Raw genomic sequence first — 230,686 nt, forward strand, 5'->3', positions numbered from 1 at the left:
CGCGGCGGCCGCCTTAAACTTGGAACTTGAAACGGTCAAATCCAAACCTTACCCACTGCCAACGCGTATATTTGGGTAGACATTTCCGCCCTATGCATCTCCCCGCTTTCGTACGCCCCGTTGGCCTTGCCCTCTTTCTGATCGGCTTCGCTGTTTTTATCTACGTGCTTACACTCGGCCAGTTTCAGCTGACCGACAACGTATTAAAACAAACGCTGAAGCCAGCGCACCAAACGGTGTTGCAGCCCCGACTAGCCCCGCTTGTTGGCAAAACGTACACCAGCAATCTTCAGTTTATCAGCGATGTACGCGGAGTGATCACTACGTACAATAACGAGCAGGAAGCGAAACAGAACTGGAAGGCCGTGATTTACGACGACTACCTGTTCGACCTCACCAAGCGAAGTACGGCCGGTGGCCCGGCTGATCAGGGCATCTGGTTCTGGCTTAGCATCGGGCTGGCAGCGCTGGGTACGTTGCTGTATGCATTGCCCCGCCTTAACGATAAACCCGGCATACGGAACAACGGTATTATGCGTCACCCCGCCACCCACCGTGGCTGGATCGGCATCATCGTGGGTACGTTCCTGATCGGGTTCTACATCCTGCTCTACTTTTACCCCGAATACCTCACCAACTGGACGGCCCTGGTCGATCCCTTTAGCCGCGTTCTCAACGGAGGGCCCGCCAGCAAATGGTTTCTCTACGGTTTTCTGTATACGGTGGCTGTAGTGGTCATGGGCGTCAGAATGCTGATCAAGTACCGCCACAGCCGGTACCAGCAGTACCGCACCTGGTCGGTCATGGCGTTTCAGCTCTTTTTTGCCTTTCTTATTCCTGAAGTGATGAGCCTGCTGAACGCGCCTTATCAGGACCTGAAAAGCATCTGGCCCCTCGATTATGACTTCTTCTTCGACTACGAGATCAACGCGAAATTACAGGCAGGCACGTTGGGGATTTTCATGTTTGTCTGGGGCACGGCCCTGTCAACGGTAGGCGTCCCGACGATCACGTACTTTGTCGGTAAGCGATGGTACTGTTCGTGGGTTTGCGGTTGTGGCGGGCTGGCCGAAACGCTCGGTGACCCGTATCGTCACCTGTCGGACAAGTCGCTGAAGTCCTGGAAAATTGAGCGCGTACTGGTGCATTCAGTACTGGTTTTCGCGGTTGTGATGACGTTGCTGGTACTCTACAGCTACTTCACCGGTCAGAGCACTCTTTTCGGCTTCATCGATTCATACAGCGTTCGTAAAGCGTATGGTTTTCTGATCGGCTCCATCTTTGCCGGGGTTATTGGCACGGGTTTTTATCCGCTGATGGGTAACCGCGTGTGGTGCCGGTTTGGCTGCCCACTGGCAGCATATCTAGGTATGGTTCAACGATTTAAATCGCGGTTCCGGATCACGACAAACGGCGGACAATGCATCTCCTGCGGCAACTGCTCGACCTACTGCGAAATGGGCATCGACGTGCGGGCCTACGCCCAAAAAGGGCAAGACATCGTGCGGTCATCCTGCGTTGGTTGCGGTATCTGCTCGGCCGTCTGCCCACGCGGTGTACTGAACCTGGAGAACGGCCCGGTAAATACGCGAAAGATTTGAGGAAGTTAATTTCACGGCCTGTTAACGTATTAGCTGACTGAAATCTTCGGGCCGTTAGCTAACCTTTTTTCGTTGTCTTCGGTTGGGGTATTGTGCCCTTTTCGGGTACGTACCAACCTATGTCATCCCACAATCGTATTCTGTACTGGTTCCGCAACGATCTGCGGTTACACGATAATCCTGGTTTCACGGCGGCCTGTAATGAGGCACTTCAGGTGTTACCCGTCTACATCTTAGACCCCAAACAGTTTCGGGATATTCCCAGGCTTGGCATCAGAAAAACAGGCATTTTCCGCGCCAGTTTCCTGCTCGAATGCATTGCCGATTTGCGTGCGTCACTTCGGGCGCGTGGGGCCGATCTGATTATTCGGGTGGGCGACCCGGCACGGATTCTGGCCGATATGGCCGAGGAGATTGATGCTACGGCCGTTTATGCGAGCAAAGAGGTAACGGTGGAGGAAACAGACGTTGAATCTGCTTTGTCGAAACGGCTTAAACCTCTCAACATTGACATTGAATTATTCTGGGGTAGCACGCTCTATCACATCCGGGACCTGCCGTTCGGTATTGCCAAGCTCCCTGACGTGTTTACTCAGTTTCGAAACAGCGTAGAGAAAAAAACGCAGGTACGTGACCTCGATCCAGCCCCTGATCAGGTACGTATGCCCGGCGATATCGACGCGGGTGAGTTGCCTTCTCTGTCAAAATTAGGTTACACCGAAGCGCTACAGACCGATGTACGCGCCGCAGTGCCGTTCAGAGGCGGTGAGACGATAGCCCTCGACCGGCTTAACCACTATTTGTGGGCGAGTGATCGGATACGTACCTACAAAGAAACACGCAACGGAATGCTGGGCGAAGCCTATTCCAGTAAGTTTTCGGCCTGGCTGGCCCACGGTTGTTTGTCGCCCCGGCTGGTTTACCACGAAGTGAAACGGTATGAGCGTGAACGCGTTGCCAATGACTCGACCTACTGGCTAATTTTTGAGCTGATCTGGCGCGATTTCTTCCGGTTTGTTGCTCTACGTTTTGGCTCACGCTTGTTTAAACCAAGCGGCATCAAGCACGACTTACAGAAGAAGTGGGTACATGACCTGGACCTGTTTCAGCGGTGGGCGTCCGGCAACACGGGTATTCCATTCATCGATGCCAACATGCGCGAGCTGAACGCCACGGGCTTTATGAGCAATCGGGGGCGGCAAAACGTGGGCAGTTTCCTGGTGAAAGACCTCGGCATTGACTGGACCTGGGGCGCAGCTTACTTTGAGAGTCTGCTCGTCGATTATGACCCGTGCAGCAACTGGGGCAATTGGAACTACGTAGCCGGCGTAGGCAACGACCCGCGGGAAGACCGATATTTTAACATTTACAGTCAGGCTACCCGCTATGACGAGCAGGGTGATTTTGTAAAACACTGGCTTCCTGAACTCAGTAACGTACCTGCCAACAAGGTTCATTTGGTATCGCAGCTTGACAGCCAGCAACTGACCAGCTACGGTGTTACGCTGGGCAGCACCTACCCGCTTCCCGTACTAAATCCATCTAAGTGGCTAAAAAGGTAGACCAGAAAGGCTTCTATTCATTTTTAGCAATCTAAAAAGGTAAAATAGAATGCAGGCGGCTCATTGTCACTATTCATTCAATTTTGTCTATTTAAAAGTAGGTTTTAGCTTTTTAAAATTATTTTTTTCCCGTACCGTCAATATGTGAAATCCAAAGTTCTTCCATAATCGTATACCCTAAGCTTTTCCGAACAACCGGATGGGCTTAACCGATTCTTATTTCTACGATTATGGAAGAACTTAACACATTACCCGAGTCGCCGGCCCGCGTTGACGGTGTGGGTCGTCGGTCGTTCCTACGTTATGTGGGTGGAGCCGCAGTAGTAGGTGGGATCCTGTCATCCTGCACACCAGACAGCGAGGTAGCCGTATCAACTACGCCTGAGTATAATCTCAACAAGTATGCCCGGCAAATGAGCAATGGCATAACTGTAGATTTGGGAACTGGCGAAGTGGCCATCCTAAACTATGCCTACGCGCTGGAGCAACTCGAGGCAGCTTATTACGAAATGCTGCTGGCTAACCCTTATCCAGAAATGACCGCCATGGAGCGCGCTATGTTTACCGACATCCGCGATCATGAAGTGGTTCACCGCCAGTTCTTCAAAGCTGCCCTTGGCTCAGCTGCCATCCCCGGTCTGACTCCTAACTTCAGTGGCATTAACTTCCGTCAGCGGTCGGTAGCCATCGACGTAGCCCGTCAGTTCGAAGATGTTGGTGTAACCGCCTACAATGGTGCCGGTAAATACCTGAAAACGGCGAACTACCTGCTTACTGCCGGTAAAATCGTATCGGTAGAAGCCCGTCACGCTGCCTTGCTGAGCGAGTTACAATTCCCATTCTCAAGCTCATTCGCGGGTGATACCCCCGTTGATGGTCAGGGTCTGGAGCGTTCGCGTGAACCAGGTGCTGTGTTGGCGATTGTGGCTCCATTTGTTCAGGAGACCATCACCTTCACACTGGCTTAATTAATCTTTTCATCGAAAAACAGAAACTCAGCAATGAATCTGCAAAATATTCTCAACGAGCTGGAGTCCGTCGATGGCGAGGTTTTCGACCGTCTGGCCCATGTATCACGCCGTAACATGTTCAGCATGTGGGCAAACAAAGCGGCAAAAGTAGCAGCTGCTGCTCCCGTAGTAATGGCCTCGGCCCTCTCTAACGCATACGGTCAGTCAGGTCTGCCAGCAGGTGTAGTGGATGTGCTCAACTTCGCCCTGACCCTTGAGTACCTGGAAGCAGAATTTTATGTTCGTGGTACCGAAACTAGCGGCCTGATTCCAAGCCAGTACATGGAGATCTTCCGCCAGATCCGGAAGCACGAAGAAGCACACGTTCGTCTGTTGCGTTCAGTTCTGGGCTCTCAGGCAGTAGCCAAGCCTACATTCGATTTCACCGGCAAGGGCTTCTTCCCAACGGTATTCTCGAATTTCCAAACGTACGCCGCCCTATCGCAAGCATTTGAAGATACAGGTGTACGCGCCTACAAAGGTCAGGCAGGTAACCTGATTCCGGCTCCTGCCATTCTGGAAGTAGCCCTGAACATCCACTCAGTAGAAGCACGCCATGCCGCTCGGGTTCGGGCGTTGCGCGGCTTCAAAGGCTGGATTACCAATTCTGATTCAAGCGGCCTGCCAGCAGCTATTTATGCGGGCGAAAGCTACACCAACCAACTTGGTGTAGAACTAACCAGCGTATCAGGCAAGTCGGTTGAAGCGGTTACCGAATCATTCGACGAGCCACTGAGCAAAGCCGACGTATTGGCTATTGCCAGTCAGTTTATTGCTTAGTCGGACTGGTCCGATTTTTTGTGAAGGTGGCAAAACGCCCGGCAGCTACTAGCTTTGCCGGGCGTTTGTCTATCACGACATTTGTGTCACGATGCGTATCAGTGTTATCATACCTGCCTTCAATGAAGCAACGTCGATTGCGGCGGTAGTAAGCGATGTGTTTGCCTACGCCAACCAACAAGTGGCTGAGGTGCTGGTTGTTGACGGCGGTAGCAGCGACACCACCGTTGAGTGCGCATGTCGGGCTGGTGCTACTGTCATAACATCACCCAGGCCAGGCCGTGCGGCCCAGATGAATTTTGGCGTTCAATACGCAACGGGCGACATACTCTATTTTGTACATGCCGATGTACGGCTACACCCCGACTTCACTACTGACATTGCCCAAGCAATATCCGACGGGTTTGAGGCGGGTCGCTACCGATTCCGGTTCGATTCAGACAGCATCATGCTGCGCGTAAATAGCTATGGCACCCGATTTGGCGGGCTCATGAGCCGGGGTGGCGACCAAACGCTGTTCATTACGCGAGCCCTGTTCGACCGCCTGCATGGGTTCGATGAGCACTATGTCATCATGGAAGATTTTGACATAATTCGCCGCATTGAACAACAGGCCCGCTTTGCCGTCATCCCCAAAAACGTGGTTGTGTCGGCCCGTAAATACGAGGCCAATTCCTGGTTGCGGGTGCAACTGGCCAACCTGGCTGCGGTTGTTCTTTTTGCCTGCCATGTGCAACCCACCCGTATTGCACGTACCTACCGCACCTTCCTGAAATAATCTGTTTTTGCCTGTCTACCGTTTTGCCACACTACCTGGCAGAGACTCAAGGCGTTTCCGTCCCTGCGAATTAGTCAGTTCAACCGCTTTCACCTGCGGACCGAGAAGCAGTGTCCGGGCCGACTGCGACAGAAACGAACTACCATAGCTAAGCTCTACCTTTTGTTGTTTTCCATCAGCGAAACGCACTACAGCCGACACATCAGTTGGTCGAAGACGTACCTGCCTGGCGGGTTTACTGTTACGGAATACGCATAGCCGCCCTCGATTTTGAGTTGCTACCAGTAACTCGGCACCCCGGCTGTCGGTGAGTTGCGCCAGTCCTTTCGCGTTTCCGGGTACGTAGAAACCGCTGGTTGCCATAGATTGAGCGCTAAAGTGGCCTTTGCCATCGCCCCGAAGCATCAGTCCGTTCAGGGCGTCATACCGTCCGGCTAGTACTTCGCCGCCATAGTCGTTGCCAACCAGCACCACATCCAGATTTCCGTCACGATCTACATCATCGGCGACCATCCCGAAGACAGGCGCAAGTTGAGCCTGTACAGGCAGTGCATGAACCGCAAACGTACCGTTGCCTTTATTCTCGACATAAGCTGATTCCAGGTAGTTAGCTTCCAGCACCATGGCCTGCTGCCGTTCTTCGGGCGTGAGCAGTTTATCAATAGAAGCCGTGGCAAAATCCTTGTAGTAGGGAAACCGCCGCCGCATCACAATCATCTGCTTGATCAGGTCTTCACGACCATGAAACGAGTACTCTTGCCGTCGGCCCTCCGCATCAGGGATAAAAATGGTAGGTATGGCGTCGTAAAAGCCATTGTTGTCGAAGTCACCGGCATACACGCGTACCGGCTCCTGCTTGCTGGCCCGCATTCGAGCGTTACGCCCCAGGTTACCAGCCACATAGTCGATATCGCCGTCGCGATCGAAGTCACCGGCCACCAGTGAGTTCCACCACCCCACTGCACCAGCCAGTTGAGTATCGGCGGCTTTCTTCGTCAATTTACCCGCTTCGTTGGTCAGCAAGGTCAAGGGCATCCATTCGCCAGCCAGCATCAGGTCGAGATCGCCATCGTTATCGGGGTCGGTCCAGAGGGCATCACAGACAAGGCCAATATCGTTTAGGGCCGGAGCCAATTGGGTCGTCACGTCGGTGAAGCGGGGCTGTCCGGGTTTGCTGTCATTGCGCAGCAACACACTCGATGTTGGCTTGGGGTACTGGTCAGGAATCACCCGTCCGCCAATAAACAGATCAAGGTCACCATCGCGGTCGAAGTCGGCGGCTTTCACGCACGACTTGCTGATCATGTTGATGGGTAACGTACCTGTTGTTCGGGTGAACTGACCTTTTCCATCGTTCACATATAGCCGATCCTGATAAACGGGTGTATTCGCCTCCCCTTCACTGCCGCCGCTGGCAATATATAGGTCAAGGTCACCATCGCGATCCGCATCGAACAGCAGCGTACCCATATCTTCCTCAGCCTTGCCATTAGGCCCGTTTTCAGTAGGCAATAAGTCTTTTTCTGTAAAGGCACCAGTCGCTGTTTGCAGCAGAAAATGACCTTTTTGGGTACGGGATCCCCCTATGAACAGATCGTCGAGTCCATCTCCGTTGACATCTCCGACCGACACACCAGGGCTATACTGCGACAGTTTATGCGGCAGCAGTTTCTGCGTATTAAAATCGATGTACTCCGGTTCCTGATGCAGGTACGTTATGGCCAGCGAGTCGGTCACTTCGCTAAATAGTTGAGCAGGCTGGCTTGCAGGTGGCGAAACAGGCTCATTCGCGTTTCGGCTGTCAGCCAGCAGCACCTGATTGGCCTTCACATTCCGTAATGTCTGCTGCCGGGCCGGCTGTGTACCGATGGCTGGCCAGATAATACGTACCTCGTTGATGGTCTTCTCCTTACCCATCCCAAAATGAGCAATGGGTTCAACCGTCGACAAATAGCCTCGATATGGGCTATGTTCATACACCTGTTGCTGCTCGTTCTGCTTTCCATAGTGTAATTCCACAATAGCCCCAAGTCCCATTTTATTCTGTGCCGGGCCGGTAAACTTCACTCGTAGGTAATTGGCTTGCTCAGGCGTCCGTTCGTTGAGGTTGTTCCGGTACACAAAGGCTGAGTCATTGATATTATTGACCACATAATCGAGGTCACCGTCATTATCAAGATCACCGTAGGCCGCACCGTTCGAAAACGAGGGGACATCAATGCCCCAGTCTTTGGTGACATCGGAGAACGTAAGGTCACCATTATTTCGGAATGCGTAGTTGCTGATTTTTACCACCGGAATCTGAGCCAGCGTGAAATCTTTAGTCGCCACCTGCCCACTTTCAGCCCTGAACGTCATGAAATCGCGATCGGTCACATCTTTCGGGAAGCCATTGGTAATGAGCAGATCACGAAAGCCGTTGTTGTCAAAATCAACCACCATAGGTGCCCAGCTCCAGTCGGTTTCGGCTACGTCGGCCAGCAGGCTGATCTCACTAAAAGCTGGCGCCCCTGCGTTTGGCCGCATCCCCTGGTTGAGTTGTACCGTGTTACGAACAAACTGATAACTGTACCCGTACTGGTCATTATTCAGGTACGTCTGGTAGCTATTGGCCGCCAGCATCATCTTCTTCCGTACATTGTCGCGGGGCATCATATCCACCGCAATCACATCAACCAGACCGTCATTATTAATGTCGGTTACGTCGTTACCCATCGCCGTGTTGCTAGTATGCTTAAATGACTCGGCGGCCCGGTCAGTAAACGTACCATCGTGGTTGTTGATATACAGCAGGTCGTCGGAGAGGTAATCGTTGGTCACGTAGATATCTTTCCATCCGTCGCGATTTATATCCACGATATTTAGGCCAAGTCCATAGCCATCGTGGATAATGCCCGCCTGTGCCGACACGTTTGTGAACACCGGATGACCAAGTGTTGCATTAGGGTCGTTTCGATACAGCCGGTCAGTATTCAATGACGAACCATCATTTACCTTCGCCCGGTACACGTTCGGGTATTCGTCGATGCGGTCGGTGAGCAGGTACAGGTCGAGGTCCCCGTCGTTATCATAGTCGAAAAAAGCGGCGTGGGTCGTGTGACTATTGTCAGCAATACCATACTCGCTGGCCATCTCCCGAAACGCGGGTTTACCATTCGTTAACCCCTGATTTACATATAGCAGGTTTTCCCGCTGTTTGTCAGCCCTGCTCAGGGTGGCGCTGACGTATATATCCAGCCAACCATCATTGTTTATATCAATGATGGTTGCTCCCGAGCACCATTTCCCGCTGCCGGTAACGCCAGCCGCCTGCGTGATATCGTCAAATTTGAAATCACCCTTATTCAAGTACAGCCGGTTCGCTACCTGATTACCCGTAAAAAAAACATCGGGCAGGCTGTCGTTATTGAAATCGCCCAGGGCTACGCCACCACCATTGTAGAAGTATTCGATATCCAGAATACTCGCCGAATCAGATTCGGTGATTCGATTGGCGAACGTAATCCCTGTTTCCTCGGCCGGTAATGAGCTAAAGAGAGGGGTTGGCGACGACTGGCAAGCTACTAAGCAGCTTGTAAGTACTGCAAAAAAAAACGGCGTTAACCTTCGAAAAACCATGAGTATTTACACGAATTAACCAGACGAACTACTTAGCACATTTTTTACAATTCAGTTAAATTAGTTTAGGCATTACGTATTTATACAACGACAAAAATAAGTAATACGCAGGCAATTACTGAGTTGTTTTAATGCGTATAGTAATATAATGCAAAATAATATTTTTAAAGAAAAAATAATAAATTGAGATCAAAATTATTGTATAATAAACTGATTTACAACGGCTTATATTAATGCAATTTCCCTGTTTATATCGTAAATCACTTTTTAATGTCAGGAATAAGTTAAAAAGTATCAAAATATACTTTGAAAGATAGGTGTAGCATTTTACATTGATTCGTTTTCACAATTTAATTAACTCGACTAGATGAACACAAAGTTTTACGGAAACCTCCGGTATTTATTACTGGGGGCATTCATGTTGGTGTGGTGCATGAATGGTATAGCACAGGATCGGCGGATCACCGGTACGGTTACCAGTAATACGGAGCCGGTTCCGGGTGCTACAGTGGTTATTAAGGGTACAACAACAGGGACCAGCACAGATGCCAACGGAGCATTTAGCTTACCCCTGCGCGGTACAGCCGACGTGCTTACCGTGTCGGCAATTGGTTACAAATCTGTCGACGTAACGATTGGTACACGTACCAGCGTTACAGTTGAGTTGCAGGAAGAAGCCTCGACCCTGAACGAGGTAATCGTTACGGGTTATTCGACCGACAGCAAGCGAGACAACACGGGCTCGGTTTCAACGGTTAAAGCGCGGGATTTGGCGGCCGTTCCGTCAGCCAACGTTGAAACCCAGTTGCAGGGGCGCGTAGCCGGGGTAACAGTTATTGCCAGTGGTCAGCCAGGTGCCAATAACACCATCCGGGTACGTGGTTTTGGCGCCTTCGGTGGCAACCAGCCACTGTATGTTGTCGATGGCGTACCTACGGGGGGCATTGGCAACCTCAGCCCCGATGACATTGAAACAACGACAGTGTTGAAAGATGCTGCCGCTGCTTCGATTTATGGGGCACGGGCTGCCAACGGCGTTATTGTCGTGACCACGAAAAAAGGGCAGCGTAAGGCGCAACGACTAACCGTTTCGTACGATGGCCTGTATGGAGTAACAGACCCAGGAACGGCTCCAGCCATTCTTAATCCGCAGGAACAGGCAGACTGGACCTGGAACGCAGTTCGGAACCGGCTGCTGGCCAATGGTGAGACTATCGGGCCGAACAGCTTCACCGGCATTGCCAGTGGTCAGTACGGTCAGGGGCTAACGCCTGTTTTACCTGAATACATACAGGTTGGCAACCGGTTTGGCGTAACGGGTGGCGTTGATCTGGCCGCCGAACGTACCCGGTATAACATCGATCCATCGCTGGGTGGCATCTATCAGGTAACGCGGGCTAACCAAGCTGGTACAAACTGGTACAAAGCGATTACCCGCACGGCCCCACTGATGCGTCACACGCTGGGCTTCTCGGGCGGCAGCGAAAGCAGCCGTTACTACCTCAGCGTTAGTCAGCAAACACAGGCAGGTATTCTATTGAACAACAATTTCAGCCGGTATACCTTCCGCGCTAACTCCGAGTTCGACATCCTTAAAAACCGGAAACTGCGCTTTGGCGAAAACTTGCAGGCTACGTACATCGACAACTCAGGTCAGATCGGCGGTAATGCTGGACAGAACTTATCGCAGGAAGAAAGCGATATTCTTACCGCCTTCCGTATTGCGCCAATCATTCCGGTATATGACGTATTTGGTGGGTACGCCGGTACAGCAGCCAAAGGGTTCAATAACCCCGTAAACCCTGTAGCGGCTCGTGATGGCGCCCGGAACAACCGAAATTTCAACATCGGTTTCTTCGGTAATGCATACCTGGAGTATGACGTCATTCCAGACCTGACCGTTCGGAGTAGCATTGGCGGCTCACTGTCAAACTACTATAACAAAACGACTTCGCGTAACACCTACGAAAACGCAGAAGGTAACAACGGCGGTTTCCGGATCAACGAAGGTGCTGGCTATAACATCGCCTGGACATTCACGAACACGGCCCAGTACAAACGGCGGTTCGGTATCCACAACGTTGATGTGCTGGTAGGCCTGGAAGCCCTGAACACCGGTGCAGGTCGGAATCTAAGCGGAGTAGGCCTCAACCCATTCTCGACGGACCCAAACTATGCTAACATCACAACGTCTTCAGCCGCAGGCCGTCAGTCGAACAGTGATTTGTTTAGCGGCGTAAACTTCTACTCACAGTTTGGCCGGGTTAACTATAGCTTGCTCGACAAGTACATCTTCACCGGTGTGATTCGTCGTGATGGTTCTTCTCGGTTCGGTGCTTCTAACCGCTACGGGGTATTCCCGGCGCTGTCGGCAGCCTGGCGTTTGTCAGCCGAACCATTCATGAAGGACATTCCGTTTGTGACAGATTTGAAAGTACGCGGTGGATGGGGACAGATGGGTAACTCGAACAACGTGGACCCAAACAACCAGTACAGCCTGTATCAGTCAAACGTGGCTAACTCGTATGACATCAGTGGCGGTAACTCTGGTGTAGATCCAGGATTTTACCGGAGCCGGATTGGTAACCCGAATGCCAAATGGGAAACCAGCACGACAACCAACCTCGGTATTGATGGGTCATTCCTGAATGGCAAACTGGATATCATCTTCGACGTATGGCGGAAAGACACGAAGGATCTGCTCTTCCAGGTGCCTATTCCAGGCGTAATCGGACAGCGCGCAACGGCTCCGTCGGTAAACATTGCCAGCATGCGTAACCAGGGTATCGATATTCAGGTCATCACCCGGGGCAAAGTAGCTACCAGCGATGTTGGCTATGAATTGAACGTAACAGGTAGCCTTCTGAGTAACAAAATTCAGTCACTGGCCCCCGGTGTTCCTTACTTCGACGTAGCACCCGGCACAAACCGGCTATCACTCCCCGAAACCAGGAATGCACCAGGCCAGCCGCTGGCTTCGTTTTTCGGCTATCAGGTCATCGGCCTGTTCCAGACTAGAGAAGAGATCAACTCTGCACCTACGCAGGAAGGCGCAGGTCTTGGCCGCTTCCGCTATGCTGATGTCAACGGCGACGGTAAGATCGACAACAGTGACCGCACTTTCCTGGGTAGCCCAATCCCGAAATTTACCGGTGGTGTCAATCTCCGGGTAACGTATAAGGGCTTCGATGTGGCAACGTACCTGTACGCCTCACTTGGCAACAAGATCTTCAACATGTCGAAGTGGTTCACCGATTTCTATCCATCCTTTTCGGGAGCGGCGATCAGCGCCCGCGTGAAAGATTCATGGACCCCAACGAATACCAACACCATGCAGCCAATTTTTGAAGATGTGGCAAACCTGAGCACCAACAACGTACCTAACTCTTTCTACGTTGAGAACGGCTCTTACCTGCGGATGCAGAACATAACCTTGGGCTACACATTGCCGGCCGCTGTGGTGGGTAAACTGGGCTTAAGCCGCATCCGGTTGTCGTTGGCCGCTAACAACATCTTCACGGTAACAGGTTACAAAGGCCTCGATCCGGGTGTAGGTGGCGCAGCTGACCAGAACTTTGGCATCGATGTAGGGAACTACCCGATCACCCGCAGCTACAACGCCGGCCTGAGCATTGGTTTCTAATTTTTGTCGGCGCATAACCCGTTTGACCATGGTTCGCCTTGTCAGACGGGTTATCCTGACTCCTCACGATTCAATTTGTTACAAACAGTAGTAAGATGAAAAAGACATTAACAAAAGGGGCGAGTGTACTGCTCATCCTGACTGTAATTTCCATAGCCTGTAAAGATTCGTTCCTCGATGTAACTCCTGCGGGCCAGTTGCTTAACACATCGTTGACAACGAACAACGGCCTACAGGGTCTGCTGATCAGTACGTATGCTCAGCTCAATGGACGCGGTTACTCGCAAACGGCCAGCCCTACCAACTGGGTGTACGGCAGCATTATGGGCGGCGATGCCAATAAGGGTTCTGATCCATCGGATTTCAATGCTATCACGCCTTTCGAAACGTACCTGATCAACGCATCCAGCGCAGAGTTGAATGCGCGCTGGCAGGCCCTGTATGAAGGTGTTAGCCGGGCTAACTCGGTTATTCGCCTGCTTCCATCTGCAGATCCGACCGTAACGGCCGCCCTCAAGCAGCAACTATCGGGGGAATCTCGCTTCCTGCGTGGTCTCTATTATTTTGATTTGAAGCGGACGTTTAATATGGTGCCCTACGTTGACGAAACGGTTGATTATGGCTCTGATTTTGGCGCTACCATCAAAGCAATCCCGAACAATACAGACATCTGGCCAAAGATTGAGGCTGACTTCAAATTCGCCTACGATAACCTGGCCGAAACAAACACGCAGGCCGGTCGGGCCAACAAATGGGCAGCAGCGGCTTATCTGGCACGTACCTATATGTACCAGAAAAAGTATGCTGAAGCTAAGGCGTTGTATGACCTGATTGTGGCCAACGGTAAAACGACGAATGGTAAAAAGTACGGCTTGGTACCTCAATACGCACAGGTGTTCAACGCGGCCAATGAAAACAGTGAAGAAGCCGTTTTCTCGACGCAAAACGTGGCCAATGCCGGTAGCTCAGATGCGGCTTCTGGCGACCTGAACTTGAACTACCCGTACAGTGCGGGTATCGGGGCAACCTGCTGTGACTTCTTTAAGCCTAGCTTCGATATGGCCAACTCGTTCCGGACTAATGCAAACGGACTTCCTATCGATATTGCACAGGCCAACGGTGCATATGACAACGCTACCAACGAGTTGAAGACGGATATGGGCCTGTTGCCCGGCGACGCTTTCACACCCGACACTCGCTCAGTTGACCCACGCCTCGATCATACGGTTGGCCGCCGGGGTATTCCCTATCTCGACTATGGCCCGTTTACCAGCGCCTGGACTCGTAACCAGTCGTTTGGTGGTCCTTACTCGACCAAAAAGTATGTCTTCTACCTAGCTCAGCAGGGCAAAGTAGCCGACGTATCAAACTGGACGAAAGGCTGGTCGGCAACGAACATCGTACTGATGCGGTATTCGGATGTACTCCTGATGGCGGCCGAAGCCGAAGTTGAGGTTGGTAGCCTACAAACGGCCATGAATTACGTAAACCAGGTACGTACCCGGGCGGCTAACCCAGCCGGCTTTGTTACCACCAATGATGGCAAACCCGCTGCTAACTACGTGATCAGCCCGTACCCAGCGGCTTCATTTGTCAACAAAGAGATTGCCCGGTCGACGGTCCGTTTCGAGCGTAAGATCGAATTGGCCGAAGAAGGTCAGCGGTTCTTTGATCTGGTTCGGTGGGAAATTGCCGCGCCAACGCTCAATGCATTCCTGGCTTACGAAAAAGGAAAGCTCTCGAATGCCTACAGCGGTGCCGTGTTCACAGCAGGTAAGAACGAATATTTACCATTGCCACAAACCCAGATCGATTTGCAGGGAACGGGCGTGCTGAAGCAGAATCCGGGTTACAATTAATCAGGTACATTACCCAATGAAAAAGGGCCAGCTTCTCACGAGGCTGGCCCTTTTTTTAGTTAGCAGCGAGGGGGGCTGCTACAGCGCAAGCCTACACCAATTCGAAAGCAGTGTAACCAGTTCTGGTACGAGCATAAAAAAGGGGCCGACGAAATCGCCAGCCCCTTTTTTCACTGAATGGACTATGTACTTATCTTAGAAACCGGGGTTCTGCTTCAGGATGTCTTTACCCTGAATGTCGATTTGTGTCTGTGGTACAGGCAGTAACTCGTTTTTGTTCGGCGTAAACTTCGCACCGCCCAGGGTTGTTGGCAGACGGCCTGCGGCACCTTCATAGGTCAGGTACGCGTTGATCGTTTCGGCAGCAACACCCCAACGAACGAGGTCGAAGAAACGGTGACCTTCATCACCCAATTCTAAACGACGCTCGAAGCGAACAGCTCTCGTAGCCGAAGCCTTCGATGCAAATTCAGACGCAGGGTATTCAGTAATCACATACTTGGCAGCAGGCGCACCTGCTTTCGTTACGAAACCGGCTGGATTAGCCGCCCGCTTACGAACCATGTTCGTGTATTCCAATGCCTTGGTCAGCGAACCTACTTCAATTTCGCACTCAGCGGCCATCAGCAGCACATCGGCAAAACGAATTAGAGGTACGTTCAGAGCTGAGTAACCGGGCGTCCATGAGCTGTTGTCCTGCAAAGAACCTACGTCCGACTTATAATACGTAAACTTCTTAGGTGAGTATGGACCACCGTTAGGCTGGTTCCGAATCCAGTCGGCACCAGGGTGATCCTGCCAATCCAGGTATGGAATACCACGACGGCCAACTGTGTGGTCGAGGCGTGGGTCGAGGTTACCGGCATCTGGCGTGAACGTGTCTTTCGACAGCACACCCATATCTGTTTTAACGGCATTGGCCGTTGCATTGTAGGTGCCATCGAGCAGCGGCAGGCCATTGGCGTTGGTACGGAATGAGTTCACATACTCAAAGCTTGGCTGGTTGAAACCGCAGCAGTTACCCGGACCGTTAGGCCCCGTGTTATACGGGAAGTTCAGGTCAAACTCTGGGTTAGCGTTGTTCACGTTACCAGTATTGGCAGCAGCCTGAATGGCAAAGATCGACTCTTCGTTGTTGTCGTTCGATGCTCTAAACAGGTCAGAATAGCGTGGTACTAGACCGTACTTCTTACCGTTCGACGTTTTACCGTTGGCGATAATCAGATCGAACAGCGCTTTCGCTTCGGTATATTTTTTCTGATAGAGATACACCTTAGCCAACTGCGAAGCAGCAGCCCACTTGTTCACCCGGCCTGTAGCCGATTGAGTTTCTGGCAGGTTATCGTAAGCAAACTTAGTGTCAGCTTCAATTTTAGGCCATAGGTTCACTCCATTTGTTACTTTCTCGATACCGGTACCATAATCAACGGTTTCGTCGATATAAGGAGCTCCATCGCCAAACAACCGCTTCAAATCGAAGTAGTATAATCCGCGCAGGAAGCGGGTCTCGGCGGCAACTCGGGTCTGATCGGCAGCCGACATGTCTGCAGGGGCGTTTTTCAAGAGATTCAGTGTCGTATTACAACGGCTGATACCCTCGTATTTACGCTGCCACGTACCTCCGATTTCACCACTGCTAGAGTTTGTCTCGAAGCGCTGATGCGGGTTGATCGATGAGAAGTCACCTGGGTCAGTGCCTTTGTTGGCGTCACCGCCACGAATACCGCCCCACACCCAGTTAGAGAATGATGCCAGCCGGTCGCCACGGCCATTCAGAATCGAGTAGGCGGCAATCAGTGAGCCTTCGATACCTGACTTAGAGCTAAGCTGAGCACCGGCCAACTGTCCTGTTACAGGCACTTCCAGGAAAGTGTCTTTACACGAAACAGTCACCAAACTCAGGGCAGTAGTGGCACCCAGAATTAAGAATTTTATATTGTTTCTCATTGTATGATTTTGTTAAACGGATTTAAAGAATCCTCGTTTTTAGAATGCCAGCGATACACCACCCAGCACGCTGCGAGTGATTGGGTAGTTACCTACGTCGATTCCGAAGTTGGTGTCAGCGTTACCACCTACACTCGGGTCAAGACCCTGGTATTTAGTGATCGTGAACAAGTTATTGGTTGATACAAACACCCGCATACGCTGTAGTTTAACCTTGCTCAGCAGGCTGCTTGGCAGGTTGTAGCCAACCGACAGGTTCTGCATGCGGAAGTATGAGCCGTCTTCTACATAGTATGAGTTCGACTGTGTGTTGGTGCTGAAGTTAGACGCTGACTCGAAAATGGGTACAGTACCGCTCTTGTTCTCAGGAGACCATGAGTTCTTTACGCGGGCGCTGATGGCAGCACCAGCGAACGAGGGGTAGAAATCGGTGAACCACTTCGATACGTTGAAGATCTTATTACCAATCGATGTATAACCATACATCTCAAGATCAAACGCCTTGTACGTGAACTTCAGGTTCAGACCACCCGTGAAGGTTGGTACCGGGCTACCCAGGTACGTACGGTCTTCAGGAGTGATTTTGCCATCGTTGTTCAGGTCAGCATACCGGAAACGGCCGGGGCCAGCGCCCTCCTGCGTAGGAGCGGCACTTACCTCTTCTTTGCTCTGGAACAGACCCAGCACCTTGTAACCATAGAATGACGACAGGGAGTAGTTCAGTTGGTTACGGATCGGGTTAATGCCACGGAAACCTGGGTCTACCGTAGTCAGGTAGGTTAGGCCGGGAGCCAGCGCAACAATTTTATTGCTCAGGAAGCTGGCGGTAACATTAGCTTCGTAGCCTACTTCTGATGCGATCCGGCCACGACCGATCACCTGCAGGTCAATACCCTGGTTGCGCATCTCACCGATGTTTACCGCCGGAGCTGCCGCGTACGTACCGATTACGTCAGGAATGGGCACCTGGAAGAGCAGGTCTTTGGTGTCTTTCCGCCACAGGTCAAGAATCACCTCTAACCGGTTGTTGAAGAATGAACCATCAATACCAATGTTGCTGGTGATCGACGTTTCCCACTTCGCGTTGGCGTTACCAATCCGTGACCGGTAGTAGCCTTCCACTGTGCTTGAGTTCGATCCGTTGATATCGTAAGCTGAGTTACCCAGGCTAGCTGCATATAAGCTGAACTGGTTGTTTGGGTCTACGTTGTTTGAGTTACCCATCAAACCGTAACCACCACGAACTTTCAGATCCGTAACCCAGGGCACATTCTTCATGAATGGCTCAGATGACAAACGCCAGGCAACAGATGCCGCCGGGAACACCCCGTAGCGATTGTTGGCACCAAACCGGCTTGAGCCGTCACGACGCATTACACCGGTAAAGATGTACTTGTCGTTGTAAACATAGTTTACGCGACCAAACAGCGAATAGAAGTTTACACCTTTAAACTGACCGCTACCGACGTTACGACCTGTAGCTGATACGGTGTTCAGGGTAATGAAGTTTGGATCGATCGAGAACGGGTTTTGACCGTTACCATTGATGTTGCGGCCTGCGCCGGTATTCAGGGCTTCCTGACCAACGATTACATCTAATCCGTGTACGCCAAACTTGCGCTTATAAGCAGCCGTGTTGGTGAATGTCCAGCCAAATGAGTAGCCACCACCTTCGCCATAGCCAAACGCCGAGTTGTTTTCCGAGTTTTCGTACTGCAACCGCGTGTAGTTATAGTTGTAGAAGTTGTTGTACTGACCACCTACGCTGCTACGCAGTGTTAAGAACTCAATTGGCTCTACTTCAAGGTAGATGTTACCGAAACCGTTGGCGTTGAACGCACGGTTGTCTTTCTGTCCGGCCCGGTTGGCAACGGGGTTACGTGGGTTGTTAAAGCCCTTTGCTGCTGTTCCTGCATAGCCACCAAATTCGTCATAAACCGGAATGATCGATGGCATCCGGAACGCCTGTAGTACGTCGTTTTCGTCAGCGGCTACACCCTGACCGCCGTTACCACCACCCTGGCCATTGATAGACAGGTACGTGAACTGGAGGTTTTCACCGATGCGAACATTCTTCGTGATATCAAACTCCGTGTTTGCCCGGAATGTGTACCGCTTGAAATCGTTGTTTAACAGGATACCCTTCTGATCCTGCGCGCTGAAGCCAACATAATAGCGGGCGGCTTCGCCGCTACCCGAGAAACCGAAGCCATGACGCTGAACCGGCGCAACGCGGGTTATCTCTTTGTACCAGTCGGTACCAGCCTTGTTTGCCTTTACTACCTGATAGATAGAGCCAGCTGCCGGATTTATATTGTACTTGAGTTTGGCAGCGGCCAGATCAACCGAGCCAACTACACCCGCTGCACCGCCTACGTTAATGTAATCAGGAATAACGGGGGTTGAGCCAGTACCAAACTGTGGGTGGCTATAGGCAACAGTTGTTCCATTTTGAAACGCCGTGTTGCGGAACTGACGCCATGTCCAGTCAGCAAATTCAGTTGGGTTCAACATCTCCTGCCCTTTGCCCGGATCGGTAGCACCATACTGACCGTCATACGTCACCTGCATTTTGCGCGGTGTCTTTGAGCCCTTACGAGTTGTGATTACAATTACACCGTTGGCTGCACGTGCTCCATAAATCGAAGCTGCCGCAGCATCTTTCAGTACCGTTGTCGTTTCCACGTCATCGGGAGCCACAATGTTTACCGAACCAACCGGAACGCCATCAACTACGTACAAAGGCTCGTTACCACCGAAGGCACCAAAACCACGAACACGTACCTGGCTGGCTGTACCTGGCTGACCGTTTGAGATAACGGTTACACCCGATACACGACCCTGTAACTGCTGCTCTACGTTACCTGATGGCTGTGCCTGCAAAGCCCGCGCTTTAACCGTTGAAACGGCACCTGTTACTGTTCTGCGGTCGTCAGTGGTATAACCCGTGACCACAACTTCATTCAGCACGGAAGCATCTTCGGCCAACGTTACATCTAAATTAGTACGGCTGCCTACAGTTAGCTCCTGCGATTTGTAGCCTATACCAGAAAAGATAAGTACGTCCGTATTTCCCCGCAGATTCAGACTGTACCCGCCGTTTGCATCCGTAGATGTACCGGTTGAGGTGCCTTTAATAACTACGTTAATGCCCGGGATCCCGCCATCGGGTCCGGAAACACGTCCAGTGACGCGCCGGCTCTGAGCAAACGTGCTGACTCCCAGTAGGAATAGCACTATGCTTAGACAAGTAATTTGTAGAAGCTTACTTCTCATGTAAGTAGAGGGTTTAAAAAATGTAAATTAACTGAGTAAGTATATTCTTGGTTTTAATCAAAAATATACCAGGTACTTTATAAAATTGCTAAGCGCAAAAATATGTGCTTTTACTCTATTTTTTAAATGTGTAAGACAATTTTGATGTAAATCTGGATAAAATTGTTCTGGTTTGAAACTTGATTGGCGTAATACACATCATTATTACTCCGTATTTATACTCCATACAAAGCATTTGTTCCGTGTTTGTCACAATGCATTTTCGTTATATCAGTCAAGCACTTGCTGCAAGTCTAACTGTGCTGCTTACTGCCTGCGAGGTTGGGCATAAACCATTATTTTCATTACTTCCTGCTCAGGATACAGGGATCAACTTTGCCAACCGAATTGTCGACAACGACACCATGAACATTGTCGATTTCGAATACATTTATAATGGTGGCGGAGTGGCCCTCGGTGATTTTGATAACGACGGGCGAACGGATGTTTTCTTTACTGGCAACCAGGTACCTAACCGACTTTTCATCAATCAAACGGAGCCAGGATCACACGACCTTCGGTTTAAGGATGTGACCACAGCAGCCGGGGTTGGCGGAGCCGGGAAATGGTGCTCAGGCGTATCGATGGTCGATCTCAACAACGACGGGCGCATGGACCTCTATGTGGGGGCTACGGTGAGTAAGGATTCAGTAAAGCGGCAGAACCTACTCTACATCAATCAGGGTGTAAAAAACGGAGTACCGACCTTTACTGAAATGGCTCGTGAATATGGTGTAGCCGACAGTGGGCATACTACCAACGCTGCCTTTTTCGACTATGATAATGACGGTGACCTGGACCTGTATGTGCTCACCAACACCATTGAAGAGCGTAGTCCCGGTGCCTACCATAACAAAGTGGCCGATGGTGCCTCAAAAACAACCGACCGGCTCTATCGCAACGATTTCGATTCCAAACTGGGACATGCCGTATTCACCAACGTCTCGAGGCAGGAAGGCATTCAGATGGAAGGCTATGGTCTTGGCCTCAATATCAGCGACTTAAACCGGGATGGCTGGCGCGATGTCTACGTTACCAACGATTACCTGACAGATGATCTGCTCTGGATAAACCAGCACACCAACGGCCGGCACACAGGCTTTCGGGACGAGGCTGCCCAGTACTTCAAACATACCAGTAGTTCGGCGATGGGTAATGACATTGCCGATATAAACAACGACGGTTTATTGGATGTCGTAGCCGTCGACATGCTACCGCGCGACAATTTCCGGAAGAAGATGCTGGTGGGCCCCAACAATTACCAGACGTACCTGAACAACGAGCAGTATGGGTTCAACTACCAATACGTCCGAAATACGCTGCAGCTAAATCAGGGGCCAAGACCAACTGCGATGAGCCCTGGTACGTCCAGGTCACTGGTGCCTTCCAGTTCGGCCGTCCCCCCTATTCACGTGGAGCGTGGTGCGCCTTTGTTCAGCGAGGTGAGTCTGCTGGCCGATGTGGCTGAAACCGATTGGAGCTGGGCGCCGTCACTTGTCGATTTCGATCATGATGGCAACCGGGATTTACTCATCACTAATGGTTTTCCAAAAGACGTAACAGATCGGGATTTTATCTCGTTTCGGCAGGAGAGCGCTATCGTAACCACTAAGCGATTCCTTCTTGATCAGATTCCCGTAGTTAAAATTGCTAATTATGCGTTTCGCAACAGGGGTGGCGACGTACCTACGTTTGCCGATGTAACAGAAGAGTGGGGCATGAAAACGCCGAGCTTTTCGAACGGAGCAGCCTATGGTGATCTCGACAATGACGGTGACCTCGACTACGTAGTCAACAACATCAACGATTCGGCCTTTGTGTACCGAAACAACCTGATTGAGCAGCAGGGAGCGTCGGCAGCCTACCTGCGGGTGCGCTTCGACGGGCCTGCGCAGAACAAGATGGGCCTGGGTGCCTTTGTAACAATCAGCTACGACACCCGAACCGGCCCGAAAAACCTGAAACAAGTGTACGAGCACAGCCCGTATCGGGGTTACCTGTCTACGGTTGAACCCGTGGCTCATTTCGGGCTGGGTGCCGTTGACCAGATTCGCGAACTACGCGTTGTTTGGCCCGCCCACGACGGCCAACCGGCCCGGCAGCAAACACTCCGAAACATACCCGTTAGTCAGGTGCTTACCCTCCGCCAGTCCGACGCTACAGAAACGCCAACGCCCGATGAACCCGCTCCAACTCCTCTACTCCGCGACGTAACCGATTCGCTGGGGCTTACCCTCACTCATACCGAACCCGAGTTCATCGATTTCAACTCGCAAAAGCTGTTACCACATAAACTCTCGCAGTTTGGACCATCGGTAGCCGTGGGTGATGTCAACGGCGACGGGCTCGACGATGTATTTATTGGAGGCGCTCGAAAACAGCCGGGTCATTTTTTGATGCAGACAAAAGCAGGCGCGTTCATCGAAAAAATGGGCTTACTGCCCGTACAAAACCCCGCCGACAAGCCACAGGAAGATATGGGCACATTGCTGTTCGATGCGGATGGCGATGGCGACCTCGATCTGTACATCGCCAGCGGTAGCGTAGAAGCCGCGGCCAACGATCTGTCCTATCAGGATCGGCTGTATGTTAATGATGGTAAGGGCAACTTCGCACTGGCTTCGGCGGCGCTTCCCGCTAACACAACCAGTAAATCGTGCGTGAAAGCCGCCGACTTCGACCAAGACGGCGACCTCGACCTCTTCATTGGCGGACGGGTCATTCCAGATCAGTACCCTAAGCCAACATCGAGTGTGCTGCTGCGCAATGACAGCAAACCCGGGCAGCCCCGCTTTACCGACGTGACAGCCCAGGTGGCCCCGGCCCTGAACGGCATTGGCCTCATCTGCGATGCGCTCTGGACAGACCCTGACAATGATGGAGACCTCGACCTGATGCTAGCCGGTGAATGGATGCCCCTCACACTGTTGACGAACACCAACGGCAAGCTGAGCAACCAGACAACGATCAGGCAGTTGAGCAACGCTGCGGGCTGGTGGAACTCCATCACGGCGGGTGACTTTGATAATGATGGCGATATGGATTACGTGGCGGGTAACTTAGGTCTCAACGCCCGCATGCGCGCCAATGAACGCCAGCCCGCACGCCTCTACTCTGGTGATTTCGACAATAACGGGTTTTACGATGCCATTCCAACTCTGTTTATTCCAGACGAGACGGGCCAGGTACGTGAGTTCACCTTTCACGGTCGCGACGATCTGATTAAACAGATGATCGTGTTGCGGGGACGGTTTCAGCAGTACAAAGATTTCACCCAGGCCAGCATCGACAAATTGCTGAAGCCCGAAGAACGGAAACAGGCCCTGGTACTCGAGGCCAACGAATTCAGGTCGGTCTACATCGAAAATAAAGGCAACGGCGAATTTGCCACGCGGCCACTCCCCTTGCAGGCCCAACTGGGGCCGCTGTTTGGCATGGTTGCTACCGACGTTGACCACGACGGCCAATTGGATTTACTGGCCGTTGGCAATGATTTTAGCGGTGAGGTGCTGGTTGGCCGCTACGACGCCCTCAACGGGTTGTATCTGCGCGGCAACGGCAAGGGCAACTTCGAGGCACAGGCGATGCAAAAGAGTGGTTTATGTGTGCCCGGAAATGCCAAAGGATTTGTACAACTGGCCGGCGCAACGGGGAAACCCTTGTATCTGGCTACGCAGAACCGGGGACCACTCTTCGTGTTTCAAGGCAACGTACCTACCCAAACCCTGACGCCCAAACTGACCGACGTGGCAGCGCTGGTCACGATGACAAACGGTAAAACCCAGCGGGTTGAACTTCCCTTCGGCAGTTCATTCCTGTCGCAGTCCAGCCGGGCGCTTTGGTTACCCCGTCAGGCAAAGTCGGTCATTTGGATTGACAACAAAGGGCATAAAACAGCGGCTCCACTCCCCTCCTCGCCGTTGCACTAATTCATTGCAGCACCGGTACTACCCACTTTCTTTTCACAGAGGCGTTGCACCGATTAATCGGTGCAACGCCTCTGTTTATGTAGCCTTATAATCGAATAAATCAACGCGTTTACTAGACAAAAAGCCGTTTACAGGAAATAATATTGGGTATTGAACCGCTTTACCACAATTAACCCATGATTTTCTACTGTCTCTCTTTTAATCCTGCCAGTCTATAGAGAACTTTGCTAATACCCTATTCGGGATTACCATCTTCTTACTCCAATCAACATCCATTATGAAGCAATCGCTACGTACATGCCTGTTGTTCCTGGTGTGTCTGAGTCTGTCACTATCGGCAGGCTGGGCACAAACCCGGGAACTTCGAGGCAAGGTCTCTTCATCAGAAGACAACAAACCAATTCCAGGAGCCAGCGTTGTGGTGCTGGGCACCTCGCGCGGCACTACCACCGACGCCGAGGGTAACTACCGTGTTCAGGCCTCTGCCGGTCAAACACTGCGGTTCAGCTATATCGGTACCAAATCGAAAGACGTGGTCATTGCCAACAGTGATGTGGTCAACGTCAGCCTCCAGGCCGATGATAACCAACTGAACGAAGTAGTGGTAACGGCACTGGGCATTAGTCGGAAATCGCGCGAACTGGGGTATGCCGTTACCGAATTGAAGGGCGACGATATTGCTAATTCGCAGCGCGACAACTTCATTAACGCCTTGCAAGGCCGGGTAGCCGGGTTGCAGGTAGGTACGTCGAGCGGCATGCCGGGGGCGTCATCGGGTATTCAGATCCGGGGCGTAAACTCAATCAGCGGGAACAACCAGCCACTATACGTGGTGGATGGGATGCCGATCGATAACCGCACGGCCCAGAACAACCAGTTTGTAGCAGGCGGCATTTCGGGCCAGTCGACCGAGAACCGGAACATCGACTTCTCGAACCGGGCGCAGGACATTAACCCGAACGACATCGAGAACATCACGATCCTGAAAGGGCCTGAAGCCGCGGCGTTGTATGGCGTTGATGCAGCCAACGGCGCCATTCTGATTACTACCAAGAAAGGGAAAGCCGGTCAGGGACGGGTCACCTACACAGGTACGTATACGCTCCAGAAAGTGGGGGCGCTACCTGAAGTTCAGACGGTGTATAGCCAGGGGAACAACGGCGTATCGCAAAACACGAGTTTCAACGCGTTTGGCCCACGCTATGCCGAAAACGTTCAGCTATACGATAATGCCGCTGGTTTTCTGCGCGACGGTATTGGTCAACGGCATAATGTCTCGTTTGATGGCGGCTCGGACCGGTATACCTACCGGCTTTCGGCTGGTTACTTCAATAGTAAAGGTGTTATTCCAACAACCGAGTACAAGCGGCTGAACATCAGCCTGGGCGGCACGGCTAAAATCACCAACAAATTCTCGATCGAGTCGACGCTGCAATACATTAGCACTGACAACATCAAGGTATCGAAAGGAACGAACTCGTTTTTGCTGGGTCTAGTATCATGGCCTGCCAACGACGACATGGCCAACTACCTGAACGCCGATGGCTCGCGCCGGAAGGTAACCACGGCCAGCAGCGAAATTGAAAACCCGTATTTCGACGTGTATAAGAATAAGCTGCGCGACAATGGCAACCGGGCCATTACGAATATCAGCATGAAATACGCGTTCAACGATTGGCTTAATCTGACAGGCCGGGTAGGTCTGGACGTCTACTCGACCCGTTACCTGTTCATGTATCATCCGGAGTCGAACCGGTCAGGTGGCGTTATTGGTGGTGCACTTGATCAAGCCACCGACAACAACCGGACCTTGACGAGTCAATATGTACTATCGGCCAACAAGCAATTCAACAAGCTGAATGTCTCGGGACTGGTAGGTCAGGCGTTGTATGATTTCAACTACAATTCACTGGCAACCCGGGGTGAGAAATTCCTGGACCCTAATTTCGTGTCGATCAATAACACGGACCCCCTCACCCAGAAATCGAGAGAATTTATCCGGCAGCGCCGTCTGATCGGCGTGTTTGGCTCGGCCACGGTGGGCTACAACGATATCGCGTACCTGACTGTAACGGGCCGTAATGACTGGTCATCGACGTTCCCGATAGCATCTCGTTCGTTCTTCTATCCATCGGCTTCGTTTAGCCTTGTGTACACGGATCTGATCCCGGAGGGCAAGTTCCGCAAGGTGCTGAGCTATGCCAAACTGCGTGCCTCAGCGGCACAGGTTGGTAAAGAAGCCCCCGAGTATTCGACCTCACAGGCCTACGAGAGTCAGACTACAACGGGCGGCGGTTTTAGCTACGGCTTCACCGCACCAAACCCATACCTGGTTCCCGAGAAGGTGAACTCGTATGAGATTGGTACAGAAATGAAGTTCTTCAACAATCGCCTGGGCTTCGATGTAGCTTACTACCGGACCGAAAGCCAGAACCAGATCATCCGCGACCTGCGGATCAGCTATGCCACCGGCTTTATTCTGAAGACCATCAACGCGGGCCGTTTGTGGAACCAGGGCCTTGAACTGACGGTAAATGCGGAGCCTGTCCGGGCTAAAGATTTTAGCTGGACAACGAACGTCAACTTCACTAAAACCAGCAGCCGGTTAACCGAACTCCCCGCCGGTCTGCCTGAGTTTTACTCGTCAGACACCTGGATCTTCGGCAACGTTCGCAACGGTATCCGACTGAATGGTCCGCTGACAACGTTTACTGGAAATAGCTATGTACGCAATACAAAAGGTGATATTCTGGTTAGTCCGCTAACGGGCCTTCCGCTGACCGAAACCGTCTGGAACGTGGTTGGCGACCGGAATCCTGATTTTGTAATCGGCTTCGTAAACTCATTTGCTTATAAGAGCTTTGGCTTGAGTTTCGTACTCGATATTCGGAAGGGCGGCGATGTGTTCAACGCAACCGAAGCGTATATGTATAGCCGGGGACTGAGCATGAAGACGCTGGATCGCGAAACACCGTACACCTTCCGAGGCGTGTTGAAAGATGGTCTGGAAAATACCGACACGCCAACGCCGAACACCATTCAGGTGACGCCGTATTACAACAACACGTTTTACTCAGCCCTCTCAGACGAGAACTTCATTGAGCGCAACGTAAGCTGGATGCGCGTGAAAGAGCTGACGCTGCGGTACTCGGTTCCTCCTTCGGCCCTGAGCCGGGCTAACCTGTTTAAGACGGCTAACATCTTCGTGACGGGTAACGACCTGCTGCTGCTGACCAACTATACGGGCGGCGACCCAGGTGTAAACGGCACCAACACCGCCACGGGTGGATCGGGCGGCCAGGGTATCGATTTCGGCAACTTGCCTCTGCCAAAAGTATTCAACGTGGGTATCAGCCTCGGCTTCTAATATTGACACGACTTCACATGAAAAATAGAACAATTAAAAGTACAGTTGCTCTGCTGCTGACCGGCCTTACGCTGAGTCTGAGTGGCTGCAACGATTACTTGGATATCAATAAAAACCCCAACAACCCTGATCAGGTGGAGGCCGCTGTATTGCTGGCTCCTATTCAAAATCAGTACGTGCTGGGTATTCAGTTCGACGCCCGGTACATGGGTTCGTACGTGCAAAACTGGCACAATGTGACGGCGGGTGTTGTTTGGGACTTATACGGCTATGCTGTGAATAGCGATGCTGGCGGTGAAATCTGGCGAAACGTGTACTGGCGAGGCGGGCGTAACACGCTCAACCTTATCGACAATGCCCAGGCCAACCAGCGCTGGGATTATGTGGGCGTAGGTCAGGTAATGCAGGCCTGGGGCTGGCAAATGCTGACCGATCAGCACGGCGAGATAATCATCAAAGAAGCGTTCGATCAGGACCCTACTAAAAATACGTTCAACTACGATTCGCAGGAGTTTGCCTACGCAGAAGTGGTGCGCCTTGCCAAGGAAGCGATCACGAACCTAAGCCGGTCAGATGGGGCTGTATCAACGGCATCCCTCGGTCGGGGCGACCGGATTTATGCCGGCGATCGACTGAAGTGGAAGAAGTTTGCCTATGGTTTGCTGGCTATCAACGCGCATCATCTCTCGAATAAGAAAAGCCTGTACAAACCCGATCAGGTGATTGCTTATGTCGATAGTGCCTTCACCAGTAACGCTGATGATGCCCAGTTTGTGTTTAACGGACTCAGCACCGCCGACGGATCATTCTTCGGCCCGCTACGGCAAAATCTGCAGTTTTATGGTCAATCTGCCTTCACGCTGCGGCTTCTCGACGGCACCGTGTTCGGCGGCGTTAAAGACCCTCGCCTGCCTGTAATGCTCGCCGCCAGTGGCGATGGTACATACCGGGGCATCACGCCTGGCCTGGGTCAGTCTACAGCAGCCAGTGTTCCGCTGACGGCTCGTGTAGTTAGCCCATGGGGAACACAGTTGGGAATCAACCCACCCGTAGGTACTACTGGGCGGTATATCTTCACCGACAAAGGCCCGTTTCCGCTAATGACCTACGCACAGTTGCAATTCATCAAAGCAGAAGCAGCCTTCATCAAAGGAGATAAAGCCACAGCGTTGGCAGCGTATCGTCGGGGTATCGAAGCCCACATGACGGCTTCGTACGTAAACATTCCGGCTACTGACCGCAACGCCTATTTAAACAACCCACTTATTGTACCAACCAACGCCGCCGATCTGAAACTGAACCAGATCATGCTGCAGAAGTACATTGCGCAGTGGGGCTGGGGTTTTCTGGAGCAGTGGGCCGATATGCGGCGCTACAACTACAGCACAGACGTGTTTACCAGCATTACGTTTCCACAGACTCTTTACGTAAACAACAATGGCCAGCTGGCTCAGCGAGTACGTCCACGCTACAACTCCGAATACGTTTGGAACGCAGAAGCCCTACGGCCTCTGGGCGGCCTTGAACTCGATTATCACACGAAACCCGTGTGGTTTGTACAACCGTAACCCGTTTTTGGGGTAAACCGATAAACTGACTATGTTCAAACACATATTATATCTTTTCTCGGCGGCAGCCCTCCTGCTGTCGTGCGAGAAAAACAGCCTTCAACTGCCCATCGATCCCATCGCGACCGGGGCACGGTTGAAACTAATCAACGCCGCCCCCGATGTGTCGAGCATCGATCTGTTTATTAATGGCGCCAAGTTCAGCGGATTCACCCCCGTGGGCGCTACAGCTACATCACCGGGTCGGGCAACGGGGCTCCCGTACAACAATACGTACCCAAGTACAGGCTCGAACTACGCGGTTGTGAAGCCGGGCGCACAGGCTATCAGCATCTCTATTCCCGCCAGTACCTCGGCTAGCAGTGCTACGGTAATTAACACGCAGACGCTGAATCTGGACGACAACAAATACTATTCGCTGTTTGTGGCTGGTGTTGGTGCGCAACCCGAGGTCTTCCTGGTCAATGATGCGTTTGAGGGCGTAGTTGACCCCAACAAGCTGTACGTACGATTCGTTAACCTGATTCCTGGTTCAGCATACGATGTGGCACTGACGACACCGAACACAACGCTGGCTTCGAATCTGGCCTACAAAGGGGTCTCTCCGTTCGTGGCGATCGATGCGATTGCCGGGCCCACCTTTGCCTTTCGCCTTCCAGGTACGGCAGCCAACATCAACACTGTGCAATTTACCAGTTCATCTTCGGGCCGGGCAATTACCGTTTTCTTACGTGGTGTAACCGGCCGTACCGGAACCCCAGCACCCAATATCAACGTATACGTGAATCGGTAATAGTCTCCGGGTTTTCTCTTACAAAAAATGCCCCTCTGGTAGCAGAGGGGCATTTTTTGTAAGAGAAAACCCGGACTTACACCAGCCAGGCTATCCATTGCATAGCGTTCTCGATCCAGAAAAGGAACTTAGCTGCGTATTTAGCTGATGGCGCCGATGATGGGCTAACGGTGTAACTGTTGTTGATCACGTTTACATCCATATACAGCTTGTGATACGGATCTACCTGCGCCCAGAGCACGCGCCCTTTTCGCCCAGCATTGAACGTACGGCTTCGCTCCTGTCCGTCCCAGAAAAGCGTTGTTTCACGGCCATCCTCAAAGTGAACCAGCACCTCCACCGGCAGTTGCATATCGCCCAATCGGTCAACGCGTATCGTAGCGGGGCTTTTATCGTGATTGTACAGGTTAACCAGTTGGTAATCGCACACGCGGTCGCCGAACAGAACCTGATCAAAAAACCAGTTCATATCCGGTCCGGACTTCTGCCCTAACCGACGGGGCACAACTTCATTCACTACATCGATAAAACTCTGGGCATTGGGGTGTTTGAACCGCCAGCGGATGAAATACGTCTGCATCACTTCGTCCATCACAGCACGCCCCACCAGACCATCGAGCGTACGCAGCCAAGTAGCCGTTTTCAGGTACGTCAACGCGCCGTAATAGCCCGCCGGCAATTCCCAGGTATTGCCATATGCCGGGCCAATGGCCGGATTGTCGAGGTGAACGTACCCATCGCGTGAGGCTTCCAGATCCCCCATCCGAAACCCGAACCAGTCAATCTGCGATTTTCCCTGACCGTAGGTTTCGTCCATGATCCGACCTTCGTAATACTGGTTAAAGCCTTCGTCGAGCCACGCTTCTTCAAACTCATTGCTGGCCAGCAGTTGCATGAAATATTGGTGCCCAAACTCATGAACCGTCACTACTTCCGGAAAGCGCATACCAGCAGGAAGACCCCACGACGTACCTGCCGTAATAAACGTGGGATATTCCATACCGCCTGCCCCCATGGCCCGCAGGGGTGGATCAACAATGGTCAAGGTCGGGTACGGATAGCGACCCAGGTACGTATCAAAATACGACAACGCCGCTTTGGCGGCATCTAGGTGGCGCTGTGCCTGATCACTGTGTTCGGGCTGCATCAATAACCGGATCGCCACCGGCACGCCCGATTTGCCTTGCCACCGACTAGTTGTGATAGAGTAGTACGGCGAGGCTGTCCAGGCGAAATCGATGACGTCGTTGGCCTGCCAGCGCGTCGTTTTTGTGCCGTCTTTATGCGTGGTCTCCCCTATTTGCTGTCCCGTTGCACCAATCACAAAGGGCGCTGGCGTTATGATGGCAATATCGTAGGTGCCGTAGTCGGCGTAAAATTCGGAGTGGGCATGAAACTGGTGACAATTCCAGCCACCCACACGACGACCCCGCATACCTGCCGGTTCATACACCCCGATTTTAGGGAACCACTGCCCCACCAGAAAGAAATCTTTGCTGAAGCCGGTGCGGGCAAATATTTTGGGTAGTTTGGCCTGAAACGCCATATCCAGCACAACCGTTTCGCCGGGAGCAACCGGGCGGCCCAGACGCACCCGGAGCACGGTGCGGTCATCGGGGTTGAACGTACCTGCCGCCTGGTCATCGGGCTGAATATACTGGCTCTGTCCAAGCAGGCTTTCGCCGGTTCGCTGGTCGCGGAGGACCGTTAGATTTGTCCAGCCAAAATTTTCGGGCTTCGACTTATCAAGTGCCTCTCCCCGTAGCTGCCCCCCCGACTCACGCATGAATGTGGAGTTGGCATCTTTGAAAGCGTTGAGGTACATGTGAAACTGCAACTCCCGAACTACCTCGGGTGAGGTGTTGCGCCACGTCAGCGTTTGCTTCCCGTCCAGCCGTTTTGTGTCCGTATTCAACCGCACGTTAATCCGGTAGTTTGCATTCCGCGGACTCAGTGGTGGCGCAAGGGCCGTGGCCAGACCAGGAATAAACAGCAATATCAAGTAGAGTGGTCGCATGGGGGGTGGGGGTAACTGTAGAGACTCATGCTCGCGTCTTAGCTCACGTCAGGAAATGTTGAATGTATTGCTTACGCCAGCTACACGCAAGCATGCGCTCTACATTTCGCTGATGAATGCCTGCCATTCGGCGATCTGGTTCTTTTTCAGGACACGCGGAAATTTGTTTTGTCCGCCCATTTTTCCGCGGGCCTCCATCCAGTTATAGAATGTTTGCGTTGGCAAAACCGTCAGAAAAATCTCTCTGAGGGCATGTTGCCGCTCAGTGGCATAGTCGTCATTCAATGCTTTGAGGTGGGTGTCGAGGCGGTCTCGAAGTTGGTCGGCATCGACAGGCCCATCGGCACCAATGTACCAGTGATGCGCAAAGAGCGGATCATGGTTGATACCCACCACTGTAAACTCCCGCACATCAATGTTCATTTCCCGCGCCGACAAGTCAACAGCTTTGTTCATGTTATCAACAGACAGATGCTCGCCGCACAGACTGAGGAAGAACTTGGTACGTCCTGTAATGATAATCTCAGCTTTCTTTTTCGAGACAAACTTGATCGTGTCGCCAATCAGATACCGCCAGGCCCCCGAACAAGTTGAAAGCAACAGCGCATACTCTTTCCCCTCTTCTACCTCATCGATCATCAGGGTTTGGGGCGTGTCGACCATAACCCCGTCGGCCGAGAAATTGGTCTCGTTGAAGGGCACAAACTCGTGAAAAATACCATTATTCAGCACCAGTTGCATGCCCGCTGCTTCCGGATGGGTCTGGTAAGCAATGAAGCCTTCCGAGGCTAGGTACGTCTCGATATACGTAATCGGGTGGGCCAGTAGCTTCTCGAAACCCAGCTTGTACGGCTCGAACGATACGCCACCATGACAGAAAACGGCCAGATTCGGCCAAATGTCATGGATGGTCTTCACCTTATAATGGGCGATAATTTTCTCCATCAGCAGCTGAATCCATGCGGGCACGCCTACCACGTACCCAATATCCCAGTCGGCGGCCTGCTGGGTAATTTCGTCGAGCTTAACGCCCCAATCACGCTCCTGCGCAATCTCAGGGCCGGGTTTATAGAATCGCTGGAACCAGAACGGAATCTGCCCGGCGGTAATACCGCTCAGGTCGCCTTCGTAGTGACCGCCCCGCATGGTCAGTTTGGTGCTTCCGCCAAGCATCAGGTAGCCTTTTTCGTAGAGTGAAGCGGGCAGATGACGGTATTTGCCCAGCGTGAGAATCTGGCGAATACTGGTCTTCTGAATGGCCTTACTCATAGCCTTCGTCACAGGAATATACTTCGACGCCGCCTCCGACGTACCTGAACTCAGGGCGAAATACTTGACTCGGCCCGGCCAGGTAATGTCTTTTTCTCCCGCCAGCGCTCGATGCCACCAGGCGTCGAAAATGGTGTTATAGTCAAAGACGGGTACGTTCTGTTTGTAGGCTTCGTAAAAAGCGCGTCCCCGTCCGAAATGCCCTTGCCGTAGTATGTCGTCAAACTTGTACTGTTGCCCAAATTCAGTGTAGCGGGCTTTCAGCAATAGCTTCAACAGGGTCTTGCGCTGCGCCCTGAATGGGTTCAGTTTTTTGCGGCGCTGCATGACGTTTGTCAGCCGTATACCGCGTTTTAGTAAGCGTCCAAGAATTGCCATTTATCAGTAACGTTAAGGGTTCTTGCTACCGCTACATCATCACATCACTTAACTCACGGAGTTGGGCGATGTGATGATGTAGCGGAAAATGGTACTCTACATTCCCCACTCACTCATGGTGGTCATGGTGTCGTAGGCAGTCAGATCGTACTGGCAGGGAACAATAGAGACATAATTCTGCCCTAACGCATACTCGTCTGTATCGGCTCCGGGATCGTTGTTCACAAATTCGCCGGCCAGCCAGAAGTAGCGACGACCGTTCGGGTCGCGGCGCTCGTCGAAAATTTCCTGCCATTTAGCGTCAGCCTGCCGGCATATTTTTATGCCCTTAAGAGGTTCCGGGCTACGGGCCGGGAAGTTCACGTTTAAAGCCACTCCCTTCTTGATGCCCCGCTCGAGCACATTCCGGGTAATAGTCAGGATAGACTCGCGGGTGTGCGAGAAGTCGGGTTCGCGCGTGTAATCGGCCAGTGAAAAACCGATTGCCGGAATACCTTCAATCGCCGCTTCAATTGCGGCCGACATTGTGCCGGAATACAGAATACTGATAGCCGAATTGCTGCCGTGGTTAATTCCGCTCACGACCAAATCGGGCGCATTATCTTTCAGGACGTGGTGTTTAGCCAGTTTTACGCAGTCGGCAGGCGTACCCGAACATTCGTAGGCGGGCAAATCCGGGAATACTGTGGTGGGATATAAGCGGAGTGGATTGGCAATGGTGATGGCATGGCCCATTCCCGATTGCGGGCTATTGGGGGCTACCACTACTACGTTGCCCAACTCCTGCATGCATTCGACTAAAAAGGCAATGCCCCGAGAGGTGATGCCATCGTCGTTGGTTACCAAAATCAGCGGTTTTTTCTCGCTCATAAGCTATGTTGATTCGTCGGGCCAAAGGTACAATGTCAGTTGGCAGAACGTTCACCGTAGCGTATTCTTAACAGGAATGTCCTGCCAGCGGTTGTCACCGATCGTTAGCCACATTCACACTTTGAGGCGAACAAGGCGACGGGCTTATTGGTTAGCAAAGAAAGGAATCCAACCATGGAATCGAACGATAAGCTGGACCGTATCGTGGAGGCTCGGATGAAGCTAAAGCGCCGGTTTGAAGACAAAATAGCACAGACACCCTCTGTAGCTGATAGTAATGACGGGCCCTTTAAACCACGCGGCAAAGGGCCAGCCAACCGGCACGGCATGCCGCAGGTGCCAATTGGGCAAACCGTGACTACCAAGTGGCCAGTGCTCGACCTGGGATATCAGCCCAACATTCCCCTCGATAAATGGCAATTGAATATTGATGGGGAAGTAAACCATCCGGTTCGTTTGAAATGGGACGACCTGATGGAATTACCGCAGGTAGAAGACACCAGCGATTTTCATTGCGTAACCACCTGGTCGCGACTCGACGTACCCTGGGTTGGCGTGCGTTTCATGGACCTTGCCGCCTTAGTTGATCCAAAAGGCACGGCTACACACGTAATGTGTTATGGCTATGATGGCTACTCAACGAATGTGTCGCTGGAAGAAGCACTGAAGCCTGATGTGTTGCTGGTTCATACAGCCGATGGACAGCCCCTGACGCTCGAACACGGCGGCCCGCTGCGCATGATTACACCGCAACTATATGCTTGGAAAGGCTCGAAATGGATTAAGCGGATTGAATTTATGAACGGCAACCGCCTCGGTTTCTGGGAAGAGCGCGGCTACTCCGATACCGCCTACCCCTGGCGGAACGATCGGTATAGTTGATAAAAAGGCGTCGACAAACGTATCCAGATTTATTTACGGGCTAAGACTTACTGTATACGTTTGAGTGAATAGGTGATAGATCCAAATTTCATAGTTAGAGAAGTTACCGACAAATTTTCGACCGTTGCAAATTCGGGCGGTGGAGGCTGAGCAATTATAGATGTACAGTTAACGGGCCCATAGTTGAAGTATAATCTGCTCTTTTTGTATACGTACCTATCAGCCTGACTACAATATGGTCCCCATATTACGCCATTTAGACTTATTGAGCCGTCTACTTCAAATTCAATCTGTCGTATGTAGTTAGGTGTCGCGTCTACTTTGTGAAGAACGTTATCATTTAAAGAACGATATTCAACTAGCTCCCAAAGTCCCAGCAGCAAATTGGCTTGCGGGTCGTCTGTTTTGCAGCCAAACAAAAGACAGATTAGCACGAGAGACACTAGTTTTTTCATCTCTGTTTATGTTTATCTAACTGCATGAGTCTTGATTTAAAATAAGCGTTGGAACCGGCCATAAATATATGAACACCAACGCTTATTTTATAAATCAATTCACTCCGATACAAATGCCTGAATGGGCTTAACTAGTCCCGGTAACTGACGCTCTATATAAGCCCGCTCATTGGGTGACCATTGGCGTGGCTGTCCAAACACACATGGCTGTAGAATGCCCCACAGTTGACCATCTGCCTGTACATGGGCATGGATCAGGGCACGATGACCAAACGTGCGCTGCTCGAAGTCACGGTTCAACACATCAGGGCCGGCTTTATCAACATCATCAACATAGACTGTAGGCTGCATATCCAGTCCGGCCCGAATAAGCGGATCTTCTTTGGGCAAGTGCGTTGTATCGGGTTGCCAGTCCGGTTGAATGGTATCGGGAATAGTTTCGTTTCGCCGCCATTGAAAGGCAGTTCGGCCCCGTTGCTGATCGGGCTGACGGATATACAGGAAACAACGGTCGACGCCCAGATAGCGACCAATTTTTTCAACAGCTTTCTGCAATGTGATCTCGGCTGTTGTCTTTGACATAGGTGTATTCATACCCCCTTAACGTAATAGGCTTTCCAGAGTTGTGTTTACCTGCGTCCAAAACAGCGATTACCTTAGTCTTGCCTCACCGGTTACGTACTCAATCAGCACAGTATCAGTCCTCGTGCTTACTACAAATTCTTCCTTATCGAACAGCGTTGATAACAACGTATGCCGGCAGTGGATTTGCTATTCGTAGGTGCAGTCAGACACGCGTGCCTTGCCACAGTATGACAGTAAAAATTAGCCTGCTATTACCTCATCTTACTAGCCGCTTACAGGTAATTCGTCCGCCAAAAAGTCGTATCTTGAACGTACCTGAAACCTCTTTAAATCAATGAAAACAATCTCGTTGCTGGTCTACGAAGATGCCGTGTTGGCTTCCATTTCCGGCGTAATTGATCTGTTAGCCGCCACGAATGGATACGCGCAGCAGATTGGCCAGCCAGTACCTTTCCGCCTTGAGTTGGTCAGTGAAAAACTGAAAAACATTCAACTCAACGTACCTGCGCTGTTCATCTGTGCCAAAACCCTCGACGAAGTTACCGACACTGATCTGATCATCGTACCCGCGTTTTACATAGAACCCGATGAAGCGATTGCTAAAAACAAGGCCCTGATCAAGTGGATTGCCACGAAGTACGCCGATGGTACTGAAATAGCCAGCTTATGCCTTGGCAGCTACTTTCTGGCCGAAGCAGGCATCTTGTCCGGCAAATCTTGCGCCTCGCATTGGAAAGCGCTCGACGATATGCAGACCCGCTACCCCGACGTGCAGGTGCTCACCGACACCGTGATGACCGACAAAGATCGGATTTATACCAGCGGCGGTGCGCTGCTCTCCTGGAACCTGATTTTATACTTGATCGAGAAGTTCTGCGGCCGCGATATGTGCATCGGCATCAGTCGAATGTTTAACATTGATCTGGACCGGGTAAGCCAATCGTATTTCGCCGTTTTCCAGGGCCAGCGTCAGCACGATGATCAGGACATCCTGAAAGCACAGACGTTCATCGAAACGAATTTTCACTTACCCATTTCCGTCGATCAGATTGCTGACCAGGCTAACATGAGCAAGCGGAATTTCATCCGCCGCTTCAAGAGTGCTACACAGAATACCCCACAGGAATACCTGCAACGGGTAAAGATCGAATCAGCGAAGAAGGCCCTCGAAAAAGACCGCGACGACGTTAGCTCGATCATGTATGATGTAGGCTATAACGATGTGAAAACCTTCCGTAAAGTCTTCAAACAGATAACCGGCCTTACTCCGCAGGATTATCGCCGGAAGTATAACCGGGAGATTGTAACAACTGCGTAGCTAAACATAAAAGGCCAACCCGTTTCCGAGTTGGCCTTTTTTATTCGCTGATAACGTACCTGAACTAGGCCGTTACTTTCTTCTTGCTCCGAGAGAATTGCTCGCGCGATTCAGTGATCGTATCAAGTTCTTCCTGCGAACCGACAATGGTATTCAGGTACTTGCGTGTACCCGTACCCGCTGGAATCAGGTGACCAACGATTACGTTCTCTTTCAAACCTTCCAGGTTGTCCTGCTTACCCCGAATTGAGGCTTCGCTCAACACCTTGGTCGTTTCCTGGAACGAAGCCGCCGAGATGAAGCTGTCAGTACCCAGCGACGCCTGCGTAATACCTTGCAGGATTGGCTGTGATACGGCAGTCATGGCATCACGAACAGTTACGATCTTCATGTCACGACGTTTCAGGCTCGAATTCTCATCGCGCAGACGACGGGCCGAAATGATCTGACCAGGCTTCAGATTCTCTGAGTCACCCGCGTCAGTTACCACTTTAGCGTCCATCATCTTGTCGTTTTCCTGACGGAACAACCACTTGTCGACAACCTGATTTTCGAGGAAGTTGGTATCGCCTGAATCAGTGATCTCAACTTTCTGCATCATCTGCCGAACGATCGACTCAATGTGCTTATCGTTGATTTTTACACCCTGCAAGCGGTATACTTCCTGAATCTCGTTTACGAGGTATTCCTGAACAGCCGTTGGGCCTTTGATAGACAGGATGTCGCTTGGCGTAATGGCTCCGTCAGACAGCGGCGAACCGGCCTTCACAAAGTCATTATCCTGCACCAGGATAAACTTGGCCAGGGGCACCATGTACTTCTTACGAGTACCGTCTTTCGACTCGATGAAAATCTCACGGTTACCACGCTTGATAGCACCATAGGTTACAACACCATCGATTTCCGATACAACCGCCGGGTTCGACGGGTTACGGGCTTCAAACAGTTCAGTTACCCGTGGCAGACCGCCCGTAATATCGCGGGTTTTACCCACGTTGCGCGGAATCTTCGCCAGCGGCTGACCAGCTACGATCGACTGACCTGACTTCACAACCAGACGTGAACCAACAGGCAGGTTGTAGCCTTTCTCGGTAGTATCGTCAAGCAGTGTAGTTGTACCCGTTACGATGATCGATGGGTTTTTCGCCTTATCACGAGTTTCGATGATAACCATCTCCTGGAAGCCGGTTTGCTCATCGAATTCTTCGCGGTATGTGATTGCTTCTTCAATAGCATCGAACGATACTTTACCAGTCAATTCTGACAGGATGACAGCGTTATAGGGATCCCAGACGCACAACTCGGCGCCCTTCTTCACTACATCACCTTCTTTCACCCGCAGAAAGGCACCGTATGGTACGTTGTTGCTGATGAAGACAATGTTCGGGTTGGTTGGATCTACGATCTTCACTTCACCTGAACGACCCATCACCACCGTCTGCGGATTACCTTCGTTATCCTGTGAAGCTACTGTCCGCATTTCCTCGAACTGAACAACACCGTCAAACTTAGCCCGCAATGACGCATCTACCGCGATGTTCGAAGCCGTACCACCTACGTGGAATGTACGAAGTGTTAACTGCGTACCTGGTTCACCAATCGACTGAGAGGCAATAACACCCACTGCTTCACCGATATCAACCATACGACCTGTTGCCAGGTTACGGCCGTAGCATTTGGCGCAAACGCCCTGCTTGGCTTCGCAAGTCAATACTGAACGAATTTCTACGGTTTCGATGCTCGTCTCATCAATGATGGCGGCAATCTCTTCCGTAATCAGTTCACCATTTGCGATAAGCAGCAGTGGCTCCCCGTTTTCGTTTTTCTTCAGCGGGTCGTATATATCGTGTACCGAGGTACGTCCCAGAATCCGTTCCGACAGCGGTTCAACAACGTCTTCGTTGTCTTTCAGCGCCGACGTTTGGATACCGCGAAGGGTACCACAGTCAACTTCACTGATGATAACGTCCTGCGCAACGTCGTGGAGACGACGAGTCAGGTAACCGGCATCAGCCGTTTTCAAGGCAGTATCGGCAAGACCTTTACGGGCACCGTGCGTCGAGATAAAGTACTCCAATACGTCGAGACCTTCTTTGAAGTTCGACAGAATCGGGTTTTCAATGATCTCACCAACTGACCCCTGCAGGTTTTTCTGTGGCTTGGCCATCAGACCCCGCATACCACCCAGCTGACGAATCTGCTCACGAGAACCACGGGCTCCTGAGTGCATCATCATGTAGATGGAGTTGAAGCCCTGCTGATCCGCTTCCAGTTGCTTCATCAGCGTCTCGGTCACGCGTGAGTTCACACGTGTCCAGATGTCGATGACCTGGTTGTAACGCTCGTTTTCCGTGATCAGGCCCATCAGGTAGTTATCCCAAACAGCCTGTACGTCTTTCTTCGCGTCGTCAACAAGCGCCTGCTTTTCATCAGGAATCTTGATATCGCTCAAACCGATCGACAAACCACCTTTGAAGGCTTGCTGGAAACCAAGTTCTTTGATGTTATCAAGGAATTCTGCGGTTTTGGCAACACCCGAGATCTTGAAGATCAGGGCGATGATTTGCTGCAGTTTTTTCTTGGTCAACAGTTCGTTGATGAACCCGACTTCAGTTGGCACAAACTGGTTGAAGATAACGCGACCAGCAACTGTTTCGATAATTTTCGATTCCAGTTCACCATCTTCGGTCCGTACGTTAACCCGGCACTTGATGTTGGCATGCTTCGATAGTTTGCCTTCATTCACCGCGATCACAACTTCCTCAGCACCGTAGAAGGTCATGCCTTCGCCAGCGATTGGGTAATCTTCGGTTGTCCTCCGACCTTTTGTTACGTAATACAGGCCCAACACCATGTCTTGCGACGGTACCGTAATCGGGGCGCCGTTGGCAGGGTTCAGGATGTTGTGCGAGGCCAGCATCAGCAGTGAGGCTTCCAGAACGGCTTCCTGTCCCAGTGGAACGTGAACAGCCATTTGGTCACCGTCAAAGTCAGCGTTGAAGGCCGTTGTTACCAAGGGGTGAAGCTGAATGGCTTTACCTTCGATCAACTTCGGCTGGAACGCCTGAATACCCAGACGGTGCAGCGTTGGAGCCCGGTTCAGCAGTACAGGGTGCCCTTTCAGTACGTTTTCCAGAATGTCCCAGATAACAGGGTCTTTACGGTCAACAATCTTCTTGGCAGACTTCACCGTTTTCACAATACCGCGCTCGATGAGCTTACGGATAATGAATGGTTTGAATAGCTCGGCGGCCATGTCTTTCGGCAGACCACATTCGTGCATCTTCAATTCAGGACCTACCACGATAACCGAACGACCTGAATAGTCGACACGCTTACCAAGTAAGTTCTGACGGAACCGTCCCTGCTTACCTTTCAGCATGTCAGAGAGTGATTTCAGCGCCCGGTTACCTTCTGAACGTACTGCGTTTACTTTACGCGAGTTATCGAACAGCGAGTCAACGGCTTCCTGAAGCATACGCTTCTCATTACGCAGAATTACCTCTGGCGCTTTGATCTCGATCAGACGCTTCAGACGGTTGTTCCGGATGATTACGCGGCGATACAGATCATTCAGGTCAGACGTTGCGAAACGACCACCATCAAGGGGTACAAGCGGACGAAGTTCGGGTGGAATAACCGGCACCATGCGAATCACCATCCACTCGGGACGGTTCTCTACACGACCATTTGCTTCACGGAACGCTTCAACCACTTTCAACCGCTTCAAGGCTTCAGCTTTACGCTGCTGCGATGTATCGGTTGCGGCTGAGTGACGCAGGCTGAACGATAGCTCATCCAACTGCACACGTGAAAGCAACATCTCCAACGCATCAGCCCCCATCTTCGCGATGAATTTATTTGGGTCTTTATCGTCGAGGTGCTGGTTCGTTGCAGGCAATTTGTCGATGATATCAAGATACTCGTCTTCCGTTAAGAAATCGAGTTCATTGATACCGTCAGCAGCTTTTACGCCAGATTGAACAACAACGTACCGTTCGTAGTAGATAATTTGATCCAGCTTCTTGGTCGACAGGCCAAGCAAGTAACCGATTTTGTTTGGAAGGCTACGGAAGTACCAGATGTGCGCTACAGGAACCACCAGTTCGATGTGTCCCATACGCTCACGACGTACCTTTTTCTCCGTTACTTCTACACCGCAACGATCGCAGATAATGCCTTTATAGCGAATCCGCTTGTATTTGCCGCAGTGGCACTCCCAGTCTTTCACCGGACCGAAAATCCGCTCACAGAACAACCCGCCCATTTCAGGCTTGTAGGTCCGGTAATTGATCGTTTCAGGTTGGGTGACCTCACCGTATGAACTCTCCAGAATTGACTCGGGCGATGCCAGGCTGATCGTTACGCTCTGGAAGTCGCTGTTGAGTTTCTTGTTCTTCTTAAAAGACATCTGTTGGAGATTATATAGTTGAAATGCGTTTTAAACTTCAAGGGTCAAGCTCCAAGTATCAAACGCACTGCTATCAACCTTTGATCAGCGAGCAGCCCCATTTGATACTTGAAGCCTGAAACTTCAAACCTAAAACTTTACTCTAAAGTAATTTCAAGTGCCAGACCGCGCAACTCGTGAACGAGTACGTTGAATGATTCTGGAATATTCGGCTTTGGCATGTTCTCGCCTTTTACAATAGCCTCATATGCTTTTGCACGGCCTACTACGTCATCTGATTTAACAGTCAGGATTTCTTGCAGGATATTCGATGCTCCGAAAGCTTCCAACGCCCACACTTCCATCTCGCCAAACCGCTGACCGCCGAACTGTGCTTTACCACCCAGCGGCTGCTGCGTAATAAGCGAGTAGGGTCCGATCGAACGGGCGTGCATCTTGTCGTCAACAAGGTGACCGAGTTTCAACATGTAGATGATACCCACTGTCACTTTCTGATCAAAACGCTCACCCGACAGACCATTGTACAGGTACGTCCGGCCAAACTCGGGCAATCCTGCCTCTGTCAGTTCGTCAGATACCTGCTGCTCCGTTGCACCGTCGAAAATCGGCGTTGCGTACTTCCGGTTCAGTTTCTGACCGGCCCAGGCCAATACTGTTTCATAGATCTGACCAATGTTCATCCGGGATGGTACACCCAGTGGGTTCAGAACGATATCAACGGGTGTTCCATCTTCAAGGAATGGCATGTCTTCATCACGAACGATACGGGCTACTACCCCCTTGTTTCCGTGACGACCAGCCATCTTATCACCTACTTTCAGCTTACGCTTCTTGGCGATATAGACTTTGGCCAGTTTAACGATACCCGCTGGCAGCTCATCACCCACTTCGAGGGTGAAACGCTCCCGCTTGAAACGGCCTGAGATCTCGTTCCGGCGTGTGTTGTAGTTCTTAACCAGTTTCACCAGCAACGCGTTGGTTGCTTCGTCTTCGGTCCAGTTCTCCAACACCAGGTCAGCCATCAGGTTCACCTCTTCCGGTACCGAATAGCCACTTTCGTCGCGATACGGGTTTTTGTCCGGGAACAGGTTATCCGTAATATTTTTCCGGTTGAACTTCGTGCCCTTGCTGATGATCTCATCACCAAACCGGTGCTTAACGCCCTGGCTGGTTTTGCCATCCAGCAGTTCGACCAACTTGTCGATGCCGCGAGTACGGAACGCAACCAGGTCACGACCATACTTCTTCATCAGCACCTTCAATTCCTCCTTATGCTTGCCACGGTCTTCTTTCGACGGACGTGAGAACAATTTGGTATCGATAACAACGCCTTTCAATGAAGGTGGTGCCTTTTTAGAGGCATCCTTCACATCACCGGCTTTGTCACCGAAGATGGCACGGAGTAGTTTCTCTTCCGGTGTCGGATCGCTCTCGCCTTTCGGTGTAATCTTACCAATAAGGATATCGCCTTCTTTCACTTCAGTACCTACGCGGACGATACCGTTCTCATCCAGGTTACGAACGGTTTCCTCCGATACGTTTGGAATTTCTGAGGTTAATTCCTCTTCACCCCGCTTCGTATCACGTACCTCCAGTTCAAACTCCTCAATGTGGATCGACGTAAAGATGTCTTCGCGCACAACACGCTCAGAAATTACGATAGCATCCTCGAAGTTATAGCCCTGCCATGGCATAAAGGCAACCTTCATGTTACGACCCAGCGCCAGTTCTCCTTTCTGCGTAGCGTAGCCTTCGCAAAGCACATCACCTTTCTTCACCTTCTGGTTTTTCAACACAACAGGCTTTAAGTTGATGCAGGTATCCTGATTAGTCCGGCGGAACTTGATCAGGTTATACGTTTTGATGTCTTCATCGAACGTAACCAGACCCGTGTCTTTATCCAGATTGTAGCGAACTACAATTTTGGTTGAGTCAACAAAGTCAATTATACCATCCGTTTCTGCAATAACCAATGCACGCGAGTCAACGGCAACACGTCCTTCCAGACCAGTGCCCACGATTGGGGCCTCCGGACGGAGAAGTGGTACAGCCTGACGTTGCATGTTCGATCCCATCAGGGCACGGTTAGCATCATCATGTTCCAGGAACGGAATCATCGACGCAGCCACCGATACAATCTGGTTAGGCGCAATATCCATGAATGACACGCTCGATGGCTCCGAAATTGGGAAGTCACCTTCGAAACGCGCTTTCAATCGGTCTACTTTAAAATTCCCCTTCGCATCAAGCGCCGAGCTGGCCTGCGCAATGTAATGGGTATCTTCTTCTTCAGCCGTCAGGTACATCACTGGCTTATCAGGTACCTTACCGTTTTCTACAATCCGGTATGGCGTTTCGATGAAACCCATGCTGTTTACTTTCGCAAATACGCAAAGCGACGAAATCAGACCGATGTTTGGTCCTTCAGGCGTCTCGATCGTACACAACCGACCGTAGTGGGTGTAGTGTACGTCACGTACTTCAAAACCTGCCCGTTCCCGCGACAGACCACCTGGCCCGAGTGCCGACATGCGACGCTTGTGCGTCACTTCGGCCAGCGGATTCGTCTGGTCCATAAACTGCGATAACTGGTTTGTACCGAAGAACGAGTTGATCACCGAAGACAGCGTACGCGCATTGATCAGATCAACCGGTTTGAAGTCTTCGTTATCTCGTACGTTCATCCGCTCTTTAATAGTTCGGGCCATACGAGCCAGACCAACACCAAACTGGGCGTATAACTGCTCACCTACGGTACGTACCCGGCGGTTGCTCAAGTGGTCAATATCATCGACAACCGCTTTCGCATTGATCAAACCGATCAGGTACTTCACAATCGACACGATATCCTGAGTAGTCAATACCTTCGTATCAAGTGCTACTTCAAGACCCAGCTTCTTATTAATCCGGTACCGGCCTACGTCGCCCAGGTCATACCGTTTATCAGAGAAGAACAGACTTTGAATGACTTCACGGGCCGACTGTTCATCAGGTGCCTCTGTATTCCGAAGCTGGCGATAGATTTGCTCTACGGCTTCTTTCTCAGAGTTTGAACTGTCTTTCTGAAGTGTGTTATAAATGATATTGTAATCAGCCACATTCATATCCTCCTTATGCAGGATGACTGATTTCTGACCTGACTCTGTAATCGTATCAATATCTTCAGCGCCAATTACCGAGTCCCGCTCCAGCAACACTTCGTTACGGCTGATCGAAACTACCTCACCGGTATCCTCATCAACGAAGTCTTCTGTCCAGGTACGTAGCACCCGTGCTGCTAACCGACGACCAATTGCCTTTTTCAAGCTGGCCGGTGTTGCATTTATCTCTTCTGACAGACCGAACAGATCCAGAATGTCTTTGTCGGAGCCAAAACCGATTGCCCGTAACAGCGTCGTAACCGGGAATTTCTTCTTCCGGTCAATATAGGCGTACATGACATTATTAACGTCCGTCGAGAACTCTATCCATGAGCCCTTAAACGGAATGATCCGAGCGGAATACAGCTTCGTTCCGTTAGTGTGTTTGCTCATTGAGAAGAACACACCTGGTGACCGGTGTAACTGCGAAACAATGACACGTTCAGCTCCGTTTATCACAAACGACGCTTTTGCAGTCATATAAGGGATGTTACCCAAGAATACTTCCTGCTCGATTGTCTCAAAATCCTCGTTATCGGGATCACTGTTCGACAGACGAAGCTTAGCTTTGAGGGGCACTGAGTAAGTCAATCCCCGATCGATACACTCATCGACCGAATATTTTGGGGGATCAACAGAATAATCGATAAATTCCAGCTTGAAATTCTCGCGGGAGTCAGAGATCGGGAAATTTTCCTGAAATACCTTGTACAGTCCTTCCTGCGAACGGCTGTCTGAAGGAGTATCCAACTGGAAAAAGTCGCGGAATGATTTCAGTTGAATATCCAGAAAGTCAGGGTATTCAAGTACTGGCTGAATCGTCGCAAAGTTCTTGCGTGTGTTGGTGTTTTTAGCGTTTGTAGCCAAGGCTCTTCTGCGTTTAGTTGAGCGACTGATTCTATACTAAGACGCCCTTTTGCCTTACGAAAATCTGGTAACGTAAATAAAAGGGCGTAAAAAAGCAACACCGTCCGGTAAAAAATAGTTTTTACGGACGACGTATATAGATAAAAAGTCTCCAAGCGGAAAAAGACCTGACGTGCAGCCAGGCCTCTTTCCGCTTGGAGTATCGTAGAACGACAGTATGCTTACTTAACTTCTACTTCAGCACCAGCTTCTTCCAGTTGCTTGCGCAGGGCTTCAGCTTCGTCTTTCGCTACACCTTCTTTAACAGGCTTAGGAGCACCATCTACCAGTTCTTTAGCCTCTTTCAGGCCCAGACCTGTCAGGTCTTTCACCAGTTTCACAACGGCCAGCTTGCTGGCACCTGCCGACTTAAGAATAACGTCGAATGACGTTTTCTCAACAGGCGCTGCAGCAGCTTCGCCACCGCCGCCACCAGCTACCATTACTGGAGCTGCAGCTGCAGGTTCGATGCCGTACTCATCTTTCAGGATAGCAGCCAGCTCGTTTACTTCTTTAACCGTCAGGTTTACAAGCTGCTCAGCGAACGCTTTCAAATCTGCCATTTTTGTATTGGAAATTAAGTTGTTACAAGATTGATTGAAAAAATGATTGTCGGGCTTAGTTTTCTTCGCGCTCCGACAGCGTTTTCAGGATACCAGCCAGTTTGCCACCACCACTCGTGAGCGCAGATACCACGTTCTTGGCAGGTGATTGCAACAGACCAATAATATCGCCGATGAGTTCGGTACGGCTCTTCAGGTTGATGAGCGTATCTAATTGATCAGCACCAACGAATAGGCTGTAGTCAACTGAAGCACCCTTCAATTGCAGTTTCTTGTTGGTTTTACGGAAGTCTTTAATCAGTTGAGCAGCTGCTTTACCGTTTTCTGGGTGAAACATAACACCTGAAAATCCTTTAAGCACCTCATCGAATGATGAATAATCCGTATTCTCTACCGTTTCGAGCGCCTTTTTGATCAAGGTGTTCTTCACTACTACGTATTCGATTCCCCGTTCGAAGCAGAGACGACGTAAATCGTTGGTCTCAGCTACCGACATGCCGCTGGCATCGGTAATGTAGAAATACGGAATAGACTGGAACTTCTGACTCAGGTCGTCAATGATCGCGCCTTTTTCTTCTCTTGTCATCGTTTACAGTCCGGCAACGGTTGCTTTATCAATACTAACACTAGGACTCATCGTGCTTGACAAATAGATCGTCTGCACGTAGGTTCCTTTTGATGAAGAAGGCTTCAGACGTACCAGCGTAGAAATTACTTCCTGCGCATTCTCAGCCAATTTCTCAGGACTGAATGATACTTTACCAATGCTGGTGTGAATGATACCGGTTTTGTCAACTTTGAAGTCAATCTTACCAGCTTTCACCTCCTTCACCGCTTTACCTACTTCTAGCGTAACCGTACCCGATTTAGGGTTCGGCATCAGACCACGTGGTCCTAAAACGCGACCCAGACGACCAACTTTAGCCATTACTGTCGGCATCGTGATAATCACGTCTACGTCAGTCCAGCCTTGTTCAATTTTCTGAATGTAATCGTCTAAGCCTACATAATCTGCACCAGCTTCTTTCGCTTCAGCTTCCTTGTCAGGAGAGCAAAGTACCAGAACCCGTACCGTTTTACCTGTGCCGTGTGGCAATGTAGCCACACCCCGAACCATTTGATCTGCTTTACGCGGATCAACGCCCAGACGCACGTCGATGTCTACAGAAGCGTCGAATTTGGTATATGAAATCTCTTTCAGGATTTCAGCAGCCTTTTCGAGTGAGTACACCTGCGTAGCATCATACTTCGCCTGCGCTTCTTTTTGTTTCTTTGTCAACTTTGCCATGATGTCGTTAAGATGCCTAAGGCAAGTTTGCTAATTATCCCAAGGGGCTACACCTGAAACTGTGATACCCATGCTACGAGCCGTCCCGGCGATCATCTTCATGGCTGATTCAACCGTGAAGCAATTCAGATCGGGCATTTTCGTCTCAGCGATGGTTTTCACCTGATCCCAGCTAACCGAACCAACTTTGTTCCGGTTTGGCTGTGCTGATCCACCTTTCAGTTTAGCAGCTTCCATCAGCATAATTGGTGCAGGCGGGGTCTTGATGACGAAGTCGAACGACTTGTCTTTATAGTACGTAATCAGTACCGGCAAGACCATGCCCATCTTATCCTGCGTACGGCCATTGAACTGCTTGCAGAACTCCATGATATTCAAACCCTTGGAACCCAGCGCAGGACCGATCGGAGGCGACGGGTTGGCTTGGCCACCCTTTACCTGCAACTTAACGTAGCCAGCTACTTCTTTTGCCATTGTTAATACTTATTTACAAGTCATGTGCAGCAAACTCGTTGCCAAATCAGTGTCATACCTGACATAACACTCACTAACTGCCAGCGGACTGGTTGGTTGCCCGGTGTCTCGATGGGAAGCATCGACCCATGGGCGTGAGCACTAACGATTTGTTAGTTCTCTTTATCTACTTGTGCGTAACTCAATTCAACAGGTGTACTCCGACCAAAAATTTTCACAACTACGTTTAGCTTCTTTCGATCGTCGAACACTTCTTCCACTGTGCCAATGAAACCGCTAAATGGTCCATCGACTACTTTCACTGACTCGCCTTTCAGATACGCGATAGTTGGCGTTGCGGCCTCCTGCGTTTCTTCTTCTACTTTACCTAAAATGCGATTAACTTCAGCTTCCCGGAGTGGAACGGGAATTTTTGAGTTTCCAGAGCCTGTATTGCCTAGAAAACCAATAACGCCTGGCATCGTAGTGATAAGTGCCAGCGCGCGCGCATTAGACAGATCAGCCGAGATCAGGATGTAGCCTGGAAAGAACGATTTCTCGCGAATACGTTTCTTACCATTTCGCATCTCATATACCTTCTCAGATGGAATCAATACCTGGGGTATGATCTCCATGAGTTGTTGCCGATGGATTTCGTTATCCAGATACGATTTTATTTTCTTCTCCTGCCCTGAAACGGCGCGGATAACGTACCAATTGATACCGTTGACCATACGTAAAAGCTGTTTGTCTGTTTGCTTGTCTGTTTGTTGAATCTTATAACAAACGAACGGCCAAACAACGAGTTAGAATGACTGGTAGAACAAATTCAGGCCGTTCTCGAACAAATAGTCGATCAGGCCGACCATAAGCGCGAAAATCAGTGAAGCGATCAGTACCAGTGATGAGCTAGCCTGTAAGTCACTGAACTTAGGCCAGGTCACATTGTGCTGAACTTCTTCCCAAGAATGTTTGAGGAAGGTGGTTACCTTTTCCATCGTTTGTCAAGATTGGCACGGGTGGAGAGATTCGAACTCCCATCAACGGTTTTGGAGACCGCTATTCTACCCTTGAACTACACCCGTGTATACTTACCTGAACATTAGCTGACATTTACCAGAATCAATCTGGTCAACTTTTGCTCAGCACCGAAGTCAGGGCTTCTGATTTCGGACTGCAAAGATCGTAAAAAGAGATCAAAAAACAAGTGCATCCCTGCAGAGAGATGCACTTGTTTAAAAATCAATCAATTAGTCGAGAATTTCGGTCACCTGACCGGCACCTACCGTACGACCACCTTCGCGGATAGCGAAACGAAGACCTTTCTCCATAGCGATCTTGCTGATTAGGGTCACCTCGATAGTGATGTTATCACCAGGCATTACCATCTCAACACCAGCTGGCAGAACGATTTCACCCGTTACGTCAGTGGTACGGAAGTAGAACTGAGGGCGGTACTTGTTGAAGAATGGCGTGTGACGGCCACCTTCTTCTTTCGACAGTACGTATACCTCGGCTTTGAATTTAGCGTGTGGGGTTACTGAACCTGGCTTGCAAATAACCATACCACGACGGATATCAGTTTTTTCAATACCACGGAGCAGCAGACCTACGTTATCACCAGCTTCGCCACGGTCCAGAATTTTCCGGAACATTTCAACACCAGTTACAACTGATTTCAGGTTTTCAGCACCCATACCCAGGATCTCAACAGGCTCGCCTGAGTTGATCACGCCACGCTCGATACGACCTGTAGCTACTGTGCCACGACCTGTGATCGAGAAAACGTCTTCCACGGGCATCAGGAACGGCAGATCCGTCATACGTGGAGGCAGAGGAATGAATGAGTCAACGGCATCCATCAATTCTTCGATGGTACCAACCCACTTAGCATCGCCATTCAGACCACCCAGAGCAGAACCCTGAATAACTGGAATGTTGTCGCCATCAAATTGGTAGAAGCTCAACAGTTCGCGGATTTCCATCTCAACGAGCTCAAGCAGTTCTGGGTCATCCACCATGTCGACTTTGTTCATAAAGACAACAAGTTGGGGTACACCTACCTGACGAGCTAACAGGATGTGCTCACGAGTCTGTGGCATTGGGCCATCAGTTGCGGCAACTACTAAGATAGCACCGTCCATCTGAGCGGCACCCGTTACCATGTTCTTCACATAGTCAGCGTGGCCTGGGCAGTCAACGTGTGCGTAGTGACGGTTAGCCGTCGCATATTCTACGTGTGAGGTGTTGATCGTGATACCACGCTCTTTTTCCTCGGGGGCATTATCGATCGACGAGAAGTCCCGCATTGCCGCCAGACCTTTCCCGGCGAGTACTTTCGTAATTGCTGCCGTCAGCGTCGTCTTGCCGTGGTCAACGTGACCAATCGTACCGATGTTGACGTGCGGTTTCGAGCGGTCAAAATTCTCCTTTGCCATGTCTAAAAACGCTTTAGTTAACTATAGTTAGTGTTAGTTGATTTGCCCTTACGCAAAAAGTGCTCTTTTCAGAGCACCTTATCAAAGCCGCCTCAACAGAGCAACATCTGGCAGCTTAGAGCCTTCTATCGGATTTGAACCGACGACCTCTTCCTTACCAAGGAAGTGCTCTACCACTGAGCTAAGAAGGCAAGTACAGTGTAATCGAAAAGAAACCAGATTGAACTTGACGAGTTAGATCAAATGCAAAGCCAGTTCCAGGTACGTCGTTGAGCGGGAGACGAGGTTCGAACTCGCGACCTATAGCTTGGAAGGCTATCGCTCTACCAGCTGAGCTACTCCCGCTTACTTTACTTAAATGGTGGGGAGTGGAGGATTCGAACCTCCGAAGGCGTACGCCAGCAGATTTACAGTCTGATCCATTTGGCCACTCTGGAAACTCCCCAAGTCAATCTAAAAAGAACAATGCCCGCCCTGCTTCTCAGTTTGGAGTTGCAAAATTACACGGTTTTTATCCTTTGTCAACAACCTGGCTAAAAAATCTTTTCTCTTTCGCATAAGTAAGCCTCACCAGCGTACACTAATGAGGCTTACTCGCTTGTATTTTTCTTTGCTAAATCGTTATGCCAAAGCTTAATGGATGTACCGTAGGCCCTCTTCCATCCTGGAAGCTGGTATTTAGATTATATTTTACAAAGAAGTTGAAGTTGGCCAATCCAATGGTACCCTGGACACCATATTGGAGATTATTTAAGTAAAAACCAGCGTGGTCGTGAAACTTGTCGCCATTCTCCTGTTTGATTTTCGTATAGCTGTCGATTCGGTAGCCTACGAAGCCGCCGAAGCCAATGTTGAATGCACGTTTTTTACTACTGTTGTAGAACGAAAATTGCGGCATCACAGGAATTTCCAGATTGCAAACCGTGAGTTTACTTTTAGTGAGTGGTGTTGGGTAAGGGTCAAACAAAACAGCATCAGGTCCCCTACGTACTACAACTCCCTCCTGAAACATGAAGTTATTCCAGGCAACCTGAAGGCCATAGCGGATACCAAGTTTGAATCGGCTGGTTCGTACAATTGCCGGATTCTGAGTGGCACTGATGGCAAAGTAGCGCGATCCTAGAGGATCTAGCTCATAGGAGTTCCCTCCAAAAGTTTGTACACCCGGGCCACCCGCCCAAGTATTTAAGCCAAGGTGAAAATCAGTGTTTACCTTCCAATTATTGCGGCTCGAATTGGTTTCTCTTCTGACTTTGTATACGCGTGTGCCATCTTTTTTGTAGATGTCTGTTGTGTCTGATCCATCACTTTTTACGGTTACTGTAACTTTTCCTTTGGACTTCTGTACTACAACGAGCGTATCATTAGTCACCAAGTAGCCTTGGCCACTAGTGGCATCAATTGCGTATACTTGCCCTTCAGGCACAGAATCCAGCTTAGTGACCATATCGCGAACAATGCGATTAAGGTCATATCTAGTAATTCCTTTCAGCTGATCTTTAGTAGGCGCATAAACTGCAATGCGCCCTTTTGTGCCAAATCGGATAATGAGAGAGTCTGCCGGCGCACATATAGCACACAGTGAACTTAGGAGCAGAAAGGCGGATAGGAGGAGCGTTTTCATTATTCTAGTGTTGTTTCATTCTTTAAACTTTCTTTCACTTCGTTGAAGACGCGGCCGAATCGAGTCTTCTGACTGGGTTGATCAGTCGCTGATGAAGCATTTGCCATCACTTCGCCATTTTTCAACTGTTTTAATTTTCCAAATAGTCCTGTCAAGCCATTTGCATGAGCTTTAGGATCGGCTGTCGTTTCTTCTCTGGTAAGTCCCAGTGTTCTTTCAACCTGTGGTTCAGCAATAGTCAACACAATAGTCCGCTCAACCGCTTTCTTTCTAGTAGAAATCTGATCGACACTAATAGCAGCAGTTGGGGCCGCAGCCAGTACTGGCTTATCCGTGGGCTGTTGAATTTCTAGTGGTTTAATTCCGGTTGCCTGCTCAGTAGACTTACGCGCCATTATCGGAGCGTCTTCGACAGCCCTCCTTTTGTTTACCTGTTTATCTTCTTCGTAATCTGGGTACGTTGCGGCCACTCCACTCACGTTGCTGTCGGTTACACCCCCACTGGTATGTGGTAATGAGGTAACCGTACGGGCAGTTGGCCTTGTCTCAACTTTTGCGTTGAGCTCCGTTTTCGCCGGTAACTGTTTTTTTGTTAGTGATTCGCTTATCTGTTCTTCTGACTTTTCTGTCGCTATTAAGAACCAAATCACTGTTACCACAGAAGCCGCGTATCCTACATACCACCACATTCCAACTGGCCGACGGCGGACTGGTAAAGGCTTAGCACCTAAACGATGTTGCAGCTGATTATAAACATCGGGGCTAACAGGCGCTTCAGCCTCACGCAACTTTCGGGCAAAGAGATCATCAACTGGCTGCTTTTCCATATATCGATGCCGATTTACTATCGGCTTCAAGCGTTCTGACTTTTTGTTGTAACAAGGCTCTTGCCCGCGACAGTTGCGACTTAGAGGTTCCCTCACTTATACCCGTTAAGGCAGCAATCTCAGCGTGTGAATATCCTTCGATGGCGTAGAGGTTAAATACAGTTCGATAACCGTCGGGAAGTTGAGCGACCAAGCGAAGCAGATCGTCTGTCTGAAGATTTTCATCTGCCCATTGGTAGTCCGGCTCCTCTACTACATTGTCAATTGGTATTTCCTTACGTAGTGACTTATTTTTCCTGAGAAACATCAATGACTCCGTAACCATAATTCGGCGTACCCAGCCTTCAAAACTCCCTTCATTTCTATACTGACTTACCCGTTCAAATACACGCATAAACGATTCAATCAGTACATCCTCTGCGTCGGCCTGATTGGCAACGTACCTAAGGCACACAGCCATCATCTTGGTTGCATAGCGCTCATATGTAATCTTTTGCGCACGTGCCTCTCCCCGTTGCAACGCAACTACCAATTGACTTTCCGACAGGTAGTATGGGATAGAGAGAGCCATTATCTACTTCATTTACAAGCAAGATGCATTTCCCCTTATTCAGGTTGCATGCAAACTAAAAATCCCGACCTGTATAGATCGGGATTTTTAGTTTGCATGCTATTTATAAGTTGGGATTATACTTTATACCAGCTACGTAATGCAGCCAGATAACTCTGGATAATCGAAAGTTTATAGCAGATATTAACACGACAGCAATCGATATGACCAGTGAATACACCCAACCAGCCGGATTGTTTCCTACGTAGAATAGCAAGAAGCCCAATACTAGGGCAAGCCCACCTGAGAATGCATAGCTGACGTACATAGCACCAATGAAATACCCAGGCTCTACTTCAAAACGCAACTTACAGTGTGGACAAAACTCATTCATTTTGCCAAAGCCTATTGGAGCGTATAGCGGAGTCTGAAAGATCTTACCCTGCCTACATCTGGGACAAAGCCCCCTTGACACGGCTTGAAATTTTGATACGTTGGGCATGTTCTTTTTTACTAGTGCGATACCACATGTAACTAATTCCAGCTACAATTAGGTAAGGTGCTGCCAGCAGATATAGAATTCCGAAATTTAAATCTGAAGCGACTACGCTACGCCCGTTGCTTACGGTACTCTCAACAGTAGCCCGGCACATAGCACATTGAGCCAGTACGTCAGGCCCAAAGCACATAAATAGTGCAGTTACGATTACCCATCCCCACTTCTTCATTTGCTTGTTACGTTGATTAATGTGTGTAATAAGGCTTAATCATTAAATAGACTATCACACCTGTAGTACTTACATATAGCCAGATTGGTAATGCCCAAAGTGTCATTTTCTTGTGTAGAACGAATTGTTTGGTTAGGGCAAAGTAGACAGCTCTCAACACAAACCACAACACAACAACTGACAAGGCAATATGCGAGATCAACAAAAAGTAATATACCGGACGTACCCATCCCTCGCCGCCAAACGACGTTGATTCATTTGAAATATGATACAGTACGTAGGCGACCAGAAAGAAGGCACCAAGTGTAAATGCAGCTGTCATAGTTCGCCGATGAGCCACTACATTCTTCTGACGAATAAAATAATATCCTACGACTAATAACACCGATGTTAGTGAATTGATTACACCGTTAATATGTGGCAGGTACGTTGTCCAGGTACCTAGCTCAAATTTTTGTCGGATACCCAGTATCAATGCAACAACCACTGGGATGGCTATCGACACGACATTGATAAGACGGTTAGCGTTCTTCTCTTTTTGTAGTACTGTGGTGGTTTCCATGTGTTACGTCTGCTTGCTATAGATGTCAAAAAGCACCCGGATTTCAGCAATAAGCCGATCAACGTCTTTTTTGTCCGTTCCGTCGTAGAAACCTCGGATGATTCCTTCCTTATCTACTAAAACCAACTTTTCGCTATGTATAAAAGTTTCGTCTGGTTTCCCGTAACTAACTCCGTGATCAACAACGGGTAAGAAGTAGCCTCGTTGAGCCAGATTATAGATCTGCGCTTTATCTCCTGTCAGAAAATACCACGTTCCAGCTTTAGCACCTACTTTCTTTGCATAAGCTTTCAACTGCTTTGGTTTATCATTTTCAGGATCGACCGAATATGACAAAAACGCCAGATCATCACGTTCCTTAAAAATTTCCTGCACCCTACTCAAGCTTGATTGTAATATGGGACAAATAGTGCCGCAACGTGTAAAAAAGAAATCAGCCACGTGGATCTTTCCCTTGATGATTGTCTGGTCAACGGCCTGGCTATCCTGGTCAATTAGGGAAAAACCAGGAACATGTCTATAGAGTGTATCCTGTTGCGTCTCACCATTCAAGCCTGTGATACTATGCATAACCGGCGACCCATTTGTAGAATCAATTACCGGTATGTACCTGGGTAATGTGTAATGATTCTGCGTACATGCTCTAAGCATTATGTACGCAAAAGCCGGGACCATCAACGTTACGATGAGAGTCCCGGCTTTGCGGAAGTTGTTCATTGGTTATCTCAATTGGAAAATCGAGCCGCCTTCATACATCAAAGCGATAAGCAACCAGATAATGAAAATGATTGGAAGCATAATAGCCCAGATCAAGCTTTTTACTTCGTGTTTCAAGTGCATGAACTCGGCCACGATATAAAAAGCTTTAATAATCGTCATGCCTACAAAGATGAAGACCCGCAATGGACCGGCCGTCATCGTAAATGCAATTAGAAATTCAAATGCTGTTATAACGCACAAAATGATGAATGTACGCCAAATCAGTTTGGTATTAGCAGGTGGTGGAGCCACGTCGGTTCCGCCATGATTGTCGGTATATGGTGTATTTGCCATTGTCGTAGAGGAAAGCGATTAAACGAGGTAGAAGAACGTAAAGACGAAGACCCAAACCAGATCGACAAAGTGCCAGTAAAGACCTACTTTTTCGACCATCTCGTAATGCCCACGTCGCTCATACATTCCAGTCGATGTACGATAAAAAATCAGGATATTCAAAATAACACCTGATAATACGTGCGTACCATGAAAACCTGTGATAAAGAAGAACAAATCAGCAAAGGCTGGAGGACCATACTGATTCTCTGTCAGGTTTGCGCCAAAGATAGTCCGCTCAACCCATGTACCGCTTACCAACTCACGAACTGTATTTCCTTCTTCTGTTCCATGTATAAAGTGAGACCATTCCCAAGCTTGGCTGCTTAAAAAAGCAATTCCGCCCAGAATCGTCCAAAGCATGTACTTCTCAACATCTTGGCGATCGCGACGATGACCAGCCTCTACCGCCAATACCATCGTAACTGACGAGAAAATGAGAATGAATGTCATCAGACCTACAAATACTAGAGGCAACTGCGAACCATGAAAAAATGGAAACGCATTGAACACTTGATCCGGAATAGGCCAATAAATATTCGAAAAATGGAATGGAGTACCATGAATACTCGGATCATAAGCTGGATAGCTATACCGGATCAGACCATAGGTAACCAACAATGCCGAAAAAGTAAATGTATCTGATATGAGGAAAAACCACATCATCAGTTTACCATAACTGGCATTCATGGGTTCAACGCCCCCCATCCAGGCTTTCTTATCGAATACTACTGACTCGTCAGTTGTTGCTGTAGCCGCCATGCGTCCGTGAGCTGATTAATGGAAATAAAGTAAAAAGAAATACAGGTAGATCCAGAGCACATCCAGAAAATGCCAATATGTCGAAGCCACCTGTACCTGTTCAAGCGACTTGGCATGTATTCGTAATTTAAAAGCTGCCCTAAGGGCAAACACTAATACTATCAATCCTGAGATTAAGTGAAACGCATGCATGCCTGTGAAGACATAGATGAACGATCCAGCTGGATTGCCAACAAAGTAAACGTTGTTCTGAACCAACTCAGCCCATCCCTGAAACTGCATGTACAGAAATAGCATTCCAAGCGCAAAAGTAATAGATATAGCTATCCTTAGCGCGTTGAAATTGTCTTTTTTAGCAGCCAAATAGGCCCAGTGCATAGTGATACTACTCACTATCAACACAACGGTGCTATAACCGAAGATAGCTGGCACAGTAAACTCCAACCAGTTACCCTCTGCCCTACGCACAAGATAGGCACTTGTAAATGAGGCAAACAGCATCAGAATGCTTACAATGAACAACCAGAGAATGAACTTCCGTGGGTTCACAGAAAGTGTCTCTTCAGGCTCCTCTTCGAGCCATTTTATTTCTTCCGTTTCTTCTTTCATGTTAAACACGATCTAAAACAAACGCGATTTGGACAATTGGTAGGTAGGCAAATGCGGCAAACATAAGGCGTTTCGCCGTGGCTATATCTGGGTTTCTTACTAATCCAATATTAAGCCACACTAATAGAACCGCTGCAAGTACTGATACAATAGATGAAACCATTCCGATGTATCCCCAAAAGAAGGGCATCACTCCCAGTGGTATCAGCCAAACTGTAAAACTCAAAATAACCAGAGCCGTCTTGGCTGTCGCTGGTCTTTTCAGAGGCAGGAGCTTAAAGCCTGCCTTCGCGTAATCATCATCCAGCACCCACGCTACAGCCCAAAAATGGGTAAATTGCCAAATAAATTGAACAGCAAATAACCAAAAAGCTTCAGTACTCATTGTCCCTGTGAAAGCCACCCAACCAATTAACGGTGGTAAACCGCCAGGTATGGCGCCAACATAAACAGCAATAGATCCAACCCGCTTAAGTGGTGTGTAGACGAACCCATACAACAAAAAGGAAACGAATGAGATACCGGCTGTAAGAGGATTAAACCAGAGCGTTTGAACGAATAAACCGATGAAAAGAAGTACAGCAACAAATACAATAGCACGCTCCTTACTGATACGACCCGTAGGAAGCGGTCTGCTTCCTGTGCGCTTCATCATTCGGTCAAACTCAACTTCTAAAACCTGATTAACCGCATTGGCTGCGCCTGTAATCAACAAACCGCTCACTGCGAATAATAGAATTTGCGCAATCGAATAGGGACGTGTAGCAGCCATCAAGTATCCAAGTACTGCAGAAAATCCAACCAACGACGATAGCCTCAACTTTGTCAGCGCAAGGTAATCCAGCCAAGATGCCTTGCTGGATTTACTAGCTGGTGTCATTATCGGCTGCTCAACAGATGAATTCATAACGTGGTTACAGATCCAGATTCGTCCACATGTGTTAACGACAAATCTGTTGTGCTTTTCATTAGCACATTCCTAAAAGAAAACAGGATTACAACGAATTGAATTCCTAAGGAAACTACAGCTAATGTAAGATGAACTGGCTGAGCCCAAGCTGGGATAGCAAAATATGCCATAATAGCTCCTGTAAGTATCTCTACGACCAGTAAACTACCCGTTGCAATTGCCATTCGTCGAATTGGATTGCCTTTCTTTAATTGTTTACTTACTGGAACAATCCAAAGAAGCTGACAAATAAGTACAATTAGTGAGAAGCTTCTGTGCACGTAGAACCGTATATCAAGTTCTTCCACCCATCGGAATCGCTGCAATTCCCCGAGTTTGTTTGCTACTTCATCAACTGTCTCCCTTACCTGTGTACCAAGTAGTATCTGAATCAGAAGTAAGCCAGAACTTATCAGTAACCACCTGTTACTTGCTTTAGACAACTGAAATGTCTGTGCCGATACTGACAATGATTGAATCTGGGTACGTGCTACTACGTAAAGAAGTACACCCACGATTATGATGGCTAATAACATATGTAATGTTATTAGCCAAGCCGCTAAAACGCTCGACACAACTTTCGCACCTAGCCAACCCTGAAAACCAACAAGTAATAGGGCTAAAAAACTATAGCCTACAATGGCGCGGTCACGCTGCCAGTAGGCTATAGCAGATGCTACAAATGTGATGAATATGAATACCCCGATTAACGCTCCCAACAATCTGTTCAAATACTCGATCCATGTCTTTACAGCATTGAATTCTGTATTTGCGTACCCACGGTGACTATAAATCTCTTGATAGTTCGCAGGAAGCTGTGATACATCAGTTGGTGGTACCCACTGTCCAAAGCATTTTGGCCAATCTGGACATCCCATCCCGGCGCCGGTACTCCTAACCACACCTCCCACCAAAATAAGCAGGAAGACAGCAATTACGGTTAGAAGTGCCAGGCGCCGAAACGAGTGTTCATTAATGGGGCTGCTTGAACTGATCATTGAAGTTTTGGGCTTCAATCGCTTTTTCCAACGAAATCAATTCTTTCTCGTGCGGAAGATTAGATTCTGGAGTCTGCGAATAAGGTACGTTCTGAGGAATGAAATCCTCTGTTGCGCCCGGCTTGCTGTAATCATATGGCCAACGATACACGGCAGGAATTTCGCCTACCCAGTTACCATGCCCAGGTACAACTGGCGTAGTCCATTCCAATGTGTTCGATTTCCATGGGTTCTGAGAAGCGCGTTTCCCCTTGATTAAGCTATAAATGAAGTTATATAAGAAGAGGAACTGCGCTGAGAACGTAATGATTGCCGCGATACTAATGAAGGCATTCATATCCTGGAAGATGTTCTTAGTAAAGTCGTTGCTTGTGAAGCTGTAGTAACGACGTGGGAACCCAGCAATACCAATGTAATGCATTGGGAAGAACACACAATATATACCAATAAAAGTAAGCCAGAAGTGAACGTACCCAAGCTTATCGTTCATCATACGACCAAACATTTTGGGGAACCAATGGTATACACCAGCCAAAAGACCGAACGCAGATGAAGCACCCATTACTAAGTGGAAGTGGGCTACAACGAAATACGTATCATGCAATTGAATATCCAGTGCGGCATTACCCAGAATCAGACCTGTAACACCTCCAGATATAAAGAAGGATACCAGACCGATTGAGAACAGCATTGCTGGCGTAAACCGAATGTTACCGCGCCACAGTGTTGTGATGTAGTTAAACGCTTTTACTGCTGAGGGCACAGCAATAATCAGCGTCAGAAACATAAATACAGATCCCAGGAAGGGATTCATACCCGTCACAAACATATGGTGAGCCCATACAATGAACGCAAGGAAAGCAATACCCATCATTGACGCAATCATGGCACGATAACCGAAGATAGGCTTACGTGAATTTGTTGCAATGATTTCAGATGTGATACCAAGAGCTGGTAACATCACGATATATACTTCTGGGTGACCGAGGAACCAAAATAAGTGCTGGAACAGAATAGGGCTACCACCTACGTTTGGCAATGCCTCTCCAGCGATATAGATATCAGATAAGAAGAAGCTGGTACCAAAACTACGGTCAAAAATCAGCAGCAATGCAGCTGAAAGTAGAACAGGGAATGATATAAGGCCAAGAACCGCTGTAAGGAAGAATGCCCAGATTGTCAGCGGAAGCTTACTAAATGACATACCCCGTGTCCGCAGATTAATTACTGTCGTGATGTAGTTAATACCGCCTAACAATTGCGACACAATAAAGAAAGCCATGCTTACCAACCACAAAGTCATACCCATTTCTGAGCCTTTGTGGGCTTGTGGTAACGCACTTAGAGGTGGATAAACAACCCAACCACCTGCTGCAGGACCAGTTTCAAGGAAGATCGAGATGAACATCAACAAACCGGCCAGGAAAAAGAACCAATAAGAAAGCATGTTCATGAATCCCGAGGCCATGTCACGTGCCCCTACCTGCAATGGTATCAAGAAGTTACTGAACGTGCCACTTAATCCAGCAGTCAATACGAAGAATACCATTATTGTACCGTGCATTGTGACGAGTGCCAAATAAAAGTCGGGGCTCAACTTTCCGCTTTCCTCGATCCAATTACCAATCAAGGGGCGCAACCATTCTAATTTCATTTGGGGGAAACCCAACTGAAGCCGAAAGATTACAGAGAAGCTGATACCAATAACTGCCCAGAATATACCTGTAATCAGATACTGCTTGGCAATAGTTTTATGGTCTTCAGCGAAAACGTATTTGCGCCAAAAATTTAATTCATGCTCATGATGCTCATGTTCAGCCACATGAACACCGGCAGTTGAAATTGCGTCTGTAGTTGCCATTATTAGCGATTTGTTGATCTAAAGGATTAACGTAATGAAGCACTACCTGAACCAGCAACACCACCCGCAGATGCTGTTGCCGTACTATCTGTTCCAGCACCTTCCGTAGGCAAATATTTAGCTGCTTTGGCTTTCAAGTTAGCTGGGATGCGTGATGCGTATTCAGGAAAAGACGATAGCAGTGGTTTCTGCTCTGCACACCACTTTTTCCATGAATCCTGATCTTCTACTACCAGATTCATTTTCATAGAAAAGTGACCACGGCCGCAGATCTCAGTACAAGCGATTTCATACTTGAAATTCTGATCTCCAGTTTCGTTACGCATCTGCTCTGTCGTCTTGTCTGGGTGGAACCAGAAACGAGTAGGCATACCTGGTACCGCATCCATCTTCACACGCATGTGAGGTATAAAAACGCTGTGCAATACGTCACGAGCTCTAATACGAATTAAGACTGGCTTCCCAACTGGAATATGCAACTCTGGAGCAGTGAAGTCATCAAATGCAGATTCGTCAGAAAAATCAATTCCTACTTCGTTATTGTTATCGATCAACTTATAATTGAATGCGCCTAATTTGTTGTTATCAACACCAGGGTACCGAGCAATCCAGTTGAATTGCTTACCTACCAACTCCACTTCCTGGGCTCCTTCAGGTGCTTCAGACATAATGTCCCGCCATGCCTTCCAGCCAGTGAATACCATAATCGCCATAACAATAGCTGGTACCACTGTCCATAACAACTCAAGTTTGTGGTTTTCTGGATAGTATGACGCTCTTTTCCCGTCTTTATATTGGTAACGATAAGCAAAGTAGAATAGCAGAATGTTTGTCAACAACGCTGAGGCAGTGACAATTGACATTGAACCCCAAAATAATCCGTCTACGCGACGTCCATGGATAGACGACGCTTCAGGTAGGAAATATTGGGTTGAGTGAATAAATGACCAAGTAGCAGCGATTGTGCCAGCAATTAGAAATACCATGAACATAGCTCCGTTAATCCGGTTGCTAGTTCCGCCGTACGTCTCTTCACCATCCGCGCTACCTACGCTTTTCATCACGTTGGTCAAACGACCGAACACCATAATGGCGAGCGCGAGGAAAACGAGCGATAATAATCCTACGATGTAAACCATACTTGTTTGATTTAGATAAAGTCTAAATGTCGTGATGCAATGCTTCTTCTAATAATGGGTGATTCTTGGCAATCAAATTGGCTTTTGTCAATTGAGTTGCCACTGACCAGATAAATGCGCAAGCAAAAATCAGAATCATACCAAATTCAATTGGTCCAAATCCACCATGCTCACCTACAGTACCAGGCATGATGTTCATGTAAAAATCAAAATAGTGACCTACCAGCACCCCCCAACAAGCGACCTTCAGTAAGATAGTTGTACGCTTTGCATCCCTTGTCATAAGAACGAGGAACGGGAAGACAAAGTTTAGTACAACGTTAACCCAAAATGGAGCTAGATAAATACCACCATGTCCACTGAAACGCTCCCGATAGTAAATCGTTTCTTCAGGTAAGTTTGCGTAGTAAATCAGCATGAATTGAGCGAACCACACATACGTCCAGAAAATGCTGAAAGCAAAAACAAACTTACCGAGGTCATGAATATGACTCTGATTAACTGCTTTCAAATATCCTTTCTCCTTCAGCGTAACTACGGTAAGTGTCATCGTTGCCAGACCGGCCACATGCCAACTTGCCAAGGTATACCAACCAAACATGGTACTGAACCAGTGTGTATCAATTGACATGATTAGGTCCCAGGCAGCAGTCGATGATGTTACAGCGAACACAACCAGAAAGATGGTACCGTATTTCATGCTTTTGTAGTAGTATTCCGTTCCGCCATACAGATCTTCCTGTAAAGACAGATTACGCAACACGCGCCACAGCATATACCATGACACAAAGTAGAATACCATTCGAGCCAAGAAGAACGGTGTATTTAGGAAACCTTTCTTGCCGGCGATGATTGGGTCGTATTCTGGACTAGCCTTATCATACAAACCCTCGTGTGTCCAATGAAACAAGTCATGGCCAGCGAACAGGAACACGCCCAGCATGATAATGCCTGTGACAGGTAAAAAAGCTGGCATTGCTTCTGGCACACGCTTAATCACTGATGACCAGCCAGCCTGCGCTAGATAGTTGTATGACATGAAAAACATGCCGGCAACTGCGATACCAGTGAAATAAATGCTGTTGACCCAAATATTAGCCCACAGTCGTGTTGTCCATTTGTAGTGCCCATGGGCACCTTCATGACCTTCACTTAGGCCATGCCCCTGAACTGCTTCATGTGCGTGTTCACCTACACCCGATGATAGCAGAACGGCGCCGAGAACTACGAGCGCTACGCCGACGGCCCCGCCGATGAGCAAACGCCGTTTCGACTCTGCAGTAAATTCGAACTGCTCATCTAGGGATGGTATTGCGTGTACTGATGCCATTATTAACTCTATTGATGGTATGACTGCTTCATCTGTTGATTAATCAAGCAGTCTATCTGATTCAGAATTATCCTTGCTGAAGTTTATGAACGTACATAACAATCTTCCAGCGCTCCTCGGGTGTCATCTGCGAGCCGTGTGGCCACATACGTCCTTTACCGTGGGTAATGACATGGAAAATATGTCCATCATTCATCGTCTTATAAGCACCTGCTGAATAGTTAGGCACCCCTTTATATTCTTTGCCTACCAGACCGTCGCCTTTACCGCCCTCACCATGACAATGGGTGCAATAACGACCATACAGGATTTCGCCTTCCTTTAAGCTTGCTTCCGTATTTGGAATTGGATTCGTAAGCGTGCGCTCGGCAATAGCGATGCTGTCCTTAGGGATATTATATACCATCAAGTCAGTAGTTGCACTGTCTCCTGTACCAAATGTGGTATGGTAATTACGACGAGATACCGTACCCCGCGCCGGATCGCGCATGTTCAGGCCATTCGCCGTAAATGGATTGGCTTTAGTCTGCTTGTAAGGCTCGTAACCAACAGGATCGTACATCTGGGGTGCAAACTGAGTTCCTGTATCATTGCGGCTGTCGCCACAGGCACTCAAAAAAAGCACAGATGCCAGTCCAATTGATGAAAGCACTATATGCTTGAATTTCATAATCGGTCTATTAGAACTGCTTGACATTTACTTCAGCTGCACCTGACTTTTTCAGGATCGTCTCAATCTCTGATTCTTGCAGTTTGTTATTTTCCATATCGATGGCCATAGCAAACTTGTTATCAGTTGTCCGTAGATCGAACATAAGAGGTTTCACTGTCGGCCCTAATCCATTCGAAATAATGAACGTAGCGACCATACCAAGTGCAGTGAACAGTACTGTCAACTCAAATGCGATGGGTACATATATGGGGTAAGAGAACGAATCTTTACCACCAACGATCATAGGCCAGTCAAACTTCTCGGTGTATGACATCAACGAAGCAGCCGTTAACAGTCCGGTTAGACCAAACATGAAGGCTGCAATGCCTAATCGTGACCGTGGGTGACCTAGCGCTACATCAAGGCCATGCACCGGGAAGGGTGTATACACCTCGTGAATGCGTACACCCGATTCACGGACCTCTTTTACGGCTTTCATTACAACATCATCGTCGTCATAAATGCCTACTAAAAATCGACTGTTAACTGGCGAAGCCATACAGATACTTATAAAGGTGAATTAGTCAGCGTTCTTGTTAAAAGTAGGCGCAGTAACACGCTCACCTTTCGCAACGCCCGAAACTGATTTTGGTAATTGAGCTGACGATGATTTGATGATCGCTTTTACTTCGGCCATGTTTACAACCGGAAGGAACTTAGCGAACAACAGGAACAGCGTAAAGAACAAACCAAACGAGAAGAGGTAATCACTGATGTCAAACAAGGTTGGGTGGAACATAGCCCAGCTTGAAGGCAGGTAATCACGGTGCAGCGACGTAACAATAATTACAAAACGCTCGAACCACATACCAATGTTCACAATAACCGACAGCACAAATGTCCACACAACAGAAGTACGAATCGCTTTTGACCAGAACAACTGTGGGGATACCACGTTACAGGTCATCATAGCCAGATAAGCCCACCAGTATGGACCGGTAGCCCGGTTGATAAAGGCATAGCTTTCGTATTCGACACCTGAATACCAGGCGATGAAAAACTCAGTGATGTAAGCGACACCAACAATCGAACCTGTGAGTGTGATGATTTTATTCATCGACTCAATATGCTCAACTGTAATGTAGTCTTCCAGTTTAAATACCACTCGGATGATAAGCATCAGGTTCTGCACCATAGCAAACCCAGAGAAGATAGCACCAGCAACGAAGTAGGGTGGGAAGATGGTTGTGTGCCAGCCAGGAATAACCGACGTAGCAAAGTCCATACTTACAATTGTGTGTACAGAAAGTACCAGAGGCGTTGAAATACCAGCCAGGATAAGGCTGATATACTCGTAGCGAGCCCAAGTTTTTGCAGATCCATTCCAGCCTAGTGAGAAAGCGCCGTATACATAGCGGCTTACTTTACTCCGTGCCCGGTCGCGAATGGTAGCCAAATCGGGCACCAAACCCATGTACCAGAATACAAGCGATACTGTAAAGTAAGTGCTGATAGCAAATACGTCCCATACCAGTGGCGACTTAAAATTCACCCACAAAGAACCAAACGTATTTGGCAAAGGCAGTGCCCAATAAGCCAGCCAGGGGCGGCCCATGTGCATAAAGATGAACGTAGCAGCACAAATAACGGCGAAGATCGTCATGGCTTCCGCTGCCCGGTTAATCGATGTCCGCCATTTCTGCCGGAATAGCAGAAGAATTGCGGAAATCAACGTACCTGCGTGACCGATACCAACCCACCATACAAAGTTGGTGATATCCCATGCCCAGCCTACAGTCTTGTTCAGACCCCATACGCCAAGACCCTCCCACCATGTGTAGAATACACAGGCCGTTCCATATACCAATACTAGGGCAGAAATTGTAAATGCAATCGTCCACTCGCGGGTGGGACGACCTTCTACCTGCCTGCAAACGTCTTCGGTAACGTCTGCGTAGGTTTTCCCATTAGATACTAATGGCGTGCGTACGGCTGAAGTGATATGCATCGTTTTTAAATTTTCAATTAGTACGTTGACCTACGCTTGTGATTCCTGTGTAGTTTCCTGCTTTGGACCTTCATCCTTGTTACGGATTTTGGTCAAATAAGCAATCTGCGGGCGAACGTTAATCTCTTCCAGAACGTGGAAAGCGCGTTCATTCAATTCGGTTGACAACACCTTAGAAATGGTGCTCTCAGGATTATTCATATCACCAAAGATGATGGCATCTGTTGGGCAAGCTTGGGCACAGGCTGACTGAATTTCGTCAGGCAATGGACGACGACGCTCTTTCTTAGCTGTCAACTTACCCTCCTGGATACGCTGTACGCAGAATGAACACTTTTCAATAACACCCCGGGCGCGAACTGTTACGTCAGGGTTGATAACCATCTTGCCCAGATCGTTATTAAACTGGTAATCAAACTTGTCTTCGTCGTGGTATTTGAACCAGTTGAAGCGACGTACTTTATATGGACAGTTGTTTGCACAATAACGTGTACCAATACACCGGTTATACGTCATCTGGTTCAAGCCTTCTGTACTGTGTGTTGTTGCCAATACTGGACAAACTGTCTCACAGGGAGCATTGCTGCAGTGCTGGCAAAGCATTGGCTGGAATGTCACTTCCGGGTTAGCAGAAGCTACTTCCAAAGCCTGATAACCTTCAACAACGCCCATGTTTTCCATATCAGCATCGCTGCTGTAGTAGCGGTCGATCCGCATCCAGTGCATCTCGCGACGAGCCAGTACTTCTTCACGCCCTACTGTCGGCGTGTTATTTTCAGAGATACAACCTACTACGCAAGCACCACAACCAATGCATGAGTTCAGGTCGATAACCATGCCCCACGAGTGGTTTGGTTTACCGTAACCATGCCAGAGAGTAATGTCTGTAGGCTCTACAGGACCTTCAGATGTCTCAACCTTTGGTTCGTAACGTCCCTCTTTTGGATTTTTCTTGTATCGGGCCAGAATGCCTTCCTGCAATACAGCCCGGCGACCCATTACGGTTTCATGCGTTTGCGTTTGAGCAATTTCGTGCCGACCACCTGCTTTGCTCACGGTTGCATTCACAGCAGCCATGCTCACCGTACCACCGACGATTGTGGCTAATGGATAGGCGTTCTGTCCAACTTCGTTCGCACACTTTCCTGACTTTGTCCGACCATAACCAATAGCGATCGCTACTGTTTGATCTGCCTGACCAGGCTGCACCAGAACAGGGAGTTCAATTGACTTACCAGCTACCTCAATTTTGAGCAATTCATTCTGCTCAACACCCAAATCTGTAGCCGTCTTCTGTGAAACAGCCGCGTAGTTATCCCAGCATGCTTTCGATACTGGATCAGGGAATTCCTGAATCCATGGGTTATTAGCTTGTGAGCCAGAACCCATACCTACTTTCTCGTAAAGAGCAATCTCAATACCAGTAGTAGGTTTGTAGCGCTGACTGATTCCTGCTGCGGCGGCGGCTGCATTACCGGCAAAGGTTGCCCCGGACCCAGCAACGGCTGCCGTGGCTGGCTCATATACACCATCGTGCAGCGCTTTAATCCAGAACTCGTCGAAGGTTGCGAAACCAGATGCCTTTGGGAAGACATTAGTACGCCAATAGCTGCGAACATACTCCTGGAAATCATTGCCCTTTCCTGCCCATGTCAACAAGCTCGACTGCATTTGACGAGTTTTGAAGATATGCGTAATAGCAGGCTGAGTAAGGCTGTAATAACCCGTCTTAGGCTCTGAATCATTCCAGCACTCCAGGAAGTGAGGTGCCGGTGTCATATACTTGGTAAGTGAACCTGTTTCGTCAGCCCGATCGCCAAATGAAAGCGAAAGAGCAACCTTCGGTAGCGTCGCAGCAATTTCAGCACCACGAGGGTGATCATATACTGGGTTAGCCATGAAGAACATCGCTGCCTGAACACGACCACCTTTCAACTCATCGATGAACGCGTTCATTTGCTGATCGTTCCCCTGACGGTAGTTTACCGGTACATTAAGGTTGATCGTCGATGAGTAGCTACCCAACAGGCTGTTAAGCGCGTTAACCAGTATCTGTACGTTCGGATCATTTGACCCGGCTACCACTACTGCTGCTCCACGCGAAGCGATTAGGTCAGCAGCAGCTTTATCAAGATACTGAACAGTTACCGGAGCTGCACTTACTGCAGTTCCTCCAAGCTTAGCAGCTACTTTGTTATATAAGCTGGCCACAACAAGACCCTCCTGGGATGGCTTGTACGTACCCCGGTAATCTGCATTGGCACCAGTCATTGAGAGAATCGTCTCAAACTGGTAGTGACGTGACATCTCTTTGTTACCACCACCAACAGCACCAATCTTACGCGTTTTAGCATAAGGTTTTGCGTGATCAAGTGGAGCGATCCACGTACCCAGGAAATCAGCGCCGATGCTTACAATCGTTTTAGCTTTGCTGAAATCGTATGACGGTACAACAGCTTTACCAAATGAAGCCTGGTTTGCTTGGAGAATGCCTGATGCCGAGTTTGCATCATAAACGATGTGGCGGGCGGTAGGGTATTTTGCAACAAAATCAGCAATGACAGCCTTTGTTGATGGGCTCGTAATTGTTGACGATACAAGCCGGATAGCCCCACCACGAGCAGCAATTGTTGACAACTGGCTGATAATCTCCTTATCGGCAGTAGCCCAGTCAATGTCTGTCTCACCCCGCTTAGGGCCTTTCAGTTTTTCATTATCATACAATGACAACAAAGAAGCCTGAACGCGAGCAGTTGTACCACCTCTAGACAAGCTTGAGAGCGGATTCCCTTCAATTTTGATGGGCCGCCCCTCACGTGTCTCTACTATAATACTGGCGTGATCACCACCATCTGTATAAGTTGATGCGTAATAGTCAGAAATAGTTGGGAACGTACCCTCAGGCTTGTTCAGATAAGGAATTGCTTTCCGTACAGGTGCTTCGCAGGCAGCCAGCGATACAGCGGCCATGCCAAAACCCAGTGTTTTTAAAAAATCTCGGCGGGGCGCATTGGTACCTTCAATGAGACTCTGCAGATCATTTCCTGATGGCTCAGGAAATTCAGACTGTGCGTTTTTAACATACGCAGCGTCATTACGCAATTCCTCAACACCCTTCCAATACCGTTTGGTTACTTGTTCCATATACTTAATCCAGTCAGAGAATCTCTGTTTGGCTGAGTTGAGAAATTAATAGTGGCACTTTGAACATTCCAGACCGCCAATGTTGGCAACCTTCAATGGCTCTTTAGTCTCTTTACGATGCAATGCTACCAGTTTGTCATAGTATGCATTGTCTTTCGTGTTGACCTCCGTCTTCCGGTGGCAGTCAATACACCAGCCCATCGTCAATGACGAACGCTGCTCAACAACCTCCATCTTCTGAATTTCGCCGTGGCATGACTGACACTGTACATTACCAACGTTCACGTGTTGAGCGTGGTTGAAATACGCTAAGTCAGGCAGGTTGTGTACGCGAATCCACTCGATAGGCTTATTCTGCTCAATAGCGGCGTAGATCTTCTGAATCTCGGGAGATTCTTTCTTGATCACACCATGGCAGTTCATACAGATATTAGCCGAAGGAATTGTAGCCGATTTGCCTTTGTTCACACCAACGTGGCAGTAGTTACAATCAATCTTGTATTGACCTGCGTGTAGCTTGTGTGAATAAGCGATAGGCTGCTTTGGAGCATAACCCTGCTGAATACCGATCGAGTATAAGCCGTCGATCGACATTTTAGTAGCCACGAACAGAAATAACCAGATAGCTACAGAACGAACGGTTGAATTATTGACCGTACCAACCAACCCATCACGAATACGCTGTACTAGTGGAGTTGTCCGCACTACCGTGCCTTCTGTGGCCTGTGGTGCGACTGCCTTAGACAGTATCGTTACAATTACCAGGAGCACACCCAGCACAAGCAGCATTACGATCAGTAAGCCCACTAGTACGAATGTAAACAATTCAGATGGACCCGACGAAGCCGCAGCTGCAGTACCGCCACTATTGCCAGGAGCAGGAGTAACTGCATCACCAGCAATAGCCGCTTTCGGGGTATTTTCAGAATCAATGTAATCCAGGATGCTTGAGATATCACCGTCCGAGAGGTTGGTGAAAGCAGTCATCTGAATTTTATTGTACTGGTTAAAGATTTTGACAGCATATGCATCGCCCGTTGCGATAACTGCCGCTGGATTACGTACCCACTTGTGCAACCAATCTTCACCCGGGGTACGTTGCCGAACACCTTTGAGACCAGGACCAACAAGAGCTTCTCCGCTTACATTGTGACAAGTCTGACAGTTGTTTGTAAACAACTCCTTGCCTTTGGCAACATCTCCACCACCAGCAGCAGCAGGCGCTGGCGTTGCAGTCGTAGGGCCACCGCCCCCTTGAGCTGCTGAAGAGTCTTGCGCGTTCATCTGCTCACCGTGAAATAGCAGAAAAGCTGCCAGAGTCAACGCTCCGCAAAACTTAGATAAACGGCTCATAACGACTAATTTATAATCAAATTTCACCTTCATAATTGACCTATGTACCTCATCGGCCCACAAAAGTAAGCCACGATCGCCAGAATACAAAAGTCCATTCCAAGCTATTTAAGGCCACTTTTTCTACTTAGATTCAATCTATACTAAACCACTGCAAAGTCTATCTTTTCTGTAGTGGTAAAAGTCCACTTAGAAAACCAATAGAAACAAAAAAGCCGCTAAGTAGTAGCTACTTAGCGGCTAGACCATTGGAGGTTCCGAGCGGATTCGAACCGCTGTACGAGGTTTTGCAGACCTCTGCCTAGCCACTCGGCCACGGAACCTTGTCTGTTTGGGACTGCAAACGTACGCGTTTCAGCTTAAATAACAAAAGGCGTCTTTCAACATTTCTGTGAAAGACGCCTTTTAGCTGTGAAGTAGCTCAGATTATAAAGCAATTAGTTTTTGCTTTCCATCTGCTCTTTCAACGCAGCAAGTGAGCTCAGGTCACCTAAAGTAGCTCCACGCTCAGGCTGTGCCGAAGTCGACTGGGTAGTCTTGGCTGCCTTTGGTTTTACTTCCTTAACAGGCTCGCTCTTCTCCTGCCACGTACGAGTGTGCGACAGCATGATGCGCTTATCTTCTTTCGAGAATTCAGTTACCCGGAAGTCGAGCGACTCGCCTACTTCGGCAACCGTACCATCTTCTTTGGCCAGGTTACGCAGTGTGCAGAAGCCTTCGATACCGTAAGGCAATTCGAGCGTTGCCATCTTGTCGTTTTTCGACAGGATCGTACAACGGTGAACAGAACCAAGGGTAAACGTATCTTCGAACGTGTCCCATGGGTTCTCCTCGAGTTGCTTGTGACCTAACGCCAGACGACGGTTGTCAACATCAAGTTCAAGAACAACTACGTCGAGGTTCTCACCAGCTTTAGTGAAGTCTGACGGATGCTTGATCTTTTTAGTCCATGACAGATCCGATACGTGTACCAGACCATCGATGCCCTCTTCCAGTTCAAGGAACAGACCGAAGTTAGTCAGGTTACGTACGATACCTGTGTGACGTGTGCCAACAGCGTATTTCGACGTCAGGTCTGGACGAGTCCATGGATCAGCCGACAGTTGCTTGATGCCCAGTGACATCTTGCGATCCTGACGATCAAGTGTCAGCACAACGGCTTCAACTTCATCATTCACTTTCAGGAACTCCTGTGGGTTACGCAGGTGCTGAGACCACGACATTTCTGACACGTGGATCAGGCCTTCTACGCCTGGCATGATTTCGAGGAAAGCACCGTAATCGGCAACATTCACGATCCGACCTTTTACTTTCGAACCAACCTGAATGTCTTCAGTCAGCGCATCCCAAGGGTGAGCCTGGAGCTGCTTCATACCAAGTGAAATACGCTTCTTCTCTTCGTCGAAGTCGAGTACCACCACGTTTACGCGCTGATCAAGCGTAAGCACCTCCGATGGATGGCTGATACGGCCCCATGAGATATCGGTGATGTGCAACAGACCATCAACACCACCCAGATCGATGAAGACACCGAAATTAGTCATGTTCTTGATCACGCCTTCCAGTACCTGACCTTTCTCAAGGTTGTTTAGGATTTGAGCGCGCTGTGCTTCCAGATCTTTCTCGATCAGGACTTTGTGCGAAACTACTACGTTGTCATTAGCGTAGTTGATTTTCACCACTTTCACTTCCATCTTCTTGCCGACATAAATATCGAAGTCACGGATCGGCTTAACGTCGATTTGTGAACCTGGCAAGAAGGCTTCAATGCTATAAATATCTACGATCAAACCACCTTTAGTCCGACGCTTCACGAAACCATCGATAACGAGGTCTTCGTCAAGGGCCTTCTGGATGTTTTTCCAGGCGGTGATAACTTTGGCTTTCTTACGTGACAATACCAGCTGACCATTGGTGTCTTCCTGGTTTTCGATGTACACGTCAATCTGATCGCCAACTTTAAGGTCAGGCAGATCCCGGAATTCGGACGATGGCACCAGGCCGTCCGATTTAAAGCCGATGTTCAACAGAATTTCACGGTCAGTAATCCCTACGACCGTACCCGTTACAACATCTTTTTCGTTTACTTCGGTGAGAGTACCTCCGTACATCTCTTCCATACGTGACCGCTCGTCGGCGGAATAGCCGCTACCGAATCCTTTGTTGTCTGCCCGATCCCAATCAAATTCGGGCAAGTTTGCAGTTTGCTGCGATTTGCTCATAAAAAGGTTTAACTCGACCCACTTTTACATCAGTATGCCGGGTCAGAACAAACTGAATTTTGATTTAACATGGTTTAGCATATGCCCATCGCTATAATGAGGCAGCCGCTCCTTTTTGAAAAGGACTGCAAAGATAGCAAGTGTCGGCCAGAAAAGGTTCGGTTATCCCAATTTGTTAACTAATTCAGCGTCAACAAAAAACCCGACTCCAGGTCGGGTTTGTCAATCAGTCATACATCCGCTCTCTCTTATTACTGAGAAAAGGCATCCAACTATCGTCTAAAACACCCGAGAATTCACGCAGAAAGACAATGAATGACGGCTTAAAGGGCTTATGACGCATGCGCATATTCGCTTCTTCCGGGGTAAAGTCACCTTTGCGGGAGTTACATCGCTTACAAGCGGTCAATAAATTGTCCCAGTTGGTTTTGCCGCCTCTCGACTTCGGGAGTACATGATCAAGAGTAAGATCGTCGGCAGTGCCACAATACTGACACGAGTGCCCATCACGTCTGAAAATGTTTTGTCGGGTGAGCATCACGCCTTTATAAGGTAGATGCACATACCGATTTAGACGGATCACGGTTGGCATTGGAAATGCCTTATCTACGGTCCGGAGGAAGAGTGCCTCCGATTCAGCTACAAGTTCGGCTTTGCTCAGGTATACAAGCAAAAATGCTTTAGGAACGGAACAGATGCTAAGCGCACTGTAATCTTGGTTTAAGACTAAAACTTTCCTGCCCATGTGTCGGTTGTAAGTCCTCTGTTTCGTAGCAATTTACATACTTATCCACATTTACCCAAGTCCTGTACACCCTAATATTTAGACTAGTCTTAGGTCTTATTCAGTCATCGTAATTACCGCGTTGCATGTTTCGCGAAACGTCACGCTCTTTAATGCTGTCGCGCTTGTCGAACATCTTTTTTCCTTTCGCCAGGGCAATGTCTAGTTTGGCAAATCCCCTTGGACTAGTATACAAGCGTACTGGTACGATTGTTAAGCCCTGATCTTTCAATTTTTCAGAAAGTTTACGAAGCTCGCGTTTGGTAAGCAGCAACTTACGATCGCGTAGAGGCTCGTGGTTATTATATGTTCCTTCCGTATAGGCCGAGATGCTCATCTGCCGGACAAACAACTCGTCGCCCAGAAATAGACAGTAGGCATCCTGCAGGTTCACTTTTCCCTGACGAATCGATTTTATCTCGGTGCCACTCAGAACAAGCCCGGCAGAATAAGTTTCAATAAATGCGTATTCAAACGAAGCTCTTCTGTTTCTGATGTCCACTTGTTTGACAATCGCTGTACTAGCCATTAAGGAAAGGTAATTAGGTGGTTTGTAAGGTATAGAAGGCAACGTACCCGTGCAACTTCAACGTCCTGTAAACAAAAAGAACCCCGGTCATGGGACCAGGGTTCGGAAAATTTACCAAATACTCGCTAAACCGTCAAAAAGCCGCTCGGCTGGCCAACGTTTCATACATAAGCTTGCGCATATGTATGGCATTGAAGCCACAGCCTCAGGACCCAATACGGCATCGACCAGCCAGAGCGATGTAAACGTCGACCTGTAAACAGATGCCAACGTAAGGCACTAGCAATAGGGCAAAAACAATGCCGGACTAGGTACAGTCCAGCCTGACAGCAATTTTTAGAGCCATAAATTCCCTTCTAAATGGGAGAAAAAATTTAGCTCACCTAATTGTTAGTGATCAGTAACATGCCGCAAAATGTATGCCATAAGAAAAGCCAACCCGTTTCATGGATTGGCTTTTCTTATGGCACGAATCGACGACTTATTTTTTTGTAGCAGTCTGCTTCTCTTTGTATTCTTTGTTCAAGCCATCAATAATGCGCTTAGTAGCATCGCTACCGCCATCGGCAAACAGGATATTACCTCCTTTCTGATAGCCCAGTACCATTTCGTACTTATTCTGGCTATTCACCTTCTTAAGGTAGTCGAATATCTGGTTGTATAGTTCATCGTCCTTTTGTGCTTTCTCAAGTGCCAGCCCCTGAGCAGCCCGCTCGCGGTACGCCATCAGATCCTGGTTCTTCTTTTCAAGCGAAGCCTGAGCGGCACGGCCCTGCTCCTGCGTCATGGTCTGAGCCCGCTGCTGAAAGAAAGCAACTTCGTTTTGCAATGACCGTCCACGCGTCTGAATATCATTCTCCAATTGATACTGCTTACTCTCAAGCACCTTACGGGTGTCTTTAAAATATTCGTAGTTCGCGGCCAGCGAGTCGATATTTACGTAAACAAGCTTACGGCCTTCGACCAGCTTTGGGGTTTCTTTTACGTCAGCACCTAACTTATGTTCCTTAAAATGGAGATAGTACAGTACGGCTACGGCGATGACGAGCACAACATTGATCGCCAGAGATGCATTCTTCACGAGCTAAATGATTATAAATTGGTTTGTATGACAAAGCTACGATTTTACGGCTATGGTCGGTAATACGGTTTGCCGAACCCAGTAACCTGCTAAGCCAGAGAATCCAGCGACTAAACCGCCTAGAACCGGCGTAAGCACCAGCAGATAGACAGGACTAGCGGGCAGTTTCATTACTTCACTCATCCGGCTGGTTAAAATCCCCCCCGACTGCACATGCTGAAGTAATGCGTACCCCAACCAAACCAGGCCTACTCCCAGAAAGCTAGCCAGAAAGGCCCGACCCCCGCTCATCGGCCGACCAAAGCAAAAGGCAAATGCAACAAGCGCTATACTCCACCAGGGTAATATGAGCTGAGCCAAGAGGCTCAGCAACGCAATCAAAAGAATTGGCAGCATGACGTGTACTTAGTTTAGTTTCCAGCGCACCGACGTACCTGCGGCACTGGGTGTTGACATGAATTGAAGCGGAGTTAACTGTCCACGGCGCCAGGGCTCCAGCATATTCAGGTAGTAGTGGCTACCCGGATTACCAGATTGTCCGCCCGGAACTGCCGCATAACCTTGCGGTTTGGGGCCTAGCGCCACAACAAGCCGCCACGATGGCCCCGTTCGGGTGGTAGTGGCGTTTACAACTGATGTACCGCCCCCCACCTGCACGTTCATTGCGCTCAATGCGTCGAGGCGGGTTAGGTGCGCAATACGCGTTGCTTTGGTGGTAGCCCACTGCCAGTTATTTCCTTGTGGTCCATGCCGTTTGGCCAGTGTATCAACCGTTGCTTGGAAACTGCGGGTGACGATATCGGCCAAAGTTTCGCGGATCGGTGTACGACTGTCATCAATCCAGCGGGCCGTTGGTTGCTCGTCAATCATACGCATAGTACGGTCGGCCGAAGGCATTTTCATGGGTAACGTGTCCGCATCAGGCATGTCGTCTGCCCAGAGCGCGTCCATGAATCGCTTTTCCCATTCCGAAAAGATGGTGGCACCAACCTCAGCAATATCATTGTTGAACCGCCATTGTTGCACGGTCTTTAGCGCCTGCTGCTGCGGGGCCGACAGAGTACCCGGACGTACCTGTGCTAGCAATTTAGGCAGCAGGCTGGCGGCGCGTAGGTTGTAGTTATCGTACTGCAACTTCGCCATGCTGTCTACAGTTGCCTTACCCATAGCCGTTAACCGCTGATTGATGCGCATACCCCGCTCAGGTGGCGCAAACTGCCAGTTTAAGTAATACGGGTATGTAGGATCAGTAGACGACTGGTTGGCCGATGACACAAAACCACGCGCCGGATTTTTCACATGCGGATTATGACCAGCCGGAATGTAGGCCATCCAGTCATCAGCTGGGTTTGTACCATCGAGCAAAAATTTACCTTGCTCTTTCTTTTTTAGAGGGAATCGCCCATTGGGTGCAATGGCAATGTCTTTGTTCACATCGGCATACACAAAGTTCTGAGCTGGTGAGCCATATGATAGTAGTGCCTCCCGGTAATCGTCGTGGTTTTTGGCCCGGTTCAATAGATAAAAACAGAGTAGCTCATTGGCAGGGTCATGGGCAACCCAGCGCACGGCATAGCCCACGGGGAAGTTCTTCGCGTAGGACTTCTGCCCCTGCGTATACATAACCGGTCCGTGATGCGTATATAAAACCGTGTCGATTACATCGGGCAGCCCCTTCACCTTCACTGTTTCGATACGTCGGGTGACCGGTTTCCACTTGTCATCATGCCAGTATTCCTGCCGGTTACTGTCTTTAAATTTAATCTTGTAGAAGTCGAGCACGTCAGAACCTACATTGGTTTCCCCCCAGGCAATATGTTCATTGAAGCCGCCAATTATTCCAGGCGAGCCGGGCATCGACGCCCCCATTACATTCATAGTAGGCGTGTGGAGTTGAATCAGGTACCAAATAGAGGGTAAGCTAAGCGACAGGTGTGGGTCATTTGCCAGAATCGGATAGCCCGTAGCTGATTTTTCGGCACTAATGGCCCAGTTGTTCGACCCGATTGCTGGATCATGACGCGGCCAATTTAGAGCAAAGTCCCCTTTTCCCGGCTTGGGGTTCATGGGCGACTTCAGGTAATAGACGGGCAGAAAATCCCATTTGGTACCAACCGGAATGATAGGGTCCTCTTTATGCGGATAGTCTGGAAAAAGGTCACGGGTAACGTCAGGGCCAAATTTGGCGAGTATGTTCGTCATGGCGACGTCATCGGCACCCAACGCCAGCACGCCCGACATGTATTTAAGGAAATACGCACATTTAATTGGTTGCCATTGCTCAGGGGCATACCCCAGTAACTTGTATTCAAGCGGATAATTAGCCGGTTTCAGTTGAGTAATGTAGGCGTTAATTCCAGCCGTATATGCCTCAATTGCTTCTTTGGTGCGTGGATCTTCCAGCATGAACGCAACTGATTTTTCGGCGGCGAAACCCATACCGAGCCGTCGATTGTATCGATCAAGTTCCAGCGCACGGTCGCCCACAATTTCGCTCAAACGGCCGGCAGCGGCATGGGTCTGAAATTCCATTTGCCATAACCGGTCTCGGGCCGTCAGGAAGCCCTGCGCGAAATAAGCATCGTGGTCATTTTGCGCGAAAACGTGCGGGATATGTAAGCTATCGAAGACTACCTCAACCGGTTCGCGTGTACCCTCAATATCGATTTCTTTCGCCTGAAGTTGATCTGGTTTCTCGGCGTTTTGCCAGAAGCCGGTAAACGGACTTAGCAAAGGGCCAACTGCTGGAACGGCACCCCAGCTACGATTTAGACTATATAGAAGCGCAACAGCAATGACAGTAGAAAGTAGTGCTTTCAGAATACGCATAGGAGATTGACCAATTTCGACCAAAATTGCGCATTTCCCGTCAGTTATCAATTATCAATGAACACCTATCAATAAACAATGATCGTGCTTTCGTAGCATTTCAGGTACGTTGGTAAGCAGCGGTGCTCATCGATAATTATTAACTGACAGTTGCCCACGTCCTGTACGTTGCGACTGCCCTTTTTGCTGCGCATTGGCTACACGGCTCAGCGAGGCTAGAAACAATCCACTCACCCGGCTTTGCCACTGCCGGAATCGCTTGTTAGCCTTAGTATCATGTTGAGCAAGGTACCCAATGAGTTGGGGCAAATCGAAAGTATCAGAGGCTATCCCCGCTCCGGCCCGTTGCCCATCAAGAGCATTGCAGGCCTGCTCATAATGATTGGGCTGCGGCATCATTAGCACAGGCTTACCCAGGTACATGGCTTCGCAGACCGACTCGAATCCAGCCGTAGAAATTACGGCTTTGCAACGCGCCATATCGACCAGGTATCGTTGCCCGTCCAATTGGCATTCCGTCAAGGTATCATCTACCTGTTCCTCCGAGTTGCCAATACCGGCATGGTAGTAACGCAAAGCCTGGCCGGGCTGCTGATGATGCGCACCATATACGACAGACCGTAGCCCTGACTGTGTTGTGTAGGCCAGAAAGAACGATTCAGCCGTCGGTTTGAGCGCCGCAATCTCACTCCTCAGCAAGGGCGGTACTACTCGAAGCCGCTGCTCAGGTACGTCTGACTGTTGATCAAACGACAAACCCAACAGTTCGGTGGAGCCAACAGCGTTTAAGCGAACCAGGGCAAGAAAGCACACTTTGTCGAGCCATTTTTTGGCCGGAAACGGGAAGTCAGGATGCAGCGCCATGAACTGATGGGCCACACTGATCACAGGCACCGTCGGTTTATGAAACGCATAGGTCAACCCACAGAGCAACTCAAAAAAATTGATTACCACATCGGGTTGCTCCCGCTCTATCGTCTCATGCAATTGCCGCATACTATTTCGGAATGTACCCAGTTGCGTGAAAGCCCTCCGTACCGTAGCGCCCAGGTTGAGCCGGTTTGTAGTTGGGCAATACACCAGCTCGGGGGTTGTGAGCGGTGTATGAGGCGCCGGAAACTGTTCGGCGAAAAAGGCAGGAATAGGCCGCCGTTCGGCTAAACCAACCATTGCCTGGACTACCTCGTGGCCAGCCGCCTGGAGGATTTGGGCCAACGAGATGGCCTGGGTAAGGTGACCTCGTCCTTCGCCCTGAATAATAAATAAGAAGCGCATCGTTGGTTAGCGTTTTGAAAAAACTTCGCTTAAAAGCACAGATGGAATGGGGGCATTGCCAGTTAGTGGAATCCCTTCCTCCGCTTCATCAGTCTCAGCCAAACAGGCACTGGCTGCCATGTCTGATGAGTAGTACAGTAAATTCCAGTTACCCTCGTGATCTTCGACCAGCGCGCTCAACGACTCCACCCAGTCGCCTGAGTTCATGTAGGTCAGTCCGTTGATTTGCCGGATGGCGGGTTGGTGAATATGGCCGCAGATGATACCGTCGCACTGACGAGCGCGGGCCAGTTCGGTAAGTTTTTCTTCAAAGTCAGAGATGTAGCTTACGGCCGACTTTATTCGCTGCTTCACCGTCTGCGAGAGCGAATAATAGGACAGGCCACGCCACGACCGATACTGGTTGTAGAACTTATTGACCCAGAGTAACCAGGTGTAGCCCAAGTCGCCCAGATAGGCCAGCCACTTCATATGTGACGTGATCGAATCGAACACATCACCGTGGGTTACGTAAAAACGACGTACCCCGATGGCACTCGCCGATGACAGAATGTAATCGCGCTGAATACGGAAATTCCGGCCAACCTGAAGCGGTAAGACCTGATCCAGAAAGTCATCATGATTGCCCCGTAGGTAGATGACTTTGGTATCGTGATGAACGATTTGCTTTAAAACGACCTTAAAAAAGGCAGTGTGTTTTTTCTTCCAGACACCGTGCTGCCGAAGCTGCCACCCGTCGATGATATCGCCGTTGAGAATAAGCTTCTGACATGAATGGGACTTCAGGAAATCTGCGGCCTCCCTGGCCTTCGATCCGGCAGTGCCGAGGTGCAGGTCGGATAACACAATGGTCCTGAACAGCGTTGCCTGTTTCATGACCCAAACTTACCCGCTACATATAAACTGGCTTTTATCAACTGATTACTAAATCAATATGATACGAGCGTCAATATTGTCTTCTTGTTACGAATGGAAAATCCCGTATTGATTTTTGGCGCCGGCACGCTCGGCCTTACTGCCCTGGACATTTTTCAGCGCAATTCAGTGGTCGTTTACGGCCTGCTCGACGATGACCAAGCCTTGCATGGTCAGGAATTTGGTGTTGTACCCGTTCTTGGCGACACCGACGACGATGGTTTTCTGAAACTCATTGGTCAGAAATGCGAAGCCTTCGTTGCCATTGGTGATGGTCGGGTACGTAAGAAGCTGGTGAAGCTGCTGAACGAGCGCCGCAAAACACAACCCGTCAATGCTATTCATGATACGGCAGTGGTCTCGGCTATGGCCACGATTGGTCATGGCAACCTGATTGCTGCCCGGGCCGTTGTTAACCCAATGGCTACGGTGGGGCAACATTGCCTTGTGCTGGCGGGTGCAATCGTAGACAGCCGCGCCACCCTTGGCGATTATGTGCAGGTGGGTCCTGGGGCGGTGATAAACAGTGGCGTTACACTGGAAGAAGGTGCCTACATCGGCACTGGGGCTATCCTTGTTTCAGGCATAACCGTTGGCAAAAATGCCCGCGTTGGGGCCGGTTCCGTAGTCGTTGAGAACGTACCCGCGAACACGACTGTATTTGGCAACCCAGCGAAAGGGTTGTGATGTTTGGTTAGACTGAAGTTTGATGTTGCGCTGCTAATTAACCCATTTCCGGCTTAGCAGCACAACATCAACCCTCAAACCAATACTAGCTAACGTACACCTCCTCATTCTTGAGGAAATCCTGGTACGTCTTTTTAAGGCCTTCTGGTAAGTCGATTTTGTGTTTGTAGCCCATTGAGTGCAGACGCGATACATCCATCAGTTTGCGGGGCGTACCATCAGGCTTTTCTGTATTCCAGCGGAGTTCGCCTTCAAACCCAACAACGTCTTTCACCATCTCAGCCAGATTACGAATCGTCAGGTCTTCGCCAGTGCCAACATTGACAAACTGCTCACCATCGTAGTTATTCATCAGGAATACACACGCTTCGGCCAGATCATCGGCATGCATGAACTCGCGCAAGGGCGAACCAGTGCCCCATACTTCAACAAATGGCTGACCGTTTACTTTCGCCTCGTGGAATTTCCGGATTAGCGCGGGTAACACGTGAGAGCCCTGTAGGTCATAATTGTCATTTGGGCCGTACAGGTTCGTGGGCATTGCCGAAATGAAATTGGCCCCGTATTGAATCCGATATGATTCGCACAGCTTGATACCCGCGATCTTAGCAATCGCGTAAGGTTCGTTGGTCGACTCCAGAAAACCGCTCAGCAGTGAGTCTTCTTTCAGTGGCTGGGGTGCCATTTTCGGATAAATACATGACGACCCGAGAAACAGCAGTTTTTTCACACTTTGCTGGTAAGCCTGATGAATCACGTTGGCTTCAATCATCAGGTTTTCATATAGAAAATCGGCCCGATAAATGTTGTTGGCTAAAATACCACCTACTTTAGCCGCCGCCAGAAATACATAATCGGGTTGTTGCTCGGCAAAAAAGTCGGCTACAGCCGCTTGATTACGAAGATCCAACTCCGATGAGGTACGAGTAATAATCGATGTATACCCGCCAGCCTCTAATTGCCGAACAATAGCCGAGCCCACCATACCCCGGTGACCAGCAACATAAATTTTAGCCTGTTTTTCCACTGTGTATCAATCCGTGGCCTGTTCTGAATAGTTGAGCCCGTTTTTGTGAAATATTCGTAATAATAACGCGTTGCATCCGTAACGGTACAAAGTTAACAGGCTTCACGTACCCAACGATTCCCGTCTACTCATAAACCTAGCCTTTGGGGCATTAATCATATTAAATACCAACCATGTATCGTTGCAGCCTCTTTTTCCTTCTTCTGTTTGCAACTTCCGTTGCCAGTGGTCAAACCGCTCCGTCGGCCCTGACCACGTCTGGCGGCCCCCCTGTAGCTGTTCCTAAAAAACAGAAGGGTGCTTTTCTGAAAAAAGTAGCCGAGCAGGCAGGTATTCCATCGGCCGTGGTCGATAATCCACTGTCAACTACGGCCTACGGCCTGCCCGGTGTCTCCAAAAAAGACTCTTCGGGAAGTATGCTCAGCGATGTACTCGGTAGCAGCATTCCTGATCTGGGACTGAAACTTAGTTCGTTCAAGAAAAATAAAGGCGAAAAGCGGGAGAAGAAAAAAGCGTCCAAAACCGATTACGAAGGCATACCCATGCTTCGGCAGTTTATCAAAACAGGTTCGGGAGATCGGACCATCGTTCACGAATTTCATGTCCTGAAAACCTGGCAGGATCCCAGTCCCTACGTACCTGAGACTTTTGGATATAATCCCAAAGAGGCCCGAATTAAGGTAATTACCAAAGACATGAATGGCGTTTACCTGATGCATGGGCCATATAAACGCTTTCAGAATGGCGACCTTGTTGAAGAGGGGTTTTACTACCTCGGCACCAAAGATGGGCGATGGGAGAAGTACGATGCTAAATTCATGCTGACCGATAAGGTTCGCTACCATCATGGATTCCCGGCCGAGGCACACATTACGTATTATGACTCGGCCCACACGAAGGTAAAAGAGATGATGCCTTACGAGTACGGAAAGCGGAATGGAACGTACCTGGCTTATTACCCCAATGGGCAGCTTGCCGAAATTGGCAAATACGACAATGGCGTGAAGGTGGGCCGCTGGACCGAGTACTACCAAAACAGCACCCGCCGGTTCCGACGTCGGGTTACGCAATACGCCCGCGACCGATGGGAGACTGATGCCGAACCCATCGTTTTATCGGAATGGGATGAAAAAGGGAAAATCACGTTCGAGCGGCCGAAAGAAAAGGACACAGCCAGTGAAGAAGAGGAAGAAGCACAGTAAAGTTGTGCTATAGACTCCGGTTCGTTCTAGCTATTTACCAAAAACGCCCCATGAAGCTGACTTCGCGGGGCGTTCTTGTATATACTAAATAGGTTGCTATTTGAACACACCCAGCGGATCGGGCTGTTTAGCTAGCAACTGTTGCATATAGGTTAGATCCAAGCTCGAAATCTCGATCTTATAAGCCTTGTGCAAGTACAACCACGCCGAACGGTAGTCTGCTTGCAGGTAACTGGCAATAGACAGTTTTGAATAAGCCATCGCATGATCGGGGCGCAAGAAGAGAGCCCGCTGCAAATGCTCACGTGCATCGGCCAGACTAGCCGTATCTGACTTCACCTGGTACTGCTCCAGCTCAACGGTAGCCAGATCGGTCAGCATCACAGCGTTTGTATCCGACAAGGCCACGCCCCGCTTCAACATACGTACGGCTTCGGTGAGCTGATTACGCTGGTACGAAACAACGCCCAGCCCCCAGTACACATCGGGGTTCTTTTCGTTGAGGATATACGCCAAATTGAATCGGTATGCCGCGGTATCCAGCTGCGCTTCGGCAATGTACTCCCAACCACGCTGGGCGAAAAACTGGCTGGCTTCCTCGCGGGTCGTAAAGCTCTGATCGCAATCATTCAGGAAACGAATTTCGTCTTCAATCTGACGAGGCGATTTTGAGCGCTCACCAAAGAGTGGCACGATGCGGGCATCTATAACGCGTTCGGCAGTAGCTGAAGCTTTACCGTTTTCTACGCTGGCCGACGCAATGACCCGCGACGCCGAAAGGTCTGCAGTTTGGCTATCCGGGTGTTGCGCCTCCGTTGTTTTTGCCGGAGTTGGCTTCACCGCCTTTACCATAACCGGCGTTCGGGCCTGACCCAGCGCTAGTCCGGGTAGCAGCAATAACATGAGGGCAGTTGCTTCCCAGGCCCGTAGCAACGTACCCGGTGAGAATGAATGATACACTGATCCTGACTGCTGATGATAAGGTTGCATAGCTACCGTAGAACGACGGGGCATTGAAGTTAGTACATTGAGACTAATTACCGACGTCCGGCCCGTGGTTTTTTTGGGCCCTTTGGCGCTGACCCTGAGCGACCTGCGGGTCTACCGCCCGGCCGCGCTGTCGATTTTTTTAATGCGCTGGCAGGACGGCCTACACTTGGCGTGCTGCTTTTCGATGCCCTCACCTTCCTGTCACGGCCAGGATGTTCTTTTTTCTCATGGAAAGCCCCCTTAAATGTAGGGTCTTCTTTCTTTCGCTGTTCGTCAATCTCACGCAACATATCCTGCTGCTCCTCGAACGGCGTTTCTACCTGAAAGACAGCTTCAGGGATGGGGCGGCGGGGTACCTTCATCTTGATGATCTTTTCGATCTTCTCCACGTGGTACATCTCAGCCATGGTCACAAACGTAATCGCTTCGCCTGTGTGGTTGGCCCGCCCCGTCCGGCCAATTCGGTGTACGTAATCTTCGTAAATGATAGGTACGTCGAAGTTGATTACGTGCGACACTTCCGCTACGTCGATGCCCCGCGCCGCCACATCGGTTGCCACCAATACCCGTACGTTGCCTTCCTTAAATGCCTCCATTGAGTTTATTCGGGTATTCTGCCCTTTGTTGGCGTGGATTACCCGCACTTCTCCTTTTTCGAGCACTTTGCGGCCGAGAAATTTATAAATGTTCTCAACGTTGGTTTTGGTACGGGCGAACACAATAACGCGCTGAAACGTATCCTGCGTAATCAGGTGATTCAGTAGGTTGATCTTTGTCCGGAAGTTGGGCACCTCGTAGATAACCTGATCAACCATTTTAGCCGTCATCGTTTCTGGCGTTACCTCCAGGCGAATCGGTGCTTCCAGGAATTCAGATGACAGGCGTTCTACGCGATCAGGAAACGTTGCGGAGAAAAGCAAATTCTGCCGTTTGCGGGGAATAACCTCCAGAATGGCTCGGATCTGCGGCATAAAGCCCATATCCATCATCTTGTCGGCTTCATCGAGGATCATCGTTTTCAGATCCTTCGTTACCACCTCCCCTACCCGGTACAAATCGTTGAAGCGCCCCGGGGTAGCTACAATAATGTCAACGCCAGCTTTCAACTGCTCAATCTGCTTTTTGGGACCTAAACCGCCATACAACGCTACGTGGCGTATATCGGTATGCTTGGCAAGTTCAGTAATGGCCTGATCAATCTGCATGGCCAGTTCGCGGGTAGGAGCCAGAATAAGCACCCTGGGGTTTACGCCCTGCGCGTACTTAATGCGCATCAGCACGGGAAGCAGGTAAGCAGCGGTTTTGCCCGTACCGGTCTGCGCAATGCCCAACACATCATGGTTTGCCAGGATGGTTGGTATGGCTTTCTGCTGAATGGGTGTCGGTTCGGTATAGCCCGCTTCGGCTACGGCGTTGAGTAACTGTCGGTTGAGCGCAAAGTCATCAAACGACGGCGTTTTCTCTGGCGTTGGCTCAGGTGATGTTGAATTCATACTACAAAGATAGCTCTAAGTCAGCGAGTCCTGAGCGTGGAAAGTCTTGCTAAACAAGGTGCTTACGACTTTTCGGGCTCAGGACTCGTAGAGGTAGAACCACTAAAACTTGAATCCCATCTCAATAGCGACAGTATTATTTCTCGATTCGAGCGAATTCTCCCGAAACACATTAACTAATCCGCGTTGATAGCTTAGACCCACATTCACCGCGTTTACGTTGTTTATCTTGTACTGAATGCCCGCCCCAAGCAATACGCCAAAATCGGCAAATCCATATTGACGCTGATAGCTACCACTTTTTACAGCCTGCCTGTACAGTGGATTCGTCGTTTGGTCAAGCGCTTTTTCGGCCAGTTTTACATCCACCAGTCCGCCGCATTGAATGTAGCCGCGCATACTGGGGCCTATTTCGTTGGCGTACATTTTCACCGTAAGCGGAATTTGCAGGTATTGCAGGTTATACACCGACTCGCCCGGAGCCTGACCGGGCCGAAAAACGTCCTGCCCAAACGAACCTGGGACAACAAACGACGACCGTTTAATGGTGTACCAAAGCCCCGAGCTAAACGAATACCTGTCTTTGAAGAAGAAATAATCGAGCGAAGGGCCGACGCTCATACGCACCCCAACACCATTGGGTTGAAATTGACTATAAGCCCCTACCCCCTCGGCTGTGTTGTACGAAAAGCTCGGTGCAAACCGGAAACTCATCTCGATGAGGTGCGTAGGCCGCGCAAAATCAGGCTCCTGGTTGGCCCGACGCTGGTCACGTTCATATTCGTAGTCACGCGAAATGGTAGCCGGAGGACGTTTTGTTGACGACGTACCTGACCGCCGCAACTGCGCCAGCGAAGGCGACGCCAGTAACAGGGCTATCACTGCCCCAAGAAGCAGGCTGGGGGCTGCAACTTTTTCCATAATTTTGCACGTTTCAAAGACAGCTAAAAATGCCATCTCATATGGGAGTTAGGGTCAGCTCACGCCGGTTTGCCAATTTATTGACAACCAGCCTGAGCCTTCTTTTGTCTATAGTATTCAATTCTTGTACCAAACCCGAACCGGTCTCTATTGAACGGCTCGACCAGGCCCTGTTTGCCAGCAAGTCGCCGGCCGACGTTCAGGCTTTTTTGGCAAAACACCGGAATGTCGCTCAATTGTACTTTAACGCGACAGACCCAGATTCTGATACAGCCCTAATCGCAGAACTTACTGCCCGGGTTACAAATCCGGAATTACAAGTCCTCTATCAGCAAACCCAAACCGAATTTGGTACTGCCGACAAACTCACAGACCAGTTCACAGAGGCTTTCGCTAATATAAAGCGCGACTTCCCTACGTTCAAGCAACCCCGCGTGGCCACGTTCATTACAGGCTTCATGGGACCTGATCTAGTTGTCACTGATAGCCTGATCCTCATTGGCATTGATTACTTCGCCGGGCCATCTGCTAAGTACCGCCCTCGCGGCGACGAGTTTCCGCAATACATTCTTCGTCGATACGCTCAGCCTTACATTGTTCCTACTATCGTTCGACTTCTCTCCGACCGGTTCAACGAGCAGGACCGAGCCGATCAATCCTTGTTGGCTGACATGGTCTACAATGGCAAAAGTCTGGTTTTTACCCGTGCTATGCTGCCTGAAGTTCCCGACAGCGTCATCATTGGTTATTCAGACCGCCAACTGACCGAAACGTTTAATGCCCAGGATCAAGTTTGGGCACATTTCATCGACAATCAACTGCTTTACCAAACAAATCCCGACATCAAAAAGCGGTACATGGGCGAACGACCCTTTACTGCTGAGATTGGTAACCGCTGCCCTGGCCGCATTGGCGACTGGCTGGGATGGCGCATTGCAAGCCGCTACTACGACGAGAAAAAGGGGTCTATTCCAGACCTTATGAAGAACGCAAATGCCCGACAAATCTTTCAGGAATCGGGTTATAAAGGACAAAAAGACGATTTATAGAAACATCATCCACTTTGAGGGTCACTAGCTAGTCATCTGGTAGTAAGAATGGCTAGACATACCTCCACTCAATAACTCGAAGAGAATGATATTTTTTTACTATGGCAAAACGAGGTAAAAATTTCGGAGAAGAGGCCCCCGAAGAAGACAAAAAGAAAGTGAGCGGTGAAGCGTTGCGCCGGGCGGCACGGCTATTTGCGTTCGTAAGGCCTTACCGCACACAGTACGCAATTGGGTTTCTCTTTCTGCTACTTTCTACGGCTACTACGCTTAGCTTCAGCCTAATTATTCGTGAAGTAACCAATGTGCTTGATGGCAAATCGGCGTTTACGCTGAATCAGATCATCCTGTTTTTTGTCGCCGTGCTAGTAGGACAAGCTATATTCTCGTTCTTCCGCATTTACTTTTTTGCGCAGGTCAGCGAACGGTCAATGGCTGATATTCGCCGGGCGGTGTACAACAAAATGGTGACGTTGCCGATTCCATTTTTCGAGCAGCGCCGGGTAGGTGAGCTAACCAGCCGGTTGTCTTCAGACGTATCGCAGCTACAGGATGTGCTGTCGCTCACGCTGGCTGAGTTTTTCCGCCAGATTGCCACGCTCATTTTCGGTACGGTTGCTATTCTGTACCTATCCTGGAAACTCACGCTATTTATGCTGGGTACGTTCCCGTTGCTGATCGTGGCAGCCATGTTCTTTGGTCGCTTCATCCGGAAACTCTCGAAGCAGGCGCAGGACGAACTAGCTAACGCTAGTGTGATCGTCGAGGAGACACTTCAGGCCATCAACGTGGTAAAAGCTTTTACCAATGAGCGCTATGAAGCGCAACGCTATGGGTCAGCCCTCAGCCGGGTAGTAGGCATTGCCCTGCGGTCGGCCAAGTATCGGGGTATGTTTGTGTCGTTTGTGATTACAGCCCTTTTCGGCAGCATTGTCGGCGTACTCTGGTATGGCGGAAACCTGGTCATCAGTGGCGAGATGGTGCTGGCCGACCTTATCACCTTCCTGTTCCTGATGGCCTTTATTGGTGGTTCAGTGGCGGGCATGGGTGATCTGTATGCGCAGATTCAGCGTACTATTGGCGCATCAGAACGAATCATGGACTTGCTCAACGAAGCGCCTGAGGTTGATATCGTTTCACCAGCTACTACGCTGGCGGCACCGTTAGCAGGTGATGTGGCGTTTGATAACGTCCGCTTCTCGTATCCGTCGCGCCCTGATATTGAGGTTCTCAAAGGCATTTCGCTACGGGTAGAATCGGGTCAGAAAATTGCGCTGGTCGGTCAAAGTGGGGCGGGTAAATCAACGATCGCGCAGCTTCTGATGCGGTATTATCCTCTCGTCAGTGGGGAGATAACCGTTGATGGCCGGTCGATCACCGATTATGACGTAACGAATCTTCGGCAGCACATTGCCATTGTACCGCAGGAAGTTATGTTGTTTGGTGGCACCATCGAAGAAAACATCCGGTACGGTAAGCCCGAGGCAACCGCCAACGAAATCAGCGAAGCGGCACGCCGTGCTAATGCGCTTGGCTTTATTGAGTCGTTTCCAGAAGGCTTGAAAACCCTTGTTGGCGAGCGGGGCGTCAAGCTTTCAGGCGGGCAGCGGCAACGCATTGCGATCGCACGGGCCATTCTAAAAGACCCAGCCATCCTGATTCTTGACGAAGCGACCTCATCGCTCGATGCCGAGTCGGAGCGGTTGGTACAGGAAGCCCTGGATGAACTGATGCAGAACCGTACTACGTTAATTATTGCGCACCGGCTGGCCACGATTCGTAAAGTCGATCAGATTTACGTACTACGCGACGGGCTTATTGCTGAGCAGGGAACCCACGACGAACTCGCTGCCCTCGACGACGGGCTGTATGCTAATCTGGTTAAATTGCAGTTCGAAACTTCCGACACCTTATGATGAATGAGCGAACTAGGCCTTACGATAAACGCACCTCATTTGAACGCCGACGTGTAGGTTGAAAAGCATCCATCGTTCTTTATTAAACTAGTTGCCATGACTCCAGCACAGACGTTAAAAGACCATGATCTGCGGCATACCAGCAACCGGCTGGAGATGCTCGATTTGTTTCTGCAAACCGACCATGCACTGGCTCATGGCGACATTGAGTCTCGCCTTGGTCCCGACTACGACCGGGTAACGATCTACCGTACCCTCCGTACATTTCTCGACAAGGGCATTGTGCACAAGGTACTCGATGACGCAGGAGACCCGAAGTACGCGCTTTGCCGAACAACCTGCGGCAAAGATGATCATCACCACGACCACGTTCACTTTAAATGCCGGCAGTGTGGACAAACCACCTGTTTAGATTCAGTTCAGATCCCGGCTATTGCCCTGCCTAGTGGCTACAGTAGGCAGGAGACAAATCTGCTCATTCAGGGTACGTGCCCCGACTGTGTGTAGCCCTGTATATCCCACCAAATGACCGCTTTCACAGACCGCCAGCGCGGTTTTCAACAACAGGCCGACGCTGAACAGCAACGGTATAATCAATTAGCGATCTGGCGTTTAGCCTGGTTTGTTTGTTCAGCTGTGGCTGTGTGGCTGCTACTCATTGGCCATCAGTCCACCTGGGCGCTTATTGCCAGCCTGATTGGATTGGTCGTTTTCGCCCGGATGATGACCTGGCACCGGGCCGTTCGTCGTCACCGTGATTTGAACCGGCATTTGGTTACGCTAAACGATGACGAACAACAACGGCTTGACCGGAAGTTTACCCGCCCGGAAACAGGCGCAGCCTTTGCACCTGTCGATCACGCCTATGCCCATGATCTGGATGTATTCGGTAAGCATTCTCTGTTCCGCCTTTTAAACCGGACTCACACCCACGATGGCGCTGCCCGGTTAGCGCACTACCTACTGACACCTGCGCAACCTCATGTTATCTTTCTAAGGCAAGAGGCGGTGAAGGCCCTTACGCCACATATTAACTGGCGGCAGGACTTTGAGGCCACAGCCATGCTTAACGAATCGATTGGCCTACCTACTTCAGGGCTACGTACCTGGGCAATGGGGACAACGCTCCTACCGGCGTGGCTCAACGTGGCCCGGTTTCTTTTACCGGTGCTTACCCTCGGTTTGTTTGTAAGCTGGGTAATGGGGTACGTTCCCGGATTGACTGTACTGGCGGCTATCGCCGCTCACGGAGCAGTGCTAAGCCCATTCAGGCACACAACTAAGCTAATTAGCGAACAGACCCACGACATCGCCCAGTCGCTTGCCGACTTTGCTGATCTGTTCCGATTTGTGGAGAGTAGCCCCGGCGATTCTATTCAGCTCGCTGATTTACGCAAACAGCTTAAATCAGGGCAGTTAACAGCTTCAGCGGCGGTAAGGCAGTTAGCCCGACTGGTAGAAAATTTCAACTTCCGTCGTAACCCTTATTTCTACCTCTTCATTGGCCTGCCTACCCTGTGGGACGTCCAGTATCTGGTGGCCCTGAATCGCTGGCGGGCGCAATACGGGCCTTTATTAGCTGACTGGTTTTCGGCCCTGGCCGAAGCTGAAGCGCTGAACAGCCTGGCCGGTTTTGCCTGTGCTCATCCTGACTACGTACAGCCCGAGTTATTTGAAGACGACGCTGTACACGTTGATGCACAGCACGTAGCGCATCCGCTTATCCCGCCGGGGCGGGCCGTAGCTAACTCATTGGCATTCGATGGTTTGGGGAAAACTACGCTGATTACGGGCTCCAACATGTCGGGAAAAAGTACATTTTTGCGCACTATTGGCCTCAACGTAGTGCTGGCACAGGCAGGTGCGGTTGTTGCCGCCCAACGCTTTGTTTGTTCGCCCGTTCAGGTCTACACCAGTATGCGGACGCAAGACTCACTCGAAGAGAATACATCTTCATTCTATGCAGAACTAAAACGGCTGCGTACCCTGATTCAGCTGACCCAGGCAGAACCAACCGCAAATGCCACCACCGAACAGCCATCTTCTGGGCTGCCGATTCTATATTTTCTAGATGAGATTTTGAAAGGCACCAACTCGGCTGATCGGCACAAAGGTGCTGAAGCGTTGATTCGACAGTTGCACCGTACGAAGGCATCGGGGTTTGTGTCAACTCACGACCTGGAGTTAGGCCAATTGGGCGAATCAGTTGATTTTGTGGCCAACTACCACTTTCAGTCTGATATACACGAGGGGAAAGTAACGTTCGATTATCGGCTTCGCCCCGGTATTTGCCAAAGCTTCAACGCCAGCCAGTTAATGAAGGCGATTGGTATTGAGTTGTGAGGTAGGAAACCTATCTATCTCTTGAACTCGCCCTTATAAGTATCAAATACCAGGGCGTTGATCCAGTAGGCATCGCGGGTAAAGTAGAAGGTTTTCGTGTTCAGGTTACCAATCTCGCGAAAGATTTGCTGAGCCAGCAACGTACCTGCCAGACACCCCTCCCGGTTATATACCCGCCGGGTTGCTTTAGCATGGTCACGTTCAACCAGTTCACGGAGCTTTGGGTCTTCGATCATGGCGAACGTACGACTTTGCCAGTCGATCCAGCCAGTAGGTGAATAAAGCATTTCCACAAACTGACCAAGATCATCGAGCGTAAACTCAACGATTTCCTCTTGCACCTTTTCCGGGAAACGCCAGGTAATAAACTGGTATGCTGCACCACCGGTCAGATAGACCATTGATCGGCCAATGTCCTTGATCCCTGGGTTATCATTAAGCGACATGCGAATCAAGGGAGCAATCGAATCCTCGACCATCATTTTGAGTCGATTGGGATAATCAGCCGTACTCGGATTACGCAACAAAATTCGTTCAGCCAGACGACGTGCCCCCAACTCGATGGTGTATGATTTAAAGGTGTACCTGGTTAAGCCAGCGGCATTAATGTATGGCTGCAGAATGCCTCCTTTCAGATTGCCACCACCAACGTCGACCAGAATGGCCCGATCGAAGTCTTCACGGGCCAGTCCTGCCCGAACACTGTACGTGGCCTCAACTTTAGTAGGCATATCTACCACGGTAGTCATGCCAAGCGTTCGTTGCGTCTGTGCATTCACATCGGCCACGTTCGACGCCATGTTGATGCCAGACGATGTGTATATGATAAAGTCGCGATTAGACAATCCGAATACCTCACTGGCATCCCGCATCATCTCCTGTACAGTGGCTACAGCCTCCTGAATGTCGGCTGCGCGAAGCTTACCATTGTTCAACTCCATCCCCTTGATGAGTCCTACCGTCTCCTGTCGATCGTAGACCAGTCGGTATTTTAGCTTTCCATCCTGGTGATAGAAGCCTATTACAGATAGCTTAACCCCTTGGGAGCCTATATCAAAACCTGCTCTATACCCATCAAACGTAATTGAGCGGGGCACCATCTGGGCAAAAATGCCGTTTCTGCTCATCGCAAAATTGACCAGAACGAGCAGGATTGCTCGAAGTAAGTACGTATGCTTCATGTTACGACGGAGGCTAGAACGATACGTAACCCTGACGGATGTGTTACTATATCGAGGATAATGACCAAGATAATCTTCAATTTATGCAATCTATGTCATATGTCATAAATCCAGCGAAAATCAAAGTTACATACTCATTTTAATAGAGTTGACAAACGATATGCCAATTACGCGTCATTTTACTCAACTTACCTTAAAGACAGCAAAAAGCCCCGATTAATAACCGGGGCCTCCTACAACGATCAAAAAAAAAGAATCCTTACAAGTGAATCGCTTCCCCATAAGCAGCTTCAGTAGCATCTTTTATCGCCTCCGACATGGTTGGGTGTGGGTGTACTGCTTTCAGAATCTCGTGCCCCGTTGTTTCCAGGCGACGAGCCGCCACTACTTCCGCAATCATTTCGGTTACATTGTTGCCAATGAAGTGCGCTCCGAGAAACTCACCGTATTTGGCATCGAAAATCACTTTAACGAAGCCTTCCGGCGTACCCGATGCCTTTGCTTTGCCTGAAGCGGAGAAGGGAAATTTACCCACTTTCAGTTCGTAGCCTGCTTCCCGGGCCGCTTTTTCAGTATAGCCAACCGAGGCAATTTCGGGCGTACAGTATGTGCAGCCAGGGATGTTGTTATAATTCAGCGGCTCAACGTGAGGCAGACCAGCAATCTTCTCGACGCAGATAATTGCTTCGGCCGATGCTACGTGCGCCAGCGACTGACCCTTCGTTACGTCGCCGATCGCGTAAAAGCCGTCAACGTTTGTCTTGTAATAATCGTCAGTGACAATCTTACCACGATCAGTTTTAATACCGGTTTCTTCCAGACCGATATTCTCGATATTAGCCACTACACCCGCCGCCGACAACACAACGTCGGCCTCAAATACTTTCTCTCCCTCGGGTGTTTTCACCGACACTTTGCAGCCTTTTCCGCTGGTGTCTACCTTGGTTACTTCCGAACTGGTGTAAATATCAACACCCAGCTTCTTATACTGGCGCAACAGTTCCTTCGAAATATCCTCGTCTTCAACGGGCACAATGTTCGGCAGGAACTCGATGATGGTCACTTTCGTGCCCATGCTGGCGTATACATACGCAAACTCTACGCCGATAGCCCCCGAGCCAATTACGAGCATCGAATCGGGGCGCTTTTCCAGCGTCATGGCTTTGCGGTATTCGATTACCTTCTCGCCGTCGAGCGGCACAGCCGGCAATTGACGGGCGCGACCGCCCGTAGCGATGATAACGCTTTTGGCTTCGTACTCTGTGACCTTACCGTCCTGGGCAGTCACCTCTACTTTCTTGCCGGGTTTTACTTTACCGTTGCCGCTGATGATGTCGATCTTGTTCTTCTTCATCAGAAAAGCAACACCCTTGCTCATGCTGTCGGCCACACCCCGGCTACGTTTGATTACGGCGTTGAAATCAGCCGACGATTCGCCAACGGTGATGCCATAATCTTTTGAGTGCTTGATGTATTCAAAAACCTGCGCACTCTTCAGCAGAGCTTTGGTGGGTATACATCCCCAGTTGAGGCAGATCCCGCCCAGGCTTTCGCGTTCAACAACGGCTGTTTTCAAGCCCAATTGCGAAGCCCGGATGGCTGCTACATAGCCGCCGGGTCCGCTTCCTACCACGATTACATCGTACTGTGAAGCCATTATAAAACTTGTTCGAAGTTGATGTCTGACGTTAAACTAAACGTCGATTTCAAAACGCAAAGGTAGGTTGAAAAGTTGACGGCTGATGACCCTGCACCAAAACCAAACCCGCCCACTGCTTTGTTGTATCTTTACGCGGTTTATTTGCTTATATGACTACTGAACAAGTACAGGAACTCCGGGGCCGGGTCGAGGCGCTACGGGGTTATTTAGATTACGACAACAAAAAACAGCAGCTTGCCGAGTTAGAGCAGCAAACCTTCCAGCCCGAGTTCTGGACCGATGCTGCCCGCGCTGAGGGCGTGATGAAGCAGGTACGTGGTTTGAAAGGCTGGATCACCAGCTATGAAAAGCTGCTTACGGAGTTTGGCGACCTCGAAACCCTGTATGAATTTTTCGAAGCGGGGGATGTGTCTGAAGAAGAAGTAGACGCCGAGAGCCACAAGCTTCAGATTACGCTTGATGAGCTGGAGTTGAAAAAGATGCTCAGCAATGAAGAAGACCAGCTCTCGGCTGTGCTGGAAATTAACTCCGGAGCAGGTGGTACCGAAAGTCAGGACTGGGCCGATATGCTGTACCGAATGTATATGCGCTGGGCCGAAAAACACGGCTACGGCGTCAAACAGGTCGACTATCAGGATGGCGACACGGCTGGAATCAAGTCAGCTACGATCGAGATTGACGGACCGCTGGCGTATGGTTACCTGAAATCAGAGAATGGCGTACACCGGTTGGTGCGAATCTCACCATTTGACTCCAACGCCCGCCGCCACACGTCCTTTGCTTCTGTGTATGCCTACCCGCTCGTCGATGATACGATTGAGATTGAGGTTAACCCTGCCGACATCACCTGGGATACATTCAGGTCGGGTGGCGCTGGTGGACAGAACGTGAACAAAGTGGAAACGGCTGTTCGCCTTCGGCATAAACCGTCAGGCTTGATTATTGAATGTCAGCAGGAACGTAGCCAGTTGATGAATAAAGAGGTAGCAATCCGCCTGTTAAAATCGAAATTATACCAGATCGAAGTAGAAAAGCGAAATGCCGCCCGAGCCGAAATTGAGGCTAGTAAGCAAAAAATTGAGTGGGGTTCGCAGATACGCTCGTATGTCCTTGACGATCGGCGGGTGAAAGATCACCGCACGGGCTACCAAACCTCAAATACCGAGGCCGTGCTGGATGGCGATATCGATGGGTTCATCAAAGCATTCCTGCTAGAGCAGTAAGCGCTTGCTTTCCCGGTAGTATTGATTTAGACGACCATTAACACCTTACCCATGACCCGCCGAAAAAGCATATCGTTGAGGGCATCAGCAGCTTGTTCGAGTGGGTACGTGGCGTAAATGTGGGGGATAAGTTGCCCCTGTTGCCAGAACTGAAGCAGTTCCTGCACATTTTGCCTGTTCTCTTCTGGTTGGCGCTCAGCAAAGGCGCCCCAGAATACGCCTACTACCGAGCATCCTTTCAACAGCGGCAGGTTGAGTGGAAGCGAAGGAATAGAACCAGCAGCAAACCCAACAACCAGATACCGCCCGCCCCAGGCCATCGACCGGAGCGCAGGCTCAGCTAAATCGCCGCCAACGGGATCGTAAATCACATCGGCGCCTTTCTTGCCAACTAACTCAGTCAGGCGGTCGCGTAGTGGCTGAGTAGTATAATTGATAGTTTCATCGGCTCCATACTGGCGACAGAGTGCCAGTTTCTCGTCAGTGGAGGCAGCGGCAATCACCCGGGCGCCTAATAGCTTACCTAAGGTTACGGCTGCCAGACCAACACCGCCCGCGGCCCCAAGCACCAGGATCGTTTCGCCGGCACGTACCTGCGCACGCTGCTTGAGCGCATGGTACGACGTGCCATACGTGTACATGAGCGAAGCCGCCGTGGTATAATCCATCCCATTGGGCATCGGAAAAGTCTTGTAGGCGTTGGCCAGTACACCTTCGGCAAAACCGCCCCAGCCCGTCAGTGCAAATACATTGTCGCCGGGTTTAACATGCGCGACCCCCTCACCTACTTCGCGTACGACACCCGCTACTTCACCACCCGGCGAAAACGGGAAATCGGGCTTGAACTGGTATTTGCCTTCAATAATGAGTGTGTCCGGGAAGTTCACTCCGCAGGCTTTTACTTCGATCACAACAGTACCGGGCGTAGCCACAGGCCAGGCAATGTCATCGACAACCAGCGTATCAGGGGGCCCAAACTCACGGCAGAGTACAGCTTTCATAAGCTACAAATTAAAAAATCGTCACTCTAAAAAGGCGGTTCATTGTTACTTACGCAAGCACATTACTGAGCGTGAGCAACAATGAACCGATCTTCCAGACTGACGACCCACTATGTCTACTAATTGTAATCAGGCGTACATTTTTACATCTTCGAGTGTGATTGCCTCACCACACATGATGACGAGCCGCTCAATGACGTTGCGCAACTCCCGAACGTTACCCGTCCAGGGCATTGATTGCAGGTACGCCATGGCTGCCGGGTCAATATCTTTTATTGGCGAGTTATAATCGACGCTAATGTCCTGCAAAAATTTATCGGCCAGCAGCGGAATATCTTCCTTACGGTCGGCCAGGGCAGGTACGTGAATAACGATGACGCTGAGGCGGTGAAATAAGTCCTCGCGAAAATTACCATCGGCAATCTCCTTACGAAGGTCTTTGTTCGTTGCTGCAATAACCCGCACGTTCACTTTGATTTCCTTATCACCCCCAACGCGGGTGATTTTGCTTTCTTGCAGGGCACGCAGCACTTTGGCCTGCGCCGATAGACTCATATCACCGATTTCGTCGAGGAACAACGTACCGCCATCGGCCTGTTCGAATTTACCGATTCGTTTTGAGGCCGCACCGGTAAACGCACCCCGCTCATGACCGAACAGCTCACTCTCGATGAGTTCCCCAGGAATGGCAGCGCAGTTTACTTCGACGAGCGGCATGCCAGCCCGGTTGCCTTTCTCATGAATGCCTTTAGCGACCATCTCTTTACCAGAGCCGTTAGGACCCGTAACCAATACCCGCGCCTCTGTAGCAGCTACCCGGTTGATGGTCTCCTTCACTTTCCGAATCGGACTTGATTCACCAACGATCTCGTTGATTTTGTAAATCCGCTTCTTGAGTGTTTTGGTCTCTGCTACCAGCTTCGACTTTTCGATGGCATTACGAACAGTAACCAGCAACCGATTCAGATCGGGTGGTTTCATGATGAAGTCGAAGGCACCCCGTTTGGTAGCCTCTACCGCGTTTTCAACGTTGCCAAAAGCCGAAATCATGATGAACTGCGTACCCCGTTCGGCCTCGTTGGCTTTTAGGAGCATCTCCAATCCATCCATTTTAGGCATTTTAATGTCGCATAAAGCAACATCGTACCGCGATTTCAGCACCATATCAAGGCCTTCTTCGCCGTCTTTGGCCTCGTCGACCTCGTAGCCCTCATATTCTAAAATATCGCGCAGGGCTGCCCGGATGCTTTTTTCGTCATCAATGATGATGAGTTTGGCCATAAAGTATATAAAAAAACGTAGTCGATAAATAGATGTTTACTACTATGCCAATTAGATAGCATAAATTCGTTAGGTGCTTTAACAAATCGAAGTAAGGTCATTACGCACAAGGAAACAACATCAATGCGCTTATTTATAGGTTTCGTTATTTTAACGGCGAACGTAACGAAGTACAAAGCATGTAGTGCTGAGGTGAATCAGGCTGGTTAAGGGAACATAAAAAAGGCCAACCTGTTTAGGTAAGCCTTTTCTTTAACTATGTTATTCCTTACTTACCACTGTTCATGGCACTGTTACTGCGCATTTTTGTGCTTAGTTCACGGGCCACTTTCAAGTGCGTTTTTACCAGCGGATGAGCTGCTTTAGCTACAGCCATCAGGTTGGCGTCCTGTCCCCGGCTCTCTACCTTCGACATTACTTTATCGAGCGTTTCGTGGCCTTTCACGGCATGTTCCTGCACATAATGCCGATCCAGCGCTACGCCCGACATACCCTGCATCTTGGTTACCATTTCTTGCGTTTTAGCATCGGGGGTGCTGGGTAATGTAACGCCTTTCGCTGTAGCGATCTCCTGTAGCTTAGCTGACAAACCCGTTTGCTCGTCTATCTCAGCCTGCGCAATCTCGCGAATCTCAGGATTAGTTGATTTTTGAACAGCCACTTTACTTGTTTCCAGTTGCATCATGCCGCCCATAGCCACCTGCATCATCAGGTCCTCGTCAGCTTTCGACAATTTCGTGCTGTTCGGGGTGATCGCTGCTACGGTTGATGCTCCTTCTTTATTCATGCGGTCGAACTCAATTTTGCTGGTTCGCCCAACTAAATCACTGTCCATACGGCTGGTTTGAGCCACCGCCAAGTCTGCGGTGAACAGCGTAGCTATCAAGCCTGCGCTTACGATCAATGTACGTTTCATATACGTTGTTATTTGTTGTCTAAATACACAGACTTAACCGCCCCACCAGTTAAGTGTTTGTCGATTGGAAGATAAAGACCATAAACTCTATATATTTTAAATAGAATTACAAATCGGCGGCGAAAACAGCTTTTCTGACTACAGAGCCACCAGTAAATTACACCCGCGTATATCAGCATTATCGAAGCGACCCATGATCCTGAACGTACCAGATGGCCCCTCGTACTGCCCCAGATCCTGAGTTTCGATAAACGCGCACGAATCCAGATTTGCCAGATCGATAACGTTTACTCCACCCGTTTGCTTACCCGATGTTGTTCCCGGCAAATAGTGATGGAACGGGTCGTTCAGATCGCGGAGACGTACCTGTATAGTCGCTCCCGGCTGAAAGATACCTGCCCCCGTTGAATATGCCTGCGATAACAATTCGGTCATGCCGTACTCGGAATGGATGGCCGATACGCCCAGCTTTCCCTTCAACTCTTCATGTACTTCCTCGCGGAGCATCTCACGCCGCCGCCCCTTCATGCCGCCAGTTTCCATTACCACCAAGTCGGGATGCGCACCCACCCACGTCAGCGATTCAGCAGCCTCATCGACCCAGTCGAGTAAGCCGAAGGTAACCCCAATCAGCAGCACTTTCCTGGCAAGCTCACCGCTGCCCTCAGAGCGTTGGCTATTGTGTCGTGCTTCCTGCGTCAACTGGCGAAGACGGTTAGTCAATTCGGCGTGATTATTTAGGAAAAAACCAGATTGACTGGAGCCTGATAGCGTCATAAATCGCTGAACCATATATACCAACGACGAGTTATTTCGTTCCAGATACGACGGTAACAAACCCAGAATATGGAACTGGCTCAGTGGTCCGTAAGTAGCCTCGAACAGGCGTTGGCAAACGGCATCGTAGAGTGACAAATCGGGCACCAGATGTCGACTGGTGGTTTCCCCGGTGGTTCCGCTACTAGCAAACTCGGTGGGGCCGGGTACGTCTGGTATCAGTATACGATGCGTCTTGAAGAAGCTGATCGGTAGAAATGGCACCTCGTCAAGAGACCTTACCTTGTCGGGCAAGCAGCGCAGGTGATGCAGGTATTCGGCATACACAGCATTATAGCGGGCCTGATACTGGAACAGTTCGAGGGCCAGTGCATCAAAATCGGGGGGCGTTACGTTGAGTATACGTTGCCGGAGCGACGATCGCCAGTCGGATTGGGATAAAAACACAGTAGCTTGCAAAAATTCAGTACGTTAACAGCATGCGCAGACAACTAATTCATAGGGGACTAGTAGGGGTGGTTCTTGCAGCGACCTTAACAGCCTGTTTTACGGAGCCCAATTACAGCGATATACCAGAAATTCGCTTGATTGGTCAACCCGTGAAAGTTACGCTTGAGGCCGGTTCCGGCGTAGGTCAGGCCCGGCGTGATTCGGTCATCATGACCATCAGGCTACAGGACGGCACAGGCGACATTGGCGAAGATACACGCGACACCTCCCGGATTCGCCGCCTATTTAGTAAGGAAACCTGGGGTAACTACGAAATCAAGACGTTTGAGTCTGTGAACGGCGTCGATAAAGAACTGCCGTCAATCGATAACCAAAAACTCTATTTCCCACGTTCGCCACTGGGTGAGCAAAAGGGCGCCGTTGAAGGAGATATCGATTTCAGCCAGGTATTCCCCTACCAGCGCCCATTCCGAATGGCCCGTATCCGTTTCCAGGTACGTATCCGCGACCGGGCAATGAACGTCAGCAACGTAATCACAACCGATACGATCTCCGTACCGCTAAACGGGCGATAGGACTTTCTTTGGTTTGATGTTTGTCGCTTGACATTGCACCGCTTGAGTACGATTGCTCTACGAGGCAGCTCAACATCAAGTGACAAACATCAACACTAAACTTTCTTCGGCCCCCGCAACGTGAGTAGTGAGGGCCTTTTTTTGCGCACTACGGGTACGTCGGGCAAGGCACCGGGTTCGCGATTGAGCACGATGCGGAACGTGGTTCCCTTACCAACTTCCGACGATTTCACGAACAGCCGGCCGTTATGGTACTCTTCCACAATTCGCTTAGCCAGCGTTAGTCCAAGACCCCAACCGCGCTTTTTGGTGCTGTAGCCCGGTGAAAACACTTTCGCTGCGCTCGACTTGCTCATGCCTTTTCCTGTATCGGTAATGTCGATCCCTACTTCATCATTAGGCAACGGCAGCAATCGGATACGCAACTCGCCAACGCCCCCCATAGCATCGACAGCATTCTTACAGATATTCTCGATAACCCACTCAAACAAGAGCCGATTGATCCGCACCATGAGACTAGTTGGCAGATGGCTCTCGACGGTCATTTTCACTTTGGTCGAAATGCGACGGGCCAGGTACGTTGTGAACTGGGTAATGACCTGATCGAGGTTCTCGTCTTTAAGAGTTGGAATAGAGCCAATACTGGAGAAGCGGGCCGTAATAGTTTCGAGCCGCTGCACGTCTTTCTCGATCTCGTCGGTCACCTCGGCCTCGTAGTGCTCCGGATCAGTACGCATGTAATCAACCCAAGCTAATAGGGAGGAAAGGGGCGTACCCAGTTGATGCGCCGTTTCCTTGGCCAGGCCCACCCAAACCCGGTTCTGTTCAGCCCGCCGCGCCGAGCTAAAGGACAGATAAGCCAGTACACCCAACGCCACCAATGTCAATAATAAGGCAAAGGGGAAATAGTTGAGTTGCTTCAACAGTAGGGAGTTATTATAATAGATCAGCCCTTTTTCGCCGTCTTTCAGATCTACTACAATGGGCGAATGGTTCTTCCGCATCTCCTGAATCTGCGCTTTCAGAAAGTCATGTTTTTCGTCGGCAGTGAGGTTAGCCGGAAACTCAACATTCCGATACTGGGCTGGCTCCAGGTGTTCGTCGGCATAAATAGCAGGAATAGCATTGTTTTCATTTGTCTCGATAATCCCGGTAACAATAAAATTCAAATCCTCCTGATTATCGGCTGTTTGTATAGCGTACGCCAACGCTTTGGCATATAGCCGCATATACTGTTCCTCGCGCGCTTCGAGCTTCGTAATGATTCGCTGCGTGAACAGCATAGACCCCGTTCCTACCAAAAGCAGGTTCAGGGCCACAATAATCTTCATTACATTATTCTGACTATATATATCCAGCGACTTGAGCATGAACCTCCTTTTTATTCCTGACAAGGTAACGAATCATAGAACCCGAACGTACATAGAGGTGTTCCTTCTATAGCCATCCAAGTAGGATTTTACAAAGAACGCAGTCAAGTTATTTATATCTATTCTAAATAACTCATATGCGTATTTCATCGTCCATGCAGACTGTTTTGTGCTGTAATTTTGTAGTTCGTTTAGCTGTTGACTAAGCGTAATCGCTATGTTTGACGTTTTTAAATCAATCAGTCTTTCTCACAAAACAGCCCCACTGGCCGTACGTGAGTTAATTGCACTCAACGAAGACGAGGCCAAACGGCTAATGCTCCGTTTACGCGATATTCTAGGCCTTACCGAGCTACTGGTTGTATCGACCTGTAACCGCACAGAAGTATACTATACTGCTTCTGAAGATCACAACGCCACGATTGCGCGGCTGTTGCTGATCGAAAAAGGCCTTACCGATACCGACGCTTACCTCCCCTACTTTCAGCAGATTCCTGACCATACGCAGGCTGTCCGGCACTTGTTCGAGGTATGCGTAGGGTTACACTCGCAGGTAATTGGCGATATGCAGATCCCAAATCAGGTGAAGCAGTCGTATCAGTGGTCGGCAGATCTGGATATGGCCGGCCCATTCCTGCACCGGCTGATGCACACGATATTTTTTACCAACAAGCGGGTTGCTCAGGAAACATCGTTCCGTGATGGGGCTGCTTCGGTATCCTACGCCGCTGTTGAACTGATTGACGAGTTATTGGGCGAACGCAGCAACCCCAACGTATTGGTGGTAGGTCTGGGCGAAATTGGAGCCGATGTATGTCGTAACCTCACCAATCGTCACGTATCGAACATTACTATCTGCAACCGCACCCGGTCAAAAGCAGAAGAGCTTGCTCAGGAACTCCAGGTACGTGTGGCCGATTTTGACCAGCTGGCTACCGAGATCCAGCAGGCCGATGTAATTATCTCTGCTGTACAACGCGACGAGCCATTGTTTACGCCAGCCCTGTTACGCGATGTAACCGTACTGACCTACAAGTATTTCATTGATCTGTCGGTACCGCGCAGCGTCGATGCAGCTGTCGAGCAAATTCCAGGCGTACTGGTCTATAACATCGACCACATTCGCGCTCGTACCGACGAAGCCCTAAATCGTCGTCTGGCATCTATCCCGCAGGTAGAAGCTATTATTTCACAGTCTACCGCCGAATTCGGCGACTGGTCGAAGGAAATGATGGTATCGCCGACGATTAATAAGCTGAAGAATGCGCTGGAGCAGATTCGGAAAGAAGAAATTGCCCGCCACCTGAAGCACCTGAGCCCCGACGAGTCGGAGCGGATGGACAAGATCACTAAGGGCATCATGCAGAAGGTGCTGAAATTACCCGTGTTGCAGTTGAAAGCCGCCTGCAAGCGCGGTGAAGCAGAGACCCTGATCGATGTCTTGAACGACCTGTTTAACCTTGATGGTCAACCGACCAGTGCTGCTGATACCGCATCACATTACTAACCTATAGTATATTAGTTATTCAGCAAAAGCCCCGGGCATCCTTGTCCGGGGCTTTTGCTATGTATGGGCCAGCCGGAATCGCCCTTAGTATAATTGGGGGGCAGGGCGCTTATTTGATCACGACACATTTCCCCAAAACTGCTGATTCTGTGAAAACCACCAACGCACTCCTTCTTGCCCTGTTTCTGGGCTCATCGACTTATTTGGCAGCCCAGGTAGGCGTAGGTACCAAAGCGCCTAAAGGTGCTACCGTGTACTTCGACGGCACCCAAGCGATGCGCGACGCTAAATGGACGTATTGGGATGGGCCGGGCCGCGAGGCAACGATGCCTATCAAGTGGCCAATGGCAACCGACCCCGTTAATGGTGGACCGGTAATGACCAGTAATGATCCGGTATCGGCAGGTGGTAAGTATGGTTCAGCCGATCTGGTCACGAAAGACACCTTCAAAGACGCTCGTATTCACGTTGAGTTTTTGATTCCTACTGCTGGTGGCAACAGCGGTGTTTACCTACAGAACCGGTACGAAATTCAAGTCCTCGACGGCGACTCGACCACCCACGGCATGGCGGCCGTTATCAACGAGGCAGCTTCCCCTTATAGCGCCTACAACGGCCTTGGCAAGTGGAATGCCTATGATATTAACTTCCGGGCTGCTCGCTTTAAAAATGGCAAGCTGACCGAAAAAGCACAGGTGACAATGTACTTCAATGGGAAGAAGGTACATACAAACCAGTCGATCAACCAGGTTTGGGGCGGCCCTAAGTCAGGAATAGACGGTGGTAATGATGGCGGGAAGGGCATCACCGATACGCCGGGTGGCCTGAAGTTACAGGCCGAAGGCCACAACGTAATGTACCGCAACATTTGGATCAAGCCATTAGCCCTGACCAACGCCTCAACTGACTTTTGATTGGTTGTTGGGTCATTGAGTAAATGCCGCCGCGCGGCATCTTTTCCGAGCCTGTCAACCACTCAATGACCCAATAATTCAGCTACCCAATTACTCCCCCCGTAAGGCATCAACAGGGTCAGTGAGGGCAGCACGAACACTTTGATACGATACTGTGAGCAAGGCCACGGCAATAGCCAGCACCCCTGCACCAATGAAAATCCAGCCGTCGAGGGTGACCCGGTACGCGTAGGTGCTCAGCCAGCGGTCCATGCCCCACCAAGCCAGGGGCACCGCCAGCAGAATGGCAACCAGCACCAGTTTCAGGAAATCCTTCGACAAGAGGGCTACAACGCTCGGTATGCTGGCACCAAGTGCTTTCCGAATGCCAATCTCCTTCGTGCGCCGCTCGGCCATAAACGTAGCTAAGCCAAATAGCCCCAGGCAGGCGATGACGACAGCCAGCACAGCAAAGGCATCTGCCAACGCACCGATGGGCCGTATCTGGTCAAATTTGCGCTGGTATTCCTGATCAACGAAACTGGCCTGAAACGGGAAAGCCGGGTTGTACTTCGTAAAGATCTGCGCTGCCTTTTTCATAGCCGTTTCGGTCGGCATGGCTGGGTTTAGCCGGTAGTTGATGGCCCCCCACCAGTTGCTGCCTTTCACAAACATGGGTGGTACTTTATCGAAAGGCGATCCCCAGATAAAATCAGCGAAAACGCCAACCACCCGAAACGAAGTACCCTCATTTTGTATGATCTGCCCAACCGGATCGGTGAATCCGGTGATCTTAGCGGCAGTAGCATTGAGCAGGCAGGCGGCCGTATCAGTTGGGTACGTTAACTGGTCAAGGTCGCGGCCAGCCAGCAGTTTCACACCCATTGTTTTTACGAAATCACCCGCACTGGTCATCTGATCGAAGGTAATTTTAGACCCCGGTGCTTTGCCCTTCCAATCGAGTCCCCATGTATTGCTGTACGATTCGGTGATGGGGTTGTTGGTTTTACAAACCGCTGTAGCAACGCCCTGGGTAAGTAGCTCGTTGCGAATAAGGCTGTAGTTCTTACCGATATCCCCTGAGAATCGGGTAAACACCAGGTTAGTGCGGTTGTATCCCATGTCGCGCTGCTGGGTATGGGTCAACTGCCGCTTTACCACGATGGTGCAGATGAGCAGGGCCACCGTGATCAGGAATTGAAACACGACTAGTACCTGACGCGGAGCCAGTTTTCCACGAACAGTTGCCAATCGTCCTTTCAACACCCGGATAGGCTGCATTGCCGACAGGAAAAAGGCCGGATAACTGCCCGCTAACATACCTGTTAGCAAAATAAGCATGAGGCAGGCCAGCCAGAATCGAATATCGGCATACGGAATGGTTAGCGATTTATCGATGAATTTGTTCAACGCCGGCAGCGCCAGTTGAGCCAGCAGCAGCGCCAGGAAGAAGGACAGCGCTGTCAGCAACAGTGATTCGCCCAAAAACTGACCGATCAACGATCCGCGACCCGCGCCGACTACCTTACGAATACCCACCTCACGGCCTCTTTTTTCAGACCGGGCGGTGCTCAGATTCATGAAATTGATGCACGCCAGTAGCAAAATAAAGCCCGCAATGTAGCCCGCCATTCGAACGTAATCGATGGCCCCGCCATTCTCGACGCCGTTATCGAAGCGACCATACAAGTGCCATTTGTCCGATGGGTACAGGAACACTTCATTGTCTTCGCTGCCTTTCGAATTTCGAATCGTGATGTCGCGCACTTTAGCATTTACTGCCGCCAGCGTAGCAGCCGGAGTTACCTCCACGTACGTTCTGACATAATTGTTGCCCCAATAGGCGTAGTCGTCGCCGGTTTTGGTCATGTAGGCCCAGGGCAACAGCATTTCGAAGTCGAACTCGGTGTTTCTTGGTAGGTCTTTCAACACGCCCGAAACCACAAAGTTGTCCTTATTTTCGAGACGTAGCACCTTACCCATCGGGTCAGCACTACCAAATAGCTTCGTGGCCGCCGACTGGGTCAGCACCACAGAATTCGTTCCGTTCAGTGCCGTTTTAGGATTCCCCTGCAGCAGCGGAAAGCTAAACATTGTTAGGAAACCGGGATCAGTAAAACTGCAATCCAGGTTAATGCGGGTGGTGCCGTAGTTAGTGAGATAAGGCTGTTTCCAAAGCATCCGGGTCGACTCCACAATCTCCGGGAACTCCGCTTTTAGGGCTGGAGCCAGCGGGCTGGGTGTAGAGGTCCAGCAGTGAATAGCGCCTTCGAACTTATTCCGGTTATAAGCCTTGTACAGGACAGGACCTTTCGCATGAAAGCGGTCGAAACTCAATTCATCGGTGATGTTGATCCCGATCAGTAAAGTGCAGGCCATGCCAAGAGCAAGCCCTACCACGTTGATTAAACTTTGTGTTCGGTTACGCCAGATAGTGCGAAAAGAAACGAGCAGGTAGTTGCGAAACATAGCGTCGGACGGTTGATTTTATTTGCTCCGCAAAGAAATAACCACATCGTTAACTAGCTGCTAATCAATAGGCACGCGTTCGACAACTGTCCGATACTGGACAGTAGGTGTTCGGGTATGAACCAGAGCTATTTGGGTAGGAAAACTGAAAATGTGGCTCCTTCGCCCAGCTTGCTCGAGGCAATAATCGCTCCGCCATGCGTTTCGGCAACACGACGGCAGACGGCAAGGCCGACTCCGGTTCCGGCAAATTTGTTTTTGCCGTGTAACCGCTGGAAGACGTCGAAAATACGATCGGTATATTGCTGATGGAAGCCAATACCGTTGTCGCGCACATCGATTCGCCAATAGGTACGTCGGGGGGGCAAGTCGGCCGGGAGATCAGCCGACTCGGCACTATGGCAGCTCACTTCGATCATTGGCTGCTGACCGGGCGGCTGAAATTTTAGCGCATTGCCCAGCAGATTATGAAACAGCTGCCGCAATTGTACGGCTCGACCATGCACAACAGGCAGTGAGGCAACCTGAATAGTCGGCTGCGTTTCCTGAATACGAATGTCGAGGTCTACCAGTGCATCGCTGAGTACGGTATTGAGATTGACCGCCACCGAAAGTTCTTTTTCGGTAGTCAGGCGGGCATAATTCAACAAGTCTCGAATCAGTTCAGACATGCGCCGGGCCGATGACTGCACCCGGGTAAGCATATCGAGACCGGTGCCCTCCAGCTGATCGGCGTACTGCTCGCCAAGCATTTTACTGAACGACTGCACCTTACGCAGTGGCTCTTGCAGGTCGTGGCTGGCAATGTAGGCGAACTGTTGCAGACTCTCATTTGAACGCAGCAGTTCGCGATTCATCTGTGTCAGTTGCTGCTGCTGTTCAGACAGGCGTGAGATGTTTACAAACGTGAAAAGCACACCGTCACCCTGCTTTACATAATAGCCTTCAAAAGTTTCTTTCACGCCATAGCTATCGTAGGTGAACGTATTTTCCACCATTTCACCCGACTGAGTTACCTGCACCAAGGTTTCGAACAGATCAAGGGTTTGGTAACCGGGAAACAACGCCGAGATTGTCTTCCCTGTCATCTGCTCAACAGTGTGCCCTGTCATCTGTGCGTTCAGGTTGTTGGTAAGCAGATACTTAAAATCGATGATGACGTTATGCTCATCACGAATAGCTTCCAGCAACATCATACCCGATGGCGACTGGTTTACCACCCGCTGTAGTAAGTCGGCCTGCTCCTGCAAACGGCTGTTTGTTACGTGGCGTTCGTGAATATCGTTGAACGACATCAGCAACACATCGCCCACCCGTGACACTGACAAATCGAGCCACCGGTGCAGGGAAGGATGCATCAGTTCATCCCGGAACGGAATGCCAGTCGTGTACACATCGGCAAACAGTTTTGCATGCCCTGATTCCTGAAACTGCGGATTGAATTCGCTCACCAGACGCCCTGGCAGCGTGTTGTTTGGCTGATTGAGATAGCGTGCTGCAGCAGGGTTAACGTAGAGGTAGCGAAAGTCGATCAACACGCCGGCATCGTTCCAGACGGGGGCCCATAATGAGTTGGCTGACGCCGTATGTTCAACTATTGCACGGAGCAGATCAGTCTGATAATCAGTAGTTGACGAAGAAAGTACCGGAAACGCCGGGGGGGGCGGATCGAGCAGGGAAGCCATGAGATAGTCAGTTGGTTACGGAGGTTACAAAGTAAAGATACGTCATTTATCCGCATAGGGATCCCTTTGTGTGGCGGAAAAGGTATTATTCAAAGATGGGTCTGTCTACAAACTCCATATGCTCTAATACCTCCTTCTCAAGGTAGTCTAAGACCCGCTCATTCGTAGCAGCTAGCACTACGGGTGGCGCTAGATTTACGTCGTGGGCTTCGCGCCAGCGGATCGCGCAAACGCACCAGCGGTCGCCTGGTTTGAGCCCTGGAAACTGAAACTCGGGGCGAGGGGTGATCAGGTCGTTCCCCCGTGAGAGCGTAAATGCCAGGAAAGCTTCGGTCATCACGGCGCAAACAACGTGCCTACCCTGATCCTGGTCATCTGTCCGGCAATAACCATCGCGGTAATACCCAGTCAGCGGCTTTTTACAACAGCAGGCGAGTGGGCCACCAAGTATATTTTTGGGCATAGTAACGCGTTTAGATGATCAACAGAAGGTACTTATCGCTACCGTATAACGACCCGGCTTCGAAAAATTATACAGTGGGCAAGGTAAGTCACTACCACACCGAACTGCCTGTTTCCGGTACAATCCGGCCCGGATGTCGAATATAACCAATCAACATAGAGTGGTAGAACACAGCGGTCTACGCATTTTCTGCCGCAACCAGTCACGCGTTGTCGATTACTCACTGCAAAGGTCGAATTCTGATTGAATATGATGCAGTTTATCCTTTAAGTGGCATTAAAAAAGTAATCGAACGGGTGAAGCGGGCCAATTTTTACCGGAGGTGGTTATACTCCAAAACCTGATGGACCGCGCTCTAACCAGCAACATACCTGAAAGAGACCTATAGGACTTCTGTCTACGTATTATGAAAACCGTTATTATCACCGGAGCAGGGCAAGGTATTGGCCGTGCTACTGCCGAGTTCCTGCTAAACCACAATTATGCCGTTTCAATTTGGGAAGCTGACCCTGAAGCCCTTACCGAAGCCAGCAACGAATTGAGCGCATCGCACCCCAACGCGCAGTTTCTTCAGTGCGATGTAGCCGACGAAAGATCAGTGCAGCAGGCCATCAATCAAACCGTGAAGCAATTTGGCCGTATCGATGCGTTGATTAACAATGCAGCCATCATGCAGGAGAAACCCATCGATGAGTTATCGTTTGCTGAGTGGAATCAGGCGATTGGCGTGAATTTGTCGGGGCTGTTCCTCTGCGCCAAGTACGCAGTGCCTCACCTGCGCAAGCAGCGCGGTACCATCATCAGTCTTTGCTCAACGCGGGCTTTCCAGTCTGAACCCGATACGTTTGGTTACTCGGCCAGCAAAGGCGGCATCTTCGCCCTGACTCATTCGCTGGCCATGAGCCTTGGCCCAGATGTTCGGGCCAACTGCATTAGCCCCGGCTGGATTGATGTCTCGGGCCTCAAGAAGGGCCATCCTGACCCCGAAAAATTACGCCCCGTCGACCACAAGCAGCACCCCGCTGGCCGTGTGGGTCGCCCCGACGACATTGCCCGGATGGTTCTGTTTCTGCTCGACGAAGCCAACGACTTTATCACGGGTCAGAACTTCATCGTAGATGGCGGCATGACCCGTAAAATGATCTACGCCTGACAGGTAACGTACCTGAAATGGCCCTACGGCTGAATCTTGAATTCAACCCGCCGGTTTTGCACCCGCCCGACCTCTGTGTCATTGGAGGCCAGGGGTTGCGAACCACCAAAGCCCAGGATCGTCAGCCGGTGCTCGGCGATACCTTGCCTGACCAGATAGAAGCGTACAACTTTAGCCCGGTGTTCCGACAGGATCAGATTCAGCCGTGGATCGCCCACATTATCAGTATGACCGGCAATGGCGAGCCTAAGAGTCGTATCACGTCGCAGGATTAGGGCCAGTTCGTTCAGCGCGGCATACGACGAAGGCAGTAGCTGGTAATCGCTCTGCGCAAACGTAACCTGTCGCACCGTTGCGGGTGGCTCGACAGTGATTACTGGCAGCCTGGTCTGCTCGCTACCCGGTGAAGCAGCCGGGGCACCAGACACAGATGCCTGATTGATGACAGGCTGGGGCAATGCCGACTTCACGGCTGCGACCTTTGGTTTCACTACTGCAGGTGATTTCTTAACAACTATAGCGACAGGCGGTGTGGGTTTCGGCACTACAGCTGGTGCAGGCTTGGGTTTGGGAAGACTAACTGGCGGCGCAGGCTTTTGCGAGGGACCATTGTACAGAAATTGACCCGATATTTTCTGCTGCGGCGCATTCTCAAACGCGGGAGATTTTCCCGTTTCGTTTACCAAATTCCAGTTTAGCTGTACGTACCCACCGTTTTTGGCGTTGTAATACTCGATCTTGAGGTCGTAGAACTTACCGGCTTGCAGGGTCACCGACTGCCCGGCTAATTTCTGCCTACGGTAGCGCCATTCGTCCATTGCCAACTTGCCGTCTACCCAAATTCGGATACCGTCGTCAACGACCGCCGTGAATTTGTAAGGGCCAGTTACAGGTGCATACACTTTCCCGGTCCAGCGAACAGAAAACGAGTTGGGCGTTACGCCGGGTGCAGGCAGGGTGTACCCGTCCCAGCTAAAATCAACCTGCGAGTCGGTACGCACCAACACTTTCCGGTTAAAAGCCGAGCCAGCATAATACTCCCCAACCAGCCCGTTACCTCCCGCAGGCGCACTTTTCACAGCTTGCCCCCAACAACCAGCCGACAACAGCCATCCACCTACCAACCATAGCCCTCGTAGCATATAATTAACGTCATTCGGTCCTGTCTCAATGGATTCAACCGATCTTGACATTCCATAAGACGCACCAGAATCGTGAGCTACCGGGCTGGTGTAAGCTAGTCCGGAGTTATCCTAGCTAAAAGCTGGGAGCACCAGGTACATGTTCGTCGACTTCTCCTGTCAGAGGGTGCACCTATACACGATGAAGCAGATGATCAGCCCAACCAACAGCTGATTAACTAGAATATCGTAGCGCCGTTTAGGTAGTTCGTGCGCTGGATAGGCAACGTCCCAGTGCCCTTTATCAGCAAATTTCACTAACAGTTGCGGCGTTACCGGTATGTGATCGACGCGATCAGTAGGTGCTTTGACGAAAGCAGCGCCAACATTCTGGCCTTCCTCTTCGGTGTGAAAATACCACAGGTAGCTGCTCATATCGACCCGAAACGCCGATGCGTATGCCTGCATGAACTCGTGAAAGTCGTCACCGGTGCAACCCAAATCAAGGTCGATGTCACAGTGTGCTCCCACCTCGCTGACGGCTAGTCCCGTTTTCTCCGCGATGAGTTTTCGTATTTCGTCAATCTTGTCCACAGTCAGAGTAAAGTCGTAGTCTGGGCATCACTAAAGTGACGCTAAACCATCAACGTTGCCAACACAGACAGTTGCCAGCAACAGGCCATTTATTTTTATAGGTTGACCCTTTTCACCTGTGCACCGCCCCACTAAATCAGTCGTTTCATGGCCTATCGACCACATTGACTGTAACAGCGCGGATACTCCGAGGTGATGCAGAATGACCTAGCGTCAATCAATCTTCCAGCCATCAACAGGTTTAGCAGTTCCCCCAACCGGGCGGCCAGTCTTCTCTTCGGTGCCGTAGATGGTGGCTACGAAGATTCGTTCCCCTATTGCTTCGCTACTAAACTCGTCAGATATTTTGGGAAGCGGCACTTTCAGACGCCCGTTGAAAGGCGCATTTTCCTGACCGGCATAGCTGCCGATGTCCAGATACAGAAACCGTTCATGCGGCGGACCCTGACAAAGAGGCCCGTACAGAATCAGATCCCCTTCTTTGGTTCTCTTTGCGGGAAGAGCGGTAGCGAAGAGTAGATCGTCGGAACCAGCTGCCTGTTTCTGGATGGTTTCATAGTGGCTTCCACTTCCTTTTTGCAACCCATAAACGGCACCAGCAACTGGCTTTCTAAGTATAATTCTGACGTCGGATGTCTGGTCTGTCATAGCAAACTCTAAAAACTGTGTTACTCGCTACGCAGACTATCCACTGGATTAGCCACGGCGGCGCGAATGCTCTGGGAAGATACCGTCAGAATAGCCACTACCAACGCCAACGTCCCTGAACAGGCTATTACCCACCACGGGAAAGCGATGTGTACCACAAACGTGTTGAGCCATTGATTCATCATCCACCAGGCCGCCGGACTGGCAATCACCACGGCGATACCGACCAGTCGTACTGTACGTTGCGAGAGCAGCCAGACCACGCTACCTACACTTGCCCCCAGCACTTTCCGAATGCCGATCTCGCGGGTACGTTGCCGAATGCTGAACAACGACAGGCCGAAAATACCCGCACAGGCCAGTAAGACCGTAACCAAGGCCATCCCCGTCAGAAACGCCTGCGACTGCGCCATGACAGTATATACCTGGTTGTAGTCGTCGGTCAGATAGACGTACCTGAACGGTTTTCGGGCCGGAATGGTCTGAAACTGCTGCTCCAGATCAGCCAGCAGCGTAGGGGCTGTACCCGGCTTCACCCGAAGGCTAAGCCAGCTGTTGTCTCGTAAGCGGGCCGGGCCAGTAGACCAGAAAAGCATAGGTTCTATAGCATGATGCACACCCCGCTTGTAATAATCGCGAAAGACCCCCACGATCGTGAACGGGCTATCGCTACCGTGTGGTTTGAGTACCTTACCAATCGCTTCGCCCACGGTTTTGTACCCCAGTCTTCTGGCACCAGTTTCATTGACCATTACATGGTTAGTCGCTGTATCGGCGGCCAGCAGCGAACGGCCCGCAAGAAGCGGGATGCCAAACGTAGATAGGTACGTTTCATCGACGGCCTGCTGCTCGAAAGAGACATCTCGGTTGGCGGTCAGGTCTGTGTAGGTATTCTTGTTCAGCCAGTATTTACCCGGAATAGTTGCCGTGGTACTTAGATCCAGCACCGCTGGATTCTGCCGTAGTCGGCCAATCAGGTTATCGACAGCGGGCTCGGCACTGGCGGGGTTTCGGTACGACCGGTCCAGGTCTACCACCACGATGTCATTCTGTTGAAACCCGATCTGCTGATTCCGGATAAAGGCGTTTTGCGTGATCATTACGCCAGTGCAGGTGATCATGATCGTAGCCAAGGTAAACTGCACTACCACAAGCGTTGACCGGAACGGGGTACGTTTGCCCACGGTCGCCTTTCCCTGCAGGGCCGTAACTAGTTTCTGGCGCGTCAGGTAACGACCCGGTAACCAACCCGCCAACGTACCCAGCAACAACACAACGCCCACCAGAAACAGACTGGTACTCAGCGGCAGCTGGGGCGAGAACATGGTATCAATGTCGAAGAAGTCGATGTAGACAGGTAGTAATGCCTTCAGCAGCAACGTACCCAGCAGTGCCCCGACGGCGGCAACCAACACGGCTTCCAGCACAAACTGACCCAGAATCTGACCAACCCCGGCACCCAGCGTTGTACGTAAGGCCACCTCACCCGAACGGGCCAGCGACAACGCCGATGACAGATTCAGGAAGTTGATGGCAACGATGAGCAGGATAAAGGCCGCAATGAATCCCAGGCCGTAGACGATGACCGTCAACAGCGCACCCGCGTCTTTCCGAAGCAGTTGGCGAATAGGTAGCAGCGTCAGCTTACGGTCGCGGCCTTCCCCCACGTAGTGCTTTGCCACAAACGCACTCATCGACTGCTCAAACGCCGCCGGGTCAGTCTTTGGTCGAAGCCGCACATACGTTTGGCAATTGCCGTTGTACCAGTTTTCGGTTGCAGGCTGATTTGTGGCCAGCAGATTGGCGAAAGAAAGTAATACCTCGGCATGAATGGCCGAATTGGCCGGGCGCGGCCCCATCACGCCACGAATCACGTAGATACGCCCGTTATCCAAAGTAACCGTTTTCCCCATCGGATTTTCGCCAATGAACAGTCTGTCGGCAACCTTTTCCGAAATCACCATCGCGTTGGGTTCGACCAGGGCCGTTCGGGGATTACCAAGTTTGAGCGGGAAATGGAACACGGAAAATACACTGGTGTCGGCGTGGAAGATTGCCTGCTGCTCATCGCGGTTCAGGTACGTTATCCAGTTCGTTTCCCAGCTGAATAGCCGAGTGCCCGTCTCAACGGCTGGATTTTCGCGCAGCAGCGTGGGCAGTAAAGGCGTCACTGTGGTCGTGCCCGGTTCATGGTTGGGCGGCAAGGTTTCGCTCAGGCGATACAGCCGGTCAGCGTGGGGATGTTGACTATCAAAGCAGTTGATCTGGCTGACCTGCCAATAAATCAACGTCACGGCTGCCAGTCCAACAGCTATACCACTGACATTCAACAGGGTATATACTTTATTGCGCCACAGTGAACGGAGCGCAAGAGTCAGGTAAGAATGCAGCATAGGGGCAGGCAGTTTGGCTGTATGTACAAGTAATGAACTCAATAAACTAAGCACCCACCCACTGTCGGGTGGTCAGGAAATTACACAGGAAGGGCGGCTTGGCAACGCCAGGCCATCATTGCCTAACCGAGGTTGGCTTTGATCCAATGTTAAACCGACAAGGCGGTTATCGCCTTGTCGGTTTACGGTACCTATTCGCTCCGCAGGCTATCGACTGGATTGGCGATAGCGGCACGGATGCTTTGCACACTGATGGTCAGGAGAGCAATGAGCATGGCCCCTGCCCCCGCCACGGCGAACACCCACCACTCAATGGTAATGCGGTAGGCAAAGTCGGCTAGCCAGGTATTCATGACCCACCACGCCAGCGGACTGGCGATGAGCACAGCCACAACCACCAACGCCACCAGTTCTCGACTGAGCATGCCGACAATACCGGCAACGCTGGCTCCCAGCACTTTCCGAATGCCGATCTCTTTCGTGCGGGCCTCTACGGTAAATGTCATCAATCCCAATAAGCCGAGGCAGGCAACCAGTAAAGTCAGCACCGTGAAGCCGTTGACGAGCGTGGCCAATTGCTGCTCTTTTTCGTAAAGTTTGTTGTAGGCGTCGTCGAGGAAATAATAATCGAAGGGGGCGGGTGGGTTGGCTTGTTCGTACAGCAGTTTAAGCTGACCCAGTGCCACAGGTACATCCTGCTTTGGGTTCAGTTTCACCAACAAATAACCGCCATTTTCTACTACGGCCCGGCTGGTATCACTCACAATCGAGAGCATCACCGGTGACTGTTCATGCTTTAACCCAAAGAGCTTGAAATCTGCTGTGACACCTTGAAGACCCTGATTAGTAAAACCGTACGGGTCGGGATGCGGCACTACACGAACCGCTTCGCCGGCCTCTTTCATCGCCTGCTGATTATACACCTGCAACTCCTTCGTAATGGCTTTATCGTTCCACCCAACGGGCGGTACGGCCCAGCCAATGCCAAGCGTCTTAAAAAACGATTTGTCAACTGTCAGCACGTTAACCATCGCCTGCTTCTTGGTCTTTTTTGCGGTCAAAAAATAGATAGCTACGTAGGGAGTAAACAAGCGCGTATTGGTAGCAGCCACCTGATCGGCCCCATTCCACTGACGAACGGCATCACGAAACGCCGCATACTGCGGGGCCATCTCTTTGTCAATGGCAACAGACACTACCTGTGCCCGATCGAGACCGATATTTTTTGTTCGCAGAAAGCGCATCTGCGCGAAGAAAATCAGGCTGCACATCAGCAAACCAGCCGATGCCGCGAACTGACCCGTCGTCAGCACACGGCGCATACCTGCTCCCTGCCTGCCCCCCGACACCGTACTTTTGAGGGCATCCTGCGGCCGAAATCCAGACAGTAGAAAAGCGGGATAACTACCGGCCAGCAACGAGCAGCTAAGCCACAGGCCAGCCAGCAACAGCCAGTAGTTGGCATCATCGAAAACGCGGCCATCCATACGAATTCCCAGCAACTGGTTTATCCACGGAAACGACATAGCCAGCAGGCCAAGCCCCAACCCAACGGCCAGCGTAGTTGTCAGAAAGGATTCGGTATAGAATTGCGTAACCAACTCGCGCCGTTGACCACCGATGGCTTTCCGAACCCCCACTTCGCGGGCCCGTTGCGTGGCGCGGGCTGTTGTCAGGCTGACGTAATTGGTGGTGGCTAAGGCCAGAATCAGTAAGGCAATACCCAGGAAAATGTACAGGTTCTGTCGCGTATCGGCCGCAACGGTATGACTGTGCAGGTGCAGATCGGGAAGGGCTTCGAGCAAGAATGAGGCCTTGGCATCCATGAACTTAACGCCCTTATTTACCGACTTCAGCTTTTCAGCCGTCTTAGCCACATCTGTTCCGGGCCGTAGTACCAGGTATGTGTCCAGGAAACCGGCATACGCCCAACTTTCCTTTTTCCGATCCCCCAACGTAGGCACAGAGGCCAGCGACACGAGCGCATCGAACCGAAAAATGGTGTTGGTTGGCAGGTCAGCAAACACACCGCTGACCGTTAATGGGTAGTTTTTATCGTACGTAATTGATCTACCAACCGGGTTCTGATTGCCGAATAGCTTCTCGGCCAGCGGCTTTGTCAACACGATCTTCCCCGGCTCGGTCAGGGCCGTTTGGGGGTCTCCCTCAGCCAGGCTGAAGCCCATGACCGTCAGCAGCGATGGATCGGCAAAGCCTACGTTATTTGGTTTTTGCTTATGATCAGCATCCGCCTGTACCCAGACAGGGCCCATGCCTTCCGAAATACGCACAATCTGTTCCACTTCGGGCAGTTGTCGTTTCGCTTCCCGACCAAACGACTCGTGCATGTTGGCCATGGTCATTTCCTGACCGTCGTAATTCGACACAGACAAAGCCCGGTAGGTACGTTCGGCCAGCGGATGAAACTGGTCGTAGTGAAACTCGTGCCAGACGTATAGTCCGATGTAGGCGCTGACAGCTAGTCCAACGGCCAGCCCGCCAATGTTCAGGGCCGAGTACAGCCGGTTACGCCCCAATTGGCGCAATGCAAGGATGAGATAGGTGCGTAGCATAACGCTGTGAGTTGTAGCACCAAAGCTCCAGCTTCGGTAATTAGTTTGATATATCTTCACGTCACCAAAGCTGGAGCTCCGGTGCTACACTGTTACTCATTTCTTAGACTATCCACCGGGTTGGCGATGGCGGCACGGATGCTTTGGAAGGCGACCGTGACCAGGGCGATAATCAGGGCCAGAACAGCAGCACCGGCGAAGAGCCACCACGACAAATCGATCTGGTAGGCGTAGTTATTGAGCCACTGTTTCATGCCCCAACCCGCCAACGGCGTGGCAATCACGATGGCGATGCCCACCAGCACCACGAATTCCTGACTCAGCAAGGCCACCACACTGGCGACCGACGCTCCCAGCACTTTACGAATGCCAATTTCTTTGGTGCGTTGATAGGCTGTGAGGGTAACTAGCCCGAACAGGCCGAGGCACGAGATCAGAATGGCAACAACCGTAGCCAGGTTGACAATCCGCGATAGCGTCTGCTCTTCACTGTACATATCGCTGAGCACATCGTCGTAGAAGCGATAGCTGAACGTATCGTTGGGGTAAGCTTTTTCCCAGATAGCCCTGATGGCAGCTAACGTACCTGACCAATCGGTGGGGTTAGCCGATGCCAGCTTGATATTAAGGCCGTTGACGTAGCGCGTCTCGGTGGTTAGGGCCACCGGCTTTATTTTCCGCGAGACCCCACCCATATCAAAATCCTTGACCACGCCCACGATTGGGTACATAGTCCCATACTTACCCTCGGGGTCATTCGACGGATGTTCATACAGCACTTTACCAATCGCCTCTTGCGGGGAGCCCAGATTAAAGGCTTTCAGCGCCGTTTCGTTGATGATCCATTCGCGGGGTGTGTCTGAATGCTTCAGGTTACGGCCTGCCAGTAGTTGTACACCGTATAAATCCAGCCAGGCCGTATCAATCGCTTTTCGGCTCATTTCTGCTGAGAGAAAGCCTATAGGTCCGTACTTTCTTCCTTTAATGCCTACTTCACCATCAAAACCAACCGACATGGGTGCAGTGCTAAGGCTCAGCGCCGCTACACCAGGCAACTGTTTCACGTTATTGCATAGGGTAAGGTGGCGGTTATGTAAGGGTGACTTCTCATCATAGATATATTGCATTGGGGCCTCTATCAATACGACCGCCTCCCGGTTGAAGCCAATATCCCGGGTATACGCAAAGTGCAACTGACGACCTACCACAATGGTCCCGACAATGAACACCTGTGCGATGACAAACTGAAAGACAACCAACCCTTTCCGTAACGTAATTCGTCCAGTTGCGCCTACCACTACCAAGCGCTGCCCACGCAACACCTTAACCGGTTGTAACCGGGTTATCAGCCAGGACGGATAAAGCCCTGCCAGCACGCTAACACCGGCCACCAGCGCCACCAGAAAAAGGGCAATTTTGATTGGATCAAGACGGTCGGTCGCCACCCAAGGCACCAGTTCATCAAACGACTGTACGAACTGCACCGAGATTGGCCAGGCCACTAAAAGCGCTAGACAGGTAACAAGGGTGGTTTCGCCTAAAAACTGCGCAATGAGCGTGCTCCGACTACTGCCCAATGCTTTGCGAACGCCAATTTCACGAGCCCGCTGCGGCACCAGCGCCGTACTCAGGTTGATATAGTTGATGCAGGCCAGCGCAAGAATGAATAGAGCCAGACCCGCCAGGCTCAGCAACTCTTTCCTGCTGGCACGCGGCCAGTAATCGGCTCCGAAATGAATATCGTCCAGCGGTTGCAGCAAGTGCCTGCGTTGGTCATTGCCCATGCCAAACTGCTTGTAGGCAAGAGCCAAATAACGCGCGGCTACCAAGTTAATTTGCCGAATCACGGAGGATGGATCAACTTTTGGCTGCAATAGCACATACACCATTGCGTCTTCTTGAATCCATTGTTCCGCATTGCTAACAGGCCATTCTCTAGGTGACACAAACTCTTTCCCATCGAAGTGAGTCAGGTACATCAGGTCAGCCACAACACCCGTTACGCTGACATGGGTCGTATCGGCCGTATGAATGTAGGTGAGTTGCTTGCCCAGTACCTGCCGGGGTGTTAGGTGCGGAAAATACAGCTTTGCTCGGCTTTGGGTGAGCACCACTTTTCCCGGCTCGGCAAGCGCATTGGCCGGATCGCCCGCCAGCCAGGTATAGGAAATAAGCTTAAAATAAGCCGGGGTCGTCTGGTAACTATCACCTACCTCACTAAGCCGTAGCGGTTTACTACCAGCCACAGACGGCACCAGAACGAAAAACGGATTATGCTGACTAATCGGCACCACCAATTCCAGCCCCGCAACTTGCCCTTGTACAACTTCTGCCAGCGAATTAGGTACATGTGGGCTTCCCACGTCCTTTCCACCAGCGTTATAACGGCTTACCAACCGGTACATCCGGTCGCCGTTGGGCTGGTTGCGGTCAAAACTATACTCGAAACTGATGATGCGGAAAATAACCCAACATGTACTGAGCCCGATAGCCAGACCCAGTACGTTGAGGCCCGTGTACAGCCGATTCCGCCATAATTGACGAAAGGCAAGCTTGAGGTAGGGGTATAGCATAGGGGGTCACGGTAGCACCGAGCTCCAGCTTCGATAGTTAGTTTAATATATCTTCACGTCACCAAAGCTGGAGCTCCGGTGCTACACTGTTACTCATTTCTTAGACTATCCACCGGGTTGGCGATGGCGGCACGGATGCTTTGGAAGGCGACGGTGACCAGGGCGATAATCAGGGCCAGAACAGCAGCACCGGCGAAGAGCCACCACGACAAATCGATCTGGTAGGCGTAGTTATTGAGCCACTGTTTCATGCCCCAACCCGCCAACGGCGTGGCAATCACGATGGCGATGCCCACCAGCACCACGAATTCCTGACTCAGCAAGGCCACTACACTGGCGACCGACGCTCCCAGCACTTTGCGGATGCCAATTTCTTTCGTGCGCTGGAAAGCGGTAAGCGTCGCTAGTCCAAACAGGCCCAGGCACGAGATCAAAATGGCGACTGCTGTAGCCAGATTGATAACCCGCGACAGCGTCTGCTCTTCCCGGTAGAGGTGCTGCATGGAATCGTCATAAAATTCGTATTTGAATGCATCATCCGGATACGCTTTTTTCCAAGCCTGTTCCAGCGCCGCCAACGTTCCCGACCAGTCGGCGGGGTTGGTCGACGCCAGTTTAATATTAAGCGTGTTATTGGTGCGAGTTTCGGTCATCAGAGCCACTGGGTTGATCTTCCGCGAAATACCCAGTGTATTAAAGTCATTCACCACACCCACTATCGGATAGGCCTTTTTGCCTTCGTACAGCAATTTGCCAATGGCTTGCTCTGGTGTACCCAGATCGAAGGTTTTCAGGGCAGTTTCATTCACGACCCATTCGCGGGCGGTGTCAGATGGCTGCACATTTCGGCCCGCCAGCAGTTTGATACCATACAGATTCAGCCAGGTTGTGTCGATGTGTTTGCGCTGAATGGCGGCCAGGATCTCCTGCCCTTTCCGGCCCTTGATTCGGGCCTCACCGGTTGAATAGGAACCGGTAAGTGGGGCATCGCCGAGGCTCACCGTGGCTACGCCGGGCAGTTGACGGTAGGTCTCACGGAGGGTCAGATGCCGGGTACGTAACGGCGATTTTACATTCCAGACGTACTTCATGGGGGCCTTAACCAACACCACCGCCTGTCGGGTAAAGCCCAGCTCTTTGGTGAAGGCAAACCGAAGCTGTTGACCGATAATGATCGCCCCCACAATGAACACCTGGGCTATGATGAACTGAAAAACGATCAGACTTTTACGCAGCGTGATTCGCCCCGAACTTCCTGTCAGCACCGCGCTTTTTCCCGAGCGAAGCACCTGTACGGCTTGTAACCGGGTAATGAGCCAGGCTGGATACATGCCAGCAAACACACTGACAAGCAAGAGCAACGTAAGTAGAAACGCCGCCAGTAGCCCCACATTCAGGTAGTTGGTGGTTCCTTCAGGTATCAGATCGTGGAATGACTGCATGAATAACCCGGCAAATGGCCAGGCAACCAGCAACGCCAGAGCCGTGACCAGCGCGGTCTCACCCAGAAACTGCGTCATCAACGCCATACGACTACTCCCCAGCGCTTTGCGTACCCCAATCTCGCGGGCTCGTTGCGGCACCTGTGCTGTGCTCAGGTTAACGTAATTGACCACCGCCAGCGCCAGCACAAACAGGGCCAGCCCCACCAGACTAAGCAGCCTTTTCTTATCAGCTCGCCCATCATAATCAGGGTTGAAATGAATGTCGGACAACGGCTGGAAAACTACCTGCTGGTTCATGTCGCTAGTGCCCCACTTCCGGAATAACGGAGCTGCGTTAGCCCGGGTTAACCGGGTGGCCTGCTCACTGAGCCGCGCCACGTTGACGTTAGGTTGTACCAGCACATACAGCCAATTGTCGGAGTTGATACTGCCCCATTCCTCAGGATCACTGTAGGTCTTATCGCCAACCAGCGCGATAAATTCCTTCCCATCGAAATCGGTGGGATACGTTAGGTCGGCAATGACACCTGCTACAACCGTACGGGTAGTATCATTGAACCCATAGTAAGTAAGTTGCCGGCCAATAGCCTGTTGGGGTGTCAATTGAGGAAAATACTGCTGCATACGACGTTGAGTCAGCACCACTCTACCGGGTTCAGCAAGAGCATTGGCGGGGTCGCCAGCCAGCCAGCGATACGGGACCAGCTTGAAATAATCGGAGGTTGTGCGACAAACGTGATCAACAGCGTCGATGCGAACCGGCTTTACAGACGGGACAGCAGCAGCCACATCGATCGCCGGTTCGTACACTTTCTGGAATGGTATGGTTAGGTCTACACCCGCTACCTTCGTTTGAATAGCCCCGGCCAGCGGCTTGGGTACACCGGCATGCCCCATTTCCTTCCCATCGATGTCAAGGCGGCTAACCACCCGATACAGCCGGTCGCCGTTGGGGTGATTGCGATCAAAACTGAATTCGAAGCTGACGATCTGGAAAATGACCCAGCACGCACTCAGCCCGATAGCCAGACCCAGCACGTTGAGGCTTGTGTAGAGTCGGTTTCGCCATAATTGACGAAAGGCAAGCGTAAGGTGAGAACGCAGCATACTGAGGTAGTTTTAGTTTACCCTTCGGCAATGGTCATGCCATGCCGCAAAAAGTGCCTCTCAGATCGATTGACGGCATTTTTAGTGGATACATTGTCCGAAACTGGACAGATTTCCGTCCGAATGAGTACGGTGACCAGTTGGCTTCATCTAGGCTGACAAACAGCCTGAGCAGGAAGCGACGTGAACAAGGAGGATAGGACGTCGGCGGGCTACTTCGCAAGCCCGGTCATTCTATATACACCAGAATTTTTTAGTCAGGAAAACACATCTGGGTAGCTAGCATTCGAGTATGTAACTAATCGACACGCTGGAAAGCGCTGCTCTATCCATCTCCTAATTAACTGGCTTGTGGTGCTTTCGGGGCACTAACTACTATGCGTAACCCGTCAATTTTCGTTGCTCTTTTCTGCCTGCCAATCGCTGTAGTAGCGCAGCATCAATCCCCACTCTCACCCCGTACCGATCAGATTACGCTGGATATGCAGCCGGGTAAGCAGGTTGATATTTCGTCATCACCGGGTATTCGTCGGTACAAAGGCAATGTCAGGCTACGCCAGCGAGGCATTATGCTCTTCTGTGATCGGGCGGTTCATCAACTGACGACGAACATGATCAATGCTGCTGGTCATGTGCTCCTTGTTCAGAACGATTCGCTCACCTTGAAAAGCGATTCGCTGGTATACGACAGTGCCAGCCAGCAAGTGACGCTGATCGGGCACGTTCTATTGCAAAACGGCCGGGCCGTGCTCACCACTACGCTGCTCGATTATGATCTGCGAACCGGCATAGCCCACTACAGCGGAAAGGGTCGATTGGCAGACGGGCGCTTCATTCAGACGAGCCTGGATGGGTTTTATGACGTGCGCACAAAACAACTGGAAACCACCCGGGTCATGAAAGACCAGCACCGAAATTTACCCGACCACCTGACAACCGCCGAGGCAGCCGTTGCCCCCGACGTGACCTATCGAAAGGATGAGCGGCCCATTAAATTGACAATGAGTCCGCAACCGAATTACATCGGAACAAAGCCCGAATCCGTAGGTACGTATATACGACCGTTACCTACGTTAAAACGGCCGATTCAACCGGTTACCAGTGTTCGCAAACAGGAGCCTGACGAAAGTGACCTGGAGCAGCTTCTTAACCGAAAAAAACGTGCTTTCTAGCTTTACCAACCCATATCAACATGAAACGTATTCTCTTCGCATTCCTCTTTCTTGGCAGTACGCTGACTGCCGTTGGGCAAAAAGCCCAGTCGCTTAACCAGGCCATCCGGTACATCAAACTGGCAATCACCCTCCGCGAGGTAGACAAGTCCGACGAGTCGATTGCGCTGTTAAAGCGGGCCTTACCAGCCACTAACAGCAGCTTGTACTGGCAGGCGATCACCAACGAGTTGCTGGGACTTTCGTATAAAGACCTACAGGACTTCAGCACGTCGTTACGCTACCTGGAAAAAGCCCGGACTCAGTATGCGCAGCTCAAATATGTAGCCAGCGCCTGGGGTGTCAACGAGATCATCCGCGATGTGTCGGGCAAGAACCTGTACGCAGGTATCCAGATCGGGGCATCAGACATCAAACTGGCGATTTTCAAAACCCAGTACGAGAGTGATTTCTACGAAAAAGACATTCGGTCGGTCATTGACATCCCCGACGTCACGCTGACGGCCGACGCGTCTAATTCGCCTCAGAAAGGACGTGCCGCCCTAAAAGAGTGCCTGGATTCGATCAGGCGCTACAACATCCCCAATGAACGGGTATTTATCGTGTTTAGCAGTGACATTCGGAACGGTAAGCCGATCGACAAAAATCGCTTGTATGACCAACTGGCCACCATTCTTCCCAGCGGCACTAACCTACGCATCGACACTACCATCAGCGCGGCCCGCGAAGCCGAACTGTTCACCATCGGGGCTATTCCGCGTAAGGTGTGGCCCACCACGTCGGCGCTTAATATCGGCGCTGGCAGCGTAATGGGCGGTTATTTCGACACGAACAAGAAGTTTCATTATGTAAACTTCCCGGTTGGCGTCAATACGCTGGCCGATCAGATCGACCCGAAGCGATCGCTGAGTATCGAGGCGTTTAAACGGGAAGCCCAGCGGACTGCCCCCAGTCTGACCGACAAAAAACTAACGCCCGACTTACCGGGCATTCAGCAACGACGGACGGTTGGCTTGGGTGGGGCTATTACCCAGGCGCTGGTCACGTACCTGCACCCCGAAAAGGCCATGACTACGGCGGTGCCTATCAGTCAGGCCGACATTGCCCAGTTTAAAAATCTGGTGATGAATGATTTCTCGGCGCTGACGAAACCTAATCTGAACGAGATTGCTGATCCCGCAACGCGCGACAAAGCAGCCCGCGATATTGGCCAGATTCAGAATCAGTTGACGCAGAAACAGCTTATTGCAGGCATTCTTCTGCTGGAAGCGACCGTCAACGGCTACAACAGCAAAGGTGGCCCCAAGCGGTTTGTGTTTGTCCGTGACGCCGACATCGGCTGGGTAACGGGTAAATTCCTGGAAACGATCAACTACGAATACGAATCGACCATCGCCAAGGGTGCGCTCTACACCCGGTAGGTAGCTTATTGAGGCCTGGAGCGGCTCGTTACAGCCGCCCCAGGCCCAAATTGCAGGCTTTTTGGTCTACGCCAGTTGCCGCAGACGGCGCTGCTTGATCAGGTCTTCGCGTCGGACGAAAGTGATCGGCACAAACTCGTCGGTTGGGGCTCCGATGTAGTAGAGTGCCCAATCCTGGTCGTAGCTGGCCAGTAGTTGCTGAATGCACTCGACCCGGTCGAAGGTGGGCACCAGCGACTGTGAGCCGGTGCAGTCGCTCCAGTAGAACAGCTCGACGCGGTAATGCAGGGCCTGTTTCTGGCCATTAATAGTTACCTCAATTTCGATATCCTGCTTGCCAGGTACGTTCGGGATTGGAATAGCGATGTGCGCCATAGTTGTAGCTGTTTATTCAGTTCGTAAGGAGTTTACAGGGTTCGATCGGGCGGCGAGGTACGTTCGTAACCCGATGGTCAGGCTGCCAAGCACCAGCAGTACCCCAACGCAAAGGCCTAGCGTTTCGGCACCGATGGCTACGTGATAGGCAAAAGAGAACAGAAAAGCATAGCCGGCCATATAACCTAATGGCAGGGCAATGGCGGCGGCAATCACCAAAAGTTTAACAAAATCACGCGACAGCAGCCACACCAGTTGGCTTACTTCGGCCCCCATCACTTTCCGCACCCCGATCTCTTTCACGCGGGTCTGGGTGGTGTAGGTTACCATGCCTAACAGACCCAGACAGCCAATAGAAAACGCCAGACCGATGAGCAAACCCATAAAGTCAGCGTCGTCGGCATGGGTGTGCCGGTCTTCCAGAAAGTTATCATACCATTGCCCTTCGAAGGGTTCGTAGGGTCGGAGCCGTTTCCAGACCTGCTTTACGTCGGCCATAACCTTCTCTTCAGCACCCGCCGCTACGCTCAGCGTTACGTACCGATACTGATTGGGTACGTTGTGCAGGATCAACGGTTTCAAGGCTATGGCAAACGTGGTGAATCGGAAATCTTTCAGCACGCCCACCACCTGCACGTCGGTACTGTCATTGAGCCAGAGCGACTGGCCAATTGCATCGCGGGGCGTACCCAGCCCGAACGCTTTTACCGCCTCTTCGTTGATCAACACCTGCCGCCCAACAGTATCGGCCGCCGTAGCCGCCATATTCTGCCCGGCCAGCAACGTCAGACCCATGTTGGGCACAAACTGATCATTGACCGACCAGAGAAAGGTCATCGACGAATCCTGAGCCGTACGGGTCCGCTTGATTGTCTGCGAGTTGCCGTGGGAGCCAAACAACTCAGACGTAGCCGAGATCCGCTCAACGCCCGTCAATCGGTTCAACTCGTTCATCAGGCGGGGTGCAGGTACGTCGTTGATCGGTACGTTCAGCATTCGCTCGCGCCGGAACCCGTAGTCGCCCGTAGCCATGTAATCCATCTGGCGCACCATCGTCAGCAGACTGATCATGGCGACCAGCGAAATGGTAAATTGAATGACGATCAGCGTTTTGCGAAGCGAAATCCCGCGAATGATCCGTAATCCCGAGTGACTGCGAAGCACCTGCGCCGGTTCGAACCCCGACAACACCCGTGCCGGCACGATACCAGCCAGCAACCCGGCTGCGATACTGAACAGGGCGAAAATAACCCAGATTGTCCAGTCCCAGCGAACGCCGCCGATGAGCCATTGCTGCACAAACGCCATCGGCTTCACCAGTTCGAGCATCAGGAAAGCCAGCCCCAGCGCCAACAGCGACAGCACTACCGATTCGGCCATAAACTGCCCCAGCAATTGCCAACGCACGGCCCCAGACACCTTCCGGATACCTACCTCACGGGCGCGGCTCAATGAACGAGCCAGCGTAAGATTTACGTAGTTGAACGCGGCCAGCAGCAGGGTAATCAGCCCAACGCCCAACTCGGCCAGTAATCCGGGAACCTGCGGCTCGTAGGTGCCGTACATCATTTCGCTCCGCGCCGGAGACAGGCGGCTCAGTTGTTGAGTGCGAAAGGTGTAGCCCTTGATATCGGCAAAGCGAAGTTCGCGTGTGGCGCGGCTCACGACCAAGGGCAGTACGTTATCGAGTGCATCAGCCGGTGTGCCGGGTTTCAGCATCACATAGGTGTAGCCCGAGTTGTACTGCTTCCATTCGGAAAGAGAACCCCGGTTTTTAGCGCCGTATGACGAACTGGAAAACAGCAGATCGAATACCAGGTGCGACTTGGCAGGCAACTCGGCCAACACGCCCGTAACGGTGAAGTTTCCCAACTCCTGGTGTTGCAACGTCTGGCCAATGGGGTTGGCCGTACCAAAGAATTTCCGGGCCATCGCCTGCGTCAGCACAACGGTGTTTGGCTCAGTGGCTGGTCGGCCCTGGGCGAGGGGGAAACTAAAAATGTGGAAGAAACCGGGATCAACGGCAAAGCCCATCGTAGACAGCCGCTTGTGATTGCCCAGAAACTCGTTGTATGACCTCACTACGTGGGTCGCTTCCTCAATAAACCCGTATTGCTGTTTCAGCGTGGCCCCGAGCGGTACGGGCGTCGTGGCAAACGGCGCTTTATCGTTATTCCGCGAAACCACATCGGAAATGATCCGGTAGGTTCGGTTCCGGTTGGCCTGAAAGCTGTCATAATCGAACGCCCCTTTGATGTGCGCAATAGCCAGCATACAAACGGTAAGCCCGGAGGCCAGCCCGAAGACGTTGATGAACGAAAACAGCTTGTGTTTCCAGAGGTTGCGCAGCGCAATTTTGAGGTAGTTGTTGAGCATATGATTCGGAGTTCAGGACTTGAGGAGCCGTTGTTCTGCCCCCTCAAGTCCACTCTGTTTATTTCACATTGATCGCGTTTGTCCCACCGGCCTTAACCGTAAACGGCATTTGTATCTGGAGCACCCCATTCTGCCAATACTGTAGTCGGTATTCACCGGGTTCCAGTGGCAGATCGATTGGGAAGAACGATGCGTTCTCCTTAGCCGGACTATGCGAGCGGGAGTAAGCATAGCCCGTACCCGAAATGTCGAGTTTCATTTTATCAGTACAGGTCCGGCAAGTAAAACGAACCGTTTCGGTACCCGTTGGAGAAACGGGCGGTGTGGGAGCGCCGACGGAGACCGCACCCACTGGCGGCATGGCTACACCCGGTGGCGGGGGCGTTGTGTTGAGCCCGAGTGAATCGAGCACCTTATTTTTCAACGTCTCTTTCTGCGCGTTGCTCAGGCCCGCTACATTGAAGGTACGGTTGTATCGTAGCTGTTCGCCGTCGGTCCGTTCGGCCTGTATCTGAATAGACAGTTGGTCTTTACCGTTATCGTTGATCGATGTGTTTACGTTCCGGTAGCTTACCTGCTGAGCACTCGCCAACGTACCCGTCAGCAACAAAAAAAGGATGATTAAGCTTTTCATTGATAACTGGTTTAAAATCCCTTAACAGCACTCATCTGCGATTCCTGTTGCGTTTGGTAGACCACAATGCCGAGTGCCACTAATAGGCTGACAACGCCCAGGGCCAGCACCAGTAGCCACGGCACGTCGTGTAACGCCAGTGGTATGCCCTGCGCTTTAAACGCTTTAAGCATGAGCCACTCCTTCTGCAGGCGATTCATGCCGGCCACATCAAACGACTGGTCGAAGTGAATCGGCTGCCCATTCTGTACGCCGTCAATTTTGATCGAGAGCGTTTTTTCGTCATCAGCAATTTGCTTCCGAAGTGAAGTGCGCGCTTGCTGGGCCATCGTGGCTGCGCTCAGGCAAAGCAGGAGGCCAATTAGGAAGTACTTCATACATGCGTTTGTTTAGTCTGCGCGTAAAGACTTCACCGGATTGGTTAACGCTGCTTTGACCGACTGAAAACTTACGGTAAGCAGCGCAATGCCAACCGACAACGTACCTGCCAGGACAAAGACCCACCACTCAATGTCGATCCGGTAGGCGAAGTCGGCCAGCCAAGAGTTCATGGCCCACCAGGCCAGCGGCGAAGCAACCGCGATGGCGACCACTACCAGGATCAGGAAATCTTTCGAGAGTAGCCCCACGATGCTGGTTACGCTGGCTCCCAACACCTTCCGCACACCGATTTCTTTCGTGCGTTGCTCGGCCATGAAGGCAGCAAGGCCAAACAAACCGAGGCAGGCGATCAGAATGGCAATCACCGAAAACAGCAGCACTACCGTACCAATGCGTTGTTCGGCGCGGTACATCTGGTCAAAACTGTCTTGTAAAAACGAGTAGTTGAACGGCTGTCCCGGCGCAAGCTGCTTCCATTTCGCCTCGATCTGCCGCAGCAGCGCAGGCACGTCGGTCTGACTGATTCGGAAGGACACAGACCCACTCTGCGGACTGAGTACCATCGATAAAGCACCAATGTTGGTACGCAGCGATTCGAAGTGGAAGTTCTTCACTACGCCAATCACCGTGTAGGTTTTACGGGTTTTGCCTTCGGCGTCATCGAACCGGTAAATGCGCATGCCGAGCGGATTCTTTACACCCAGCACCTTCACCGCTGCTTCGTTCAGAATCATGCCGGTTGAATCGGTGCCGAAAGCGCGCGAGAAGTTACGGCCCTGCAAAATGGTCATCCCAAGAGTGGGAATATAATCATGGTCGACGTCCCAGTGCTGCATGTTGATACCTTTCGACCGATCGGCCTGCCCTTCCGGGAAGAAACCACTGTCGCTCCGATCAGAGGGAGTAGGCAGGTAACTCGACATCGTACCTGCGGTCACACCAGGAAGTTGCAAAACGTCATTTTTAAACACCTCAGCCTGCTTACCGAGTGAATTCACATCGTTGACGGTTAGTACCCGCTCGCGGTCGAAACCCACTTTCTTTGTTTGAATAAAGTGAATTTGGCGGTACACCACCAACGTACCCACAATGAGCAGCATCGACATCATGAACTGAAATACAACCAGTCCACTCCTTAGACTAACCCCTTTCAGACCATTTCCTCGGCTGATGACACTCCCTTTCAACACGCTAATGGGCCGGAATGAAGACAGAAATAGAGCTGGGTAACTTCCTGCCATTAACCCCACCCCCAACGGCAACAACGCAATACCGATCAGCATACCCGGTGTCAGCAATCGGCCAATGGTTAGCTGTTTTGCCGTAATGTCGTTAAAGAGGGGCATAGCCAGCGACACCAGAGCAATAGCCACCAATAATGACAAACTGGCCGTCAGGATCGATTCAGCCATAAACTGGCCAATCAGTTGCCCGCGCTCGGAGCCCAGCACTTTCCGAACCCCTACTTCTTTAGCCCGTTTGGATGAGCGCGCTGTAGCCAGATTCATAAAGTTGATACAGGCGATCAGCAGGATAAACAGCGCCACAGCCGAGAAAATATACACGTACTGGATATCGCCGTTGGGTGCCAGTTCAATGATCTGTTTTGAGTGCAGGTGAATGCTGGTGAGGGGTATGAGCCAGAACCGCAGTGTATTACCACTTTTACGAAATTGATCCATACCGCTACCCAAAAACTGACGTACCTGAGGTCCTACGTACGTCTCGATCACCTGATCGAAATTCCGGGCGAAGGCCGTAGCATCGGTACCGGGTTTCAGAACAATGTAGGTGTGGTGATTAAAACTGAGCCACTGCCCCAACGGATATTTGTCGTTGCTTATCGTCAGGAAAAAGTCGGTCCGAAAGTGGCTGTTCGCGGGTATATCACGCATAACCGCCGTGACTTTATACGCGTCAGTATTATTGAAAAGCAGCGTTTGACCAACGGCATTACCTGTGCCAAAATGCCGTTTTGCAGCTGACTCGCTAATCACAACTGAACTTGGGGAAGTCAGCGCCCTCTTCGGGTCGGCCCCGGCAACAAGCGGCAGGGTGAAGACATCGAACAGCGTTGAGTCGGCAAAGGTGATGTCATTTTCACGCAGATTTGTGGCGCCACCAGCTCGTTTTACCAGCCAGTTTCCGCGGTAATGTAGCCGCGCGTAAGCCTCAACTTGCGGGTAATTGGCTTTGAGCGTTGGTCCCATTGGGTCGGGAGCTACCGCGAAGTGCATATCGTTACCGCCGAATTTTATATCAGAATTGACCCGATAGGTCCGGTCAGCTTTCTGATTGAACCGATCGTAGCTAAGCTCGTCCAGCACGTATAGCGAAATAAGCAGGCAACAGGCCAGACCCAGAGCCAGCCCGAATACATTGATAAACGTAAACCCGATTTGGTTTATCAGGCTTCGCCAAGCGATTTTGATGTAGTTTGTGAGCATGGGATTAGGGGAGGAAAGGGAGAATAGATGAAAGCGAAGAAGGGAAGCCACAAGCAGGTATCAGCAATACCTTTCCTGCTTCACTCCGTTCGTAAGCTGTTCACCGGGTTAGCCATGGCGGCTTTAACAGCCTGAAAAACAACCGAGACCAGCGCAATCGTTACCGCCAGCAGACCAGCCAGCGCCACGTACCACCACTGAATGGCCGTGTGATAGGCGAAGTAGCTCAGCATCTTCCCACCGAGCCACCAGCCTATGGGCGAGGCAATCAGGATAGCCAGCGCCACCAGTTTCAGGAAATCAGACGACAGCAGGGTCGTGATGCTCAGGACCGACGCGCCCAGCACTTTCCGAACGCCAATCTCCTTGGTTCGTCGTTTGGCCACGAGCGAGATAAGTCCAAAAATACCCGCGCAGGCGATGAGAATGGCGACCAGCGTGACGAAGCCAATCATGCGCCAGATGTTGTTGATCGCCTGGTAGTTTTTAGCCAGTTCATCGCTGATGAAGACATATGACAGACTCCGACGGGCGGGAATCTTCTTGAAATCTGCTTCTAGTTCACGAATTAGTGAAGCCGCTTTGGCCTGTTCGGTCAGGCGTATCGTCAGGAAGTTATTCAGGCGTTGCCGACCGGAATACCACTGCACCAGCGGTTCTACCTTATCTTTTAGGCTCAGGTAGTGATAGTCTTTCGTAACCCCAATGACGGTAAATACCTGCTCGCTGTTTAGCTGCCGAAGTCGTTTACCCACCGCCGTTTTCCAGCCAAATGCCCGCATCGCCGATTCGTTGATGACTACCGCGTTATTGGCCGAATCGGCGGGCGTGGCATCGGAGAAATTACGGCCTTCAATCATCGGGATCCGGTACGTTTCGGTATAGCCAACCGCGCCCGATCCGTGCCGAATGTGTACTTTTTTCACCTCGTCACCCTCGGGGTAATAGCTGTTGAAATTGTTCTGATACCCAACCGGCGTTACGTCTGAACTGGTGAATGAAACAACGTTCGGGTTCTGACGAAGCCTATCCAGAATGACCTGCCCCTGCGAAATGGCAGCGGTTTCGTTGCGGTAAGCCAGATCCGTTTTGAACACGAGCAGATTGGCCTGGTCGTAGCCCAGATCGGCCTGTTTCATGTATTGAATCTGTTCGCGCATGCCGATGGTACTAAGCATGAAAATGATGGCGAGCATAAACTGAAACACAATCAGCCCGTTCTGCCGCAGGCGACCTTTCTGCGGACTGGCCGAGATCTTACCCTTCACCGATTCGGTCACGTTCAGCCCCATCAGGTACAAGGCTGGGTACGTTCCGGCTACTATAGCTACGGCCAGCGCCACGCCCAGCACCGTCAGCATGGTCGGGTAATCGTCGGCCAGCGAAATATCGAGTTGCATCCGACCGTCGCGCATGTGGTTGAAGCCGGGAATGAGGTAGTAATTGGCAAACAGCCACGACAGCACCAGCGACACCAGCACGACCAGCCCCGACTCGACCCAGAACTGATTGAGCACGAGCCGACGAGTGGCCCCCACCACCTGCCGAACGGCCACCTCCTTAGCGCGGGGCAACGCCGAGGCTGTGTTGAGGTTGACCATATTGATACCAATGATCAGCAGCAGAAAGGCCGCAATGGTCAGCGCGCCGTTGATGAGACCCGAAAAGGACGGGTTTTCGACATGAATAAAGTCTTTGTAAGCGCCAAGTTTCAGGTGCTGATTCTGGGCCTCATCGCTGAAATGGCGCTTGACCAATTGCGGCAATTTCGCTTCCAATCTGGCCTTTTCTGCGCCGGGTTTGAGCACGATGAACACCGATGCGAAGGTGTTGTACCAGTCAGCGTTTGACCGAAAACCCGGATCGTCCATCAGGTTAGCGGCAGGTAACAGCACCTCAAACTGTTGCGACGAGTTCGACGGAATCTTGTCAAGCACCCCCGTGACGGTATACGCCAGCGTATCATCCAGCATGACAGTTTTTCCGATAGGTTCAACGTCACCAAACAGGTTCTGCGCTACGCCTTCGCTCAGAACGATCGACCGTTTGTTTTGCAGCGCCGTAGCTGGATTACCTGATTTCAGCCCGAAACTAAACACGTCGAAAAAAGTGGAATCAACGTAAGTAGTCCGGTGCTGAACGTTCTTGTCGCCGTACTGAATCCAGGGTTGGTTCCAGCCCTGAATATGCGTTCCCGTTTCAATTTCGGGGTAGTCGCGCATCAGCTGATCCAAAATGGGGTACACCGTCTGGTTGTACGTTTGCCCATCCGCGTTGGTCGTCTGAACATAGTACAGCCGGTCCAGCTTGGTGTGGAACTGGTCCCAGGTCAGGCATTTCTGGGCAAAGAGCACTAGTACCACCACACAGGCCAGCCCGACCGACAGGCCCAGCACGTTGATACCCGACAGCAGCCGATTCTGCCACAAATTCCGGAGCGCGATTTTGATGTAGTTGCGTAGCATAGGGGTTGGGGCGCGGGGCTTAGGGTGGCTGACGCGAGAGCAATACCCCACGCCCCAGGGCCCACGCATTTATCATTCTGATCGTAAACTTTTCACCGGATTCATCAACGCAGTAGCAATCGTTTTGCCGCCAATGGATACCAGTACCAGGACGAGGACCAGGAAGGCGGGCGCAGCGAAGAGCCACCAGCTTAGGTCGATGCGGACGGCGTAATTGGCCAGCCAGTTTGTAACGATGAAGTAGGTAATGGGCAAACCAATCACGATAGATAACAGGACGGTTTTGACAAACTCTTTCGAGAGCAACACCATCAGGTTCGCTGTACTGGCCCCAATCACCTTGCGAATGCCAATTTCCTTCGTGCGTTTGGAAACGGTGAACGTGGCTAGGCCGAATAGCCCGAGGCAGGAGATCAGAATGGCGAAACCGGTCAGGGCACCAAATACCTGCTGAAAGCGGTCGTCGGCTTTGTACTGCTTGTCATACTCACTGTCCATGAAGAAATAGCTGAACGGCGAATACGGGAAACTGGCCTCGTACACTTTCTTCAGCGTGGCGAGCTGCTCCTTGGCGTTACCCTCCGAAAACTTCACGCTGGCGAACGAATCGAAATCAGGCGAGTATAAATGAATGATCGGAATGTAAGGCGACTTGGGTGATTCGTAGTGGTAATTATTGATAACGCCCCGAATCACGGCTTTCCGTCCCCAGAAATCGACGCCTTTACCAATGGCCTCGTCAGGCGTGCGGATTCCCCAGAGCCGAATGGTTTCTTCGTTGACAATCAGTTGCCGCGTGGTGGTATCCGAAAAGCCCGATCGGGTGGTGGCGTCGAAGTTTTTGCCCGCCAATAGTCGAATCCCCATCAGGTTGATAAACGAGGTATCTATTGCCGCCATGTTGTAATTGTAGGAGGTCTTCGTGGCCGCACCAGCCAGATTGATGCCCGTCGTAGTACTCATTTGGGCTGATCCCATGCCCGGCACCGTGCTCGACAGCGATACCGCCTTTACCTGCGCCTGATCGAGCAGCATCTGTCGAAACTGGCCGTAATCTTTTTGGGCACTGCCCACCGGCGCTTTCACCACCAGGGTATGCTCGATGTTGACGCCTAGGTTCTGTTCCCGCAAGAAATTAACCTGCCGGTACACGGCGAACGTTTGTACCAACAAAATCAGGGTAATCGTAAACTGAAACACCACCAGCGACTTCCGCAGCAAGGCGCCCTGGGTAGAGCGGGCAAAATTCCCCTTAAGCACTGTGATCGGATCGAACGACGCCAGCACGAAAGCCGGATACAAACCCGACAGCAGGACACTCAGCAACAGAAATGCCCCAACACTCTGCCAGAAAAACAGATCGCCGAACACAGTGAAGCCTTCGGGCAACCCAGCCACATCGACAAACACCGACTGCAAGCCCGCTACGATACCTACTGCCAGCGCGCCAGCGACGAGATTGATCAGCACGGTTTCGATGAAAATCTGCGTCCGTATCTGTCCCTGTGTAGAGCCAACCACTTTTCGCATGCCAATTTCCCGCGCCCGGTCAAGGGCTTTAGACGTTGTCAGGTTGACGTAGTTGACAAAGGCACTCAGGAGCACCAGCAGCGCCACGCCCAACAGAAAATACACCGACCGCGCCTCGCCGTTGGGTTCGGTTTCAAAGTTCTTATGCGAATACAGGTGGATATCACCGATCATCTGACCCACCACTCGCTGGTTCATCATCTTTTTGTCACGGTGTAATCGGTTGTTGAAAGCCGCCAGCGATTTCGTAAACCCATCGTACGTGGCATTGTCGGCCAGCTGCACGTAGGTAAGGGTGTTGTTTCCGTTCCAGTTGTCTTCTGTTTCGCCATAGTCCGACAGCATCGTCGGGTACGAGAGAAGCATATCAAATTTCAGGTGCGTATTGGCCGGGCTGTCGGGCACTACACCGGCTACCTCTACCAATAGATTACCTTTCGGCCTCGGTATGGTGAGGGTTTTGCCCAATACATCGATCGTATTGAAGTAGGTTATGGCCATCGACCTTGTCAGAACAACCTGCCGGGGTTGAGTAAACAGCCCCTTCTGGCTTCCCCGAAGGAGTGGGTAGTTGAACAGGGCGAAGAACGACGAATCAACCGCCAGCACTTTATTCACCAGATAATACTTGTCGCCTACCCGAACCGTCACGCTGGGATCACCAAGGGGGTAAGCCCGCGTGTAATTCACTACTTCGTTCATTTCCCGATTGGCTCTAGCGCCAATTGGAGGGAAAGTCTCGGTATCCTGTGTGTTGACGCTGCCACCGTTCATATAATCCGTGGTCAGTCGTGCCAGCCGATCAGCCAGCGGGTGCGTGTTTTCGTAGCTCAGTTCGAAACGCACATACTGGATAATGAGCAACGACATAGCCAATCCAGTGGCCAGCCCCACCACGTTAATGAGCGTGAATGTGGATTCCTTCCTGAAGGTCCGAAGGGCTATTTTGATGTAGTTTCTTAGCATGGGGCTGGGGGCGAAGGGCTGGGGTAGCTGACGCGGGAGCGATATCCCGAGCCCCCGGCCCTTCGCATTTATTCCGATCGTAAACTTTTCACCGGATTCATCAACGCGGCTTTGATACTTTGAAAACTCACTGTGGCCAGAGCAATGGCGATAGCCGACAGACCGACCACGACAAACACCCAGGGGCTGATGTCGATGCGGTGCGAATAATTGGCTAACCAGGTTTGCATACCGAACCACGCCAGCGGCACGGCAATGAGCAGGGCGATCAGGACCAGCTTCACGAAGTCGCGGGAGAGCAACAGGACGATGCTGGGAATGGTGGCGCCCATTACTTTCCGAATGCCGATCTCCTTCGTCCGCTGTTCAATCATCAGCAGAGCGATGGCAAACAAACCGATACACGATAGCAGAATGGCCACGCCCGACGCCAGGCTTAACACCTGCGACAGCTGGGCTTCGTTCTCGTACCACTCGTCCACATTTTTATCCAGGAACGTACCCAGGAACTCTGCCTGCGGGGCCACCTCTGTCCAAACTTTTTTCAGCCGCTCCATCGACCCGGCCAGGCTTTGCGGGGCCATCCGGACAAAGACGTAGCGGATGGTCTCGGTATTCGATATGTGCAACGTGATCGGGTTCGCCTTGTCCGATAGCGAGTAAAGCCGAAAATCGGGCACGACGCCGATGATCTGCTGCTTGGTTCTCGTTGTGTCGCCATCGTCGCCCAGCAACGTACCTACGGGGTTGGCCATGCCCATCATCTTCGCCATACTCTGCGTGATGATGACTCGATTCGTAGAATCGCTGGCGTAAGCCCGGTCGAAATCGCGACCGGCAACTGGCTTGATTTTCAAGGTTTTCAGGTAGTCGAAATCAACCAGCAACAAGTCGCTCGTGATGTCCCGGCCCTTGAACGTGTAGCCAACTGTGCTTCTGGAGCTGACCCGGTCTTTGCCTTTGCCCAGGTTGACGTCCGTTCCCGTAATAGATAGCACCGTGGGGTCATTGGCCAGCTTGTTTCGCAGCCGTTGCAGTACCTGACGGCCGTTCACTTGCGTGCCTACCGGAATACTGATCACCTGCTCTTTATCGAAACCGAGCGGTCCCTGTCGCAGATAACCCACCTGCTGAAACGCAATAATGGTGCAGCAAACCAGCAGGCAGGATAACGCAAACTGGGTCACGATGAGCGCGTTGCGTAACACCCCCGGCCGCTTCGTCGACACGCTTCCTTTCAGCACCTCAATGGTGTTGAACTTCGCCATTTGCCAGGCTGGGTACCCTCCCGCAATCAGCGTAACGAGCAAAACAACGAACAGCACCAAGCCGACAAAGCCCGGCTGCAGTAAGTAATCGACTTTTAGCTTAGCGCCGAACTGTGCGTTGAACGCCGGCATCAGCAGATACATCAGCATGGCTCCAAACAGGAAGCCGATGACGCAGATCAGGCCCGATTCGCTCCAGATCTGAACAAACAAGCTACTCTTCAACGCGCCCAGCGATTTCCGAACCCCCACCTCACGCGCCCGGGTAAACGACCGGGCAACGCTCAGGTTGATGAAGTTGATCGAGGCAATGGCCAGAATGAAAAACGCCATGCCCAGCAGCACGTAGATAATGGCAACGGGCGTTCCCCGGCTATCGCTCATCTCGCGGTTGAAATGCACGTTGGCGAGCTTCTGCAACCGCAGAGCAAACACATCGCCACGCGCATCAGGCTGCGCCTTTTTCTTCATCAACCCATCAATCTGACTTTGAAAATATTTCTGAGTGAAGGGTTTCAGCCGACTTTCAAACGCTGCCTGATCGACCTGCGCCGGGAGCTTGATGAATACGGAATGCGAATTATCCGTCCAGTTGTCTTTGCCTTGCTGATACATCGATGCGTTCTCGATCCGTACCAGCGCATCGAATCTAACCGATGAATTATCAGGTACGTCCTTCAGCACGCCCACCACCACGTAGTCTTTCTGACTGCCGATGCTACCGATTTTTAGTCGTTTCCCCACCGCGTCGGTCGTACCAAATAAGTCAGTCGCCATATTTTCGCTGATGACAACGTTACTCAGCTCGCGCAGGGCTGATTCCCGGTTGCCGGTGAGCAATGAAAACGAGAAGATGTTCAGAAAATCAGGGTCGGTGAAGTTAATCAGCTTATCGAAGTACTTGCCGTTTACCTCGACCAGACTCTTCCGCCCCGCTACGATGCGGGCGGCCTGTACATCGGGGAAATCAGCCTTGAGCGCTGCGGTCAGCGGCAACGGCATCGACCCGTTCTTAGTCGGACTCTCCGGATCGTTGGCGAACAGGTACGTCTGGAATATCCGGTCGCCGTCTTTATGAAAGGAATCATACGTCAGGTGCAGATAGGCCGTCAGCAGCAGGAAGACAGTAATGCAAAAAGCCACGCCAAGGCCCAGCACGTTGATGGCGGCGTAACCCCGGCTACGCCACAGCGTCCGGAAAGCGATTTTGAGATAGTTTTTTAGCATAGGACTTGGGGCACGGGACTTGGGGTGGCTGACGCGAGAGCAATACCCCCGCCCCAGGCCCCAAGCGCCATGCATTTTATTCCGTTCGTAACGCTTTTACCGGATTCATCAACGCGGCTTTAATGGCCTGGAAACTAACCGTCAGCAGCGCGATCGCAACGGATAACGTACCTGCCAGGGCAAAGATCCACCACGCTACGTCGACCTTATAAGCGAAGTCATTGAGCCAGGTGTTCATGGCCCACCACGCCAACGGTGAGGCAATGACAATCGCGATCAGGACCAGTTTTATGAAGTCTTTGGATAGTAAGGCGACGATACTATACACACTGGCACCTAGTACTTTCCGAACGCCGATCTCTTTCGTGCGCTGCGCCGTGGTGTAGGCAGATAATCCGAAAAGGCCCAGACAACCCAAGAAAATGGACAGGAACGCGAATACGCTGAACACCCGTCCCGTCCGCATTTCGCTGGCGTATAGGGTATTGAACTGCTCATCCATAAACTCGTATTCGAATGGCTGATCGGGCAGCAGCGATTTCCAGGTACGTTCCAGCGAGGTTATCGTATTGGCCATGTCGCCCCCGCCCACCTTAACCAACAGCACATTACCATAGCCTTCGGGGAACAGTACGATCGGACCAACCAATTGTTTCAGCGATGAAAAATGGAAATCGGCCACGACAGCTTTCACTTTGCCAGCCCGGCCATTGACGTTCATCTTCTGCCCAATGGCCTGTTGTGGGGTCCAGCCTAATTCCTTCGCGCCCGATTCGTTGAGCAGAAACCGGTAGCGATCCAGACTGTCGACACCGGCCTGAGCGGTTCGATCCATATCGTCGATTGTCAGGTCTTCGCCCGCCACGATACGCAGGCCTGTAGCCTTCACGAATTCTTCATCGATGGGCAGACCCGTCACCATTTTCTGCTGTTTCTCGGTCATATCGGGCCGACCCATGCTGTAACCGCCACCCACAAATACCGGTGACTCGTAAGCCATCGACACCTGCTGCACGTTGCCACTACGCTTGAACTCGCTTTTCAGCGTCCGTAGTTTGTCGGCCACCTGCTGATTGGCGGGCAGCATCAGCACCCGGTCGCGATTGTAACCCAGCTTTTTGTGCTGAATGAAATCGAGCTGATTCCGAACTACCAGTGTGCTTACGATCAGGAAAGCGGTGATGGCGAACTGGCCCACGATCAACCCCCGTCGAAGGCTGCCACCGCCCGCCATCATCCGCCCCTGAAGCGCCCGCATCGGCTGGAAACGGGCCAGTATCCAGGCCGGATACCCGCCCGCCACCAGAGCCACCAGCACGCCAATCATCAATACGCCCATTATCCAGGCCGGCGTGAGCCAGTCAGCGGCGGTAAAATGCCGGTCAGATAATTGGTTGAACAGCGGTAACAGCAACCACGCCAGCCCAATGCCCAATAACAACGCCATGCCCGTTACCAGCACCGACTCGCCCATGAACTGACCGAACAGTTGACCCCGCTCGGCACCCAGCACTTTCCGGACGCCTACTTCCTGCGCCCGTTCTACCGCCCGCGCCGTGGCCAGGTTGATGTAATTGACGCAGGCAATGAGCAGGATCAGCACCGAAATGATGCCGAAAATGTACACGTAGGTCAGGTCGCCATTCGGTTCAAACATCCCTTCAACTGATGAGCGAAGGTGAACCTGCCGGATGGGTTCGAGTTTGTAAGTCAGGTAATCGCCCCCTGTCATTCCCGTTTCGCCCGACTGCGATTTCATAAACGCCGGAATCTTGTCCTGCAACGCCGCAATGGCTTCGGGCGAGCGCAACAGCAGGTACGTGCCATAATTGGCCGACCACCACTCTTCGGTTTTCGACGCCCGCAACGTGGTGAACGAGGCAACCAGATCGTACTTGATCTGTGAATTGGCCGGGCTGTTGGCCACTACGCCCGTCACGGTCAGGTACTTGTCGGCAGGGCCACCCGTTTTGACTTGCAGCACCTTCCCAATCGGACTGGCCGTACCAAAATACTTAGCCGCCGTCGCTTCTGATAGCACCACGAGGTTAGGCCCCGCCAACGCCGTTTGCGGGTTCCCTTTTAGCAATGCGAACGAGAACATGGAGAAAAAGGCCGAATCGGCGTAGATCAGGTGTTTTTCGCTAAACTGTCGATCACCCAGCCGCACCACGCCCTGCCCATTGATAAGCCGCACGCCTGTTTCAATCTCGGAGAAGCGACGGCCCAGTTCAGGCGCTACTTTGGTGCCCGTTTGGGGTGCCTGCCCCACTTTTCCCTGGCTGCTATATTCCATCGTCACGCGAACAAGCCGGTCGGCGTTGGCGTGAAAGGCATCGTAGCTCAGCTCGTTGCGGAGGTAGGTAAACAGCAGCAGGCAGGAAGCCAGCCCGATAGCCAGCCCCAGCACATTGATGAGCGTATTGACCCGATTGCGAGCCAGATTCCGAAGGGCGATTTTAACGTAGTTGCGTAGCATAGGGGTTGGGACGCGGGGCTTGGGGCAAGGGCAGAGCTTTTTAACCCCTGGCCCCAAGCCCCGCGCCCCATGCATTTATCATTCTGATCGTAAACTCTTCACCGGATTCATCAACGCGGCTTTTACACTTTGAAAACTGACTGTCAGCAGCGCGATACCGACAGCCAACGTACCTGCCAGGGCAAAGACCCACCAGTCCATATCAATTTTGTAAGCAAAATCCTGTAGCCAGCGGTGCATAGCATACCAGGCAATCGGACTAGCCAGTACAATAGCAATCAGGACCAGTTTCAGGAAATCTTTCGACAGTAGCGCAATCAGGCTCGACACGCTGGCCCCCAACACCTTGCGTACACCGATTTCCTTTGTCCGTTGTTGGGCGGTGAACGTGGCCAGACCCAGCAGTCCTAAACAGGCTACCAGCACCGCCAGCAGCGTGAAAAAGCTGAAGACCTGCCCAAATCGCTCGTCGGCCCGGTATTGTTTGTCGTAGCGCTCATCCAGAAACGAGTAGTCGAAAATATCGTCGGGGAAGTACTGAGCCCATGCCTGCTTCACAATCGCGATCGCCCGAGCCGGGTTACTATCGGCTAGTTTGATCGACAATCGGCCGTTTACCTCAGGGTCGAGGCGTAGAATAAGGGGTTCGTAAGCCTCGCGAAGCGATTGCTGATGGAAGTCATCGACCACGCCGACAATCTTGAGCTTGTCGCCCCAGAAGTCGATTGTTTTACCAAGCGCTTTTTCAGGACTATCGAAACCCAGTTGCCTGACGCCGGTTCGGTTGAACAGCACGGCGTCTTTAGCCCCCAGCTTAGGGTCGAAATTCTGTCCGGCAATCAGCTTCATGCCGAATGCGCGCGCAAAATCGTAGTCGACGCCAATCACCCGGTATTGCTTGCCCTCTGCTTCGGGTGTGCCAGCCAGCCGGATGCCTCCCGCGTTGAACTCTACTTTTTCGCCGGGAATATTACCCGACACGGTAACACTTTTGATCGTGGCCTGCTGCAGCAGCAGTTCCTTAAACGCTTTGGTGCGCCCAATCCGCGTAGAATCGTTTGATGGCCGGCTCAGAATTAGTGTCTGTCCAATATCGACGCCCAGATTCTGGCTCCGCATGTACTGCAATTGCCGGAACACGGTGATGGTCCCGATCAGCAGAAAGATCGACGCCGAGAACTGAACGACAACCAGCGATTTCCGTAAAAAGACATCCTTACGAAACACCTTGATACCGCTTTTCAGCACCGCTACCGGATTGAATTCCGACAGCACGAAGGCCGGATAAGCCCCCGATAAAAATGTACCGATACAGTACATGATACCCAGTGACAGCCAGAACGGAGCCGATACCACAAAAGCGTGGGTTAGCTGCTGATCGGTAAATGCATTGAACAACGGAATGGCCGCCACGATCAGCAGAAAGGCCGCGACTACCGCAATGAAATTCAGCAAGGCCGATTCAACCATAAACTGGCTGATCAGCTGGCTGCGGAACGAGCCAACCGCTTTACGCACGCCCACCTCCTTTGCCCGGCCAACGGCGCGGGCAGTTGCCAGATTGATGTAGTTGATCCAGGCAATGGCAATGATAAAGAATGCTACGCAGAGCAGAATGTAGACCGAATTTCCGTCGCCGTTGGCACCGGCCTCAAACATCAGATGGGAGTACAAATGAATGTCTGGCAAGGCTTGCAAGTGAAGCACAAGACCACTCTCCTTCTTCGTATCAATCAGGTCTTTTTTGGCCAGAAAAGCCGGAAATTTCGCATCCAGTTTTTGCGGATCAACGCCCTGTTTTAGTACGATATATGTGAGGCACCCATCCCAGTTCCAGGCGTTAGCCAATACTTTATCTGGCTCATTTTTCGGATTCACTAGCCGCTGGAACGTACTGAACGACAACAGGTAATCGGCTTTCAAGTGCGTATTCTGAGGAAAATCCTGATAGACGCCCGTTATCTTGACCGGAAACTCACGCTCTATCCTAATGGTCTGCCCTACCGGGCTTTTTGCACCAAATAGCCGCTTCGCCAGCGAGGTTGAAATCACGCCGGTATTCGGCTCAGCCAGCGCCGTTTTTGGGTTACCCGTCAGCAACGAATAGGAAAACACATTAAAAAATGACTCCGTGACAAACGCACCTTTTTCGACGGTTACTTTCCGGTCGTTAGCTTCCAGAAACAGGTTGTCCCGCATGTACACTTTTGTGTAGTTGTCTATCTCCTGAAATGCATCGGCCAGTTGGTTACCCACGGCGAACGGGCCACCGGCCCAGTCGGTTGAGAGTACGCCCTTCTCGTAGCGTTCTGCTTTGACCCGAAAAATACGATCGGCTTTTTCATGAAACCGGTCATAGCTCCGTTCAACATTCACGTACTGGAAAATAAGCAGCGTAGCCGCCATACCCACCGCCAATCCCGTGATGTTGATAAACGCGAAGCCCTTGTTGCGGAGCAGGTTGCGAAAAGCGATTTTGAGGTAGTTGCCTAGCATAGGGGTTGGGGCGCGGGGCTTAGGGCGGCTGACGCGAGAGCAATACCCCCGCCCTAAGCCCCGCGCATTTATTATTCAGATCGTAACGATTTCACCGGATTCATCAATGCGGCTTTTATGCTTTGGAAACTAACTGTGAGCAGGGCTACGGCCACTGCCAGCGTACCGGCAATGGCAAAGACCCACCACTGAATGTCGATTTTGTAGGCGAAGTCGGCCAGCCAGGCGTTCATGGCCCACCAGGCAATGGGGCTAGCGAGGGCAATGGCAATCAGCACCGGTTTCAGCACGTCTTTCGAGAGCAGTCCGACCACGCTGGCCACGGTAGCGCCCAGCACCTTCCGAACACCGATCTCTTTGCGGCGTTGCTCAGCCGTAAACATGGCCAGGCCAAACAGGCCCAGGCAGGCCACGAAGATGGTAAGCCCGGAAAACAGGCCCAGCACACGGCCCGTCTGTTGCTCGGCCAGGTACGTCTGCATCAGGCTTTCGTCCAGAAACGAATAGCTGAACGGCACCTCGGGCTTGAACGCGTCCCACTGCTTGTTCAGGCTGGCCAGCAATCCGCTGACATCTTTTGTTTTGGCCTTGATGATAATCGACCCTTCGCCTTTTCCGAGCACCATCAGCAAGGGCGTAATTCGTTCGTGGAATGATTTGAAATGGAAATCCTTCACCACGCCAAGGACCCGGTAGGTCAGTCGACTACCGTCATTCTCGGTATGCGTAATGGTGTGGCCTAGCGCGTTACCCGTCCAGCCATAGGCTTTTACGGCCGTTTCGTTCAGGATCACGCCTGTTGAATCGGTCGGAAATTGCGGTGAAAAATTGCGGCCCGCTACCATCTCCATCCCCATTGTCGGAATATACCGGCCGTCGATATCGTAGCGTAGGGTAGTAATTAGCTGCGCCGAGTTATCATCGGCATACGAAATGAAGTTGTTGTTATTGGTTGGTCCGGCGGGTAAGTAGCCCGACACGCTCACATTAGCCACCCGCGAGTCCTGTTCCAGTTGTTGGCGAAAAGCCGCTTCGTTTTTACCGAGCCGCCACGCGTCGCGCAGCACCAGCACCTGGTCTTTATCGTAGCCTAGTTTGGTGTTCTGAATGAAGTTGAGCTGTTGGTAGACCACCGTAGTACCCACCATCAGCAGCATCGCGATGAAGAACTGAAACACCACCAGCCCCGACCGTACGCCAACGCCCGACCTGCCTGCCCGACTAAACGGCGTACCTCCCTTCAGCACCGCAATCGGTTTGAACGACGACAAGAAAAAAGCCGGATAACTCCCCGCCAGCAGACCAACCAACGTACCCAGCAACAAGATACCCGGCATTAGCCAGGGCGATTTCAGCCGACTCAGGCTCAATTCTTTCCCTGCCAGATCGTCGAAGAAAGGCAGGGCGATTGCTACCAGCACAACCGCTAAAATCAGCGCAACGGCCGTCAGTAGCAGCGACTCGATCAGGAACTGGCTTGTCAGGCTGGACCGTAGCGACCCCAGCACTTTCCGCACACCGACCTCTTTTCCACGTTTCGAAGCCCCGGCTGTGGATAAGTTCATAAAGTTGATGCAGGCGATTAGCAGCATGAATACGGCAATGGCGCCGAAAATCCAGACGTATTGGATGTCCCCCCCCGCCTCCAGGTTACCCGTCGTATCGGAGTTGAGATGAATGTCGGTTAACAGGTTTAGGAATAGGCCAATCTGATTGCCTTTCTGCAGGAACTCGTTCATGGTCATGCCAAACGCTTTCTGCAATTGCGGCCCCATGTACGTGGCTACAATTTTTGGTAGTTTCGCTTCCAGTTGTTTATAATCATATCCCGTTGGCAACACCAGGTACGTATGGTATTCTGACGTCATCATCGATGTGGAGTTGGCATCGGGCGCGCCAACCATCGACGCGAAAAAGTCACCGTGGAAGTGCGAGTTGGTGGGTACGTCGTTCATTACGCCCGTTACAGTAAAGGCCATATTCCAGCTTTTCACCGTCAGCACCTTCCCAACCGGATTTTCGCGACCGAAATATTTCTCCGCCGCCGCTTGTGAGATAATCACCGTGTTTGGCTCCGATAACGCGGTTTTGGTATTGCCGGAAACGAGCGGTAACGTGAATACCTCGAAGAAGTTAGGGTCAACGTAGGCGAAGCGTTCGTTCGGAAATGATTTTTCGCCGTAGGTCACCAGCGATGGCCAGGCCGCACGTAATCGGGTGGCGGCTTCTACTTCCGGGTAGTTCGCTTTCAGGATTTGCGCTACGGGCGGCATCACATGCGCCTCCCGAATCTTCTGCCCGTTGATCGACGCCCGGAATACAACCCGGACTATGCGATCAGCTTTCTCGTTATAACGGTCGTAGCTCAGTTCATCGAGAATAAACAGGCCGATGAGCAGACACGTACCCAGCCCAATTGCCAGACCAACGATGTTGATCGCCGAGAAGGCTTTATTGCGGATCAGATTCCGCCAGGCGATTTTAAGATGGTTCTGGAACATGAGATGCAGGCGCGTGCCATTTATTGACTAAGCCTCATCCAAATCCAGTACCGTAAATTCAATCGATTGATAATCAACACGCTAAAATCAACATTTCCTTTTCTGCTGTCCGCATTCGGACGTTTTGATTTATAAGCGGACAATAACGCAGGCATTATACTGAGCTGATCTAAGACTCAATCAGTAAGGGTACTTCGCAGGTACGTACCCGTCAGGAAACGAATTAATAATCCTTAAAAAGTAATCGGTCATTAGAACGGTCGTGGTTTGTCAGTACTCATTAGCCTATCTAGTTTGTTCTTACCTACTCTTTTCAAAATGATCGCGCAACTCACTAAGTTAGTAAGCGTTGGCAGCCTGTTCTTCGTCATCGGATGCCAGTCGAACACAGCCAATACAGCATCGTCCACCGAGAGAAACGACAGCTTTGCCCTCTTTTCACCTACGGTAAAAGACTCCTTTTATATCCAGACTCAGGTACCAATCGAATACAATGACAGTATCGCCAAACGATACCCTGTTGTTATTCTACTGGATGCTAACTTTCATTTTCCTATGCTGGCGGCCAGCGTGCGACAGTATGAGAAAGCGGGTTTGTTACCGCCACTTATTCTGGTAGGCGTTGGCTACAAATCGCTCAACGCCATGGACTCATTGCGCACCAGAGATTACCTCTACCCGGCAGCCTTGCCATCAGATGAGCTAACAGCGGTCGGTGGCGGTGAGCGCTTCAGGCAGTTCATTGTCAATCGTTTACTCCCGACAATCGACTCAACATTTAGAACCACTAAGCAGAATCGAGCGCTACTTGGCCATTCATTGGGGGGTTATTTCACGTTGTATTCGCTGCTGGCGCAGACAACAAACAAGACAGAAGAATTCACCAAGTTTATTGCGGCCAGCCCCTCGCTCTGGTACCACGACTTTTACCTGAACCAGTTACCGACAACATTGGCCTCGCTGAATCAGAAAGACTCTAGCTACATTTTCGTCTCAGTGGGCGGTACCGAAAATCCGGTTTGGGACATCAAACCAGTGGCTAATCTGACAACGAGCCTTAAAAAGAACAAGAAGCTGGTTGTAAAAGGAAGTGTCTATGATCAGCTTGGGCATATGGACACCGGACAGTTAAGTTTCCTGAAAGGCCTTCAGGCATTTTACCACTAGCTATACATCATCGATAGCGTATAGGCGACAGGTTTCTTACCGGAATTGATAAGATTTGCATAGAACTACCGCCTAGCACCATGCTATCTACCCTGCCAGCCTACATTCCGATCACCTTCGGACTAACAACCCTTGCCACTCTTTTGCTTTTCTACAGGGGGCTCAAACGGGCCCGGACTGATACCGTTCGACGAAAAGCTATGCCGATCCTGCTAGGACTAATCGGCTGGCTGTTGCTTCAGGCGCTCCTGCCGCTGAACGGTATATATGCTCAGGCAGGTACGCCAGGACCTCCCAGACTGGTTTTGTTTAGCATTATACCGACCCTATTGGCCATTGTTTTCCTGTTCGCCACCGCTGGCGGGAAACGATTCATCGACAGCTTACCACTCAAGGACCTAACGTACCTGAACGTGGTACGTATTCCCGTTGAGTTGGTCTTGTTCTGGCTATTCATCCACAAAGCCGTACCGGAACTGATGACGTTCGAGGGGCGTAATTTTGATATTTTCTCCGGTCTCTCGGCGCCCTTTGTTGCCTACTTCGGTTTCACAAAGGCCAGATTGAATCGTCCGCTTTTGTTCGTCTGGAATATCATCTGCCTGGGGTTGTTACTCATTATCGTCAGGTACGCGTTGCTGTCGGCACCTACGCCTGTGCAGCAATTCGCGTTCGATCAGCCCAACATTGCCATCGCCTATTTCCCCTTTAGCTGGCTGCCTACGTTCATCGTCCCCGTCGTTCTGTTCGGGCATCTGGTATCGATCCGGCAACTATTTGTTAAGCCAACGGCAACGTAACGTGAGCGTATCACCTGGCCAATGACAATACCGTCACTAGCCGCTTATCACATACGCATTGCCTGTGCATCAGGAAGTCTGCTATTTCGTGATGCCTGCCCAAAGCGTGGGTGTTACGTTCTGATGAAAAAAATCCTGGTTTCGTTCGCCACGGCCCTGCAAAACATCCGCACCCGATTTTTCCACACGGTACTGTCAATACTCGGCATCGTGATCGGCGTGGCGGCGCTGGTCGCCATTTTGTCATTGATCGACGGCATGGAACAGTACGCGCAGGAGCAGATCACTAAAACGACGTCGCTCAAAGCGATTATTGTGCAGTCGAACCCGTACAAAACGGTAAATGAGGTGCAGGTACGTAAGGCCGATTATGCGCACTTCAACTCTGGCTCCTTCGGGAAAATGCGGGCATCGCTGACCAAACCTGCTACGGCTTACCTGTATTGTCGGCAGAATGGCGAGTTAGGGCTAGAGACGCCAACCCGCAAAACAGGCGCCATCATTACCGGATTGAGTTTACCCCTTCATCCTGATCTAACTCTTATTCACGGACGGGCGTTTACCGAAGCTGACCTGAACGGACAACATCCGGTGGCGTTCATCAATCAGAAGCTGGCCAAGCAACTGGCGGGTAAGCGACCCGAAAAAACGGCGATTGGTCAGCAGGTGACGTATAACGGTAAGCAGCTAACGATCATCGGCATATCGGCTGACAAGGATGCCAAAGTGGGGCAACTCCTGATGCCCCTTACGCTCCTGTCAGACAGTATGCTGGACGCTACGCCGCCCATGTGCGTAATTGAAGCGAATCGGGTTGAGGACGTACCTGCGTTGAAAAAAGAAGTCGAAGGCTGGCTGAAAGCGAACATGAACGGCAAGCAGGCCGATTTTGCGGTTATCACCAACGAACAGCGCGTTGATCAGGCGGCGAAAGGATTTCTGTTATTTCGACTCATCATGGGTCTGATCGTGGGCATTTCGGTGCTGGTAGGTGGCATCGGCGTCATGAACGTGCTCCTGATCTCTGTCACCGAGCGCACAGTAGAAATTGGCGTTCGCAAAGCGCTGGGCGCTAAACGGCGCGATATCCTCTGGCAGTTCCTCTCCGAATCGATCACTATTTCAACGCTGGGCAGCCTGCTGGGCCTGACGCTGGGCGTGTTGAGCACACTGGCATTCATCCCCATCATCAAAGCCATCACCGATGTACCCTTCCAGGCTGCTTACACCTGGAATACGTTCGGTCTCATCATCGCCATCGCCATGCTGATTGGCATCCTCTTCGGCACGTACCCAGCCATGCGCGCCGCCCGCCTAGATCCCGTCGAAGCCATCCGGCGGGAGTGATTGGGCGTGGAGGAGCAAGGAACTTACGGCATGGGGTAAGGGGTTTCGCATGCGGGTCTTTAGACAGGCTCCGTTGTCGCTTGTCTGTGGAGAGTACCCTTTGTCGATAGAGACTCTGGCCCAATAGTAGCTAGTGAACATCATTCAGCTAACGACGGCAAAGGTAGTTTCCTTCGCGAGTTAGGGTGCTCGCGTGCGAGCGTCCCTTGCCCTATGCACCCAGCCCCACGCCCCCTACTCCGTTCGCAGACTCTTCACCGGATTGTCCAGCGCGGCTTTCAGGCTTTGGAAACTGACGGTAAGCATGGCAACGCCGATGGCTAACGTACCTGAAAGTACGAACACCCACCAGTCGAGGTCGACTTTGTAGGCGAAGTCGCGTAACCAGTTGGTCATGGCATACCAGGCAATGGGGCTGGCAATGACGATCGCAACCAGTACCGGTTTCAGGAAGTCTTTCGAGAGCAACGTCACAATACTGCCTACGCTGGCACCCAGCACTTTTCGCACACCGATTTCTTTCGTGCGCGCTTCGGCGGTGAAGGTGGTAAGTCCAAACAGACCGAGGCAAGAGACGAAGATTGAGAGGATCGAGAAATAGAGAATAATGCGCCCCATGCGCTGTTCGGCCCGGTATTGCGCGTCCAATTCCTGATCAACGAACCCGTAGCTGAGCGGGCTTGCGGGCTCCATCTTTTTATACAGCGCCGTAATACCTGCAATCGTTTGTGGTACGGCACCGGGCTTTGTCTTCACCAACAGATTGAAGTACGGATTATCAGGGCGGAACCGGAAGATGAACGGCTCGATCGCTACGCGCAGGGGCCGGAAATGGAAATCGGTCAGCACACCCACCACTACGCCCGACGGTCCCCAGAACTTCAGGCGCTTGCCGATAGCCTGCTCCGGCGTCCAGCCCATGCGTTTGGCGGCGGTTTCGTTTAGCATAAACGCACCCATTGTAGCCGATGTATCTGATGGAATACGCCACGAAAAATTTCGACCCGCCGCCAGTTTCATGCCTGTAGTAGCCACAAAATCAGGATCTACGTTCATGTTCGTGATCAAAAACTTGTCGTTCGGCTGCTGGCCTTCCCATTCAATATCACCCTGATTGACCATATCGACCAGCGCACCAGTTGTTGGCGATGCCACAGTCACGCCGGGCAACTGCTGAACTGCCTGTTTGAAGGGCAGAACCTTATTACGCAGTTCCCCTTTCAGGCGGACGTACATCAGCTGCGACTGGTCGAACCCAAGTTTCTTGTTCTGCACAAAGGCGAGCTGGCGGTAGATAACCACGCTGCCAATGACCAGTCCAACGGCCAAGGCAAACTGGCCCACCACCAGCGACTGCCGAAAAACCCGACCCGATTGCACCGACAGCGCCTGAGTAGCACCTGTACCTTTCAGTATCTGCGCTGGCCGGAATGACGACAGGAAAAAGGCAGGATACAGGCCTGTCAGCAGGCTAACCACGAGGGTAAGGCCAGTTAATGCCAGCCAGAAGTACGGCTCACTGAAGGGAAGTACGAGCGTTTTCGCCGCTAGTCCATTGAACAGAGGCAACAACGCCTGCACCAGCAACAGCGACATGGCTACCGCCAAACAGGTCATAAGTAAAGCTTCGCCCAGAAACTGCATCACCAGCCAGGTACGTTGCGCACCAATTGTTTTGCGCACGCCCACCTCCCGCGCCCGTTGTGACGCACGCGCCGTGGCCAGATTGATAAAGTTAACGACGGCAATCAAGAGCAAAATCAGTCCAACAGCCACAAAAATGCGGATATACAGAATGTCGCTACGCAATCCCCAATCGGTCTCGAAATCGAATTTCGACCTCAGATAGCTGTCGCGCATCGATTGCAGATAGAGCCTATCCTCGGTTGGCGTATATCGATTGAGCTGACCGCTTAGCTTAGCCGAAAAGTTGGTCAGATTCGCCGACTCAGCGGCTTCGGGCTTCAGCAGCACGTAGGTGTGGTAGTTGTTGCTGTTCCATTTCTGACTCCATTCATCCGTTTTTTCCAGCCATTTGTAAGGCAATAACACATCGAACTGGATGCTGGAATGCGTTGGTGGCGTTTTGGCCACGCCCGCAACGACAAATGGGATTTCGTTATTGAACACCAGCGACTGGCCTAGAATCCCCTGCTTTGACCAGCTTTCACCGAACAGACGCAGTGCCATGTTCTCACTAATGACTACCTCATTCGGTGCCGCCAATGCTTTTTGCGCATTGCCCGCAACCAGTGGAAAATCGAACGTGCTAAAGAACGATGACTCCGTGATCAGCATCGACTCGGTCTCGACTGTTTGGGTACCTCGACTCAACGTACCCCGCCAGCGCCCAATTCGGGTTACTTTTTCCACTTCCGGAAAATCGGTGGTAAGCGTCGGCGCTAGCGGACCGGGTGTTACGGCCACATTATACAACCCGTCGGCCTGTTTTTGGTGCGATACGATCCGGTAGATTCGGTCGAGCTTGCTATGGAACCGGTCGTACTGAAACTCGTCGAGAATGTAGAGGCCAATGGCGGTGCAACAGGCAAGCCCCAGGGCCAACCCAACTATATTGACACCCGAATAGATCTTGCTCTTCCACAAATTGCGAAAGGCAATTTTAATGTAGTTCTGTAGCATGGGGTTTGGGGCGCGGGGCCTGGGATGGCTGACGCGAGAGCGATACTCCACGCCTCCAAGCCCCCGGCCCCGCGCATTTATCACTCTGTTCGTAGACTCTTCACCGGGTTCATCAACGCGGCTTTGACACTCTGGAAACTGACCGTTGCCAGGGCGATTGCCACGGCCAACGTACCTGAACCGGCAAAGACCCACCACTCCATATCGGTCTTGTAGGCGAAGCTCCCCAGCCACTGAGTCATAGCGTACCAGGCGAGCGGCGAGGCGACAGCTATGGCAATCAAGACCAGTTTCAGGAAGTCTTTTGAGAGCAACGTGACGATACTGGCCACAGTAGCGCCCAGCACTTTCCGAACACCAATCTCTTTCGTGCGCATGTCGGCCGCGTGGGCAGCCAGTCCGAACAGACCGAGGCAGGAAATAAGAATAGCGAGAACCGTTAAAGCGAGCAGGACATATCCCTGCTTTTGTTCGGCTTTATACTGCTGCGAGAAATTCTCGTCTAGAAAATGAAAACTCATTTCGGCGGTAGGATCAAACGTCCGGTAAACCGATTTGATGTATGCCAAAGCCTCAGCCGTTTTGGCGGGTTGAATCCTGACATACAGGTTGTCCTTATCCTGCGGATTGGGTACGTGCAACACCAGCGGCTCGATCTTATGCTGAAGCGAGTACGTATGAAAATCTTTCACAACGCCCACAACCTGGGCTTCGACCGTTTTATCTTTCCCCAGAAAATACCAGACCCGCTTACCAATTGGCTCCTGCCAGCCCATCTTTTTCACCAGTGATTCGTTCACCAGTACCGCCCCCAGCCGGTCGCTAACAGCGCCGGTAAAATTGCGCCCCCGGAGCAGCTTGATCTGCAACGTACCCAGGTAATCAGGGTCGATCCCAAACACCTGCACCACCTGTGTGCTGGTTGGCTTCATACCGTTCTGCTCAAAGAACATACCGTCTCGACCGATGTTGTTGTTGCCAATCGGATTGCTGGCGGCGGCCACCTGTTCAATCAGCGGGCTTTTGGTCAGTTCCTCTTTCAACGCCCGAATCTGGGTACGTACCGTATCCCCATCCAAGTGAAAAGTCAATACCTGATCTTTATTGAAGCCCAGATTCTTATGCGCCACGAAGTTCATCTGCCGATAAATCACCCACGAGCAACTGATTAGTGCCACGGCCGCTATGAACTGAAACACCACCAGTGCCTGCTGGAATCGCCCACTGGTTGAGTGAGTTGCCAGCCGCCCTTTCAGCGCCATTACCGGCCGAAAACCAGATAAGAGCAGGGCCGGATATAATCCACTTGCCAGCCCAAGCAACACCGTAAAGACAAGCACCGCCGTAACTGTTGTGAGCAGACCGTACTCACCAATAAGAAGGGTTTTACCCGCCAACTCGTTGAACAGCGGCAGAAAAAGAGTAGCCAGCATCATACCCACACCACCAGCCAGGATAGCCATCAGCATCGATTCGGTCAGGAATTGGCCAATAAGCTGCCCACGGCGCGATCCAATAGCTTTTCTAACGCCCACTTCCCGCGTGCGGGCAACGGCCCGAACGGTGTACAGATTCACATAATTAATACCAGCGATCAGCAGGATCAGGAAGGCAACAATGGCAAACGTATAAATGGTGCTGAGTGTACCGTTCGGGCTGATTTCGTAGTCGAGATGCGACTGCAGGTGGATAGACGTCAGCGGCTGCAGTTCCATCCGGTAGGTCACCTGACCCATTTCTTTCCTGATGTACTTCTCGTAGAAACCAGGCAGTTTGGCTTCCAACGCTTTGTGGTCTGTGCCGGGGGTCAACAGCAGGTATGTATAGAGCTCGAAGTTTTGCCAACCATTGGTATAATTGGCTGGCAGCGACCGGAGCGCGCTGAATTGTAGATGCGAGGTGGTCGGTACGTTGTCGATAACGCCCGTCACCCGGTTGGGAAAGTGATTCGAGAATTCGACCGTTTGCCCAATCGCTTTATCCGCGTTGCCAAACAGCTTTTCGGCCAGGCTTTTCGTAATAACGATGCACTGAGGTTGCGCCAGCGCCGTTGCCGGATCACCGTGTAGAAACGGGAACACGTCGAACACAGACTGATCGGCGAACATAATATCGTCGACGTTCAGTTTCTTGTCTTTGTAGGTGATCTGTCCCCCACCCTCAGATTGAATTCGAACCGTTTTTTCGACCTCCGGGTAGTCATTCTTCAACGCTGCGGCGTAAGGGGCCGAGGTAGGCGCCAGATGAAGATTTCCACCCGGCCAGTTAGCGTAATGCACCACGCGCACGATCCTGTCGGCATTGGCATGAAAGCGATCGTAGCTTAGCTCATGGATGATGTACAGGCTCATCAGCCCAACGGCTGCCATGCCGCCGCCCATGCCAACTATGTTCAGCGCACTGAACCGCCGATGCTTCCACAAGTTGCGGAACGCGATTTTGATGTAGTTCTGTAGCATGGGGTTTGGCGCTTAAGGCGTGGGGCGCGGAGCTTTCATCCTAAGTCCCACGCTACATTAATTCGCAACATTGGTTACAGTGGCATTAGCCTTTCTTACTTCGTTCACAGCGTTGGCATTAACCCGAACGGTAGCATTTGCGTGAGTCATGACGTTGACGGTCGTTGTCAGCAGTCGTTCGGCGTCAACGCGGCCGTTGGCTGTACTGACAAGATCGAAGGTTTTGATCCGACCCTGTAACCGTACGTTCCCATTGCCTTCGTTGACAAACGCAAACGACTCGCCCAGAAGACCACGAACGGCCACGTCGCTATTCGATCCATGCTTGAATCGTTTCAGTTCCGGCGTTTTGATCACCACATCGATGCTGGACTTACTCACCCAGAAAGGTTTATTGTTCGGGTCTTTGAAGGCCAGCTTGAGCGTACCGTTTTTCGCCTCGATCTGCAGGAATGCTCGCAGGTTCTCATCAATACTGATCGTCACCGACGATTCCGTTGCACCGGCTTCTACAACAACTCTGGCCGGAAACTGCTCGATTTCGATCCCTTCGAACGGTGGTACCGTTTTCGTTTCCCGAATAAGCTGACCATTTCCCCGAAGCTCTCTATAAGCAGCATACTTATCCTGCGCGTAACTGCCAAGTGGTAGCAGTAGCACAAAAGCGATCAAGATCGTTTTCATAGTTTTAGGTTTATAGGCCTATGTTGACACGAATGAGACGAATTTCCAGTAGGGTTTGCCTCACCAGGGTCTGTCACTTATTCACTTCGCAAACTTTTCACCGGATTTACCAGCGCGGCTTTAATGCTCTGGTAGCTCACTGTCAATACGGCCACCACGACCGTCGCAACCAGGGCACTAACAAAAATGAATGGCCCCAGATCGATGCGGTATTCAAAAGATTTCAGCCATTGGCTCATGACCCACCAGGCTGCCGGGGCCGCCATCAGAAAGGCAAACGCAATGAGCCGAACAAATTCCTGATTGAACAGCCACAGAATGCTGCCTACGCTGGCGCCCAGCACTTTCCGAACGCCGATCTCTTTGGTGCGCTGCGTAACCATAAATAGTACCAGTCCATATAACCCCATGCAGCCAATCAGCAGGGCTACGGCCGCAAAGAAGTTGACCAGCCGCCCCATAGTCTGTTCTTCCTGATAGCGCTCTTCAATCTGGTCATCCACAAACTGATGATCGAAATAACTGTCGGGATATACTTGATTATACGCCGTTTCCAACTGACTGATTACGCGCTGATAATTCCCCGTTCGTAGTTGCAGATTAGCTCCGAAATAATTCTTAGCCGATGTACTGAAAAACGATGGACCAATAGCACTTTTCAAATCGCTCTGGTTGAAATCTTTCAAAACGCCCACAATCTCCATATGAGCACGATTCCCTTTGTGAATGAGCTTACCCAGCACCTTCGTCGGATCGTTGAATCCCAATTTGCGCACCATGGCTTCATTGACCAGGGCTTCCCGAAGTGTATCCGACGGGTTCAGGTTACGACCAGCCGCCAGTTTCAGTCCAAAAAGCGGTACGTACTTATCATCGATCCAGGCTTGTTGCGGGCCGAATTTCTCTTCTTCCGGCCGCGTATCGAACCGGATGCTGGTCTGGCTCACCCAACCAGACTGAGGGGGTCCGCTCATCGAATAGCTGATTCCTGCCACGTCGGGTAACGCCGTTGCCAAGCTCCGGAACGTATTCATTTTACTGATATCCTGCTCGGCCACAAGCGGCAGCCGAATGGTTAGCAAGGCATCTTTCTTGAAACCAAGATCTTTAGTCTGTACGTAGTGCAATTGATTAGCGACTACGATGAGCCCGATAATGAGCATCTGCGAAATGGCAAACTGCGTAACGACCAGGCCGCGCCGGATAGTAAAGCCGCCTGTCTGCTGGGTCGTTATTTTGCCCGCTAGCGCTACGACCGGCCGAAATCCGGCTAAAATCAACGCCGGATAGAGACCCGCCAGCAGAATAACGCCCGCCACCAGCAACATCAGCCAGCCCAGTACCGATGGCGAAAAATAGAACGTAAACCGAAAAGCGCCGTGCAGGTACGTTTGTGCCAGCGACAGGCCGTAGCTGAACACCCCGATTGCCAACCCCATCGCCAGCGTAACGATCAGCGCCGTTTCGCCCATGAACTGGCCCAGCAACTGACTGCGTGTGCTGCCCAACACCTTCCGTACGCCCACTTCCCTCGCCCGGTTCATGGCCTGCGCCGTAGCCAGGTTCACAAAGTTGATGCAGGCCGTGATGACCAGAAAGAGGCCAATGATAAACAGCGATAAAATGAGGTTCTTGCTAACACCATTATAGTCTGTAGCAAAATGGAGATCACTCAGTGGGGTAATCGGGTAGCGGGTTGTTTTAATATTGGTGGGGTTATGCTTTTTCAGGAAAGCGGGCAGATCACGGTTCCAGTTAGCTGCGGTGTATCGGTCGTTAAGCGCCACAAAGCAGTGTGTGCTGCTGTTGGTATTGGTGAAACTCTCGTCGAACGGACGGCCCTGGAAGTCTTTCAGGGAGGCACGAGACCCGATCAGTTCGTACGCATAATCGGTGTTATCATCATAATCGGCAAATACGCCAACGATCCGCGCCGAGGTACGTCCGTCCAGCTTCACTACCTTGCCTACCACATTGGTGGAGCCAAAATACTTGATAGCCGACTTCGCACTAAGCACCAACGTACCTGGCTGACTCAGATCAGCCGCCCCCCCGGCGATCCAATGGTAGTCGAAAATCTGGAAATATGATGGCGTGGTGAAAGCCGCTTTAGCTGAACTCTCCTTGAACTTCTTGTCGATTCCGGTAGTACCCGCACCTGTACCGCCCGGCACAATAACCATAGGCTCCTCCCACTCCTCGATCATGGCCAGGTGTTCAATTTCCGGATGATCGGTTTTCAAAGCCTGACCAAACGTTTCAGGCACGCCAGGCGTGAAGAAATCGCCGTCGGGTGTTTTAAACGCTGAAGTGAACTGATATATCCGGTCGTATTTGCTATGGTGCGTATCGGTTCGGTAATGGTAACGTACCAACGCGAAAAGCAACAGCGCACAGCCAATGCCCAGACCAAGCCCCGTCACGTTGATCAACGCGTATAGGCGATTGCGACGGAGAGTTCGGAAAGCGATGGTCAAGTAAGATCGAAGCATAAGAAAAGTCGTTGTAGCCGCTGGGTAGCCTGGCTGAAATCTAAGAGTCAATGGTATTTACACTAAGTCAACTGCCGTGCCACGGCACAAAAACGTCTTTTTTACGCTCTGAACAGCGTTTCGCAACTATTCGCTGTCCGAAAATGGACAGCCTCCTGTCCGATGCTGTACGGCCGCAGCTCAACACAGGGGCGAGTCGTATAACCGCACTTGATCACCATAGATGAAGCTCACATCTGGTGATTTTATCAACTAGCCGAACAACCCCAATATCAGGCAAACCAACCTATCGCTGGCCGTTCTATCTGAGTAGCTGATTGGTAGTATCATTCCCAAATTGACCTATTACACTACACCAGGCAAGTTCGGCAGCCGTAAGTTTTCCTTCGGCGATTAAACATTTTACCCCAATAAAAGGTAAGCTTGCAGTGTCGAACAACATTGACACGTGTACCCAATTTTAACAAATTATCTATATGCGCTGGTTAGGTGGACGCGAAAGCGATAACGTAGAAGACCGTCGGGGCGGCGGTGGCGGCGGCATGGTTGTCGGTGGCGGTATTGGCACGATGGTCATTGCCCTGGTCATTTACTTACTCGGTGGCGACCCGTCTCAAATTCTCAATCAAAGTGGCGACAGTGGTCAGGCTGTTTCCCAACAAGCTCCAGCCGGTCCACAGCCCGATGATGAAGCAGCCAAGTTTACCCGTGTTGTACTTGGTTATACCGAAGATGTGTGGACGAAAGTGATGGCCGATGAAGGGCAGCGATACACGCAACCGGTGCTTGTTTTGTTTCGGGGCCAAACCCAATCAGGCTGCGGTATGGCCTCATCAGCCTCGGGTCCTTTTTACTGTCCCGGCGACAAAAAGCTGTATATCGATCTGTCGTTTTATGACGAACTGCAACAACGCTTCAATGCCCCCGGCGATTTCGCCATGGCCTATGTAGTCGCCCATGAAATTGGGCACCATATTCAGGACCAGTGGGGGATTTTGGATAAGGTCCATCAGGCTCAGGAGCGAATGAGTCAGACAGAGGCCAACCGGTTATCTGTACGCCTTGAGTTACAGGCCGATTTTCTGGCGGGTGTGTGGGCGCACCATGCGCAAAAGCAATTCAAGATTTTGCAGGAAGGTGACGTAGAAGAAGCCCTGAATGCGGCCAGCGCCATCGGCGATGATAACATCCAGAAGTCAACGCAGGGGTACGTTACTCCGGAAGGCTTTACCCACGGTACTGCCGCGCAACGGGCATACTGGTTTAAAAAAGGCTTCGAAACCGGTGATATTAACCAGGGAGATACCTTCAATAGTCGTGAAGACGCGAGGTTGCAATAGCAGGCTGGATAGTCTGTAAAAAGGGAGTCCTGAGTATGAAAGGTCAGTTTAGCGTTACTAACGCATACCGACTTTCCATACTCAGGACTCCCCTTTTACAGACTATCCAGCCTTAAAACCCTACATATTAATCGCCCGGTTATCCGTAGCGGCAAGGCAGGCTTCTTTTAAGGCTTCAGTATACGTCGGGTGTGCATGTGACATCCGGCTAACGTCCTCAGCCGAGGCGCGGAATTCCATCGCCACCACTGCCTCGGCCACGATATCAGCGGCGCGTGGGCCAATGATGTGTACGCCCAGGATTTCATCGGTCTCTTTATGAGCCAGTACCTTCACCAGACCATCCACATCCATCGACGCCCGGGCACGACCCAGCGCTTTGAATGGGAACGTACCCAGCTTGTACGGAATGCCTTTCTCCTTCACTTCTTCTTCCGTGTACCCTACTGCCGCCACCTCGGGCCAGGTATACACCACATTTGGAATCAGCCGGTAATGGATATGCGGCTTCTGACCGGCAATGGTTTCGGCAATAAACACGCCTTCTTCTTCCGCTTTATGCGCCAGCATGGCCCCCCGAATCACGTCGCCCAGCGCGAAAATGTGCGCTACTTTCGTGCGCAGATGCTCATCAACGTCTAGTTTACCACGCTGATCAACGGCTAAACCAGCGGCTTCCAGATTGAGGCCATCAGTATAGGGCTTACGACCTACCGACACTAAGCAATAGTCGCCAGTCAAGGTCATCTGCTCCCCTTTCGGCGTATCGATGCTCACCACGACTTCATCGCCCGTATTTTCTACCTTGGTAACCTTGTGTTTGAAATAGAAGTCGGCACCCAGCTTTTTTATAGACTTCTGTAGTTCCTTACCCATCGTCTTGTCCATAGTCGGGATCATTGAATCGGCAAACTCAACGAACGAGACTTTGGCACCCAGACGGGCATATACAGATCCCAATTCGGCGCCAATTACCCCCGCACCAATAATGATCATGTGCTTTGGGATTTCGGGTAACTTCAGCGCCTCGGTGCTGGTGATGACCCGCTTCTTATCGAGGGGCATCGATGGAAACGACATGGGTTTAGACCCCGTCGCGATTACGATATTTTTACCCGTAATGGTTTCGTCACCGCTACCATCGGTTTTAGCAATCTTCACCGTATTGGCATCGACAAACGAGCCAACACCATAGAACGTGTCGATCTTGTTTTTCTTCATCAGGTACACGATGCCCTTGGTAGTCTGGTCGACCACATCTTGTTTACGGGCAATCATCTGAGGCAGATCAACCGCCAGGTGGTCCAACTTAATGCCGTGTTCGGCGAACGTGTGGCTGGCGTTGAAGTAATGCTCCGACGAGTCGAGTAGCGCTTTGGAGGGAATACAGCCCACATTGAGGCAGGTTCCACCCAGGGTGGCGTATTTTTCGATGATGGCCGTTTTCAGCCCTAATTGTGCGCACCGAATAGCGCCCGTATAGCCGCCCGGCCCAGAGCCAATGACGATAACGTCGTATTGCATAGTATAGGTTTTATTAACTCGTCAACAGGTATCGTAAGCAAAAAAACTGGTCTGCTCTGTTACTCCATAACAGTAAGGAGTCGCTTTTGGTGGCATTTACCCATGAGCCGGGCAATCAGCGGCGCACCGATTACTCCTTCGGCCGCTTGAACACGACTACAATAATGGAGGTGGCGGCTCCGCTGTCGAAAAGGCCAATGCTCTTCGACTCGATGGACTCCATGCCAACCATCTCCCAGCCTGAATCCCCGAACTCGTTTAGCTTCTGGTGAAATTCGCTCAGTTCACTAACCCGCAAATCGAAGGAGAGGTATTCCCACTTACTCATTGTTGTAGTATCGTTTGAAAACGTAGAGGAGTTCAATACCTACCGAGCTAGTACCAAGTTGGACACAGCTAACCAGTTCCCAGTCCTGTTCGCCCTGTTCATTCAGAATATCTTCCACCACTTCGGAAGGAATCATCGGACTTTCGGCAGCATCGTCGTTGCGAAACATTGACTGTGACTGCGCCATCACCTTCGTTTTCAGTGTTTTATATTCCCAGGGCATGATGTGAAAGAAGTTTGGGGTTTGTCGTTTGATGTTGCGCTGCCAACTCACGATCACGTTAATTGGCAGCGCAGCATCAAACGACAAACCCCAAACTCCCTTATTTAGACTTCCAGTAAAATTCGTGTTGGGTCTTCCAGAAGCTGCTTCACGCGCACTAGGAAGCTTACCGATTCTTTGCCGTCGATGATACGGTGATCGTAGCTGAGAGCCACGTACATGATCGGACGGACAACAATTTCACCGTTCACCACTACCGGCCGCTCAACGATGTTGTGCATACCCAGAATAGCTGACTGCGGTGCATTGATAATTGGGGTCGACAGCATAGAGCCGAACGTACCGCCGTTGGTAATCGTGAACGTACCGCCCTGCATCTGTTCGATAGTCAGTTTGTTGTCACGAGCCAGACCGGCCAGCCGCACGATTTCTTTCTCGATCTGCGAGAAGCTCATCTGCTCGGCGTTCCGGATAACGGGCACCACCAGACCGCGGTCCGACGAAACGGCGATCGAAATGTCGCAGTAATCGTTGAACACAATTTGGTCACCGTCGATCATGGCATTCACGGCCGGGAACTCACGCAGCGCCATGCAAATGGCTTTGGTGAAGAACGACATGAAGCCAAGACCAACCGCGTGCTTGTCTTTGAATTTGTCTTTGTATTTACCCCGCAGGTCCATGATCGGCTTCATGTCTACCTCGTTGAAGGTAGTCAGCATGGCCGTTTCATTCTTCACCGCTACCAGACGACGGGCAATCGTTTTCCGCAACGACGTCATCTTCTCACGACGCTGCGTACGTGCGCCGGGGACGGCAGCCTGAGGCGCCGGACTTGGCGCAGCAGCTGGCTTTGCGGCAGCAGGGGCTGGAGCAGGCGTAACAGGTGCCGGAGCTGCCTGCGGTGCTGGTGCTGATGCCTTTACGGCGTCTTCTTTCGTAATCCGGCCTTCTATGCCCGTACCTTGTACCTGAGCGGCATCGACGCCTTTCTCTGCCAGAATCTTGGCAGCCGCCGGCGACGGGTGATTGGCTGCGTAGCTAGCCGATCCATTGGCGCTTCCGTTTTGGGCGGCAGGCGCAGCGGCAGCAGGTGCAGCGGGCTGTGGAGCAGGCGATGCGGCAGCAGCACCAACCTCAATGCGGGCGATGGTGGCGCCAATAGACAGCGTATCACCGGCCTGAGCTACAATTCGCAACGTACCTGCAGCTTCGGCAGGAAGCTCAAACGTAGCTTTGTCCGATTCCAGTTCGCAAAGCGTTTCGTCCATCGCAACCGTATCACCGTCCTGCTTATTCCAGGCGGCAATGGTAACCTCGGTGATCGATTCGCCCACTGATGGAATTTTCACCTCGATTGCACTAGCCGAGGTGGTCGCTGTAGGCGCAGCGGCTGGTTCGGCTGGCTGTACAGCAGGCGTTGGTTCAGGAGCAGGTGCTTCAGCTTTAGGTGCTTCGGCGGGTTGTGCGGCCGGAGCAGGGGCAGCCGGTGCAGCCTCAGCAGACGTACCTACGCCGTCGATGGTGCAGATAGTTGCCCCGATAGGCAGCACGTCACCAGCCTGCGCCATGATGTGCAACGTACCTTCAGCCTCAGCAGGCAATTCAAAGGATGCTTTGTCAGAATCGAGTGTGCAAAGCACTTCGTCGAGCTTCACCACATCACCTTCTTTCTTCAACCATTCTCCCACCGTTACTTCGGTGATGGATTCACCCACAGCGGGGACTTTTACTTCGATAGCCATTTTAACTGTGTTTGACGTTTGCCGGTCCGCCGGTGCGGTTTGATGGTTGATACTACGTCCCCAAAGTAAACTGGCAGCGCAACATCAACCATCAAACCGCACCGGCGGACCGGTCAAACCGTTTTATTCAAATGCTTTCTGAACCAATGCTGCCTGCTCCTGCGTGTGAAGTTTGGCAAACCCGGTGGCAGGTGAAGAAGCCGACTCGCGACCAACGTACCGGAGCGACTGTGCCCCGGTGAACCGGTCGCGGAAGCGGCGAAGCATGAACGAGAAGCAACCCATATTTTCGGGCTCCTCCTGCACCCACACAATCTCCGACTTCTTGTATTTTGCCAACTCAGCGTCGAGTTGCTTCATTGGCAACGGATACAACTGCTCCATCCGGATAATGGCTACGTCGTCGCGCTTATCGGCCTGTTGCTTATCCAGCAGGTCGTAATACACCTTGCCCGTGCAAAGTAACACACGCTTCACCTTTTTCGGGTCGGCAAATGAATCACCAATTACTTCACGGAACGTACCTGACGCCAATTCGTCGAGCGACGAGATAGCCTGCGGGTGACGCAGCAACGATTTAGGCGACATAATCACCAGCGGCTTGCGGAACTCCCAGGCCAGCTGACGACGAAGCGCGTGGAAAATATTGGCCGGCGTGGTGATATTCGCCACAACCAGGTTATTCTCGGCACACAATTGAAGGAAGCGCTCTGGACGGGCATTCGAGTGCTCGGGACCCTGACCTTCGTACCCATGTGGCAACTGCATGACCAGGCTGTTCTGAATGCCCCATTTCGATTCACCCGCCGTAACAAACTGGTCGATGATAACCTGCGCACCGTTGGCAAAATCACCAAACTGTGCTTCCCAGATCACCAGCGCGTGTGGTGCCGCCATGGCATACCCATACTCAAAACCCAACACCCCGAATTCAGACAGGTGCGAGTTGAAAATCTGTACAGGCAACTGCCCTTCCTGAATGTGGTTGAGCGGTGTGTATAGTTTGTTGTTGGTCGAATCGTGCAGTACGGCATGACGGTGCGAGAACGTACCCCGCTGCACATCCTGGCCACTGAGGCGAACTACTTTGTTTTCGAGCAGGATAGAGCCATAGGCCATTTGCTCGGCCACCGACCAGTTCACCATCCGCGTGTCGAATACCATCTTCTGACGGTCGGCCAGCAGCTTATCGATTTGCTTCAGTGGCTTGAATCCTTCCGGAATCGTAGCCAGCGCCTTACCGATTTTTTCCAGTGTCTCGATCGGCACGCCCGTCTGGGGGGACTGATCGAAGTCAGCTGGTTCGGCGTAGCGCAGTTCAGCCCACTGCTGATCGAGCCGAAGCGGCTTGTAAGGAAGACCCGGCTTCTGCTTCACCTGATCGAGGCGATCCTGTAGTACTTTCTTGAACTCAGCGTCCATCTTGGCGGCGAGGTCAGCATCAAGATCACCCCGCTCGATCAGCAATTTGCTGTAGAGCTCGCGTGGGTTGTTGTGCTTCTCAATCGCCGAGTACATGGTCGGCTGCGTGAATTTCGGCTCGTCTGACTCGTTGTGGCCGTAGCGACGGTAACACACCATGTCGATAAACACGTCGCGCTTGAACATCTCACGGAATTCCACGGCCAGCTTAGCGCAGAAGATCACCGCCTCCGGGTCATCGCCGTTGACGTGGAAAATCGGCGCGTCGATAATCTTCGCTACGTCTGAGCAATAGATCGACGAACGGGCATCTTCAAAGTCGGTGGTGAAACCAACCTGGTTGTTGATCACAAAGTGCAACGTACCGCCAGTCTGGTAACCGGGCAGTTTCGCCATTTGCGTAACTTCATACACCACACCCTGACCCGCTACGGCGGCGTCGCCATGAATCAGGATCGGCATAATTTTCGAGAAGTCACCCTTGTACTCCTCATCGGCCTGAGCGCGAACAAACCCTTCAACTACGGGGTTCACCGCTTCGAGGTGCGACGGGTTGGGGGCCAGCTTCACGCTGATTTCCTTGCCGCTTGGTGTTTTGGTCAGGCTGGTGTAGCCAAGGTGGTATTTCACGTCACCGTCACCATGCACCTGCGTGGGTACGCTTCCTTCAAACCCGTCGAAGATCGCTTCGTATGATTTACCCAGAATATTGGTCAGCACGTTGAGACGGCCGCGGTGGGCCATGCCGATCATTACTTCTTCAACGCCCATATCGGCCGCACGGCTGATGATAGCGTCCAGGGCAGCAATGGTCGTTTCGCCACCTTCGAGCGAGAAGCGTTTCTGACCGAGGTATTTTGTGTGCAGGAAGTTTTCGAAGATCGAGGCCTCATTCAGTTTCTCCAGAATCCGCTTCTTCTCGGCGGGCGTTGGGCTAAAGGTGAGCGCTTCTTTCTCGATTTTGTTCCGTAACCAGTTCTTTACATCAATTTCGCGGATGTACATATACTCGAACCCAATGCGGCCCGCGTAGATGGTTTCCAGCGATTCCATAATTTTTCGGAGCGTTGCCGCACCAATACCCAGCAGGTTACCCGACTCGAACACCGTATCCAGGTCGGCTTCCGTCAGCGCGTAATCGGCCAGACCGAGGCGCGGGTTACGATCTTTACGGGGACCAATTGGGTTTGTTTTCGACAGCAGGTGTCCTCTCGACCGGTAAGCCTTGATGAGGCTGGCTACCGATACTTCTTTCTCACTGTGTCTGGCATCAACGGGAACTGTCTGGGCTGTACCATTGGTAGTGGCTCCATTTCCATTGGCCGATTCGCCCTTTTCGCCATAGGCAAGCGAAAAGTCAAACCCTTTAAAAAACTGCTGCCAACTCGTATCTACCGATGCGGGGTCCTGCTTATACGACTGATAAAGCTGGTCGATATAAGCCGCATCAGAGTTGGCTACATATGAATACTGATCCATGATTGGTTTCAACGCACTGTTTGGCCGACAAAGGTAAGGTAAACCCTATGAACGGGGGTGAAAAGTTCCTGATTTTATCCTATTTAGCGATCAAATGACCAGCTATAGCAACAACTGACTTTCTGGTCATCTAGTTACCAGTACGAATCCTGCTCCCGACAACCAATGAAGCATCCACCGCTTATTTTCTAACACAATAATCATGGCTTAATAGTTGTGGAAAAAAAGTGGGGTATCGGTCACGTGTGCATCCTGGCGTAAGATTACGTACTTACGGGGGGGAATCTGCGTTATTGCTGTACTTTGCTGCGAATCCTGACTTGTATGAAAACCGCTATCCTACTCTTGTTCTCGAGTATACTAGTAAGCTGCGAACCGTTTAATCTGGAACGAATCGATTTCAGTAACTGTGTAAAACCCACCGCCAGCGTAGGTGCAACGATCACCAAACTTAAGGTCGACCTCTTTGTTGACAAAACGACCGGCGACGTAAACACGGTAAACTGGACGTTCGGCGATGGCCGGGGACTTCCCCAAACGGGTACACGCGTATCGTACACCTACGATCGGCCGGGCACCTACACAGTGACCATGTCACTGACCAATCGGTGCAACCAAACATTTTCGGCTAACCGGACTATATCCGTGGCTAACTAACCCGAATCAGTGCGCTTTGTGTGTATCTGGCTTCGACTCCGTTGATTGATCTGTGCAACAGCCCAACCAATGACCACAGCAAGAACCAGACACATAGCCTACAGACGACCACCCTACACATCAGGTATGTCCCTTTATCTACGATCTCTATTTCTCGCTTTGTTTCTTCTCCTCGTTTCGCTTGCCAGCTACGCGCAGGGACGAGTCAGCAATGTGCGCATGCGGGCCATTGATCAACAGGCCATCGAAATATTCTACGACCTGCGCAACAGCACGCCCACCGACTCTGTATATGTGCGGCTGCAACGACGAAACGGTACGCTTATAGCACCCGATCTCCGTAGCGTAAGCGGTGACCTGGGCACTAACCGGATCGACGGCCGGGATCAGCGCATTGTCTGGAACCTGCGCCGAAACGGCTTACTACTCAAAGAAGAGGTGCGCGCCGTAGTCCTGCTCAAACAGGGCGGCCTGTTAACTCCAACGGCCCAAACGCCTACTGAGGTTGCCCCGCCCCTCCCCGATTCGGCCTCAATGGTGCCCGAGAAACCGTATCGCGGGCCAGCCTGGGCGTTGCTTTCTTTACTGGCGCCAGGAGTGGGCAATGCCTTTGTGCAAACGCCTAAACCCCGCGTGGGCCTCCGGCCGCTGGTGACCGTAGCAGCCTACGGGTTGCTCATCTACGGGGCCGGTCAGCAGGGCGAATCAGCGCAGGCTTATACCGATTATGAACGAGCAGGCAATGCAGAGGCTGCCGAGCCGTTTTACCAGAAAGCCAACGCTGCCAATCAACGCTACTACGTGGCCACGCGGGTGGCCGCCGCCATCTGGGTCACCGACATTACGCTCACGCTCCTGCGCGGTTTCCGTAATCAGCGCGACGAAAAACGCGGTGGTCAACCGCTATCCTACCACCTGAATTACCAGGCCAATACGCCTGTTGCCGTACTTCGGTACACATTCTAACCTACCCACATGCGTTACATTTTCTTCTATATCAGCCTATTATCATCCGCTTTAGCTGTTGCCCAGACACAGAACGCCCCCGTCACGTCGTCGGCCAGTGAGTGGGTCACGCTGAAAATTTCGGCTATCGACACAGTGGCGACCGTTGCCAAAGCGAAAGCGCCCGCCAAATCAACGAAACCCAAACAAGGGGCCATCTCGGCAACATCCAGCAGAACAACCACTGCTACAGCCGCCACAAAACCAGCCGCCAAAAGTCCGGCGACAACCGCGCCGGTATCAAAGCCGGCAGCTACAGCCGCCAGGCCTGCCGTACGCACGTTCCTGGAGACATTTGCCGACAACCACAACGGCTGGCTGGTTGGCAAACGAAATGGGTTTGATCTGGAAGTAGCCAAAGACAGCTATTACATCCGCAAGCAGAAAGACAGTAAGAACCGCCCAGGCCGCAGCTACATTAAACTGCCTGACGATCTGAACCTGAACAAAGCCGACACCTTTACAGTCAGCGTGGAAATGACGATCCCACCTAATGTTGAGCCCGATGGCGGCTTGCTGATTGGCGTGAAAGATACCAGCAATTACTGCCAGTTCCGCCTAATAGGTACGTCGAAAGTAGCGCTGTACACCCGGGTAAACGGCGTAGCCCAGAGCAACTACATGATGGGGAAACCAACAGCGGCGAAAGTAGCCATTTCGCCCACCCGCAATACGCTGACAATTCGGCGGACAGGTGAGCAACTGCATTTTTACGTCAACGGCCGGGAGGTTGAAGACAGCCCGCATCCGTTTCGGTCCTTCAAAGGCAACGGCGTTGGCTTTATCAGTTACGCCGAAGCCGTCAAATTTCAGTACCTGACGGTGCAATTAGGAAAGTAACACGCCTAAGCCGTTATCTGATCCGGTCGCCGTTGGCATCCAGGTCGTAGCTGTTGCCGTTCACGGTTACACGAGCGCGGCCTTCTTTGTACACGCTGATTTCATCGTAAACGGGCAAAATCATCCATTTACCTTTGCGCCATAGCCCCCACTGACCATCCTTCCGGGCAGGTCGTTCGCCATACTGCCCCACGTCGCTGAGCAGTTTATCATAAGGCTCATAGCGAGGCGAAACAGGTGCCGTTGCGGTAGCTTCGGTATCTGTGTTCTGCGTTGCTTCCGGCTTCTTCTTCGTCCGCTTTTTTCGTTTCGGCTGGGTACGTTTCTGCGCTTCTTCATCGGCGCGGCGAGCTTCGGCTTGCTCTGTCTGGGTACGTTCCCGTTCTTTCTCGGCCGCTGAGTCTCTGCCGTTGCTCTTCACCAGCACCATCACAAAACCGATCAACCCACCAGCGATCAGCAGGGCTACCAGAAAATCGCGCCAGCCAGACGATGACTTTTTCGCCACCGGAGCCGATGTACCTGAGATAGCCGCGGCGGGCGGGCCAGCCGGTGAAGCGGGCGGCACACTGGCAGCCGATGCGCTAGCCTGAGCGGGGCGATCCCACCAAACCAGGTGCCGCCAGTCGGTCGAGGTTAGCTTTTCGCGCAGCGTAGTTCCCTGCGGCTCTTTTTCCGACGCGTAGAAGTTAGCCGTCAGGTAAGCCAGCACCGCATCAGCAAGGGCCTTTTCGTCATAGTTAATCGCCCGAAACAGCGCGCGAATCGCGGGGGCAGGAATATGCTCTTTGTAATCGTCCAGAATATCGCGCACCTTCTGCTGCATGGTGTCGGCGGTTTCCACCCCGGCCCCGGCACCGCCCGCCTCAACGGGAGGGGGAGAAGAAGTCGTACCTGACTCAGCCTTGTTGGTAGCAGCGGTCGCCGACGTACCTGAGACTGACGAGGACGAGGCCGGTTTGCTGGCCTCTGCCGCAGGAGCATCGGGCACTTGGGCCAGAATACGGGGCACCCATTGATCGATTACGAACGTGCGCGATAAGCCCAGCCGCTCGGCATCCAGCGCAAAGCCACCGATCTGCACATCCGACAACCGCTTCTGGTTATCGGCAGCTACTTTCCGAATGACGGCCTGTAACTCGAGAATCTTCACAAACTGCGCGTTCAGAGGTCGACTGACATCATCGACCAGCCGCAAAAAGTCGGGCACGCCAAGCTCGTTCGCCTCAGCAGGCAGTCCCGTGCGAGACCACTGCCAGTCGGCTACATTGCCTTCGTTAAGAACCAGTTCATTCTTGATTCGTTCGCGTAGTTCGTCGAGCGTCATGTAGAGCGTAGGCGATTAATCCAGTTATAGGTGTGTGTGTGGACCAACGGCATTTCTCTGGCAGTTGGTTGCAATCCGATCAACGAGTTGCCGTAGCTACGCCAATCTTCGAGTCGGCGGTGCCGTAGTACAGGAACCAGCGCCCCTTAAAAGCAACCATACCTTCCAGAAACACAACCTGATTTACCTGCCCCTGCGTTTCGTAAGGCTGATCGGGTTTAATAAAATAAGATACCGACCGGTCGATTAGTTTTGTGGGGTCCTGCCGGGCGAAGAGTAGCTGCCCACCTGTGTACGCGTTTTCGGCCAATGCAGGGTCACCCTGCTTGTTATTCATTCCGTTGTAGATAAGCACAATGCCTTTAGCGGTGAGCAATGCATAAGGCCCCGGTTCAATCAACCGGGCGTCGTGCTTACCGGGCCTCGATTGGGCAACCGCCTGAAACGTACCGGCTGCTTTACCGGCAAGTGGTGTCCAGTGCAGCAAATCGGGCGATGTGGCAATGCGCAAATCGGGCTGGTCGCCCCAGTACATCCAGTACACGCCATTTATTTTCTGCGCTACCATGCGGCTCCCCTGCTGCCGACACACAATCGCGCCCGACTTCGACCAGCTGTTCCGGTAGGCTTCCTGACCAAACGCCAGCCCCTGTTTCCGCCAGCTAACCAGGTCGTTCGAGGTAGCCACGCACAGCCGTGCCTTGTCGCCATCGTAAGTGGTATAGGTCATAATGTATACGCCATTCGGACTTTCCACAACGCGTGGGTCTTCACAACCGCCCTCCCACTCGTAAGGCTTCATGGCGTCGTTGTCGGGGTAGAAAACGGGCGTTGGCCGCCGGGTGAAGTGAATACCATCTGTGCTTACGGCTAACCCCAACCGCGACGTACCGTTAAATTTCCCGACGGTATCTTCAGCCCGGTATAGCATGTATACTTTACCCTTACGCACCACAGCGGCCGGGTTAAACACGTCTTTTTCTTCCCAACGCACTGTATCCCGGCGTACCGGGCAAAAAAACGTGGTACTGGCTTTGGCGTCTAGAATAGGGTTATCAGCGTTTCGCTTTTGAAACGGGCCAATCATCCACGGTTTTTCAGGCGTTGGCTGGGCCGACAGCCAAAGCGGCGCAATCAGCAGCAGAAAGAGTAGTCGTTTATTCATGGAATAGTATTGAGAAACAAGGCACCCGCCAGACTTAGAGTCCATCAGGTGCGAATACACAAAGGCTCGAAGCAGCATAAAGGGCATGTCCCCAATACCTTCGAGCCTATTTAGCTAATCTGATTATCTGGTTTTAGTTGCGCTGTATCCTGGAGATAGGGCACAACTAAAACCAGACAACCTTACACGAATCCGATGCGTGCTTTGTCGGTGATCTGCCATTTATCGCCTTGCAGCGTGAGCTGACCGGGAGCTACGGTCTGAATGCGGCTATTCGGTCCACCCGGCTGATTTTCGTACAGACAGGCATCGCTGAGATACGAATACGGATCACTCATCGCCAGTTGCTGTGACTCGGGCGATTGACTAACCTGGAATGTAGCCGTATTGGGGCTGGTCAGATCGATCTCATACACCGTTCCCCGTTCGGCTAATTCCAGCAAGCCAGCTACACTAAAGCCGTTGCCCAGGTCGGCCGTACGGGCAAATAATTTTGTTGGCGCGGGAGCGGGGGGCGGCGGAGGCGTTGGTGTAGCAGTACCGAACGTACCTGACTGGTCGACCGAACCAACTGGCGTACCTGGTGCTGATGGGGCTGGTGGAATAATGGGCGTGGTCCTTAGTGGCGCACCCTGCGACTGGCTCGGGAATGCACTTGCTTGTTGGGCACCCGCTGACCCATTACCCATCGGCGCGTTCTGCGGTGGAATAACCGGGTTCGCCGGATTGCCGTAACCCGTCCGGGGCTGATTGCCCACTGGAGCGGGCGATCCCATAGGTCGTTCAGCCGGGGCATCGGGGCGGCGGGGCGGCTCTGCCTGGGGCATCATTCCCCGTTCGGCAGGGCCCCGATCAGCTATTGGCTGAGTTGCGGCGGGGGTACGTTCAACAGGGCGATTCGCTGGCCCGGCTGGTGGAGCACCTGCGAGTTTCTTCTCGGCAATTGTGAGTCGGTTGGCCAGCTCGGCAACGGTACTGCTAAGGCGGTTGTTCTCATCCTGTAATCCGGCCAGCCGGGCATCGTCTTTATCCGAAATGACTGGTCCGCCAGCACCACGCTGACGCGTCAGCACCAGATATACGAGCCCTGCCAGATTCAGCAGCGATAACCAAAACGCCCATTTTCCCCAATCCATCCCCGTCGACGCCGTTGCGGTGCCATCAGCCGGGGTATCGCCTTCCAGTAGGGCCGCCTCCTGCTCGTTCACTGCTTTCTCGGGGTCAGCGCCACCGGCCAGCGCAGTCATTTTAGTTTCGTAGGCGGCGAAGGAAGCCAGCTTGGTACGATGCACGCGCTCGGGGCCGTTCGTAACCCGTTTCATCACATAGCGACGGAGGCTATCCAATACGGCACCTTCACTGGTAAAGGCATCAGCGGCAAATTCATCATTCAGCATCATGCTGTGCTTCTTGATGTCGTTCACCAGGCCGTCCGCCTTTTTCAAATTATTCGTCTTGATGAATTCAGTCAGATCAACATAATCCGTACAGCCATCGCAGGCCGGTTTCTTGGCGGCACCAAACGTTTTCTGATCGGTTGCCAAAAACTCCAGTGTAGCTTTCGCCATACCGAACGTACCTGCGTCGATGCCGGTCTGGGCGGCTGGTTCCGTTTGGGCGTTGGCCGTCACAGTCAACGCGAGAAAGAGAAAAGTTGATGGTATTTTCATAGAGGTCAAGGGAAGGTTGGTAAATATAAAATGAAAGGTCTCAACACAGCGGCAAGGCGAACCCAGAGCAATTTATTGATTCTCTGAAAATTCTATGTTCGCTTTGCCGCTGTGTTGAGACCTTTTACCCCGCTATGTATTTCGATAATTCGTAAAGCGCATGCTTGAGTGGTAGGAAGAAATACGTTTCCGATACCGCCTGATTCGGCTCTTGTTCCAGACCAGTACGGGCCAGCATGTAACTATCATAAAGCGCACCGCTCCGTGTCACGTCAGAGCCAGCCAGGAACGACAGGTACTGCTCAGGCGTCTGAATATTGTGCTCACTCAGGAAGTAGGCCACATCCCGATCAGTAAGGGTTTTTTCGAGGAACGTTTTTACATTAGTCAGCACCGAATCATGGAAGGCACGGTCGCCGCTCACTTCGCCAATCTTCGTGCGGCGGTATTCAAACGGCGCGTTCACAACCTTCGACGTTGCTAACGGTGGCGTTGAGCCGTAGCCCGACTGGTTTTGCGTTGGCGCACCGGGGTACGTTGTTCCCCAATTCGAAATAGGCGACCCAAAGCCAGTAGCGTCCGGGGTGGCCGATGCCTCAGCCGGTGAGGGCAACGACTTCTGCTCAATCGGTGCATTCCCCCAGTAGCAGGTTGTTTGGCGGCTGTTGTACTTATCCTTCTCCATCGAGCTGGCGTTTTCGAACAGCACCGCCCCGTTGGCCGTCGTTTCCTTCGGATTTTCACTCAGTACTACCTCAAAATCAGGCGGTACAGGCAGCGTGGTATACGCCCGGAACAGCATCTTCGTGAACTCGATCAACCGCCGCGACGAACCCAGCATTTTCAGGTACTGACTGCCCCGACCCGTGAATGTCAGATACCGTGGCAAGCCCATTCCGTTGGCTTCAATCAGTTGTACCAGGTGGTACACGATGGCCGAATAGTGCAGGAAGAGCACGATCCGCAAGGCGGGTCGTCCGTCCACGATCGACTGGGTGAACTTGTAATGGGCATCGTTGCGGAACAGCAGGCTGACAATATCCTCGGCACTCAGGTCATTATTGGCCAGAAACGTATCCAGGATCTGATCTTCTGGTGCCGGTGCCTGTGTGAGCGTCCGGCGGTATTGCAGGTAATTCAGAATGAAGCCATTGTCTTTCAAATGCGACGGATGCCCCTGCTGGTTCAGGCCACCACCCCAGATATCGTAACCCGCAAAGCGGAACGACGTATTGAGGTATTTGTTCTGCTGTTTCATAAACAGCATAATATCGGCGGTACCGCCTCCAATATCCACGTTTACCGCATCGGCAAAGGATTTTACGCCCTTCGTCACCAGGAAGAAGTGCGGAGCCAGCGATTCAGGAATTGGGGTTGGTCTGAAGAACTGCGTGGTTTTAAACACCCGACGGAAAGCGTTTTCCCATTCGGCCACCAGCTTGTCTTCCGTATCGGCCTGCATACTGGTTGGGGCCAGCCACGTAATTTTCGTGTCGGTGATATTCCCCTGATTAAGCAGAATCTTGTTCCGCATCATCAACAGCAGCGTTTCGAAGAAGGCCCGAACCCGGGGCCGGTTCATCGGGTCGCCGGGCTGGTTTTCAAACAGCCATTTCAGGTTGGTCACGTACCGGTTCACACCCGTACTACCATCCTCAAGGTCAATATTGAACCCTAGGTTGATCTTGCTGAACAGGTTATCGCCACTGTCCGACGAACCCGTCTTCTCGAATACGGTGGTCCGCAGCGGGAACGAGAATGGTGAACCGTATTGGCTGCCAACAATAGCGGGCATGAACTCGCGACGAATGAATCGCTCCATTTCGGGTAGGCTGCCGTAACTCACCGGCAACCGGTAACGAGCATAAGGTGTTTGCGCTTCGTACCCGTCGTAGGGCTTGTTGAGCGTCATCATCTGCAGCTCATCAGCATCCAGATTCACCTTGTCATCGCTGATTGTCAACGTCTTGGGATCGGCATTGCCCAGGTTCGTATCTACATAGGCTACGTGCGTGTTCGACGTACCGAAGTCAATGGCAAACGTAAAAGGCTTGTACCCCCGCTCGCTGATGATGGTAAACTTGGGCAGTACCAACCCGCGATATGGCACCCCGTTGCGCTGCAACTGCACCTCAATCAGATCAAACGCCTGTGGCACTTTGTAATAATACGAAGCCGCCTGTGTGGGTCCCGATTTGGGGGTACGGTGATCAGGCGCTGGAACAACCAGTGGCTGCTTGTTGATCACCTGCGCAAACTGGAAAAACTGCACCGATCGCCCGGCGTGGAAATTTGCTTCGTCTTTGCTGGCGTCCAGCAGCATCACGTTGTATTCGTTCAGCGCCTGTAGCTGCGCATCGGGCACCGTGATTTTGTAGAACGGGAAACAGGCCAGACCCGCCCGAAATTCAATCAGTGTATCGGCGTTGGCCAGGTTATATTCCTTGCGGAAGTTCACCGTGCGGTTGTTCTTGATCGGAATGCTCAGCGATGCAATGATTACCCGCTCCATACCCCGGTCTTCAGTGCGCAGCGTGAGCTGCCTGGCCAGGTCTTCCATCCGGAAAAAGCTGAAATACTCTTTTCGAACAGGCAACAGAAACTCCATATCGCCCGGTGTACCCGTGAAGAAACGACCGCTGTTGAGCTTATACGGCATCCGAATCAGGAAGTCCTCCAGAAAATCATCGGTCGTCACAAACGGGTATTTCACGTTGTCGACACCCGGCAGGAACCGTTCCGACAGCAGGAATCCACCACCCAGATCGCGTTGCCGCATGATCACCGTATTGCTGTTCCAGTTAGTATTTTTCACGTATCGACCCACCATGTCCATACGCGAGGCCAGCGCCAGCGGCTTCCGTACACCCGTTGCGGCACCGTTGCTGGTTTCTCGGGTGTAGTAATCTACGGTCGGCACCATCAAAAAGTCAGAATTCTCCTCGATGTCGTTCAATACATCGTCTTCCCGAACCCGATAGAGCGGCATTCCGGGCAGCACCTGCAACACCGATGTACTCTCGCCACGTACCTGAATGGGTTCAAAATTGCTCAGCGTCACACCAGCCGCTACCGGCGGCACTACGGTGCTATCGAAGAAAACCCGATAGAGGTATTCTTTGAAACCGCCGGGCGGCATCTGGTTATTGTATTGCTCATACCACCGCCGCAGGTACGTCGTGAATCCTTCGTCGCGCTGATGCAACGGCATGTATTCATTCTGAAACAACGTGCGACCCGTGCTGCTTTTGGGCGGATCGATAAACTTGTTCTGGCGTTCCTGCTCCCAGTTGGGGGTAGTAAATACCAGTGTAAGTGGCGAGGTGCCGCCCAGCAACGCGCCCTTGTAATAAATGATGGTCGTGGTCTGAACGGCGGCCAGCTCATTCCGGAAGTCAAGTTCCAGTGCCTTCGCCAGCACCTGGTGCGGATGCCGTGCCAAACCCGACGCGCCGCCACCCGTAGCCGAGGCCAGCTTGCCCAGCCGGTCGCCCCGGCTCCAGAGCCGGTAGGTGAGGTCGTCGGAGTTGCCAGCTTGAAATAGCAATTCGAGCAGATCGAGCGTATGCGACACCAGCACGTGGTACATGCTCAGTTCGGTAGGCTGAAGGTTGTTCTTCACCATCCTGAACGCCGTATCGAACAGGTACAACCGTGCAAACGGCGACGGAATAGACGTACCTGCTTTGGCGGCCGACCCGGCCGCACCGCCCGCTGCACCGGTTAGTGTATCAGGAATGTGTTCAATGCGGTTGCCCGTCAGGCCCGCCGGGCTCCCCGTCCAGCCATTATGATTCTGCTGGCTAACGTTCGGATCCGTATCTATGCGAAGGATGTGAGGCATCGGTTTTAATTTACAGTTTGCGGTTTATTGTTTTCAGTTGCTTCGCGGCGGATTGGGGGTAGACCCGCATGTGAAGCAACGGTAAACCGATTTTACGCATCAGCCAACTGACGATTCAGCGGGCCTAATTTCTCAATGCACTTGTCGGCAACTTCCATCATAAGCTGCATAAAGCGGGCTTCGCTGGTTGGAAAAGCCGCTTTCAGGTTGTTTTGTGCTTTGCCGGCTGCTTCCTGCAAAAATCCTTCGCTGATGCCTTTGCTGAAAAAACTCGTTTCGATGCGTTTCGACCGGATCAGCCCATTAAAATCACTGTCCAAATCGAAAGGAGCGAAACTACGGTCGTTCACGGCTAGCTCACGAAGCCACGTTTTGTAGGCGTTGATGAAGTTGTCGAGTGAGGTGTAGAACGTACCTGACCGCAGTGTTTGCGGCAAATTCAGTTCTTTGGCGAAGGCTTCGCCGAGGTTATTCGGCACAAAATCGGTGTAGAACTTTGCGGCGTAGGTGAACCGAACGAGTGGTTCCAGCAAGTTCTGATACGTCACATCGCCAAAATGAGCCAGATCGAGGCTGCGATCATTCCGGCGAAGGCCATACTCGAGGTAGCGTTTATCGGTGCTAAACTCACCAGCACCCCGACGGGCAAAGTCGAGCACAGCTTCGGCGGCGAGCATCTCTACCACGTGCGCATTGTTGGCCTGCTTGGCACCACCCTCCACGTTTGGATACAACTTGGCACCGGGTCGATCACCGATGTAATAAAGCGCGTCAAGGTCGATCTGACTCTGGTAATACGACAACGCCGCTTTCGTTTTCGACAAAAAGCGGTTCTGGTCAATGGCGCTCTGGCTGTTTTCTTCCAGTGCGAAATAAGGCATTACCGTCACCGCACCTTTTTTGGCGTTGCGGATCGGCATTTTCTGGCTGGGGTGTTGCAGCAATTTTACCAGTTGCGGAAAACCTGCCGACCCGGTCCCGCCGAAGATCGAGCTAATGACGAAAATCCGGTCGGTCTGGTCGTTGAAGGCGCTGATGAAGTACTTGTACACCGGTGAATCTTCCAGTGCATTGAACACCACACTGCCAATGTTCGGGTTCCCCTTAAAGCCAACCGACAGGTTCAGTTTCAACTCTGCGCTGGTCGGTTTGGCTGAGTTGTCGTACAGTAGTTTCAGGAATTCACGGTCGATTTCCTCCATGCTGCTGACGTTCAGAAATTCCTCGAACGTCCCCTGATGGTCGGTCAGTTTCGGCAATACCGAATCTCCAATCTGCTGTTGGGCATTTTCGGCCTGCAACGTACCCAGCGGCTGCAACGACGTGCCGAAGAAGGGGCGTCTTGTGCCACCGCTGGTGCCGTTGCGATCCTGCGGGCCGTTGGGATAACCGGCCGTGCGAAGGCTGCGGTACAGCTCTACCAGACGTAGCGCGCGCTCGGTGTCGCCGTTCTGCATATCCATATCCAGCAAAATCGGGATAATCGTCAGATCATTGGGTACGTTGGCACCCGAGGCCAGCAACATCGTCAGCGACCGCAATACGCGGGCACCCGTACCACCAATACCGAATAGGAAAAGTTTCATGGGAAGGAAGTTTGGGGGTTGGTGTATGAGGTTTGTCGTGACGCTGCTAACTAGCTAACTCGTAGGTTGGCAACGCAACGACAAAACATAAACGCCAAACGTCAAACTAATTTAAAATGGCGTTCTCTTGGCGAAGATGGATGCATTCTTCAACGCCAGTGAAAACAGAAAAAACAGGATTGCGGCAACCAGTACATTGACGCCGCCAAAGCCGGTCATGTACGAATCAGCATCATCGGCACCGGTACGGTCTTTGGCGTACCAAACGGCGTAGGCGTAGGCGAAGATCAACGTACCCACAAGCGCAATAGCCCAATGCAGGGTACGGTGAAAAACGGGTTTCCAGCGGCCCAGCGCCACATAGAAGATCACAGCAATGCCCAACGACACCAGCAATGTCATGGTACCAACCGGCGTGAAGATTTCGTCGACGTAGATGGGGTCATTATTCTGACCCAGGAAGAGTTCGTAAATGGATGTGAACATGGAAGGAAGAAGCAGGCTCAGCGTAGTCCCCCGCCCGGAAGGGAGCCTGCTGGTACACGTTCAGCTACATGATGTAAGCTAGTGTGCCAGCAGGTTCCCTTCCGGGCGGGGGACTGCGCCGAATACATTTAGTTTTTACTTAGTTTAATGGTCATTGCGGCAAATTCGTTGGCGTTGGTCTGGTACGCCTCGCGAACGCCGGTCATTAGGTGTTCGAGGGCAAAAGTTTTGTTACGCCGTCCGTCGGCCGTCCGATCGTCCATAGTCGACCAATCGGTGTACCACGAATCGAAGCGCACGGGGAGCTTCAACGTCACGGTGGCGTCGTCGGCAAACAAATTATCAACGCGGAAGGTGAGTACGTGCGTATTCTGACTTAGTAGTTTTTGTTCGCGGTCGCTCATACGGCCCGTTTCAACCGCCGATTTACGCTGCACTTTTATCAGCTTCACGGTGCCATTGTCAGCAGCAATGTTCAGGTTTTTCTGCAGGTACGTTTCGGCCTGCGCATAGTCGGGCAGGGCGGCCAGGTTCAAGCCAATGGCAAACTCGATCGGCTTCGCTTTACGACCCATCTCAATGTTGGTGAGGTTATTACGCTCGGCCCGCCATTCGCCACTTTTATTGAGGCCAAAAAACAGATCGTACTGCTTCAGCGCACCGGCTGCACCAAAATCGAGCCGCTTGGCGGGTGCCGTCGACAGGCTTTCCAGCAACTGCTGGGTAAACGGACCAATCAGGCTCTGCTTGCCGATCACCCACACATAAAATGGGCGGGGTTCGCCTTTTAACGGCTGTTTCTGGTTCTGGTAGGTATAATAGGTACCGTTGAAGGGCGACGTATAAGCCAGCACCGTTGCGCCGATTCCCTGCTTGCTAAACGTAGCAAACTGATCATACATGCTATTCTTCAACGTACTCGACGCGTCATTCCGGTTAATCTCCGGGTTGCTTTTGATGTCGGCATCGGGAAACGACAGAATGCAGTCAGAGATAAGGATAGCGACGTTGTTTCCTTTTGCCTTCTCACCTACCTGCCTGAAAATCTGATGCAGCTCCGAGCTTTTTCCGGTTGCCAGCGGTGTGGTCGCCATCTGCGCCACAAACGTGTTCACGTCGCTGGTTACAGGCTGGGGCTTTCCCGAAATGGTATACAGCGAAACAGGCTTGATCTGGTTGGCTTTCGTTACAATGTCGGCCACCACATCTTTAAACGTAGTGCCCCCTTTCAGGTAGCCGCCCATACTGGCCGAGGTTTCCAGAAAAAAGTGAACAGTACCTACCGTTTCGGCTTTAGCGGGGGCCGTTACCTCATCTTTGGGGGTACGCTTTTTACCGCCCCCACAGGAAGCGACGGTCAGCGTGATGAGCAGCAGGATTATGAAATTTCGGGTGTGTAGAGCCATAGAGTTTGGTTTGTAGTTCGAGGTGTCTAGCTTGTCGGTACACTGCCGACAAACCAGACACCTCGAACTACAAACTTATTTTGATCGATAAGGTAAGATGTAAACGGCAAAACCTAGCGTAAGTAAAGCATAGCCATACCAACCGGTAGCGTCGTCAGCCTCGAAACCGTCGAACGTTTGCCCTACATAGGCAAATAGCGAGGCCCAGGCAATGAGCCAGAAATTCCAGCGGATGCGCCGCTTACCCGATTGGTTTCCCGTTTTAGTTGTATTAACAAAGAAGAGCAGCGCTTCGATAACGAGCAGTACGGCGGCGATTGCCCCGAACGTCGATTCGATCAGCTTTGGGTTGGCGCTTGCATAGCCGCTCTGCTGACCACCCGATAGCAACAGACAAATTAGGGCGCCCACAGACAGCAGGCCACCTATCCAGCTCACACTACTGCCGGCACGTACCTGCGGAGGGGCGTATTGCGTCACGACCGGCTGCGGTGGCCGCATGGGCAGGCTGGCATCGAACTGACTACCGCCTGTATCGACCAGTACCCCATTTCGCAGCGCAACCGGATTACCCGGCCTGATGGGGTGTTGGCTCACTACTTCATCGAGCCGAAAATACTGTACCTGCCCCGCTTCCGTCCTAAGCAGGCCGCATTGCGTGAGCGGATCATAATGGATAATGATACCGTGCATAAAAGGAGTCTGTCATTTACTGTATGTGGTTTGCCGTTGCGATACCCTACACCTCGAAAGAGCAGACCCGGTAAGCAGAGCAACGGCAAACCACAAATAGCAAACGTCAAACTAGTTTTATTCGTCCTCTTTCTTCGCTTTCTGCTTATTCGGATCGCGTTTGGTGATCACGTCACCCGCTTTAAGCTTCTTGGAAACAGCCAGGAAAGGCCCCGAAATTACCTGATCGCCCGGTTTCAGACCTGACAGAATCTCGATGTTCTCGAAATCGCTGATCCCGGTCTTTACTTCCCGCTGAGCAGCCTTTCCGTTGTCGGCCACGAAGACAATTTCTTTTATCGCCGCTTTTTTGCCAGCATTTTTGGTATCCTCTACTGCATTGTCATTAACTGGTTTCGCAGCAGCCAGCAGTTGGGTACTATCAGCGCGCGTGGTTACAGCGGCAATTGGCACAGCCAGAACGCCCGATTTGCGGTCGGTAATAATCTCGACAGAGGCCGTCATACCCGGCTTAAACGGAAATCCTTTCGCGCCCAGCTTCTGCGACAGACCACTGTAGGAGTTGTTCAGAATCTTCACTTTCACTTCAAACTCCGTCACGGCGTCAGATGATATCGACGAGGCAGCACCTGTGCTTCCGGCCAGCCCATTAGCGGTGTTGGCCACTTCGGTTACAATACCTTTGAACTTCAGCCCCGACGTTGTGTACGAATCCACTTCAATATCGGCGGTGTCGCCAAGCGTCACACGCACAATGTCATTCTCATTTACGTTGACCCGTACCTCCATGTTGTTTAGGTTGGCCAGGCGCATAATTTCGGTACCTGCCATTTGCGACGTACCCACCACGCGCTCACCCTGTTCTACGTTCAGTTTTGATACGGTACCGTTGACAGGTGAATAGATGGTTGTTTTACGGAGGTTTTCCTTTGCGTCACGCAGGCTTGCCTGGGCGCTTTGAATGCTGAATTGAGCCGCCCGAACGTTAGCGCGCTGCGCTTCGATATCCTGCTTGGCTACGTTGTAGTTGGCTTCTACCGTTTCGAAATCGGCTTGTGAGATCACTTTATCGGCCAACAGTTTCCGACTCCGCTCATAATCTGCTTTGCTGCGAATCAACCGCGCCTCGGCCTGCAACACACCTGCTTTCGACTGTTCCAGTTGCGCTTTACTCTGATTTACGGTCGCCTCAGCCCGAGCCGAGAACGATTCGTAGTTATCAGGGCGAATACGGCACAATAGCTGACCGGCCTTAACGGGGTCACCCTCTTTCACATACATGGCAATGATTTCTCCCGACACGTCCGGGCTGATTTTTACCTCAATTTCTGGCTGCACCCGGCCCGACGCGCTCACGCGTTCGATGATATCAGTCCGTTGCGCAATGGCAAAATCAACGTCGGTAGTGGGGGGCTTCCCAATAATGCCAGCTTGTTTAGCGGCCACCAGGCCACCAACTAGTATCACGGCTGCGATGCCCAGTATCCACCATAGGCGGTTCGATTTCTTTTTCATGTGAAGAGGGAAAAGCTATAACATGGAGGTGCACAGAGTTATTCTTGAGAAATCAGAGTACAACTCTGTGTAATTCCGTGGCACCTCTATGCACCTTCGTGTTACAGCTTTTTAATCAAAAGTGAGTGGCTTGTTCTGGTAAAAATCTAAGAGCTTAACGCGGAAAATATAGTCGTACTTGGCCTGCACCAAGCTGGCACGGGCACGATCAAGATTACTTTTAGCTACGTTGTAATCCGTTGAGTTAAGCGCACCGGCATTGAACCGGCTCTCTGAGGCCTGGAAAGCACGCTCTAACTGCGTTACCTGTGCGGTGGTGGCCCGGTACCGATTTGATGAGGCCCGTAGATTTGTGTAAGCCGTTTCAATCGTTTGCCGGAGTTGTAAGCGCGTGTTAGCCGCCGCAATTTCAGAATTCTGTTGCTGCAACGTCGCGCTTAGAATACGTGTCCGGGCTTGAGACCGATTGAAGATCGGAATCTGCAATTGCAGGTTTACAGAGCGGTTCAGGTTATTGCCCAGTTGCTCGCCAAAGGAGTAGTCCTGAAGCAGATAATCTGGCTGAACTGTGTAGATGGTAGTTGGTACACCATTGAACTCAATGGTCTGTGGAATTCGCCTTGTTCCGTTTTCTATCGCTTTTTGACGGCCTACATTTGAGTAGAGCGTATTTACAGTGCCATTCAATGTCAGGCTGGGCAATAGGTTAGCTCGGGCCACCTGCACACCAACGGCATCACTGCGTACCCGCAGATCGGCTGCTTTGATATCGGGCACAAACTGCTGGGCAATGTCATACACTTGTTGGGTGGTTTCGGTATACGGTGCCACAGTTGGGTCAGGTACACTGATCGGCTCTACATTGAACCCATCGATGCCGGGTCCACCCGATGGCACGTTCATGGCTTGCAACAGGGCCAGTTTAGCCAAATCGATGTTATTCTGTGCATTTACAATAGCCAGCTCGTCGTTGGCAATCTGCGCCCGAATGTCAAACAGGTTGGCTTCCGGTAACGACCCGGCGTTGACCAACCGCTGCGTACGGTCGAGCTGCGCCTGCGACACTTCGATCTGCCGCTGTGCCACCACCAGTTGCTCCTGACCAGTCAGCACGTTCAGGTAGTTTTGCACCACCGTAAGGCTGACGTTGTTTTCTGTTGCCTTTACCGTTGCTTCGTTCGATTGCTTCAGCAGATCATTCTGACGAATGGTATTCTGCAACAGACCACCATTATACAAAGTCACCTGAGCGGTTGCCTGAAAGTTGTTCGAGAGCACACCCTGGTCAACGAATGCGTTGGTGGCGGGGTTGATATTCCGGCCTGAGTTGTAGCCCTGGCTTAAAAACGCACCCACGTTGGGAAGTCGGTTCAACCGGGCCTGCCGCAATTGCGCTTCACTGCTTTGCAATTGCAGTTGACTTTGACGAATGGTCAGGTTGTTAGCCAGCGCAATATCAATACACTGCTGCAGTCCCAATCGTTGCGGAACCGACTGGCCCGTACCCGGTGCAGCCGTTGGCTGAGTGGGGGCAGGCGTAACAGCGGCAGGCGGTCCACCCACGGTTGTCTGTGCCAAACCAGTTGTTGGCAGGCTACCTGACAGAATAAAAGCGGCCACCCCGCTGGCCAGGCCCATTCGTATGACGGGCAATCGAAACATAATCATGAGCAGTTAGATAGGTCAATGTTACATGCTTACTTTAGCTACGACCACCGTTTTGGGATAAGCGGTGGAAAATCGCCATGAATCTGGTTTATAACTCGGATATACTTCCAGAGGCTGAATTCAGCCTCCCCCCCACCGACCGCGCTTTTCAGTATGGTGATGGCTTGTTTGAGACAATTCGTTACGAAGGCGGTAAAGTCTGGTTCTGGTCTGACCATTACGATCGGCTCATCAGCGGCATGAAGGCCCTGTACCTTGACGTACCTGAGCAGTTTGGTCAAAAAGCCCTGCACACTGCTCTGCTCGCCCTGATTGAGCAAAACGGCTTGGGTCGCAGTCCCGCCCGCATCAAACTTCAGGTGTGGCGGCAACCCGGTGGCTTGTATACCCCCACCACCCATGCCGCCAACTGGCTTCTTACGGCCAAACCAGGCCAGCCGTTTGCGCTCACCGATAAACCGCGCCTGGGCATTTTTCGCGATGTTCGGCTGTCTTCCTCCCGGCTTTCGATGATAAAAACGTTGAACGCCCTCCCGTATGTGATGGCGGGGATATACCGGCAGCAGCACGGATTCGATGACGTAGTCTTGCTGGACACCAATGGACATTTGGCCGAATGTGTAGCCTCGAACCTATTTTGGCTCAAAGACCATCAGCTGGTCACCCCCTCGCTCGAATCAGGCTGCATCAACGGCATCATTCGTCGGCAGTTGCTTCGAACCCATCAGGTAACGGAAGGCTTATTTCTGCCCGACGTGCTGGAAACAGCCGATGCCGTTTTTTGCGTCAATGTAAACGGCCTGCAAACGCTGCTGGGTACGTTACCCGACCGACTGACAAACGTTGTACGCGGAATTTATGATGGGGCGCGTAGTGATGGGTACGTGAATTAAATGGATTGACACGGATTTTGACTGTTAGAGGATTTACTCCTGCACCAGCCAACATACGTTTACAGCTAAGATCCGCGTCAATCCATTTAATTACTGAATTCGTGTAGCCATTCCGCTTAAACCAAAAAGATGCGGCACTCCGTTTAAGTATTTCAAATCCGCGTACAATCGATCATACTGCCGCCGTTTCAGTTTCCAGCCAGCCGTCTTTCAAGCGCAATACGCGGTTACCATATTCGGCGTTAGCTTCCGAGTGGGTAACCTGCACAATCGTGACCCCATCTTTCTGATTCAGCTCACGGAACAGGGTCATGATCTCGGTTGCCTGTGCCGAGTGAAGGTTACCCGTTGGCTCATCGGCAAAAATTACTTTGGGCTGCGCGACAATGGCCCGTGCAATGCCGACCAGTTGCTGCTGCCCGCCCGATAGCTGACTGGGGAACAGATCTTTTTTAGCCACAATATTGAAACGGTCCAGCACATCGGCCACGCGGCTTTTGCGTTCATTGCCTGGCACCCCTTTGTAAAGCAGCGGCGTCTCGATGTTTTCGTAAACGGTCAGTTCATCGATGAGGTGATACGCCTGAAACACAAAGCCAATGTGGCTGCGGTGCAGTTCGGTGCGCCGTTTCTCCGACAGTTTTTGCACAGGCTCGTCCAGAAAACGGTATTCGCCTTCCGACGGCTCTTCCAGCATTCCCAGAATATGGAGTAGCGTGCTCTTTCCCGAACCGCTTGGTCCCATGATCGAAACAAACTCACCCGCTTCGATCGACAGGTTGATACTACGCAGTACATAGGTACGTCCGAACCCGGCCGGATAGTACTTGGAAACGTTCGAGAGCTGAATCATAATTACGTATAGTTGACAAGGTTAAACGATAAAAAGGCCTGTACTAGCTCAAATTCGACGTGCCGCTGCTTTTGAATGATAACAGGAGTACACCGGACACGGCACTACTCCTAAATCCATCTGCGCACTATCTCGAAATGCCGACGAATGCCATGCGGAAAGTAATCAATCTGCTCGACAACGAAGGATGCGATAATCCGGAGGCTTTACCTATGCTACACAAGGTCAATCGCCGTGCCATAGCACAGAAAAGGCCCAAATCGCTTGATTTGGGCCTTTTCTATTTTTTATATCGTCCGCATTCGGACAGCCAATGTCCGGTTAGTTCTGGTTCACATAAACGCTGCCTGCATTGGCTACCAGGCGTACGGGAATGCCGCCGCCGTTCATTTTGCCAACAATCCGGTCTTTCTCAGCCGAGCCGTTAAAGTTGGTCAATGGGGCAGTTACCCGGTTACCACTCAGGTTAAGGTCCATGCCTTTGTTCATGGGCATTTGCACCCGCACGCTACCCGCCGACGTTTCCAGCTTCACAAACTTATCGACCCGACTCATTGCCACCTCTACACTGCCAGCACTGGTCTCAGCGTCAATGCTGCCCGCCATGCTGCGAATGCGGATGCTTCCGCCCGACGTACTTGTTATCAGTTCGCCATCGATGCTCTCACCGCTGATGCTGCCACCCGACGTTTTAGCCTTAATCACTCCGTTGAGTCCCGCTAGCCGAATACTTCCCCCCGAGGTATTCAGGTTGATGGTCCCGTCTGAATTAGCCGCTTCAATGCTACCGCCCGACGTCTCCAGAGTGATCTGGTTATGACAGTCGGTCATCTTGATACTTCCGCCCGATGTGCTTCCATCAATATCACCTTTCAAATCAGCCAGTTGTATGCTACCTCCTGATGTCTGAAACCGCTGCTGACCAGCCAAATTACTCATCTTAATGCTGCCTCCCGATGTGCTTATATTGGTTGTCAAGGCACGGGGCGTGTAAAATTTAAAGCTGATGCTCAGGCCTTTCTTCCAATTCCAGTTACTATTCTTCTGTTTGGCCGTTGCCACCAGCGTGCTTCCCTCCTGCCGAATTGAAATATCATAGTTAGCCAGTCGTTCGTCAATTTCCTCTTTGCTCAGTTCGTCTTTTCCGTTCCAGTTGTTAGCGTGTACGAACATCTCTACGCGTGCTTCTGAACCAGCGCCGCCTTCAACCAAGAGGCTTCCGCCCGACGTTTGCGCTCGTAAGGCGCTGATGCCTTTGAATGTCTGGGTCTTATAAGGTGTCTCATCCCGACTGCCAATCTGAATGGTGGCAACCTCCGTTGAGAATGCCATTGTAGCCCCAATTGGGCTTACAACGAGCGCTGACGCAACGAGAATAGCAGATACAGTTTTCATAAATAGTGCTGGTTATACCGAGTTTCCTGAAAGATGCCGTTTATGCCCTGCACGTTGCAGCCGCCGCTAAAACAGCTATTAAGCGGTTGTAACAATATTATGCCAAAACCATAAGTACCTACTATACAGACAGTTTGTATTCTATAAATAGTCCGCATTCGGACATTTTCACTTGGAGCGGACAAAGCTGACAAGCTAAACTGAGGTCAAACAGCCCATTATCCGCCTACGAACGCACCGGTTGGAGTAAACGCAGGCCTACCAACAGCAGAACCAGTTGGTTTTGCTGACTGGTACGCATTTTTTCGGAGGCATAACGCTCTAACAATGAACCTACTTAGGTAGCTATCTATTTTTTGATTCGTTTTTTTTTCGCACTTCCTCTTGACAGATGCCTCTCAATAGACTACTTTTGCATCATCAAATCGCAGATAGTTATCTGGATTAGATACAACGCGAAAGTAGCTCAGCTGGTAGAGCGCGACCTTGCCAAGGTCGAGGTCGCGGGTTCGAACCCCGTCTTTCGCTCCACGAAAAAAGCACCTTCAAACGGTGCTTTTTTCGTAATTGCCGGGATGGTGGAATTGGTAGACACGCCGGACTTAAAATCCTGTGGGCCACAAGCCCGTGCGGGTTCGACTCCCGCTCCTGGTACACGGCCCTACATCAAGGGTTATCAAGAGTCAACAACAAAAGCCACTGACCATCAGTGGCTTTTGTTGTTTTACACCATGGCTATTTTGATCGGCACTACTCAACTCTTTTCCTTAGCTGATCTGCCAGGTACGTCCGTCACTTTTCGGATGGAGTCGCTCCCTTGGTCAGTTGATCCATACTCTATACAACCAACTGACTACTTGCCAAAGCCCTATTGCCATAGCTATCGTACACAGTAGCACAACCAGCCACGTCAATAGTTTTATGGGGTTAATCGGAGCGGTATGGCGACGACGTGGCACAGTAGCTGATAAAATTAATTATTGGACTGATTTGACTAGGGCAAACCTAACTACGGATCTCTAACCTACCTAAATTGATTACGTAAACCAATCGGTGTCAACTACGTGAGTAGCTGTATAATGGATTCATGTTGTGGAAAAAGGGCCAGCATTGACGCACGATCAGCAAGCTCAAAGTCGCTGAAATCGAAGCCGGGCGCAACGGTACAGCCTACCAAAGAGAATGGAGCGTTGTGGAGCTCGCCAACGGGTTTAGCTCCGAACCAACACCCCGCCGGTACTACAGCCTGAAAAACAGCCCCCTGACTCATATCACTGCCCAGACGAATCGTTGACAACGTACCTGACGTCGGCTCAACCACGTATACGATCAACGGGCCACCAGCGTAAAAATGCCAGACTTCATCGCTCTGAATCCGATGCAGGGCCGACCGGTTATGGTTTTCCAGTAGAAAATAAATAGCTGTGCTATAAGGGCGATCACCTCCAAAACGGCCAGGAAGCGCCGAATGAGCAATTACGTCCGCTGCCTGATACGTTTGCGCATAGTAGCCCCCTTCAGGATGTGGCTCCATCTGGAAAGCAGCAATGTAATCAGATGCGGTCATGGGCATAGTACTCAAGACGTTCGGAAAGCAGGCAAGTTGTGCTGTCACTTGCTTTCCGAACGTCTTGAGGTTTGAGATTACTGTCTCGCTTTTACAATCGTGACAAAGTCACGTGATTTCAGCGACGCGCCGCCAATTAGGCCGCCGTCTACATCAGGCTGTGCGAAGATTTCTTCCGCGTTTTGCGCGTTGCAACTCCCACCGTACAAAATGCTGGTCGCCTGCGCTACGTCATTCCCATATTTACTGGCCAGGTGTTGCCGCAGTTCGTAATGCATCTCCTGCGCCTGCGCCGATGACGCCGTCAGTCCAGTGCCAATAGCCCAGATCGGTTCGTAAGCGATCACAATGTTTGCCAGTTGCTCGGCCGACAGGTGGAATAGGCTTTGGGTCAATTGCTCTTTCACGAAACCGATATAGTCACCCGACTCACGCATTTCGAGCGATTCGCCACAGCAGAAAATGGGTACCAGACCATTGTCGAGGGCGATGTTTACCTTCTCAGCCAGTTGAGCATTTGTTTCGTTGAAATACTGCCGACGCTCGCTGTGCCCCAAAATCACATACTGAACGCCTACTGACTTCAGCATGGCCGCTGAAATTTCGCCTGTGTAGGCGCCAGCTGCCTTTTCGTGGCAGTTCTGAGCACCAAGTGCCAGCTTATCGCCTGTCAGATACGATTTATAGGTAGTCAGGTATAGAGCCGGAGGGCACAGCACGGCTATAACATCGCCAGTTACCTCGGCATTAACCATATTAGTCACCTCCGACACCAGGGCAAGGCCCTCGTCAGCGGTTTTATTCATTTTCCAGTTGCCAGCAACAATCTTCTTACGCATGCGTCTTTGAGAAAAAATGAGTCAATTCGTATACAGGCAGTCATCAGGGCTAACAAAATCAAATCCATAAATGGCTTCGTATTAATTTGTTTCCCCCCTTGACCGTCCTCCATCCGGTTAGAAAGCAGGCGAAAATACAGGTTTTCGGCTTAATGCTGGAAAGCTTTGTAAATCAGCCGCCTTAGGTTCAACTTTTTATGGGTTTTTGAGGTTTTTATAGTAGTTTTCCAGTACGACATTTCCACAATCATGAAAGCGCTGAGCCTACTACTTGGGTTACTATATGGCAGCCTGTCGGCGTTTGCATACGATACTCCGAAAACCCCGGACAAAGATCGTTTTGGTTACTTTTTAAAGGGTAACCGCAAGTCGACACGTATACCGTTCGAACTACATTCGAATCTGATTGTCGTCAAACTGAGAATCAACAATTCGGATACTCTAAACTTCATCCTGGATACGGGCGTCACCAATACGATCGTTACCGATCCCCTGGCCCTGCACCGCCAGCCGCTAAAGCTTACCCGGAAAATGAAGTTAAGTGGGGTAGGTGAAGGGAACAGCCTGTCGGCCATCATTGCCATTGATAACGACCTATCCATGGGTGCAATGCAAGCTACGCATCAGAACCTGGTTATTCTGGAAGACGATATCCTCCGCCTCTCTGAATATGTAGGCATACCGATTCACGGCATTTTTGGCTACGACCTGTTCAACAGCTTTGTCGTAAGCATTGATTTCCGCAACCGGGAGATTACCCTGACCCAACCTAAACAGTATAAATATAGAGCTCGCTTCGGTGACCGTTACCCTATTGTTATTCAGAATGCGAAGCCCTATCTGGATGTAACGGCGCTGCTCTCGGGCGAGCGGTCGGTACCCCTTCGCGTGGTACTCGATACGGGGGCTGGGCACGCGCTGATGCTCGATGGACAATCCGCAATAACGGCCTTACCACGACCCGAGAAGCTGCTGCGGGCACAATTGGGCCGGGGGCTCAACGGGGTTATCAACGGAAGTTTAGGGCGTATTGAGGGGCTTCGACTTGGCCGACACGAACTTCAGAACATCATTGCTTCCTTTCCCGACAGTTCGTCATTGGGCATGCGGCTGGTGAATACCATAGACCGACAAGGAAATGTGGGCTGCGAGCTGCTACGGCGCTTCACGGTAACGTTTAATTACCCGGAGCAGTACATCGTCTTAAAACCTGTACGCCGACTCCTTCATGAGGAATTTGAGCATGACATGAGCGGCCTCGAGCTTAAAGCAAAAGGTGACCGATACCGGACGTATTATGTCGAGAAAATAATGGAAGATTCGCCCGCCGATCTGGCAGGGCTTCAGGAGGGCGACGAACTGATGTTCGTCAACGGTGATCTAGCCAGTGGACTGAGCATCAGCGACATCCACAAATCGTTACAACGCGGTGAAGGCAAGGAGGTTACCCTGGTCGTTCGCCGTAACGGGCTGTTTGTCGTGATCAGCTTTGCCCTGAAACGGATGATCTAAAAAAAGCCTCCTTCCGCTCGGGAAGGAGGCTAATACGGACGTTCACGCAGCTTGTGTAACGGTCGACTACACCGACAAAGTGCCTTTTTTATAGGCATCGAGAAGGGTCGCTTCCAGACCTTTTTTATTGATCGTCTTGATGGCCGACGTCGAAACTTTCAACGTAATCCACTCTCCCGTCGATTCAACGAAGAACCGCTTCTTTTGAAGGTTTGGGAAGAATTTACGTTTCGTTCTATTGTTGGCGTGCGATACGTTGTTACCAACCTGCGTCCGCTTTCCTGTAATTTGACAAACTCTGGCCATGACTGTACTCGTTTTCCGTATGAGGGTGCAAAATTGGCGAAATCCCTGTGAATGTGCAAATTATTTTTCTTTTCTGTACCCGTATGGGCAATGGCGGCAGCCGCTTTTACAACAATAGCCCCGCTTCAGGTGGTAATTGGCGGTGAAAACAACAAAGCCCTCCCTGGTCATGTAGTAATCCTCATCGGCTAAGCCCGGGATCTTGCGTTTCTTTGGTCGATCTTCGGTCATAGTACTTAGGTACGTTATATTTACGGTAGATTCCACAGAGCAACAGCCTGTTGACTCGAATGGTTTTGACGTATAGGGTGGCACCGAGCTTAAAAACCGATTAAAAATTCTGAAATGACAACATCTACCCCCACCTCCCCCGCTGAACAGGCTATTTATCTCGAAGATCAATTCGGTGCTCACAATTACCATCCTATACCAGTGGTGTTGTCGCGTGGTGAAGGCGTATTTCTGTGGGATCTGGACAACAAACGGTATTATGATTTCCTGTCAGCCTACAGCGCCGTTAGTCAGGGGCATTGCCACCCGCACATTATCAACGCCCTCACCCAACAGGCGCAGCGGCTGACCCTCACATCGCGAGCCTTTCACAACGACCAGTTGGGTCGGTGCGAAAAATACCTCTGCGAGTACTTCGGTTTCGACAAAGTGCTGATGATGAACTCAGGCGTTGAAGCCGGCGAAACAGCCCTTAAGCTGACCCGCAAATGGGCCTACAAGGTGAAGGGCATTCCGCAGGATCAGGCCAAAACCGTGTTTGCAGAGGGTAATTTCTGGGGCCGTACACTTGCCGCTATCTCATCGTCGACCGACCCCAGCAGTACCAACGATTATGGTCCGCTGCTGCCCGGGTACGTACTTGTGCCGTATAATGATCTGGCCGCGCTCGAAGCGACCTTCGCAGCCGACCCCCACATTGCCGGGTTTATGGTTGAACCCATTCAGGGAGAAGCCGGTGTGCTGGTGCCTGATGACGGGTATCTGCGTGGGGTACGTGCCCTGTGCACAAAATACAATGTGCTGTTTATTGCCGATGAGGTGCAGACAGGCATTGGCCGTACGGGACGCCGGATAGCCTGCGACCACGAAGAGGTCTTACCCGACATACTGGTGTTGGGCAAGGCGCTGTCGGGTGGTGTGATGCCGGTGTCGGCGGTGCTGGCTTCCAATGAAATTATGCTGACGATCCGGCCCGGCGAACATGGTAGCACCTTTGGTGGTAATCCGCTGGGTTGCGCGGTGGCCATGGCGGCGTTGGATGTGGTACAGAACGAGAAGTTGTCGGAGAACGCAGCAGCGATGGGGCAGATTTTTCGCCACCGAATGAATGCGCTCCGGGCCGAAACAGACTTAGTTCAGTTGGTACGCGGCAAAGGACTGCTAAATGCTATCGTGATTCAGGAACGCCCCGAATTTAGCGAAGAAACTGCTTGGGAACTGTGCCTGCGCCTGCGCGATAACGGCCTGCTATGCAAGCCTACGCATGGCGATAAAATCCGCTTTGCCCCTCCCCTCGTGATCACTGAAGCCCAAATGAACGAAGCCTGCGACATTATCGAGAAGACGATAAAGGAGTTTTAAGTCTAAGGAGAAAGGCAAGAAATAAGAGAGGCGTTGCTGATGCATCGAATGACCATCAGCAACGCCTCTCTTATTTCTTAGCTCACACAGCTTACCTCAACACGTCGTTTACGTAGTTTCCTTCTTCCTCCACATCACCATCGGCGTTGAACAACGTACCTGGGCCAGTACGTTTTCCATTTCGGAACGTACCTACAAACTTATCGCCGTCAGCAAAGTAATAAGTGCCTTTACCATGTGGCTGGTCGTAGGCAAACTGACCCGTATAGCGATCGCCGTTGGGGTAATAATAGGTTCCGTCACCCGTGCGAAGGTTCATCAGAACGCCACCCTGGTACTTCACCCGCCCATTCGGGTACACCTGCGTCACGGTAACGGGCACTACTCCGTCCGGAGCAGCTGAGACCTGGCTGTTTACCTTCGCTTCAGCAGATGACCTTGGGGCCGAAGCCACCACGGGCGGAGCCGGACGGCTGGGCGTTACCGACTTTGTTCTGGGGTAAATGCCATCGGCTTCAGTCCAGCCTTTCCGGATGGCCTCTAGCCGCGAAGCACGAGCTGGGTGCGAGGCCGATGCGGCTACACTACCAAGCGCCCGAATGGCTACCAGCGACTCATCAAGCGTAGCTCCGAGCTGATGGAGCACAAAGCCAGAAAACCGGTCGGCTTCCAGTTCCTTCTGATGCGAGCTGCCGCCCGAGGCCAGGGTATGTCCCTGTAGATGATGCCCAATTTCATGAGCCATGATACTGGTAGCCGACCAATTGGTTTCAGTAGCCTCTTCGAGCTGCTGCATAAACGCTCCATCATAGATAATGAAGCGTTGCCCGTTCATGACGGTAGCAAAGCAGTTTTGAGTTTCCGGGCACTCAATCACTTTAAAATTCTGCATCAACCCGATAGGCTTCAAAATCTGGTCAATTACCCGCCTGGCACGGCTGCTGCTCTGGTCATTATAGGTACAGGGGTTGGCTGGTGCGCGACCACCCGTGTAACTGCAAATAAATGAAGGTGACGACGATGCGGGCGACTGGGCAAACAGGCTACCCGTCAGTAAAGCGCCAACGAGCGCCGTAGTGATTGTTCTTGAGTTGTTCATCAGTGAGCGTATGGGTAAACGTCAGTATATAAAACGCTAAAGGCTGACCTGACATTATCCCACGGCGAATTGCACACAGATTAATTTCTCCTGACTATTTTGTCCAGACCTCAAACTGATAAGCCAGGTACGTTAACGCCAGAAAGCTGATTTCAGATAAGCTATTGCTTATCCAAAATCAGCTTTCTCGTAGCCAGTGCGTATAAACGAGCTAGCTATACAAACTGGTTAATCAGCCAGCAGCACCTTTTTGGTGATTCGATCGGTGCCCTGAATGAGGCTAAAGATATACATTCCCCGATTGTACTCGAGCACTGGGATGCGAATTACGTTTTCGCCCTGCACAACGGTTGTACGCTTTTGCATGACCGGATAGGCACCAACGCTGGTGAGTTGCATCGTCACGTCACCGGCCGTCGATGCGTAGTAACGTACCTGAAGCTCTTCACGAGCAGGCACCGGATAAACTTGTACGGCCATATCGGGCGTGAAGTCACTCGCCGTAGCTGCCATCCGGGCTGATCCGCTGGTCGGATACAGGTACGACTGAGGAACAACCTGCTGGGTTTGCCCTGGATAGATCCACTGCAGTTTGGCAACCGCCCCAATAATATTATCGAAATACTCCATTCGGATGTCGTACCGCTGGCCGGCGACGAGCAAAATAGTTGGCCCGTTATTTGTCTTTACAGCTCGGCCATTCCAATCGTCGACAAGGAGTTTGCCATTCACCCACAACCGTACGCCGTCATCTGTTGTAGTGCTGAAGGTGTAGCTGCCTGTTACCGGCGCTTTTACCTGCCCTGTCCACCGCACCGAGAAATAATCAGTGTTGATCCCTGACGATGGAGAACCAGTTCCCCAGTCGAAATTGATCGTTGCATCTGTACGGGTCAACACAATCGGGGCAGTCATGGTAGTGTTATTGAAATAGTCGGCCCGTAATCCAGTACCATCGCCAGCAACCAGCGTACTGATTCGCTGATAAGCAGACGCTGGAATGGTTCGTTTGGTAATGCCCGGCCCGCTGTAACTCACGGTCAGCGCCTGGCCACCGCCGCCCTGGAAGTACGGAATGCAGATAGCATGTGTACCAGCTTTCAGCCCGATGGTGCCCGACCGTTCCTGCTCAGCATGTCCACCATCGTTGTTCACCACCTCAGTAGTACCAATCAGCAACTTGCTGCCATCGTCTGAGTAGGTGTAGAAAGTATATACACCATCGGTAGGCACTGTGATGTAGCCAGCATACCGAATCCCGTAGTTACTGTCCCGCGAACGGACAGCCAGATCAGGCAATGCATTAATGCCAGCTTTAGCCGGAATAAGCGCACTGAAGTTGGGTAACGTACCCCAGCTGCCTTCAAAATAGCCGTAATCGAGACCTGCTACCGTGTTAGCTGGGTTTTCAGGGGTGCGTAGTGATACAGCTACCGGAGCTGGGGTTACGGTAGCTGTGCGCCGGTAAGCAGTTGCTGGAATAGCCTGCTTACCCAACCCTGGACCACTATAACTCACAGTCATTACTTGACCGCCACCGCCCTGGAAGTACGGAATGCTGATGGCGTGCGTACCCGCTTTCAAGCCAATAGTGCCTGACCGTTCCTGCTCCGCATGTCCACCATCGTTATCTACGACTACTGTGTTACCAATCAGCAGCTTGCTGCCGTCGTCTGAATAAGTGTAGAAGGTATACACCCCGTCGGCAGGCACTGTCACATACCCTGTATATAGCATGCCGTAATTAATCTCGCGGGCTCTACCAGCCAGATTCGGTAGCGTGTTGGTGCTCGTCTTCAGGGGTGTCAGCGCACTAAAATTAGGTAGCATACTCCAGGTACCTTCATAATAGCCATAGTCAAGTCCCTCCTGCGTATTGCTCGGGTTCTCAGGGTCACGCAGTGCGACGATTACAGGGGGAGTTACCGGAGCAACTCGTACCAAAGCCGACCCTGGCAGCACTTGCTTAGTAATGTCCGGCCCACTATAACTCACTGTTAGGGCCTGTCCCCCACCACCCTGGTAATACGGGATGCTAATGGCGTGTGTACCGGCTTTCAATCCAATCGTGCCCCACCGCTCCTGTTCGGCGTGACTGCCATCGTTATCTACAACTACCGTATTACCAATCAGTAGTTTGCTGCCATCATCCGAGTTGGTATAAAAAGTATATACGCCGTCGGTAGGTACAGTAATATAACCTGAATACAATAGTCCGTACCCTTCGTCTTTCAACCGTACTGACAAGTCTGGAACTGCATTGTTACCCGCTTTTATGGGTGTTAGTGCGCTGAAGTTAGGCAGTACATTCCAGCTTCCTTCATAATAGCCGAAGTTCAGTCCAGCCACCGCATTCGCCGGGTTTTCGGGCTCACGCAACACAATCGGTGTAGCGTTTTTATCACTAAACAGCACAACTGAGGCAAAGGCTCCAACCGTCACCTGGTCGGTGCATACTGTATTTCGAGCGTCGCGATACGTACCTGAAAGCGGTACCTGAATAGGGCTTCCCGTTGGGTTACCAATAAATTTGATTACGTCATCGGGATTTCCTGAGGTATAGGTAACAGGACTTTTTATCGTATTCATGTCTTTACTGTACCGGCTCCTCCAGCTTTCCAGCGACAGGTCGGCCCCAGTTGTACTATTATAGACAGCCCGGATGGTATACGTATCCTCAAATGGGCGTGCGTATACGTTGTTGTCTATCTGCCCAAAGCTCCCCAGGTCATTTTGCGCCGACTCGTATTTAACGTTGAACTGATAAGCTAATCGACTCACGAATATATTATTCTGAATCAAGTTGTTACGCGGCTGACAGCCACCAGCGGTCGTAACTGCTAATTGGCCTTCACCATTGTTGTATGCCGTATTACCGGTTACAGTGATGTTCGATGAACCATGCAGAAAGATACCCAGGCCACGGCAATCATATACTGAGTTGTTGGCTACTTCAATATTAGTAGTACAATCGTCGAGGTAAATGCCATTAGCCCCTGAGTAAGCACCGCCTGGCGTGCCTTCCGGTGCCCCAATCCCATTGTAAACCAGGTTCGACAGGATACGGATGTTGCTCATGGCCTGTTGATTGCCATTCCAGATGTAGAGGCCACTTCCATCACTTTTGGTCAGGCAAAAGTTACTGATCCTGTTGCGCTGAATAGTAGTGCTACTGGCGAAATTAAGGGCATTGTAGCCAATGCTGTCAAATATATTGTCTTCGATTATCGTGTTCCCTGTGCTTGCCGACGCGAATCCCGAGTAGGTGCCATCGCCACTCCGCCCGCGACCGGGTGATAGTGCAATTCGACGTACGGTGTTGCCCCGAAACGTGATAGCCTGATACGCAGAGATAGCAACTCCATTGTTGTTGATATCCTCGATCAGGTTGTTTTCGATCGATACCCGACTACCGTTGCCCCGAACTAGGATACCGTCTTCACCAGCCTGACTAATAGTGTTGTCTGAAACGATCAGGTTAGAGCCATTCATGATCGACAAGTTGGTTGTCAAGGCCTGCGACAGCTCCAGATTGCGCAGGGTAACAAACGAAACGTTCGTCATCGAAACGGCTTCATTGTGGACCGTAGCGGCAATAGATTGGTTATTCGGATCACCCTGACTATCAAACAATCGGATCGATTTGGTAGACGGGTTATAGTACCACTCTCCCGCCTGGTCGAGCGTAGCCGGGTGCCCCTGAATAAAGTAACCCCATCCATCGGCTATATCATAAGTGCCGGCACTCGCTAAAGTGAGTGTATTACCATTTTGCCCCGTAATGGCTGATCGGTTCAGTATCCATTGTACCGGACGGAATACGGCTTCGCCTCCGACCCAGTTGGTGCTTATGGCCTGTTGGCTGGTGAGTTGCGTCTTACCCACATGCGATTGTACAGTAAGGTAGCCCTTGTTCCCTGCGTCGGGGTTGGGGTACCGACCCAGCGGCAGAGCTGTATTATCGCGGTATAACCCGGTTACTCGGTCGCCACAAGCACTGCAACTGGCCTCCCAGATATTATTCCCCAGGCTAGTCCAGTTGGTGACTCGCACCGAACCGGTTAGCCGAGGTTTATTACCTGCTCCGTAGCCATCTACAATGATTGGTTTGTCAGATGTACCCGACTGTCGGATCAGCAGCGTGCCGTTGAACGTGTCATTACGCCTGAACAGCACCTGGTCACCAGGCTGCAACAGCAGGCTGTTAACCTTCGCAATTGTTTGAAATGGAGCATCGGCCGATCGACCTGCATTACTGTCGCTACCAGTGTTGGCAACATAGTAAGTAGTTTGCCCTAAAGCAACTGAGAGACTACCGCTTAGCAGTAGGCACACGGAGGCGTGACGAGCCAGTTTAATGGCCCGTGAGGTCACGAAATTTTTCAAGTTACGGATGGGATTACGTATAAATCTCAGGCAAACTTACGAAGTTTTAGAACTATATAATCTATCTGCTTAATTCCAAGCAGAAGTTATCTAATGGCGTAAGTGGCAATATTTATACCAACTTTTTTTAATAATATATAATTATAAGACTAATCTATAGCGGTTTTTGCAGACTCATATACAGAACAAATGAAAGTAGTTACAGATGGCTATACTTTTTTCAACGTTTAGCGACCGTAAACCTCCCAATTAGGATAAGTAAAAAACCGAGTGTCCGAAAAAATCGAAATTGTAGGCACGCAGTCATTCGCCCCATCAGTGCTCGTTGAGTATAGAGCCAATGGAGAATAGTAACAAATACCCTACCAATACTACAGGAGAAGTATAAAAATTACCAAACTCGTACGTCGGACTGAGTTTGATCGTCTTCACCATTGGTGAATCCGTTGCCTGGTGTTGAGTCCGGGTCGCCCACGGAGCAAGACATGATCTGTGCTTTGTTAACCCAAAAGCCAGGAAGAGTGACACGTACCCAAAAGGATATTGTTGCGGTTGAATTGGCGGCTATCGTATCTATTGTGTTTGTTATAGTACGCCCGTTAATAGACCAATTGGCTGACTCTGCCAGGTCAAATCCGTCAGGTAGTATATTCTGTACCGTTACGCCACGGGCATCCATACCGCCTGCATTAGTTACTGACAGCGTGTAGCTGATTAACTCACCAAGCGCCGGCACACGCTTACTGACCGCCATGTGCAAACTAAGGTCGGCCTGGGTTGCGCTTGGCACTGGCTGGCTGGAAACCACTGCTGGCAGCACACGTTGATTGGGATTAGGCGATTCGTATAGCGCTGTCGCCTCACCAACCCGCAATTCAGTTGTCGAAGCATCATCTTCTCCATCAGCCGTGCCGGTGTTAGGGTTGCTATCAGGGTCATGTGATGTGGCGGTTGTTAATTGCGCCGACATCCTAAAGAGGCCTGGTGAAGTTGCCCTGATCGAAACCGCGTACGTGGTATCTCGGTAAGGGGCTAGTGGCAGCACGGTGCCGTTCAGCACGTTGTCAGTATAAGGCTGGCCGTTCACAGCGGTGAACTCCATGTTAGCTGGTAACCTATATGTCCATTTGGCCAGTTCAGCGCTGGTGGCGCCTTCATTACGAACCGTCAACCTGACTGTAGTTGGTTCATTTATTTGCAAAACCCGCTTATCACTGAATAACGAGAGACTAAGATCGGCCGGAGGAAAGGGAAGGGTATCCCTTAACAGGACAACAGATGTAAACGGTTTTAGTACCAGCGACTTTGCATAGGCCTGATTTTTTACGTCCCGGAAAGCGCCAGCCGGCAACATAACCGTACTATCTTTTAAAGTAGGGTTGTAATACAACTTGATAAAGTCGTCGGGGTTATTTCGAACAGGTACGTCTTCCTGCACACGTACATTATCTATCCAGAAAGCAGGTTCTTCCTGATTCGTTTGAAGCATGATAATAGCATCCTGATCATCATCCGACGCCGTGAACACCACCTCATAGCTTTTGCGATCCGGACCGATTGATAGCGTATATCGCCCATCAAATTCACGAAACGGTGGCCCATATTGCCGGATATAAGCCATAATATTGATCATACCCGTGGATACGGCATCGAAACGCAGCACATATGTTTTTCCCTTTCTAATTGGCCCTACGCGCTTCACCAACTGCGCGTATGAATCTGCCTGACCTGATGGGGTAGGAAAAGAGAGTTTAAGACTTCCACCATCCAGTCTACTTATATTATCCCGTACAATTGACGCATTTCCATACCGGCTATACACAACCTCCCAGCCGTCAAGACCTGTATCAAATGTGCTGCTGATTCGATTAGCGCCACCAGCGCTTTCCGCTAGATATTGATTGTACGTAATGGGACTGCTCTTAGAATGCAAATCCTGTCCCTTTGAAAATTTTTGCCAATCAGGCAATGAGAAATTACCACCTTGTCCCCAATTGACAATTCCTCTTATTGTTGCCGCTTCGTTAAATGGTCTGGCGTAATAATTTGAATCAATTGCCCCATATTGTAGTAGGTCATCAGCATCTGATTCAAATTGAGCCACCATCTGGGAACTTGACTTACTGATTATAATATTTCTTTTTATTATATCGCCCCTGATAGGACAATGTCCTGCATTGTGATAAAGTACTAATTGACAGGTATTATTATCAAATAAAGTGTTATCTGTGAATGTAATACGACTAGCCGCATGTAGAAAAACGCCCCATTGTGTATTGCCAAAGATAGTATTCCCTTTTATCGTTACATTCTCAACACAATCGTCCATGAATATTCCAATTGAATAATCAACCCATGGCGTATTTCCAGGCGGTTTCGTGTAAAAAATATTGTTCAATACATATATGTTGGACATAGGAGATTTATTACCGTTATGCGCGTAAACTCCACCACCATCAATTTTTATAAAGCAATAGTTAGCAATAACATTCCTCTGTATTGTTGTATTTTTTTCGAAGGTAATACCATTATAGCCAACGCTATCGAGTGTGTTATTTTCAATCAATACGTTCTGACTCGCCTTTGACGTAATGCCATTGTACTGACCATCACCACTCTTACCTCTACCAGGTAAAATTGCAATTCGCCGTATTGAATTTCCCCTTAGAGTGACGTTTTGATAAGGATCTATCCAGACGCCATTATTATTAATAGTATGAATCTTACTGTTTTCTAACAAGATATTATTTCCTGACCCTAAAATAATGACTCCATCTTCACCAGCATTTAAGACATCGAGATTTGATAAAGTCAGATTAGACACATTCTGCCCATAAACGCTTGTATTTAAGGTTTCTGCTACCTGTAAATTACGGATCGTAACATACGCGCTAGTTGCTATATCGATACCACGTCCCGATGTTGTAACTGTGTATAAACCACTCGACAAAAAATCACCTTCATAGTAGATTGATATTTTTTTCCCTGCGGCATCGTAGCACCACTCACCTGGCCTATCTAACGTTGCCGGATGGTTTTGAAAAAAGTATTCTGAATTATCCCTGGGGGTATAATTAGAGTAATTAAATAAATTCAGGGCATCTCCGTACTGCGCATCCACAACAGCACGATCAATAATCCAAGCCGTAGGTCTCATGACTACTTCTGCGCCCTTCCAGTTTATGTTATAAGGCAGGTTTTCCTGGCTGAATATCTGGTACTTTTCAGTGTGCGCTCTTATAGTTAAGTTGCCTTTATTAGGCGCATCGGCATTAGGGTAACGGCCCAATGGCAAAGGCGCACCATCACGGTATAGACCCGTCACAGCACTACCGCATGACGAACAGGGCGCCTGCCAGACGTTGTTACCAGCGCTTGTCCAGTTTGTAACTGGTACTGACCCCGATATAACCGGCTTTGATCCGCTACCATAGGCATCGAACACAATCGGTTGCGTTGCTGAGCCCGACCGACGAACGAGCAACGTACCCCGGAAGGTATCGCCACGACGGAAAAGCACTTGGTCACCGGCTCTCAGGGCTAGACTGTTCACCTTGGCCAGGCTTTGAAAAGGCGTCCCGGTTGATGTGCCATTATTTGAGTCGCTACCCGATGCCGACACATAATAAGTGGTTTGTCCCAAAATGGCTGACCCCGTAGCAAGGATGATGCATAGGGTTGGGAAGATAAGTAGTAGTATATTTCTATAGATATACTTCTTTTTCAGGTTCGTTGAGCTCGTAAACATGGTAAGATAGCCTCAAAATGCAAGCCAGATTTTGCGCGATAATTCGATACAATGCCAGCATTGCCACTATAAGGGTGCAAGCTATCCTCTGATAGACATATGAAGCTAATATATATATGTAATGGTACTTCTTTATATATGAGATGGTACTTAACCGAGTTGTCGAACAGCCTAAACCGTAATCAATGATTGTTGATGCAGCTTGAACCAATAGGTACATACAGTTGGTAGCAATTGCTCTGCCGCTTCCAAGTTTTCTGGTTTAACCATATATGAATTAGCTCCGGCACCGTAACAGGCAGATACATCACTATCCGCATTTGTACTGCTCATTAGTACTACAGGTGTGTTTTTGTAGCGAGCCGTTTCACGCAGTTTCATGATCAACTCACACCAAGTTGTTACAGGTGATGAAGCACCGATTACTATAAGGCCTGGCTGGTCTTCGCCTATAAGTGCCCGCTGCAAAGCCCGACCATTCTCGAACAACCGTAACTCATATTCTGGTAGAAAACAGGTAAACACGTGGCGTACTAGCTGGCGATATTCAGCCGATTCGTCCGTGACGAACACAACAGGTCTAGATGAAGCATTGGTTAGTGTATCCACGAATAACGAATCTAATGTAGTGATGTATAGTATAACTAATCGCCGACATTTTTGGATTAAAGCCGAGCTAGTAAAGATAGAACCAGCCTAGCTTCGGAAAGTTTTGTATCCCCTACCGTCTGCTTAAAGGGCAACAGAAGTCCCTATATCGTGATCAACCGACGCAATTTTTGATCCAATGTTTGGCATAGAAAACCGACATGGCACATTATTCGTATGTCTTTACGATCATATATGACGAACCAGTCCGTACACTAACTAACAGAAACAAACCACTATTTAGCTTCCGTTATCAGGCATACTCCAACTTAGATGAGAAATGTAGGCGGACTTTACATATGGGACTAATTACCAATGCATTACAGCACCCAGTATTGATTTCGCATCTGTCAGGAGCTAACAATTATTCATTTGTTCATTTCAGAACTGGCGAACAATTATTGGTGTCGAAATCACTTCGATTTTTGGAACGGCAACTTCCTTCATTCATCCGGATTCACAAAACGTTACTGGTTAATCCGACTTGCGTTGTCAAACTGCAAACGCAAGTGCATTCAAAAGGGAGTGGAGCCGTTGTGCTTGAAGATGGTACAGTACTCCCTGTTAGTCGACGTCAGTGGCCAGTGTTGGTTCATTCGGTGGAGGCTGACGACTCGGCGGCTGTAGAACCAGAGCGGTCTATCGCATTCGTATCAAGTGACACTACGAAAAGCCTGCTTCTACGACAAATTATCGAAGACAATTGGCCGTTGACATTGGTTCATGTTTTAGACAACAGTGCTTTCCTTTCACAGCTATTGGCGTTGGCTCAGATTGAACGCCCTGTACTGCTGCTCATCGATCTTCGGCAGTCTACACTAAGCCGACTAGCCTTGCTACAGGAGTTGAAAGGCAACCCACGTCTACGCCGATTACCGGTGGTTCTATTGGTAGGACCCCGTGCCGAGGGAACCCGATCGGGCTATGCGCTTCAGGCCAATTCTGTGATAACAATTCCAGAAGACAACAGCCAGTTTGTTGATATAATGGAGCAAGTTTGCCGCTACTGGCTCACAATGGCATCATTACCAAGTATTTAATAACGATAATCAGTATGAGGCAACAATACCGTCTCCCACCAGTATTTTCTCAGGAGTTGAAAAAAAGTGGGCCATTCCTTCTCAATACTTGGCTTGACCAAGTACGACGAGCTGCCCCAATCGTACGCTTCGCTTATAGCATCCGGGTTATCCGCATCGCTCAGAATGACAACCGGAATTTGGTTGGCTGGTGCAGGGAGCGCTTTTATGCGCCGCAATGTATCCCAGCTATTTGCCTGTAATGGCATTAATAGATCGAGCAGGATCATACGGGGCAGCCGCCACTCGTCAATATGGCATGCGCCCAGGTAGGCTAACGCTTGCTCCTCATTGATAGCTTTGACGAGTTCAACCTCAGGAATGGCGTCAATCAGATGATGTTCAATCGATGCCAGATTACTTAGTTCATTTCCGATGATGAGGATCCTGGATGGGTGAACGCTCTGTTTATGAAACGGAGCAGGCTTAGCTTCATTTTTCATATCCGTTATGCCATTGAGTGCACTACAATGATACAGAACACCCCTTTATTTTTTATACAGGCTATAGATTATAGCGACAATACAGCACCCGAACCAGCATTCAGTAGGCTGGTCAAGCCTGATAACAAAGAGGTAACAGAAGCGTATAACCTATACCGTTCCTATTTGTACTTTATTAAGAATAGCTGTACTTCAATTTATATGCGTATAACTGACTGTATCAATTTACCTGCTGAATAGCAAACGATGTCACCATGTTGGGCTAAGTTAGCAGTTAGTTACAACGGCTCTAATTGTATTATTCTGTGTTAAAAAATGAGTTTACAATTGTCTATTGGCTAACCCTTTACCGCCTGCTCTGATTTAGAACCGGAACCTCATTTTCAGCTTATCCAATCGTAGTCGCCAACATCATTCTACGTTAATTCACCAGTGAATCTTTCGCCGGAGATCTAATTAAGTGTCAAAAGGATAGTCTTAATGTATTTTTAGTACCATAAGACAGCCTTTTTATTGTACTATTTTCGGTTTTTGATTTACAATAATACTGGCTCTTTTGCCAGCTTACAACAAACGTTATGTCAACTTCAACTACGGTCTACACCCCGTACTCGCTCATGGAGAGCAATCGTCCAAATGTCCGGGCGATCATCTTCCGCTATGTTCGCCATTGGCCCTGGTTTGTACTTTCGCTGGGTCTGGCCCTAGGCGCTGCCTACCTTTATTTGCGTTACAAGCAACCAATCTACCGGGTTCAAGCCAGCTTGCTGCTACTCGATGGCAACAAATCAGATGAACAGGGCGGGGCTTTACGCGAGTTTCAGGCGGCCACACCCAAGAAGTCAGTAGAGAACGAAATTGAGATGCTACGCTCAGCTTCGCTCATGGGTCAGGTTGTAGAAAAGCTCCACCTGGAACACCGGTACTTTCACGAGACCAAATTTGGTAAGCGGGAAATTTACCAGGAAAGCCCAATTGAGCTGATCGTTGAGAAAGGGCAACCTATCCTCTACGAAGAGCCAATCACACTCACGTTTAGCAGCAACTCAATTGCCCGGATTAACGGTACACCAATTCCGCTCAACCAGTCGGTTAATACAGAGGTTGGTCGTATTCGGGTAGCTACCCGCAAACCTGTATCTGCAAGTACCGAGCCAATTATTGTTCAGGCATCAACTAAGCAGGCGGTAGCGGGCGATTATGTGGGCCGGCTGAAGGCTGAGCCAACTAGCAAAACATCATCGGTAGTTGTTCTTACCGTCGACGACGCCGTTCCTGCAAAAGGAGAAGCCGTGTTAAACACGCTGATCGCCGAATACAACCTGGCGTCTATTCAAAGCAAAAACAAGGTAGCATCCAATACACTACAGTTTATCCAGCAGCGGTTGAATGGGCTGTCGGGCGAATTGTCGGGGGTTGAACGCCGGGTTGAAAGCTTCAAGTCTAGTGAAGGTATTACCGATTTGAGCACGCAGGCACAAACATTCCTGCTTTCGGCAAAAGAGAATGACGCGAAGCTGAACGAGGTGAACGTACAACTGTCGGCCTTGAATGACCTGCAGAAATACGCGCGTAGCCAGTCTACCGACCAGAGTGATGCACCAGCAACTGTTGGGCTAAGCAATCCGGTATTGATTAGCCTGATCGGTAAAGCTTCTGATCTGGAACTGCAACGTACCCAGTTGGCGCAAACTACATCGAGCTCCAATCCGCAATTGCAAGGTATCGACGACCAGATTCGGGCAACGAAACGCCGGATTTCGGAGAATGTGCAGACGATGAAGAATATGCTCGAAAGCACGCAGCGCACTTACCAGGCTAAAAACCAGGCACTAGCTGGCCAGATTCGGCAGGTACCTCGCCAAGAACGGGCACTGATGGATATCTCACGTCAGCAGGCTATCAAAAACGATCTGTACACGTACCTGCTACAAAAGCGGGAAGAAACAGCCGTTGCCTTTGCCGCTGCCGTGTCTGACAGCCGTACGGTCGACGCCGCCATCAGCAGCATGACTCCGGTGAAACCAGTGAAACCAATGATCTATCTGCTGTTTGGTATGGTAGGCTTACTTCTTCCACTGGGTGCCATTGCCGGTATCGACTCGCTCAACCAGCGGATCCGAAGCAGACACGAGGTTGAAAAATCAACAATCACACCAATACTTGGCGAGCTGTCAAGCAATCCGGGTTCAGGTAAAAAACGGTTGGTTATTACGCACCGCAGCCGCTCACTAATTACCGAGCAGATACGCACGCTGCGGGCTAACCTGCCATTTATTGAATCGGCCGAAGGAGGCAGTCATGTGTTGCTGGTAACATCGAGCATCAGTGGAGAAGGGAAAACGTTTGTATCACTAAACCTGGGAGCCAGCCTCTCGCTGGTTGATCGACCAACGGTGGTGCTGGAAATGGACTTGCGCCGCCCGACTTACCAGGAGTCGTTCCATCTTGACACTAACATCGGCATTAGCGAATACCTGTCGGGCGAGGCTACATTGAGCGATGTGCTGCAGCCAGTACCAGGGTACAAGAATTTCTTCATGATCAGCAGCGGCACGATGAGCGAAGACCAGAACCCGGCCGAACTCCTCAGTTCGCCCCGGCTACGGCAGCTTATCACCGACCTGCGCGAGCAGTTTGCCTACGTAGTCCTCGACACCCCTCCGCTGGGGTTGGTATCAGATGCCCAGTTGATGGCTCCGTTTGCCGACTCGACGCTGTTTGTTGTCCGGCACGGCGTAACACCCCAAACCAGCCTGAAAGCTATTGAGCTGGTTCGTCGCGAGCAACGATTCAAAAATCTTAATCTGGTGCTAAATGGTGTTGTTGGCAATGATGGCTCTTACCTCAGCCACAGCCATAAAGATCGCTACTACCAAGCTGCGCAGCCACGCCGGTGGCTGCGCGGATAGTTCTTTTCTTTTCTCAATGTTCACGTTAACACTTCTTTCCAACTAAACAGACTGTTTTTGAGCGCACGCGATTGACAAAAACCAAATTACCAGGGGTGCTGAGAATTAATTAAGCAAGTAGTATTCGGTTCAACATACACACCTAATTTACTCAACGACAATGACATCATTTACCGTACAAAACATGGAGACGGTCAGCCTGGAACGCGACCGGGAACTAGCGACTCAAACGCCTACGTGGGGTTTGTATGCTAAGCGTATTACTGATTTACTAGTAGCCGGTTTGGTAGCCATCACTATTTTAGTTTGGCTCATTCCCCTACTTGCCCTATTGATTAGATTAACATCTAAGGGGCCCGCTATTTTTGTTCAAATGCGGTCTGGTCGGGGCGGCGAGCAATTTCCCTGCTTCAAGTTCCGAACGATGGCGCATAACCCCAATGCCCAGTTTCAACAGGCCAGTAAGCACGATTATCGGGTAACACCCATTGGTCGTATTCTGCGCAAGACAAACTTGGATGAGATGCCTCAGTTTCTAAATGTGTTGCTGGGCCATATGAGTATTGTTGGCCCGCGTCCACACCCGCTGCCACTCGACGCTCAATACTGGAACACCATGCCAGGTTATCGCGAGCGGTATGTAGTGAAACCAGGCATTACAGGTCTGGCTCAGGTACGTGGCGCACGCGGCGAAACGGGCAAACCGTACCAGATGAAGCATCGGGTACGTTACGACCATCTGTATATTCAGCAACAGTCCCCGGCCCTGGACTTGCGCATCTGCTGGTGGACGGTGAAAGCGGCTCTAAACGGAAATCCTAATGCCTGGTAAGGAGACAACAGAGACAACAGTACTCGTCGACAATGAACCCCTTCCAGCTCCGACATCTGGCTTTTCCAAAAGCATTTTAAAGCGGTTCGTGGTCAACGTAGCTTCGCTCTTTAGCGTTCAGGTAGCTAATTTCTTGCTACCTCTACTGACTGTGCCGTATGTGGTACGCATCATAGGCCCTGAACGCCTGGGGTTGCTCAACTTTTCGCTGGCTTACGTCACGTATTTCAGCCTGATTATCAACTACGGGTTCGATCTGGCAGCCGTAAGGGCTATTGCCGCCAACCGGTATGATAAGGAAGCAACCAGTCGGGTGTACAGTGAAGTGATGGCCGGTAAGGTACTGCTGTGGTGCCTATCGACCATCATTTTTGCGGGTGTGACGTTTGGCGCACCTACTTTCCGCGAGCATTGGCTGTTGCACCTATGTACCTACGTAACCTGCATCAGTACGGTGCTGTCGCCTTTCTGGGTCTATCAGGCGATGGAAGACCTCGGGCGGGTGGCTATGTTTAACCTCTTGGTGAAGCTTCTCTTTACCGGGGCCATCTTCCTGGTTATTCACCAGCCTGACGATTACGTCTGGCAGAACCTGGTGCTTAGCATATCGCAGGTGCTGATCAACGCCATTGCCCTGGGTGTAGCTGCCAAGCGGTTTGGCATTCGGTTTTACTGGCCGTCGGTGGTGCATCTGGTAGCGCGCTTCAAGGCTGATGCCACGCTATTTTTTTCCAACGTGATGATTACGCTGTATGCGTCGTCGACTGTGTTTTTTCTGGGCATTCTCAGTACTGCCTACGCCGTGGGTTTATACTCGGCCGGTACCCGGCTGGAAGGGGTTGCTCTTTCGTTTGTGACAATGGCCCTTAACCAGGCGCTCTTCCCGATTATCGCCAATGCCTTCGGGCAGGGAAGAAAGTCGGGGCTGCAAATGGTACGGTCCGTTTTCTGGCCGTTGCTGGGTGGTTTGAGTGTTGTGTCAGCAGGCTTATGGATCATTGCTCCCTGGTTTATCCCGTTCTTTTTCGGGGCCGATTTCGTGGGGGCAGTATCGGTGTTACGGGTAGTAGCCCTGTTGCCGCTCGTCATTGGCATGAGTAACCTATTGGGTATTCACACGATGCTGAACCTGCGAATGGATCGGCCCTTTTTTGTGATTACGGCCATTGGGTCGGTGCTGGGTCTGGGACTCAACATCGTGTTGATTCGGCAGTACGGGCATCTGGGCGCAGCCTGGGCGTGGGTTGGTACTGAAGTGTATGTGTTGCTGGCAATGGGTGGTTACCTGCTCGTCAAAAGCAAAGAATGGACGCCCGAACCAGCAGCCGAGCTGGAAAATTATTGACGTTATCGGCAATAAGGGGTTCTGAATGGCACCACGTCTCAACTCAGTATGTGGCCTATGAAAAAAGTGTTGATATCAGCATACGCCTGCATACCGGGCCGTGGCTCAGAAGAAGGAAACGGCTGGCATTATTCGTCGATCGTCAGCCAGACTGGCCACCAGGTGTGGTGCCTGACCCGACGGGGCAACAAGCAGGCTGTTGAGCAGCAACTCAGTCAAACGCCGCTACCCAATCTGACGTTTGTGTACGTCGAGACACCGGATTGGGTTGAAAAGGTGTATTACTGGGGGCTTGTCGGCATGTATTTTCATTATCTGTACTGGCAGTGGGCAGCCCTTAAAACCGCCCGGCCTTTAAATAGCCGCTATAAATTCGATGTGGTCCACCATGTCAGCTATGGCAGCATGCAATTGGGGAGTTTGTTGTATCGTCTGAACCGGCCATTCATTTTTGGACCGATCGGCGGTGGACAGGAAGCTCCCAAATCCATGCGCTACTATTTCAAGGGGCACTGGAAAAAAGAGCAGATGCGCTCATTGATCAGCTCGCTGCTGATACGCTTCAACCCAGGCTGTTATGAGGCCGTTCGCAAGGCAACTCATGTGCTGGTCTGGAACGAAGACACCCGGAAACGGGTCACCGAACTCGGCCGCACCGAGCAAGTCACGAATGAATTCAGTGGCATATCGCAGGACTTTATTCCGCAGCAGCCACTCGTTCATACACCAGGTCCGGTGTTGCAGCTGGTATGGGTGGGTCGACTGATGCCCCGCAAAGCGCTGGAGCTTACGCTACATGGGCTGAGCAAAGTAGACAGCCGGTTACCCGTTCAGTTCACTATTGTGGGCGATGGCGAAATGGGGAAACACGTACCTGAGTACCTGGAGCAATATAACCTCAGCGAACGGGTACACTGGACAGGCCGCGTAGAGTACGAGCAAGTGAAAAATTACTACCGGCAAGCTGACGTATTCTTTTTCACCAGCCTGCGCGATACCGGTCCGGCACAATTGCTCGAAGCCATGGCCTACTCGCTGCCCGTTGTGACCCTCGACATCCACGGGCAGGCCGAACTGGTCAACGAGTCAACGGGCATCCGGGTGCCGGTGACTGACCGGGAAACGGTAGCGACTGAACTCGGCAAAGCCATTGAGTGGATGTACCACCATCCACAGGAGCGGTTAGCCATGGGTGCCAATGCCTACACGTTTGCCAGTCAGCAAACCTGGGAAAAAAAGATCAGACGGCTGGTTCACCACTATTACGGTACTGGTTACGATCAACCTAAGGAAGCAGACGGGCCGTTCGGAAAAGCCGGACAAACAGTAGCTGATAAAGAAAGCCTCAAGTAAACAGCATATAGAATCAGGGTTGATAAACTCAAGGAGTCAAAACACATGGAAACAGTTACGGCGGTAATCGTCACTTTTAACCGCCTGGCGGATCTGAAAATTTGCCTGGACAGTCTGCGCAACCAGACCCGGCGCCCCGACGCCATGCTGGTAGTCAACAACGGCAGTACTGATGGTACAACCGAATGGCTGGCTACCCAGGCCGACCTCACCGTGATAAACCAGGCTAACCTGGGCGGGGCGGGTGGTTTCGCTACGGGTATCGATGGCGCGTTTAAATCAGGTGCCACCTGGCTCTGGTGTATGGACGATGACTGCATTGCCGCCCCCGACGCGCTGGAGCAACTGCTGAACTCACCCAACCTGGGGCCGTGCATCAAAAACTCGATGTCGGTCAGCATGCGCGACGACGAAGAACTGGCTTTTTACGTCGACCGACCCAATCGGAAATACCGCAAGGTGAGCGACATGACCAGCCTGGACCTTGTGTACGGCGTGGCGTCATTCTTCAACGGTACGCTTATCCACAGCGAGGTAGTGGAGAAGATCGGCATTCCTGACCGGAAGCTTTTTATCTGGGGCGACGAAGTGGAGTACATGACCCGGGCACAGCGGTCAGGTTTTCCAGTGGTTACGGTGCCCAAATCGGTGTTCCGGCATCCACCCTCGTTCGATCGCAACGGTATTCCCTGGCCCGGTGCCTGGAAGCAGTATTACGCCGTCCGCAACCAGCGCCGGGTGTTCCAGAACGTACATGGTCCGGCTGTTGGCATGGCGATTTTCATGCGGTGGGCGGCCCGCGAGATTGGCCAGCAAGCAGCTCAGAAACGCACCAACCGCATGTATAACGTGCTGCTCTTCGGCGAAGCAGCCGTTGATAGCATGATCAACAATTTCCGCAAACGGCCAGACACGATCCTGACGCTGCGGCTTTACAAGATGATGAATAAATGAAAATTTTGATCCCCACTTTCCTGACGGGTACGTCGCCATCGGGCGTTGTCACCTATTACCAGACCCTCGCCCGTGATCTGCGCAGCAGGGGTGCGTCGGTACAGGTGGTGGAGACAACCGATACGCCCTTTGTCTGGAACAAGAGCCTGAACATTATCGGGCACGTGTTTCGGCGGTTGGGGCAAACGAGCCGAATCTTGTGGGACGAAGGCAGCTTTTTTGCGCGGCTTTACCTCGGTGCCCGGCAGCATCGCCAACAGGCGTTCGACGTCATTCACGCGCAGGACGTTCGATCGGGCGTGGCAGCCTATTATGCGCTGAACAAGCAGGTACCGGTAGTACTTACAGCGCACTTCAACGACGATCCGGTAACGGAGCTGATTACGGCGGCAAAGCTGGCCAATAACCCAATGCCAGCCTGGCTTATCAACGCCATGACACGTTGGTACCGCTGGCTGTTCGCCCATGTCGACAATTACATTTTCGTTTCCAACTACGCCTATCTGCAGTCGAAACACCTGCTGCACGATGGTGTTCGTCGGGCCATTATTCCCAATACCGTCACGATAGACTCCGCCGACAAGCAGTTGCCGCGCGCGGCCGAAGACCAGGGCAAGTTCATTATCAGCAACGTCGGGTACGTCGACGAGCGGAAGAACCAGGAATTGCTCATTCGTGTGGCGGCCGAGATGAAGCAACGCGGTGTGGCCAACTTTCAGATCTGGCTGATTGGCGATGGTCCCAAGCGGGCTGAATACGAACAACTGGCGGCCGAGCTTAGCGTAGCCGGATATGTTCGATTTCACGGTCGGCAGTCGGCTCCGTGGCGGTTAGTGGCGCAGTCCGATTTATACCTACATACAGCGCTGAACGATAACTGCCCGTATGCGCTGCTCGAAGCCTTCGCGGTAAACGTACCGGTGCTGGCGCTACCCGTGGGTGGTATTCCCGAGCTGATGCCACATGGCGCAGGTCTGCTAGATGAGCGCGACCCGGTCTTGCTTACCAACCTGCTGCTCACCTATCGCGATCAAGCCAAACGGGCTCAATTGGCGACCGTACAGGGACAACATGCCGATACGTACCTGAGCCATGAAGCAGGCCTTCAGAAACTACAGGCTTTCTATGGCGAAGCAACTGGCCTGCAACAACGGCCGCTGCCGCCCGAACCGTCTGAATCGGCAACACGTCCGGTTCGGGTTCAGCCTGTACAATCTTAACGATCCATTACTCAACAACAAACCTATATGAACGTTCTCTGGCTAGCAGCGGCCCCCCACCCGGCAAAATCGGGACACCCCGTACCCTGGATGACGGCTCTGGCCGCCAACCTGGTGGCGCAGGAGGGTATTACCATCACCGTTGTCAGCTATAACCCCCATATTGAGCAGGATGATGAGGTGACCCGTGACGGCGTCCGCTACATCTACCTGAAAGTACCCGACGACAAGTGGGATTTGCTGACTGGCTACAAACGTCGGATCAAGCGCGTCAGCGATTACCTGCGCGAACGCGTTGGCTCCAATGAACTAGGTACGTTCGACCTGCTGCACATTCATGGAACCGAGCAGCAGTACCCGGTTATGGCCGCTGATTTGAAGCTGCCTAAAGTAGTATCGGCGCAGGGGTTCGTCACTGAGTACTACCGGTACCTGCCCAACCGCCCCGACTACCGGCACGCCTCCTGGGCGGTAGCCAGCTATTACGAAAAACGGTATGCCCCCAGCGTGCGGCATTACATAGGACGTACCCACTGGGACAAGGCAATTATTCACAAGCTGAACCCCGGTGCGGTCATTCACCACAACTGGGAGTTGATGCGGCCGGTGTTTTATCAGCCCATTGCCCCGCCTAGTGCACAGTCGCCCAACGCCATGCTGTTTGTTGGTGGACTACACGACATTAAGGGCATTCGGGAGGCTTTACGGGCGTTGAGCCTTATTCGGCAAACGCTGCCACTGCGGCTTATTGTTACGGGCTTTGGTACCAAACCCGCACTGGTGGAATTGATCGCCACCCTGGGGCTGACCAACATTCCGGATGATGCGGTTGAGCACCGGGGCATGCTGACTGGCGAACAACTCTGGGCTGCCTATGCCGATGCGTTCTGCCTGTTGCACCCATCTTACATCGACAACAGCCCCAACAGCGTTTGTGAGGCACAACTGGCGGGTTTGCCTGTAGTTGCTTCCGACGTAGGCGGCGTGGCGTCGCTGGTTGAAAATGACAAAACCGGCCTGCTTACTACACTGGAGCCCGCTAACATTGCGGCGGCAGTTAGCCGACTGTGGACCGACGTACCCCTGCGCCAACGGCTGGCTCAGGAAGCGCGCGCCGTTTCGCTCGACCGCTTCGACGCCCGGCATATTACGCACCACACCCGATCAATTTACGAAGCCGTATTAGCCAATCCATGAACACAGCGGAACATCCATACACGTTTCAACCCGAAACGGAGCCGCCGGTGAAAAAACCGGGCGTGACCCCCGTGATGTGGGCGTACCGGGCGGCCTTATTCCTGCTTCTGTTTGGCGTGGGCTCACTCACCTACGGCTCCAATCAGCTTAGCCCGATCCTGTCGATCGTGTCTAACCTGGCGGGGCTGGTGGCGGCCACCTGCCTGTTTATCGGCTACTTCGATTACCCCAGCCCTTACAAGCTGATAGCCTGGATATTGAGCTTAGCCATGTTTGGGCTGGTGCTCGAATCGCTGCACGTGTATAACCAGTACGTCTATTCGTTTTTCGTTATTAAGCGAATGGCCTATTGCGGACTTGCCTTGCTGGCCTTTGTCGTAGCTCGCCGGGCGGGACCGCTCAAGTTAAGCTGGGCCATTGCCATTGTGGGGGCGCTGTACTTCTACGGCCAAATTATTCTGGGCAAGATCATGGAGTACAGCATGACCTCTGAAAGCCGCACCACGTCGGCCTACGAGTCATTTTACCTGATGCTGCCGTTGCTGTTTTTCCTAATGCAGTACCTGCAAAAACACCGCATCATTGACTTGCTAGGCTTTTTGGCCTCCTTTGGGCTGATCGTTTTTCTGCTCCACCGCTCCGTGATTTCGTCGGCGGTATTTGGCGTGGCTGTTGTAGCGGGGTTATCGGTTGTGGGTAAGCTGCCTACCAGCCGGCTGCCTATTGGTCGCACCGCCTCCATTCTGTTTGCCCTGGCCCTGCTGACGGTGCCGTTTCTGAGTGCCCTCTCACCGAAGAAGGTCGATGCGTTTCTGGAAAACATTGGCGGTATTGCCAAACCAACCGAAGACAATACGGGTAACTGGCGCTACGAACAGTCGCTGTACTACTGGAGTCAGATTCCGGAACGGCCCTGGCTGGGCTGGCGCTACGAAGGATATGACCGTGGTGAAATTATGGCCAACGAAGATTTCCCAGCCAAGGGCACCATCATTCACTCGCAGTATATCGATATGCTGTACAATTACGGCATTGCGGGGCTGGTACTCAACCTGTTTGTTATTCTCAGCACCCTCTGGATGATGTACCGGCACAATCGGCACTTCACTTCCGAACAAACGGTGCTGTTCGCGTTCATTGCCAGCGGCCTGCTGTTCGGGGTTTCCTACCAGCTCCCCATCTATTTCTGGGGCTTCGTTGGGCTGGGCTTGTATTATGGATTTAAAAGAGAGATGCCTGATGAACAACCGACTCTGGAAGAGGACCCCGCTCTGGCGAGGGTGCACCATCCAGACGCGTTCATCAGTCACTATACAGTAAAAAATACGTTATGATCTACATCGTTATTCCCGTTCATAATCGCCGCGAGTTAACCCGCCGCTGCCTGGCCTGTCTGGCCGTGCAAACGTACCCGCACCATCAGGAAGTGGTGGTCGACGACGGCTCTACCGATGGCACCAGCGAGATGATCCGGCAGGAATTCCCAAACGCCATTGTGCTGCAAGGCGACGGAAACCTGTGGTGGACAGAAGCGACCAACGTGGGTATTCGCAAGGTGCAGGAGATGCTGGGCACCACCGTGAGCAGCGACGATTTTCTGCTTACCCTCAACGACGATACCGAGGTACAGCCCAATTACCTGCAAACCCTGCTCGACACGGAGCGGAAGTATCACCCCTGCATTGTAGGCTCGCCCAGTGTGGATATTGCCCAGCCCGATAAGCTCGAATTCGCCGGTACCCGGATGAACCTTGTACTAGCCGGGGGACATCACATTGCCGACGAGTACGGCCGCAGCTACGCTACACTGGCCAGCAAAACCGATGAGGTCAAGACCGATTCGCTGCCGGGCCGGGGTACGTTGATTCCGATGGAAGTGTTCCGGAAAGTAGGGCTGTACGATTCGGTTCGGTTTGCCCACTACATGGCCGATGTAGAGTTTTCGGTACGAGCCAGTAAAGCAGGTTATCCGCTGTACGTCAGCACCAAAAGTGTAGTTGGCGAACACGTGACTGCTACGGGGATCTTCCTGCAACAGCGGCCCGGTTGGTCTGACTTTGTCAAGAGTTTTACCTCTATTCGTTCCCCAACGAACCTAACCGTTCGGTACCACTTCGCTATGGTTCATTCCAAAACGAAGCTGTTATACTTCCTGCTCGACGTAGCCCGCATTTGTGGTGGATTTCTTCGGCGTAAAATGCAACCTGTTTAATCATGCAGACTATCCTGTTATCGGCGTATGCCTGTTTACCAAATCGAGGCTCAGAAGAGGGCAACGGCTGGCACTATGCCACGCTGCTGAGTCAACGCGGATTACAGACGCACTGCATTACCCGTGAGGAGTTCCGCAGCGAAATTGAGCCCGTACTGGCCGAGGGCAATTACCCCAACCTGACGGTACATTATGTAGCTGTTCCTGGCTGGCTCGATCGCGCCTATGGTAACCTGCTGGGTATGTATGCCCACTACCTGTATTGGCAATGGCAGGCATCGAAGCTGGCTAAAAAACTGGATCGACGCCTGAATTTCGACCTTGTTCACCACGTCACCTATAGCAGTTTGCAATTAGGCAGTTTCATGTACCGGGTGGGCAAACCATTCATCTTTGGCCCGGTGGGTGGCGGACAGCGGGTACCCGAAGTGATGAAGCAGTACCTCGGCGGCTACTACTCGCGTGAACTGATGCGTGATGGTGTCAGCTGGTTGTTTGAGCGGCTGAACCCCGGCTTTTACCGGACCATGAAAAAGGCCGATCTGGTGCTGATTTCTAACGCCGATACCCTGAAGCTGGCGCAGAAATACCGCATTGGCAAACCCATGCAACGGGTGATGGACTCAGGTATCGGTGAAGAGTTTCTGGCCCTGCGTCCGCAGGAACGGCCAGCCAACCCAGCGGTGCTAAACCTGCTTTGGGTGGGTCGGTTGCTGCCCCGCAAGGCGCTGGAATTAACAATTCACGCCTTTAGCCAGGTCGACCCCACGCTGCCCATTCGCCTCACCATCGTGGGTGGGCAGGGCCAGATGGCCGATCAGGTGCCAACGTACCTGAGCAAGTATAACGTAGCCGACAGGGTGCAGTGGGTAGGTCATGTCTCGTATGATGAAGTGCGGGCGTATTACCAGCAGTCAGACGTGTTTTTCTTCACGAGCCTGCGCGATTCGTGCCCTACGCAGTTGGTTGAAGCCATGGCCTATTCGCTACCTGTAGTCACGCTGGCTATTCACGGGCAGGCCGAACTGGTAAACGGCAAAAACGGCATCAAAGTACCCGTCAATTCACCCGAGCAGGTCGTTGCCGATCTGGCCAGGGCTATTGAGCGGCTGTATCATAACCCCGCCGAACGGCTGGAGATGGGGCGTAACGCATACGCCTTCTCGAAGAGCCAGGTTTGGGACGAGAAAATCAGTGTGTTCACCGACCGCCTTTACCCGGCGTTGGTGGCCAACGAAAAATTAGTCAGTACCGAACAATAAGCTACCTGCCCGGCTTCGCGCTGGCCCCTGTGCCTTGCCGAAGTCGCCAGTCGATCGCGGCTGTTCGTTAGTCAACGTCAACGATATGGAACAGTATTCAATTCAGTCAACGGCACTACCCCGCACCCGGATAGTGAGTTTGGGCATTAGCTCCGCCACATTTTCAGGGGTGCAGGAAGCCATTATTGAAGCCGCTCACCGGGGCGAGTCACGGACGGTTTGCTTCCCCAACGCCCACATGGTGGTGGAAGCGCAGCAGAAACCAGAGCTGGCCAAAGCAGTTAATAACTCAGACTGGGTGCTGGCCGACGGCGTACCCCTTCTGTGGGCCATCAAACAACTGTATGGCCGCAAGCAGGAGCGAGTAGCCGGTATGGACATGATGCCCGCCTTATTGGAACAGGCCGTAACCGAGCAGATACCAGTGCTATTTTATGGGTCAACCACCGAACGGCTCGAACAAGCAGCGGCCGTCTGTCGGCAGCGCTTTCCCGGTCTTCAAATCGCCGGCCTTATTTCACCGCCATTCCGTCCGTTAACGCTAGAAGAGGAAGAGGCTGAAGTACAACAGATTATCGAATCGGGGGCCCGGCTCATTTTCGTAGCGCTGGGTTGCCCCAAACAGGAACTATGGATGGGTCGCATGCGGGGCCGGATTCCTGCCGTGATGTTGGGCATTGGCGGCGCACTGCCCATTTTGACAGGTGAACACAAGCGGGCTCCGGCCTGGATACGTAGCATGGGGCTGGAATGGGTATTCCGACTAGCACTGGAGCCACGTCGCCTGTTCAAACGCTATGCAACCACCAACGCCCTCTATATCTGGCATTTGGGCAAGCAAATTGTTAGTGGTCAACGTCAGGTAGTGGTTCGGTAATAAGACCCATCAACGTACCTGATAACCACTTAGTTAATTCCTCAACACAATGAACGCACCAGTTATTCTTTTCGCCTATAAACGGCCCCACGAACTCCGCCAGACAGTCGACGCACTGCAGGCCAATTTTCTCGCTTCCGAAAGTGATTTATATGTTTTTGTCGATGCCCCTAAGAAACCAGCTGATGAGGCTGGCGTAGCAGAGGTAAAGGAAGTTATCAGCCAGATTACGGGTTTCCGGAACATCTTCCGCCATTATGCCGATGACAACATTGGCTGTGCCGATTCCATCATTCAGGGAATAAGCACCGTATTGAAGCAGCACCCTACGGCCATTATCGTTGAAGACGACCTGATTACGGCGCCCAACTTTCTGGATTATATGAATCAGTGCCTGCGCCAGTACGCCAACAATAAACGGGTATACTCTATTGCTGGCTATACGTTTCCATTTGCCAAGCCACCGGGCTATACCGACGACGCCTATTTCGTACCGCGCCATAGCCCCTGGGGCTGGGCTACCTGGGCCGACCGATGGGAATCGATTGACTGGGCTGTTTCAGATTACGACCAGTTCAAAAATGATGTGGTTCGACAGAAGGCCTTCAATTCGGGTGGGTCAGACCTAAGCCGGATGCTGCGTCACCAGATGGAAGGGGCTATCGATGCCTGGGATATCCGATACTGTTATAGTCGCTTCAAGGCGGGGGGACTCACGGTGTATCCAACCGTATCGAAGGTACAGAACATCGGCTTTGGGCCGGGCGCTACCCATACCGACATCTTTAACCGGTACAAGACGGAACTCGATGCCGGTCAGCAACGCGAATTTACACTGCCCGCGGTGGCGCAGATTACCGACTATTACCATCGCAAGACAATTCAGCGATATAGCCCCATTACCCGGATTTATAACCGGTTGAAAACGTACGCAGGTATTCGATAACTGCCCTTTTTCTGAACCGTCATTATCCGCTCTGTGCAGGGACGTCCCTAAGCGGATAATGACGGTTCAGAAAAAGGGCCACAACCAGATTGACTTATGAAACCAATACAACTTCTATCCGCAGCTACGGTGCTGATCACCCTGCTGCTGGCCAACTGTAAACCAGTCGAAGTCGATCCAGATACGTACATCCGTCAGGCCGCAACCGATACCCTGACATTGGTTCAGGTTCGGACTTTCGACCGGCTCGACGTACCGGCCAACATTTTCCTGTCTGATGCCGGCAAGCAAGGTTTTTTCACACTCGACCGCACTGACCGCAGCACAGTAGACAACACGGGTATCGTGATTGTGACGGCAAACGGTCGCCGGTACAAACGTCAGTTTACCGGTGCAGCCAATGGTGGTTGGTTCGGTATATCGCCCTCCGACGACGACATTGGCCCCGAACTGCAAACGGCCGTTAACGCTACAACCGGTGAGTTGTTCCTTCCTGACGGGCAGTACACCCAGCAGACAGAGGTACGTATGCGTACCAACCTGACTCTACGCGGCACACCGGGTAAAGTGACCATTACGCTGCCCAAATCCTATGTGTCGTTGCTCAGCCCGATCAATACCGATCCATCGTTCGACAACGTGACGATCGACGGCATTAACTGGGTAGTAACGGCAAAAGGCGAAGGCACCTACGGAGTAATCTCCATCGACGGGCCAACGATCAATAACCTCACGATTCAGAACTGCCGCAGCACCGACGAAGCCGCTACGGCCAGCACTAATTTCCTGACGGTGAAAATCCACGCGGGCAAAACGGGCAAAAACATTACAGTGACGCAAAACGACGTGCGGGCAAAGCGCATGGCCTTTGAAATTTTTAACCACGATAATTTCAATGTCTACGCCGGCACCAACATCACCGTAAGCAACAACACGATCCACGACTGCGAATTTGGCATTTCCCTGTCAGGGCCGCTGGATGGTCTGATGGTATCGGAAAACTACGTTAAAAACTGCAGCCTGTACGGCGTTGAAATCGCTGGAGCCTCTAAAAACGTCAGCATTCTGAATAACCGTTTTGAGGGTACGTTCGACAAGTTCATCGAAGGCTCGAATGACGGAAACGGAAACGGATCGATCGTGGGTGGGCTGCTTATTGCCGGTAACCAAACCATCGGCACCTGCGTTGGGGGCATCCAGCTATTTAACGCCGGGGCGGCGCAGTTCAACCACAACCGCCTGAACATGACAGGCCGTCTGGAACTGTTGTCGCCGTCGAGTGCTGGCGGCGTCTACGAAAGTAACGTCATTGTCAGCAGCGCTACGCACGCCATTATCTGCGACAACGCACCCAATAACACTTTCCGCGATAACCTGATTTCAAACAAACCATCGGTCGAAAACGTGGCTACTTTCCGCGCTTACGGTCCTAAAGCAACGGGTGTAGTAGTAGCGAATAATCGATTTAGCAAAGGCGATGGCGGCGTATATTTTGATGCCGTGTTGGGTGCAGTTTACTCGCTCAAGGCTAATTTTGACGAAACAGGGAATATTATTCAGTAACTATGACGCTTGTTAACCGGCTGAGCGCGGCACTCTTGCTTACCCTAACCGGTAGTTTAACGGTATCCTTATTTTTTAAAGACCGATATCTCTGGATGGATGAGGTATTAAGCTACCTCCTTCTTTCCGACTCCTCATTAACCCACGTCAACCAGGCAATTGTAAGCGGCATGGATGCCAACCCGCCGCTATTTGTCAATATGTACTGGTTTCTGGGTCACTGGTTCAGTTTAAATCCGTTCTTTCTGAAAGGAGTCTCGATTGGACTGTTTGCCATTACCGTAGTTTGGTTCTTTCGGTATGTTACCCAACTTCTGACCACTGAGTTTGTCGATCGGCGTGGCTCTGTTGCTACGCCCCGGCAAGTGGCCGTAGTCAACTTTGTGGTTATTACCGCTTTCGTGGCGCTCACGTACCTGAATTATACCCTCGCCACTCAGATCCGGACATATAGCCTTTATCTGTTGCTGGGGTGGGCCTATATCGTGGTGTTGCACCAGCTTATAGGCCAGCCAGCTCAACGGCGCTGGCTGGTGGCTCAGGCCGTGATCGGTACGCTGTTTATGTTCACGCACAATGTGGCGTTATTCTACCTCACGGCAACGGGCGCGTTTTTTGGTCTGTTGTGGCTTTATACCGGGCTGCGCAAACAAGATTGGCTGACGTACCTGCCAGTATTGGGTGTCCACCTCTTCATGGCGGTAATCTGGCTGTTGGCTTGGTTTCCTTCTTTCAGCATCCAGGCACAATCTGGCGTACCACACTCGTGGATCCCGGTCCCGACGGTTATGTCGTTCTTCGAGACAATTGGCGATCTGCTGCCAACACTCTCAGCCCGTGTGGAGAATATGTACCCACCACTCGTTATACTGCGGGTAGTGGCTGCTTCGGCTCTCTTTATCTGGATCACCAGTGGCCGATTGATTTCCCCCGAGCGATCGGTACTCGGTGACCCCGTTTTTTCGCTCTATCTATTTGCTGGTTTCGTGGTTGGCTTCACCCTACTACTGGGCCTAACCGTGTCGCTGGTGCACACGTCAGTTTTTCTTAACCGCTACTTCTGGCCTTCCACCTTGCTCTTGATGTATCAATTGCTGTACGCGGGTTGGTGGATCAGCGCAAAAGCGAAGCAACGCACTCACGCCAGTATCATACCAAGACGCCTCCCGTTTGTATCAGTCGTAAAAACGATGGCTTTGCCCGTCTTTCTGTTGCTGATAGGCGTATTTATTCTAGTTCAGAACCGTAAGGTACCGCTGTTTTCAGGCGCCATAAGGCACGACCTGGCCCAGTTAGATCCAAGACAACCTGTACTGTTCGAATCGGCTTACTATTTCCTGCCCATTCGGTTTTACCAGACTAATCGGTCAGCTTACTACCTGCTGCATTGGCCAACAGCCCTCGATAAACGCAATGTGCTGGAATCAACTACAGATTACAAGATTCTGGAGGGTGTAGCCGACCACTATAACCTAACCGGATTAATTCGGCCCAACGAGTTTACTCCTACCCGATTTAGCAAGCATTTCTACGTAGTCGATGAAGCCAGCCGCTATCAAATCGAAGCATTCATCAAAAGCGGTCAAGTTAAGGTACACCGGGTCATTCCAACGTCGGTATCAGGCCACCGCATTCTCGACTGTTCTTTTTAGTTGATGTCAGGTACATGCTCGCGCGCCTGCTCGGCCAGTAGTTTCACAATGCCTTTCTCGACTTCATCAACCGACACCTGAATATCGGAGTCGACAAACGTGTAGTGGCTATCCTCAATCGGGCCGAAGCAATAGGCGGCATAGCGAATACCGAGTACCTGCGCCAGATACCGGAAATATTCGGGTTGGTAGTTCGGCGCAAATAATTCGAGCAATTGCGTTCCGGGTTTACACCACAGCACATTGGCAAAAGAGGCGCCATGTGGTCCCACGATAAACGAAGCACTCCGGTACAACTCAATTTGCTCGGCAACTGAACGGGGCTTGTCTTCAATGATCTCGAAATCATACTGGAGCAGCATAGCAACCAGTTCCTCTTCATTAATTACCCGGCGGCGTCCTGAGCGGCTGATATACAACCGTTTTGTTGGCGCTGCCTGAATAGGCTGCAACCGGGCTTCAACCATACCTTTCAGCGCCAGCACATCATCCGCTGCGGGGTAAAACCAGCTGCTGTTATTAGCCAGAATGCATCGGTCGAAATGAACTGAATACTGGCGGGTATCGAACAGGCGGTCTGGGCTAACGTCCAGCAGTTGAAGTAGCTCTGTTTCGAAGGAGGTATGAAAGAGTGGGTACGATACGGCCGCTTCGGCGAACTGAGCGGGCGCCATTACTGTTTTAATTCGAGCCAGCTTGGCTGCAACAAAGAGCAGGAAATCGTAGTAGCCGCCCCAATAGTGGCTCCAGAGCGCAATAACAACTGGGTATCGTTCAGTTAGCCGACGGTCCGGATTGAACAGATCGGTCAATAAAGCCCGGTTCCCGAAATCAGTATCAAGAAACTTATTACTAATGTTCAGGTTTCCACTTCGCAGCAGTTCGGCACGGCTATTGGTATTTGTATAGTTCCAGACAAAATCAGGTTCCGTCTCAATCACCTTTGGCTGAAACAAAACCTTTTGCGGATCAATAATATCGGTAACACCTGCCAGCGAAATAGACTGCTTGACCACGTAACTTACCTGGTAAGGCCTTAGTAACTCCTCAGTCTGCGTTTTAGAGAGTAGTTTAAGCCCTACCCACCGCAACAGGGCGGGAGAGAGTCGCTTTAAACGATCTTTAAGTCGATGGGGAAACACAGCTAATACAGGCATTCTTAACTTGCAGGTGGTTAATTAACTTACACTCAATAGCCCGGTTTGGCCTTGTTTTCTGCATCAAAATGAGGATTTGGTACGAAAATTTCTGCTTAAGCCGTTACCTCACTATTTGCTGGATGGCCAGCCCATACACGAAAAACTCACGTAGATAAGTTTATGAACCAAGTCCCTGATTTACCCACAGATAATGTCAGTGGTCAGGCCACCGCTAGCTCATCCAATACTGGATCTCACTTACGGGTCAGTAATTCGCAGTTACAGTTCGATCGAACGCCTCTCGGAGAAGAGAGCTTTCTTACGCTCAAAGTAACGCCACCTTACAGTGATGCGCTCGTTGTGCTGACAATCAGTGAGCCGGACATGTTTCAGGTAGCAGCGGGAAAAGAACGATTGGCTTTCAAACAGGCGCTGACGGTAAAGCCCGACCTAACGGGGACCTATATACACCTGCGCTACACACCAACCCGATCGGGCAAACATCAGGCTACGCTCACTTTAGAGGCACCAGCCAGTGCCGAAACAATTACGGTTCAGTTAGCAGGTCGCACAACCGGCGTTGCGTTGCTTACTCAACGTACCCAATCAACAGCAGGATACAATACATCAACTGGCGAACGGCCTGGCAACTGGTTAGCGAAGGGACTGCTCGGTGCCAGCATATTGGCAGGGCTAGGTATTGGGGTTTACGCGTTTCGCTGCGATATCTGGCCGGCTAGTTGTGGTCCGGTTGTCGACAATGCCGTACCTACGATTGTTCCCGAACAGACCGGAACGACCAATGCACCTGTTGCTAAGAACCGTCCTATTCCAGCGACGCGTACATCTAAAACCAGACCAGTGCCGGCCGATGTTCAACCTACGCCGCCTGTTGAAGCAGCAGAACCGGTTGTTACACAAAACGAGCCTATCACCAACCTACCTGACCAACGTACGCCTGTACCGACAAGGCCAGTTTTAGCGGAAAGTAGCCCCAGATTAACGAAGGCGGCCCCAAAATCGAAACTAGTTGGTGCCCAACGTACCCAACCCGTACCGAAGCTGAAACCAGTACCTAAGCCCGCGCCATCGGAAGAGTCAGATCTGGAGCGTGAACTCAATCGTACCTCACAATAGCTAACATCAGTTAGCGCAGCCAATGGTACCTGTTAGCTTGCCCTACTATAACTTACAGGCAGTCGTTGTCTGTCCTGGCTGACAAGAAATGAAAAGCCCCGCTGATGGTTGTCATCAGCGGGGCTTTGTATACATAAGAGTGAGGGTCGATATTACTTCAGCTCAGCTAATTTAGCGCGCTCAATTGACCGTGACACCAGAATACTCACTTCGTAAAGAATTACCAGCGGGAACGCTACCAGCAACTGGCTGTAGATATCGGGGGATGGCGTGATCACACCAGCCACTACCAGAATAACGATCCAGGCGTGTTTGCGGAATGTACGCATAAACGAAGGCGTTAGCACGCCCACTTTCGATAACACAAAAGCGATCATGGGCATCTGGAACATCAGCGCACAACCCAATGACAACGTAGCCAGAATACCGATATACGAGGTGATATCGTACTGGTTTTTGATCTGAGGTGACAGCTGCCAGTTAGCCAGGAAGTTGATTGCCAGTGGCGACGCAATGTAATAACCAAACAGCAGTCCCATCAGGAAGAGCATCGACACAAAGAATACGGCACCACGGGCGGCTTTCTTCTCGGTTATCTTCAGACCTGGCTTAATAAACCGCCATATTTCCCAGAACGCGTAAGGAAACGCAAAGGCTAACCCGATGATAAACGAGATGGTGATGCCCATTGTAAAGTTGTCTGACATGCCAAGTGCCTGCAACTGAAAGTCGAGCTTGTTGACACACAGGTCGGGCGCACTGGCTAAATCGGCCAGTTTACACAGCTGACGGTACGCCCAGAAATCAGGGCGGGACGGTGCCAGGATAACTAAGTCAAATATTTCGTGTATGTACACGAAGGCGATGATGGCGAACACAAAGATGGACGCAAAAGCCCGGAGAAGGTGCCAGCGTAGTGCTTCCAGGTGTTCCAGAAAGCTCATCTCGGTACCATCACCTACTTCTTCGTCTTCATCCATATCGTCATACCCGCGCTGGTCAAATGCCTGATCTAATGCCATTGTCGTGAAAAGAAGTTTGTTAGTTGTTGTTTGTCGTTTGAGGTTGCGCTGCCAACTACTTAGCTACTTTCCAAAGCGGAGCAACCTCAAACGACAAATCACAAACAACAAACACAGTTAAGCGTATAACGGAAATGCCTTCATCCAGGCGTTAATTTTCTCCCGAACGGCATCAATCTTCTGATCGTTATCGTGGTTCATTAATACCTCATCAATGTAGCCTACAATAATCTCCATATCAGCTTCTTTCATGCCGCGCGTTGTCATGGCAGCCGTTCCTACGCGCATCCCCGACGTTACCATCGGCGATTTGTCATCAAACGGAACCATGTTTTTGTTAATCGTAATGTCAGCCTTAATCAGTGTGTTTTCGGCCAGTTTGCCGGTTAGGCTTGTCGCCTGTCCGCCTTTCGTACGCAGGTCGATCAGCATGAGATGGTTGTCTGTGCCACCCGAAATGATCCGATAACCCCGCTCCGTAAAGGCTTTAGCCATAGCTTGCGCGTTTGCTTTCACTTGTACGGCGTAGTCATAGAAATCATCGGTCAGGGCTTCACCAAAGGCTACTGCTTTCGCCGCAATGATGTGCTCCAGCGGTCCGCCCTGCGTGCCGGGGAATACACCCGAATCGAGCAGTGACGACATCTTGCGCAATTCACCTTTCGGCGTTTTCAGACCAAATGGGTTCTCAAAATCATTGCGCAGCATGATCAGGCCACCACGCGTGCCCCGGAGGGTTTTGTGCGTTGTGGTTGTCACAATGTGCGCATGGGCGAGCGGGTCGTTCAGCAGCCCCTTGGCGATCAGACCGGCCGGGTGTGACACGTCGGCAAGCATCAGCGCCCCTACCGAATCGGCAATGGCACGCAGCCGTTCATAATCCCAATCGCGGCTGTAGGCTGAGGCACCGCAGATCAGCATTTTGGGCTTTTCGCGATGTGCTGTTTCCTCAACCACGTCGTAGTTGATAACACCTGTTTCCTGCTCTACACCGTAGAATGTAGGCCGGAAGTATTTACCCGAAATATTTACAGACGAACCGTGGGTCAGGTGACCACCATGGCTCAAATCGAAGCCCAGAATAGTATCGCCTGGCTTCAACGTAGCTAGAAATACCGCTGTGTTGGCATTGGCGCCTGAGTGGGGTTGTACGTTGGCCCAGGTAGCGCCAAACAGTTCTTTTACCCGATCAATGGCGATCTGCTCTACGTGATCAACTACTTCGCACCCCCCGTAATAGCGTTTTCCGGGCAGGCCTTCAGCATATTTGTTGGTCAACACGCTACCAGCAGCCTCCATCACCTGTGGTGATACAAAGTTCTCGGAAGCGATCAGTTCAATGCCCGACTCCTGCCGGTGTTGCTCTTTGGCAATCAGATCAAAAATCTGCGTGTCGCGGGTACGGGTGGTCGTAGTTGTGGTCATTTTATAAGTTAGTTTGCAGTTTACGGTTTGTGGTTTGATGGTGCGCTGCTTAAACACGATCAGTTGATTAGCAGCGCACCATCAAACCACAAACCGTAAACCGCAAACCCGTTTTTGTACCCTTCAAAGGTACGGTGTTTCGGTCAGATGCGATTTATCAGGCATTAAAAAAGCCCCCTGCTCAGAGCGGGAGGCTTTTTAGTATTTTCAATCCAGAAAGGTCTTTCAAGGCCTCATGGAGTGAAGCGAACCCGGTTCTAGAACCGGAAGTGTGAGAACGCTTTGTTGGCTTCGGCCATGCGGTGGGTATCGTCCTTCTTTTTGACGGCGGCACCTTCACCTTTAGCAGCAGCAATGATTTCACCGGCCAAACGGTCTACCATTGTTTTTTCACCGCGTGAACGGGCAAAGCGGATAAGCCATTTCATGCCTACCGAGACTTTCCGATCTGCGCGTACTTCAGTGGGCACCTGGAAGGTAGCTCCACCGACGCGGCGGCTTTTAACCTCAACAGAAGGCATTACGTTGTTCAACGCTTTCTTCCAGGTATCGATACCGCTTTCGTTGGTGCGCTTGGCAACCAGATCGATGGCATCATAGAAGATAGCGTACGACAGCGACTTCTTGCCTTCGTACATCAAATTGTTTACAAACTTGGTTACCAGGACCTCTTTGTACTTAGGGTCAGGTAACACGTACCGCTTGGGTGGTTTCGACTTTCTCATTGTGTCTTCAGATTTCTCTTACTCTGCCGTAGTCTTTCAACGGGCAGTCTGAGTTAACTAATTACTTTTTCTTCTTAGCTGGGGCACCTTTGCCTTTTGCGGCAACAACCTGACCTGGCTTCGGACGCTTGGCGCCGTATTTTGACCGGCTTTGCAGACGACCGCTTACGCCAGCCGTATCGAGCGCACCGCGCACGATGTGATAACGCACACCTGGAAGATCTTTCACCCGGCCACCACGAATCAGTACGATTGAGTGCTCCTGCAGGTTGTGACCTTCGCCTGGAATGTAGGCGTTAACTTCTTTCCCGTTCGACAAACGAACACGGGCTACTTTGCGAAGCGCCGAATTGGGCTTCTTGGGAGTGGTCGTGTACACACGCGTACATACACCCCGACGCTGAGGACACGCATCAAGAGCTGGTGACTTCGATTTGAAGTTCAGCTTCTCGCGGCCTTTGCGGACTAACTGTTGTATGGTAGGCATTAACTAATTGGTTTTTTTGCTATGGCTATCCCAAAAAAATGGGAGTGCAAAGGTAAGAAAAAATAGGCAACACACAACCTCAACGTTTGGAAACTCAATTCGATAAGAAGGTTTGGTGTTTGACGTTTGCGGTTTGACGTTGCTTTGCTTATCACTCAATGGTCGAGTTGCAGCGCAACGTTAAACCGCAAACGTCAAACATCAAACCGCTTCTGTACAGAGCAAATTTCTGGTTAAATTTGATGTTTAAATCAGTTTCAACTTCATCTGTTCATGAAAAAACAGTGCCTCGTTGTGGTGGCTGCGCTGCTGGTAGCAGGCGGTACCACGCTTGCCGGTAATCCGCCCAAAAAGCAGTTGCCCCCTGACCAGCGAAAATTCATCGATCCAAAAAATATGGATGCCAGCGTGAAGCCGGGTGATGACTTCTACCGCTATGCCAATGGTACATGGCTGAAAACAAATAAGGTACCTGCCTCTAAAACCTCGTGGGGAAGCTTTAATGAACTGCGCGAAAAAAGCGTAGAAGCCATGCGGAGCTTGCTGGAAGACGCCGCCAAGAACCCGAAGAAAGGTCGCTTGCAGCAAATGGTTGGCGATTTCTACGCCAGCGGGATGGACAGCCTGACTATTGAAAAACGCGGCTGGGACCCACTGAAGTCCGACTTCGCCCGGATCGACAAGCTGCAAAACCTGACCGACATACTAAACGAACTGGGTTATCAGCGTCGGCAGAGCAATGGTATGCTGCACGGTTTCTCCGTATCACAGGACCGCAAGAACGTAAGCAAGTACCTGCCGCAGTTTGGTCAGGGCGGCACTACCCTGCCCGACCGCGACTATTACCTGAAAAACGATCCGCGTAGCACCAAAATCCGCGATGCTTACCGCGATCACCTGACCAAGATGTTTGGTCTGATCGGCGACGCCCAGGCTGCTGAAAGTGCCGACAAGGTTCTTAAACTCGAAACGGCCCTGGCTCGTGCGCAGATGGCCCGCGTTGAGATGCGCGACCCGTATAAGACGTATAACAAACTGACCGTAAAGGAATTCGATAAGCTGACACCGCACATCAACTGGGTCGACCAGATGAAGCGGTTCGGCGTGGAAGGACAGGATACGGTGCTGGTGAGCAACCTGAACTTCTTCAAGTCGATGGACAGTCTGCTGGTAGCTACCCCCGTTGCCGACGTGAAAACGTATATGCGCTGGAACCTCCTGCGTGGCGCGGCTCCCTACCTAAGCATGCCGTTTGTGAACCAGAACTTCGCGTTCACGAAAGTGCTGACGGGTCAGAAAGAGCAAACACCCCGCTGGCAGCGCGTGAGCAGCCTCATCGACGGCACCCTGGGCGACATGCTAGGTCAGCTGTACGTGCAGAACTACTTTAAGCCCGAGGCCAAGCAGCGCATGATGACGCTGGTCGATAACCTCGAAGCGTCGTTCAAAGAGCACATTAACGGCCTGGAATGGATGACTCCCGAGACTAAGAAGAAAGCCGTCAACAAACTGGTGTCGTTCAAACGCAAAATCGGCTACCCCGACAAGTGGAAAAACTAC

Annotated in this window: 164 protein-coding genes and 7 tRNA genes (1 of these 171 only partly in view); 55 read left to right on the forward strand and 116 right to left on the reverse strand. The window is 51.3% G+C overall.

Translation table 11 applies throughout. The features are described from left to right. The first annotated feature begins 92 nt into the window (after positions 1-92). From F7231_RS09285 to F7231_RS09305, 5 genes are all read left to right on the forward strand, one after another. Positions 93-1,601 (forward strand): 4Fe-4S binding protein, encoded by a 1,509-nt coding sequence (locus tag F7231_RS09285; protein ID WP_166691711.1) that lies wholly within the window; start codon positions 93-95, stop codon positions 1,599-1,601. A 119-nt stretch (positions 1,602-1,720) separates the two neighbouring features. Further along, the gene (locus F7231_RS09290) at positions 1,721-3,163 is read left to right on the forward strand and encodes a DASH family cryptochrome (RefSeq protein WP_166691712.1); all 1,443 of its coding nucleotides are present in this window, start codon (positions 1,721-1,723) and stop codon (positions 3,161-3,163) included. Between the two features lie 230 nt (positions 3,164-3,393). Then, complete coding sequence (locus F7231_RS09295) at positions 3,394-4,131, forward strand: ferritin-like domain-containing protein (RefSeq protein WP_085410792.1); 738 nt, start codon at positions 3,394-3,396, stop codon at positions 4,129-4,131. A 33-nt stretch (positions 4,132-4,164) separates the two neighbouring features. Continuing rightward, positions 4,165-4,953, forward strand: coding sequence for a ferritin-like domain-containing protein (locus F7231_RS09300; RefSeq protein WP_085410793.1), 789 nt, complete (start codon positions 4,165-4,167; stop codon positions 4,951-4,953). Positions 4,954-5,044: 91 nt separating this feature from the next. Further along, entirely contained in the window at positions 5,045-5,731 is a 687-nt protein-coding gene (locus F7231_RS09305) for a TIGR04283 family arsenosugar biosynthesis glycosyltransferase (protein ID WP_166691713.1), read from the forward strand. A 15-nt stretch (positions 5,732-5,746) separates the two neighbouring features. Here the strand turns inward: F7231_RS09305 and F7231_RS09310 are convergent, their stop codons facing one another. Then, positions 5,747-9,349 (reverse strand): VCBS repeat-containing protein, encoded by a 3,603-nt coding sequence (locus tag F7231_RS09310; protein ID WP_166691714.1) that lies wholly within the window; start codon positions 9,347-9,349, stop codon positions 5,747-5,749. 367 nt (positions 9,350-9,716) lie between these two features. On the opposite strand from F7231_RS09310, the gene F7231_RS09315 reads away from it, so the two are divergent. Together F7231_RS09315 and F7231_RS09320 are read left to right on the forward strand one after the other, a co-directional pair. Continuing rightward, positions 9,717-12,992, forward strand: a complete 3,276-nt coding sequence (locus tag F7231_RS09315; protein ID WP_085410796.1) for a SusC/RagA family TonB-linked outer membrane protein — start codon at positions 9,717-9,719, stop codon at positions 12,990-12,992. A 95-nt stretch (positions 12,993-13,087) separates the two neighbouring features. Beyond that, positions 13,088-14,851 carry a RagB/SusD family nutrient uptake outer membrane protein gene (locus F7231_RS09320; protein ID WP_085410797.1) on the forward strand — a complete coding sequence of 588 codons (1,764 nt, stop codon included), beginning with the start codon at positions 13,088-13,090 and terminating at the stop codon, positions 14,849-14,851. A gap of 195 nt (positions 14,852-15,046) precedes the next feature. On the opposite strand, the gene F7231_RS09325 is transcribed toward F7231_RS09320, so the two are convergent. Both F7231_RS09325 and F7231_RS09330 read right to left on the reverse strand, forming a co-directional pair. After that, on the reverse strand, positions 15,047-16,798 hold the full coding sequence (locus tag F7231_RS09325; protein WP_085410798.1) for a RagB/SusD family nutrient uptake outer membrane protein: 1,752 nt from the start codon (positions 16,796-16,798) through the stop codon (positions 15,047-15,049). Positions 16,799-16,837: 39 nt separating this feature from the next. Beyond that, a complete protein-coding gene (locus F7231_RS09330; protein ID WP_166691715.1) occupies positions 16,838-20,074 on the reverse strand; it encodes a SusC/RagA family TonB-linked outer membrane protein in 3,237 nt (1,078 codons plus the stop codon). Between the two features lie 254 nt (positions 20,075-20,328). Between F7231_RS09330 and F7231_RS09335 the strand changes: the two genes are divergently transcribed. The 4 genes from F7231_RS09335 to F7231_RS09350 all read left to right on the forward strand — a co-directional run bounded on the left by F7231_RS09335 (position 20,329) and on the right by F7231_RS09350 (position 29,770). Further along, positions 20,329-24,042 carry a CRTAC1 family protein gene (locus F7231_RS09335; protein ID WP_166691716.1) on the forward strand — a complete coding sequence of 1,238 codons (3,714 nt, stop codon included), beginning with the start codon at positions 20,329-20,331 and terminating at the stop codon, positions 24,040-24,042. A gap of 277 nt (positions 24,043-24,319) precedes the next feature. Beyond that, positions 24,320-27,409 (forward strand): SusC/RagA family TonB-linked outer membrane protein, encoded by a 3,090-nt coding sequence (locus F7231_RS09340; RefSeq protein ID WP_166691717.1) that lies wholly within the window; start codon positions 24,320-24,322, stop codon positions 27,407-27,409. 17 nt (positions 27,410-27,426) lie between these two features. Then, positions 27,427-28,977, forward strand: a complete 1,551-nt coding sequence (locus F7231_RS09345; RefSeq protein WP_085410802.1) for a SusD/RagB family nutrient-binding outer membrane lipoprotein — start codon at positions 27,427-27,429, stop codon at positions 28,975-28,977. A 31-nt stretch (positions 28,978-29,008) separates the two neighbouring features. After that, complete coding sequence (locus tag F7231_RS09350) at positions 29,009-29,770, forward strand: DUF4397 domain-containing protein (RefSeq protein ID WP_166691718.1); 762 nt, start codon at positions 29,009-29,011, stop codon at positions 29,768-29,770. A 76-nt stretch (positions 29,771-29,846) separates the two neighbouring features. Here F7231_RS09350 and F7231_RS09355 read toward each other — a convergent pair whose 3' ends face one another. The 3 genes from F7231_RS09355 to surE form a co-directional block, all read right to left on the reverse strand. Beyond that, the gene (locus tag F7231_RS09355) at positions 29,847-31,787 is read right to left on the reverse strand and encodes a M1 family metallopeptidase (protein WP_166691719.1); all 1,941 of its coding nucleotides are present in this window, start codon (positions 31,785-31,787) and stop codon (positions 29,847-29,849) included. A gap of 99 nt (positions 31,788-31,886) precedes the next feature. Beyond that, positions 31,887-33,434: a GH3 family acyl-acid amido synthetase gene (locus F7231_RS09360; protein ID WP_166691720.1), complete on the reverse strand. Its 1,548-nt coding sequence runs from the start codon at positions 33,432-33,434 to the stop codon at positions 31,887-31,889. A gap of 96 nt (positions 33,435-33,530) precedes the next feature. Beyond that, the gene (gene surE, locus F7231_RS09365; protein WP_085410806.1) at positions 33,531-34,304 is read right to left on the reverse strand and encodes a 5'/3'-nucleotidase SurE; all 774 of its coding nucleotides are present in this window, start codon (positions 34,302-34,304) and stop codon (positions 33,531-33,533) included. Between the two features lie 174 nt (positions 34,305-34,478). Between surE and F7231_RS09370 the strand changes: the two genes are divergently transcribed. Next, a complete protein-coding gene (locus F7231_RS09370) occupies positions 34,479-35,186 on the forward strand; it encodes a sulfite oxidase-like oxidoreductase (protein ID WP_166691721.1) in 708 nt (235 codons plus the stop codon). A 554-nt stretch (positions 35,187-35,740) separates the two neighbouring features. Here the strand turns inward: F7231_RS09370 and F7231_RS09375 are convergent. Then, positions 35,741-36,223 (reverse strand): GAF domain-containing protein, encoded by a 483-nt coding sequence (locus F7231_RS09375; protein WP_166691722.1) that lies wholly within the window; start codon positions 36,221-36,223, stop codon positions 35,741-35,743. Positions 36,224-36,560: 337 nt separating this feature from the next. On the opposite strand from F7231_RS09375, the gene F7231_RS09380 reads away from it, so the two are divergent. Further along, a complete protein-coding gene (locus F7231_RS09380; protein ID WP_166691723.1) occupies positions 36,561-37,544 on the forward strand; it encodes a GlxA family transcriptional regulator in 984 nt (327 codons plus the stop codon). Positions 37,545-37,608: 64 nt separating this feature from the next. Here F7231_RS09380 and rpoC read toward each other — a convergent pair whose 3' ends face one another. The 42 genes from rpoC to F7231_RS09585 all read right to left on the reverse strand — a co-directional run bounded on the left by rpoC (position 37,609) and on the right by F7231_RS09585 (position 80,527). Beyond that, the gene (gene rpoC / locus F7231_RS09385; RefSeq protein ID WP_166691724.1) at positions 37,609-41,955 is read right to left on the reverse strand and encodes a DNA-directed RNA polymerase subunit beta'; all 4,347 of its coding nucleotides are present in this window, start codon (positions 41,953-41,955) and stop codon (positions 37,609-37,611) included. Positions 41,956-42,092: 137 nt separating this feature from the next. Next, positions 42,093-45,962: a DNA-directed RNA polymerase subunit beta gene (rpoB, locus tag F7231_RS09390; RefSeq protein ID WP_166691725.1), complete on the reverse strand. Its 3,870-nt coding sequence runs from the start codon at positions 45,960-45,962 to the stop codon at positions 42,093-42,095. A gap of 221 nt (positions 45,963-46,183) precedes the next feature. Beyond that, complete coding sequence (rplL, locus tag F7231_RS09395; protein WP_085410811.1) at positions 46,184-46,564, reverse strand: 50S ribosomal protein L7/L12; 381 nt, start codon at positions 46,562-46,564, stop codon at positions 46,184-46,186. A gap of 55 nt (positions 46,565-46,619) precedes the next feature. After that, complete coding sequence (gene rplJ / locus F7231_RS09400; RefSeq protein WP_085410812.1) at positions 46,620-47,150, reverse strand: 50S ribosomal protein L10; 531 nt, start codon at positions 47,148-47,150, stop codon at positions 46,620-46,622. Between the two features lie 3 nt (positions 47,151-47,153). After that, entirely contained in the window at positions 47,154-47,852 is a 699-nt protein-coding gene (rplA, locus tag F7231_RS09405; RefSeq protein ID WP_085410813.1) for a 50S ribosomal protein L1, read from the reverse strand. A 30-nt stretch (positions 47,853-47,882) separates the two neighbouring features. Further along, positions 47,883-48,326, reverse strand: a complete 444-nt coding sequence (rplK, locus tag F7231_RS09410; RefSeq protein ID WP_085410814.1) for a 50S ribosomal protein L11 — start codon at positions 48,324-48,326, stop codon at positions 47,883-47,885. Between the two features lie 152 nt (positions 48,327-48,478). After that, on the reverse strand, positions 48,479-49,039 hold the full coding sequence (nusG, locus tag F7231_RS09415; protein ID WP_085410815.1) for a transcription termination/antitermination protein NusG: 561 nt from the start codon (positions 49,037-49,039) through the stop codon (positions 48,479-48,481). A 72-nt stretch (positions 49,040-49,111) separates the two neighbouring features. Continuing rightward, positions 49,112-49,303, reverse strand: coding sequence for a preprotein translocase subunit SecE (secE, locus tag F7231_RS09420; protein WP_085410816.1), 192 nt, complete (start codon positions 49,301-49,303; stop codon positions 49,112-49,114). 13 nt (positions 49,304-49,316) lie between these two features. Further along, positions 49,317-49,390, reverse strand: a tRNA-Trp gene (locus F7231_RS09425). Between the two features lie 165 nt (positions 49,391-49,555). Next, the gene (gene tuf / locus F7231_RS09430; protein ID WP_085410817.1) at positions 49,556-50,743 is read right to left on the reverse strand and encodes an elongation factor Tu; all 1,188 of its coding nucleotides are present in this window, start codon (positions 50,741-50,743) and stop codon (positions 49,556-49,558) included. A 119-nt stretch (positions 50,744-50,862) separates the two neighbouring features. Next, a tRNA-Thr gene (locus tag F7231_RS09435) sits at positions 50,863-50,934 on the reverse strand. A gap of 81 nt (positions 50,935-51,015) precedes the next feature. Further along, a tRNA-Gly gene (locus F7231_RS09440) sits at positions 51,016-51,088 on the reverse strand. Positions 51,089-51,102: 14 nt separating this feature from the next. Next, positions 51,103-51,188 (reverse strand) — tRNA-Tyr (locus tag F7231_RS09445). A 168-nt stretch (positions 51,189-51,356) separates the two neighbouring features. Beyond that, positions 51,357-52,367 carry a hypothetical protein gene (locus F7231_RS09450; protein WP_166691726.1) on the reverse strand — a complete coding sequence of 337 codons (1,011 nt, stop codon included), beginning with the start codon at positions 52,365-52,367 and terminating at the stop codon, positions 51,357-51,359. Further along, a complete protein-coding gene (locus tag F7231_RS09455) occupies positions 52,367-53,194 on the reverse strand; it encodes a hypothetical protein (RefSeq protein ID WP_166691727.1) in 828 nt (275 codons plus the stop codon). Before F7231_RS09455 ends, F7231_RS09450 begins: the two co-directional genes overlap by 1 nt. Beyond that, positions 53,175-53,765: an RNA polymerase sigma factor gene (locus tag F7231_RS09460; protein WP_166691728.1), complete on the reverse strand. Its 591-nt coding sequence runs from the start codon at positions 53,763-53,765 to the stop codon at positions 53,175-53,177. Before F7231_RS09460 ends, F7231_RS09455 begins: the two co-directional genes overlap by 20 nt. Before the next feature lie 103 nt (positions 53,766-53,868). Further along, complete coding sequence (locus tag F7231_RS09465; RefSeq protein ID WP_085410821.1) at positions 53,869-54,246, reverse strand: DUF983 domain-containing protein; 378 nt, start codon at positions 54,244-54,246, stop codon at positions 53,869-53,871. Further along, positions 54,191-54,472, reverse strand: coding sequence for a CAMCR motif-containing small membrane protein (locus F7231_RS27905; RefSeq protein WP_085410822.1), 282 nt, complete (start codon positions 54,470-54,472; stop codon positions 54,191-54,193). Before F7231_RS27905 ends, F7231_RS09465 begins: the two co-directional genes overlap by 56 nt. A gap of 16 nt (positions 54,473-54,488) precedes the next feature. Beyond that, positions 54,489-55,034: a DUF420 domain-containing protein gene (locus F7231_RS09470; RefSeq protein ID WP_166691729.1), complete on the reverse strand. Its 546-nt coding sequence runs from the start codon at positions 55,032-55,034 to the stop codon at positions 54,489-54,491. A gap of 3 nt (positions 55,035-55,037) precedes the next feature. Further along, complete coding sequence (locus tag F7231_RS09475) at positions 55,038-55,604, reverse strand: SCO family protein (RefSeq protein WP_229365016.1); 567 nt, start codon at positions 55,602-55,604, stop codon at positions 55,038-55,040. A gap of 150 nt (positions 55,605-55,754) precedes the next feature. Beyond that, on the reverse strand, positions 55,755-56,087 hold the full coding sequence (locus F7231_RS09480; RefSeq protein WP_085410825.1) for a cytochrome C oxidase subunit IV family protein: 333 nt from the start codon (positions 56,085-56,087) through the stop codon (positions 55,755-55,757). 18 nt (positions 56,088-56,105) lie between these two features. Continuing rightward, positions 56,106-56,888, reverse strand: a complete 783-nt coding sequence (locus F7231_RS09485; RefSeq protein WP_085410826.1) for a cytochrome c oxidase subunit 3 — start codon at positions 56,886-56,888, stop codon at positions 56,106-56,108. Between the two features lie 15 nt (positions 56,889-56,903). Continuing rightward, complete coding sequence (locus F7231_RS09490; RefSeq protein ID WP_166691730.1) at positions 56,904-57,497, reverse strand: cytochrome c oxidase subunit 3; 594 nt, start codon at positions 57,495-57,497, stop codon at positions 56,904-56,906. Position 57,498: 1 nt separating this feature from the next. Beyond that, complete coding sequence (cyoE, locus tag F7231_RS09495; RefSeq protein WP_166691731.1) at positions 57,499-58,404, reverse strand: heme o synthase; 906 nt, start codon at positions 58,402-58,404, stop codon at positions 57,499-57,501. Beyond that, the gene (locus tag F7231_RS09500; RefSeq protein ID WP_085410829.1) at positions 58,401-59,444 is read right to left on the reverse strand and encodes a COX15/CtaA family protein; all 1,044 of its coding nucleotides are present in this window, start codon (positions 59,442-59,444) and stop codon (positions 58,401-58,403) included. Before F7231_RS09500 ends, cyoE begins: the two co-directional genes overlap by 4 nt. After that, a complete protein-coding gene (locus F7231_RS09505; protein WP_166691732.1) occupies positions 59,419-61,305 on the reverse strand; it encodes a cytochrome c oxidase subunit I in 1,887 nt (628 codons plus the stop codon). The genes F7231_RS09500 and F7231_RS09505 overlap by 26 nt, the downstream gene beginning before the upstream one ends. 26 nt (positions 61,306-61,331) lie before the next feature. Next, a complete protein-coding gene (locus F7231_RS09510) occupies positions 61,332-62,444 on the reverse strand; it encodes a cytochrome c oxidase subunit II (protein WP_166691733.1) in 1,113 nt (370 codons plus the stop codon). Between the two features lie 22 nt (positions 62,445-62,466). Then, the gene (locus F7231_RS09515) at positions 62,467-63,774 is read right to left on the reverse strand and encodes a quinol:cytochrome C oxidoreductase (protein ID WP_085410832.1); all 1,308 of its coding nucleotides are present in this window, start codon (positions 63,772-63,774) and stop codon (positions 62,467-62,469) included. A gap of 67 nt (positions 63,775-63,841) precedes the next feature. After that, the gene (locus F7231_RS09520; RefSeq protein WP_166691734.1) at positions 63,842-64,444 is read right to left on the reverse strand and encodes a c-type cytochrome; all 603 of its coding nucleotides are present in this window, start codon (positions 64,442-64,444) and stop codon (positions 63,842-63,844) included. A gap of 10 nt (positions 64,445-64,454) precedes the next feature. Next, positions 64,455-64,985 (reverse strand): DUF3341 domain-containing protein, encoded by a 531-nt coding sequence (locus tag F7231_RS09525; RefSeq protein ID WP_085410834.1) that lies wholly within the window; start codon positions 64,983-64,985, stop codon positions 64,455-64,457. Between the two features lie 21 nt (positions 64,986-65,006). Then, complete coding sequence (gene nrfD / locus F7231_RS09530; RefSeq protein WP_085410835.1) at positions 65,007-66,434, reverse strand: NrfD/PsrC family molybdoenzyme membrane anchor subunit; 1,428 nt, start codon at positions 66,432-66,434, stop codon at positions 65,007-65,009. A 30-nt stretch (positions 66,435-66,464) separates the two neighbouring features. Further along, on the reverse strand, positions 66,465-69,578 hold the full coding sequence (locus tag F7231_RS09535) for a TAT-variant-translocated molybdopterin oxidoreductase (RefSeq protein ID WP_166691735.1): 3,114 nt from the start codon (positions 69,576-69,578) through the stop codon (positions 66,465-66,467). A gap of 45 nt (positions 69,579-69,623) precedes the next feature. Beyond that, the gene (locus tag F7231_RS09540; RefSeq protein ID WP_229369763.1) at positions 69,624-70,931 is read right to left on the reverse strand and encodes a c-type cytochrome; all 1,308 of its coding nucleotides are present in this window, start codon (positions 70,929-70,931) and stop codon (positions 69,624-69,626) included. 249 nt (positions 70,932-71,180) lie between these two features. Further along, a tRNA-Cys gene (locus F7231_RS09545) sits at positions 71,181-71,254 on the reverse strand. Positions 71,255-71,368: 114 nt separating this feature from the next. Further along, a complete protein-coding gene (rpsA, locus tag F7231_RS09550; RefSeq protein ID WP_085410838.1) occupies positions 71,369-73,153 on the reverse strand; it encodes a 30S ribosomal protein S1 in 1,785 nt (594 codons plus the stop codon). A 226-nt stretch (positions 73,154-73,379) separates the two neighbouring features. Next, a complete protein-coding gene (locus tag F7231_RS09555; RefSeq protein WP_085410839.1) occupies positions 73,380-73,898 on the reverse strand; it encodes an HNH endonuclease in 519 nt (172 codons plus the stop codon). 100 nt (positions 73,899-73,998) lie between these two features. Then, the gene (smpB, locus tag F7231_RS09560) at positions 73,999-74,466 is read right to left on the reverse strand and encodes an SsrA-binding protein SmpB (RefSeq protein WP_085410840.1); all 468 of its coding nucleotides are present in this window, start codon (positions 74,464-74,466) and stop codon (positions 73,999-74,001) included. 481 nt (positions 74,467-74,947) lie between these two features. Beyond that, on the reverse strand, positions 74,948-75,547 hold the full coding sequence (locus tag F7231_RS09565) for an OmpH/Skp family outer membrane protein (protein ID WP_166691737.1): 600 nt from the start codon (positions 75,545-75,547) through the stop codon (positions 74,948-74,950). Between the two features lie 36 nt (positions 75,548-75,583). Then, the gene (locus tag F7231_RS09570; protein ID WP_085410842.1) at positions 75,584-75,943 is read right to left on the reverse strand and encodes a hypothetical protein; all 360 of its coding nucleotides are present in this window, start codon (positions 75,941-75,943) and stop codon (positions 75,584-75,586) included. A 9-nt stretch (positions 75,944-75,952) separates the two neighbouring features. Continuing rightward, positions 75,953-78,376, reverse strand: a complete 2,424-nt coding sequence (locus F7231_RS09575) for a penicillin acylase family protein (RefSeq protein ID WP_166691738.1) — start codon at positions 78,374-78,376, stop codon at positions 75,953-75,955. A 126-nt stretch (positions 78,377-78,502) separates the two neighbouring features. After that, positions 78,503-79,651 carry a glycosyltransferase family protein gene (locus tag F7231_RS09580; protein WP_166691739.1) on the reverse strand — a complete coding sequence of 383 codons (1,149 nt, stop codon included), beginning with the start codon at positions 79,649-79,651 and terminating at the stop codon, positions 78,503-78,505. 6 nt (positions 79,652-79,657) lie between these two features. Then, a complete protein-coding gene (locus F7231_RS09585; protein ID WP_085410845.1) occupies positions 79,658-80,527 on the reverse strand; it encodes a UDP-2,3-diacylglucosamine diphosphatase in 870 nt (289 codons plus the stop codon). Between the two features lie 93 nt (positions 80,528-80,620). On the opposite strand from F7231_RS09585, the gene F7231_RS09590 reads away from it, so the two are divergent. Beyond that, on the forward strand, positions 80,621-81,253 hold the full coding sequence (locus F7231_RS09590; RefSeq protein WP_166691740.1) for an acetyltransferase: 633 nt from the start codon (positions 80,621-80,623) through the stop codon (positions 81,251-81,253). Positions 81,254-81,338: 85 nt separating this feature from the next. Here F7231_RS09590 and fcl read toward each other — a convergent pair whose 3' ends face one another. Further along, positions 81,339-82,280, reverse strand: coding sequence for a GDP-L-fucose synthase (fcl, locus tag F7231_RS09595; protein ID WP_166691741.1), 942 nt, complete (start codon positions 82,278-82,280; stop codon positions 81,339-81,341). 173 nt (positions 82,281-82,453) lie between these two features. Here fcl and F7231_RS09600 point away from each other — a divergent pair, with 173 nt between their 5' ends. Beyond that, positions 82,454-83,482 (forward strand): toxin-antitoxin system YwqK family antitoxin, encoded by a 1,029-nt coding sequence (locus tag F7231_RS09600; RefSeq protein ID WP_229369766.1) that lies wholly within the window; start codon positions 82,454-82,456, stop codon positions 83,480-83,482. Positions 83,483-83,578: 96 nt separating this feature from the next. Here F7231_RS09600 and F7231_RS09605 read toward each other — a convergent pair whose 3' ends face one another. The 3 genes from F7231_RS09605 to F7231_RS09615 form a co-directional block, all read right to left on the reverse strand. Next, on the reverse strand, positions 83,579-84,496 hold the full coding sequence (locus F7231_RS09605) for a tetratricopeptide repeat protein (protein ID WP_229365017.1): 918 nt from the start codon (positions 84,494-84,496) through the stop codon (positions 83,579-83,581). A gap of 23 nt (positions 84,497-84,519) precedes the next feature. Further along, the gene (locus tag F7231_RS09610) at positions 84,520-85,965 is read right to left on the reverse strand and encodes a DEAD/DEAH box helicase (protein ID WP_166691742.1); all 1,446 of its coding nucleotides are present in this window, start codon (positions 85,963-85,965) and stop codon (positions 84,520-84,522) included. Between the two features lie 102 nt (positions 85,966-86,067). Next, positions 86,068-86,886: a porin family protein gene (locus F7231_RS09615; RefSeq protein WP_085414987.1), complete on the reverse strand. Its 819-nt coding sequence runs from the start codon at positions 86,884-86,886 to the stop codon at positions 86,068-86,070. Positions 86,887-86,927: 41 nt separating this feature from the next. On the opposite strand from F7231_RS09615, the gene F7231_RS09620 reads away from it, so the two are divergent. The 4 genes from F7231_RS09620 to F7231_RS09635 all read left to right on the forward strand — a co-directional run bounded on the left by F7231_RS09620 (position 86,928) and on the right by F7231_RS09635 (position 92,194). After that, positions 86,928-87,935: a gliding motility protein GldB-related protein gene (locus tag F7231_RS09620; RefSeq protein ID WP_208295570.1), complete on the forward strand. Its 1,008-nt coding sequence runs from the start codon at positions 86,928-86,930 to the stop codon at positions 87,933-87,935. 101 nt (positions 87,936-88,036) lie between these two features. Beyond that, positions 88,037-89,851: an ABC transporter ATP-binding protein gene (locus F7231_RS09625; protein WP_085410851.1), complete on the forward strand. Its 1,815-nt coding sequence runs from the start codon at positions 88,037-88,039 to the stop codon at positions 89,849-89,851. Positions 89,852-89,947: 96 nt separating this feature from the next. Further along, positions 89,948-90,358: a Fur family transcriptional regulator gene (locus tag F7231_RS09630; protein WP_085410852.1), complete on the forward strand. Its 411-nt coding sequence runs from the start codon at positions 89,948-89,950 to the stop codon at positions 90,356-90,358. Positions 90,359-90,376: 18 nt separating this feature from the next. Then, positions 90,377-92,194: a MutS-related protein gene (locus tag F7231_RS09635; protein ID WP_166691743.1), complete on the forward strand. Its 1,818-nt coding sequence runs from the start codon at positions 90,377-90,379 to the stop codon at positions 92,192-92,194. A 14-nt stretch (positions 92,195-92,208) separates the two neighbouring features. Here the strand turns inward: F7231_RS09635 and F7231_RS09640 are convergent, their stop codons facing one another. Together F7231_RS09640 and lpdA (F7231_RS09645) are read right to left on the reverse strand one after the other, a co-directional pair. After that, a complete protein-coding gene (locus tag F7231_RS09640) occupies positions 92,209-93,375 on the reverse strand; it encodes a hypothetical protein (RefSeq protein WP_085410854.1) in 1,167 nt (388 codons plus the stop codon). A gap of 259 nt (positions 93,376-93,634) precedes the next feature. Then, positions 93,635-95,032 carry a dihydrolipoyl dehydrogenase gene (lpdA, locus tag F7231_RS09645; RefSeq protein ID WP_085410855.1) on the reverse strand — a complete coding sequence of 466 codons (1,398 nt, stop codon included), beginning with the start codon at positions 95,030-95,032 and terminating at the stop codon, positions 93,635-93,637. A gap of 152 nt (positions 95,033-95,184) precedes the next feature. On the opposite strand from lpdA (F7231_RS09645), the gene prfB reads away from it, so the two are divergent. Further along, positions 95,185-96,258 (forward strand): peptide chain release factor 2, encoded by a 1,074-nt coding sequence (gene prfB / locus F7231_RS09650; protein ID WP_166691744.1) that lies wholly within the window; start codon positions 95,185-95,187, stop codon positions 96,256-96,258. Between the two features lie 26 nt (positions 96,259-96,284). Here the strand turns inward: prfB and F7231_RS09655 are convergent, their stop codons facing one another. From F7231_RS09655 to F7231_RS09670, 4 genes are all read right to left on the reverse strand, one after another. After that, positions 96,285-97,259: an NADPH:quinone oxidoreductase family protein gene (locus F7231_RS09655; RefSeq protein WP_166691745.1), complete on the reverse strand. Its 975-nt coding sequence runs from the start codon at positions 97,257-97,259 to the stop codon at positions 96,285-96,287. 129 nt (positions 97,260-97,388) lie between these two features. Beyond that, positions 97,389-98,540 carry a sigma-54-dependent transcriptional regulator gene (locus F7231_RS09660; RefSeq protein ID WP_085410858.1) on the reverse strand — a complete coding sequence of 384 codons (1,152 nt, stop codon included), beginning with the start codon at positions 98,538-98,540 and terminating at the stop codon, positions 97,389-97,391. A 268-nt stretch (positions 98,541-98,808) separates the two neighbouring features. Next, complete coding sequence (locus tag F7231_RS09665; protein WP_085410859.1) at positions 98,809-99,456, reverse strand: DUF4142 domain-containing protein; 648 nt, start codon at positions 99,454-99,456, stop codon at positions 98,809-98,811. A 138-nt stretch (positions 99,457-99,594) separates the two neighbouring features. Then, entirely contained in the window at positions 99,595-100,680 is a 1,086-nt protein-coding gene (locus tag F7231_RS09670) for an acyl transferase (RefSeq protein WP_166691746.1), read from the reverse strand. A 152-nt stretch (positions 100,681-100,832) separates the two neighbouring features. Between F7231_RS09670 and F7231_RS09675 the strand changes: the two genes are divergently transcribed. Next, entirely contained in the window at positions 100,833-101,258 is a 426-nt protein-coding gene (locus F7231_RS09675; RefSeq protein WP_157510528.1) for a hypothetical protein, read from the forward strand. Positions 101,259-101,353: 95 nt separating this feature from the next. Here F7231_RS09675 and F7231_RS09680 read toward each other — a convergent pair whose 3' ends face one another. Next, the gene (locus F7231_RS09680; protein ID WP_085410861.1) at positions 101,354-102,628 is read right to left on the reverse strand and encodes a sensor histidine kinase; all 1,275 of its coding nucleotides are present in this window, start codon (positions 102,626-102,628) and stop codon (positions 101,354-101,356) included. Positions 102,629-102,845: 217 nt separating this feature from the next. Between F7231_RS09680 and hemA the strand changes: the two genes are divergently transcribed. Beyond that, positions 102,846-104,135 carry a glutamyl-tRNA reductase gene (gene hemA, locus F7231_RS09685; RefSeq protein WP_166691747.1) on the forward strand — a complete coding sequence of 430 codons (1,290 nt, stop codon included), beginning with the start codon at positions 102,846-102,848 and terminating at the stop codon, positions 104,133-104,135. A gap of 149 nt (positions 104,136-104,284) precedes the next feature. Then, positions 104,285-105,049 (forward strand): 3-keto-disaccharide hydrolase, encoded by a 765-nt coding sequence (locus F7231_RS09690; RefSeq protein ID WP_310589300.1) that lies wholly within the window; start codon positions 104,285-104,287, stop codon positions 105,047-105,049. Between the two features lie 90 nt (positions 105,050-105,139). Here F7231_RS09690 and F7231_RS09695 read toward each other — a convergent pair whose 3' ends face one another. The 3 genes from F7231_RS09695 to F7231_RS09705 form a co-directional block, all read right to left on the reverse strand. Next, positions 105,140-107,497: an ABC transporter permease gene (locus tag F7231_RS09695; protein ID WP_085410864.1), complete on the reverse strand. Its 2,358-nt coding sequence runs from the start codon at positions 107,495-107,497 to the stop codon at positions 105,140-105,142. A 128-nt stretch (positions 107,498-107,625) separates the two neighbouring features. Next, on the reverse strand, positions 107,626-109,182 hold the full coding sequence (locus F7231_RS09700) for a sensor histidine kinase (protein WP_166691748.1): 1,557 nt from the start codon (positions 109,180-109,182) through the stop codon (positions 107,626-107,628). Between the two features lie 85 nt (positions 109,183-109,267). Beyond that, positions 109,268-109,645, reverse strand: a complete 378-nt coding sequence (locus F7231_RS09705) for a DUF2237 family protein (protein WP_166691749.1) — start codon at positions 109,643-109,645, stop codon at positions 109,268-109,270. Between the two features lie 406 nt (positions 109,646-110,051). Here F7231_RS09705 and F7231_RS09710 point away from each other — a divergent pair, with 406 nt between their 5' ends. Then, positions 110,052-110,798, forward strand: coding sequence for an SDR family oxidoreductase (locus tag F7231_RS09710; RefSeq protein ID WP_085410867.1), 747 nt, complete (start codon positions 110,052-110,054; stop codon positions 110,796-110,798). Positions 110,799-110,821: 23 nt separating this feature from the next. Here F7231_RS09710 and F7231_RS09715 read toward each other — a convergent pair whose 3' ends face one another. The 7 genes from F7231_RS09715 to F7231_RS09745 all read right to left on the reverse strand — a co-directional run bounded on the left by F7231_RS09715 (position 110,822) and on the right by F7231_RS09745 (position 123,252). Next, positions 110,822-111,940, reverse strand: a complete 1,119-nt coding sequence (locus F7231_RS09715) for a PA14 domain-containing protein (protein ID WP_166691750.1) — start codon at positions 111,938-111,940, stop codon at positions 110,822-110,824. A gap of 159 nt (positions 111,941-112,099) precedes the next feature. Then, a complete protein-coding gene (locus F7231_RS09720) occupies positions 112,100-112,513 on the reverse strand; it encodes a DUF1493 family protein (protein WP_166691751.1) in 414 nt (137 codons plus the stop codon). A gap of 213 nt (positions 112,514-112,726) precedes the next feature. Next, complete coding sequence (locus F7231_RS09725) at positions 112,727-113,161, reverse strand: DUF5990 family protein (protein ID WP_166691752.1); 435 nt, start codon at positions 113,159-113,161, stop codon at positions 112,727-112,729. 20 nt (positions 113,162-113,181) lie between these two features. Then, on the reverse strand, positions 113,182-115,554 hold the full coding sequence (locus F7231_RS09730) for an ABC transporter permease (RefSeq protein WP_166691753.1): 2,373 nt from the start codon (positions 115,552-115,554) through the stop codon (positions 113,182-113,184). A 191-nt stretch (positions 115,555-115,745) separates the two neighbouring features. Then, positions 115,746-118,127, reverse strand: coding sequence for an ABC transporter permease (locus F7231_RS09735; protein WP_166691754.1), 2,382 nt, complete (start codon positions 118,125-118,127; stop codon positions 115,746-115,748). 92 nt (positions 118,128-118,219) lie between these two features. Next, positions 118,220-120,700 (reverse strand): FtsX-like permease family protein, encoded by a 2,481-nt coding sequence (locus tag F7231_RS09740; RefSeq protein WP_166691755.1) that lies wholly within the window; start codon positions 120,698-120,700, stop codon positions 118,220-118,222. Between the two features lie 89 nt (positions 120,701-120,789). Next, on the reverse strand, positions 120,790-123,252 hold the full coding sequence (locus F7231_RS09745) for an ABC transporter permease (RefSeq protein ID WP_166691756.1): 2,463 nt from the start codon (positions 123,250-123,252) through the stop codon (positions 120,790-120,792). 377 nt (positions 123,253-123,629) lie between these two features. Between F7231_RS09745 and F7231_RS09750 the strand changes: the two genes are divergently transcribed. Both F7231_RS09750 and F7231_RS09755 read left to right on the forward strand, forming a co-directional pair. Further along, positions 123,630-124,424, forward strand: coding sequence for an OstA-like protein (locus F7231_RS09750; RefSeq protein ID WP_085410874.1), 795 nt, complete (start codon positions 123,630-123,632; stop codon positions 124,422-124,424). A 20-nt stretch (positions 124,425-124,444) separates the two neighbouring features. Then, entirely contained in the window at positions 124,445-125,845 is a 1,401-nt protein-coding gene (locus F7231_RS09755; protein WP_166691757.1) for a tetratricopeptide repeat protein, read from the forward strand. 66 nt (positions 125,846-125,911) lie between these two features. On the opposite strand, the gene F7231_RS09760 is transcribed toward F7231_RS09755, so the two are convergent. The 11 genes from F7231_RS09760 to F7231_RS09810 form a co-directional block, all read right to left on the reverse strand. Then, the gene (locus tag F7231_RS09760; RefSeq protein WP_085410876.1) at positions 125,912-126,220 is read right to left on the reverse strand and encodes a hypothetical protein; all 309 of its coding nucleotides are present in this window, start codon (positions 126,218-126,220) and stop codon (positions 125,912-125,914) included. Positions 126,221-126,232: 12 nt separating this feature from the next. After that, the gene (locus tag F7231_RS09765; protein WP_166691758.1) at positions 126,233-128,596 is read right to left on the reverse strand and encodes an ABC transporter permease; all 2,364 of its coding nucleotides are present in this window, start codon (positions 128,594-128,596) and stop codon (positions 126,233-126,235) included. Positions 128,597-128,654: 58 nt separating this feature from the next. After that, a complete protein-coding gene (locus F7231_RS09770; protein ID WP_166691759.1) occupies positions 128,655-129,230 on the reverse strand; it encodes a hypothetical protein in 576 nt (191 codons plus the stop codon). An 11-nt stretch (positions 129,231-129,241) separates the two neighbouring features. Beyond that, positions 129,242-129,607, reverse strand: a complete 366-nt coding sequence (locus tag F7231_RS09775; RefSeq protein ID WP_085410878.1) for a hypothetical protein — start codon at positions 129,605-129,607, stop codon at positions 129,242-129,244. Positions 129,608-129,619: 12 nt separating this feature from the next. Then, positions 129,620-132,058, reverse strand: a complete 2,439-nt coding sequence (locus F7231_RS09780; RefSeq protein WP_166691760.1) for an ABC transporter permease — start codon at positions 132,056-132,058, stop codon at positions 129,620-129,622. An 80-nt stretch (positions 132,059-132,138) separates the two neighbouring features. Continuing rightward, positions 132,139-134,523 (reverse strand): ABC transporter permease, encoded by a 2,385-nt coding sequence (locus F7231_RS09785; RefSeq protein WP_166691761.1) that lies wholly within the window; start codon positions 134,521-134,523, stop codon positions 132,139-132,141. A 72-nt stretch (positions 134,524-134,595) separates the two neighbouring features. Next, complete coding sequence (locus F7231_RS09790; protein WP_166691762.1) at positions 134,596-137,019, reverse strand: ABC transporter permease; 2,424 nt, start codon at positions 137,017-137,019, stop codon at positions 134,596-134,598. A 68-nt stretch (positions 137,020-137,087) separates the two neighbouring features. Continuing rightward, positions 137,088-139,514: an ABC transporter permease gene (locus tag F7231_RS09795; protein ID WP_085410882.1), complete on the reverse strand. Its 2,427-nt coding sequence runs from the start codon at positions 139,512-139,514 to the stop codon at positions 137,088-137,090. Between the two features lie 76 nt (positions 139,515-139,590). Then, the gene (locus tag F7231_RS09800) at positions 139,591-141,993 is read right to left on the reverse strand and encodes an ABC transporter permease (protein ID WP_166691763.1); all 2,403 of its coding nucleotides are present in this window, start codon (positions 141,991-141,993) and stop codon (positions 139,591-139,593) included. Between the two features lie 78 nt (positions 141,994-142,071). Then, positions 142,072-144,489, reverse strand: a complete 2,418-nt coding sequence (locus tag F7231_RS09805; RefSeq protein ID WP_166691764.1) for an ABC transporter permease — start codon at positions 144,487-144,489, stop codon at positions 142,072-142,074. A gap of 71 nt (positions 144,490-144,560) precedes the next feature. Beyond that, a complete protein-coding gene (locus F7231_RS09810) occupies positions 144,561-146,990 on the reverse strand; it encodes an ABC transporter permease (RefSeq protein WP_166691765.1) in 2,430 nt (809 codons plus the stop codon). 318 nt (positions 146,991-147,308) lie between these two features. On the opposite strand from F7231_RS09810, the gene F7231_RS09815 reads away from it, so the two are divergent. The 3 genes from F7231_RS09815 (at position 147,309) to F7231_RS09825 (ending at position 150,304) form a co-directional block, all read left to right on the forward strand. Continuing rightward, a complete protein-coding gene (locus F7231_RS09815) occupies positions 147,309-148,157 on the forward strand; it encodes an alpha/beta hydrolase (RefSeq protein WP_166691766.1) in 849 nt (282 codons plus the stop codon). 80 nt (positions 148,158-148,237) lie between these two features. Then, positions 148,238-148,957, forward strand: coding sequence for a DUF8737 domain-containing protein (locus tag F7231_RS09820; RefSeq protein WP_085410887.1), 720 nt, complete (start codon positions 148,238-148,240; stop codon positions 148,955-148,957). A gap of 123 nt (positions 148,958-149,080) precedes the next feature. Beyond that, positions 149,081-150,304, forward strand: coding sequence for an ABC transporter permease (locus F7231_RS09825; RefSeq protein ID WP_085410888.1), 1,224 nt, complete (start codon positions 149,081-149,083; stop codon positions 150,302-150,304). A 234-nt stretch (positions 150,305-150,538) separates the two neighbouring features. Here F7231_RS09825 and F7231_RS09830 read toward each other — a convergent pair whose 3' ends face one another. From F7231_RS09830 to F7231_RS09845, 4 genes are all read right to left on the reverse strand, one after another. After that, entirely contained in the window at positions 150,539-152,947 is a 2,409-nt protein-coding gene (locus tag F7231_RS09830; protein WP_166691767.1) for an ABC transporter permease, read from the reverse strand. A gap of 80 nt (positions 152,948-153,027) precedes the next feature. Continuing rightward, positions 153,028-155,406 (reverse strand): ABC transporter permease, encoded by a 2,379-nt coding sequence (locus F7231_RS09835; RefSeq protein ID WP_166691768.1) that lies wholly within the window; start codon positions 155,404-155,406, stop codon positions 153,028-153,030. Positions 155,407-155,463: 57 nt separating this feature from the next. Then, entirely contained in the window at positions 155,464-156,090 is a 627-nt protein-coding gene (locus tag F7231_RS09840) for a GIN domain-containing protein (protein WP_166691769.1), read from the reverse strand. Between the two features lie 77 nt (positions 156,091-156,167). Then, complete coding sequence (locus F7231_RS09845; protein ID WP_166691770.1) at positions 156,168-158,582, reverse strand: FtsX-like permease family protein; 2,415 nt, start codon at positions 158,580-158,582, stop codon at positions 156,168-156,170. A 476-nt stretch (positions 158,583-159,058) separates the two neighbouring features. Here F7231_RS09845 and ypfJ point away from each other — a divergent pair, with 476 nt between their 5' ends. Beyond that, positions 159,059-159,922: a KPN_02809 family neutral zinc metallopeptidase gene (gene ypfJ, locus F7231_RS09850; protein ID WP_085410893.1), complete on the forward strand. Its 864-nt coding sequence runs from the start codon at positions 159,059-159,061 to the stop codon at positions 159,920-159,922. 120 nt (positions 159,923-160,042) lie between these two features. Here ypfJ and lpdA (F7231_RS09855) read toward each other — a convergent pair whose 3' ends face one another. The 5 genes from lpdA (F7231_RS09855) to F7231_RS09875 all read right to left on the reverse strand — a co-directional run bounded on the left by lpdA (F7231_RS09855) (position 160,043) and on the right by F7231_RS09875 (position 166,643). Further along, positions 160,043-161,446: a dihydrolipoyl dehydrogenase gene (lpdA, locus tag F7231_RS09855; protein ID WP_085410894.1), complete on the reverse strand. Its 1,404-nt coding sequence runs from the start codon at positions 161,444-161,446 to the stop codon at positions 160,043-160,045. Between the two features lie 130 nt (positions 161,447-161,576). Beyond that, on the reverse strand, positions 161,577-161,774 hold the full coding sequence (locus tag F7231_RS09860; protein ID WP_085410895.1) for a DUF4177 domain-containing protein: 198 nt from the start codon (positions 161,772-161,774) through the stop codon (positions 161,577-161,579). Then, positions 161,767-161,997 carry a DUF4177 domain-containing protein gene (locus tag F7231_RS09865; protein ID WP_157510530.1) on the reverse strand — a complete coding sequence of 77 codons (231 nt, stop codon included), beginning with the start codon at positions 161,995-161,997 and terminating at the stop codon, positions 161,767-161,769. Before F7231_RS09865 ends, F7231_RS09860 begins: the two co-directional genes overlap by 8 nt. Positions 161,998-162,101: 104 nt before the next feature. After that, the gene (odhB, locus tag F7231_RS09870) at positions 162,102-163,742 is read right to left on the reverse strand and encodes a 2-oxoglutarate dehydrogenase complex dihydrolipoyllysine-residue succinyltransferase (RefSeq protein ID WP_166691771.1); all 1,641 of its coding nucleotides are present in this window, start codon (positions 163,740-163,742) and stop codon (positions 162,102-162,104) included. A 123-nt stretch (positions 163,743-163,865) separates the two neighbouring features. Beyond that, positions 163,866-166,643, reverse strand: a complete 2,778-nt coding sequence (locus F7231_RS09875; protein WP_085410898.1) for a 2-oxoglutarate dehydrogenase E1 component — start codon at positions 166,641-166,643, stop codon at positions 163,866-163,868. A gap of 324 nt (positions 166,644-166,967) precedes the next feature. Here F7231_RS09875 and F7231_RS09880 point away from each other — a divergent pair, with 324 nt between their 5' ends. From F7231_RS09880 to F7231_RS09890, 3 genes are all read left to right on the forward strand, one after another. Continuing rightward, a complete protein-coding gene (locus tag F7231_RS09880; protein WP_085410899.1) occupies positions 166,968-167,300 on the forward strand; it encodes a PKD domain-containing protein in 333 nt (110 codons plus the stop codon). 159 nt (positions 167,301-167,459) lie between these two features. Then, a complete protein-coding gene (locus F7231_RS09885; RefSeq protein ID WP_229369768.1) occupies positions 167,460-168,266 on the forward strand; it encodes a hypothetical protein in 807 nt (268 codons plus the stop codon). A 9-nt stretch (positions 168,267-168,275) separates the two neighbouring features. Next, positions 168,276-169,145 (forward strand): hypothetical protein, encoded by an 870-nt coding sequence (locus F7231_RS09890; RefSeq protein WP_166691773.1) that lies wholly within the window; start codon positions 168,276-168,278, stop codon positions 169,143-169,145. A gap of 13 nt (positions 169,146-169,158) precedes the next feature. Here the strand turns inward: F7231_RS09890 and F7231_RS09895 are convergent, their stop codons facing one another. From F7231_RS09895 to F7231_RS09940, 10 genes are all read right to left on the reverse strand, one after another. After that, positions 169,159-170,472: a WG repeat-containing protein gene (locus tag F7231_RS09895; RefSeq protein ID WP_166691774.1), complete on the reverse strand. Its 1,314-nt coding sequence runs from the start codon at positions 170,470-170,472 to the stop codon at positions 169,159-169,161. A 79-nt stretch (positions 170,473-170,551) separates the two neighbouring features. Further along, positions 170,552-171,637: a glycoside hydrolase family 130 protein gene (locus tag F7231_RS09900; RefSeq protein WP_166691775.1), complete on the reverse strand. Its 1,086-nt coding sequence runs from the start codon at positions 171,635-171,637 to the stop codon at positions 170,552-170,554. A gap of 182 nt (positions 171,638-171,819) precedes the next feature. Next, positions 171,820-173,307, reverse strand: a complete 1,488-nt coding sequence (locus tag F7231_RS09905; RefSeq protein WP_166691776.1) for a hypothetical protein — start codon at positions 173,305-173,307, stop codon at positions 171,820-171,822. A gap of 124 nt (positions 173,308-173,431) precedes the next feature. Further along, entirely contained in the window at positions 173,432-177,151 is a 3,720-nt protein-coding gene (locus F7231_RS09910) for a hypothetical protein (protein WP_166691777.1), read from the reverse strand. Between the two features lie 92 nt (positions 177,152-177,243). After that, on the reverse strand, positions 177,244-178,737 hold the full coding sequence (locus F7231_RS09915) for an FtsZ/tubulin family protein (protein WP_085410906.1): 1,494 nt from the start codon (positions 178,735-178,737) through the stop codon (positions 177,244-177,246). A gap of 111 nt (positions 178,738-178,848) precedes the next feature. Then, entirely contained in the window at positions 178,849-179,223 is a 375-nt protein-coding gene (locus tag F7231_RS09920) for a hypothetical protein (RefSeq protein WP_085410907.1), read from the reverse strand. A gap of 128 nt (positions 179,224-179,351) precedes the next feature. After that, complete coding sequence (locus tag F7231_RS09925; RefSeq protein ID WP_166691778.1) at positions 179,352-180,629, reverse strand: hypothetical protein; 1,278 nt, start codon at positions 180,627-180,629, stop codon at positions 179,352-179,354. A 75-nt stretch (positions 180,630-180,704) separates the two neighbouring features. Beyond that, complete coding sequence (locus F7231_RS09930) at positions 180,705-181,322, reverse strand: hypothetical protein (protein WP_166691779.1); 618 nt, start codon at positions 181,320-181,322, stop codon at positions 180,705-180,707. 117 nt (positions 181,323-181,439) lie between these two features. Then, the gene (locus tag F7231_RS09935) at positions 181,440-182,837 is read right to left on the reverse strand and encodes an efflux RND transporter periplasmic adaptor subunit (protein WP_085410910.1); all 1,398 of its coding nucleotides are present in this window, start codon (positions 182,835-182,837) and stop codon (positions 181,440-181,442) included. 111 nt (positions 182,838-182,948) lie between these two features. Then, positions 182,949-184,499: a TolC family protein gene (locus tag F7231_RS09940; RefSeq protein WP_229369772.1), complete on the reverse strand. Its 1,551-nt coding sequence runs from the start codon at positions 184,497-184,499 to the stop codon at positions 182,949-182,951. An 83-nt stretch (positions 184,500-184,582) separates the two neighbouring features. Between F7231_RS09940 and F7231_RS09945 the strand changes: the two genes are divergently transcribed. Next, complete coding sequence (locus F7231_RS09945) at positions 184,583-185,398, forward strand: aminotransferase class IV (RefSeq protein ID WP_166691780.1); 816 nt, start codon at positions 184,583-184,585, stop codon at positions 185,396-185,398. Positions 185,399-185,570: 172 nt separating this feature from the next. Here the strand turns inward: F7231_RS09945 and F7231_RS09950 are convergent, their stop codons facing one another. Both F7231_RS09950 and F7231_RS09955 read right to left on the reverse strand, forming a co-directional pair. Beyond that, complete coding sequence (locus F7231_RS09950; RefSeq protein WP_085410913.1) at positions 185,571-186,251, reverse strand: ABC transporter ATP-binding protein; 681 nt, start codon at positions 186,249-186,251, stop codon at positions 185,571-185,573. Between the two features lie 321 nt (positions 186,252-186,572). Continuing rightward, positions 186,573-187,646: a DUF4097 family beta strand repeat-containing protein gene (locus F7231_RS09955; protein WP_085410914.1), complete on the reverse strand. Its 1,074-nt coding sequence runs from the start codon at positions 187,644-187,646 to the stop codon at positions 186,573-186,575. A gap of 455 nt (positions 187,647-188,101) precedes the next feature. Between F7231_RS09955 and F7231_RS09960 the strand changes: the two genes are divergently transcribed. Both F7231_RS09960 and F7231_RS09965 read left to right on the forward strand, forming a co-directional pair. Beyond that, positions 188,102-188,177: transfer RNA gene (locus tag F7231_RS09960), tRNA-Gly, on the forward strand. 38 nt (positions 188,178-188,215) lie between these two features. Then, positions 188,216-188,300: transfer RNA gene (locus F7231_RS09965), tRNA-Leu, on the forward strand. Positions 188,301-188,706: 406 nt separating this feature from the next. On the opposite strand, the gene F7231_RS09970 is transcribed toward F7231_RS09965, so the two are convergent. Next, entirely contained in the window at positions 188,707-189,213 is a 507-nt protein-coding gene (locus F7231_RS09970) for a cupin domain-containing protein (RefSeq protein WP_166691781.1), read from the reverse strand. Between the two features lie 77 nt (positions 189,214-189,290). Continuing rightward, complete coding sequence (tpiA, locus tag F7231_RS09975; RefSeq protein WP_085410915.1) at positions 189,291-190,052, reverse strand: triose-phosphate isomerase; 762 nt, start codon at positions 190,050-190,052, stop codon at positions 189,291-189,293. Between the two features lie 249 nt (positions 190,053-190,301). Between tpiA and F7231_RS09980 the strand changes: the two genes are divergently transcribed. Then, positions 190,302-191,564 (forward strand): aspartyl protease family protein, encoded by a 1,263-nt coding sequence (locus tag F7231_RS09980; protein WP_085410916.1) that lies wholly within the window; start codon positions 190,302-190,304, stop codon positions 191,562-191,564. Positions 191,565-191,630: 66 nt separating this feature from the next. On the opposite strand, the gene rpmB is transcribed toward F7231_RS09980, so the two are convergent. Beyond that, positions 191,631-191,870: a 50S ribosomal protein L28 gene (gene rpmB, locus F7231_RS09985; RefSeq protein WP_085410917.1), complete on the reverse strand. Its 240-nt coding sequence runs from the start codon at positions 191,868-191,870 to the stop codon at positions 191,631-191,633. Between the two features lie 60 nt (positions 191,871-191,930). After that, positions 191,931-192,293 (reverse strand): C1orf53 family protein, encoded by a 363-nt coding sequence (locus tag F7231_RS27715; RefSeq protein ID WP_310589192.1) that lies wholly within the window; start codon positions 192,291-192,293, stop codon positions 191,931-191,933. Between F7231_RS27715 and rocD the strand changes: the two genes are divergently transcribed. Continuing rightward, the gene (rocD, locus tag F7231_RS09995) at positions 192,216-193,463 is read left to right on the forward strand and encodes an ornithine--oxo-acid transaminase (protein ID WP_166691783.1); all 1,248 of its coding nucleotides are present in this window, start codon (positions 192,216-192,218) and stop codon (positions 193,461-193,463) included. The genes F7231_RS27715 and rocD overlap by 78 nt on opposite strands. A gap of 91 nt (positions 193,464-193,554) precedes the next feature. Here rocD and F7231_RS10000 read toward each other — a convergent pair whose 3' ends face one another. From F7231_RS10000 to F7231_RS10015, 4 genes are all read right to left on the reverse strand, one after another. Further along, positions 193,555-194,562 carry a M48 family metalloprotease gene (locus tag F7231_RS10000; RefSeq protein WP_166691784.1) on the reverse strand — a complete coding sequence of 336 codons (1,008 nt, stop codon included), beginning with the start codon at positions 194,560-194,562 and terminating at the stop codon, positions 193,555-193,557. Positions 194,563-194,790: 228 nt separating this feature from the next. Beyond that, the gene (locus tag F7231_RS10005; RefSeq protein ID WP_229369776.1) at positions 194,791-198,948 is read right to left on the reverse strand and encodes a PA14 domain-containing protein; all 4,158 of its coding nucleotides are present in this window, start codon (positions 198,946-198,948) and stop codon (positions 194,791-194,793) included. 391 nt (positions 198,949-199,339) lie between these two features. Further along, the gene (locus F7231_RS10010) at positions 199,340-202,570 is read right to left on the reverse strand and encodes a right-handed parallel beta-helix repeat-containing protein (RefSeq protein WP_166691785.1); all 3,231 of its coding nucleotides are present in this window, start codon (positions 202,568-202,570) and stop codon (positions 199,340-199,342) included. 297 nt (positions 202,571-202,867) lie between these two features. Then, on the reverse strand, positions 202,868-203,305 hold the full coding sequence (locus F7231_RS10015) for a response regulator (RefSeq protein ID WP_166691786.1): 438 nt from the start codon (positions 203,303-203,305) through the stop codon (positions 202,868-202,870). Between the two features lie 338 nt (positions 203,306-203,643). Here F7231_RS10015 and F7231_RS10020 point away from each other — a divergent pair, with 338 nt between their 5' ends. Beyond that, complete coding sequence (locus F7231_RS10020; RefSeq protein ID WP_229369819.1) at positions 203,644-204,384, forward strand: response regulator transcription factor; 741 nt, start codon at positions 203,644-203,646, stop codon at positions 204,382-204,384. On the opposite strand, the gene F7231_RS10025 is transcribed toward F7231_RS10020, so the two are convergent. Then, complete coding sequence (locus F7231_RS10025) at positions 204,381-204,866, reverse strand: response regulator (protein WP_166691788.1); 486 nt, start codon at positions 204,864-204,866, stop codon at positions 204,381-204,383. The two genes, F7231_RS10020 and F7231_RS10025, sit on opposite strands and share 4 nt — an antisense overlap. 578 nt (positions 204,867-205,444) lie before the next feature. Here F7231_RS10025 and F7231_RS10030 point away from each other — a divergent pair. The 14 genes from F7231_RS10030 (at position 205,445) to F7231_RS10095 (ending at position 223,191) form a co-directional block, all read left to right on the forward strand. Continuing rightward, entirely contained in the window at positions 205,445-207,778 is a 2,334-nt protein-coding gene (locus tag F7231_RS10030) for a GumC family protein (protein WP_166691789.1), read from the forward strand. Positions 207,779-207,938: 160 nt separating this feature from the next. Beyond that, positions 207,939-208,610 carry a sugar transferase gene (locus F7231_RS10035; RefSeq protein ID WP_085410926.1) on the forward strand — a complete coding sequence of 224 codons (672 nt, stop codon included), beginning with the start codon at positions 207,939-207,941 and terminating at the stop codon, positions 208,608-208,610. After that, a complete protein-coding gene (locus F7231_RS10040) occupies positions 208,600-209,955 on the forward strand; it encodes a flippase (RefSeq protein WP_166691790.1) in 1,356 nt (451 codons plus the stop codon). The genes F7231_RS10035 and F7231_RS10040 overlap by 11 nt, the downstream gene beginning before the upstream one ends. A 57-nt stretch (positions 209,956-210,012) precedes the next feature. After that, positions 210,013-211,308, forward strand: coding sequence for a glycosyltransferase family 4 protein (locus F7231_RS10045; protein WP_166691791.1), 1,296 nt, complete (start codon positions 210,013-210,015; stop codon positions 211,306-211,308). Positions 211,309-211,353: 45 nt separating this feature from the next. Beyond that, positions 211,354-212,262 carry a glycosyltransferase family 2 protein gene (locus tag F7231_RS10050; RefSeq protein WP_085410929.1) on the forward strand — a complete coding sequence of 303 codons (909 nt, stop codon included), beginning with the start codon at positions 211,354-211,356 and terminating at the stop codon, positions 212,260-212,262. After that, a complete protein-coding gene (locus F7231_RS10055; RefSeq protein WP_166691792.1) occupies positions 212,259-213,482 on the forward strand; it encodes a glycosyltransferase family 4 protein in 1,224 nt (407 codons plus the stop codon). Before F7231_RS10050 ends, F7231_RS10055 begins: the two co-directional genes overlap by 4 nt. A 27-nt stretch (positions 213,483-213,509) precedes the next feature. Further along, on the forward strand, positions 213,510-214,679 hold the full coding sequence (locus F7231_RS10060) for a glycosyltransferase family 4 protein (protein WP_166691793.1): 1,170 nt from the start codon (positions 213,510-213,512) through the stop codon (positions 214,677-214,679). After that, positions 214,676-216,013 (forward strand): O-antigen ligase family protein, encoded by a 1,338-nt coding sequence (locus F7231_RS10065; protein WP_085410932.1) that lies wholly within the window; start codon positions 214,676-214,678, stop codon positions 216,011-216,013. Before F7231_RS10060 ends, F7231_RS10065 begins: the two co-directional genes overlap by 4 nt. Beyond that, positions 216,010-216,891 carry a glycosyltransferase family 2 protein gene (locus F7231_RS10070; protein WP_166691794.1) on the forward strand — a complete coding sequence of 294 codons (882 nt, stop codon included), beginning with the start codon at positions 216,010-216,012 and terminating at the stop codon, positions 216,889-216,891. The genes F7231_RS10065 and F7231_RS10070 overlap by 4 nt, the downstream gene beginning before the upstream one ends. Positions 216,892-216,893: 2 nt before the next feature. Continuing rightward, positions 216,894-218,153 (forward strand): glycosyltransferase family 4 protein, encoded by a 1,260-nt coding sequence (locus tag F7231_RS10075; RefSeq protein WP_166691795.1) that lies wholly within the window; start codon positions 216,894-216,896, stop codon positions 218,151-218,153. An 85-nt stretch (positions 218,154-218,238) separates the two neighbouring features. Then, positions 218,239-219,030 carry a WecB/TagA/CpsF family glycosyltransferase gene (locus F7231_RS10080; RefSeq protein WP_166691796.1) on the forward strand — a complete coding sequence of 264 codons (792 nt, stop codon included), beginning with the start codon at positions 218,239-218,241 and terminating at the stop codon, positions 219,028-219,030. 49 nt (positions 219,031-219,079) lie between these two features. Beyond that, positions 219,080-219,976, forward strand: a complete 897-nt coding sequence (locus F7231_RS10085; RefSeq protein WP_166691797.1) for a glycosyltransferase family protein — start codon at positions 219,080-219,082, stop codon at positions 219,974-219,976. A gap of 96 nt (positions 219,977-220,072) precedes the next feature. Then, on the forward strand, positions 220,073-221,539 hold the full coding sequence (locus F7231_RS10090) for a right-handed parallel beta-helix repeat-containing protein (RefSeq protein WP_085410937.1): 1,467 nt from the start codon (positions 220,073-220,075) through the stop codon (positions 221,537-221,539). 2 nt (positions 221,540-221,541) lie between these two features. Further along, positions 221,542-223,191 carry a glycosyltransferase family protein gene (locus tag F7231_RS10095; RefSeq protein ID WP_166691798.1) on the forward strand — a complete coding sequence of 550 codons (1,650 nt, stop codon included), beginning with the start codon at positions 221,542-221,544 and terminating at the stop codon, positions 223,189-223,191. Here F7231_RS10095 and F7231_RS10100 read toward each other — a convergent pair. Beyond that, complete coding sequence (locus F7231_RS10100) at positions 223,188-224,348, reverse strand: glycosyltransferase family 61 protein (protein ID WP_166691799.1); 1,161 nt, start codon at positions 224,346-224,348, stop codon at positions 223,188-223,190. The genes F7231_RS10095 and F7231_RS10100 overlap by 4 nt on opposite strands. A 162-nt stretch (positions 224,349-224,510) precedes the next feature. On the opposite strand from F7231_RS10100, the gene F7231_RS10105 reads away from it, so the two are divergent. Beyond that, positions 224,511-225,467 carry a hypothetical protein gene (locus tag F7231_RS10105; RefSeq protein WP_166691800.1) on the forward strand — a complete coding sequence of 319 codons (957 nt, stop codon included), beginning with the start codon at positions 224,511-224,513 and terminating at the stop codon, positions 225,465-225,467. 152 nt (positions 225,468-225,619) lie between these two features. Here the strand turns inward: F7231_RS10105 and tatC are convergent, their stop codons facing one another. From tatC to rpsL, 4 genes are all read right to left on the reverse strand, one after another. After that, positions 225,620-226,489 (reverse strand): twin-arginine translocase subunit TatC, encoded by an 870-nt coding sequence (tatC, locus tag F7231_RS10110; RefSeq protein ID WP_085410941.1) that lies wholly within the window; start codon positions 226,487-226,489, stop codon positions 225,620-225,622. Between the two features lie 117 nt (positions 226,490-226,606). Beyond that, positions 226,607-227,914 (reverse strand): serine hydroxymethyltransferase, encoded by a 1,308-nt coding sequence (gene glyA / locus F7231_RS10115; protein ID WP_085414991.1) that lies wholly within the window; start codon positions 227,912-227,914, stop codon positions 226,607-226,609. 257 nt (positions 227,915-228,171) lie between these two features. Beyond that, entirely contained in the window at positions 228,172-228,639 is a 468-nt protein-coding gene (rpsG, locus tag F7231_RS10120) for a 30S ribosomal protein S7 (RefSeq protein ID WP_085410942.1), read from the reverse strand. A 61-nt stretch (positions 228,640-228,700) separates the two neighbouring features. Continuing rightward, the gene (gene rpsL, locus F7231_RS10125) at positions 228,701-229,126 is read right to left on the reverse strand and encodes a 30S ribosomal protein S12 (RefSeq protein WP_085410943.1); all 426 of its coding nucleotides are present in this window, start codon (positions 229,124-229,126) and stop codon (positions 228,701-228,703) included. Between the two features lie 396 nt (positions 229,127-229,522). On the opposite strand from rpsL, the gene F7231_RS10130 reads away from it, so the two are divergent. Then, positions 229,523-230,686, forward strand: the 5' portion of a protein-coding gene (locus F7231_RS10130; protein WP_229365099.1) for a M13 family metallopeptidase. 753 nt of this gene lie beyond the right edge of the window; only the first 1,164 of its 1,917 coding nucleotides appear in the window; its start codon is at positions 229,523-229,525; its stop codon lies off the right edge, out of view.

It is taken from the genome of Fibrivirga algicola, assembly GCF_011742925.1.
Lineage (GTDB): Bacteria > Bacteroidota > Bacteroidia > Cytophagales > Spirosomataceae > Fibrella > Fibrella algicola.

Excerpts from the sequence above, each read along its gene's own strand:
- F7231_RS09475 (WP_229365016.1), bottom strand. The coding sequence starts at position 55,604 with ATGCATAGTATCACAGGCTTGAATGGTGAGACGCAACAGGATACACTC.
- F7231_RS09895 (WP_166691774.1), bottom strand. The coding sequence starts at position 170,472 with ATGACGCTCGACGAACTACGCGAACGAATCAAGAATGAACTGGTTCTT.
- F7231_RS09795 (WP_085410882.1), bottom strand. The coding sequence starts at position 139,514 with ATGCTAAAAAACTATCTCAAAATCGCTTTCCGGACGCTGTGGCGTAGC.
- F7231_RS10040 (WP_166691790.1), top strand. The coding sequence starts at position 208,600 with ATGCCTGGTAAGGAGACAACAGAGACAACAGTACTCGTCGACAATGAA.
- F7231_RS10095 (WP_166691798.1), top strand. The coding sequence starts at position 221,542 with ATGACGCTTGTTAACCGGCTGAGCGCGGCACTCTTGCTTACCCTAACC.
- F7231_RS09510 (WP_166691733.1), bottom strand. The coding sequence starts at position 62,444 with ATGGTTTACATCGTAGGATTATTATCGCTCGTTTTCCTCGCGCTCGCC.
- F7231_RS09505 (WP_166691732.1), bottom strand. The coding sequence starts at position 61,305 with ATGGCAACTACAGACGCAATTTCAACTGCCGGTGTTCATGTGGCTGAA.
- F7231_RS09835 (WP_166691768.1), bottom strand. The coding sequence starts at position 155,406 with ATGCTACAGAACTACATCAAAATCGCGTTCCGCAACTTGTGGAAGCAT.
- F7231_RS09915 (WP_085410906.1), bottom strand. The coding sequence starts at position 178,737 with ATGAAACTTTTCCTATTCGGTATTGGTGGTACGGGTGCCCGCGTATTG.
- F7231_RS09765 (WP_166691758.1), bottom strand. The coding sequence starts at position 128,596 with ATGCTCAACAACTACCTCAAAATTGCGCTGCGCAACCTCTGGAAACAC.
- tatC (WP_085410941.1), bottom strand. The coding sequence starts at position 226,489 with ATGGCATTAGATCAGGCATTTGACCAGCGCGGGTATGACGATATGGAT.
- F7231_RS09825 (WP_085410888.1), top strand. The coding sequence starts at position 149,081 with ATGAAAAAAATCCTGGTTTCGTTCGCCACGGCCCTGCAAAACATCCGC.
- F7231_RS09910 (WP_166691777.1), bottom strand. The coding sequence starts at position 177,151 with ATGCCTCACATCCTTCGCATAGATACGGATCCGAACGTTAGCCAGCAG.
- F7231_RS09355 (WP_166691719.1), bottom strand. The coding sequence starts at position 31,787 with ATGCGACCACTCTACTTGATATTGCTGTTTATTCCTGGTCTGGCCACG.
- F7231_RS09350 (WP_166691718.1), top strand. The coding sequence starts at position 29,009 with ATGTTCAAACACATATTATATCTTTTCTCGGCGGCAGCCCTCCTGCTG.
- F7231_RS09805 (WP_166691764.1), bottom strand. The coding sequence starts at position 144,489 with ATGCTAGGCAACTACCTCAAAATCGCTTTTCGCAACCTGCTCCGCAAC.
- F7231_RS09315 (WP_085410796.1), top strand. The coding sequence starts at position 9,717 with ATGAACACAAAGTTTTACGGAAACCTCCGGTATTTATTACTGGGGGCA.
- rpmB (WP_085410917.1), bottom strand. The coding sequence starts at position 191,870 with ATGGCCAGAGTTTGTCAAATTACAGGAAAGCGGACGCAGGTTGGTAAC.
- F7231_RS09360 (WP_166691720.1), bottom strand. The coding sequence starts at position 33,434 with ATGGCAATTCTTGGACGCTTACTAAAACGCGGTATACGGCTGACAAAC.
- secE (WP_085410816.1), bottom strand. The coding sequence starts at position 49,303 with ATGGAAAAGGTAACCACCTTCCTCAAACATTCTTGGGAAGAAGTTCAG.
- F7231_RS09455 (WP_166691727.1), bottom strand. The coding sequence starts at position 53,194 with ATGGAAAAGCAGCCAGTTGATGATCTCTTTGCCCGAAAGTTGCGTGAG.
- F7231_RS09320 (WP_085410797.1), top strand. The coding sequence starts at position 13,088 with ATGAAAAAGACATTAACAAAAGGGGCGAGTGTACTGCTCATCCTGACT.
- F7231_RS09620 (WP_208295570.1), top strand. The coding sequence starts at position 86,928 with ATGGGAGTTAGGGTCAGCTCACGCCGGTTTGCCAATTTATTGACAACC.
- F7231_RS09610 (WP_166691742.1), bottom strand. The coding sequence starts at position 85,965 with ATGAATTCAACATCACCTGAGCCAACGCCAGAGAAAACGCCGTCGTTT.
- F7231_RS10080 (WP_166691796.1), top strand. The coding sequence starts at position 218,239 with ATGGAACAGTATTCAATTCAGTCAACGGCACTACCCCGCACCCGGATA.
- F7231_RS09380 (WP_166691723.1), top strand. The coding sequence starts at position 36,561 with ATGAAAACAATCTCGTTGCTGGTCTACGAAGATGCCGTGTTGGCTTCC.
- F7231_RS09955 (WP_085410914.1), bottom strand. The coding sequence starts at position 187,646 with ATGAAAACTGTATCTGCTATTCTCGTTGCGTCAGCGCTCGTTGTAAGC.
- F7231_RS09780 (WP_166691760.1), bottom strand. The coding sequence starts at position 132,058 with ATGCTCACAAACTACATCAAAATCGCTTGGCGAAGCCTGATAAACCAA.
- F7231_RS09980 (WP_085410916.1), top strand. The coding sequence starts at position 190,302 with ATGAAAGCGCTGAGCCTACTACTTGGGTTACTATATGGCAGCCTGTCG.
- rpoC (WP_166691724.1), bottom strand. The coding sequence starts at position 41,955 with ATGTCTTTTAAGAAGAACAAGAAACTCAACAGCGACTTCCAGAGCGTA.
- F7231_RS09680 (WP_085410861.1), bottom strand. The coding sequence starts at position 102,628 with ATGCTCAAGTCGCTGGATATATATAGTCAGAATAATGTAATGAAGATT.
- F7231_RS10055 (WP_166691792.1), top strand. The coding sequence starts at position 212,259 with ATGAAAATTTTGATCCCCACTTTCCTGACGGGTACGTCGCCATCGGGC.
- glyA (WP_085414991.1), bottom strand. The coding sequence starts at position 227,914 with ATGACCACAACTACGACCACCCGTACCCGCGACACGCAGATTTTTGAT.
- F7231_RS09305 (WP_166691713.1), top strand. The coding sequence starts at position 5,045 with ATGCGTATCAGTGTTATCATACCTGCCTTCAATGAAGCAACGTCGATT.
- F7231_RS10090 (WP_085410937.1), top strand. The coding sequence starts at position 220,073 with ATGAAACCAATACAACTTCTATCCGCAGCTACGGTGCTGATCACCCTG.
- F7231_RS09890 (WP_166691773.1), top strand. The coding sequence starts at position 168,276 with ATGCGTTACATTTTCTTCTATATCAGCCTATTATCATCCGCTTTAGCT.
- rpsA (WP_085410838.1), bottom strand. The coding sequence starts at position 73,153 with ATGAGCAAATCGCAGCAAACTGCAAACTTGCCCGAATTTGATTGGGAT.
- lpdA (WP_085410894.1), bottom strand. The coding sequence starts at position 161,446 with ATGCAATACGACGTTATCGTCATTGGCTCTGGGCCGGGCGGCTATACG.
- F7231_RS09730 (WP_166691753.1), bottom strand. The coding sequence starts at position 115,554 with ATGCTGCATTCTTACCTGACTCTTGCGCTCCGTTCACTGTGGCGCAAT.
- F7231_RS09585 (WP_085410845.1), bottom strand. The coding sequence starts at position 80,527 with ATGAAACAGGCAACGCTGTTCAGGACCATTGTGTTATCCGACCTGCAC.
- rplL (WP_085410811.1), bottom strand. The coding sequence starts at position 46,564 with ATGGCAGATTTGAAAGCGTTCGCTGAGCAGCTTGTAAACCTGACGGTT.
- F7231_RS09745 (WP_166691756.1), bottom strand. The coding sequence starts at position 123,252 with ATGCTGCGTTCTCACCTTACGCTTGCCTTTCGTCAATTATGGCGAAAC.
- rplA (WP_085410813.1), bottom strand. The coding sequence starts at position 47,852 with ATGGCAAAGTTGACAAAGAAACAAAAAGAAGCGCAGGCGAAGTATGAT.
- F7231_RS09615 (WP_085414987.1), bottom strand. The coding sequence starts at position 86,886 with ATGGAAAAAGTTGCAGCCCCCAGCCTGCTTCTTGGGGCAGTGATAGCC.
- F7231_RS09875 (WP_085410898.1), bottom strand. The coding sequence starts at position 166,643 with ATGGATCAGTATTCATATGTAGCCAACTCTGATGCGGCTTATATCGAC.
- F7231_RS09340 (WP_166691717.1), top strand. The coding sequence starts at position 24,320 with ATGAAGCAATCGCTACGTACATGCCTGTTGTTCCTGGTGTGTCTGAGT.
- F7231_RS09555 (WP_085410839.1), bottom strand. The coding sequence starts at position 73,898 with ATGGGCAGGAAAGTTTTAGTCTTAAACCAAGATTACAGTGCGCTTAGC.
- F7231_RS10000 (WP_166691784.1), bottom strand. The coding sequence starts at position 194,562 with ATGAACAACTCAAGAACAATCACTACGGCGCTCGTTGGCGCTTTACTG.
- F7231_RS09950 (WP_085410913.1), bottom strand. The coding sequence starts at position 186,251 with ATGATTCAGCTCTCGAACGTTTCCAAGTACTATCCGGCCGGGTTCGGA.
- F7231_RS09665 (WP_085410859.1), bottom strand. The coding sequence starts at position 99,456 with ATGAAACGTACATTGATCGTAAGCGCAGGCTTGATAGCTACGCTGTTC.
- F7231_RS09580 (WP_166691739.1), bottom strand. The coding sequence starts at position 79,651 with ATGCGCTTCTTATTTATTATTCAGGGCGAAGGACGAGGTCACCTTACC.
- rplK (WP_085410814.1), bottom strand. The coding sequence starts at position 48,326 with ATGGCAAAAGAAGTAGCTGGCTACGTTAAGTTGCAGGTAAAGGGTGGC.
- F7231_RS09525 (WP_085410834.1), bottom strand. The coding sequence starts at position 64,985 with ATGGCTTCGCCAGTTAACAGTCGATTTTTAGTAGGCATTTATGACGAC.
- ypfJ (WP_085410893.1), top strand. The coding sequence starts at position 159,059 with ATGCGCTGGTTAGGTGGACGCGAAAGCGATAACGTAGAAGACCGTCGG.
- F7231_RS09310 (WP_166691714.1), bottom strand. The coding sequence starts at position 9,349 with ATGGTTTTTCGAAGGTTAACGCCGTTTTTTTTTGCAGTACTTACAAGC.
- F7231_RS10065 (WP_085410932.1), top strand. The coding sequence starts at position 214,676 with ATGAACACAGCGGAACATCCATACACGTTTCAACCCGAAACGGAGCCG.
- F7231_RS09900 (WP_166691775.1), bottom strand. The coding sequence starts at position 171,637 with ATGAATAAACGACTACTCTTTCTGCTGCTGATTGCGCCGCTTTGGCTG.
- F7231_RS09940 (WP_229369772.1), bottom strand. The coding sequence starts at position 184,499 with ATGTTTCGATTGCCCGTCATACGAATGGGCCTGGCCAGCGGGGTGGCC.
- rpsG (WP_085410942.1), bottom strand. The coding sequence starts at position 228,639 with ATGAGAAAGTCGAAACCACCCAAGCGGTACGTGTTACCTGACCCTAAG.
- F7231_RS10035 (WP_085410926.1), top strand. The coding sequence starts at position 207,939 with ATGACATCATTTACCGTACAAAACATGGAGACGGTCAGCCTGGAACGC.
- odhB (WP_166691771.1), bottom strand. The coding sequence starts at position 163,742 with ATGGCTATCGAAGTAAAAGTCCCCGCTGTGGGTGAATCCATCACCGAA.
- F7231_RS10050 (WP_085410929.1), top strand. The coding sequence starts at position 211,354 with ATGGAAACAGTTACGGCGGTAATCGTCACTTTTAACCGCCTGGCGGAT.
- tpiA (WP_085410915.1), bottom strand. The coding sequence starts at position 190,052 with ATGCGTAAGAAGATTGTTGCTGGCAACTGGAAAATGAATAAAACCGCT.
- F7231_RS09470 (WP_166691729.1), bottom strand. The coding sequence starts at position 55,034 with ATGGAAACCACCACAGTACTACAAAAAGAGAAGAACGCTAACCGTCTT.
- F7231_RS09790 (WP_166691762.1), bottom strand. The coding sequence starts at position 137,019 with ATGCTAAGAAACTACATCAAAATAGCCCTTCGGACCTTCAGGAAGGAA.
- F7231_RS10070 (WP_166691794.1), top strand. The coding sequence starts at position 216,010 with ATGATCTACATCGTTATTCCCGTTCATAATCGCCGCGAGTTAACCCGC.
- F7231_RS09500 (WP_085410829.1), bottom strand. The coding sequence starts at position 59,444 with ATGATCAGTTCAAGCAGCCCCATTAATGAACACTCGTTTCGGCGCCTG.
- lpdA (WP_085410855.1), bottom strand. The coding sequence starts at position 95,032 with ATGGCTTCACAGTACGATGTAATCGTGGTAGGAAGCGGACCCGGCGGC.
- F7231_RS09880 (WP_085410899.1), top strand. The coding sequence starts at position 166,968 with ATGAAAACCGCTATCCTACTCTTGTTCTCGAGTATACTAGTAAGCTGC.
- F7231_RS09605 (WP_229365017.1), bottom strand. The coding sequence starts at position 84,496 with ATGCCCCGTCGTTCTACGGTAGCTATGCAACCTTATCATCAGCAGTCA.
- F7231_RS09970 (WP_166691781.1), bottom strand. The coding sequence starts at position 189,213 with ATGACCGCATCTGATTACATTGCTGCTTTCCAGATGGAGCCACATCCT.
- F7231_RS09330 (WP_166691715.1), bottom strand. The coding sequence starts at position 20,074 with ATGAGAAGTAAGCTTCTACAAATTACTTGTCTAAGCATAGTGCTATTC.
- F7231_RS10060 (WP_166691793.1), top strand. The coding sequence starts at position 213,510 with ATGAACGTTCTCTGGCTAGCAGCGGCCCCCCACCCGGCAAAATCGGGA.
- F7231_RS10045 (WP_166691791.1), top strand. The coding sequence starts at position 210,013 with ATGAAAAAAGTGTTGATATCAGCATACGCCTGCATACCGGGCCGTGGC.
- F7231_RS09590 (WP_166691740.1), top strand. The coding sequence starts at position 80,621 with ATGGAAAATCCCGTATTGATTTTTGGCGCCGGCACGCTCGGCCTTACT.
- nrfD (WP_085410835.1), bottom strand. The coding sequence starts at position 66,434 with ATGCATATCACTTCAGCCGTACGCACGCCATTAGTATCTAATGGGAAA.
- rpsL (WP_085410943.1), bottom strand. The coding sequence starts at position 229,126 with ATGCCTACCATACAACAGTTAGTCCGCAAAGGCCGCGAGAAGCTGAAC.
- F7231_RS10075 (WP_166691795.1), top strand. The coding sequence starts at position 216,894 with ATGCAGACTATCCTGTTATCGGCGTATGCCTGTTTACCAAATCGAGGC.
- F7231_RS09760 (WP_085410876.1), bottom strand. The coding sequence starts at position 126,220 with ATGGCGCACATCGCTATTCCAATCCCGAACGTACCTGGCAAGCAGGAT.
- F7231_RS10025 (WP_166691788.1), bottom strand. The coding sequence starts at position 204,866 with ATGAAAAATGAAGCTAAGCCTGCTCCGTTTCATAAACAGAGCGTTCAC.
- F7231_RS09740 (WP_166691755.1), bottom strand. The coding sequence starts at position 120,700 with ATGCTATACCCCTACCTCAAGCTTGCCTTTCGTCAATTATGGCGGAAT.
- prfB (WP_166691744.1), top strand. The coding sequence starts at position 95,185 with ATGACTACTGAACAAGTACAGGAACTCCGGGGCCGGGTCGAGGCGCTA.
- F7231_RS09640 (WP_085410854.1), bottom strand. The coding sequence starts at position 93,375 with ATGAAGCATACGTACTTACTTCGAGCAATCCTGCTCGTTCTGGTCAAT.
- F7231_RS09295 (WP_085410792.1), top strand. The coding sequence starts at position 3,394 with ATGGAAGAACTTAACACATTACCCGAGTCGCCGGCCCGCGTTGACGGT.
- F7231_RS09755 (WP_166691757.1), top strand. The coding sequence starts at position 124,445 with ATGAAACGTATTCTCTTCGCATTCCTCTTTCTTGGCAGTACGCTGACT.
- F7231_RS27715 (WP_310589192.1), bottom strand. The coding sequence starts at position 192,293 with ATGGTAATTGTGAGCACCGAATTGATCTTCGAGATAAATAGCCTGTTC.
- F7231_RS09490 (WP_166691730.1), bottom strand. The coding sequence starts at position 57,497 with ATGAAAGAAGAAACGGAAGAAATAAAATGGCTCGAAGAGGAGCCTGAA.
- F7231_RS09820 (WP_085410887.1), top strand. The coding sequence starts at position 148,238 with ATGCTATCTACCCTGCCAGCCTACATTCCGATCACCTTCGGACTAACA.
- F7231_RS09655 (WP_166691745.1), bottom strand. The coding sequence starts at position 97,259 with ATGAAAGCTGTACTCTGCCGTGAGTTTGGGCCCCCTGATACGCTGGTT.
- F7231_RS09735 (WP_166691754.1), bottom strand. The coding sequence starts at position 118,127 with ATGCTACGCACCTATCTCATCCTTGCATTGCGCCAATTGGGGCGTAAC.
- F7231_RS09535 (WP_166691735.1), bottom strand. The coding sequence starts at position 69,578 with ATGGAACAAGTAACCAAACGGTATTGGAAGGGTGTTGAGGAATTGCGT.
- F7231_RS09345 (WP_085410802.1), top strand. The coding sequence starts at position 27,427 with ATGAAAAATAGAACAATTAAAAGTACAGTTGCTCTGCTGCTGACCGGC.
- F7231_RS09775 (WP_085410878.1), bottom strand. The coding sequence starts at position 129,607 with ATGAAGTACTTCCTAATTGGCCTCCTGCTTTGCCTGAGCGCAGCCACG.
- F7231_RS09465 (WP_085410821.1), bottom strand. The coding sequence starts at position 54,246 with ATGCCCAACGTATCAAAATTTCAAGCCGTGTCAAGGGGGCTTTGTCCC.
- F7231_RS09285 (WP_166691711.1), top strand. The coding sequence starts at position 93 with ATGCATCTCCCCGCTTTCGTACGCCCCGTTGGCCTTGCCCTCTTTCTG.
- F7231_RS09800 (WP_166691763.1), bottom strand. The coding sequence starts at position 141,993 with ATGCTACGCAACTACGTTAAAATCGCCCTTCGGAATCTGGCTCGCAAT.
- F7231_RS10030 (WP_166691789.1), top strand. The coding sequence starts at position 205,445 with ATGTCAACTTCAACTACGGTCTACACCCCGTACTCGCTCATGGAGAGC.
- F7231_RS09710 (WP_085410867.1), top strand. The coding sequence starts at position 110,052 with ATGAAAACCGTTATTATCACCGGAGCAGGGCAAGGTATTGGCCGTGCT.
- F7231_RS09635 (WP_166691743.1), top strand. The coding sequence starts at position 90,377 with ATGACCGCTTTCACAGACCGCCAGCGCGGTTTTCAACAACAGGCCGAC.
- F7231_RS09845 (WP_166691770.1), bottom strand. The coding sequence starts at position 158,582 with ATGCTTCGATCTTACTTGACCATCGCTTTCCGAACTCTCCGTCGCAAT.
- nusG (WP_085410815.1), bottom strand. The coding sequence starts at position 49,039 with ATGGTCAACGGTATCAATTGGTACGTTATCCGCGCCGTTTCAGGGCAG.
- F7231_RS09715 (WP_166691750.1), bottom strand. The coding sequence starts at position 111,940 with ATGCTACGAGGGCTATGGTTGGTAGGTGGATGGCTGTTGTCGGCTGGT.
- F7231_RS10085 (WP_166691797.1), top strand. The coding sequence starts at position 219,080 with ATGAACGCACCAGTTATTCTTTTCGCCTATAAACGGCCCCACGAACTC.
- F7231_RS09935 (WP_085410910.1), bottom strand. The coding sequence starts at position 182,837 with ATGAAAAAGAAATCGAACCGCCTATGGTGGATACTGGGCATCGCAGCC.
- F7231_RS09750 (WP_085410874.1), top strand. The coding sequence starts at position 123,630 with ATGCGTAACCCGTCAATTTTCGTTGCTCTTTTCTGCCTGCCAATCGCT.
- F7231_RS09290 (WP_166691712.1), top strand. The coding sequence starts at position 1,721 with ATGTCATCCCACAATCGTATTCTGTACTGGTTCCGCAACGATCTGCGG.
- F7231_RS09660 (WP_085410858.1), bottom strand. The coding sequence starts at position 98,540 with ATGGCCAAACTCATCATCATTGATGACGAAAAAAGCATCCGGGCAGCC.
- tuf (WP_085410817.1), bottom strand. The coding sequence starts at position 50,743 with ATGGCAAAGGAGAATTTTGACCGCTCGAAACCGCACGTCAACATCGGT.
- F7231_RS09725 (WP_166691752.1), bottom strand. The coding sequence starts at position 113,161 with ATGACAGACCAGACATCCGACGTCAGAATTATACTTAGAAAGCCAGTT.
- F7231_RS09785 (WP_166691761.1), bottom strand. The coding sequence starts at position 134,523 with ATGCTACGCAACTACATCAAAATCGCGCTCCGGAATTTGTGGCAGAAT.
- F7231_RS09920 (WP_085410907.1), bottom strand. The coding sequence starts at position 179,223 with ATGTTCACATCCATTTACGAACTCTTCCTGGGTCAGAATAATGACCCC.
- F7231_RS09840 (WP_166691769.1), bottom strand. The coding sequence starts at position 156,090 with ATGAAAACGATCTTGATCGCTTTTGTGCTACTGCTACCACTTGGCAGT.
- F7231_RS09370 (WP_166691721.1), top strand. The coding sequence starts at position 34,479 with ATGGAATCGAACGATAAGCTGGACCGTATCGTGGAGGCTCGGATGAAG.
- F7231_RS09460 (WP_166691728.1), bottom strand. The coding sequence starts at position 53,765 with ATGGCTCTCTCTATCCCATACTACCTGTCGGAAAGTCAATTGGTAGTT.
- F7231_RS09625 (WP_085410851.1), top strand. The coding sequence starts at position 88,037 with ATGGCAAAACGAGGTAAAAATTTCGGAGAAGAGGCCCCCGAAGAAGAC.
- F7231_RS09700 (WP_166691748.1), bottom strand. The coding sequence starts at position 109,182 with ATGGCTTCCCTGCTCGATCCGCCCCCCCCGGCGTTTCCGGTACTTTCT.
- rplJ (WP_085410812.1), bottom strand. The coding sequence starts at position 47,150 with ATGACAAGAGAAGAAAAAGGCGCGATCATTGACGACCTGAGTCAGAAG.
- F7231_RS09335 (WP_166691716.1), top strand. The coding sequence starts at position 20,329 with ATGCATTTTCGTTATATCAGTCAAGCACTTGCTGCAAGTCTAACTGTG.
- F7231_RS09830 (WP_166691767.1), bottom strand. The coding sequence starts at position 152,947 with ATGCTACAGAACTACATTAAAATTGCCTTTCGCAATTTGTGGAAGAGC.
- F7231_RS27905 (WP_085410822.1), bottom strand. The coding sequence starts at position 54,472 with ATGAAGAAGTGGGGATGGGTAATCGTAACTGCACTATTTATGTGCTTT.
- F7231_RS09770 (WP_166691759.1), bottom strand. The coding sequence starts at position 129,230 with ATGAAAAGCTTAATCATCCTTTTTTTGTTGCTGACGGGTACGTTGGCG.
- F7231_RS09300 (WP_085410793.1), top strand. The coding sequence starts at position 4,165 with ATGAATCTGCAAAATATTCTCAACGAGCTGGAGTCCGTCGATGGCGAG.
- rocD (WP_166691783.1), top strand. The coding sequence starts at position 192,216 with ATGACAACATCTACCCCCACCTCCCCCGCTGAACAGGCTATTTATCTC.
- F7231_RS09925 (WP_166691778.1), bottom strand. The coding sequence starts at position 180,629 with ATGGCTCTACACACCCGAAATTTCATAATCCTGCTGCTCATCACGCTG.
- surE (WP_085410806.1), bottom strand. The coding sequence starts at position 34,304 with ATGAGCGAGAAAAAACCGCTGATTTTGGTAACCAACGACGATGGCATC.
- hemA (WP_166691747.1), top strand. The coding sequence starts at position 102,846 with ATGTTTGACGTTTTTAAATCAATCAGTCTTTCTCACAAAACAGCCCCA.
- F7231_RS09865 (WP_157510530.1), bottom strand. The coding sequence starts at position 161,997 with ATGCCCTGGGAATATAAAACACTGAAAACGAAGGTGATGGCGCAGTCA.
- F7231_RS09945 (WP_166691780.1), top strand. The coding sequence starts at position 184,583 with ATGAATCTGGTTTATAACTCGGATATACTTCCAGAGGCTGAATTCAGC.
- F7231_RS09375 (WP_166691722.1), bottom strand. The coding sequence starts at position 36,223 with ATGTCAAAGACAACAGCCGAGATCACATTGCAGAAAGCTGTTGAAAAA.
- F7231_RS09815 (WP_166691766.1), top strand. The coding sequence starts at position 147,309 with ATGATCGCGCAACTCACTAAGTTAGTAAGCGTTGGCAGCCTGTTCTTC.
- F7231_RS10100 (WP_166691799.1), bottom strand. The coding sequence starts at position 224,348 with ATGCCTGTATTAGCTGTGTTTCCCCATCGACTTAAAGATCGTTTAAAG.
- F7231_RS09860 (WP_085410895.1), bottom strand. The coding sequence starts at position 161,774 with ATGAGTAAGTGGGAATACCTCTCCTTCGATTTGCGGGTTAGTGAACTG.
- F7231_RS09905 (WP_166691776.1), bottom strand. The coding sequence starts at position 173,307 with ATGAAAATACCATCAACTTTTCTCTTTCTCGCGTTGACTGTGACGGCC.
- F7231_RS09930 (WP_166691779.1), bottom strand. The coding sequence starts at position 181,322 with ATGCACGGTATCATTATCCATTATGATCCGCTCACGCAATGCGGCCTG.
- F7231_RS09485 (WP_085410826.1), bottom strand. The coding sequence starts at position 56,888 with ATGGCGGCTACAGCAACAACTGACGAGTCAGTAGTATTCGATAAGAAA.
- F7231_RS09520 (WP_166691734.1), bottom strand. The coding sequence starts at position 64,444 with ATGAAATTCAAGCATATAGTGCTTTCATCAATTGGACTGGCATCTGTG.
- F7231_RS09810 (WP_166691765.1), bottom strand. The coding sequence starts at position 146,990 with ATGTTCCAGAACCATCTTAAAATCGCCTGGCGGAATCTGATCCGCAAT.
- smpB (WP_085410840.1), bottom strand. The coding sequence starts at position 74,466 with ATGGCTAGTACAGCGATTGTCAAACAAGTGGACATCAGAAACAGAAGA.
- F7231_RS10020 (WP_229369819.1), top strand. The coding sequence starts at position 203,644 with ATGGGACTAATTACCAATGCATTACAGCACCCAGTATTGATTTCGCAT.
- F7231_RS09575 (WP_166691738.1), bottom strand. The coding sequence starts at position 78,376 with ATGCGTATTCTGAAAGCACTACTTTCTACTGTCATTGCTGTTGCGCTT.
- F7231_RS09515 (WP_085410832.1), bottom strand. The coding sequence starts at position 63,774 with ATGGCATCAGTACACGCAATACCATCCCTAGATGAGCAGTTCGAATTT.
- F7231_RS09325 (WP_085410798.1), bottom strand. The coding sequence starts at position 16,798 with ATGAGAAACAATATAAAATTCTTAATTCTGGGTGCCACTACTGCCCTG.
- F7231_RS10105 (WP_166691800.1), top strand. The coding sequence starts at position 224,511 with ATGAACCAAGTCCCTGATTTACCCACAGATAATGTCAGTGGTCAGGCC.
- F7231_RS09695 (WP_085410864.1), bottom strand. The coding sequence starts at position 107,497 with ATGTTTCGCAACTACCTGCTCGTTTCTTTTCGCACTATCTGGCGTAAC.
- F7231_RS09570 (WP_085410842.1), bottom strand. The coding sequence starts at position 75,943 with ATGCTGCCAATTCTTTTGATTGCGTTGCTGAGCCTCTTGGCTCAGCTC.
- F7231_RS09540 (WP_229369763.1), bottom strand. The coding sequence starts at position 70,931 with ATGAGCCGTTTATCTAAGTTTTGCGGAGCGTTGACTCTGGCAGCTTTT.
- F7231_RS09600 (WP_229369766.1), top strand. The coding sequence starts at position 82,454 with ATGTATCGTTGCAGCCTCTTTTTCCTTCTTCTGTTTGCAACTTCCGTT.
- F7231_RS09630 (WP_085410852.1), top strand. The coding sequence starts at position 89,948 with ATGACTCCAGCACAGACGTTAAAAGACCATGATCTGCGGCATACCAGC.
- F7231_RS09705 (WP_166691749.1), bottom strand. The coding sequence starts at position 109,645 with ATGCCCAAAAATATACTTGGTGGCCCACTCGCCTGCTGTTGTAAAAAG.
- F7231_RS09480 (WP_085410825.1), bottom strand. The coding sequence starts at position 56,087 with ATGGCAAATACACCATATACCGACAATCATGGCGGAACCGACGTGGCT.
- cyoE (WP_166691731.1), bottom strand. The coding sequence starts at position 58,404 with ATGAATTCATCTGTTGAGCAGCCGATAATGACACCAGCTAGTAAATCC.
- F7231_RS09450 (WP_166691726.1), bottom strand. The coding sequence starts at position 52,367 with ATGAAAACGCTCCTCCTATCCGCCTTTCTGCTCCTAAGTTCACTGTGT.